Below are 230,686 nucleotides of genomic sequence, written 5' to 3' on the forward strand. Positions count from 1 at the left end.
CATCGCAAAAAGAATCCTCGAAACACTGGCATGAGAAGCCGTGGCGGAGGTGAAACAAGTAACGACTATCGCTGCGATGAAAAGGGCATTAAAAAGTGTACCACCGATTATTTTCGCCACTTCAATTGATGCAGTATCCAAATTTTTGTACGACGTAAAATCCGGGTGAATGAGATGTGCCAAATACGAGATGATGATAAAACAAGTACCAGCAAACAGGGTGACAAACTGAATCGCCTTTGGAATCGTCTTTGCCGGTTTAATCGTCTCTTCCGCAAACGTTGTCAAGGCATCAAACCCTAAAAAGGATAAACATAAAATCGATGCACCTGAGAAAACAGCAATGATCGAAGTATGCTCATTCATAAACGGTTGAAGTGAAAAAACAGTACCTTGCCCCGTTCCGTTTATTAGTGCCTTAATGCTTAAAATAACGAAGATAATCAGTACAAGATATTGAAATCCGAGTAGAATCATATTCATCGTTACGGTTACCTTCATACCAATCAGGTTGAAAGCTGTTACAAGGACAATCATGCCGATAATCCACACACTTAGTGGTATACTCGGGAAATAATCCGTCATGTATAGGCCCAAAATAAGAAAATTAATCATCGGAATAAACAAATAATCCATCAGAATGACCCATCCGACCATAAACCCTAAGTGCGAGCTAATTGATTTTTGCGTATAGGAATAGGCGGAGCCGGCGATCGGAAATGCCTTCGACATCCTTCCATAACTATAGGCGGTAAATAGCATGGCAATCAGGGCAACCAAATAAGCAGCAGGTGTTGCACCTCTTGAAATGTCTTCGACAATTCCAAAGGTTGAAAAGACTGTTAGCGGTGCCATGTACGCAAGTCCCAATAAAACTAAATGAAAGAAATTTAATGACCGTTTTAATTGCACTGTTTTCTCCATAAATTCACATTCCCCCTTCGTTATTTAGGAATGCAAATTTTGTGCCAAGGTTTTAAATTATTACTATAATTTAAATATTTAGAATTTTATAGTTAAATTTTCATATATTCATATGCAAATCCGAATATTATATTCAGTTACGCATACCCAGAAGAGTGAAAACTGCTATATTTTACCAAAATACACAAACTAATCACCGCATTAATAATGGGGTCAGTTCCCCAGTCTGGTAAAGCTTTAATACACTGGGGGACTGACCCTAGATTCCTTTAAAATCCAAGAAGTCAAACTATCGCTAGCTACTCTGATCTTCACCACAATTAATTTCAAATAAGTTAAGTAAATTTTTCAAATTGTCATTAAATTCTTTAGACGGATAGCTCATTAAGTGATCTATTAACGAGGTACTAAAGACCAAATTGTGTTATTTGTTCAGTTGAACAGCTCCTTAAAGATTTTTTCATCTTCTATTCATGTAAAGCAGATTCCAATAATAGACGGTCATAGTCATAGAAGGATATATGACCCACTAGAAGAACGCTGTATGGATTGGACGGCACAGTGCCACAGATGTTAAATCCACCCTTTTGTTTCAGCGATACTTGCTGCTTCTGTACGATTCTTAGCTCCTAGTTTATGGATAATTTCCGATATATAGTTACGAACTGTGCCGGATGATAAGAAAAGGGCTTCGGTAATTTCCTTGGTGGTTTTTCCTAATGCAGCGAGGCGCAATATTTCCTGCTCTCTTTCGGTGAGTGGATTTTCCTCACGGATTACATCAAAGGTAAGTTCCGGACTAAATATTCGTTTCCCTTTCATGCATTTGCGAATAGCATCTGCAAGTTCACTAATTTCGCCATCCTTCAGCAGATAGCCGTGTACACCGCTTTTAACAGCTCTTTCAAAATATCCGGGGCGGGCAAAGGTTGTCAAAATGATCACCTTGGTTAAGGAGCCTCTTTGGGTCAGCTCCGCAGCTACATCTAACCCGCTTAAGAGCGGCATTTCAATATCCATTAAGCAAACATCGGGTTTCAGCTTGAGAATGGCCGAGAGCGCCTCCTCGCCATTCACCGCTTGACCAATAACCTCCATATCCTCCTCCATATCAAGTAAGGAGCCTAATGCACTTAACAGCATCCGTTGATCTTCTGCAATAAATATTCGAATCATGTAATTGCCCCCTTCCGCCACTCTTTCTTAATAATCGGAATGGCCATTTCCAACACAGTACCGTTACGGGTGGAAAGCTTGAGATCCCCGTCAATTAATCTCAATCTCTCTTCCATCCCACGTAAACCATTGCCAAACGGTTTGTTTTTATCAAGACCCATCCCGTCATCATGAACCACTATTTTGATTTTTTCGGGAGATTGTGAGAGTGAAATTGTACAATGCGTTGCCTTGCTATGTTTAACGACATTAGTTGCAGCCTCACGAATACACATGCTTACAATATTTTGCGTTAGTGGAGGAATTTTTGAAAAATCTGCCTCTCCGCCGTATTGGTAAGTAATTTCCGCAGCTCTCAATAACTGCTGAACTTGAATGAGTTCCTCGGCAATGGTGATTGTGCGCATATCGGAAACAAGTTCCCGAACCTGTTTTAGAGCAGCTCTTGAGGTTACTTCCATTTCTCTTGCTTCCAGCTGGGCACGTTCAGAATCGATGGCAACTAAACGCTGAACCAGTTGGCTTTTCAATGTGAGCAAGGAAAGGGTATGGCCCAGTTTGTCATGAAGATCGCGGGCAATCCGCACACGTTCTTCACGCTTTACTAATTCAGCGATATGCTGATTTGCCTGGTCAAGCTTCCGTTCGAGCTCCATTCTTCGATTCATTGAGCGCACACCAAAAGGTGATATGAGCATGACGATCAGAAAAGGAACAAAATATAACAGTTCTTCTGAGGAAAGCAAGGTTTTTGTTTTAATAGTATGATAAATAAATGGAGTCAAAAGAACCAAACCAAGAGCGGCCAGTCCTTGGTAGAATTTTGGCTTTTCACGATAATAGCCGATAAAGTTAGCAGGAAAAAATCCTAAAAAGATGTAGTTTAAATTGTAAAACACACTAAAAATGAAAATGATTGAAAGCTGTAAGGCCAACCAATATGTGAATGATTTTTTTCCTGCGGCAAAATAAAGCTGGCGATACGTAATGAAGAATAGCAGCACCATTCCATAGCCAATAAGCTGTTTCATCCCGGTTTCTTTTGATAAATAATAGACAGGAAATAGAATATAGATTAAAAAGATATAAGGAAAGAAGCCAAATTGGCTGGGAAACAGTCTGATTGACTTTTTCATTTCTTGATCACGCCGCTTCTTGTTTTCTTCTAATATATTTTGATAGTAACATGAACACGACTAAATAAGCGAATAAGATCACAATATTTTTCCAGCTGGGCAGCCCGCCTTGAACAATTTCCCATGCGCCGCTGCCAAAATGATAGGATGGCAGCCAATGGCCGATGCTTTGCATGGCTTTTGGCATAATCTCAAGCGGCATCCACATACCGCCGCAGACTGCCAGCACCATATAAAGAACATTGCTGATTCCAGCCGCTGTTTCCACTTTTTTCATTAGTCCAAATAAAGTTCCCATCGCAAGAAACGGGATTGATCCAAGCAAAATCCACAAACCGCTCATGAACCATTCCATTGGAGTCAGTGAGATCCGATTAATGATGGCTCCCGCAAGAAAAATAACCGTGATTGACAGGATATGAATAACGCTTTGACTAACCATCTGGGCTGAAAAATAAATATGATCGGGAAGGGGCGTAAGACGGATGAACGTAGACCATCCCTGTGTACGCTCCTGAACCATGCGAATTCCAAGGGTCATAATAGACGAGCCCATCACACTAAAGGCAGTCATTGACATTAAGTAATGAGCCTTCCAAGCTGCAGGATCGGCGGCATTGGTATTAACCACGTTGGTAAAAATATAATAGAAGATGATTGGCATCATCAATGACCAAAAAACAAAATATCGGTTTCGAAGCACCCGTTTGATTTCCATTTTACATTGCATTTGAAATGCTTTCATTTTATATAGCCTCCTTATTTTCACCGGTTAGCTGGCTAAACGCTTCTTCCAGATTTCCACTTTCAATTTGGATGTCATGAGCCCCAATTTTTTCTTGAAAAAGCAGCTCCAGTATTCTGTCTGTATGATCTGAATAGATGTATACACGATTGTTTTTTCGAAAAATCTGCTCAATCTCAGGATGATGATAAAGAATTTCCAGTGATTTTTCAGGATCCGTTAAAAACGATACAGCCTTCTTGGAAATTCTCGATTTAATTTGCTGGGGCGTTCCATCGGCAACGATACTGCCATCTTTAAATAGCAGGATTCTCTGGGCATTATCATCTGCTTCCTGTAAGTAGTGAGTAGAAAAAATGATTGTCTTTCCTTTATTTGCAAATGTGTTGATCGTTTGCCAAAACCGCTGTCTGGAGGTAATATCCATGCCAACCGTTGGTTCATCAAAGATCATGAACTCAGGGTTTCCGGCAAGTGCTAAAGCAAAGTTTAAACGGCGTTTCTGCCCGCCGGATAATTTTTCTGTCCGGGTTTTTAAATCCTGCCCTGTGAGACCGGTTAAATTGACAAGATCCTTTAAGGGCAAAGGCTCGGGATAATAACTCCTAATAAGCATAAGAATTTCGTTTATCGTCAGCCCTGGCATCACACTGACTTCCTGCAGCATGGTGCCGATCTTCTGGCGGACATGCAGTTCCTGTGGTTGGCTGTTGAATAGTTTAATGTCACCGGTTGTCGGTTTTAGCAGCCCCAAAATCATCGAAATGGTGGTCGTCTTTCCAGCACCATTCGGGCCAAGAATGGCTGTCACCTCACCTTTCTTCATTGAAAAACTGATATTATTAACCGCTGTTTTATATTTAAATGATTTTGTTACATTTTCCAAACGTAAAACCTCGTTCATCCTCCAACACCTCCTGGTTTGTTCATCTTATTGTATGTGTACGGAGAAGGTTTTCTTAGTAAGAAATGTCAGCATTATGGGGTGACAATTGTCATTTTGTTGATTTAGTGCTTAATCCATCTGAGAACCTCTCATGACTAAAGTCACGAGGTTCTAAGGTACCTTTATTTAGCCTTCGGATAAAATTAAAATTTTAACATACTCAAAAACTGACAATGTTTGAATATGACATCTTGTAAAATAGTGGTATAAATTACCTGACTTTTTAAAAATGTGGTAACCAATAATGCAATATCCATTGTTCATGGCTATAAGATGTTAACAGCGGAAGGTCAGTTATGGGGGGATACTTTATGGAAAGCACGGTAAATAATCAAGAAATGGAGAAACAACGGGTAAATTCAACTAAGTGGTATGCAAACTGGAAGTTTATCACAGCCAGTATTATCTTTATTATCGCGCTTTTCATTACAGCAGGCAGCTACTATCAGATAACCCATTTTAATTCACAAATCAAGATTAATGGCATCAAAGTCGGTGGAATGACCGCTGATCAGGCACTAAAAAAATTAAAAACAACCGTATTAAAAAATGTAATCTATGTTGGAGATCAACCAATTTTCGACGGAAAAGATACAAAGATGGTCTTTTCGGATAAGGATCTGCCTGACCTTAAAAAATTATTAAAGAGCCAGTGGACTTTTTTTCCTTCCTCAAAAGCGAAAGATTATTCATTAATGCCCAATAACCAGGATCAGTATCGAAATCAGACGTTAAAAAAACAAGTGGAAGAAAAGCTACTAGCGATGAATAAGCGCTTAAAAGCACCACAAGATGCCATGGTTCATTTGAAACAAGGCAAAATTATTGTTACAAACAGTATTCCTGGAGAACAGTTTGATGTCACCAGTCTTTTGAAGGACTACGAAAAGCACAAGTACATTAGTGAAATTCGGCTCAATCCCGTATACAAACAGCCAATTAAAGAAGACAGCGAGTATGTAAAAAATCAACAGAAACAGTTTGAAGAATTCCTTGCCGAGACCATTAATTACAAGGTGCAGGATAAAGTTCATACGTTAAAAGCGAGCGAATTAATTAAAAATGCCTCTATTTCAAAGGATTTACAGATTAAGATTGAGGACGCGGGTGATATAGAGAAAAGAATAACCAAAATTAACAATGCCCAATCCACTTTAAATAAGGATTTTAAATTCAAGACCCATTCGGGCTCAGTGATATCGGTTAAAGGCAGAGGCTATGGCTGGGCCATCAATGTTAACAAAGAAATACCCCGTATTATCAAAGCTTTTGAAAATAGGAAAAAATCCATTTCCGCCTCTAATATTTACGGATATGGCTGGAATGGTGAAGGCTATGGATATGGCACAACCGCCAATAACGGTATTGGCCATACCTATGCTGAAGTCTCCCTTGCCCAGCAGCGAATATGGATCTACAAAAACGGGAAATTAGTTGTCACAACGAATGTCGTCACTGGTAACAACAGCACCGGTCATAATACCTCACCTGGCGTGTGGTATATCCTCTATAAGCAAACACCTTCCGTGTTAACGGGAAGAGAAAATGGAAAGATCATTTATCAGGTCCCTGTTAAATATTGGGCTCCTTTTACAAATGACGGACAGGGATTCCACGATGCCAGCTGGCGAGGCAATTGGGGAAGCAACGCCTATCTTACAAACGGGTCGCATGGCTGTGTCAACACACCGCCAAGCATTATGAGATCTGTGTATGATAATCTCAGCCCCTATGATCCGGTTGTTGTTTATTGAGTATTGAGGTATGGAAGGTTGTTCCAAAAGTATAACTTTTTTGGAACAGCCTTCTCTTTCTTTTCAAAGAGTGGTTGTAATGAACAAAGCAAAAAACAGAGCAATCAATTAACCCAATTGAAACAAAAGTGGATTTAGATGATAAAGAAAAAATTAAATATCTTTGGAATAGTCAATTGAAAAAGTCGGTATCAAATTAATAGTCAAAACAACTGACGAAACTGAGCACACCTTTGGTTCGTTTGGAATAGATTTAGATGAACAAGCAGGTACTATGAGGCATCTTTGTGGTCTCCCTTATTAAGGTTTACTTGTCGAAAGCATAGAAATTTTGCCTATATTTATTGATAATCACAATGGTAAGTTTTTGTTTTGGTATATGAAAAATAGCTCATGCTAACAGGTGAACAAATGTCTAAATTGGTCCATCTCAGTGTGCTATTTGAAACTTGTATCTAATAAACATATATAAAGATGCAGTTTTGGAGTAAACTGCATCTTTTAAATTATAATCTACATTCTTGAAGAAACGGTTACTTTGTTATCGGTTAATTTTGCTTTTAAATATACATTGGAACCACCCAATCCACCTACCCAAGAAACATTTGCATCATATGAAGCTGCCTTATTGGTATAAGTCAAGGAATGATCATACAAATATCCCCCAATGACCCAATGATCTTTACCATAGGCATTGGTAAATTTAGACCCTGATGTATCTTTTGGAATATATACATCTACATAATAACTCATTCCCAAATAAGGAGTGTTTCCCGAAATCTTAAATCCTTTTGTCGTGCCATAAGGGAATAGGTGAGAATGCCCGGGAGTCAAACTCGCAATAGATAAAGCATTATCTCCACTAATTTCATAAAGAGGCTCTATGGTGATCGTTACTTCTTCTCCTTCTTTATCAGTAAAATTTACTTCCTTCATTTCATTTGAAGCCACATCGAATGTTATGACATTTTCTTTTTCACATTCTTTACTTGGCAATTCGGCTGCACTAGCATTCAAATACCCGCCAAAAATAAAAAGACCTAAAATAACCACAAAAGCCCCCAACCATTTCCAATTCTTCATTTCTATTAATCCTACCTTTTAAAATATATAATATTTGGTAAACACTTGATAGTTTACCATTATAATACCAATTTTTAAATAAAATCTACTAAAATGTCACAAATTATACAAATTTGTCCATATTATCAAGTGATATAATAAAAATCAATTATAAAAAAGGAGGGGATAGGTGATGGGTTTTGGGGCGATTCCATTATTTCTTTTTATGATCATACCTGCAGCGTATATCGTATGGGCTTCCACAACAATGATAAAATTACAAAGAGAGAAAATAGAGCTATTAAAATCAATTGATAGCAAAATGAATTAATTTCATAATTATGAGCCCTACGGGCTCAAGGCTTTTAAACACTGAAACTGTGGCTATAGATGCCACACACTTTGAAGCCAAGGATCAAGCACCTCCAAAGGGAGAAAAATCAAAAACCGAACCCAAGAAACGTGGGCGAAAATCAAAAGAAGAAAGAGAACAATGGTTAATTGAAAAAGCTGAACGCGAAGCCAACCTACCTATTTTTGAAAAGAAGATAGAAAACCAATTAGACGTTCCGTTAGATCAACTTCGTGCTGAAATTCCTCAAAATCCGGAGTGGGGTGTGAAGAAAAACAGCGAAGGAAAGAATGTTTTTTGGTATGGCTATAAGGCGCATTTAGCGGTGGGAACAAAAAGCCAATATATTCTTCAATCTCTCTTTTCTTCCGGAAATTTGAATGACGGAAAGGCAGCGATCCCTTTGTTAAAAGGAATCCATGAGCGTGTTCAACTTTCAACTTTACGTTATCAAACGATGGATGCTGGTTATGACTACGAACCGATTTATGAACAGATACACAAAATGGGTCAACAATCGGTTATTGCCTATAATAAGCGTAATGAACCTGAACCCGAAGGGTTTGATAAACATTTCGCTCCGACTTGTTTTCGTGAACACTCCTACCGATATGATAGTTTTGATCAAAAATACGAAACGCTTAAATATACACGCCCAAAGGAATGTAAAGAATGTCCGTTGGCAAATGAAGGTATTTGCCAAAAGATCTATAAAGTGAAAATCACGACAGATCTTCGGAAATATACCGCACCAGCCCGAGGCTCTAAAGCTTGGAAAACCATCTTTAAACGCCGTACCGCAGTGGAACGGGTGAATGCTTATCTCAAGTTATACTTTCAATTAGACAATGTCCGTTATCGTACCGGAAAACGTGCCAAAGTTCATTTTGACCTCGTAACCTTAGTTTATAATGCTTCAAAATTAGCTGTGGATCGTATTAATGCATCGTTAAATCAACAACAAGTTGCTTAAAATACAGACCGTATAGAATAGTTGTTTTCATTTCCAAACCTGTTGATTGGAGTGGAAGGCGGCGACTCCTCGAAAATGCTAAGGCATTTCCTTCGTGCGTGGGCTGTTCAAGAAGTAATTCAGTGTCCTGCGGGAAAAGCGTGGCTAGGTGAGACCCCGCAGGAGCGAAGTGACGAGGAGGCTCACGGACCGCCCGCGGAAAGCGTCCGCCTGGAACGGAAATCAACACAATGTTTAAGAGATAAAAACTTAAAAAATTTTTACATCAAATTTTCTGTTAGTCTGTGTTTATTTAAAAAAGCGATTTATGAAATTGATTCAAATAAATAAAAATTAAAAAATATCTGACAGGGGATTTTTTTATCGCTCTTTATTTAAAGTAACAAGAGTTTACATATTTTTCATTAAATTTCGGGAAAAAGGTATTATTAAGCACCTCCTTAAGTTGATAGGTTTATTATACAAGGAGGTGCTGCGCTATGAGTTGATTGAATACAGGCTTATATTTGCTCTTTGAAAAAAGCCAGGCAAACGTATTCAATACATTAAGTGGATTAAGTGGAATATAATACCACCTGCAAACAACCCAAGAATCATAACGATTCGAGAAACTATCTTCTTAAGCAATCACATGCAAAGAATCGTTAACACCAATCCAGCTAAACCAGGAATTAAGCTATCCAAGCTGGCTTATAAAGTAGTAACTTTAACAGGTTCTAATGAAAGACTGGCAGCTTGCAACGCCTCTTTTAATCCCTTGTACTCCGGAAGGTAAATGATTCCAGTCAATATAAGCACCTTTGGAAAGTTAAACTTGGAATACAACAGGCATGAATTTTTCAGATACCCAACGGTTAACTAAAGAACCATTGGCAGTCCATCTTGCTTAGTGAAATATAAAAAAACGACTCAGTTCCCCTGGTCGTTCCTATAAATTCAGATAGCGTTTTAATTCCTCATAAAAATTCTCCCTCGGCCCCATCATCAAAACAAGAATAAGTTGGCCGTTTGCATCTTCTTCCAGAGTATAACAAAGCTCGTAATTGGTTCTTAAATGACTAATATCAACACAGCTGAAACCTTTTAAATCACCTTTTTTAGGCTCATCAATAGTCGGATCTATCCGAATAGCTGTAATGGCATCATTGACTTTATTGAACAATGCTCGGTCTGTTTTCCTAATTTTTTTTAGCTGCTTTGCTGCACGATCACTTAGCTTAAAGGGGAATAATCCACTACTACTCATCCTCTTCGTCGTCCCCCACTAAATCTAAGTAATCATCTAAACTTCCTGTAATCACTGGATTTTCCATTGCTTCTTTTTTCATTCGGTCAAGAGCTTTCGGAATTTCAGATTTAATTCGGCTGAAACGTTGAATCAATTCCTCACCGCTGTACCCTTGGTGAACAAGATCTTTTAAAATATCCTCTGAAAAATCCACAACTTCGTATTCAGCCGGACGAATAACAATTTCCTTTCCAGTAAATTCAACAAGAGCTTCATCTGATAAGTTCAAAGCGTCATAAAAGTCTTTTGGAATATTAATTTGTCGCTGCTTGGAAACTTTAACACGGCGAACCGGTTTCCTATTCAATTCACCCATGGCTTTACTTCCTTTCGGTAAAATAGCTGTTTCCATAAGTTATGCCCCCTTTTCGAGAAAAAACACAGTTTCTTTAAAATTTTATTCCTTTATTTCTTAATTTTAAAGTTATTCTTCCACTTTTACAATCAAAAAGACCAGACTGAACAAAAATGAATGACTAAACATAGCATATGGTTTTTTCTACATGATAGAGGAATAAGGTTTTTGTTTTGGCATATAAAAAGCACCTCCTTAAGTTGATAGGTTTATCATACAAGGAGGTGCTGCTCTATGCGTTAATGGAATACAGGCTTATATTTGCTCTTTGAAAAAAGCTAGGCAAACGTATTTACTACATTAAGTGAATTAAATGGAAGACGATACCAACCACGAACAATCCAAGAATCATAACGATTGGAGAAACTTTCTTCTTAAGCAACCACATGCAAAGAAGCGTTAACAACAATCCAGCTAGACCAGGAATTAAGCTATCCAAGTTGGCTTGTAAAGTAGTTACTTTAACAGGTTCTAATGAAAGACCGGCAGCTTGCTGTTGCAACGCCTCTTTAATCCCTTGCGCTCCGGCAGGCAGTTTATCCCAGTCAATATAAGCACCTTTGGAAAGTTTAACTTCGGATACAACAGGCGTGAATTTTACAGATACCCAACGGTTAACCAATGAACCCAGGATGAACATCCCCAGAATGGATGCACCTTTCGTGATATCTTGAAGTAATCCGCCAGATAAGTCGTCCGTAATTTTAGAACCAGCTTTGTAACCAAATTCTTGTGTATACCACATGAATCCCATCCGGATGAGATTCCATAAAACGAAGAAAATAATTGGTCCAAGGATGTTACCGGTCAAAGCAAGGGAAGCTCCTAATGCACCAAGGATTGGTCTAACCGTAAACCAGAAAACTGGATCCCCAACCCCTGCTAAAGGCCCCATCATACCGACTTTAACCCCTTGAATTGCTGTGTCGTCAACCGGAGCGCCATTTGCACGTTCTTCTTCAAGGGCTAACGTTACACCAATAACAGGTGAAGCAACATATGGGTGAGTATTAAAGAACTCTAAGTGACGTTTTAGTGCAGCAGAACGATCCTCTTTCGTTTTATATAATCTTTTGATGGCGGGAATCATCGTATATGCCCAACCGCCGTTTTGCATACGTTCATAGTTCCAAGAACCTTGAAGGAAAGTGGAACGCCACCAAACAGAAATACGATCTTTTTTTGATAATCTTAATTCATTTGCCATTTTTATGCGCCCTCCTTCTTAGTAACTATCAATAATATCGCCTAGTGGATCACCAGTGTTAGAATTTCCGCCATTACCTGAACCGCCTTGTTTAGAAAGCGCTAAATAGATAAGGGCAAGAGCTATACCAATAGCACCTAGGCCGATAAGTGTAATTTGTGAAATACATGCTAATACAAAACCAATCACGAAGAATGGCCATACTTCTCTTGTAGCCATCATGTTAATAACCATTGCATAACCAACGGCTACGACCATTCCCCCGCCGATGGCTAAACCGTCTGTTAGCCACAATGGCATAGAGGAAAGTAAGTCTCTAACCGGACCTGCACCAATAGCTAAAATTAATGCAGCTGGGATGGCAATACGTAACCCTTGCATACAGATCGCAGTGATTTGCCAGAATTCAACTTTTCTGATGTTGCCTTCTTGAGCAGCAGCATCCATAAAATGTACGATTGCTGTTGCAAGTGTACGAACGATGATTGTTAATAAAAGACCAGCAACTGCAAGCGGAACAGCAATCGCAATCGCAGAAGCCACACCAGCTTTACCTTGGCCACTTAAAACTAAAATAATAGCAGAGGCAACTGAGGCTAACGCAGCATCCGGCGCTACGGCAGCTCCGATGTTTGCCCAACCTAATGCGATCAATTGAAGCGTACCACCTAGGATAAGACATGGTACTAAGTTTCCTGTAACTAAGCCAATCAACGTACAAGCAACGAGTGGTTGGTGGAATTGGAATTCATCCAAAATTCCTTCCATACCAGCTAAAAACGCTACGATAAAGACTAATATTATTTGAATAATATTTAAATCCATGATTACTAATCCTCCCTTTACTCCTGATCATCAGGATTATTTTTGTTTGTTTAACTCCTCTTGAGCCTTCTTGATAATTTCATCCATGTCGCCTTTTGAATCGTTCGGAACTTTGCGCACATCGAAGTTCAAACCAAGTTCTTTTAACTTTTTAAAGGTATCAATATCATCTTGGCTAAAGGCCAACACCTTATTTGGTTGAACTTTACCAGGTGAGTGTGCCATCGAACCAACGTTGATGGTCTTTAATGGAACGCCACCTTCAACCGCTCTAAGCGCATCTTGCGGGTTTTCGAAAAGAAGTAACGCGCGCTGGCCGCCAAAGTGTTGATCATCTTTAGCAAGTTCGATCATTTTATGGACAGGAACAACATGTGCCTTTACACCTGGAGGAGCAGCCTGTTGGATCAGTTTTTTACGAAGTTCATCCTTAGCTACTGCATCAGATACAACGATGATCCGTGTAGGCTGTGTCGTTTTTGTCCAAGCAGTCGCTACTTGTCCGTGAAGTAAACGTGAGTCAATGCGTGCTAACACGTATTCAAATTTACCAGGGGCACCTGCTTTTGATGGCCCGGCAGAAGCTTTTGCAGATACTGCTGGTTCTAAGCTTTCCGGTTTTACTTTAACCCCTTCTTTAGCTGTGCCCAAAATATGCGCAGCAATTTCATGCGCTGTGTTCATTGAGAAGCGTGATGCAAAAGCTTCAATCAACATTGGCAAGTTCATACCAGCCACGATTGCCCAGTTGTCTTTGTGTTCTTCAAACAAGCTGTTGGCTTGGTTGAAAGGAGTTCCACCCCAAAGATCGACTAAGAATAATACTTCGTCTTGGTTGTCGAAAGAGGCGATTGCTTCTTTCATTTTTGCCTTTACAACATCAGGTCCTTCGCTCGGCATCAATGTTACAGCTTTTACATTTTCTTGTTTTCCAAAGATCATCTCTGCGGATTGCAAGATACCATTGGCAAAATCACCGTGACTAGCAATGATAATTCCTACCATCTTCTTACCTCCTCTTATTATTGTTACAGCAAAATAATATAAATAAGTTCTAAAAAACCTGTAACCAAAATGAATGCAGCATCTTTTCTTTTTTGATTAGTTGTATCAGATCAGTTTTTCGACCCATAGGCACTGGTGGATTCCAACTAATCATTTCGGCTTCGGCTGTTTTGATAATCTCCCTTGAAAACTCACCATGAGTCGCAACAACAAGTGAAATTAATTCCGACCATCCTTGTTTTTTCTGGATTCACAACCTTCACTTTTTATAATGCATAAATCGTGCCAACCTTTGTATCAACCCTTACTATTTAATATTTCCCTATTCTCATTTCTATATTAAAACTAAAAAAGCCTGTTGCTCCGCCTGTTTGCGGATAGAAAAAAATTGTCCCATTTTAGAACAATTTCTTCATACAATACACATTTTAGACAATATAAAACGCTATCATGCAGAATGATAGCGTTTTTTGATACACAAACTATATTTTTTTGTAATTTAATACACTTATTTTTAATTGCACAGCACTTTCGATACACTTGTGATAATTTCGCTGAAAGTTACGAATGTATTACTTCCTACAGTTCCTTGCCGCCGAACTCTTTTAAAATCAGATCAGCAACATCTTCTCCAATTTAATGGCCGTTCGCTAACTGACTTGCTAATCGTCAGAATCGCTTTCGGTTTCCCTTCTAAGGTTTAGCAGTTTTGATGTTAACAATTATGGATTTGTCTCTACAAAAAAAGACAAGTTCCACCCTGTCTTGTATGTTAAATTATTTTTTTTTAGATTTTCTCTTCAAGCCGCGTTTGATAACATCAAAGAAACTTAATGATTGAACCATATGATTCGGATCAACGTATTCACGAATGGCTCGCAACACTTTTTTCGGATCTTTAGAAGAAAATGAAAACGTCCCATTCCGCTTAGTTTGGATAGCATAACGTGGGATCCATTTTCCTTTGAACATGACGGAAGCGATCACGTAATCAACTTCTTCCCAAGGAATTTGAATAAACTTACGGACATCACGATCATTGAAGAATTCAAATCCTTTGTCTCCGATCATAATTTTACCATATTCCGCAATTCCAATATGGGAGGTTGCATCAACAACTAAATCGACTTTTGTATTGATTGATTGAACCATTTGATGTACTCCATTTCTTTCTTTTATTAAAAATTATTATACGGTGTTTTATCACTTTAAGCAAAAAATACTTAGGACAAGGTCCACAAACATTATAATAAAAAAGAATTCGTTGCTTAATGGAATTGTTAGGGTGAGGAGAATACTTTATAAATTTTATGAAAAAATATAGTGATATAGAGCTTATACCATTGAGGAGGTTATTAGGGCCGAACCAGTTTCTTCTTATGTAAGTAACGGTAAGTATAACGGTTATTAAGGAAGGAAAATTAACTTGTGGATACTTATTTATATGCTTTTTATCATTTTTAACCTAGTCGCATTTTTTGTACCGAAAAGGATCAATAAGATTGAAATTTATACCACCTGTTTTTTTGCTTATACTTACGGTTTGACAACTGATTTAATATTCGATATGCACTATGATCTTTATGGCTATTTTCAAAAGGGCTTTCAATGGAAAGCGTTTTTGGGGATCCTTTTATATTTTCCCTCAATTAGCCTTTTATTTCTCAATTTTTATCCTTCAGAGAAAAAGATCGTTAAAAAAGTACTTTATATTATGCTTTGGTCATTATTTTCCGTCACTTTTGAGTGGATTTCCATGCATACTGAGTTTTTTTACCATAATGGGTGGAAACTTTGGTATTCTGCGATATTATATCCGATTATCTTCTTAATTCTTGTGATAAATTTGAGGTTTATTCAAAAAATTAATAACTCAAGTTCCGGACATGATAAATGAACCTCAACACTTGATATTATAGGGATAGGACCGATTTAATCATAAAGCTACACTAGTATTAAGTAACTGTTTTTGCAAATAGTCAGGTAATTTGCTGAAAAACCGATCAAAAAATTTGTTGATTGGCTCGTCAGTTAAAAGACACTCTTTTGCCATTGTTGAACCGGCCAATTCCAAAATAGTCATCAATCTCATATTTCGCATATCAAAAACAGAATAGGCTAATTTTGGAGTATTTGTTTTTAAAAATTGAAAATATAAAGCCAATTAGCAATAAAGTAATTGAAATTTGAATTATATAAGCCCCGATAATCCCTGTTGTTAAGAAAGGGATAGCTAATACTGGAAAAAGAAATTGAAAAGAATTAAGTATTATCTTTGGCAAAAAAATCACCCTTTACATTTTACTTATATTTTATTCCGAGTTTTCTTATCTTTGCCTTGATAAAAGTACAGGACTTAAGAAATCTACTATTGGCTTGGACGAAAATAATGTAAATTTCGTCATTTTTCCAACTTCGGCCACTTTCCCATTCCTGATAAAGATAATAGCCCATTTCCTCCAAAAACCAACCCCAAAAATCAATAGATTTTTCTAAATTTGAAACATATATTTCAATATGGTGAAGTAGTCCTTTGGACACATGATAACCTCCATACTTTTAAAATATATTACATTCATTGTAATTATCTACTAACAAATATTCGTGTATTAGCTCCAAAAAATTTGCTTTTTTAAAATTACTAATGAATTTACTTTTGATGATTTCCTTTTCAATGGCAATTTCAACGGTTTTATTGATTAGCAGATCCAAAAGGATAAAGGGCGGATAAAGTACAAAAATCTGCTCGATTAGACTGCCGTAATCGGTGTCACCTTTATACCTGTAAGCTCATCCTTTTATTTTGGTCAGTTACTAAATTTATTGTTTAAAAAAGTCGCCAACTTTATCTCGCCGCCGTGCTTCACCATTAAACCATTTCCACTTCCTCTACATACTGAACAATCGGTAATCGAATAGAAAAGGTAGTTCCTTTGCCTTCTTCACTTTCTACCCAAATTTCTCCATTGTGATTCGTAATAATTTCTTTGCATATGGAAAGACCGAGTCCGTGGCCTTTTTGGTTAGCAGTATTACTTGTCTTTGAGTAATAACGATCAAAAACAAATGGCAACTCCTCTTTCGGAATACCAGGGCCGGTATCACGGATGCTTAGAATAACTTGTTTCAAATCATCATCATTGCGCAATAAGAAGATGATTTCACCAAATGTTGTATACTTAATAGCATTTGTTATTAAGTTAGAAAACACTAGTTCCATACGCTCAAGATCAACCTCCACCATTGGCGGCAAATCTGTAGAACTGACAAGTTGATTATCAAATCTGCATATTAAACCATTGTTCATAATTTCATATTTATATTTTTGATAGATATGGTTCATAAGCCGATCAACCGGGATGAAATCAAATGAGAATTGTATTTGTCCTGATTCCAATTGGGACAATTGAAATAAATCCTGTATGAGTAATTGCAAATCATCTATTCGTTTCATACTTTTCAACAAAAAATCATTCAGATTCTCCTCCTTAATTACTCCATCCAAAATGGCTTCCAGATATCCTTTTATAGAAGTAATAGGGGCGCGTAGATCATGGGATATATTGGATAAAAAATGTCTGCGTGATTGTCTAGACTGCTCGAGCTCTTGGTTGAGCTCTTCAAGATGACGATTCGCATTTTTCAACTCTTCTGTACGTTTTGTGACATTAGCCTCCAGATTTTCGTAAAGGTATGCATTTTCAATAGAAATCGCCGCCTGAGTCGAAAGAAACGAAAGAAAATGAATCATTTCTTCTGTAAAGGCATGGGTTGCTTTATTATTTTCCAAATAAAGAATCCCTATTAAATTTCCATTTTTTATAATTGGAAGACATAATAATGATTTCAGTTTTCTATGTTTAATATAGTGGTCTTCTGTAAACATCCCTTCTGATGATGCATCATCCAGCACAATTGTTTCTGTACTCGACTCCACATAACGGATTATACTTTCACACATAACTTTCATTCCTGAAATCGGCAGACCTATTTGACTATCCATCTCATTTTCTTCCAAACTTTTCTGTGCACCGATGACTAACTGATCATCCCTTTTATACATTAAAAATCCCCTGTCTGCCCCTCCATATTCCATTGTGATATCCAATAGTTTATTCAACAATTTACTTAGAATAATTTCCTTCGAAATACTTTGAGTCGCTTGTAATGCAGCATGAATATCAAAAAGCGGTTCATTTGCCCGTTCCTTTACAATGACAGATGGAATAAGGCCATGACTATCTTCCAGTATTTGTTGTGCTTTGGCTTTGGCCCCCCACCTTAAATAAGACTGATAAGCTTCTAGGAAAAAGGCGTTGGCAAGTTTCGTATGCCCTTTCCTCGCAAAATACCTTGCAGCACACTCATTGCAAATCGCCACATCCTGTATAAAACCATGTTTCTCTGCGTAATTGATGCTGTCATTATAAAAGGAAAAAATAGACTGCTCCTCTTGCTTTAACCCTGCCATCTCCGCTTTTAGCAGTAAATACTTATGCAAGTAATTTTCAGGTGCTAATTCAGCCCATTTTTTTAATTTCTTTATACACTGATTCATTCTTTTTCTAATGGACCTTTTTTCTCTCTCCGTAACGGCCACATTATAAAAACGCGAGAGCCATAACCCATGGTAAAAATAATATTCAGGTACAATGACAAGCGTTAATCGTTTGCTGACAAGCGGTATTAGCGCTTGTAGCAACTCTTTGGCAAAATCCCTCTGATCAAACAAATAGGCCATTTGCAGCCTTAGCGTGTAGTGAATAATTTTCGCCGAGTCATCATCAAGGATTTCTTTAAATTTCCAAGGGTTCACGGGATTTCCACCATTTAAAAATTGAAGCCAGTGATACAGCTCTGTCATAAATCCTTTTGAAATCGAATATTGGATTTGACTAACAAATTGTATTTGTTTGTCAATCCCACCCATTACTTCCTCTATAGGTGTTCCTTTAATAAATAATGTGATAACGATAAAAGAACTATTTGCTCCAGCCAGATGTATATTACCTGCTTCCAAACAATATCGCTGTGACGTCTCTAAATAAGTTAGACTTTTGCTCACTGGGTTTTTCCAATGATTCACAAAAGTTCCAAACACAAACTGAACTCTTCCTTTTATACTTACCACTCCATAACGCTCAGCAAGGTCATAAGCCAGTTTGCTAAATTCATAACTGCCTTTATAGTCATTAAAACCCGAACTCAAAATAAGTGAATAATTATTAAAAACTAATGCGCTAATATCTGTTAAACCATTTTTAAGGGTGAATCTCAATGCTCTCAGCATCAGTAAAGTAGCCAGATTTTGATTAGCATGGAAAGCAGGACCATTCATCGAGATAAATGTTTGCAAAATCAGATACTGATCTTTATTCGTTATTTCTGGAAAATTCAAAAGGTCCTCTTTACTTTTTCCATTAAGTGCTAGTTTCGTTTGTACATATTCTTTTATTATTGCCGCCATACCCGGATTTTCAGGCAAGTGAATCCCAAATAGCCTTAAACCCTCAATCCCAGATTTTACGGCATCCTTTACCCTATGAACATGTGTATATAACGTGATTTTCAAATTGTAAATCTCTAGTTTCTCATAAGGTGATTGTGCATGGAGAAGAATGTCATTGAATGTTTTTTCTGCTTTCTCAAATTGACTCGTTAAATATTGACATTCTCCCAAACCTTTCATAAAACGAAAAGTCAATGGATAATACTCTTTCCAATTATCGGAGATTAACTTCTTCGCAGCTTCAAAATATTTCAATGCTTCTTGAAAAGCAGCAGAAGCTTTTGCTCTTTCCCCTGCATCAATATTCCATTCCGTTACTTGCAAGATCTCATGATCATTTAGTAGACGTTTGCTTAAATTGAAATGTTTGACAATCGTGAATAGCTGGTCCTCTATGTGATGACTAGACATAACCAGTAAGCGTCCGATTGTTACATGGGCCTGTTCTTGTTCCTCTTTTGTCATAGTGGAATAAATAGCCTGTTGCACCTTATCATGAAGAAAGCGATAAGCTGGAGGATCGTTTTCTATAAGTAGGTTTTCTTCCTCAGGAAACACCCATTGATAGATCACACCGTTTGGAATGATTAAACCTGCTTCAAGTGCAGGCCATAAATCATCAGACGCTTCTCTATAGCTGCTTCCTGAAATAATCGATAACGTTTTCAAATTAAATTTATTTCCTATACAGGAAGACAGCCGCAGCAAATGCTGGGTAGACTTGGGAAGCATGCGGATTCTTTCTACTATAAAATCGACAATATCTTCTTTAACCGGTTTATCTGTTATGCGTTTAATATCGGCAATCCATTTCCCTTTGTTAGGCTCCAATAACAAATAGCCATCCTCATAATAGGATTGTAGAAGTTGCTTCATATATAGAGGGTTTCCTTGTGTAATCCTGTGCAAGAATGCAGAAAGGTCTGCCACATGTTCCCCTCTATCCATTAAAGAGTCCTCTACCCATTCTTGAATGTTTTCCTTCCCAAGAGTATGTAGAGGGACTTCCTTAATAGGAATATCAGCCTCCCGGACCCTTTGGATTGTTTTTAATAAGGGATGGGTTACCCCCACTTCATTATCCCTATATGCCCCAATCAACATCAAATATTGACAATTCCCCTGTGTAACCAGATATTCAATCAGCTCCAAGGAAGCAAGATCAGCCCACTGCAAATCATCGAGAAAAAGCACAAGCGGGTGGTTCTTAGCGGCGAAAATGTTAACAAACTGTTGAAATGTAAATAAAAATTGTTTCTGAGTATCGCCTGACAAACTTTCATTTTCATAAGTTTGTTCCCCTAATAGCCATTTAAGCTCGGGAATCATAGTGGTGAGCATGGCGATATTCCCTGTCAATTCTTGTTCAAGTTTTTCTTTCCATCGCTGAATGAGTATTGGACTTTCCGTCATAATTTGCCGAATAAGAGATTGAAATGCATGCATGATCGGAGCATATGGAACCTGTCGATGCAGCTGTTCGAATTTTCCTGAAATAAAATACCCATTCTCCCCAACGAGCGGTTTATGAATCTCATTCACAAGGGAAGTTTTCCCCATTCCTGAATTGCCATAAATGAGCACAAACCCCAAATCTCCTTGGCGAACCTGGTTGAAAATCGTTTCGATTTGTTTTACTTCCTGTTCACGTCCATATAGTTTGCATGCAGATTCAAAAATGCTGTTGATATCTTTTTTTCCAATTTGAAAAGGTTCTACTTTACCAAACGAATGTAGCTGAGTTAGGCAAATCACTAAATCCTCTTTTACACCAAAAGCACTGCTATATCTACTTTCTGGTGTTTTTGCTAATAATTTCATTATGATAGCTGACACCATATCTGGAATATCCTTTTTTACCTTTTTCGGCTCAAGAGGCATCCTTGCTAAATGAGCATGTACTAGCTTAATAGGGTCATTACTCGTAAATGGGAGCTTTCCTGTAAACAGCTGATAAAGCGTAACACCTAATGAATATAAATCAGTACGATAATCCATTGATCGATTCATACGTCCCGTTTGTTCAGGTGAAATGTAGGGTAAATGACAATCTACAGCATTTGGGCGGACTGTCACGAAATAATTTTCTTGTTTCAAAGTAGTTGCATGATTAAATCCCGTTAATTTGATCCTATATGTTTTTGGATTGATCAAAATATTTTCTGGATTAATATTTTTATGAATGATTTGTTGCTGATGAATATAAGATAAAGCCGATGCTATATTTACCGCGATTTGTAAGGAGTCCGTTATATGGAACCCAGGATTGGATAAAAACAGCTCACTTACGGTTATACATGGGAAATATTCGAACACTATATAGGGGGAATTTAAATGCTTACCCATATTTAATGGTCGAAGGATAAAATCACCTTCTAATTTTCCGCTTACATTGTACTCGTGATAAATTGAAGCTGCTTCATGCGAAGTCATATGATAATTCTTTAGCACCTTTATTAGAACTTGCTTCTTCATTACCGTGGAATATCCCCTATAGAAGCAGCTCGTTTCGGTTTCGGTTTCTTTGGTCAACAACTTGTATCCTGGCAAATTGATTTGATCAGTCATTCATATCACCTACATATTTAGAAAATCAATTGTATAAGGAACATCTAAATTCAATGAATTTTTATTCCCATAGGGAAGGTTTAGTATTTATGTAAATTTAAGCAGGACTTTAACAAAACTTTAAATTGTCCAATTATACTATAACTACAGTGAATACGGTATTCTGGAGGGTGATTAAAATGAATAAAAACGAGATTATGACTGATCAAGTTCCTACAGTTGAGCAATATAAAGAATGGTTACTGTTAATCTTAGAGGCGAAAAAAATAGGCTTACAGCCAAATGAAATTAGGGAATTTCTCAGAAACTCTAAAAGTAAATCTAGGAAATGCTAAATTTATATCCAAACCCTCTAACCGTAGATATATATATCGGTTTTGATGGATTCGTTTCTATTTTTTTACGTAAATTGCTTATATGAACCATAACAGTTCGATAATCGCCAAGGCTGTCTTCTCCCCATATAGCATCAAATAATTGCTCGACACTATACACTCTATTTGGATGTTCTGCAAGTAAGCGTAACAGCATGAACTCCTTTGCAGATAGTGGGATCTCCCTGCCATTTTTTTTTACAACATAATTCTCTTTTTCAATGACTAGATCCGAGAAGGAAAGAATTGCTTTTTTTTGCTCAGATGCTTTGGCTTCTTCATCATCCTTCAGATCCCGATAACGCCGTAAATGCGCTTTCACCTTTGCCACGAGTAAACCTGGACTGAAAGGCTTCGTAATATAATCATCTCCACCAATTCGATGCCCTAGAATTTGCTCGACATCGTCTTCCCTTGCACTCAAAAACAGGATGGGCGCTTGCGTTGTTTTACGCAATATTTGACATAGTTCAAATCCATCCATATCCGGAAGAGAGACATCTAGAATGAATAAATCGGGCTTCTGTTCCTCCGCTATTCTAACTGCGGTTGCTCCATCCCCAGCAAAAAACAATTGAAATCCTTCTCTTTCCAAATATAGTTTTTGTATTTCTTGAATACTAGCATCATCATCAACAAGCATAATTTTTTCCCCCACATAAAACACTCCTTCCCATTGACTCTGATTTTTGGATTCAAGTATAGGAATGGTCCTGAACGGGTGTATCTTGAAGGTATACTAAAGACTTCTACATGAAAATATCTACTCAAAACTTATCTAAGGGCAAAATGATAACTATACTTATAACGTACTTAAATTCCGAAAAGTAACAAAACTTGATACTATTCAACTATTTTTATTATAAGTGATTGAGTGATAAGTTTCAATTTTGCAAAATAAAGCCAGCAGAGCCTGACAGCCATCTAAGTTAATACTCATTCTCCGCCGTACTGATACTGATCAGGTGCTATCCCTTTACTTGCTTTCACAAATGGACGAAATGGCTCTGGTTTCACCCCATGAATATGGTCAACTTTAGGGGCTGTCAAAAAAGGTGATTTACACTACAACTTTGTAACAAATAGAAACAGCCAAGAAACCAGTATTCATGCGGTATCGAGGCTGTCTTTTATTTGTTATAACTGCAAAAGTCAGGATATAATAAATTTAGTGAAAGTTCGCAACGATAGTAGAAGGGCTCGTAAGCATGATGGCTAAAATTTTTACCATAATAAAAAATTAAAGATGAATATTTCTCTATGGTCAGAGTGGTATACAAAATATCAATTAACCTATCTTTACATATGACATTTGTGCAAAAGTTGTACACTTAGTGCAAAGCAAAATTATAATGTTCTCTTTAATATATTTATAACGGAGGATAAACTTATGAACAGTAGTAAAGCATTTCATGATGTAATACAATATCTTGAAAAAACCATTTCTGATGGCTACGAAATAGATTATAACGAAATATCGAAAATTACTACTAGTCCGGCAGCTTTATTCCAGCGCATTTTTGTTTTTGTATCCGGAGTCAGCATCTCCGATTATGTAAGAAAGCGCAAACTGACATTAGCCGGATATGATCTGAAAAATAGCGATGTTTCTGTTCTAGATGTAGCAATAAAATATGGTTTTCAATCACATTCTTCATTTTCACGAGCGTTTAAAGAACATCATGGTATCACACCGTCAGAAGCGAAGCTAGAAACTACTAAACTAAATAATTATCCTCCGATTAATTATTTAGAAATGAGATTTATAGGAGGAAAACGTATTATGGCAGAAATGAAAAAGATTATTTATAAAGAAACCAAAGAACGCTTAATGGTAGGAATGTATCGTGAAACCTCATTTTTTGAGGCTGGAAATGTATGGAGAGACTTCTTCAAAAGTGACATTATTGAGAACTTAAAACTGCTGTCAGATGCAAAATGTTGCGAAGATATTGATTCAAATGATGGCATAGGTATGATGTATAATTTTAAAGATATGAATAATTTTGACTTCATTATCGGCGATTTTGTACAGGTCGGTACAGAAATACCAGAGGGTCTGCATGCAAAATATGTTCCTGGCGGCTTAACTGCGCATGTTCAGATTGAAGGGAATAATATTGCAGAAATACTTGATTCAGCCTATTTGTTAATTACTGAAGCAATTGAAAAAACTGACAGAGAAATTGATCATGATAATTTTTACTGGTGTGAAGTATACACGCACGAACGTTTTAGTATGCCTTTAAATGGGGGGAAAAGGTAACAATAGATTATATATTGCCTGTTAAAACAAAATGAAGGATTAGTGCTTATGTTTGTAAGTGCTAACAAGATACCTATATACACACTTTGGCAAAAGATTTTGGAACACGATTATTGCCTGCCTCACTATCACGTAGAACCAGATGGTTAGCATTTTATGTCATTTCACTGTTTCAACAGCTATTCTCTTTTAAAGAAGGCATCGCTCCTTACAGCCGTTTCTGTTCAGACTATCTGCAGGATTCTGGAAAGCATACATTATGAAATGAAAAGTTACCGTAGGCTGCCTTCATTGATGAATTCTGGGCAATCCCTTTACCCTTAAATATCAATGCATCCTCATAGAGCCAAAAAAAGGAGCCAACAGCCTATATATAGTAGGCCGTTAGCTTCCTTTTCACTTTAAACAGACTTTTTCTGATCTCGTAATGTGGAGGATTATTTTACATACCGTTCCTAAAAACATAGACATCCATGACAAGCCAGGAGGCGGGTCATATCACTACGCCCTTTCTTCTATCGAATCGTTCGTGAAGTCTAATATCCCTTTATGAGCCGCTGATAACTGCAGCTCCGCGAATGCCGACATCACGCAAATAAATCGAGCCTTTATCTGTTTTATCAAAGATGAAGCTGACTCGGCTGATCTGCTCAGGCTGGAAAGCAGGATTCACTGTTTTGAAATCGGCAAGCCGGAAAGTAAAGTTCTGGAATATCGGCTCCCTAGTGGGCAGCAACGATGTAAACGGCCATTTCACAATATCTCCTTCAAGCATAGGCAGCAAGCTGGCAACACTGCTTAACGGCAGCGATGCCGTATTACCGCTCTTATCCGCTACCTGAACAGTCAAATCGACAAGCGCCTCCTGCATGCCCGACTTCTTCTTGTCTTCCCGGTCAGCTATTGAAAAAACGATGGAGCTACTTGCTTCTGCGGCAAGACCAGTGTCAGTCAAATCGACCGTATAGCTAGGAAGCCCTCTAGTCGTTGTGCGATTCCAGTCAAGCCGAACGGCACTGTACGAGCCAAAGTCATATTTCATCTCTGACCTTTTCCTCCTTCCATTTCTTCAATGCGTTACCAACCAAGCGCCCACCGCTCATTGTCGTCGTAGACAGATCAATATCCTCATCAAAGTTTGTAATCAGCTTTGTGTTGCCATCCCAATAATTGCTGATGTACATCGTGTCGGGAAGCCACTCCCTGGCGTAACCGATGTCCTGGAATACGCTCCGGTATTGAGTTTTCTTCTGCAAAGTAGCTTCCAAGAAGGAAGAGATTAGCACCTTCGCCACCTGCAATTGTTCCTTCTGGGGTAAAAGCTGAGCTGTATTATAGAGCTTGTTGCCAAAGCCAACGCTGTCTCCCCTGCCCCATTCCGTATTGAACTGTCCATGGTTGGCGCCATACACATAGACCGCTGCTTTGAAGTGAGGACTTTTGTCTGAAAAACCGATTCGGCTGTATTGGCTCGCGCTGTCAAAAGAACTGACATCCATATCGTGCGAGCCATGAATCGCCAGATAGCTAATATCCTTCAACTGGGTTGGCTGACCAGCAGGCTTATATTGACCATCAGTTCCAGCAATAGAAACAATGGATCGAATCCCAAAGTTATAGTCAAATTTTATATTGCCATTCTCTGGAGACGCAGACAGCTTGTTGTATGCTGCAGCTACTGTCACCGCCTCGCTACCACGGGAATGGCCAATCAACGAAATTCGGCTCATATCCACTTTGTTGAAGAATGGATTGTCCCTTGTGTTATTCCATTCCTCCCATACCTTTAAATGCTCCAGCATAAGCCAGCCGCGAGCTGAATTTTCATTTTTCAACACCTTCAGCATGAACAAGTCATCATACGGTGAAGTATTCAAGAAATTCTCATCAATCGAGACAAAAATATAGCCTTTGCTGGCAAGCAAATTACCTAAATAAGCATATCCAGGGTCTGAATAATCGGTAGCCAGGTGATTGCCATGAACAGCGACGACTAAGGGAAAGGGCCCATTTCCATCGGGATACCAGACGAGCCCGTTAAGCGCCATCTGATCTGGCCCGAATCCAAATGTCTTTGTGCGGATTGAGGACCAATTTTTCACAAATGGCGATCCGTCCACTGGCTTCGTGGTCAGTGAATTTTCGGCATTGAATTCCTTTCGATAGCTGTTGGCGCTTCCGTACGTCAATGTCTTGATTTGATAAGAACCCGGTTCAGCTGGATTAGCCAGTGTAGCCAGATAACTGTCAGCTGCCTTCATGACCTGTAGCCGGTACGGCTTTGGCAATTCGCCATTACCGTTGCCAAGCAGCCAATAACCGCCTAAAAGAATGCAGGCTAAGGTCGAACCGGCCATTATACTGGCGATTATTCTCGATACTTTGCTTGCCTTGCGATATTGGCCAGTCATCCAACCCCAAATCAACATCCCCAATAAGGAGAAGGACACGATCGTGGATATAGAGACAATAAACATTAACGGCAGAGGGCCGATAAAGCAGATAACTAGCAGGCAGAAGGAGGTAAGCGCAAGCCAAATGTAACGGGTGGGTATTTTCTTTATCCAATGAAGCAGCAGAGCTATTACACCAGCCAATAGCATCACAGCGAGCAGGAACACGACGATTCCGACGAAGTAAGGGATTGCTCCACGTGTTCCAATCATGTTGTACCCTTGCACGAAATATAGCAATAAAGCTATAATTCCCAGTGCAAGCGATGCTCCTTTCCATCCAGGAGAAAGCTGTACCGGATATTTCAGGAATTTAGCGATATGCAATAATCCGAAGCTTGACTTTTTCTTTTCTTGCAATGCTGGATCTGACATAAAATCCCTTCTTTCTTTTTGGTTTAGATCTAGGCTGAATGCTGCCGCAAAATTGATTACAAATACCCAGCCTGTCCTTGTACTTGCACTAATCTTATAGCAGGAAATTAGATATGAAGCACGAAGAGGACAGTTAGCATATTTATGTAGAAAAGTTCTCAAACAGTTCGGGGCATTGTTTTCACTTAATAATGAAACATGACATTTATAAAGCCATCCTGATCTGGTTCATTACATATAGGAATAAATCCAACGGACGAAAATAATCGAATACTTGCCTCGTTAGTATGGTAAATACCTGCAACAATTTGTGTTATGCCGGTATTTACATATCTATTAATAATTTGTTCGAGCACTTTTTTTCCATAACCTTTACGTCTATAATCAGGCCTTATTATAATGGATATATATGCCTTGTCTTCTTCTATTTCGAAATCAACTTTACCAATAAACTCGTTATTGTTTGAAATAATCCAGCAGTAAAAATCAGGTTTTGAAGCCACATAGTTTATATACTGCTCTGTCAGTTTCTCAACATGAAAACTATCATCATCATGGTACCAACTATTTATAAGTGCAATATGTTCGATGTTTATATCTTGAAAAACAAGTCTATCCATAGTTGCCCAAACCTCCATTGCTACGAATATCTGCACATCCGATTAATCCTTTTTTTGTATTCAAATTAAATTAAATAATACTGGTAACAAAATCAGTTGATTGATGACATGAGTAGTAACATGACCGAGCATCGCATATGCTAATCCATGTTTCCAATATAAATAGCCAAAGCCAATTCCTGGGAAGAAGTTAAGCAACAAAGTACGAGTTACGGACACTGTGCTTAGACCAAACATTTGTGCAGTCGCAGGAAGATGTCCTGCTGCAAATATGAGCGCGGCAATCACAATTCCAGCAATATAAATTCCATTGTTATCCCTGGATTTTGTAATCTTGCTGGCAATCCATATAATAAGCGACATAAGTCCGAACCTTAGAAGCACTTCCTCAATTATGCCGCCGTATAATACACTGCTAAGAAAATTAAGCCAAGAGAACTCAAATTTCTCCTCCAATCCCAATGCCTCAGCAAATACCAGCTTTTCCGGGATAGCAATAAGGCTGGCAGATAATAGTCCGATGATCGCTGCTACAGCAATGCTTTTTCTGTTATACATAAACGGTTTGTTCAGGCTTACTTTCGGAGAGGCCCATGCCCCAATTACAGTTGCAATACTCGTCATTGCTGCCGTTTGGAGCATAGCAATGATAATAATGACTTGCTTCGACCCAAGTTGAGCCGCAACTTGACTTTCCATTTCAGGGGTTAATGTCATAACTTGCTGCACTCCTAAAACCGCACCTACTGCCAGCCCCAAAATCAATGCGGCAAAAACCTTTTTCATACTTAACACCTCCATATCATGTTTCGCGAATAGATTGAAGCCACTTCACAATCTCATCGACAAGCTCGGATGATATTGGCTCATATGCTGATTTTTTATAAATTTTGTTCAATGCTAATAAAGAACAAGCTTCCTTCTGCTGTTTCAACATATGATTCAGATCATCAATCATAACAGTGCGGACATTTGCTAAAGCTAAATTTTTCAAATTATAAAAGGGCTCTATTGGCGATTGAACATCTTTGCTTCCGTTAATTGCCAGCACCTTGCACGTTAAAGAGGACAAAATATTTAAAATCTCTTTATCATTCAGAGATAAATGCTCTCTTAACCACTTGGCTTGAACGATCCGACCGCTAATCCTTACAGTGGCATCATTTGTTTGGGTTACTTTATCAAATAGCTGCTTCTGTTTAAGCCGCTGTTTTTCAGGCGACACGAGCTTGCGCAGGAGCACTCCAGAAAGTCCAGATTTATTGGCGATTTCTGATAATAACGCTTCATTTTGAGATGTCATTACGCTTTTCAATGATGTACCAGCACCAGCCAATAAAATTATCCCGTCTACATTGCTTCGGCTTGCAGAAAGTGTTGCTATAATCGTGCCTTCACTATGTCCCAGCAAAACAATCCTATTAAATGCGATGCTTTCATTTGAGTTGAAATAATCAATGATATCACATATGCATTGAACTGCATCATAAAGTCCCGCACGGTTAAAATCGCCTGTGCTTTCTCCTACACCAATTTTGTCATAACGCAGCGTCGCAAATCCCGATTTTGTCAATGCATCAGCTAGCTGTTTATAAAGGTTTGCCCGCATGCCTCTCATATTGCCATCGCGATCAACTGGGCCGCTTCCTGGGACTATTACAACGAGAATATCTGATTTGCTATCGTTTCCTGGTCTCACCAATGTTGCTCCGATTACCAAGCTCCCATAATCTACTGAAATTTTCATATTTTCTTTTATCATCGTATCCCCCATATCCATTTATCCTGTAACTGTTTAACTGATAATATATTCAACTTACGTACCACTGATTGATAACTTGTGTACATGTAGATATGTCTAATTGAGTTGTAAGCTCCATCCTGTTTTTATGTAATTGAGATGACTAAATTTGATTATGGTTTCTCATTTAGATTAAAAATACGTTGCAAGTTCCTAAAAATCATCTTAAATGTAGGTTCTTCATGTAACGGAAGAAACATCGGTTCCTTTTGTAACATTTTTAACAAATCATTTTTGATCGCTTGCTCATCGCGTGGAGCGTAAGAACTTGAGTTAATATTTTGTTCAATCCAATTATCAACTGTATAAAAATAATCATCACCACATATTTTCATAGGGAATGATATATTCTTACAAGTCTGATAGAAACGTTCCAACATACTTAATGCCGCTTTATGTCTCTGTTGTTGCATATAACCTAATGCCGCTTTATAATAAAACATAAGCTTTATATGAATGTTTAAATTTTCAATATTATAAAGGTTGATCACATTCTCAATCCGATTGATCATCTCATCAAACAACTTCCGATCATCTGAAGCATATTCCAAAAATTCTATTTCGCTTGATATCATAATCAATAGATGTTGAAATGTACTTATCTGCAATGTTTCTTTGGCTTTTTGTACATTTGCGAGCATAGCATAAGCCTTTGCGATCAATTTCTCTACTCCAAATTGAATGGGAACGTCATATCCAACACAATTTAACAGTTCTTGTGGCTTACCCATAATTAACAATGCGGAGGCGTGAATCACCTGTGCCTCTTGGTTCAAATGGTAGTCACCACTTAATGCGACTGTACGCTCACACAGTTCGATAACCCGCTTCAAAACCGTTTGTGGATGCTCGGAGTAAAAATAATGGTTTAGATATAGCTGGGAAATTCTTACCAGAAGTGGGTAGCAAGAATAGTACTCTTTAAGCATATCCTCGATATCATCCTGAACAGTCTCAAAACTTTCCTTGCTAAATCGTTGGGAAAAGTCTCGATAAACTTCCATTATTCTGATATTAGTAAGTTGCGGCTCATAGCTAGCAGTTCATCTATGGTAACGTCAAGAAGTGTAGCCAATTTTGGAAGTAATGATAAATCAGGGTAACTTAAACCCTGTTCCCACTTTGACACTGCAGAATTCGATACTCCCACATAAGCAGCTACATCTCCCTGAGTCATGTCGAACTGTTTTCTGAGACGCACAAAGTTTTCTGCAAATTTTAATTCTCTCATAATAAAAATCTCCTCAGTTAAAATAATAAATACGGGCAACAAGATTAACAAGCGAATTATAGTTGTTTTAAATCCCCAAAATCAACCATTGGTTGTTTGTGTTAACCATAAACAGTGGTTTGGATTTTACAACAACATAATACGACTTCCTCTATATCTTCTTTTCTCCAGAATCTGTCTCGTATATAGCACTTATGGTTACAAAAGGTTACATTAGTAGATCGACTCTCAAATTTCTTCCCGCAAACAACTTTAATGCCATACTACATACGCTAATGAAAAACGAAACAAGTTAGGCTGGCTTGAAAAAAATGCAATGGAAGTTGATAAGATTTCAGAATCGCTTATAACATTGTTACAATGTGGATAACCAAAAAATTATTATGTCCGATAAAACAAGTTTTTAAGTAGCAACGATAGGTTGCACCTTGGTGCGCCTAGAACTATCTTTACTTTAGTATTCACTCTTACAATAATGAAAAGCAAGGAGAGGTGATGAAATACGTGATTTTTAGTGAACGATTAAAAATTGAAAGAGAAAAAAGAGGTTGGTCACAAACGGATCTTGCTGAAAAAATTCATGTTAGTCGTCAGTCAGTTTCAAAATGGGAAACTGGCAAGAACTACCCCAGTATCGAAGTAATAATTGATTTGAGTGATATATTCGGTGTTACAATAGACGAATTGTTGAGGAGTGACGAAGAATTGAAAGAGAAAGTAATTCGAGATAGCAAACAACTAATGTATCCGAAATGGAAAGCGTTCTTTGACAGCGTGATTTTATTAGGGGCATTTTTATTAGCAGCAAAACTAATTATTATCGGTTTAAATCATTTTATTGGTATAAATATTATAATTCCAGACGGTTTACCAAAAATTATATCAAATTTCTTACCATTAGCTTTAATGGTGATTGGTGGCATTGGTTCTGATCAGTTAAAAAATAAATATATTGATTAATCAAGTAGAATTCCTTCGATTCTCAGGCGTGTAATACTTATTATAGGATACAATCACCTTTGTATTTTTCATTCGTGAGCACCCCCTTTATTAATTTTGCGATTTTTCGCACGATGGGGGGCGCTGTTCTTTAGGAGTTTTGCTTTTAAAAATTCAAACCGCCCCTATTCTAACTTGCAGTAAAATTGCATTTGTATTACTAATCGTTATACAAAAACATACAATAAAGAAAAATGAAAGGTAGAATACTTATGGCCGCTAAAACCGCAAATTCCTTGCTCGTGTTGAACCTGAAATAAAAGAAAAAGCTGAAGCGATCATGGTTAAATTAGGAGTGCCAGCTTCTGTTGTCATCAATATGCTTTACAAACAAATTATTATGACAAAGAGCATCCCTTTCTCTCTGTCCGTTCCCACTGCACCTGTTGCTTTCGATGAAATGGATGCAGCAGAATTTGAGGCCATGATGCAAACAGGGTTCGAAGAAGCAAAGTCTGATCGTTCCCGTCCAGCCGCCGATGTATTTGCAGACTTAAGACGGGCCGATGGCTGAAACCTACGTTGTAAAAATCACAACACAGGCACAGGAACAAATGCAGAAAGTCACACACTACATTGCTTCTGAACTAAAAGCCCCAGATGCTGTCAACTCAACCCTACTGCTTTTAGGGCGATTGATATGTTTCCTTAAACAGTAAGAATAAGGGTTTCCCGGCATTAGCATCTTCGTAAAAATGGTCGAACGAAAAATGCAATATCAGGAAACCCTTTATTCATCAGCGTTTTGAGTAGTTCTTATTTCTCCCCCCTTGACATCAAGACAACACACTCCACATGGCCCGAGAGGACAGAATGAATGTCATTTGAGTGTGTCCGTTCTCGGAAACATATCCACTCCACTTTTTGCACTTTCGGTAGACGGGAACATATCCATTACACTTCACAATAAAGTATAGCGTATCTAATTCTATAATCATGATTGAGTAGAGTTGTCAAAAGAATAAATATAACGTATTTCAGTAAGTTGTTTTCCTGCAATTTCACAAATGCATTCATCATCTTCATTGAATCGCCACTTATTCTTTTCGTAAAAATATCTTGCACGTTGGTTTTGTTTTAGCACCCATAAGTAATTGTTTTGAAAGCCGGATTGTTTTAAATCCAGTAGAGCACTTTCTAATAGCTTATTACCATATCCTTTGCCAAAATACTCGGGTAACAGATAAATGGAGACAATTTCACCCCAACTAAACAGTGATTTATCCCGGGCTTTTCCATAAGCAACACAACCAATTATGCTACCGTTCTCCATCATAACCTGAGCAGTTAAAACTTTATCATTTAACCAGGTTTCAAAAGCAGATACCCAGAAATCTTCTTTAAGCTCATCTAAGTAAGTTTGTGGAATAATTCCTTTATAGGCCGACTTCCAGCTTAAAGCATGAATACGACTAATATCTTTAATATCATCAATTGTAGCTTTTCTAATTTCCAAATAAAACACCTCCCCAAATTACTTACAGTTTTGTTACTTAGAAGCCACTCTTAACATTTTCATAATTTAAGTATTAGCCCAATTTGTCACCGTTTTTAACGCGTTGCTCTGGCTGAATCAATACTACCCCCTGAGTAGAATATGTTCCTAGCACTAATACCTCTGACATAAAATCTGCAATTTGTCTCGGTGGAAAGTTTACCACACCTAAAACTTGCTTACCGATAAGTTCCTCTATTTTATAACATTCAGTAATTTGGGCACTTGATTTCTTTACACCAATTTCATCACCAAAATCAATCCAAAGTTTATAGGCAGGCTTTTTTGCTTTTTCAAAAAACTCCACTTGAATTATTTCTCCAACTCTAATATCTAATTTCATAAAATCCTGAAAAGTAGCCATATATACATCTCCATTTTTTTCATTAATTCTAACTTATTACTTAAATAAATTAAATATCATTACAAGAACACTTCTTATTATTGATTAGAAGCAAGAAAAATGAACTCCTATAATTAACAGTCTAAATTGTTGGATTTTCGCACCCTTCAATTGAATAACTAATTGATATCCATCTTAAAAGCAATAAGTTTTTTCTGTAATCATATCCAAAACGTTGGGTATTGCCTACTACTTCGTAAATTATTAAGAATCAATGCAAAGAAAACAACAATTAGTGATCCGATTAATACAGGCATTAATAAATAACTCCAACTGTATTCCCCTAACATAACAACAATCGGATCTGCCCCTGCAGGTGGATGGGTAGTTTTTGTCATCATCATCATCGCTATTGCTAATCCAACAGCTAAACCAATCGCCCAAGGATCATTGCCAAATAAATGATAAATCACTAAACCCACAAAACTAGAAACAAGAATGACCGCCAATAATATTTCTTGGTTGTGATAGAGGTGCATTCCAAATGCCAAATGCCAACACACAACTTGCACCAAATGGAGCCATTAACCATTCGGCTGATGTCAAATTTGTCATTATTGCCAGAGTAAAAATAGTTATAAATCCGCCAACCAATCCTGTTATTATATCCTTCCCATTTACTTTCAACGGACTCTTCCCTCTGCCCACCATTTTAGAAAAATAGGGAACATGTAACACCTTTGATGTTTCTTGTACTTTTACTCTTTCCATGTCCATCACTCCTCGTTAATTGATTCTATTTTATAGAGAACAAACTAACCTGTCAATATCTATTTTAGGGGTTAGATGATTATTGCAAAAAAAAGACCAACCATCGAAAGTTGGCTCTTCATCTATTTTCATTTTTTCGGCGTTGAAATCGTTCCACTTTTTTTCTGTTCCCACAAATCTTCATTGAACACCATTTACGTCGACCAGTTTCGTCGATGAACAGTAGAACACAATCTGGATTAGCACAATGTTTTAGAAATGCTAAATTTTTATTTCCAATTAAATTCAATGCATCAAAAGCAATATAAGAAAGAACAATATCTTCTACTTCGCCAACAGGTCTAGGTATCATTATTTGATCAATCAATTTAAAAGTAAATGGGGCCTTTTCAATTTTCTCTTCCAAAAAAGTAATAAATCCTTTTTGAACTGGTTGCCCATTAGCTATTGCTTCAAATTCATTTCGTAATACAGTACGCATTTTCAAAATACCTGATAAGACTTCTTGCACCCTAAGTTTTATGGAAAAAAGAAGTTGTTCATCAATAAATAAAAATTCTTTCATTACTTGAAACCACTCAAACATATCTTCTTCAGAAACTAATAAATCATGACGTTCACCACGTCTTACTACTTCAGTGTTTACTATGTCAATTGAAGGATTACCAGAAATAAGTGGGAATCTATTTGTTTCTGTCATATGAAAACTCCTATCTCTATACCCTTTAACCTTAAAATCTAAATGATAAGGTTAGATACATTATAACCGATTTTCCTTTGAGAAATAGAATAAATAATTTCCTCTTACATACGTCGCTCGAAAACACTATTCAGGATAAGTGTCTTAACCAAAGGCTGTTTTCTCAAAGATTGTTGTTTTACGAAAACAGCCTAACCAAAAGAAAAAGCATACGTCTTGTTGCTTAAGAATTGCACCGTTTACTTTAAGTGTATTTCTTCACAATATTTTCAAATAAATACTTTCTAAACTAATGTTGAATTATTTATCGTTGTATTTTCATTGCTTAACATTTCTGTAAAAACCCTCAAAGATGATGAAATATATTTATCTTTACGATAGACGAAAATGGTTTTGATTTTCCCGAATCTATTTGGAATGGTATGTTGGATAAGTTGATCGTCTTTCATATGTTTGTCAACCACACTTCGAGGGAGTAAACTTATACCCAGTCCCGCAGAGACACAGCCAATAATTCCATCAAGTGTTCCAAACTCCATTATCTTTTCTGGAATCACTCCTTCATGATGTAACCATTCTTCAAACCTTGCCCGATACGAACATCCATTACGAAAAACCAATATCGTTCGATTCTGTATTTCTTTTATGGAAGATAAAGAATGATGTAACGTGTCCGTTACAAGCACTAACTCTTCTTCTATAACCGTTTTATAAATGAGGTCAGGGTGCTCAATAGGACCGGCAACAAATGCTCCATCTAATTCATACTGTAGAACACCTTGAACATTTTGTTCAGTTGGCCCTGTTTTTAAGGTAAGGTCAACAGCAGGGTATTCATGATGGAATTTTGAAAGTAATTTAGGTAAACGAACTGCAGCAGTTGTTTCCATCGAACCTATCAATAAAGGGCCTTGTGGTGTTTGATTATCACTCATCACGTTTTGAACCTCGTCTAAAAGTTGAAATATTTCATCTGTATATGAAAGTAATACTTTACCTTTATCTGTTAAAGTAGTACCTCGATTATGCCGGTAAAATAACTGGGTTTGCAGATCCGATTCCAATTGTTGAATTCTTGCTGTGAGATTGGATTGTGCGTAGTTCATTTCTCTAGCTGCCTTTGAAATACTTCCTAACTTTGCGACTGCTTGAAAAAATCTCAATGCTTGCAAATCCATAGTTACCACCTTCTCTTTTTTGATATATAAAAAAATGATGCCCATACATCGCTTTTTAGTATTATACCATATATCAAAAAGCAGATAAGATAAAAATGCAAGAATATTTTTAATTGGAGGTGAAAGGTTGAACAATAATCCTTTTTCATTTTTGATTGGGGGAATTTTTTCATTAATGATTGCAATGGGAATTGGAAGATTTGCCTATACTCCAATCTTACCGCTCATGCAAGAAGCTCTTACCTTTACTGATTCAGTTGCAGGTTACCTTGCTTCCAGTAATTACGCTGGATATTTCGTTGGAGCAATTTTAACAGGAGTTCTCCCTTTGAAAAAGCATAAAACGTTTTATTTAAGAGTCAGTCTTGTGGCAAGTATTATTACCACATGTATGATGGGGCTTACTCAAGCCTATATACTGATGTTAATCATTCGCTTTATTTCCGGAGTGGCAAGTGCATTCATTTTTGTTTTAGCCTCTAGTATTGTCTTAGATAAACTGGCTTCTGCTGGTAAAACAAATTGGTCAGGCTATTTTTATTCAGGGGTAGGTTTTGGAATATTTTTTTGACCCTGTTTATTCCAAGTTTTAACGATTTATATATGTGGGAAGGTGTATGGGTTGGATTAGCCATTGTAAGCAGTATCCTTACTATCTTCGTGTGGTTTTGGCTCAAAGATTCCCCAAACTCGAATGTAAAAAAGGATGTACAAATAGTTATTACACAAGCACCACCTCTCAAATGGCTTACTTGGTTAATTATTGCCTATGGACTAGAAGGATTAGGGTATATTGTAACAGGGACATTTATAGTGTCAATTGCTGAAAAGACCCCAATCTTTAGCATTGACTCTGCCATTGTTTGGATGGTTGTTGGATTAGGTGCAATTCCATCATGTATCATCTGGTCAACCCTCGCAAAAAAATGGGGCTATGTAAAATCATTAGTATTTTCGATGATCTTACAATCCATTGGTATTGCACTACCTGCCTTCTGGTTGAGCCAATCTAGTTTACTGATAAGTGCATTATTATTTGGAGCAACTTTTATGGGTATCACTACACTCGCCACAACATTGGCACGCCAAATGAGTCCATCAAATAGCAGTCGAATTATTGGCTATCTAACGGCCATTTATGCTGCTGGTCAAATGATTGGACCAACAATTGCTGGAATTCTATTATCATATACGCAAAGTTTTAATTTAGCTTTGATTGGAGCAGCTAGTGTAGTATTCATAGGTTCTATGTTGCTTGTAAGCGGTATTCGATTTGATCGAATACCAAACTTAGAAACATCGCTTCTAAAATCAAATGAAAAGAGGGAATTTTAATGCCATATGTAAATATTAAAATTACAAATGAAAATGTTACACCTGAGAAAAAAGCTGAGCTAATAAAGGGAGCAACACAATTACTAGTTGATATATTAGGTAAAAACCCGAACACAACTGTTGTCGTTATTGATGAGGTAGATACTGATAATTGGGGCGTCGCTGGAGAATCAATAACTGTTCGAAGAAAAAATGGTCAATAATATAAGTTCTTACCTTCATAACTTTGTAAATATTAAGTGTTATTAAAGAAAAACCGCCGATTAGAAGTTACTTCTCCTGAATCGGCGGTCAAATTTATTTTATATTTCTACATCTATTTCAACACCAGACTTGAATTCAACGGCGAGCTTTTCATCAAATATCGTTACCTTTTCAATAAGCCGTCTTACTAACTGCTCATCATATTCCTCCAGCTCGCTGGACTGTTCATTCAAGAAATCAGTCATTTCAGCGATTCGTTGCCTTTTTCCTTCACGCTCTGCATTTTCAACTAGTGCATTTTGTTTCATTTCTCGAAGGCAGTAAATTTCATCAGCAACATCTTCATAGTCATTTTTGGACTTTGCTTGGATAAGAAGCTGTTGTTGTAATTCTTCCAATTTACTATCAATGTCATCGGTGGCATTATCGTTTTCTTCATTAAATACAGTAGCTATGTTTTTCTGTAGTGACTGGAGGAAGGGTTCTTTGTTAGCCAAAAGTTCGTTAATAGCCTTGACCACTGCTGTCTGTAATATTTCCTCGTTTATGGTAGGGGCCGTACATTCAGACCCTTTTTCCTCCAAACGGCTGACGCATCTCCAAACAATAGACTTGTATCCTCGGTTATTCCAATGTACCCGTCGGTAAATATCACCGCACTGTCCGCAGTATACGATGCTTGATAAAGCAAACTTGCTACTATAAACTCTCTTTTTGCCACCTTTACCAATGCGGAGATTCGCTCTTCGAACCATCTCTTCTTGAACCTGCATAAAAAGGTCTCGTGGAATGATAGGCTCATGGCTGTTTTCAACATAATACTGGGGAACGATGCCGTTATTCTTGACCCGCTTTTTAGAAAGGAAATCAACCGTATAAGTCTTTTGTAGAAGGGCATCACCGATGTACTTTTCATTCTGCAGTATCTTTTTCAGTGTTTCAGGTCTCCATTTAGATTTGCCTGCCGCTGTAAGAATACCGTCTGTTTCCAGCCCTCTTGCTATCTGTAAAAGGCTTGCTCCCTCAAGGTACTCTCTGTAAATCCGTTTAACAACCTCAGCACCCTTTGGTTCAATCACTAGCTGCTTATTTTCATCCTTGGTGTATCCAAGGAAACGCTTGTGGTTGACCTGTACTTCACCTTGTTGATAGCGATACTGAATACCTAGCTTAACGTTCTGGCTTAAGGATTGGCTTTCTTGTTGGGCAAGGGATGCCATAATGGTCAGCAAGATTTCTCCCTTGGAATCCATGGTGTTGATACTCTCTTTCTCGAAGAACACAGCAACGTTTTTATCCTTTAATTGACGGATGTATTTAAGGCAGTCCAACGTGTTCCTAGCGAATCGGCTGATGGATTTTGTGATAATCATATCAATATTGCCCGCCATACACTCTTCAATCATGCGATTGAATTCATCACGCTTTTTGGTATTTGTACCTGTGATACCGTCATCCGCAAAAATTCCTGCCAATTCCCATTCCTTGTTCTTCTTAATATAATTTGTATAATGTTCAATCTGAATGTCATAGCTTGAAGCTTGCTCCTCACTATCCGTTGAAACACGACAGTAAGCAGCCACTCGTATTTTTGATTTGCTTTCACTATTTTTATTATTTCCAACCCGTTTAATTGCCGGAATCACTGTTACATTCCTACTTACCGCCACTTGTTAGACCTCGCTTTCTATCAAACTGTAGGCATATTCCGCCTGCTTGTATGGGTCGTCATATTTTTGCACTAGAGGTTTTGCTTTGAACTTTATAGGATAATCCGTTTCCGGTGCATCTTTAGGTTCCCATATCCTTCCTAGCTTTTCTGCTCGTTTTCGTTTTTCTACTCTTGCTTTTTCAAATGTCTCCTCATCAATAATTGGAGGGTAGAATTCATCGCCAAGGTATTGCTGGTTCTGTAACATCTTTCCTGCAGTGGCATGGTAGCATTCAATACCAGCTCTTTTAGCAGCATCCTTCAAAGAAAATCCTGCCAAGTATCCTGAAAATAATTCTTTTACCTGCTCTGATGCTTTTTCATCCACAACAGCCTTTCCATCTTCAATTCTATATCCATAGGGTGTGTGACCCATCTAATTCACCAACCTTTCCTTCAATGTGATTCCACATTTTAATTCAAATCCAACTTCCTCTCGTGAAAAAACAATAATCTTCTCTACGTAACTTTCAAACAACTCATCCTCATAGGCTGTAAGCATTTTGGACTTAGTGGTAAACTTAAGTAAATGGTCAACCTCGTCTACTTTTGCAAAATTGCCGTTGACGGAACGAGTAAGTTGATCCTTTTCATCAAGAAGTCTTTCTCTTTCTGCTTCCAGTGAATTCTTTTCTTTATTAAACAGGGCAGGTTCCAGATATCCTTTGGCCATTAAACCCGTCAGCATTTGGCTCTGCTCCATGTTGTTTTCAATCTTAGTTTCCAACTCTCCGATTCTGCGAAAACCCGCTGCATTATTCTGGTTACGTAGCCCATCCATAAGTGGTCTTAATATGAATTTCTGACCGAAAATGAGTTTATTCATCATCGAAACAAATGCAGTCTTTATATCATCATCTCGAATGAACTGCATGGAACATTCCGTTATCTGGCTTATATGCTTACTGCAGCACCAAGCAATGTATTTTCTTGGGCCAGATGAATGAATCCGTCTTTTAAAGGTACTGCCACATTCTGAGCAGATAATTTTACTAGAGAAAGAATATCGGTTTAGATATTTGCTATTGCGCTTTTCGATGCCTTTTTCCTTTGCTCTCTGATTGAGAACGGCATCGACAGCTTCAAAATCTTTATGGCTGATAATCGCCTCATGATGGTTTTCTACTAGATACATATTTTTCTCACCATAATTGGTGTGCCTGTTAAAATGGCTGTCAGTATAAGTCTTTTGCAAAATAACATCGCCAGTATATTTTTCATTGGTCAGAATCCCTCGAATCGTAGTAGTCGTCCAACGACCACCTCTTTTTGAAGGGATACCCTTTTGATTAAGATCATTTGCAACTTTCTGTGTTCCTTTGCCCGATAATACCTCTGCAAAAATATACTTCACAATTTCAGCCTGCTTAGGGTTTACTATCATCTGACCGTCAATGTTTTGATAGCCATATGGTGGGTAGGAAATTTTAAAGGTTCCGTTTTGAAATCGTCTTTGAATTGCCCATTTAGTATTTTCAGAAATGGAAATTGATTCACTTTCTGCAAGCCCACTTAAAATGGAGAGCATCAATTCACTTTCCATCGAACCCGTATTGATGTTTTCCTTCTCAAAATAGATATGAACCCCAAGGTCTATCAGTTTTCGAACCATCTCCAAGCAGTCTGTAGTATTTCTCGCAAATCGGCTAATTGACTTTGTAATAATTAAGTCAATCCTCCCAGTTTCACAGTCAGATAACATTCTAAGTAGGTCAGAGCGGTTTTCCTTTTTCGTGCCGCTGATTCCCTCGTCATAATATAAACCTGCATATTCCCATTCTGGATTTGCCTTTATGTAGCTCTCGTAATGGGCCTTTTGTGCTTGCAAGCTGACTAGTTGTTCATTGCTATCTGTAGAAACCCGGCAGTAGGCAACTACTCGTGTTTTTGGCTTAATAAAGGGGTTGGCAGTATTTCCTTCTATTTTCGTTATCTTTTTCATCCTCTCACCTCCTTCTTGGTAGGTCACATATTACCTCTGAAACCCTTATATATCAACGATTTCAGGGCATTATCTCTGCTAAAAAAGGGGAGAAAGTTTGGCGATTTAGTGCGTCTATCTTGTGGAACTCTATTTCAGTTATTAAGCCTTTTCCAAGCATCTTTCTAAGTAATTTTTCTGCCTGGATATAATCAAACTCACGCTGTAGCTGTTCCTGTGATACTTTCATTAATTCAACGCTTTTGTCTATAATCTCATCTGAAATCTTTGTAATTTTTTTATCCTCGTGCTGATTCACTAGGAATCACCTCCTACCTAATAGCCGCGGGAACAGGTCGAAGTTGAGGATTTGTAAGAATTAATTTGAATCAGAGCATAAAAAAAGAGCCTGCAAGAGAAGAACCCCTACAGGCTGTATAATTCTAATAGTTCAATATATTTTATTTCGGAAACCCGATTAAAATCAAGAAACACTGCTTATTAGCTTACCAATTGATTAATCATACTTAATAAATGCATCCGTAAAGCCTGCCTTTTTAGCTTTGGCAAGCTGTGCCTCAGCATTTGCTTTGTCCGAATATGCACCGATCTGCACACGGTAATATTTCTTTTTCACCGGCTCTGCTGGTTTATTTTTTGTACTCAGTAACTTCTTCACATCTGCCCGAAAGGTATTCATACTCTTTCCATGCTTAGGAAACCAGTGCATCACATCTGCATGATTACTTGCGATACTCAGTTTATGACCCTCCGAATGGCAAATGATATCCTTTTCTGTTAAATCATATTCTCGGCAAAGCATCACACAAAGCTCCACTGCATTCTGCCAAGCCTTTCTAAAATAAGCTTCATTCATTGAGACATTGTAGCCAACCATCGCAGATCCCTTACCATAAGAAAAACCACCAGGCTCGCAAATTTCAATGCCAATATGAGTGTTGTTCCCCGCTCCACCACAGTGCCAACCTCTATGGTTCCAAGGTAAGTACTGCCACACCCCTTTATCATCAACAAAAGCATGAACAGCAACTTGCCTACTTGTTTCACCAGCTTGATAAGATTTATTCCATCGGCTAAACCAATCGGCTGCCATCACACCCGGAGTCGCAGTGGAGTGGACCATAATCCCTTTCGGTGATATTTTCTGATTGGCTTTATAACAATCATTCCTAGTCATATATCTAGTGGTTAGTTCCATTGCTACCACCATCCTTTTCTTTTCCGTTCAATTGAGCTAGAACATCTTTTAATTTTTGTGGTATCGGTAAGCCAATTCTTGAAGCATTTTCAATGATGCTAATTCCTTCATTGGACAAATAAAAAAAGATGACCGCTGTGCGAATGACACTGCCGTCACCAATCAATCGACTGTCAATGATATGGGCGATCCCAACCAATATGAAAATTAGAATCTTTTTGAAAATCCCTCGAGCTCCAATAACACTGGAAAGCTTTCGGTCTATTATCGCAACCATAATCCCGGTAATGTAATCTACAACTACAAAGGTTATAAGAGCATATAAAAATCCATCAAATCCACCAAGAAACCACCCCAACCATCCGCCCATTGCAGCCATTGCCGACTGTACATATATCCAAATTTCCTTTATAGCCATTTTACTCCCTCCCTTTCAATTTAGTTTCATTTATATAAAAAGACGCATGTGACTATAGAAATCACAAAGCGCCTGTATTTACACCCAAATCAATACGGAGCATAATAAACATAATCACTACATTTCACATAAAACCCATCACCCGGTACATAAATGGCCCCGCCAAATACATCCGAGTTTGTTGTTGTAAACCCTGGCTGCTCGACACCTTTCCACGTCAAGCCATCATCTGATACATAAAGCATGCTCTCATTGAAAAGAACATATTTGCCCCAATCTTCCATCCAGATGATGTTTTCAGGGTCCGGTATTCGATTATCGGCAAGACTGCCAACATGAGAAAGGTTTGTTTCAGTAAACCCAGTTGCACTATCATTTAGTACACAGAGATACACATAAAACTTACCAGAGACATAGCGGTACTTCATAACAAAGAGCTTTTCATGGACGGAACGGATAAACATATAATATGTATCCGGTACTTCATCAATAGTTGTAATCCATGTCCATGGACTGGCTGTATTTGCTACCGCAATAGAGCGGTCTCCACCAACGACTCCAACAAACAATCCTTTATGCGTGGTCATGTAACTAAAAATCGGAACAGAGGTCCCATCGGCCCCTACCAAAGTCCATGCTGTTCGTTCAGTCAAAGAATCAAAGCTGTAGTAAACCGGTGATTTATAATACCACCAACTGACTACGCCCGATCCCCTTTCAGAATCATAAGCCCCTGTGGTCATCGAGTTTTGTGCACCTTGGCAGTAACCTGCATTATGCCAAGTGATGCCATCAAAGGACGCGATAATATTTGCCATGCCTGTAATTTTGGCTATAAACACCCCACCGCCAGCCCATAATACTTCTGGTGCTCCATAGCTCCACCAAGGAACACTAACCACGGTCCACTTCTTAGTCGATTGATTGAAATACGACATATATGGCGTTTTCGCATGATAAACAGCAATCTGGGCATTCCCATTATCATGGACTTTGATTTGCGTTTCAGTTCCATATTTTGTGTAGCCAAAATCATAATAATACTTCTTTTGCCAAGTCAAAGTGGGTATGGGAAGGATGAGCTCACCCCTGCCACCAAAAGCGGTCCAGATTGCTAATGTGTTATTAAAATTGCTATGATAACTCATGACCTATACCTCCACCACCTTTTCAATGCCTGTAATTCTACCGTTGCTATCTGTTGTATAGTTGTAACTAGCAATCTCTCCATCTTTAAATGTGATTTCGAATCTAGTCGCATCAACCAACAAGGTGGAAACCTCTTTTAATAGAAGCTCTGAAAAAATATCTTCTAGAGTGATGCTCGTAATCCTTCCGTTCGCATCAGTGGTGTAGCTGTACTTGGCAAAGTATTGAAGGGTATCTCCTTTTTCCACTTCATACGTAACATTGATATAACTCTCATCAATCGTTAAGTTCTTCACCAACGTATAGGAAACCTCAAGCTGATCCACTTGAAACTGAAGGCCATCAACCGAACTGCCAACCTCGTTCAACGAAGATTCCACCGTGTTCAAGGAGTTTTCAATCCGGTAAAAAGTATCGGAAATACTCGGCTTGTATCGACCAACCTCCACCCGGATGTTGTACCGATAAAAGGGATTGTATTCTAAAGAAATAATTCTTGTTTTCACATCAATCCCTAAAGGCCTGAAAACAATATGAACGTTATCCCCGACTGCTAGATTCAAAAGTCTAAAAAAGGAAATTTCATAAGAAGAAGCATTTTCCCGAGAGTCATGTGTGACTGACACATTCGTAACATTCTTTGAATCCATCACCGACTGATACTCACTGCTTCCACGATGACTTCGAATATTAATCTGGTAGCCGTCGTATTCAATCTCGCCACCCAAGATGGCAATGTACTGCATTAACGCCGCTCGTCTTGTCACCTCTTGGTTAACCTTCATTGTACAGCTATTAGTAAAATCAACCCTACCTGCAGAAAAAGGAGTTCCCGATAAAAGCTGACTCAATCCAGCTGCAGGATCTCCCGAAAAGTCAAACTCATTTATTGTAAAAACTTCATCATTCAAAATGTAGGAAACATGCTCACAAGTCACCGAACAGACTGGAAGGCTCCCCTGCAATGACTTCGTGATTTGCACAATTTCAAAATATTGATCGTAAATCTTGGCTACCTGCTTCGTCTTTAAGGCAAGGGCAGATTTGGCCAGAACCGTAAAGGACAGAGTAAATTCTCCTTCAAGCGTTTCTCTTAAACTAGCTGCCATCACTTTCCGGATAGTCTGAATTAATGTATTTCCTGCATAGATTTCAATCACCAACCTGCCCTCCTTTTACGAGCCTGCAACCCCTAAGTTTCTGACAGTCACCGTATTTTGATTCCATTGCAGCTGGGCAATAATCCGGGTTAGGACATTTCCATCAATGGTTAATGGAATCGTGACATCAAATACAGCCCTATTATTTCCTGCTTCAACTCCGGTCACGACACTATCCATGTTCAAGTCAAATTCAGTAGGAATCGCTCCTTTCATATCCTTTTCCACACTTTTCATTGCATCAGTAAACCCAACACCGATTCCTTCACCCATGTTTTCACCGATACCAGCGAATACCTTTGAAGGAGAGCGGATCCCAAGAATCCCTTTTACACTGCTAACGATACCGCCGACAAAGTTGATAACCTTTTCTTTGATCCAGCCAACCATCGAGGAAATCCCGCTCCACAGACCTCTGATAATACTTTTACCCACTTCAACAATGGAAACCGCTGCTTTTCCTAGCCCGACGATGAGGGCAGAGATAATCTGAGGTAATTGGGCCACCAGCTGGGGAATAGCCTGAACAAGTCCGACTGCCAATTGGACAATTAATTTGACTCCCATCTCTACAATCTTTGGTAGATTGGAAGTAATAAAACTAATGATTGTTGAAATCAAGGTTGGCAGAGCTTCTATTAATCTAGGCAAAGCATTAATCAGTCCCAACGCCAATCCTTCAATAATCTTAAATGCCGCCTCCAAAATCATATCGAGATTATTGATAATGGTATCTACGATTAAGAGAATCGCTTCAACAATCGATGGAATAAGGTTTGGCAATGCCTCAGCAATTCCCGTCGCAAGTGTGACAATCATCGTCAATGCCGCTTCGATTAAGGCTGGCAAATTCGCAATGATGCCGTCCACTAAACTAAGAACAAGGTAAAGTGCTCCTTCGGTTATTTGAGGTAAGGCCTCAATCAAACCTTGAAGTAGAGTCGTCACAATTTGCATGGCGGAATCGATAATCAAAGGAAGATTTTCAACAATCGCCCCGATAAGTGACATTATAATTTGTAGGCCAAGGGTGACAAATTGGGGGAGTTGTTCGGTGATAAGTTCTGTAATGCCACCGACTGTCTCGCCGATCACCTCTGCAATTTTTTCAAAATCACCATCAGCGGCATTGATGCCATTAGACAAACCTGAAAATAGGTCCGTGATACCTGCCGATACTTCGCTGACAGCAGGTAAAAATACCCCTTGCAAGGAACGTTTGACCCCTTCAAGCCCATCAGTTAGATTGTCATATTTCACTTCTTTTATTTGATTCAATGCATCCCCGCTCGCTATAGTACTATCCTTGATGCAGGAAAGAACAGGAAGTACATTTGCTTCTAAATCCGCAAATTGAGTACCAAATAACTGAACACCAATCGTATTTTTGAGGAGGGGATCCTCAATTTCCTGAAGCTTTTCAATAACGGTGAAAAAAGCAGCATTGGCTGTTTCGCCACCTTCTGCAAACTTCTTCGTCATTTCTTCTGCATTGAGGCCCAAAGAGGTGAAGGCCTCGACACTGGTCTTGCTTCCGTCTTTGGCACGGATATTAAACTCTTTTACCGCATCCCCGACCTTATCAATACTAAAAGCACCGCTTTCTGCACCAGCAATCAAACTAGCGATAAATTCATCAGCACTTAGGCCAAGGGAGGCATACTGAACAGAGTATTCGTTAAGGGTATCCAGCAGGTCGCCATTTTTATCGGCTCCATTTTGAGCACCAGTCGCAATGATGTTATAGGCTTCATCTGCGGAGATCCCGAAGTTTTTCATGAGAGCACCTGCGGCCCTTGCGGATTCCTGCATATCAAAGCCAAATGTATCCCGGAAAGCAAAACCGGACTCTGTGGCTTTTTCTAATTCTTCGCCCATGAGTCCGGTTATCTTTTGCACTTCTGAAATCCCGCTGGCCACATCCTCCAAGCTATCACCGAAATTGTGCTTATACACGTTTTGAGCAACTTCACCTAATTCTTCAAGCTCAGCCCCGGTGGCACCAGTGGAAGCGGAAATCTGATTGACCGCCATATTGTATTCATCACCAAGTTTAATAAGGCTTGCCCCAGCAGCGACTGCGGCAGTACCAATGGCCGCTACGGCTGTACCAATTGTTGCCCCGATTCCTTTTAAAACGCCGCCCAACTTTTCAAAGCGACCAGAGGCTTTTTCAGTTTGATCTGCGGCATTTTGCACTTCATCTGCGAACTGCTCGGCCTCGCCTTCAGCCTCATTAAAACCCTCATTCAGTTGTTGAATGGCTTGGTTATTATTTTCAACCTCCCGCTCCATCTTCATTAATTCAGATTTCGCATTATTCAGCTGAATCTGCCAGTTTTGCGTTCGTCTGTCGGTCTCACCGAACGATTCAGAAGCATTTCGCAAAGCAGCTTCCAACGTTTTGATTTTTTCTTTCTGAGCATCAACGGACTTGTTCAGCACACCATTTCTAGCAGTCAGCGCTTCAAGAGATTGATCTTGCTTATCAAATTGAGCGGCAACCAGGTTCATTTCACTGCCTAGCACCTTGAAATTCTGGTTGATATCCCGTAAAGCATTTTTAAAATCTTTCTCCCCTTCAACACCGATCCGAAGGCCGAAATTGCCTGCCACGACTCCACCTCCTCTCCAATAAGGCATAAAAAAGACACCCTTTTATAGAGTGCCTATTGCTCTGTTACAGATAGTACCGAATGATTAATCTTGCCCCAAATCCTTTTGTTTCTGTATCACCAGCCTTTGCATCGGGTAATTGAACCACTTCATCGCTAGGTTTCATGCTTTTATACATTGCCCTGCAGCAACTTGCCATTCTCGCATTTTTTCCTTTATGATCCCCCAACATTTTATGAAGCGTGCCACTACAAACTTCTATACTGCTCTCGCCACATTCCCTTGCATCCCTCTTCATATTCTCGATCTCTTTCATAAAGTCCTCAATCTTTGGAATCTCCATCACTACAGCCCCTCTCCCTTTTTTTGGATTGTATCACAAACACTTTTTTGTAAGTCAAGACTGTGACTATGTATTGTGGTTAGTGTTGTGACAGGAGAAAAAACCAGGCCTTTCAAGGGTTCAGAGCACTTTTTGGTTATAGAAAAAAATTTTTTCAGACTCCTAAATCCCCACAGGAATGACATCATCAATGAAGACTTCCTGCTTTGGTTTGGCTATTCCATTAAACTGCTTATGGCATTCCCATAAATCCAATAAATAACCCATGGGCATAAGCCACACTTCTTCTTCGCTTCTATTCAATTGAGCCGTTCCATAATAAATTAGTCGGATAAACAACTCATCATCGCTTACCCGACTTCCACGTTTTTTGATGGCTCACTCTCAATATGCCGTTTGGTTCCTTTCAACATGCTGGCCATAATGGCATTTTTGTATTCTGCCAACTCGAACGGAGTGGTCAACAATTCCACTTCCTCTTCCTTCAACAGGTCTTTCTTCGCTTCTTTATTTCGTAAATTATGAATGAGAATCGATTGGTTCGCTAATAAGGTAATGAGCCAGACGATTTCATCTAAGGCAAGTTCAAAGTCTTTCGTGTTCATCAGCTTGGCACCCAGATTTTCAAGACCTCCATAGCGTTTCGCGATTTCTTTTGTAGCTTTTGTGGTTAAAATCAATTTATAATCCGCACCACCAATATCAATCACTGCACTTCTTTCATCAGCGGCAAAATCTATATCCAAAGGTATAGCCTCTACATTTTTATTACTCACCTTTTACCATCCTCCCTATGAAACCGTCACGGTCGCCACATTGGTTGTTACAGAACTAGCACCAACAGAACTTAACACGCAGTAATAATAATAGGTTCCTGCCGTAAGATCGGTTGGGATATCAAAGCTAGCTGAAGTTTCCCCATTAAGGATGGTGCCACCGACCGTACTATCCAACGAATTTTCATACCACTGATAGGTAATAGGATTGATGGTGTTAATCGTTGCAACGACTGATAAACTACCAGAAATACTTCCTGCCACCACTTCCGTTAAATCAGCAGGCTGAGTTGTAATGGTGATCGTTGGAGTTACGGGTGAAAAATCCGGCTCGTAAACGGAAACAAACCAGTTTGTAATGGTTTCTTGGGAAACACCATTATCTCCTTCCGTCACTTCTGCCTTCCAAGGATGCTTGTTTTCTGCATCCAGCTTGTTTCGTCTAAAGACCGTTCCTTCTATGGTGGGACTACTAAAGGTAATCGATTCACCTTTGGTCGCAAGGTTAGTTGTTGGAATGTTAAAAATAACGCGATACAGCCAAAAATATCGGTACTTTCCGTTTGATTTCTTCGCACGAAACCCAACTGCGACAGGCTTTCCACCATCCTCACTCCTCGATATCACGACATTATTGCTGTCAATTTTGCTACCTGTTAAGTCCTGGGCTACCAACGGCCCGATATCATCAATTCCAAGAGTTAACGTGCCGCTATTAAACTCTTTCACTACCTCTGCTGCCCCGTCATCTGCATACAGAATCGCTTCCATCAGCTCGACACTAAGTTCGGCAGTCATGGCCTTGGCCAGAATCTTAGGAGTGCCATAGGTTTCAGCGCCAGTCTCATCTTCCGTAATGTTGGCATAAAACAATCGATCCAATCCTATCGTTGCCATCTATTCATCCTCCATTTCATATTCTTTCAAAACATCTATCGCATAATGATGGTACTTTGTATCATTTTCAAAACCGATATATTGCCGGTCAGTTATGGTCATGCCTCCTGCTAGAAGTGCTTTTGTCAGCTGCTTTTTTCGTCCTAGATAATTTATCTTAGAAAACAAAGAGAGCCGCGCTTCCTCAATGACAGTATGGGCTTGGTTATCCGCATAGAAATCCAGCCGATCTGACATAGGTGTTATCACGATATATTCATCCGGTGCCAAACCGGAAAAAACCCCAGTTTCCACGGGGAGTGGTATAGCGGAAACAAGGTTATTCAACTCCTCTAAAATATTCATATTTTACCGATCTCCTCCTCCAGCTTGGCGACCATTGCGTTGATGCAAGGTTTCCTAGATGAATTCCTCGCAGGCTTTAGGAAGGGTTTTGCAGGCTGACCATGTTTGCCATATTCAATGATGCTGGCAAGTTTAGCATTGCTTTCACCATCCGATCGTGGCTCGGCAAAGCCAACTTTTACATTGAAATTGCCGTTTCTATCTTGCTTTGCACCAGAAAGGCCCAGTGAAGATAGCAACTCGCCAGTACTTTTGGATGGATATTTCGTGTCCTTGCCAACCACCTTACTTAGATTTCCTTTGACTTTATCCAGCACCACTTCACCGCCAACTTCCAAAACCTTAGGAAGAATCACATCGGTCTGGTCAGCTAATCGGGATACCTTTAAAAGGAATTCTTCTGGCATCTTTATATTCGCTTTTGCCATATCCATCACCTCACAGATGGTTCTAGCTTTTCGGCTAAAACCTCGACATACATCCCTCGGTTTCTTACATCCTCAACACTTAAAATCTGATATCTGCCATCATCACAGACGATGACCATTTCATTCGTCACCTTAAGCCCAAAGATTTTCCTAAACCTGAATAAGGAAGTTGCAGAAGAAAATGATGCCATATTCGTCCACCGTTCACTGCCATGCCGATCTTCCTTGTAAGCAAGTACACTGGCGAGTATGTTGTCACCTTTTGTGGTGAAACCATCCTCATCCTTTATTGGGACCGTGCTGATGATATCGATAAAGGTGTTCATCTTTCCAAAACTCATGCTAAACACCCCACTCTCGGTCAAGCCGTAAAAGCAAGTTCACTGTATTCCATACTTGTTGCCCCGCCTGTACACTATCAGCAAAGAAACCTGCCGTCGAGCCATCCCTGCTTTCATAGAAATGGCTCGATAACATAATCACTGCCTGTTCTGTTGTTGGAGGCATGGTATGGGTTTCATAATAGTTTTCAGGAACATGCTGATAGCTCTGTGCATATGAGACTGCCGCAGTGATAAATCCAATAAGGAGGGCATCATCTTGGTCATGTGCCAAAATTAAGTTTGCCTTAACTTTAGGCAAGAGATTATCTGCCACTGCCATACCACCAACCTCCTTTACATTCCACCTTAGTCCGTCTCCATAAGCCCCGCTGCCTTTAGTTTGGCAAGCAGGGAATTGAAGTCCGTAACTAAACCAGCAACATCGGTGGCTATGCTGTCTGCTTGGTTTTCTGCAATAGGAATCCCCGTAACCGAGGCCCCCTCTTTAATTTCTAAAACACCGCCGATGACAGTTTTTTCTCCGCCTTGTTCGGTATAGTTCTTCGTGTTATAACTCATAAAGCACCTCCGTTACGCTTTCTGTTGGAGTACCTTAACGGCCTCCGGCAAGATAAGCTTTCCATCAACTCGTTGAGTCGCAATAAATCCTACTTGACCTGTGACAGCATAGAGTTCATTTAATCGTTTGAATACTCGTCCTTGACGGTCTGCCACCCAGTAATAACTAAAATCACCGAATACCACAGTCTTTGCACCTGCTTCAATAGTAGGTACATAGGATGAGGTGTACAGCGGACGGTTAAGAATAGTATCAGGTGTTCCCGCTTGGATGGAAGGTTGCCATAGGTACTGGCCATTACCGTCTTTTAATTTACGGATAGCTTTTATAGTGGCATCATTCATTACGAATACTGCCTTATTACGATAAGGTGCTTTCAAGCTGTAGAATAAATCTAAAACCTCATCCAAAGTAATGGCAGTGGCACTTGCCGCAGTAACACCAACTTGACCGCCGCCTGTGGCATTTAAAATTCCTGTTGGCTTACCTGTGCCATCACCTACAAAGAAGGCTTCCTCCTCCTTGTTACCAATGCGACGGGCAAATTCTCTTGTGATGTAGCTTTCGAGATTAAACACGGAATCGTTTAGTAGCTCCTCAGAGACTTTAATCATTGTCGCTAGTTTATAGGCCCCGATGGATACTTGACCGAAGCTGTCATCACTTTCTGGGATAGCTCCTTCTTCATTTATCCAGCTTGCTGTACCTTTGCTTGCAACAACAGGAATCTTACGGTCACCAGAAGATGTAGTAATTACATTGGCCAACCTACGGAAAATATTTTCTTCCTCTAGAGCTTCTACTAGAGTACGTTCAAACTCATCTGGCACAAGGAATCCACCTTCAGAATCAGTGCCAATCTTTAGAGCGTTCCTTACTTCATAGCTGACATTGTCACGCATCGCATTCCAGAAAGCCTTTTTGTATTCAGCACTTGCACGACCGGTCATTTCCTCTCCAGTTCTAGTAGGTTCGTTGGTAATTGGGTTACTGGTTGCTTTCGACAGTTCCAAGTCGATAGATGCTTGGCGTTCTAAACGTTCAATTTCCTTACCAAGAGCCACCACATCGGCTTCCATTTTTTCATAGGTTGTCGTGTCCTCAGCGGATAACAGTCCATCACCGCCACGTTTTGAATCAAGGAATGCCTTTGCTGCGTCCCATGCTTTAGCGCGTTTCTCGCGCAATTCAAGAATTTTACTCATTGTTATTTCCTCCTTTAAATTAGTGCGAAATTAAAGAAAGCCGCTTATCCAGCGACTCAATGGGTGTACCTGTTTTCTGTTTTGGTTGTTTTGGCAGTTTACTGATAAGCGAGTTAGTAACGGCCATCCTGCTAAAGATAAGACTATCCGTCAAATCTGGTGTTTCACTTTCCATGAACATGATCTTGTCTGCAAAACCAAGCTCAATGGCTTTATTTGCATTCATCCATGATTCTGCATCCATCAGATGGGAGAGTTTTGTTCGGGAAAGACCCGTTTTTAGCTCATAGGCATTAATAATACTTTCCTTAACCTCATCTAATAGTGCTTTTGCTCGTAGCATTTCCTCACTGTCACCGATAGCAATCGTTGATGGGTTATGAATCATCAGCATGGAAACCGGGGACATATATACATCTCCACTTGCCATTGCAATAACGGATGCCGCACTTGCCGCAAGCCCATCAATCTTTACATTGACTTTTCCGGTATACTCCATCAGCATGTTATAAATCTGGGCTGCTGCGAACACATCACCGCCAGGGGAATTAATCCACACCGTAATATCGCCGGTGCCAGCCAGCAGTTCATCTTTGAACATCTTAGGTGTGACCTCATCACCCCACCACGTTTCTTCGGATATCACTCCATTTAAATAGAGGGTACGTTCTTCATCAGAATCTCGCACCCAGTTCCAAAACTTCCTCATTTACTGACCTCCTTCGGTTTTGGCAAACGCACCTGCGTCAGCCAGTTTTGTCATATTTCCGTTAACCAGATATAAATCGCCACCTTCCTCAGCTGGTATTCTGTTCATGTCCTCCAGTTCACGGATATCGTTGGCTGACATCCAGCCATTTTGTCGCCCAATAGCATAGCCATTCATTCGGCTTTGATAATCGCCGCGAAGCAGACCATCTAAGTTGAACTTGATGAATACTGATGTTTTCTCAGAAGGCAAAATAAGCGATTGCTGGAGACTTTGCTCCCATCTCACCACCCACGGATCGAGAGTGTATTTTACAAACTCCAAAGACTGCTGCTCGATATTGGAGAAGCTAGATTTCTCAAGATCTCCCACCATATGGGGAGGCACACGGAAAATCCTCGCAATCTCATTGATTTGAAATTTCCGTGTTTCTAAAAACTGAGCCTGTTCTGGAGGTATACCGATGGCTTGAAACTTCATGCCCTCTTCCAATACAGCGATTTTATGTGCCTTAGCTGTGCCTTGGTAAGCACTATTCCAGCTATCCTTCACTCTCTGTATGTCTTTAATTACTCCTGGGTGTTCCAGCACACCTCCGGGATTAGCACCATTGGCAAAGAATGCTGCACCGTACTCTTCAGTAGCAAGTGACATACCGATTGCATTTTTCGCCATAGCGATTGGGCTATAACCAATGAGTCCATCAAAACCTAAGCCAGGTATGTGTAGGACTTCATCTTTACGGAGTGTGACATAGCCACCTTTTGGGTTTAGGCCACTTTCATCGGTATCACGATAGTAGGTAAATACCAGCTCTCCGTTTGTTGCTCGACTAACTTCCATCTTGTTGGGGAGTAAGGGATAAAGTGCAACTGCCTGCCCACGACCGTTTCTGACCACCTGTGCATAGGCATTGCCCCAAAGTAAAAGAATGACTCATCAGTGTTTCTCGAAACACAAATGAAGTCATCTCTGGATTTGGTTCATCATGAAGAAGGTAATACAAAGGGTGGAAAGGAATCTTTTCTTTACCTCCATCAGAACGATATCTATATACATGTAGTGGCAGTCCTGCAATCGCTTCAGCCAGTATCCTTACGCAGGCATACACCGCTGTTGCCTGCATTGCAGTACGTTCATTAACCGTTTTGCCAAATGACGTACCGCCAAACAGGAAGGAAAATGCACTACCCACACGGTTTTGCGGTTTGTCTCTTGACCGAAACAGTCCTTTTATTAGATTCATAGGCGTCACCTCCGAATATCAACATTGTGCTAACCATTAAGGTTTAAAAGACAATCAAACCTCGCTCGTCATACACCGAATCTCCACTATTACCTGAGCCACAACGAATAGCACGATCAAGTGCCATGATAGTTGCCACCGCGCCATCTATTTTTTCTGTACTTTTTTCTTTATCCGGCTTCACGTTGCCCGCTGGATCAGTTTTTATAAAGATGTTGTCCATCATCCAACGAAGTACTGGATGCCCACCGTGCGCTATTCTTTCTTCTAATGTCAATTTCATCAGTTCTTTGGTTGGTGGTGACATATCTTTAAAGCCTTGACCGAAAGGAACGACAGTAAAGCCTAATCCTTCAAGGTTCTGAACCATTTGAACAGCTCCCCAACGGTCAAAAGCAATTTCTCGAATGTTATACTTTTCTCCCAGTTCCTCAATAAACCGCTCAATGTAGCCGTAATGTACTACATTGCCTTCTGTAGTTAGAATATACCCTTGCTTCTCCCAAAGATCGTATTGCACATGGTCTCTTCGAACTCGGAGGTCAATGTTGTCCTCTGGCATCCAAAAATACGGAAGAACAACGTATTTATCTGTTTCATCCTCTGGTGGGAACACCAACACAAAGGCTGTAATGTCTGTTGTAGAAGATAAGTCAAGACCCCCATAACATACCCGCCCTTCAAGACTTTCTGGTATAACTGGAAATGCACAGGCATCCCACTTTGCCATTGGCATCCAACGGACAGACTGTTTAACCCACTGATTCAATCTTAATTGCCTGAAGCTGTTCTCTTCAGCAGGGTTTTGCTTTGCACTTTCACAAGCTGCCCTTACCTTGTCAATTCCCACCGTAATTCCTAAGCTTGGATTTGCTTTCTTCCACACTTTTGGATCTGTCCAATCATCCTCTTCTTTGGCACCATAGATTAAGGGGTAAAAGGTAGGATCGTATTTTCTGCCCTCAATAATATCAACCGCTTTTTGGTGTGTTTCGTAGCAAATACTCTGGGTATCCGTCCCCGCAGTGGTGATAAGAAAATATAGTGGTTGGGTCCTCGCATCCCCAGATCCTTTCGTCATAACGTCAAATAATTTGCGGTTTGGCTGAGTATGAAGTTCATCAAAAACAACACCATGTATATTGAAGCCGTGTTTGGAATAGGCTTCAGCCGACAATACCTGATAGAAGCTGTTGGTCGGCAGGTACACCAATCGCTTAGTTGAAGCCAGCAACTTTACTCGTTTATTCAGTGCCGGACACATCCGCACCATATCGGCTGCTACTTCAAATACAATTGATGCCTGCTGGCGGTCAGCGGCACAACCGTACACCTCTGCCCGTTCTTCACCATCACCGCAAGTGAGGAGAAGTGCAATTGCTGCGGCAAGCTCGCTTTTTCCCATCTTTTTAGGTATCTCTACATAAGCAGTATTAAACTGCCGATATCCATCTGGCTTTAAAATTCCAAATAAATCACGGATTATTTGCTCCTGCCAATCGATAAGTTCAAAAGGCTTACCTGCCCATAAACCTTTCGTATGGGAGAGTGCTTCGATAAAAGCTACAGCGTAATCAGCAGCATCCTTATCGTAATATGACCCATCAGCTATAAAGGCGGTCGGCTTATATTTCTTCAGTTTCCGCATAAACACCGCCCCTTTTATGAAAAAGGACAAAAGAAAAGAGCCTCAATCCTATAGATGAAGCCCTTCTCCTTATCCTAGTTAAATTTTTTTTACTTCTTTTCATCCACTTCCCCCGTCAGTATGAAATGAGCATATTCCGTTTTATGGTCTATTAAATAGACTACCAATTCATAAAACCCTCGTTCATTTGCTTCATACTGGACTCGATTTGCATCAAACATATTTGTGACTCCACTTTCTCGGATGGAAAGGATTTGTTCTTTGATTATCTCATTCATTTATTACCTCCCCCGATTCATGTTTACTCTTCGATTCTCTTGCATAAATCCTCACCAAAGGCTACTCCAAGGGAACCACCCGAATCCCAACTGACATGAATCGTTCCTATGTCATCAACACTAGTAACCGTACCTTTAGATCCAGGCTGAAGTTTAGTATAAGGGTCGTTCATTTTAAGTAGCATCACACGTGTTCCTGGAGTGTAATAGCTTCTAAGTTGCTTTAGCATTTCTGGGTGAATGATATTCATTGTTCACTCACCTCCTGCTTGGCCGTTCCGCTTTTGAAAGCGGAGCTACCTGAAAGCCTCGAGAGGAGAATCTTTCGTTCCCTCTTATATTCTGGTCCGATAAAGCCGAGCCTTAGCAGGAAGCAACGGAAAGCGTACTTTTCATTCTCTACTGATTTCTCGGTGGAATTGACACGGGTGTGTTTTTTCGCCATTTCGCAAAGTGCCGTGACAAAATGGGTGTATGCCTTAACCTCCTCTGAGGCGCACTTACTTTGAAACCAAGGGAAGGTGACATATTCCTCATCTTCAATGATGGGAATGGAGTCCGTATCAAGTGCTTTCTTTATAAGAGTAGCTTTACTTTCTACTAATCCTTTTAGGTTCTCGATTGCCGTGTCGGTAAAATCCGCCCGTGGCATTTGAATTATCAGATTGATAGATTCTTCCCTTTCATTTACTTCTGCTTTCGGAAGTGGTGTGTCAAATTCTTCTGAAATTGCTTTGAAATCGTGAAATCTCAATAGATCATCGACCAGTTCCTTATTGTCTGGTCCACTTAGAACTCCGTTTTTGTTAACATTGTAGTCTGCCACCTCATATGCAAATGTAGGTGCTCCGAGATATTTTACAGGGGCATTTAGTTCTTGGCTGATTGCGTTAACCAGTGCTTTTCTTTTTGGTCCTGTAACATTATAGTTAATCTGCATTTTCATACCGCCTTTCTACTTTCGGTACGTACATATATCACTCTAAAAGCTGTTATTATCAAGTCATTTAGAGCATCTTTCTGATTCTATTAATCGGCGGTATTTTGTGTAGATAAATCAACATTTGGCAGGTCACCATATCTAAATTTCGAACCATCTCTTAAAAGAAACACACCATCCGAGTTTCCGACTTGCTCAATATACCTTTCCACAATGACATCACAGTACTTTTCATCCAGTTCAATGGTGTAGCAGATTCTATTTGTCTGCTCACAGGCAATCAGTGTACTTCCTGAACCGCCGAAGGGATCAAGCACGATACAGTTACTAAGGCTCGAATTCATAATGGGGTATGCCACAAGTGCCACTGGTTTCATGGTTGGGTGGTCGCTGTTTTTCTTCGGTTTCTCAAACTCCCAGATGGTGGTCTGCTTACGGTCTGAATACCAGAGATGCTTGCCTTTCCTTTTCCATCCAAAGAGTACAGGTTCATGTTGCCACTGATAAGGAGAGCGACCGAGAACAAGGGACTGCTTTTTCCATATACAAGTACCAGAAAGATAAAATCCTGCATCGGAGAATGCTCTTCTAAAATTGAGTCCTTCCGTATCAGCATGGAATACATAAATAGAAGCGTCCTTTGCCATCGCTGCCTCGGTGTTTTGAAATGCCGCAAGCAGGAAATCATAGAACGCTTCATTCGCCATATTGTCATTTTTGATTTTTCCAGCAGTGCCTTCATAGTTGACGTTATATGGAGGGTCCGTAACTACCAGATTGGCAGCTTTCCCATCCATTAAGACATCAAAGGTGTCTTTCTTTGTACTGTCTCCGCAGACTAATCGATGCTGTCCGAGTATCCAAACATCCCCTAAATTCGAAACAGCGGGCTTTTTCAGCTCGCTGTCTACATCGAAATCATCTTCTTTTATATTATCCTTAAGGGAATCTTTGAAAAGATCCTCCAACTCTCCTGGGTCAAATCCTGTAAGAGAAACATCAAAATCAGAAGCATTTAGGTCTGTAATGAGAAGTGCCAATTTATCTTTATCCCAATCGCCACTTATTTTATTTAGTGCAATGTTTAGAGCCTTTTCCTTTTGCTCATCCATTTCGACAACTACGCATTCTATTTCATCCATGCCCATACTCAGCAGGACTTTCAAGCGTTGATGCCCTCCGATAACTTTGCCTGTGGTCTTATTCCATATAACGGGTTCTACATATCCAAACTCCTCAAGGGAGCGTTTAAGTTTCTCATATTCCGGATCACCAGGTTTTAAATCCTTCCTTGGGTTATATTCAGCGGGGATGAGTTGTTTCGTTTTAATCTTCTCTATCAACATACTTTTCCACCGCCTTTCTAAATTCACTGTATTTATTTACATCCTCCCACGGGAACAGACAACTATTAAAGTGACCATAAGCCGCTGTGTCAGAATAAACCACATTTCTAAGACGTAGTTTTTCAATGATGGCCGCAGGTCTTAAGTTGAAAGTCTCCTGAGCTGCAATAGTTAATATTTCATCAGAAACAGTTCCAGTGCCAAGGGTATTTACAGTAAAGGCTACTGGATTTGCCTTACCAATGGCATAGGAAATACTCACTTCACACTTCTTTGCATAACCACACCAAACAATATGCTTGGCAATATACCGAGCCTTGTAAGCACCGCTTCGGTCAACTTTGGTTGGGTCTTTACCACAAAGAGCACCACCTCCATGAGATGAAAGCCCTCCATAGGTGTCGATCATGATTTTTCTTCCAGTCAAACCCGTGTCGGCAGCGGGTCCACCAAGAACAAACTGACCAGATGGATTGACGAGAAGTTCTGTTTCATCATCAAAAGGGAAATCCTCAAAGCATTGCCATAAGACATTGTTAAGAATATCCGCCTTAAGTTCTTCCTGTGTTTTATTCTTATCATGCTGCACAGAAATCACAATCGTCTTTATTCTCACTGGAGTGTCATCCTCATATTCCACCGTTACCTGTGCTTTACCATCAGGAAGAATCCCTTTGACCAGCTTTCCTTTGCGACAATCATCCAGTCTCTTTACGATTCTGTGAGATAGTACAAGGGGTAGGGGAAGCATTTCTCTTGTTTCCTTTGTAGCAAAGCCATACATTGTTCCCTGGTCTCCGGCACCTATTGAACCGTACTGTTCGTTTATGCCATTTCGTGCTTCTAGTGCGGTATTCACACCAGCCGCAATATCTACACTTTGATTATGTACATATACATAAATCAAAAATTTTAGAGGATTGTATCCCACATCTTTCAGTACAGTTTTTACAATGTCTCTAATGTTCACTTTCTCGCTGCAGGAGATCTCGCCCGCCACGATAATTTTCCCCTTGGTTGCCATTACCTCACAAGCGACACGTGATGCCCTATCTTTACGTAGGCAAGCTTCCAAAATGCTATCTGCTATGATGTCGCATAGTTTGTCAGGATGTCCAGCACATACACTTTCGGCTGTTAAATATCTTTTACTCATTACATCATATCTCCTCATCTTTATTTTCCTCTGCGGGCAGATAGCAGTCGCTCCATCACGTCGTCCTGTGGATTTAAACCAGAATACTCTGTAGCACAATTCTCTCGAACGATTTGATATATCTCCATCCATAGCCTGTTTGTCTGACTCATAAAGTTCTGACTCATCGCTACATAAGGACTTTGAATAGCATTGCCGGTGGTTGGGTGCTTGGCTAGAAAGCCAAACTCGGTTACTGCTTCCTCACACTGTATCCATCTGGCCGCACTCATGGCATATCGCTCTAGAAGCTGTGGAAGTACCAAATGGGCACAGCCACGTTCCTCAAGCCATTTCCATGTAATTTCATAGATTTCACTCGCTACTAGGGTTTTTCCATCCTTTTGCACTGCGGAGAGCATGGCCATTGGCTTTGGCATTTCCTGCCCCTTCAGGTCAGCAGTATTTTGGAACTCAACGACTTCAAGCTTTCTTTTACCAGGGTTTCCCTCTGCAATTTTGTCAGCAAGTGGTTTCTTCTTTTGACCGGAGCCTATACGGGCGCCGCCACGATTTGTTCCATCTTTGGCCATTCACTCACCTCTTTTCGTCGATGGGCCTATTACCCCGTTTGAAACCGCGAATTTTCACGCGTTACCCCACGCCCGTTACACAAATGAAAAGCTGTGGAGATTTGACTCCCCCTATCGGGTTCCCCAACGGTCTCCATCTCTTGCCGTGATTGCAGAGTGGCAAGGAGTACAAAGAGCCATCAGATTACTTCTATCGTGAGTCCCTCCTCTTGCAAGAGGGAGAATATGATGCACTTCGGTTGCTGGGGTCAGCTTTCCTTGTCGTTTACATTCCTCACAAAGAGGATGAGCTGCAATGTAACGGTCACGTATCCTTTTCCAAGCACGACCATAACGCTTACGGGTTGATGGGTCACGATCATACTTTTCATACCGTGCAGCTTCCTTCTTACTATGCTCTTCACAAAAGCGCTTGTCGGTTAGTTCTGGGCAACCAGGGTAAGAGCACGGTCGCTTAGGTTTCTTTGGCATACTGCACCTCCTTTTGCCCATAGAAAAAGCCCTCGCAGGAGTGGTTCTCCCGTGAAGGCTTCTGTTTATTAATATTCCATACTACCATTATATAACTTTCACTACAGACAAACAGTGTCATCGTATGCCAAACTGTGCCAAAGTGTGCCAACCTTTTGCGAGCATTCAGATTACTGCGTACAAAAACCACCAATAGATATTTTCAAAAATATCCAAAGTTATTGACATGTTTATTGTAATTGTTATAATAACAATGTCCAATATCTTTGACATAGGTGATACTGTTGAAAAATAAAATTAAAGCAATACGGAACAAATTGGGGATAACACAAGAGCAACTTGCTAAGAAGTGTGGAGTTGTTAGACAAACAATAAATTGTATAGAGAATGATAAATATGATCCCACACTGGAACTGGCTTTCAAATTATCAAAAACGTTAAAAGTAAAGGTAGATGAATTGTTTATTTATGAATAAATTTCATTCAAATTATATAATAACAATGAAAGATATTGTAAGGGAAGGTAATGATATCTTACATCGACCAACACTGGAAGTGATGGTACCTCCCCCTGAGGAAGATAAGGAAACATTAACTAGTATGATGAATTTCTTAAAAAATAGTCAAGACCCCATTCTATCCAAAAAATATAAATTACGTGGAGGAGTTGGATTATCCGCGAATCAGATTGGCTTGAATAAGCGAATGTTTGTAGCGTATTTCACTGACGAGATGGGGAAAGAACATGAATATACCCTTATTAATCCAAAAATTATTAGCCATTCCGTTTCTATGATTTACTTACCACCAAGTGAAGGGTGCCTATCTGTTGATCGAGATATAAATGGGTTCGTACCAAGATATGAGAGAATTAAAGTGAAAGGGTTTAATTTAGAAGGAGAAGAAATAATATTAAAACTCAATGGCTATTCCTCTATTGTTATTCAACATGAAATAGATCACCTAAATGGAATTATGTTTTATGAGCGTATCAATAAAGAAAATCCTTTCAAACTACCAGAAAACTGTAAAAGTTTATACTGAGATCATGCATTAGGTCGGTATTCAAAGTGGGTAAGCAATGAGTTGTTGTTTTGACAGCTCATTTTAATTTAATAATCATTAAAAAGGAGAAACTAATTATTTAAATCACTGTAATTTTCATACAATGACTAAGGTAATGGTGAAGAGGGCCTTTTAACCCTCTTCCTGCACTATTTTCCGGTTACTCCTTTTTATTTTGGAACCTTTAAATGTTGCAAAGCGGATGAGTGGAGTCTGTGTACGGTTCTCATAGAAACATTAAGGTTGACACAGATTTCTTCCCAGTTAAGAAAGTTAATGTATCGGTAGCGAAGAAGTAGCTTCTCATCCACGTTTTCCATCTGGTTAATCGCTTCACGGATATCTGATTTCAGCTTTACTAATCGTTCAACTTCTTGCTGTATTTGTTGCTCCAAATCTATTATTCTAATCACATATTTTTCAAAGGGTGGGTCAGTACTCTTGGTTCGACTGACTTTTTCCTCAAGAATGGGGGATGAAATACTTCTTGATAGATTTCTTAAGTTTTGCAACTCTTCAAGGTCGGAATTAATCAATTCATTCAGGCGATAAGCCTGCTTTAAGAATTCCTTAGCTGTCATCATCGCACCACCTCCTCTTGTAGCTGTTGAATTAACATGTCAGGGTTTAGGGAGGTGAGAACATTGAACAATCCAGAATGAAAGAAGCGCTCAACCTCACGTTTTGTATATAAAGCAGAATCATTGCGAGGGTGTTTTGCTAATCTTTTCAGTGCAAAACGATAATCCTTGACTGCCTGTAGAATAATGGCATTTGCCAGTTTTTCAAAAGCGTCCATCATACAACTTCCCTCGCTTTCCCAAGATTTGCTTTGACTGCATTGATAAGATCGGATTGTGTCTTTTCCTTTTGTTTCAAGGCTCTCATCACATCTTCATCAATCGTGCCTTTAGTAATAATGTGGTGGATTACCACGGTCTCATTTTGTCCTTGTCTCCAAAGTCTCGCATTGGTTTGCTGATAGAGTTCCAGACTCCAAGTAAGTCCAAACCAGATAAGCGTTGAACCTCCACTTTGTAAATTCAAACCGTGTCCAGCCGATGCTGGATGGATAACTGCCACAGAAATATCACCATTATTCCAATCCATGATGTCTTTGGAAGTTTTAATTTCTTTGACATTGTATTTTGCTTTAATACGCTTTAAATCGTGATTATACCAATAGGCAATAAGCACAGGTTTGCCGTTTGCACCTTCAATTAGATCCTCAATAGCATCTAGCTTGCGGTCGTGAATAATATGAGGATTTTTATCATCATCGTAGATTGCACCATTTGCCATTTGCAGGAGTTTCCCTGAAAGGACGGCTGCGTTCATGGCATCAATCTCCTTATCAGCAAATTCAAGAACCATCTCTTCACGAAAGTGATCATATACTGATTGTTCTTTGTCATTTAGATACACAGGCACTTCATTGATCATGCATTCTGGCATTTTCAGAAAATCCACTGATTTCATGGAAATGGTGATATCCGAAATGAGCCGATATATGGCATCTTCAGCACCTGGCAATGGTTTATATGAAAATACAATCTGCTGATTACGTTTATCCGGTGTAAAGAAGGAATTGCGGTAGTGAGTGATGTACCTGCCGAGTCTTTTACCCATGTCAAGGATACGAAACTCTGCCCACAAATCCATTAACCCATTACTGGAAGGTGTACCCGTAAGACCCACAATTCGTTTTGCCCTCGGCCTTACTTTTAGTAAACTTTTAAATCTTTTTGCACCATAGGACTTAAAGGATGATAGTTCATCAATGACCATCATATCGAAATTAAAAGGGATACCACTTTTGTTTACCAACCAATCAACATTTTCTCTGTTTATAAGATAGACACTTGCAGGTTTCCTAAGAGCCGCCAATCGCTCCTGTTCTGTGCCGATGGCTACCGAAAACTCTAGCCCTTTTAAATGCTCCCACTTATTTATCTCAGCTGGCCAAGTATCCCTAGCTACTCGAAGTGGGGCAATGACCAGAACCTTTCCAATTTCAAAACTATCAAGACATAAATCAAATATAGCAGTTAAAGTGATTACGCTTTTGCCAAGACCCATTTCTAGAAACACCGCAGCAATGGGATGCTCAAGTATGAAGTTCGTTGCATAAGTCTGATATTTATGAGGATTGTATTTCACCCAGTATCCCTCCAATCTGCTTAACATCATCAATGACATAGCATGTAAAGCCCAACTTCTGTAATTGCTTTATTCTTCTAATCTGTAATGGACGAGGTTTCTTTCCGGGAGCCTTTAATTCCACAAAAGCCATCTTCCCATATGGTAAAAGCACTAGGCGGTCTGGCATTCCATCTAAACCTGGACTAACAAACTTCGCCGCAATGCCTCCCATCTTTTTTACCTCCGCCACCAGTTTCTTTTCGATATATTTTTCAAGCATAAAAACCTCCCACTATAAAAAGCTCGGAACAAGAAAACAACTTTGAACCATTTTTCCTATACGCGCGCGTATGCGTGTATGCACAGGCTACTATTACTTCTTTTTACTATTTATAAATAAATAGGATACTTCTTGTTCCACTTGTTCCGAACCGTTGATTTTCCTTATCGTTACTAGCTTTAGGGAAAGAACCAGTATGGGAACAAGGTAAGGTACAACTTAGCGTTGTTCCTCGACTCGGGAATAAGCTCGTTGCTTTCCGTAGACAGGAAACGTCACAACACCATTCTTGTTCCCAGTGTACTTGTTCCACTCACTGATCTTTCTCATAATGGCACCGATGGCATAGGAATCTGAAGGCTTTAGCATTGATGCCTCTTTACCGAAACACTCACACCAAATCTCCATATTGCAGACAAGAGTCCTTTTTACTGTTCCAACACGGGTGCCGCCACCAAATTCGCTACCGCCGAGGAAATTTCTACGCTCGTACAAAGACATCGTGTCCCAATCATCCGGCAAGAGCGTATCCAAGTAAGTACGAACCAGTCCTTCTCGTTCATCTGTTTCCATAGCATCTGCCTGTTCACTGGTTGCCATGGTTACATCATCACCTTCAAGGTAGAGTTTTTCGCCCTTCTCATATAGCACTAGTGTCTCTGCCCAAATCTGCTGTACTTCCTCTTTAGTCATCTGCCAAGCTTTCTTTTTACCGTCGCCGCTAATACGGACTGGCCAAAATCTGCGGTTACCTGTAATATCCCGAAGAAATCCGCTTTCTGCATTGGTAGAACCTACAATTACGCATTGACGGGGATGGCTTTCGACGTTGACCCCATAACTGGCACGGTACTTATCATCCGCCCTTGAAATAAAGGACTTCACAACCTCCACATCCGTCTTACGCATTCCAGCAAGCTCTCCTAGTTCCAGTAACCAATATCCCTGAAGTTTCTCAGCCCCGGATTTATCCTTCATATCTGTAATAGTCAAACTATCTGAAAACCAGTCTCCAGCAAGTTTGGCAAAGAAGGTTGACTTACCGATACCTTGAGGCCCGTTTAAGATTAGAACACTATCAAACTTTGTACCGGGTCTATAAATGCGGGCTACCGCTGCAACCATAGTTTTGCGAATCACTGCTTTTGTATAGGAATTATCTGTTGCACCGAAATAATCAATGAGTAGATTTTCTACTCGGCTAATACCATCCCATTTTGGCAGGGAGTCTAGATACTCCTTAACAGGATGGTAGGCTCGTTCTGACGCTACAGCTAATACAGCATCTTTGGTCTTGGTAGGGGAATAGACTCCGTATTTGCTGCTTAAGTACACCTTAAGAAGTGCGTTATCCGAATCATTCCAACCCATCTTGATCTGTTCCCAAGGCAGACCACCTTTGGCATCAATACCGTCACGGTGGCAATTGAAAGCGATATGCTGTAATTCCTCATCATGCCGAATAATCAAGACAATGTTATCCAGTGTGTCTTTTATCCGACCTTGCTTATCTAGTTCCAAACCTGTCTGCCAATCCTCATCACTAAACTCCTCTTCAGCCTGAGCCTGTCTTTCCTTTGCGAACTCGGCTTTTACCGCTTCATCTTTTATAGCAAACTCGCACATTGCCACAAAAGACGGCATCCTGCCAGGAGCCGTAGTAGTGGAAGCTCTATCATCTAAAGAGCCGAATTTATGAATACGAACGAGATCAAAAGCATTAAGAAGCAGGCCGCTTGCCGGGTCGGTGGCATGGTGGCTGTATGCAAATTTATCATCATAGATAATCACACCCGCACTACTGTCAGCTGGAATATAGTCATAGCGCCCTTCCATAGCAGATGGGGCGTAAACTGCACCTAAAAATTTATCAATTGCTTCACGAACGGAATAGGCGCGACAGAAAGTTCCTACCACACCTTCCTTTAAAAGAGGATCTGCTTGTTCTTTAAGACTGCGATTAATAACTTCAGACTGCCTGCTTGATACGGGCCAAGTTGTTGTATCTCGCCAGTTTTCATATTTAGAGAGATAAACATCAGGGTCAAGTAATGCCCCATCCTGTTCTTCATAGACAAATTCACCATTAGAGGAAGTGGATGGCCAATACATAAGGCGATGCGCCTCATAGGTTGTATCATCGAAAAGATCAATGCCGATTTCTTTTGCCACCATACGTCCAACGGCTGCATATTCTTCTTCGCTGATTTCACGAGCAAGGGGAACGATAAGCCTGAGTCTCGGATTTTCCGGTGTGTGCTTATGAGTGGAGTAAACGCAACATTTGAAATCGAAAAGCATACTGATTTGTTCCCAGATATCGGGTCTACCGTAATCCATATCAAGGGTAAGCAAAGAACGACACAGAACATTGCCCTTCTTTCGCCTTCCTTCTTTTAAATGTCCCCCGACAAAGCCGCCCACGTCTTTGATATCATCTTGTTTACCTTTTTTAAGTTTCCGATATTCTTCTACCGTTTCTGTAGTACGTTGGGTTGTCTTTACACGGGAGCAAAAATCCTCCCAGGAGATATCTTTGTTTTTCCATTTCCTGTCCATCCGGCTATTGCCCACTGCAATTTTCATAAACTTTCGACCTCCTCATGCTCCGGACTAAAATACCTGACCGTTTGTCTGCGTTTCTTGGCTACTTCAATCTCCCTTGCCATACCGCTTGAGATGGTATTGCCCAGCACCCACACCTCAGAGCATTTGCCCATAAGAACGATGTCCATAAATATGGCAAGCTCTCGTTCCTCTGGGTTTTCATCATCCATAAACTGCGGAAACATAAGGTGGGGAGCAATTGGGATACAGTTTTGGTCTAAGGCAAACCTGCAAAAACTGCGAGCCTTTTTAATGTTTCCTTCTACATCGCCGGAATAGGGAGAACAGATATATACAAGTGGCTTAAAGGCAGATTTTTTCTCTGCCTTTTCCTTTCTCATTATGTTGGTCAGTGCTTCATGGGGAGTTGGGTCATGGTATCCTTCATGGTTAAATTTGTTGATCCCCATTACACACCCTCCATTTCTATCTGAGGCAAAATACCGTCCGCCTTCATCAGTTCGTAAATGAAGAGTCTGCCTTTTTGAGTCCAATATGTATGGACCTTTGTATGCTGTTCACCGTTACTGCCAAGGTAGCTATGTGTCTTAGTACTGGTGTAGCCTTTTTCCGCATACTTCTGATATAAAAGCCAAATGCCGCCTTGTTTAAACTGGATGCCCTTTTTATTAAGATAGCGGTTCATCCAAATAGCTGACTTGCCGTAATCTTTGGCAATTGCTGAGGTGGAAATAAGGTCTTTACAATTTAAAACTACATCGTAATAAGAGACTTTCGGTTTCATTTCCGCAATTTGCTGATTCTGAACAGCAACCGTACCTTCAAGCACTTTATTTTGATTCCTTACTTGAGTTAGTTGTTGATTGGCAAACTGTAATGCCCTTGCCATGATCGCCTCAGGGGAATTCCATCGTCTTTCTATTTCAAGAAAGTATTGACGGCATTGTTTTCCTTTTGGAGTACGCTGTATCATACATAGCTCTTTTGCCATATCAATTGTTAACTGATGGTCTATGCTTGGTCTGCCTCCAGTACTTTCGCTCAAAAATGAGCTAAAGTCTGACCCTTCCTCAAATCCGTACTCACACATTCTTGGAAACCAATCTTTATAAGCGGTCTTTACTTCCAAGGCTTCATGTAAATCACGACCGAGTACGGTTGGTCGTTGATTTTCATAATTGATTTTTACTAATTCGTCCATACGAATTACCTCCTGCAATATAGTCAGAGGAAAGTTCCTCTACCTAATAGCCACAGGAGGTAATGATTGTTGAGGATTTTGAAAAAATTTATTTTAATCTTTTTGATAAAACTGACACTCATAGCCATCAGCGCTAAGTAACAGGCCATTTGCCCATGTTGGTGTCCTAGCCATTTGTTCACAAATAGTAGAAAGTGACATCCTCATATCCGCTTCGATTATAATTTCATCGTGTACATGAGCCACAATGGAACAATTCTTTAATGCCTGCATGGCATGACACAAAATGTCACGACTGATTGCCTGGACAATATTCTCTACAAATTTTGGACCGTAGCCTTCGATTCTTTCCCACTTCTTCGTCCCACCGATACCTTCATAAGTAACTGACTCACCACCAAATACATTCTCTCCCATACGAGGTTTCACATAGGAAAGCCGCCTGCCGGAAGGAAGGACAATAAAGAGCATTCCACTTTGATATATAAATTTAATACCATGTGTTTCTGTAGGAGTTTTCTGCTTAACGCAGGTTTTTACAGCGCGGTCAACATCCCACCATAATTTTGTAATATTGGGATTGGATTGTCTCCAAGCCGTTACAAGAGGTTGAAGTTCATCTTCTTCAATTCCCATCTCCAATGCACCCATTGATTTCAACGCTCCAACAGATCCTCCGTAACCTAGGGCTAGTTCAGCAATTTTTCCCTTCTGACGAAGATGTCCATTAACACCGTTTTTCTCCACAGGTACGTTAAACATCTGAGATGCACTTGCACAGTAAATGTCACCGCCATTTTGGAATACATCTAATCTCCATTTTTCTCCCGCAAGCCAGGCGATAACGCGAGCTTCAATCGCTGAAAAATCTGCAACTATAAACTTCATACCCTCCTGCGGTACAAAAGCAGTACGGATAAGTTCCGATAGTACCTCCGGGATAGAATCATAAAGTAAGGTAAGAGCATCAAAGTTTCCGCTACGAACTAAAGCACGAGCCTGTTCCAAATCGGGCATATGGTTTTGAGGGAGATTTTGCAGTTGAATAAGCCTGCCCGAAAACCTACCAGTTCTGTTTGCACCATAAAACTGAAACATTCCTCTTGCCCGACCATCATTACATACCGCATTCTCCATTGCCGTGTATTTTTTTACCGATGATTTTGCAAGCTGCTGACGAAGTTCCAAAACAGTGCCTAGTGGTTCAGGTGCTGTCTTTAACATCTCAGCAACCGCTTTTTTACCAAGGGTATCTGTTTCTAGCCCGTTATCGGTAAGCCAGTTTTTCATTTGTTGTACAGAGTTCGGATTCTCTAAATTAGTTATATCCTGCATTAAAGCCGTTAGCTTTTTACGGGAATGTTCATCCATCACAACAGCCTGTTTTACGAAAGCAATGTCAATGGCAATGCCACGATCATTGATTTCCTGGTCGAGATGATATTCCTCCCAGATATTCTCTGGTACTTGAAACTTGGATAATCTCTGTTGTATAGACATCTCGGATTCCACATCGCGAATGTTATACACTTTAAACCGCTCCCATTTATCCATGTCGTGTTCTGGTAAATTACGAACTCGACCACCATTAGATTTTGTAGGGGAGCAAGGTGTACAGAAATATTTAATAAGGTCTTTACCCTCAGTCAATTTTTGTTTTTCTAAACCTAGAACTGCACCGACTCCCTCCAAAGAAAGAGGTAGTCCCATATATGCTGACCATATCATGGAACATTTCCAGGATGCAGGGTCAAGATAATCTTCAAGGTTAAGCCATTTTGATAGACACACACGCTCAAACATTGCATTGAAAGCCCACTTAGTAACGGAATTATCCATAAGTGCGTTTATAATTTCATCTGGGATTTCCTCCCCACTGGCGAGGTCAACCACCTCCACTTCGCCACCGTCCACCGAATAGCCAAATAGTAGAATTTCAAAATCATCACTCTCGGCATAACGGTAAACTCCAGACTTTTGAAGGTTGGCACTACTAAATGTTTCAATATCAATAGAAATAGAATTCATATATTACCGCCCTTTCTAATGCAAACGAGGTGGCAGAAGAACAACCTCCACCACCTCGTCTGTATTTATTCCTTATGCTAGAAAATCATCATCATCAATAGTTGTGAAGTCATCAGCTGCATTGGTTCTTCCACCTAAAGGCTCTCCATCTCTTATCTTCTGGATGTTGCCAAGACCACATGCAACACCCTTATTGCCATTGGAGTTAAAAGCATAGAAATTCAGGGATACTCTTGCATAACAACCACTGTACACCTCGTTGCGATCCAAGATAGGTCTGACTGCTTTATCTACTATTTGGGGTGGCGTCTTGCTGTTGGCATTTACAAAATAATGCCCTTTATAAGCCTCATCATCACGTTCTACATCACCATCACGAAGTGGCAGTTTGATAGCCGCCTTATTCGGCTTTTTTCCACCAAACTTTGCAAGGCCCTCTTCAATGGCTGCATCTACTGCTGCATTGATAGCATTGATGGTTTCCTTATCTGTTTTGGGAATCAATACGGATACGCTGTACTTTTCCGCTCCGCCATTGATGGATACGGGCTCCCAGCCGTGAAAGTAGCTAAGACGTGTGTTGACGCTTGTAACAACCTTCGTTCTGTTTTGATTATTCATATTCCAATTCCTCCGTTATCTCATTAAATTCGTTTTTTACGTTTGATCTATTCATAGCTGGCCGCTTATCCGATAACGGGACCAGAGTCGGCTTTCCCGGTGGTTTATGTATGAGACCACCGAGGATTTCTTGAAATTTCGATTTACCCATCAGCTTCTGCATTTCCGTAAGGGTAATAAGACTCTGACGATAGATATCATTATAGCCATTTGCCTTGGCTGCTTCAGCCACGGCCTCTTCGTCCTTATATTTACGGATAGACCTGCCCTCGACTACCTTAAAGCCGTGCCACTCTTTCCCTTGATTAACGGCAGCATCCGTCGCATAAGCAATGATTTCATTTGCCCACTTTGTAAGGTCGGACAGTTTAGAGAGAACTTCCTCAATTTCGGAATCCGTAAGCAGGGGAGGCAGTTTAAATTCCATCTGTGCTAATTTCAGCTTTTCTTCTGCTCTTGCACGGCATTTAACAGCCGCTCGACAGAATGTACACCATTCACCTGGAAGGTAGTTACCTTCGCCTTCATAAGCTTTTTTGGCCTTTGGTCTAAGCTCGTTTTCTGCCCAGTCTTTTAATTCATTTACCGGGATTGTCCATGTGCTGACATTTTCCCTGCGAGGTTGGAAGATGGTCATGGAAACCTCTTCGATGTCATACAAGCTATCGTAGATTTCCAAAGCTCCAAGGGCGTACAATTTCATCTGTGGGTTTCCTACTGCATCTACTAACACACCCATGCCGTACTTAAAATCGATAATATGAAGCTTTTTATCGCCAATGATGATGCAGTCACCAGTTCCGAACCCCTGTGGTACATAGCAGGAAAAATCAAGACGTTGTTCAATAAGTATTAACGGGTCCGTACAGCTTTGTTTTGCCAATTCAAACTGCTCCATTACAAATTCAACATAGGCATCGCTGTGTTCTTCCATTTCATCAGAGTTATACACCGAGACTGGCCTTTTACTTCTCATGTGAAGTGCTTTTTTAAGTTTGTGTTCACAAAGAGCATGGGCGGCGGTGCCTTCAGCGGCTGCATTGGATTCGTTATTTTCAAATTCTAGTTCCAATCTTGCAGATGGAAGGCAATTAAGCCACCTATGGGACCCTGATGCGGAAAGTACTGCGTGATCACTCATTCCCTAGTACCTCCGCATCTTTCAACATATCTGCATAATGTTTTGGGTCAACTTCGCTTAATTTAGAGCCACCGTATTTTTTGATGATTTCTCTCACTTGAGAAGTAAGACCGTCTTGGCTCTTTTCAGCGAGTTTTGCTCTGACTTCCTCCAGAGTGATTTCCTTTTTCTTTGGCGCAGGTTTTTTTTACAGGTGTAGTCGGTTCTTTTGCTTCGACAGGTTCATTGCCCGCCATTGCATCAGCAACCGCTTGTATACTGTCTGCCAAAGAGCGCATATCAGAAACCACATCAAGAAGAAGTTTGATTTTGCTCATGGTTTAATCCTCCCTCCTTAATCTCACTAATGGCGAGTTCCTGTACGGTGTCACCCGGGACAAGGATAGTCAGTTTCTGCTTATCACCAAGTAAGAAACGTAGGAAACGCTCCCTTATAGTGACATTACGACAGGAGACAATCCCGCCAGACTGTGGAGTTTTTGAAACACTGATTTTCAAGTTGTGTTTCATGTTCTTCACCTCTTTCTTGAGAGCGTTTATGTGCTGCCCTCTATCTATTAGCCGTGGCAAGAGGGGAAAGTTGAGGATTCTGGAAAAACTTTTTTGAAATTCTTCTTAGCTGTATCTAAACGGTGTGAAATGGCGCTTTTACTAACACCCTCACGCTCTGCATACTCAGTCATTGACATGCCATCAAGATATACAGCAATAAAAGGTTCTGAATGTTTTGGCTTGAGAATGGAACGAATAATCTCACAGTAATATTCATAATCTTCCTTTTTATTTCGTTCCACTTCTTGGAAATTATCGGGGAGATAGTCCATATGATCCGTTGCATCCTCAGATTCGTCGTCCTTACGGAATGGTTTTTTGGGCATCCCTCTGTGTCTATCAAATTTATGCCAGTTATTGTAGTCGGGCTTGTTAAAACGCTCGTCCATAATCTCCTGTGGTGAACGTCGAGTCACAGTTTCCTTATCTTCGGCACAGGACAGCCTGTCCTCATAGTCCATATCAATCATTACAGTGCAGTCCTCGTCTGGTACCTCCAAATAGGTAGGTTTGTTGTCGTACATAATTCTAATTTTCATTTTGCATCCTTTCCGCCGGACTGCATTGGCGGCAAAGGATACAAAAATAGGTCTGTGCCTCGAAGTACACAGACCCTTTGTCCTGAAAATGAGCGCAACAAGGTAAGGTACTTCTATTGCAACGCATAACAATCCTAAACGGACTGAAACGTAGCAATATGTATCCTTTGCCCTTATTGCAAATCAGGCATTTGATATTTTTTTGTAGACGAGGAATGGTCTAATTCTTGCTAACTACGAAGGACCTTTCCTTCATTTATCATTATTGTAGGTGAGAATTGGACAGCCTTGGCGGACACCTCATGCCCGTTAATTTCAGGCTCAAAATGACGCTTTTCCCAACAAAAACACCTAAAAACAACAATAAAAAAAGCCATACACAAACCCTTAAAAGGATTCATGTATGGCTTACTTAGTTAATAACTAAAAAGCGGACATCCTGTGTCCGCTTTTTCAAAAATATTATTGAATTTTATAATGGCTCTGCGCCATGTTCCTGTAAAAACGTTCTAATCTCATCCATCGATTTTGCATATAGGTGAGTTAATGCAAAGTTATACCAAATATGACTGTTATTATTGAAATTCAATGAAAATGGTGAGTTGCGAATTATATGACTGCTAATATTTGGCGGTAGATGAAGTCCAAGGCAAATCAATACAATGGAATTAATAGATCCCGGTTCCTCACCATTAACGATTCGTCTTATGGTACGCTCGTTGACCAATATTTTCTCTGCTAATTCTTTATAAGTTACTTTTTTCCACTCACGTACTATTTTGAGAGAGCTGGTATAGCTATTTGGCAATTCATTATAGATTCGCATTTCTTCAGCTATTGTTTCAGCTAGTAATTGGGCCTTCTTTTCTGGAGCCGCATACTCAAAACCATTACAATACTTTATATCAAAATCTATATTTGATGTCTTATCACGGTTGAGGAAACATTCAGTATAGTATCTTTCCCTACACCCGGATTTGACTGATAACTCGAAAACCAAGCAGCACTCTTCCATATGGGTTCGTGCGTAGTCAGTAAGTACCGTTTGTCCGAATATATCATGTGTTAAATATTTTGGATAGTTTAGCACAAAGTGAGAATCTACATATATATAACTTCCGTCTCTAACTAGAGCGGCCATTTCTGGATTGGTTATGCTTTGGATGGCAGCATCCTCGGCGCTTATAGAAAAGGTCTGATTTCTTTCAAGCGCACCCTTCTTAAATCTGTGTGGCTTGACGTAGCGACCATCTATATAAGTAAAAGTTCCGATTGCTTCCTCGTATCCAGCATCAATCATTCGAATTTTAGCTGCTGTCCGAGATACGCTGAAGAACGTTGCTAAGGCGTCAATAACTGGCTCCATTACATCTATAAGTTCAGATGTTCCCAGTTCTGAACTGAATTGCTTAATAAATTTGAACGCTTGGGTTTTAAACATAGCAAGTGGCATTTGTATCTTTGGGGCGAGGGCATTCGCCTGCCATTCCATCCAGTCAGTTGCATCTCTGGTATTGTCTTTTATACCTCCGACTACCTGACACTTGATTCGTGTGGCACTGCTATTATATAACCGTTCCAATTCAAATGCTTTTCTATGTTGGTCCCAATGAACACACTCATGCACAATAGTATTATTGACTGATCCCAGGTTACGAAGGAAGTAAGCTTTAGGATCCACGATTATTGTACGGCCACTCACATGGGTCTGTACCATTTCATCGCTATCTTCATCATAAAACTCTGCATCACAGTCGTGAAAGTATATCTGCCCAAAAACAGAGAAATCCTTTGTAATCTCTCTCATTTCTACTGTAAGGCCCATTTTTTCTGCCAACACCTGTGGCTCAACTGCCATTGGGTTTTTTAATGCTTCAGGGTAATGTCTTCTAAGGAAGTCTGTGGCAACAGATTCTAGTTGTTCCTTATGAATGATAGGGACAAGGGAGTCTGACATAGGTTTCGGCTGCTTATTTTTGCTAGTATACTCAGTTATACTAGAGATTGAAAAATCATCCAAATTGCAATCCAAATCTCCTGAGCATTCCAGCATAAACCATTGCCGACAATTTTCTGATTCATCATAACGATGATTTGATTCACGGACTTCGAATTCAGCTTCAACAGCAACATCAAATTCTATTTTCATGTCCGGTAAGTCATTAACAGATACGAACTTTACTTCTATATCTGATAACTCAATGCCGCCGATGTTTTGAACTCTGTATAGCCGTAAGTCTAAGCCATCGTAGTTTTCTTCGGTGAAATCCTGTATGGCAGCAAACATTTTATTATAGAATCTTTCTGCCACATATTCTTTAAATGAACGATTACCTGCCATACTCCCCCACATCCCCTTTATAAATGAAGTAAGCCTATATCCATTTTTTCATTTGCTAAATAGTGCGAGTATATCAATTCTGCGGGCAACTGTCTTATTTGAATATTCTGTAACCCGAGAGCATCTAACATTGAGCATGGAAAAGAACTACGGGGACAACCTGGAATTGGTGATATTACAAAGCAGTACCTATATCAGTTGGCATATAAAAATTTTGTTAATGATCATGGAATTCAAGATGTTAAAAATTGCTTTTTGATGCCAACCGAACAACATAGCATTATTAATAAGGGATACGTCAATAGTGAATAGTCTTATCTAATAAAATTGCATTAAGCAGAGATATAAGTATAAATCTAATAATGATTATAAATAAAGAAGAAGCAAAGTGTATTGCAAAGAAAATGAATGTTACATTAACTGAACTACGGGAATAATTTTAAGTGGAAATACCTAAAAGGCTTTTACGGAATGACAAGAAAATTATCAGAAAAACAAAAAGTAGAAATCTTTATTGATAATTGGAAAAGAAATTAAATGTATGCTTCCCATAAAGAATAAAGCCAAGGAATTCAGTCTGGTAAGGCAATTGATTTATATGAAGCATATCAGAAAAAATACTATGTTATGGATACGTATCTGTTAATGACCAAACCATTCATGTTAATGGTGTAGAGCTGACGTTATCATAATTCAACCAGTAAGATTAGTTAATCTTGATGCATTTTAAATTCCATTAAATAAGTTAACGTATGATGTGGTTAGAGGTTTTTTCTGGTTGACCTATTTTTTAAGTACTATTCTTGAAGTAGCCGGGATTAAAGAACTGTTAATTAACAATAAGTTGACCTGTCAAAGGGGTAGAATGTTGAGTAAAGCGCTTTGTCCTAAAGGTCAGTTCAATAAAGAAAAAAGGTCTCTCTTTTGAGAGAAGAATACGCTTCTGTGTCGAAAGCAAACAACTTTTTCCACAATTTTTATACTTTATTTTTAGTGAACAGCATAAACATTCTATAGAACAAAATCACTTCTATAGGAGGTTTCCATGGATCAAAAGGATCAAAGTCGTCAATTAGACCAAATAAAGCAAATGTAACAAATGTTTAGAGCGAATATGAAAACTCATCCTTATCCCATGTACCCTAACTATGGGAAAATAACACGTTACGAAGAAATTCCGATAAGTTTACCTGAACAGCGCCAGCTACGCCATCCCGGAGTGGAAAAATTTATGGTACCACTTCCAATTATCGAAAACCCGAACTATAAAGGGAGTGGGAAGTTAACAGGAAAAGTAGCACTTATTACAGGGGGTGACAGTGGTATTGGTGCAGCAGTAGCAATTGCGTTTGCTAAAGAAGGAGCAAATGTTGCCATTTCATACTTAGATGAACATGAGGATGCAAATAGAACAAAAACGAGGATTGAACAACTCGGACAACGTTGTTTACTACTACCTGGCGACTTGCGAGACAAACAACAGTGTATCTCCATTGTAGAACAAACAGTAAATACGTTTGGACGTCTCGATATTCTTTGTAACCACGTTGGTATCCAATTCCAACAACTAAGTCTGCTTGACATTACAAATGAACAATTCGATGACACCTTCAAAGTTAATATATACTCTCATTTTTACACAACAAGAGCAGCGCTTCCTTATTTAAAACCAGGCAGTTCAATCATTGGCACTTCTTCAGTGGTGACGTATGTAGGTGAGCAGCAAATGATTGATTATACTGCCACAAAAGGCGCAATAGTTGGTTGGACACGTGCCTTAGCTAAAAATGTTGTAAAACAAGGGATCCGAGTTAATGCCGTTGCCCCGGCCGAATTTGGACTCCACTTATTTCAGCAAGTTTCTCGTCAGACCAAGTCGCCGTATATGGAGCATTTAATCCAATGGAACGAGTTGCCCATCCATTTGAACTCGCACCAACCTATGTCTATCTTGCTTCTGATGATTCTCGTTTTGTTACTGGTCAAGTTCTTCATGTTGACGGGGGCGAATCCACTCATTCCTAATGGAAGGAGGTTTCCATTTTGAGATATGAATTTAATCCAGAAGTAAAGCTATTGCTAGTAAACCATTCCAATGAAAAAGTAAAGATGGTCTATATGGAAGATTCCTGGCCAATGTCTAAAATCGCACTTAGACCACCATACTATTGCTACCCAAGTTACGAGCTGAATTATCCAATAATCTAAATAATAACAGACAAAAAGACTTCTATACACAGTGTGGAAGTCATTCAATTTTTTCTTAGGGTTCGCAATTATGCTAACCTTCAATTTATCTATTTAGACTAATCAGGAAATAGGATAACGGTTTTAAAACGACTTTTTACAGTCGTCCTCACGATTATTAAACATTTTGATAACCATGACTTGCTTATCCAAGGTCATTTAGTGTGTGGGTCAATATAAGGTGGACCCCTTCGTCAAGACACTGCAAAGAGGTCTCCAATTAATCTAAAACTATGGGGGTGGCAAATTTCTTGCATTAATGACCCTTTAAATCAAGGAGGCAAATTATGATTCTCTCTAAATTTGTAGACGAACTGCCCATTCCACCTATTTTAAAACCTCGATGGAAAGATCAGTTTTATACTTACTACGAAGTAAATATGACTGAATTCAGTCAATCACTTCATAGTCAGTTAAATAACTCAACTGTTTGGGGGTACGAAAATGGATATCCAGGACCTACAATTGAAGTCGAAAGTGGAGAAAAAGTGTTTATTAAATGGATTAACAATCTTCCTGATAAGCATCTTTTTCCAATCGATTATACGGTTCATGGTGCCCATCGGGACGTGCCTGATGTAAGAACAGTCGTACACGTACACGGTGCTTGTGTTGAATGGGAAAGCGATGGCTACCCAGAGGCTTGGTTTACAAAGGGATTCAAACAAGTGGGGCCTTATTTTAGAAAGCAAATATATCGATATGATAATTGTAATCATGCCTGCACTTTATGGTATCATGACCATACGATTGGTATTACGAGGCTAAATATTTATGCAGGTTTGGCAGGATTTTATCTTATCAGAGATCATCGGGAACGTTCATTGAATTTACCGAGTGGGAAATATGAGGTTCCTCTTATGATACAAGACAAGACATTTAATAAGGATGGTTCTCTTTACTACCCGAAGCAACCAGAAAAACCGATTCCTGAATTAGAAACGTCTATTATTCCTGAATTTATTGGGGATACGATTCTAGTAAATGGTAAAGTATGGCCTTATTTAGAAGTGGAACCACGTAAATACCGCTTTAGGCTTTTAAACGCATCCAACACTCGTTTCTATAGGATTAAGCTTAATTCGGGACAACTTATGTATCAAATTGCGACTGATGGAGGGTTACTGGAATATCCAGTTGGTATCAGGGAAATCATGTTAGCCCCTGCAGAAAGGGCAGATGTGATCATTGATTTTACCAATTTAGAAGGGAAGAATATTATCATGACAAATGATGCCCCCGCTCCTTTTCCAGGGGGTGACCAACCGGATCCATTAACGGTTGGTCAAGTGATGCAATTTAGAGTAACTCTTCCTTTATCAAGTGTTGACACTAGTACAATTCCGGCTTATATGGTACCTGTTCCAAAAATAAAGGAACAGTCAGTTACGAGGATAAGATACCTAACATTAAATGATAATATGGATCAGTACGGTCGTGAATGGATGCTATTGGACAATAAACCATGGGAGGCACCAATATCAGAAAACCCAAAATTAGGGACAACCGAAATATGGTACCTCATCAACGTAACTGATGATTCACACCCAATTCATCTTCACTTAATTGATTTTCAAATACTTGACCGAAGAAATTTCGATGTTGATAAGTTTAACAAGGAGAAAGTTATCGAATATACAGGTCCGGCAATGCCACCGGAACCACAAGAACGAGGATGGAAAGATACCGTTCGAGCTAATCCGAAGCAAGTTACTCGAATAATCATGGAGTTCGGACCATTTACCGGGTTATATATATGGCACTGTCATATTTTGGAGCACGAGGATTATGAGATGATGAGACCATATATTGTTATCCGATAATAAGCAGTAACCTGTCAAAATTAACTTGAATCACCGGGACGTTTCTTAATGTATCCAATATGTTTCCTCCAAGAATAAAAATAAGGGCTTCCTGACATGAACATTCTCGACAAAATTCCCGAGAGAAGGCTGCAATGTCAGAAAACCCTTTATTTCTCAGTGCTTTGAATAGTCCTATTTCTCCACCCTTGACATCAAGACAACACACTCCACATGGCTCGTATGTGGAAACATATCCACCGGCTGTACTTCGAGTGTCATGTAACCGCCATCCTCCAATATCCGTAAATCCCGTGCTAATGTTGCCGGGTTGCAGGACACGTAGACAACCTTTTTTGGCTTCATTTCAATGATGGTTTGAAGCAGCGCCGCATCGCAGCCTTTTCGGGGCGGGTCAACGACCAAGACATCTGCTGCATTACCTTCTTTATACCATTTAGGAATCACAACTTCTGCTTGGCCGACGGCAAATTCCACGTTTGTTATGCCATTGAGGTCAGCATTGCGGCGGGCATCTTTAATCGCTTCTGGGACAACCTCTACCCCAAAAACCTTGCTCGACTTTTGTGCCAAAAATAAAGAAATCGTGCCAATGCCGCAATAGGCATCAATAACAGATTCCTCGCCGCTAAGGCCGGCATATTCCAGAGCCTTATCGTAGAGTACCTTTGTCTGTACAGGATTGATCTGATAAAACGATAAGGCCGAAATTGCAAATTTCACATCACCAATATAGTCATAAATGACTTCACTGCCCCAAAGCAATGTTGTTTTTTCTCCGAGAATGACGTTGGTTCGTTTCGAATTGACATTGTGAATAATCGACTTCACTTTAGGGAGTCTCGCGATTATTTCCTCTATCAGCTTGTTTTTATGAGGTATATCCTCAGTTCTTGTAATCACCACCACCATTAGTTCACCTGTTTGCCTTCCACAGCGAGCCATAATATGGCGCAGAACTCCTTTATGGGCCTCTTCATCATACGCTGGAATCTCTAGTTTACGGCAAATTTCCTTTACCGTTTGGATCGCTTCGTTCACTTCCGGCAGCTGAATCAAGCTTTCGTCTGTATCAATAATTTCGTGGCTTCTTGGTTTGAAAAATCCAGCAATCAATTTGCCGTCTTTTTCACCTACCGGAACTTGAGCCTTGTTGCGGTAGTGCCATGGATTGTCCATGCCGATAATCGGATGTACTTGAACATCGTCCAGCTTACCGATGCGTGCAAGGACCTGCCGCACTTGATTTTCTTTATATTTAAGCTGTCCTTCGTAGCTAATGTGTTCCAGCTGACAGCCGCCATATTTATGTTTTTCGCTGGCAGGAATGTCCACGCGATAGGGACTCTTCTCATAAAGCTCGATTAACCGCCCAACTCCGTAGCTTTTTCCCGTTTTAATAACCTTGACCTTTGCTTTTTCACCAGGCAGTCCGCTTGCGACAAATAAGGGATAACCGTCAACCTTTGCCACACCCGCTCCGTCATGGGTTAAATCTTCAAATTCTACCTCTATATAATCATTCTTTTTAACCGGCAATGTTCTACTCATGTATTTCTTCCTTTACACTTTATGTTTGCAAATCTATCCTCTCTAATCGGAGAATAACACATTTCAATTAGTGCATTACTGATTCCAACTGGCGAATAAACCTCTCCAATTAGCGCTTTACTCATTCCATCTGGCGGATAGATCTCTCCAATTAGCGTTTTACTCATTCCAACTGGCGGGTAGATCTCTCCAATTAGCGCTTTACTCATTCCAATTGGCGGATAAACCTCTCCAATTAGCGGATTGCACTCCTTAATTAGCGCCGTCCCACTGATAACTAGCAAAATTGTATCACAAAGCCTGGCTGATTGCGAAACACTCTAAGTAAAACAGGAGAGAAAATTGTCAGAAAATTTTTATTTAAAAATATAATAAAAGTGGATATGATTAAAACAATCCAATAAGAAAGGAGTGGATAATGATGATGATCAAGAAAAGCATTTGCTTTACCTCGTTCCTTGTCTTTTTGGCTTTTAATGTTATGTATCTTTCAAACGTACTCGTGAAAACACATCCGGTAGGCAAGGCTATTATCCAGTTAAACGACTGGAAGGTAAAAGCACCGTGGGACGATGAAAAGAAATATACTGCCACCCTATCAAACCTCTTTGAACTTTTTTTCATCTTATCCACAACGAAAATATCATCACCCTATTTTTCTTCAACCTTAAAACGCAACATATCCTTTCTTATCCCGATCTTTCATCAGTCTAATTATTTGATCCACATTCCTTAGGTTTGATCTGTAAAAACATAACAAGGGAGGAAGTATTATGTGGATCCGCTTTCTTATCATTGGCTTCTTTTCACTATCCGCCGCCAGCATTTTTACCTATCAAGGAATTGAAACCTTCCATGCTTTTATGGACCTATTTAAACAAAAATGACGGGTGTTTTTTACCCCATTTTTTAAATGAACACCAGCCGACTGGCGAGTCCGCTAAGGCGGTTCATGAGGCGTAGATTTATGCGACATAGAAAGGCATAGGAAAATCCGGAAAAAATTTCACACTTTCCTATTAACCAAAAAAACAACGCTCAGAGAGACAACTTTTCTGGGCGTTGTTAAATGGCTATTGTTTCATTTTCGCGACTTTTTCTTTCACTTCTTCAATATTGTGCATCTTATTATCCCAGCATTTTTTGCTTAGGTCGACTGGATATTCCTCTGGATTCATTGTTCGCTTATATTCATCCCATAATGCATCAAGATTTTGTTGTAAATATTCACGCGACTCTTCTAAGCATGGAACTTCATAAACAAGCTCTCCGTTTACAAAAATATCCTCATGGAGCTCTTTTGCCGTAAAGTTCGTCACCACTTTGTTTATATACGTATGGGTCGGATGGAACATGCTTAGACGTTTTTCCGGCAGTTTTTCGTTCTCCATTGCAATGTAATCCCCTTCGGCATGACCGTTCCGATTATTAATAATCCGGTAAACTTTCTTCAGGCCCGGAGTTGTCACTTTCTCAGGATTAGATGAAATTTTTATCGTATCTTCCATCTCTCCCGTTTCATTTTCAATTGCTACTATTTTATAAACAGCCCCCAAAGCGGCCTGATCGAATGCAGTAATCAGTTTAGTGCCGATTCCCCAGCTGTCAATTTTGGCCCCCTGTGTTTTTAGGTTAATAATCGTATACTCGTCCAAGTCACTTGAGGCAAAAATTTTTGCATCCTTAAAGCCTGCTTCATCGAGAAGTTTACGTGCTTCCTTAGACAAATAAGCTAAATCTCCGCTATCAAGGCGAATCCCGACGAAATTAATTTTGTCACCTAATTCTTTGGCAACTTTAATGGCATTTGGTACACCAAGGTGAAGTGTATCATACGTATCCACCAAGAAAACGCAATCTTTATGGGTTTCAGCATATTTATGGAAGGCAGTGTACTCATCCTTGTAAGCCTGGACCAGCGAATGGGCATGTGTCCCCGAAACCGGAATGCCAAACATCTTACCTGCCCTGACATTGCTCGTAGCAGCAAATCCGGCCAAATAAGCGGCTCTCGTTCCCCAGACGGCTGCATCCATTTCCTGGGCCCGCCTTGTTCCAAATTCCATCGCAATATCAGAACCAAGGACCTGCTTGATCCTTGATGCTTTGGTGGCAATTAATGTTTGATAGTTCACAATATTAAGTAAGGCTGTTTCGATTATTTGTGCTTCTGCTAAAGGAGCGTCAACTCGTAACATCGGCTCATTGCCAAAAACAAGTTCTCCTTCCTTCATTGAGCGAATCGTTCCGGTAAACCGCATATTTTTTAAAAAATCTAAAAAGTCATCCTTATAGCCCACTTCGTTTTTCAAATAATGAAGGTCTTCCTCACTAAAACGGAAGCCTTGAATAAATTGAATGACTTTTTCAAGGCCGGCAAACACGGCATACCCGTTCCCAAACGGCAGCTTACGAAAATATAAATCAAAGACCGCCCGTTTATTATGAATGCCATCACGCCAGTATGTTTCTGCCATATTAATCTGGTAAAGATCTGTATGCAAAGTGAAACTATCATCGTGGTAAATGTGTTTCATAATCGCCCTCCATAATACTATTACAGCTTTACACCTTTTTTACAATCATATCATTAAAATACTTATTTCACCATAGCGCCCAGTGTTTTTTCGAAATGTCCCAAGGCCCAATCATGCCCCGCGGAATTGAAGGAAGCAACAGCATCTTTATAGACGACAATTTTAAAACCTTTGTTGTAGGCATCGACGGCCGTATGGAGAACGCAAATATCGGTACATACACCTACTAGATGGACTTCTGTAATTCCCCGTTCCCGTAATTTTATTTCCAGGTTGGTACCAGCAAAAGCAGAATATCTTGTTTTATCCATGAAAACAACATTACTGCGTTGTTTGTTTTCCTCGTAAACCTGTTGCAATGTTCCATATAAATGTCTGCCATCTGTTTCACGCAAATTATGAGGTGGGAATAGCTTTGTTTCAGGATGGTATTCGTCGCCTTTGTCGTGAACATCAATAGCAAATACGACATAATCACCGTTATCGATAAATTCTTTCGTCAGTTCCGTAATTTTTCCTTCGATGTCCTGCCCTGGCTTACCGCAGGTTAACGCACCGGCATCAGCAACAAAATCAAACGTATAATCAATATTTATTAACGCCCTCACCCTAATCGCTCCTTTTTTTGGCTGTCTTGACTCTTGTCTTTAATTCATTATACACGTTAACGAAAAAAAATTACAATTTTCAAAACTGCTAGAGAGAGCGCTAATAACCAGGCCACTTCACCTGTCGGTTATGAAAAAAAGTTCGTTCCACGATAGGAACGAACACTCTTAACTATATCTTTTTCCCGACACCCAATCGGTTGGGCGGTCATTTGGCCGAATGTCTTTTAGCGGAACAAATACCTCCAAGTGCCGGTACAGATTGGCGAATTCGGCTGGTAACAAGCCGCCGTATTCTCCGTCTAAATTCACTTGAACTTTTTCATTGGATTGAACTTTAATCCGATTTGCTTTCGTATAAATCACATTGGGGTCATTCACGTGCTCGCCGCGGATTGCCAGTGTAACAATCCGAATAAATTCTGCAAGATTAACCTTTTTCAAAATTAATAAAGAAAATAGGCCATCGTTAATCGAAGCATTGGGTGCTAATCTTTCAAAGCCGCCAATGGAATTGGTCAGACCGACAAGAAACATCATCGTTTCGCCTTCAAACAGCTTTCCATCATATTCGATGCGTAAGTTCGAAGCTTTAATCGAAGGCAGCATTTCGATTCCTTTTAGATAATAGGCGAGCTGACCAAGCATGGTCTTTAATTTACTTGGAACTTCATAGGTAAGCTCGGTGAGTCTGCCTCCACCGGCGATATTAATGAAATACTTATCATTGATGCGGCCAATATCGACAGGAATCAGCTCACCATTGGTAATAATGTCCACAGCTGAAGCGACATCACGGGGAATATGCAGAGCACGGGCAAAGTCATTCGTCGTACCGGATGGAATAATTCCTAATTTGGGGCGAAACTCCTGCTCAGCTAATCCGTTTACTACCTCATGAATCGTTCCATCCCCACCAGCAGCGATAACCACATCAAACTGACGCTCAACAGCGATTCGTGCTGCTCGCGTTGCATCACCGGCTCCGGTTGTTGCATGACAGGATGCTTCATATCCGGCTATTTCCAGTTTTTCAAGAATTTCCGGCAAATGACGCTTAATCATTTCGCGCCCTGATGTCGGATTATAAATCAATCTCGCTCGTTTCATAAATTCATCCACCTATTTTTAAAATCCATAACGGTTTAGTCTGTTCAATATTTTACCAATTAACACTGCCACTTACAAATAATTTGTCAGGCAAGCCCATTAACTATCATAAACCATTTTATTTTTTTTGCAAAAAACAAGTAATGATTTACTTCCAACGAGAATTTTGTACACGTCCTTCCTACTTTTATTTTTCAAATTCAGATATTTCAACGGAATTCTACCATTTTCCCATGTTACAATATAACTACAAATTTACCAAATAAGGGATTGGTATAAATGTTTTGGCTTTTGCTGGCCGTTTCATATCTAATTGGCAGCGTTCCCACCGCCTTAATCGTAGGTAAATTATTCTTTGGCGTTGATGTCCGTGAACTCGGCAGCAAGAACCCCGGAGCCACCAACACGCTTAGAGTCCTGGGAAAAAAGTCAGCTGTTTTTGTCCTGCTGATTGATCTTGGGAAAGGTGCACTTGCGGCTTACCTCCCACTGTTCTTCCACCTTAGTGCTGAACCATTATATTTTGGCTTGGCTGCCGTCATTGGGCATTGTTTCCCGATTTTCGCCGGATTTAGAGGCGGCAAGGCTATTGCTACTACCGCCGGGGCTTTGATGATTGCGGATTTGCCGTTACTATTAATTGCTTATGTAACGTTCTTTTTCGTTATCCTGCTAACAAAATATGTATTTCTTGGGTCGATTTCTGTCGGCATAAGCCTGCTCGCTTATGATCTATATTCAGTCAGGCTGGATTTTGAATTGATCTTCTTATTATTTTTCATCCTATTGATTTATCTCCACCGTTCCAACATTCGAAACTTCATTCTCGGCATTGAGCCGAAAATTAATGATAAAAGTTTAAAAAATGATCGGATCCCTCCAAAGGGCGGAGGATTTAAGACATGAGAAAAGAGGGTCGGCTTTTTACTGCGCCCTCTTTTTATGAAAGACAGTTTACCTTCGTTCACGGCCGGTTTTGTCCTTCATCCCGCTTATGAAAGACAGTTTGCCTTTGTTCGCTGCCGGTTTTGTCCTTCATCCCGGTTTTATTTTATTTTAATAGTGTAGAAATAATGCTTTCTGCCACTGTTTGCCACATATCCGGTTCAGTTTGATACCTTTTTCCAAGGCTTTTGTACATTGCCAGCTGCTTTTCTTGGAAATCCGCTGCTTCCTTGTCTGGTAAGGAAGCCCGCTCTTTCTCGACAAGTTCCTGAATTTTTGGTGCACGAGGCCCCCAGACAGCAACTTCCTCCCCTTCCTGATCGATAAAGATAAAAATGGGAATAGCTCTTGATGTACCATTCGTTAAATATTGATCCATCAGTTCAAGGTTTTGATCCCGAAGCAGAAAGTGAACTTCAATTCCCGCCGTTTCTGCAATCCGAAGCAACACTGGGTTATTTAACAGGGCATCCCCGCACCAATCCTCTGATATTACAAGGGCGCGTATTTTGTGCTGCCTTAATGCTGCCAGTTTACTTCGATCATTCTCCGTTAACGTGAAGCGTTCATAAATCGAAAGCATTTCCACCTTATTCCTTTTCATTGAATTTATGTACTCCTCAACCGTCATTCCTTTTTGGAACCATGAATTTAAATCCACAATATCGAACTCCTTTCATTTCCTTTATCATAAATGTTTTTGTTTATCCTTACAATGATAGTACTTACAAATAGTACCATTACTATATTAAAAGTATTTATAATTATGGTAAAAAAATAATATTTTCTACTGGAAATGCTTTCAATAAATTGATAGAATATTAAATATAGGGGAAATATTATTATAATTATTATTCTAAAAAGGGGGAAAATGGATGTCTGATCAAACTTTACAACTTATTTCGATCACCATCTATATCGTAGGTATGCTCTGGATCGGCTGGTATGCCTACCGAAAAACTAGCAATCTTACAGATTATATGCTTGGGGGCCGGTCGTTAGGACCTGCGGTAACCGCTCTGAGTGCAGGCGCCGCCGACATGAGCGGTTGGCTGTTAATGGGGCTGCCTGGCGCCATTTATGTCAGCGGGCTGGCAGAAGCCTGGATCGCCATTGGTTTAACTATTGGTGCCTATCTAAACTGGTTATTCGTTGCACCGCGCTTACGTTCCTACACGAAAGTGGCAAACGACTCAATTACCATTCCAAGTTACTTGGAAAACCGCTTCAAGGATAATACAAAGTTGTTGCGTGTTGTCTCTGGTATTGTTATTCTTCTGTTCTTTACATTCTACGTTTCTTCCGGAATGGTTTCCGGTGCTGTCTTCTTCGAGAACTCCTTTGGTACTAGTTATCATATTGGATTATTTATTGTTGGCGGCGTTGTCGTGGCCTATACATTGTTCGGTGGTTTCCTTGCCGTAAGCTACACTGACTTTATTCAAGGTTTGATGATGCTGATTGCCCTTCTCCTTGTTCCGGCAATTGGAATTTTTATAACTGGTGGCCCTGCCGAAACATTTGATACGATCCGGGCAATTGACCCAACCTTACTAGATTTGTTCAAAGGCACAACCTTTATTGGGATTATTTCTGCTGCGGCATGGGGGCTTGGCTACTTTGGTCAGCCACACATCATTGTCCGCTTTATGGCGATTAAAACCGTTAAAGAAACAAAAAGTGCCCGCCGCATTGGAATGGGCTGGATGATTTTCTCCTTGCTTGGGACAATTTTTACAGCATTAATTGGGATTGCCTATTTCCATGAAAACACGGCCCATACACTGAAAAATCCGGAGGCTGTATTCATTTCCTTGAGCCAAATTTTCTTCCATCCGCTGTTTGCCGGATTTGCTTTAGCTGCTATCTTGGCCGCGATTATGAGTACGATTTCGTCACAATTAATCGTTACCTCCAGTGCCCTGGTTGAAGATTTATATAAGGTCGTCATGAACAAAAAAGCCACCGACCGCCACCTTGTTTTCTTAGGCAGAATGGCCGTTCTGCTCGTAGCTATAGTTGCTATTGCCCTCGCATTCAAACAGGATAACACCATTTTAAACCTGGTTGCCTATGCATGGGCTGGTTTCGGAGCTTCCTTCGGTCCGGTTATTCTTTTAAGCTTATTCTGGAAAAAGATGACGAACTGGGGTGCTTTGTCCGGAATGATTGTCGGGGCTATCACCGTTATTGTTTGGAAAAACTTTGACCTTGGAAAAGTTATTTTCGGACAATCCTTGTATGAAATCGTTCCAGGCTTTGTATTTAACCTTATGGTTGCTGTCATCGTCAGCTTGATTACCTATAAGAAAAATGAAGAAATCGAAAGCGAATTTGATGAAAGTGTTCGTTTATTAAGAGAAGAACAATAAGAATTATAGAAGAGAAACGCTCAACCCGAGCGTTTTTCTTTTTAAGCAGGTCGTGTTCTTCATTACTCCTCAAATAGAATCCTCACTTTCAGCCAACAGAATAGCAAACTCATCCTAACTCTACATTTTTGATGGCTTACTATTTTTGCATACAGCCAATATAATAGAAGTAGTAGTATGAATATGTTTGAAGGAGTGAAAAGGATGAAAAGCCAAATGAAAATTTGGATTATTGGGCTCGTCTCATTTTGTATGTTATTCGGCACATCACTGTCCTCCACCTTTGCCGCAACCAGCAAAAAGGTTCTTGGCATTGAATTCATCAATGGGCTTGTTTTATTCAAGGAAAACGGAAAATACGGCATGATCGACAAAAAAGAAAAAACGGTAATTAAACCGGTGTATGACGAGATCTACCCATCAAGGTCATTCAAGAATTTCGTATTGGCTAAAAAGAACAAGAAGTACGGAGCCGTTAGTGTGAAGGGAAAGGTGATTGTTTCTCCAGTATATGATTCCGTTGAGTACGGGAACAGCAGCCTGATCATCGTTGTTAAAAATAAAAAATATGGACTCATTAGCACCAGCGGCAAGACAATAGTCTCTCCCAAATATGAAAAAATTTCCCGCTTCTCTAATGAAGTCGCTTATTACAAGCAGAACGGGAAATACGGCATCATCAATTCAAAGGGGAAAATTATTCTTAAAGCAAACTACGAAAAAATAACCGCCAACACCAACGGCATCTTTACAGTAGTTCAAAATAAAAAGTATGGTTTAGTCGATCACAATGGTAAAGTCATTGTAAAGCCAGCCTATTCTAGCATAGGTTCCTTCATAAATGGTTTAGCACATATCCGCGATGGCGGAAAGTACGGGGTTATTAGCATAACGGGAAATATCATTTCCCCACCCAAATATGATTATATCTCAACCTTTTTCAATGGTTATGCCCAGACAAGATTCAATAATAAATTTGGTTTCATTAGTACAAAGGGGAAAGTGGTGGCTGAACCAAGTTTTGACTCTGTTGGTGTGTTTAGAAATGGCTTAGCACCAATAAAAGTAAATGGTCTACTTGGGTTTATTGATACCACCGGAAACATCGTGATTAAGCCACAGTATGACGCAGATTACGAGAGTGACGAAGGTGGATTGTTTGAATTTTGGCAGGATGCAGCGGTTGTTTCCAAAAATGAAAAGTTTGGTATTATTAACAAAAAAGGCGCTGTGGTACTCGATTTCAACTACGATTATATCAGCCATTTCAACCAAAAAGGGTTAGCGGTTATCAGGCAGAACCATAAATACGGCATCGTGAATTTGGCGGGGAAAATTATTGTAAAACCAACCTATGACTATATGCGACTGGCCAGCTATGCCGACGGTGAGATTAATGGGGATTTCGTTATCTATAAAAAAGGCAGCAAAGAAGGGGCCATTGATAGTAAAGGAAAAATCATCATTACAGCGAAATACGACCGGATTGATCCATTAGAATATAAAGGTTTGATCAGAGTGATGAAAGGGTCTAAATATGGACTCGTCACCTCATCCGGAAAGGTACTAGTTGAACCAAAATATAGCGAGATTGGCCTCTTTTATCCAAGTAATTATCATTTGGCAAGTGTTGTTTATAAAGGAAAATCCGGCTTTATCAATGAGCAGGGAAAAATCGTCATTCAACCGCAATATGATCAAATAAACAGCTTTCATGAAGGTCTGCTCTATGTGAAAAAGGACGGAAAAGCTGGATTTATTGATAAAAATGGAAAAGTGGTTATAAAGCTGATTTATAAATAAAACAAAAATGTACCGGTAAACTCGGCTTGTATCACTTCTTAAAGTTAGGTGAAATTTTATACTTTCTTTTCTAGTAAGAAACAGCCGGCAGAAAGGATTCTGCCGACTGGCCTTTTAGCGTTTTTGTAATTCCTGCTGCAATAATTTGTTGACTACTTGCGGATTGGCTTGTCCTTTTGTTGCTTTCATAACCTGACCAACAAGGGAGCCTGCTGCTTTTGCTTTACCACCTTTGAAGTCCTCAACTGATTTCGGATTTGCATCCAAAACCTCTGAGATAATTTTTAGCAGTGTGCTTTCATCAGAAATTTGCACAAGTCCTTTTTCTTTAACAATCTTCTCAGCATCGCCGCCGTTTTCGATTAACTCTTTGAATACCGTCTTGGCAATCTTTGAAGATATCGTGCCGTTTTCAATCAGTTTAATCATGCCGGCCAGACCCTCTGGAGTCAAAGCAACCTCATGCAATTCTTTTCCTTCGGCGTTTAAATAACCGGAAACTTCACCCATAATCCAGTTGGAAGCCTGTTTGGCATCAGCCCCGGCATGAACGGTGGCTTCAAAGAAGTCAGCGGTTTCTTTTGTCACAGTTAATACTTTGGCATCATAAACCGGCAATCCAAGCTCTTCTACATAGCGTTTTTGCCGCTGATCCGGCAGTTCCGGAATCTCAGCACGGATGCGGGATTTCCAGTCTTCATCAATATAAAGCTCTAATAAGTCCGGTTCGGGGAAGTAGCGGTAATCATCAGAGCCTTCCTTCACCCGCATGAGGATTGTTGTCCCGGTGGCTTCATCAAAGCGGCGTGTTTCCTGCTCGATTTTTCCGCCTGCCATCACAACTTCTCGTTGCCGCTTCTCCTCAAATTCAAGTCCTTTACGGACAAAATTGAACGAGTTTAAGTTTTTCAACTCGGTTTTTGTCCCGAATTCTTTTTGTCCCACAGGACGAATGGAGATATTGGCATCACATCTTAGTGAGCCCTCTTCCATTTTACAGTCGGATACACCGGTATATTGAATAATCGATTTTAATTTTTCCAAATAGGCGTAGGCTTCATTCGGCGTGCGAATATCCGGTTCCGAGACAATTTCAATCAGCGGTGTTCCCTGACGGTTAATGTCGACCAAAGAATAGCCTTTTTCATGGTTTAACTTACCGGCATCTTCTTCTAAATGGATGCGGGTAATGCCGATTTTCTTTTTATAGCCATCAACTTCAATTTCAATCCAGCCATGCTCGCCGATTGGCTGGTCAAATTGAGAAATCTGATATGCCTTGGGATTGTCTGGGTAAAAATAGTTTTTTCGGTCAAATTTTGTGTGCGTGGCGATTTGACAATTCAACGCCATCGCCGCCTTCATGCCGTAATCAACAACCTTCCTGTTTAAAACAGGAAGGACGCCTGGGTACCCTAAATCAATCACACTTGTATTAGTGTTCGGCACGGCCCCAAAATGGTTTGGACTGGATGAAAAGATTTTCGATTCGGTTTTTAACTCAACATGGACTTCAAGTCCGATTACTGTTTCAAATTCCACTTTCGTTCACCCCCTACAATTGTGGCTTCTGTGTATGATAGTCTGTTGCCTGCTCGAAGGCATGGGCAACGCGATAAACGCAAGCTTCATCAAAATGCTTACCGATAATTTGTAATCCAAGCGGAAGTCCGCCATCAAAGCCGCATGGCACAGATATGCCCGGGACGCCGGCAAGATTCACCGGAATCGTTAAAATATCATTGACATACATTGTCATTGGATCGTCGATATTTTCGCCGATTTTGAACGCTGGAGTCGGCGTAGTCGGACCGATAATGACATCATAGTGTTCAAATACCTTTTCAAAATCTTGCTTAATCAAAGTACGCACTTTCTGTGCCTTTTTATAGTAAGCATCATAGTAACCTGAACTCAACGCAAAAGTACCAAGCATAATACGGCGCTTGACTTCATCACCGAAGCCTTCCGCTCTTGTATTTTTGTATAAGTCTAATAGTGTCTCGGCATTCGGTGACCGATACCCGTAGCGGACACCATCAAAGCGGGCAAGGTTGGCCGATGCTTCGGATGATGACAACAGATAATAAGTGGCCAAGGCATATTTCGAGTGTGGTAGTGAAACTTCTTCCCAAACAGCCCCAAGGCCTTCCAGCACCTTTAATGCGTCTAAAACGGATTGACGGACAGATTCATTGACACCCTCACCAAGATATTCTTTTGGAACAGCAATTTTTAAACCTTTGACATCACCAGTCAAGCTCTTGGTAAAATTCGGAACATCGACATTGGCTGATGTGGAGTCCATCGGATCAAGGCCGGAAATAGCTTCAAGCAGGTAAGCATTATCCTCAACCGTTCTCGTGATCGGCCCGATTTGATCAAGTGAAGAGGCAAAGGCTACAAGTCCAAAGCGGGAGACCCTCCCATAGGTTGGCTTCATGCCCACGACACCGCAAAATGCAGCTGGCTGGCGAATCGACCCGCCTGTATCAGAACCAAGGGAGAATAATACTTCACCTGCAGCAACGGAAGCAGCCGAACCGCCTGAAGATCCGCCTGGAACTCTGTCTAAATTCCATGGATTATATGTTTTTTGGAAGTGCGAGTTTTCGTTCGATGACCCCATCGCAAACTCGTCCATGTTCAATTTACCGATTGTCACCGTCTCTGCCTTTTGTAATTTTTGCACGACAGTGGCATCATAAATTGGATCAAAGTTTTCAAGAATTTTGCTGGCACAGGTTGTCCTTAATCCTTTCGTGACAATATTGTCCTTTATTCCAATCGGCATGCCAAAAAGAAGCCCTTCGGCGTTACCAGAGCTGAGCTTTTCGTCAAGGACCTTTGCGGTTTGCCGCGCCTGTTCTTCGTTTAATGTTAAAAATGCCTGTACCTTGTCATCCACTTCAGCGATTCGTTTATACGATTCATCAACAAGGTCAGATACTTTCAGCTCTTTTTTATGTAAAAGCTCATGCAAATCTGATACTTTATGATCAAATAAACTCACTTTTTTGGTCCTCCTCTACTCCCCTAAAATCGATGGCACTTTAAATTGCCCATCCTGATGTTCAGGCGCATTTTTCAATACTTCTTCCTGCGGTAATCCCAGCTGCGGAATGTCCTCGCGCAAAACATTTTTCATATCAAGCACATGGTATGTAGGTTTGACATTATCCGTATCCAGTTCATTTAATTGTTCTGCAAATGTGATGATGGCATCAAGCTGTTTTGTAAACTTTTCCGCCTCTTGTTCCGTAATCGCAAGCCGTGCCAAATTGGCCACATGCTTCACCTGCTCTGTTGAAATCCGTGACATAACGATCCCCTCCGATCACTTTTATTTACTATTGATGATACCAAACTTTTTTGCTTTACCGCAATGATTCCTTCTCCATTATGGCCAAGTTCATTATGATTTAATGGCTGTCTTGGAACACCTATTTTTTGATACCCAAAGATATGGCCTGCAAATTTGCGTTATTTTGAAATCTACCTTTAAACAATGGTAAAATAGATTCCAACTATGCTTCATGATTACATCGCATTGACTCTAGTTTTAATTTTTATATACAAAGTAAAGAGTAGCAAACTAGGGAATTTTTTCAATTTATGTAAAACCCACCTAGAATCCTATTGCTGCGAGTGAATTTTTGGTTAAAACATAAAAATCAAACTTTATAGTTTAGGAGAATCACTTATGAAAAAAAGAAGACGGAAGAAATTTAGAACGTTTTTCGGTCTGCTCGTGCTTTTTGGAATTTTGGCGATGATTCAAACTTATTTTCAACAAAGTCCTTCTATACCGCGAGAAAAAACTGATCCCTTTGCTGGGGTTAAAAAATATCGTCCTCAACTTCAAAGTGAATTAGCAAAGTACCATCTTGAAAAATACACAGATGTTTTGGTTGCATTGATGCAGCAAGAAAGCCACGGTCAAGGCGGCGATCCCATGCAGGCTTCCGAGTCGGCCGGTTTGGCAAAAAATACGATTCAGAATCCGAAACAGAGCATTCAAGTAGGGGTGAAACATTTTCATCGGGTTCTCACCTATGGCCGTCAGCAAAAGGTGGATTTCCCGACAATTATTCAAGCCTACAACATGGGCACCGGCTATATTACCTTCGTGGCACAGCACGGCGGCAAGCATAGCGAGGAACTAGCTAAACAGTTCTCAAAGATACAGGTGAAAAAGAAGCCTGATCTTTATAATTGCGGCGGAGATAAAAATAATTTCCGCTACCCTTACTGTTATGGTGACTTCACCTACAGTACAAAGGTGATAAAAAACATGCGATTGCTGGTTGACAGCGTGCCAGTAAGTGGGAATGGGGAAAAGAAAACTGGGGAATCGTTTTGAATAGTTGATTTTCTTAGTGTAATTTGCAGGGGTGACTGGCCGGACTTGGGTTTTCTCTCCCTTCCCGGTCACTCGTTTCTGTTCATTGAACCCTCCCATATTCACTTTTTCCTTTCTCGCTCGTTCGTTTCTGTTCATTGAACCTTCCTATATTCACTTTTTCCTTTCCCGCTCGTTCGTTTCTGTTCATTGAACCTTCCCATATTCACTTTTCCCCGTTCCGCTCACTGCTTTCTGTTCATTAAACCTTCCCATATTCACTTTTCCCCGCTCCGCTCACTGCTTTCTGTTCATTGAACCTTCCTATATTCACTTTTTCCTTTCCCGCTCGTTCGTTTCTGTTCATTGAACCCTCCTATATTCACTTTTTCCTTTCCCGCTCGTTCGTTTCTGTTCATTGAACCCTCCCATATTCACTTTTCCTCGTTCCGCTCACTGCTTTCTGTTCATTAAACCTTCCTATATTCACTTTTTCCTTTCCCGCTCGTTCGTTTCTGTTCATTGAACCTTCCCATATTCACTTTTCCCCGTTCCGCTCACTGCTTTCTGTTCATTGAACCTTCCCATGTTCACTTTTCCCTGCTCCGCTCCCTGCTTTCTGTTCATTGAACCTTCCTATATTCACTTTTTCCTTTCCCGCTCGTTCGTTTCTGTTCATTGAACCCTCCTATATTCACTTTTCCCCGCTCCGCTCCCTGCTTTCTGTTCATTGAACCCTCCCATATTCACTTTTCCTCGTTCCACTCCCTGCTTTCTGTTCATTGAACCTTCCCATGTTCACTTTTCCCCGCTCCGCTCCCTCGTTTGGTGACCTTCGTTACTCTTTTTCGCTCTTCCCTGTCTCTTATCGGACTTATACCTTACGAGAAGTTGCGTTATGAAAAAAGAGTGCCTGACTCTAAAATGGTACCTATGTCAAGGACACAATAAAAAAAGAGGTTAAGCAACTAGAAGATGATTTCTATATTGAATAGGGGTCATCTTTTTTAAATTCCATTGATATCGATAATTGTTATAGTAAACCATATAGTGATTTATTTTTGCTTTTAGTTCTTTTAAGGATTTACAAGATTGATAGTCTACTTCATCTTTTAAATGACCAAAGAAAGATTCTTGAGGGGCATTATCCCAACAGTTCCCTCTTCGAGACATAGATTGGCCTAGGCCATATTTTTTTAATAACTTTTGATATCTTGGGCTCGTATAATGGCTCCCTTGATCAGAGTGGATGAAGGCATCTTTATGCAGTGTAATCTTCTTGTTTTTCATTAGTTTGTGAATCGTCTTTGTTGCGATGTCTAGGGTGATACGGTCAGAAACATGGTAAGCCAGGAGTTCGTTAGTGGACGCATCTTTTATGGTTGACAAATAAGCCATAGAATTTCCGTTATATGGCAAATAAGTAATGTCCGTTAATAACACTTTTCCTGGAACTCCTTGTTTAAATTCCCTATTTAACTTGTTTGGAACAACCTGATGCTCCTTGGTTGCTTTAGCAATCCTTTTATAAGGATTTGGCTTTCTATGAGGACAGACGATTCCATATTTCCTCATGATTCTTTGTATCTTTTTACGGCTAAAGAGAATGTTAAATTCATTCTCCAATATCATTTTAATGGAGCGTGAACCTTTCTTATATCCGCGTCGATCAAAGGCCTTTAAAATGATTTCCTTCGCTTCAAGGTCCAATTTCTCCTTTGCTTCCCGGAAAGAGGCAGCCTTTAGGTAGCTATAATATCCAGACCGGGATACCTCTAAGAGTTCACATAAATACTTGGTCATCCCCTTAAATCCATTTTGTTCAATAGTCTCCTGAATCAATTGATATGCATTATTCGGATTTAGATTTTCGCTTGAGTTTAGCAGCCTCCTTTCTGTCGTTTCTAGCTTTTTTAACAGCTCAACCTGTCCTTCCAACAGCTCGATTCTTGCCTTTTGTCTTTCAATCACTTCGGACGGTGTAAGCTCACGTTTCAAGGGTCTACCGGATGCGTTTTTCCTCGTATCTGTAAGCCCAATCAAACCATTCTTCTCATAGGCTTTTTTCCACCTGCAGGCTGACTGTTCGATTCGTTTTATTCCTATAACGTCCACATCGAAGCCGTTCTCCGCAAAGATCTGACGAGGGAGTTTGCCGGCTAGGTACTCATCCATAAATCTATTTTTAAAATCGTCAGTATAGGTAATAGACCGATCGCTGACACGATGTACATTTGGATTCTTTTGAAGTGTGTTTATCTCTTTGATTGAAAAAGTTATTTTACTCATGTTGTCCCCTAATCCCCATATTCTGAAATTCAAGTATATAAAAAAATACCTGTAGGTGAAACACTCTTTTTCAAGTGTCCTACCTACAGGTACCATTTTACTCCGTTGTGAATCATACACTCTTTTTTGCTTTAAAATAATTTTGTCCAAAAGCTTTCCTTGGCAGCAGGGATTTCCGGAGCTTTCTTTGTAATAAAAATTTCATCCTTATCAATTGCATAATCCAGTGCCAATACCAAACCAATGTCTGTGTTACTTTCTTTATTTGTGACAATGGTATGCCCAATTTTGTTCTTCGTTGCTTGTTTTACATATTTGGATAGTTGCTCATAGCTCAAAGTTCCATTAAGAAAAAGGTGTGCCTTGGGATACTCCTTCATATACTGCTCTACCTCTGGGTATACCGTTTCCTCTGCAACCTGGCCTTTCTTTAAAGCGACCACTATCCGCTCTCGCAGTGTCCCCAAGTATTTCCGCCGCTCATCCGGCTTCGTTTCCAAAGGTCCATGAATCCCTTGTTGAAGGATCTCTTCAACATTCATTTTTTTCAATCCAATCAACTCCAATACAAGAACTATTATTTCCTATGATAGGACAAAAAGGATTGTTCCATTCATTTTTATTTTTTCGTACCAAGCAACCGGACTTTCTTGAGCAAGGGCTCTCATTTATAAATTTTGCGTTGATGGGAGTTCCTATGGCTATATTCTGGACAATGCCCCCTTCTCTCTATCCATCCAGGCAAGGCGTAAAAAAGTAAAAAACTACGGAGAAACCGGCTTCCCCGTAGTTTTATGATAACAAATTAGCGGATATCCTTGATAAAGGTTTTGATTTTTGGAGTCAGTGCAAACAAAATAATCGAAAGAACAATTGACAGTACTCCAATAACACCAAAGTAGGTCATTTCTGTTTCCGGCGTATAGAATTTAACGATTTGCGCGTTAAGTGCTTGAGCCGCTGCGTTCGATAAGAGCCACATACTCATCATTTGTGATGAGAAAGCAGACGGTGCCAGTTTGGTGGTCGCTGACAGGCCAACAGGCGATAAGCACAATTCCCCGATTACGACGATAAAGTAGCTAAGTACAAGCCATAATGGATTAACCAATGCATGCGTTCCGCCGATCAAAGCAGGAACTAAAATAACGACGAATGACAACCCCGCGAATAGCAGACCGTAGGCAAATTTCGCCGGGATCGTTGGTGCCTTATTACCCAATTTTACCCAAAGTGTTCCAACAATTGGTGCAAACACAACGATAAACAATGGGTTCGCTGACTGGAACCAAGATGGATTAATATGAATTCCCGCAAAGTCTAATTGTGTCCGTTTGTCAGCAAAAGCGGCAAGAATCGTTGAACCTTGCTCTTGGATTGACCAGAACATAACGGCTGCCAAGAATAACGGAATAAAGGCGATCAAATGCGAACGCTCTTCCTTTGTTGTTTTTGGACTGCGGTACATGTAAATAAAATAGATGGTTGGAATTACAAATCCAAGGATTCCGACAAGGTAAATAAACCGTTGAACGGTTAAAATGCCGGTCATAGCAGAAATCGTAATGATTACGGCAAGAACAACTGCTGCCAAGCCAAATTTTACAAAAGTAGTTTTCTTTTCCTCTGAGGATAATGGATTATGAACGAATTGACCAGCAAGGCCAAGGTTCTTTTTCCTTGTTAAAACATAACAAACTAATGCCAAGAACATTCCAAGAGCAGCGATACCAAAACCTAAATGGAAATTATAATTCATTCCAACTGTTCCGACAATTAATGGAGCAATAAAGGCCCCGAGGTTTACACTCATATAAAAAATACTGAAGCCAGCATCACGGCGGGCGTCATTAATATCATACATTTCCCCTACAACCGTCGAAATATTTGGCTTTAATAAGCCTGTACCGAGGATAATTAACACCATTGAAGTAAAAAACATTGCTTTACTTCCAGGTACAGCTAAAGCGATATGACCGAACATAATCAAAATACCGCCGTAAAACAGCGACTTGGATGGTCCAATCAACCGGTCTGCCACCCATCCACCAATGATCCCTGACATGTAGATCAATGATCCATATACAGAAGCGATGGCGAGGGCCGTCTGCTGGTTCATACCTAATCCGCCTTTAGTGACGGAATAATACATATAATAGACTAGAATGGCTTTCATGCCATAGTATGAAAATCTTTCCCAAAATTCAGTAAAGAATAACGTAAACAATCCTTTAGGATGACCAAAAAAACCTGTTTGAGGAACACTATCCACAATCTTCTGTCTATTTGACATTTCTTCTGGAATTATTTCCTCAATTTTCTGTTTTCTTAATGTTGACATTCAATTTAACCTCCATTTCTATATTAAAATAATAAATATATTGTTGAAAGTTGTCAATTGTTAGTTTTTTCAAAGATTAGATTTGTTTAGTACTTAGTGAAAATTATCTTAAAATACTAATTCGTCAAAATTTTTTATAAAATGCATCTGAAAACAAAAAATCCCTCCCTCCAGTTAAGGAGAGAAGGATCAAAAGGATTATATTTATTTTGTACTTGTAAATTGTTCTTCTTCTGTTGAGCCTTTTAGTGCAGTTGTAGAAGAAGTACCACCAGTAATTACCATAGATACTTGGTCAAAGTAACCTGTGCCAACTTCACGTTGGTGACGAGTTGCAGTATAACCGTATTGTTCGCTGGCAAATTCAGCTTGTTGTAATTCAGAGTAAGCGGCCATGCCACGATCTTTGTAGCCGCGAGCAAGCTCGAACATGCTGTGGTTTAGAGCATGGAAACCTGCAAGTGTAACGAATTGGAATTTGTAGCCCATTTTACCAAGCTCTTGTTGGAAGTTTGCAATCGTTTCTTCATCGAGCTTAGCCTTCCAGTTGAAAGAAGGAGAGCAGTTATATGCCAATAGCTTGCCAGGGAATTGTTCATGGATTGCTTCCGCAAAACGTCTTGCTTCCTCAATATTTGGCTCGGAAGTTTCACACCAGATCAAGTCCGCATATGGTGCATAAGCTAAGCCACGGGCAATTGCTTGATCAATTCCGGCTTTCGTACGGAAAAATCCTTCGGTTGTACGCTCACCAGTAATAAATGGAGCATCGTTCATATCGATATCGCTTGTAATTAAATCAGCAGCGTTGGCATCTGTACGAGCAACCAATACAGTTGGCACACCCATAACATCGGCTGCTAGACGGGCTGCAATCAGGTTGCGGACGGCTGTTTGTGTCGGAAGTAATACCTTACCACCTAAGTGACCGCATTTTTTCTCGGAAGATAGTTGGTCTTCGAAGTGAACGCCGGATGCCCCTGCTTCAATCATTGCTTTCATTAATTCGAAGCAGTTTAATTGACCGCCAAAGCCGGCCTCAGCATCAGCTACAATCGGAGCAAACCAGTCGATTGAGTGGTCGCCTTCTCCATGTGTAATTTGATCGGCGCGCTGCAATGCTTGGTTAATCCGCTTCACAACAGCAGGAACGCTGTTTGCCGGATACAAGCTTTGGTCCGGATACATTTGTCCAGCCAGGTTGGCATCTGCAGCAACCTGCCAGCCGCTTAAGTAAATGGCTTTCAAGCCTGCTTTCACTTGTTGAACTGCTTGGTTACCTGTCAGAGCACCAAGTGCATTGATATAGTCTTCCTCGTTTAACAGCTTCCAAAGCTTTTCGGCGCCTTTACGAGCCAATGTATATTCAATGTCGATGGAACCGCGAAGTTTGATAACATCTTCTGCCGTGTATGGTCTTGTAATCCCCTTCCAACGTGCATCCATTTCCCAGCTTTCTTGTAATTGCGCTACTCTTGCATCTGTCATTTTCCATTTCCTCCTATTAATCTACTATTTTTTATATATAAATTTTTTATAACAGCTCATATCCGGGTAGTGTTAAGAAATCAACAAATTCATCGTCTAAAATTAATTGATCAAACAGTTTAACGGCTTCTTCAAAACGGCCGCCGGCAAAAGCTTGTTCCCCAATTTCCTGTTTGATTTTCTCCAACTCCTCTGCCTTAAACGCCTCATACATTTCAACTGTCACTTTACGTCCGTCATTTAAGATCCCTTTCGGGTGACGGATCCATTGCCAAAGCTGAGCCCGTGAAATTTCCGCTGTTGCCGCATCCTCCATCAGGTTGTAAATAGGGGCTGCTCCTCGTCCGGATAGCCATGATGCAACATATTGAATCCCAACGTTGATGTTGGTACGAACTCCTGCCTCGGTAATCGTTCCATTTGGTACTTCCAACAGGTCTTGAGCAGTGACGGTAATTTTCTGCTGTTTTGTCGTATGAATCTGGTTTGGCGTCGGCATCTCGCGATTGAACACTTCCATTGCTACCGGTACCAGCCCCGGATGAGCAACCCATGTCCCATCATGACCATCACGCGCTTCACGCTCTTTATCGGCGCGAACCTTCGCAAATGCTTCTTCATTAGCCTGCGGGTTATTTTTTACCGGAATTTGTGCGGCCATTCCGCCAATTGCCGGTGCCTTGCGTCGGTGACATGTTTGAATTGTAAGTAGCGAGTACGAACGCATAAACGGAACGGTCATTGTCACCTGTGAACGATCTGGCAGAATGACATCGTCCTGTTGGCGCAGCTTTTTCAAATAGCTGAAAATATAATCCCAACGTCCACAGTTCAAGCCAGCTGAATGTTCTTTTAACTCATAGAGAATTTCTTCCATTTCAAATGCTGCCATAATCGTCTCGATCAGCACAGTTGCTTTAATCGTTCCCTGCGCGATACCGAGTTTTTCTTGAGCAAAAACGAATACATCGTTCCAAAGTCGAGCTTCTAAATGACTTTCCAGCTTTGGCAGATAGAAATAGGGGCCTGTACCTCTAGCCAACAATTCTTTTACGTTATGGAAAAAGTAAAGGCCGAAATCGACAAAGCTTCCCGAGATTGGTTTTCCGTCTACTAAAATATGCTTTTCCTCAAGGTGGAGCCCACGGGGTCTTACGATCAACACGGCTGTCTGCTCATTTAATTCGTACTTTTTGCCATTTGGATTTTCAAAGGAAATCGTCCGCTTTACCGCATCTCGTAAGTTGATCTGTCCTTCAACAATATTTTCCCATGTCGGTGATGTGGCATCTTCAAAGTCAGCCATGAACATTTTTGCACCTGAATTCAAGGCGTTTATCACCATTTTTCGGTCTGTCGGCCCGGTAATTTCCACGCGGCGATCTTGTAAATCTTTTGGCAGCGGGGCAATTGTCCAATCCCCGTTGCGGATATGTTTTGTTTCCGGAAGGAAGTCAGGCAGCTTGCCATTGTTAATTTCCTCTTGGCGCTTTTGTCTGGACTGTAACAGTTCCACTCTTCTCGCGCCAAAATTCCGCTCTAATTCTTCAATGAAATTCAACGCTTCAGGCGTCAAAATCTCTTCAAATTGGGCTTTCAAGGCCCCGACCACTTCAATACCCCTTGTTTGCGTCGACATGTACTACATCACCTCTTGTTATAATACAGAAACTTACCTCGTTTTGTATTATATAACACTATTTACAAAAAAGAAACCACTTTTCTGAAAATTTTTATAAAAAAGAGGTGAATATTACCTTAATTCAATATTTACAAGGGGAAAACAGCTGACAGAAATAAAAAAATAGCCTAAAAGCAAAAAAATAACCGGCAAAAAAGCCGGTCGGTTATTACGGGTAAATATAAACAAACGGTTCGGTATCATTGGCCTTTTTGACGATCAGCGCTTCGGGTCCGTTGACAGAGGTGACACTTACCGAAACCGGTAAGTATTTAGGGAAATATTGCATTACTAACCCTGTTACATACTGGGTAAAACCGATTCCTTCCGATTTCCCATAAAATTGGATTGGGATCGTAATCGAAAGATCCTGCAGCTGATCTCCTACGTAAAAAGCTCTTCCAATAACACCGGTAAAGTTAGGAAAATAATCCTCTACATCCTGCTTAAAGTTCAAAAAGGAAATGACATCATCGCGATGATCTTTTTGGGCATCAGCTGAAGGGAATAAATAAAACTTTTCATTTACCTTCTCCCATTTATTCAGGCTCGAACTGCCACTGTCAACGGTGGTATAAGCAAAGAAATTACCGGGGACGACAGACGATTTCTTTTCCTGTTTAAATAAGGCAATCGTAATCGGGACCTCGGACAGACCTTTCATTCCCCTCATCCGCTTGACTACTTCAGCGGCGATTTTTTTTCCTTCCTGTACCATATCGGCATATTTAATCGTTTCATCCCTTTCCACCGTACCGCTGCCGACGGAAACTTTATAGTAATAGGTCGAATTCATCGCGAGTCCAATTACAACTCCGCCTAATTTTACATTTCCTTTATCATCCTTGGTTAAATAATCATGCTCGAGAATATGAGCCAAATAAATCGGTGAGCTCGGGTTTGCTTCAGTCCCTGTATTAATCGGGTTCAATCCGACATTATCAGATTGTTTTAGTTTATTTTTCTTTAGTTGTTGTTTTGTATATCGGCGGTTTAACCAGGCCTTAATGGTATCAGCCTTAATCTCCTGCCCTTCACGAAAATAATACTTATCCGTATCAAAACTGTTCTGGGCAATCCGCATTAAACCCATTTCGAATTCATTTAAATCATATCTCGTATTAATATTATTTACGACCAGCCCGCGCGCTTCCCCTGGTTTAAAGGGAAGAATCGTCCGATAATATTTATCCGATATATTGTACTTTGGAATAATTGCCTTTCCTTTACTCGACTTCCCTGAAGTTTGGACCTCTTCATTTTGCTTACTGAAATTAGGTGCACAGGCACTAAGCAAAAGAACGAGGGTAAAGGCAAGCAATGAGAGTTTTCTCATATAATGAAACACCTCTTACTTATTTAATTCTTCCAGCAGCTTCTCTTCATCCCACACTTCAATTCCCAGCTCTTGTGCCTTGGTTAGCTTTGAACCTGCGTCGGCACCCGCAATGACCAGATTTGTCTTTTTACTCACACTTCCGGAAACATTGGCACCAAGGGATTCCAGCTTTTCCTTTGCTTCACTGCGGGTTAACTGCTCGAGTTTTCCAGTAAGCACAACTGTTTTTCCGGCAAAAATCGAATCCAGTTCCGCTGCTGAAACGGGTTTTGCCCCTTTGTATTCCATATTAACTCCGGCAGCCACTAACTCCTGAATGAGTTCCTTCGCTTCTTCCTGTTCAAAAAAGCTGACAATGGAATCGGCCATCTTGTCGCCAATTTCAGCGATTGCGATTAACTGCTCTTTTGAAGCGGCAGCCAGTTTTTCCATGGTATCAAATTGGATTGCCAGTGTTTTGGCTGCTTTTGCCCCGACATGACGGATACCAAGTCCAAACAGCAATTTCTCCAAGGAAATGCCCTTCGATGTTTCAATCGCCGCTAATAAATTGGAAACAGATTTTTCACCCATTCTTTCCAGCGCCAGCAGTTGCTCACGAGTTAGCTTATAAATATCAGCGACATCACTGATTAATTTTGCTGCAAACAGCTGACTAATGACCTTTTCTCCAAGGCCTTCAATGTTCATGGCATTACGAGAGACAAAGTGAATCAGCCCCTCACGAATTTGTGCCGGACATTTCGGATTAATACATCTCAGTGCAACCTCACCTTCAAGACGGACAAGTTCACTGCCACATTCCGGACAATGGGTCGGCATCTGAAAATCAACCTCTTCACCTGTTCGTTCACCAGCAAGAACATTTACCACCTCCGGAATGATATCGCCGGCTTTTTTGACCACAACCTTATCGCCAATTCTGATATCTTTCTCTCGAATTAAATCCTCATTGTGGAGCGAGGCACGTTGAACAGTTGTTCCGGCTACTTTAACAGGAGTAAGAATGGCGGTTGGCGTAATCACACCCGTCCTGCCAACGCTAACTTCAATATCTAAGAGGGTCGTAACCACTTCTTCGGCCGGAAATTTATAGGCAATCGCCCAGCGCGGATTTTTAGCCGTTGTGCCGAGTTCTTCCTGCTGGGCAAGTGAATCAACTTTGATGACAATCCCGTCTATTTCATACGGAAGTTGTGGGCGTTTTTCAGTCCAGTTATGGATGTATGCCAATACCTCATCAATCGTGGCACATTGGCGCCGTTCTTTATTTGTTTTAAAGCCAAGCTTGTCTAATTGATCAAGACTGTCGCTATGGGTAGCAGCCCCAATTACCTCGGGGTTTCCAATAGCATACAAAAAGATATCCAGCCGTCTTGAGGCAGCTATTTTCGGATCGAGCTGGCGGAGTGAACCTGCCGCGGCATTTCTCGGGTTGGCAAACAGTTCCTCGCCCCGCTCTTTCCTGGCTTCATTTAAGGCCTCAAATGAACGCTTTGGCATATATGCTTCCCCGCGAACCTCGATGGAAATTGGTTCCTTTAGGCGCAGCGGAATCGATTTAATCGTTTTTAAGTTGGCCGTGATATCTTCGCCGATCGTGCCGTCACCGCGGGTGGAGCCTTGAACAAACAGACCGGCCTCATATCGCAGGGAAACCGCTAGTCCATCAATCTTCAGTTCACACACATAGGATACATGATCGCCGACAGCCTGACGGACTCTCCGGTCAAAGTCGCGTAAATCCTGCTCATTAAAGGCATTTCCCAAGCTTAACATCGGAATCCGATGCTCCACTTTTTCAAACATATCAAGTACGGCACCACCAACACGAACGGTTGGCGAGTCCAGAGTTTTAAGCTGGGGAAACTGCTCTTCCAACTGGATTAGCTCCTTCATTAAACGGTCATATTCCGCATCCGGTACTGACGGTTTGTCTAACACATAATATTCATAGCCATATTGATTTAATAAACTTCTTAATTCTTGTATCCTTGTTTCAGCAGTTTGAAGGTCCATATATCCAGCCCTTTCCTGAAAAAATCATTAAATTGGACTCCATAACGGGAGTTTTTGTTACACCTGTTTGATCGGTGCAAATTTTGCCAGTAGACGTTTAATGCCAATTGGGCTTGGGAAAGCAATATCAAGCTCTGTTCCTTCGCCTTGACCTTTCACACTGACAACCGTTCCAATTCCCCATTTCCCGTGTTCTGCTTTATCGCCGACCTTCCAAGCGACATTTTCACCGCCGGAAGAAGTCGGCCTCATCACCGGTTTTCTAGGTGCTGCAGGAGCTCCGAAGGATGATCTCGATGTCCCAAATGTTGCCGATCCCGATCGGCCAAAGGGTCTTGATCCAAACGGCGTGTCCACACTAGTCTCCTGTTCGACCCCTTCTAAAAGTTCTTCTGGAATTTCACTGATGAACCGTGATGCCGGATTGACATTCGTACGGCCAAACAACGTTCTGATCTGGGCATTGGTGAGGAACAAGCTTTGCTCCGCTCGGGTAATGCCAACATAAGCAAGGCGCCGTTCTTCCTCCATTTCCGCCTCTTCCATTAATGAGCGGCTATGAGGGAAGACACCCTCCTCCATCCCGATTAAAAAGACAACCGGAAATTCCAGCCCTTTTGCCGAGTGCAAGGTCATCAGGACGACGGAATCCGCTTTTTCCCCTTCATCATCCATCGAATCAATGTCAGCGACTAAAGCCAAATCGGTTAAGAAGGCAACGAGGCTTTTGTCTTCATTTACTTCCTCAAAGTTCTTCGTAACAGATAAAAATTCTTCCAGGTTTTCCAAGCGGCTTTGCGCTTCGATCGACTTTTCCGCCTTCAGCATTTCCGAGTAACCTGTTTTCTCTAAGACTTCCTCGACTAACTCCGTAACTGAAAGGAATTCCTGCATTTGCGTATAGTTTTTGATTAAGTCGCGGAATTCTCTCGCCGCTTTGGTGATTTTCGGGCTTAACCCCATCAGTTCAACCGAATTCAATGCCTCAAAAATAGAAAGATCATGCGCTGCGGCAAAGCTTGCCATTTTATCTAAAGAGCTCGCTCCAATCCCGCGTTTCGGGACATTGATAATCCGCTGCAGACTGATATCATCATCCGGATTAGATATAAGCCGTAAATACGCCAGCATATCTTTAATTTCTTTGCGGTCATAGAACTTCGTCCCGCCGACAATCTGATAGCTTATATTTGATTTTAACAGCACTTCCTCCATCACACGCGATTGGGCATTGGTGCGGTAAAGGATGGCCATATCAGACAGCTTATACTGATTGTTGCGGGTTAACTCTTTTATTTTTCCGGCGACAAATTGGGCCTCGCCCTGCTCACTATCAGCACGGTAATAAACAATCTTGTTTCCTTCCGGGTTTTCCGTCCACAGGTTTTTCGGCTTGCGGTTAAAATTATGTTCAATCACCTTGTTCGCCGCTAACAAAATTCGTTTCGTTGAACGGTAGTTTTGCTCAAGCAGAATCACTGTGGCATCGGGATAATCTTTTTCAAACGAAAGAATATTGGTAATGTCAGCGCCGCGCCAACGATAGATCGATTGGTCCGAATCGCCGACGACACAGAGATTTTTAAAGCGGCTGGCCAGCAGCTTGACGAGTATATACTGGGCTTTGTTGGTGTCCTGATACTCATCGACATGTATATATTGAAATTTGCGTTGATAATATTCCAGCACTTCCGGAACACGCTTAAATAGCTGGATCGTTTTCATGATCAAGTCATCGAAGTCGAGCGCCTGATTTTTCCGGAGGCGCTTTTGATATTCTTCATACACGTCACTGACAACTTGCTCATAGTAGCCGCCGGCAGTTTTAGCATATTCCTCGGGGGCTATCAATTCATTTTTTGCCGAACTTATCGAACCGAGAATGGCCCGCGGATCAAATTTTTTGACATCTATATTTTTATCTTTCAAAATGCCCTTGATCACCGATTGCTGATCGGCTGAGTCAAGGATCGTAAAATTACGATTAAAACCGAGCCGGTCAATGTCCCGGCGTAAAATTCTAACGCACATGGAGTGGAACGTCGAAATCCAAATTTCTTCGGCTGTCCCGCCCATCATCTTCGCAATTCTTTCTTTCATTTCCCGAGCCGCTTTATTGGTAAAGGTAATCGCTAGAATGTTGTAGGGATTCACGCGCTTTTCGACAATTAAATAAGCAATCCGATGTGTTAACACCCTTGTTTTGCCACTGCCGGCACCGGCCATAATTAACAATGGACCGTCTGTTGCCTTGACTGCTTTTTGCTGCTCCGGATTTAAGCCGTTAAGAAGCTTATCAGTTAAATATTGCAATTTTTTCACCACCGTACAAACGTTTGTTCTTATTTTATCGTTTATTTCGTCTTCTGGCAAATCTTTAGCGGATGGCTTGGACAGTTTCCAAGGCATTAGAAAAATTCTCATAAATGGCATTGCCCACGACAATTACATCAGCATGCTTGGCCATTTCTGTTGCCTGTTCAAAGGTCGAAATACCGCCGCCATAAAACAAAGTTGTGCTCTCAAGCGTTTTTTTCACTTCAGCCACTAGCCCCGGATCCCCGTATTTTCCGCTATATTCCAAATAGAAGATTGGCAAATGAAACATTTTCTCTGCCATCATTGCATATGCCTTTATATCATCCGCTGCTAAATTGGAGTTTGCTGCTGTCAATAGGGCAGCTTTACAATTTTCGTTAAGGATACAATAGCCCTCCATGATGATTTCATCCCAATTCATGATCTCACCATATGCTTTTACAGCTTGATGATGCAGCCCGGTAACCCATTTCGGGTCGCTAGTGTTGAGGACCGTTGGGATAAAATAAAGATCGAAGCCCGGTGTTACTGTCTCAATGCTAGATACCTCGAGAACACACGGAACCGTATAGCGACGAATTCTCGCCATTAAATGTAGGACTTGGTCGAGTGTCACCCCGTCCGTTCCTCCAACTAAAATTGCGTCCGTTCCTGATTCACACAGTAATTCCAATTTTTCATCGGAAATTTCTTTATTGGGGTCGAGTTTAAATACATGGCGCCACTTGCTAACATCGTACATTGAAAGGAGTCCTCCTGTATTCTAATTCCATTACACCATTATAGCATTTGCGGAAACGATTCAAAAAGAAAACATTAAATCTGGGGTTGGAAATATATAGGACGGGAAGCCACTTTATAATAAAAGAGCTTTGATTATGTAGATCTGACACATTAACGAAGTGAATTCCCCTTTTTATTCCTAATTTTGTAGAATTATTGAGGGATTTTGTCAAATTAGGCTCGAATTTTGTAAAAAAAGCTTCAAATATGTAAAATTATATACTTTCAGCTTTTATCCTAAAAGGAAAAACCGGAGACTTGGATCTCCGGCTGGTTATTCCTCTTCTTCTTTACTATCTTCTTTAATCCGCTCAAGCACCATTTCATAGGAATCATTGCCAAAATTCAAGCAGCGTTTTACCCGTGAAATCGTTGCCGTGCTTGCCCCTGTTTCGGTTTCAATTTTATGATAGGTATTTCCTTCGCGGAGCATTTTTGCAACATCGAGGCGTTGGGCTAATGATTGAATTTCGTTAATCGTACATAAATCATCAAAAAATCGATAGCATTCTTCCAGATCCTTTAAAGAAAGGATCGCCTTAAATAATTGATCGAGTTCTTTACCCCGTAATTTATCAATTTGCATATATCTTACTCCTTTAATATGAGAATCATTTAAAGCTAACACTCTTTTGTAATCCCGGTTGGGTCGGAACGACATTGACCCATGTCTTTCCTGGTACCATTCGCACCTCTTGTCCATCTTTCAGCGGAACAATCAGGCCATCATGATTTTCCCAATTCACTTCATTTACCTTACCTTTTTGCAGCAAATAGCCTTTCCCGCCAGAAGTTAAATCAATATCCCGGCGCCCGTAAGAGTCGATAAAGCTATGAACGGCTTCAATGATAAAAATATTATCCACTAAAACCGGGTTGTTTGTTTCCAAATCGACGGTTTGTTGACCACCGGAGAAAAAGCGCTTGTATTTTCCGAGTGCAGCATCATACACAAACGAAGAATTGGAGATTCCGCCAGTTGAATAGTTTATAGCAACGGAATTTGCAGCTTTACCGGATAAATTTTTCATTTCTTCATCCGACAAAAATTGGAAGCCTGGTGTTGTCTTTTTCATCGAATACTTTTTCAACTTTGCCCCTTTTAAAATATTCTCGTACGTAATATAAGAGTTGTGGGGGGCTTTTCGCGCTGTAGAGCGTTTAAATAACGTGCCGTCGTACACCATTCCGTTTAAATTATCGACATAATTATTGTTGAGCATCTTCTTTGCTTCCGGGCTGTAGCCGTGAGCGATGTAAAGAGCATTCAAACCCTTGGCTAACTTTATATAATAATCTCTGGCACTTCTTACTGGACCAATATTAGCCGGCTTTTCACTTTGAAAAACAGCTAAGAAACGGGTAATATCACCCTCTGCAAGAATTTCGTATACCACATCAGCCTTGCTTAAACCGGATTGCGGCCGTGCCTTCGGATGATTATTTATCATCACCGCTATCGCTCTTTGCTCCGGCTCTTTCACAGCAGCCATTCCTGTTAAGGGAAAAGTATATTGAGTTTCCTGTTTTTTCACGACCTGCTTGGCTGCTTTTTCTTCTTTCTTCTCCGGTTCCTTCACTTTCTCCTTACTGCAGCCTGAAAAAAGTAGAAGGACAGCTGCTATCGCAACAGCCCATTTCTTCATCTAATGAACACCCCTGCTTCCAGTCAAGTTGATAAATTCTTTTATACTTTAAATCATTAATACCTTTATATTTTAACGCATTATTGTTGGAAAGAGTACTGTTTTATTTATGACGTCATACATTCCTTGCTGTGTAACACGAATGTATGGCAGGTGAGTTGATTGTAAGAATAATAAACTGTAAATTGGATCGTTAAAAGCATAACCCCGTTTTAGCAATTCTGCAAACAGCGTTTTTTGCTGAAGCATCAACTCTTCGATTGGGAGACTAGACATAACCCCGGCTAAAGGCAGCGGCAGTTCACAAATAATTTCGCGATTCTCTACGAGAACAATGCCACCGCCCATTTCTTTCATTCTATTAAAAGCAAAAAGCATATCCTGTTTGCTTTTTCCGATTAAAATGATATCGCCTGTATTGGAAAAGGAGCTTGCCAGCGCCTGCAATTTAGACGTAAATCCCTTTAACATAGTGCTAATCCGCCATGTTCCCTTTCGATCAATCATCGTAAAGAAACTTTCATCATGATCAGTCGACAGTTCATCACTCGAAACATCAATTGAAATGGAATAGGGTTTCGTAATAACAGAGTTCTCCATTTTAATTCCAAAAGGCATCGAAAATTGTAAATCATCCATTGATAATTGCCAATCTAATTCTAACGGTTTAAGCCCATATGGTTCCCAATCGAATTGCGGATAGGCCCCCTCAACCTTCACCCCATCGCGTTTTACCCATTTTCCTTTTGCTAAAACCGAAACCGGCGTCGGATTCTCAATACTTGCTAAAAAGTTAATATTGGCGACCCGTCCTGTTGCAATATTTCCATGTATATAATCGATATTATAATATCTGGCAATATTTACAGTCGCCATATTATAGGCGTCTATGACGGGAACTCCTTTTTCAATGGCAATCCGGATTAATTGGTCGGTAACCCCCTGCTCGTAAAAAGGCGAAGTGGCCCCATCGCTGTTTAACATCATCCGATCATAGGCATCAATGCCCATTCTTCTCATATCGTCTAATAAATCAGGAAGATCGGGACGGATCGATGAATGTCTTAATGACACCATATAGCCTTGCATTAGACGGTTATAAATTTCTTCCCCGTTAATCGCTTCGTGGTCGCAGTCTGCCCCCAAGAGCATCATTTTGGCCAATGTCTTTTCGGATGCACCCGGAAAATGGCCTTCAATTCGCTTTCGCATTCTTTTTGCTTCCTGAATCCAATGAAGCATCATGTCATCACCGTTTAACAGCTTTGGCCACCCCGTCAGTTCCCCGCCTTGGAGAACAGACTCATGCTCAAGCCATGACTTAATATTACTGTGCGAAAATTTTTCTTCCTCATGCAAAATTTCCGTTTGGGAATCAAAGCGACACCACCAAAACATGGTTGTCGGAATTGATTGAAGATCATTTACATATGAAAACGCTTCCTTTTTTTCGAAATTTAAAACAAGTGGCATGTTATCATTAATGATAGTCGTCGTGCCAAACTGTGATGCATATTCCGCAAGTGTATGGGGATTATATAACAGGAACGGATGAGCATGCGGTTCGATGTAACCTGGTACGAGGATTTGGTCCGAACAATCGATCACTTCACAATTTTCCACATGTTTCGGTAAGTTTTCACCGACATAGACAATCCGATCTTGGAAAATCCATATATGAGCTTTCATCCATTTCCGGAAGGTTTGATTTAGATAGGTGGCATTTTTTAATAAAATAGTGGGCGATATCGTCCCGTCCAAAACGGACACATGCATGCGTAAATGTTTATTTTTCCAACGGTAGCGCTGTTCCAGCATACGAAACCCTCCCTAAGTGTAATATCTATAATTCAAATGAAATTTTTCTAAAAAGAAAGCCCTTACAAATTATCTTAATTACTATACTATCATATTTTCTCAGTTAAAGCAGTAAAGAATTGATAAAAACTGTAAACGATTTGCGAAGGAGTGAGCGTAATGAATATAAAACCAAATATTGGGATTATTAACGCGTTAATTCGAATTACTGCAGGATTAACGATTCTAACATGGTGTACAGCAAAACTGGTAAAACGGCCTTGGCGGGATTCCTATTTGTTTGTCGCCATCTGCGCAGCCATGAAGGTAGCGGAAGGAATTGTTCGCTATTGTCCGATGACGGCATTTTTTGAGAAATGTCAGCAAATGCCGCAGCAATCCAGCGGTGAGCAAGATTCGCTCGACGGTATGGAAGGGCTGACTGATGATGTTTTCACAGATAACCCATCTTGATGAGGGGATCACATTCTCAAACAAAATAGATGGCTGCCCCTAACCAGACAGCCCTTCGGAAAGGAAGTCGGTCACCATGATTGGTGAATGGGTAACACATACTTCGTTTGTCGTTATTTTGTTAATTGGAAGCATTGTCGCCATCCTGTATGCTTTCATGCGCCGTACAAAAAATCGGGCTCGACAATGAATTTCGAGTCCGATTTTTGCATGCTTACACATGTAACTGTGAGTTTTGTCAATCAGTCGCGATATGCGGCGGCGATCACCTTCATACCGATATCTTTTCGATAAAAAATGCCCGAACAGTTTATTTTTTCAAGCTCTTTATAAACCTTTGCCTGCGCCTCAGCGAGTCCGGGTGCTTTTGCCCCTACAAGAAGTACCCTGCCGCCTGCTGTAACAAAGTCCCCGGCCTGATTCTTGGCCGTTCCAGCATGAAAAACAAATTGATCAATGTCTGCTAAACCAGCCAGGACAGCACCGTTTTGATAGCTTCCCGGATATCCTTTTGAAGCAACAACCACCCCAAGCATTGCTTGGGAGTCCCATGTCAGAACTGGTCGGCCGCCACTTAAAAGTTCAAGGATTACTTCGACTAAATCTGATTGCAGCCGCGGGAGCACCACCTGTGTTTCCGGATCGCCAAACCTAGCATTAAACTCGATGACCTTTGGACCCTCAGCCGTCTTGATCAACCCTGCATACAAAATTCCGCAAAAGCTCCTGCCTTCCTGCACTAATGCTTTTGCGGCTGGAATCAAAATGGTGTCGACGGCAGTTTGCACCGTTTCCGAACCGATTTGCGGCACAGGGGAATACGCCCCCATTCCGCCGGTATTCGGACCTTCGTCCCCGTCGTATGCCCGTTTATGATCTTGAGCAATTTCAAGCGGTATCACGACCTCACCATTGACAAATGCCATTAACGAAAATTCTTCCCCGCTCAAAAACTCCTCGACAACAACACGTGAAGAGGCTTCGCCAAATCTTGCCGCAACTAACATCTCCTCCAGAGCAGCGAACGCCGCTTCTTTCGTGAACGCTACTGTTACACCCTTTCCTGCCGCTAAACCGTCTGCCTTGATGACAATCGGCGCCCCTTTTTCCTCGACATACTGACGCGCTTCCTCATAGGAGGTAAACACCGCGTAATCAGCCGTTGGGATTTTATATTTTTTCATCAATTCTTTGGCGAACGATTTGCTGCCTTCAATTTCCGCCGCTGCTTTTTGCGGACCAAACACTTTTAATCCTGCCGCCTGAAATTGATCAGCCAGTCCTGCTAACAACGGAACCTCTGGACCGATAATGGTTAAGCCGACCTCTTTAGACTGGGCAAAATCCAGCAGCTGTTCGTGGTTGGACTCCTCAATGGCAACAAGTTCAGCCACATCTGTCATGCCGGGGTTCCCGGGGGCCACGAATACTTTCTCAACCAGCGGACTTTCGCTGACCTTGCGACATATCGCATGCTCCCTGCCACCGCGTCCGATAACTAGAACCTTCACGCTGCCCACCTCCGTTTCTTATTGTAAAAATAACGATTAATTGAGTTATATTAGCGAATTTAACAATCTGATTTGCGGTTTTGTCTCGTTTATTTGCGATATCGACTCATTTATTAGCGGTTTCAACTCGTTTATTAGCGGTTTCGTCTAGTTTATTAGCGATTTCAACCAACATATTAGCGAATCGTAGAAAGCACTTCAACATTAATGTTTAAAATGTCTTACCCCGGTAAATACCATGGCGATACCATATTCATCGGCTTTTTTAATCGAATCCGCGTCCTTAATCGAGCCGCCGGGTTGAATAATCGCAGTGATGCCTGCTTTTGCCGCTGCTTCGACGGTATCATCCATTGGGAAGAAGGCATCGGAGGCCAGTGCCGCCCCTTCTGCTCGCTTGCCAGCCTGTTTAAGGGCTATTTCTGCTGAACCAACGCGATTCATCTGTCCCGCACCAATCCCGAGCGTCATATCTTGATTTGCAACAACAATCGCGTTCGACTTTACATGTTTCACGACCTTCCACCCAAGCTTCAAAGCTGCCCATTCTTCAGGAGTAGGCTGCCGCTTTGTTGGGATCGTGATCGTGGCATCGTCTAGTGTATAATTGTCGCGATCTTGGACAAGCAATCCGCCTTCAACGGTTACCAACTTCGACTCTGCTTTTTGCGACTGTCCAAATGGAACAGTGAGTAAGCGGATATTCTTTTTCGCTGCTAAAATCGTTACCGCTTCGTCCGTGAAGGACGGGGCAATCACTATTTCCAAGAAGATTTCATGAAGTTTCGCAGCTGTTTGCGTATCGATTTCCCGGTTGAAAGCAACGATTCCGCCAAAAATTGAAACTGGATCCGCCTCAAAGGCTTTTTCAAATGCCTCAAATACCGTTGTTCCAGTACCGACGCCACACGGGTTCATATGTTTTACGGCAACTGCCGCCGGGTCAGTGAATTCTTTGACAATTTGCAGGGCAGCATCAGCATCATTGATATTATTGTAGGATAATTCTTTTCCGTGCAGCTGTTTCGCATATGCAATCGAGAAGGTCGAACCGAGCGGTTTGCGATAAAAAGCGGCCTTCTGATGCGGGTTTTCACCATAACGAAGGGATTGCTTTAATTCATATGTAACTGTTAACTTTTCCGGCGTTTCCTCACCTGCAAGATTTGTCATATATTCGGCAATAAGAGCATCATAGGCTGCCGTATGACGGAAAACTTTTGCCGCCAGCTTACGGCGCGTTTCAAGTGTCGTCTCACCGTGGTCCTTTAACTCAGCGATAACCGTTACATAATCCGCCGGGTCGACGACAACCGTTACATACTGATGGTTTTTTGCCGAGGCCCGAAGCATCGTCGGTCCGCCGATATCAATATTTTCGATGGCATCCTCGACGGTTACATCCGGTTTTGCAATGGTTTGCTGAAATGGATACAAGTTGACACAGACAAGTTGAATCGGTTCAATGCCATGTTCCTTTAGCTGTTGTTGATGCCCTTCATCATCATGTTTGGCCAGTAACCCGCCATGGATCAAAGGATTTAATGTCTTAACACGGCCTTCAAGAATTTCCGGGAATCCCGTTACATCACTGACACCAAGAACAGGTACACCTTGCTCCTGGAGCATTTTTTTCGTCCCGCCTGTTGAAATAATTTCAAACCCAAGACGGCTGAGTTCCTTAGCAAATTCCCCCACTCCGCTTTTGTCAGAGACACTTATTAATGCACGTTTTTTCATTTTATTTTCCCTCTCCTCTTGTCAACAGCATTTGCAGAATCGCTGGATATAACTTGTGTTCGGTATCCTGAATCTTCCGTTGCAGACTTTCTCTCGTTTCATCATCGGCAATCCGGATTCGTTCCTGAACAATGATTGGACCAGTATCCATTCCTTGATCAACAAAATGAATCGTCACACCGCTCCATTTGGCGTTGGCGGCCAACGCCTGACCAATGGCATCTTTACCCGGGAACTCCGGCAGCAGCGACGGATGAATATTCACAATCCGGCCTTCGTACTCCCTTAAAAGCGTTGGCCCGACCAGCCGCATATAGCCGGCAAGTGCGATGAACTCTACGTTTCTTTCCTTAAGCTGGGTAACAATTTGCTTCTCAAACTCTTCCTTGCTGGCGTATTCCCTTGGCTGAAACATAAATGTTGGAATCCTCGCCTTCCTTGCTCGCTCCAATACATAGGCCTTTGGGTTGTCACAAACAAGCAGGCAAATTTTCGCCGCCAGTTCTTCCGCCCTGACCGCCTCGACAATCGCTTGAAAATTGCTCCCGCTTCCAGATGCAAAGATGGCAATATTCTTCATCGGCGTCCACCGCGTCCTTTAATAATGATCCCCTCTTGAGCGGTTACAACCCCAATTTCATAAACCGTTTCACCACATTGTTGAAAATGCTCCATTACGGCAGAAGCTTCCTCCCGGTCAACAGCAATTACCATACCGATTCCCATGTTAAAAATATTATACATTTCGTTATAATCAATTTGCCCAACCTCAGAGATTAACTTGAAAATAGCAGGTATCTGCCAGTTTCTTTCATCAAGCTCCGCCCCCAGACCTTCCGGCAGCATCCGTGGAATATTTTCGATAAAACCGCCGCCGGTGATATGGGCCATACCCTTCAGATTGAATTTTTTCAGAGCAGCCAAGATCGATTTCACATAGATTTTCGTTGGTTTCAACAATTCATCGCCCAATGTACACTCGAGTCCATCCACGAACTCCAACAACGACCAGTTGTTAAATACCTTTCTCACTAGTGAGTAACCATTGCTGTGAATGCCGCTTGAGGCCAGCCCAATTAAGACATCACCCGGCTTAATCGTTTCGCCGGTGACAAGCTGCTGCTTTTCACAAGCGCCTACGGCAAACCCGGCAAGATCGTACTCCTCTTCGCGGTAAAGCCCAGGCATCTCTGCTGTTTCCCCGCCGATTAAGGCACAGCCGGCCTGCTGGCAGCCATCAGCGACCCCCTTGACAATGGCTTCAATTTTCTCAGGCTCTGCCTTTCCACAGGCTATATAATCTAAAAAGTAAAGCGGCTCTGCTCCTTGAACGACAATGTCGTTCACACACATCGCGACCGCATCAATTCCAATCGTATCGTGACGATCCAGCATGAAAGCGAGCATGATTTTCGTGCCGACGCCATCGGTGCCTGACACCAGCACCGGTTCTTTTAAATTTAATGCCGATAGGTCAAACATGCCGCCGAAACCGCCCAGGCTGCCGAGGACACCGGCTCTGGCTGTTTTTTCGACATGCTTTTTCATTCGTTTAACTGCTTCATAGCCGGCTTCGATATCAACGCCTGCTTGTTTATATGCATTGGCCACAGCCGCTACCCCCTTTGGTAATAGTATTGAAGTGTATCGGGATAAATTTCTGTCGGATAATTCCCGGTAAAGCAGCCAAGGCAAAATCCGTTCGTTCCCTCTGTTTGCCCTAAAGCTGCCAGCATTCCTTCCAAGCTTAAAAAGGTTAACGAATCAGCACTAATAATCTGGCGGATTTCTTCGACAGATTTATCGGAGGCGATCAATTCTTCCTTCGATGATGTGTCGATACCGTAAAAGCAAGGATTTTTTATCGGGGGAGAACTGATGACAACGTGGACTTCTGTCGCTCCTGCCTCTTTTAACAGGTTCACGATTCGTCGGCTCGTCGTGCCGCGAACGATGGAATCATCCACCATGATGACCCGTTTTCCTTCAACAACGCCGCGGACTGCAGACAGCTTCATTTTCACCCCTTGTTCCCGCAACGATTGCGAGGGTTGAATAAACGTCCTGCCGACATACTTGTTCTTGATTAACCCCATTTCATAAGGAATCCCGGCCGCTTCAGCATAACCGATCGCTGCGGAAATACTGGAGTCTGGAACACCCGTTACCACATCTGCCTCAATCGGCACCTCAAGGGCCAGCCGTTTCCCCATGTTTTTCCTGGCTGTATGGACATTAACGCCAAGAATATTGCTGTCCGGCCTGGAAAAATAAACATATTCCATCATGCACATCGCTTTTGTTGAACTGACAGCAAACTGTTCTGACTTTAAGCCTATATCATTGATAATTAATAATTCTCCCGGTTCAATATCACGAATATACTGGGCTCCGATGACATCAAAGGCGCATGTTTCCGAGGCGATAACATAGGCATCACCTAGACAGCCGAGCGATAGCGGTCGCAGGCCATGCGGGTCCAATGCCACCATTAGCTCGGTCTCGGTCATGATTAAATAAGCGTAGGCCCCTTTTAGCATTGACAAGGCATTTTTCACTTGATCGCTGATGTTGGGAAAACCGCTTCTTCTGATCAGATGGGCCAATACTTCTGAGTCGGAGCTCGTCTGAAAAATACTTCCTTGTGCTTCAAGCTGGTGCTTTAAGAAATTGGCGTTGACCAAGTTTCCATTATGGGCTAGCGCCAAACTGCCGGTTTGGGAATGGAACAGGAGCGGCTGAACGTTCTCGTAGCCGCCTCCTCCTGCTGTTGCATAGCGGACATGGCCGATGGCCGCCGATCCGGTTAATTCAGCCATGCTTTCTGCGGTGAAAATTTCCGTTACTAATCCTTCTCCCTTTACCCCTTTTAACATTTTGCCATCGGAAACAACAATCCCTGTTCCCTCTTGGCCACGATGCTGAAGGGCATGAAGGCCATAATAGGTCAGCTGGGCGGCATCATGGTGTCCCCAAACACCAAAGATGCCGCACTCTTCATTTAATCCCTTGATTTCAGCAAGCATGGGATCGCTCCTTTCCAGGCTGCGCGTAATTCGGCAACTTCCGCCTCCAAAATGTTTTCCCCTTCGACGGTAATGTTCAGGCTGCCGGTTTGATTCACTTGACCAATCAGCTCGGCTGCTACTAAACTTTCAAACTGTTGTTGATCTTCTTTTTTCACCGATAATAGGAAACGCGACTGCGATTCGCTGAATAAAGCTGTGACCGGGTTGCCATTTAAGTGGATGTCTGCCCCCAGTTCCCCATTGTCAAAAAGACATTCTGCCAAAGCAACGGCCAAACCGCCCTCTGCTAAATCATGTGCCGACTGCACGACACCGGCGCGAATAGCCGCCAGTACCTGATCCTGGCGTTCTTTTTCAAGCTCGATGTTTATTTCAGGGGCCTTGCCGTAGATTCTTCCGTTGTTAAGCAGCTTTTGCAGTTCGCTGCCGCCAAATTCCGGTTTTGTTTCCCCTACTAAATAGATCAGGTCGCCGCTGTTTTTGAACGGCTGCGTTGTAATATGGTCAAGATCGGTGACAAGCCCCACCATGCCAATGACCGGGGTTGGATAGACGGCCGTACCGCTTGTTTCGTTGTATAAAGAGACGTTCCCACCGATGACCGGAGTTCCAAGGACACGGCAGGCTTCACTAATGCCGTCGGCGGATTTTTCTATCTGCCAAAATACTTCCGGCTTTTCCGGGCTGCCGAAATTTAAGTTATCGGTAACCGCTAATGGTTCGGCACCGGAGCAGACAAGATTGCGGGCCGCTTCAGCGACGGCAATTTTCCCACCGGTTTGCGGATCAAGATAAACAAAGCGGGAATTACAATCGGTTGTCATCGCCAATGCTTTCTTAGTACCTCTAATCCGAAGGACGGCGGCATCAGAACCCGGTGCCACAACTGTATTTGTCCGTACCATGTAGTCATATTGTTCGTAAACCCATTCTTTGCTGGCCACCGTTGGCTGTGACAGAATTTGGATGAATGTTTCTTTTATGTCGTCAACCTGTGGAACTTCTGGAGCCATCGCTTGGAACTCGGCAAAATATGCAGGTTCTTTTGAAGGCTTATGATAAACCGGGGCATCCTCCGCCAGTGCATCGACCGGAACGTCGGCAACGATTTCTCCATGATGGATTAGACGCAGTTTTTTATCATCGGTGACAGTACCAATTGCCACTGCTTCCAGATCATATTTTTTAAACAAATCAATAATTTCCTGCTCTCGGCCTTTTTCAATGACAATCAGCATCCGCTCTTGTGACTCCGACAGCATCATTTCATAGGCAGTCATTCCGGTTTCCCGCTGTGGTACAAGGTCGAGGTTCATTTCGATCCCCATTCCGGCCTTGCTTGCCATTTCTGCCGAAGAACTGGTGAGGCCGGCTGCTCCCATATCCTGAATCCCCACTAGAGCATCTGATTGTACTAGCTCCAGGCAGGCTTCAAGAAGCAGTTTTTCCATGAAAGGGTCACCAACCTGTACAGCCGGGCGTTTTTCGTCGGACTGTTCGGTCAATTCTTCCGAAGCGAAGGTGGCTCCATGGATCCCGTCCCGGCCAGTTTTCGCGCCTACATACATGACCGTATTGCCAGCACCGTGGGCCTGACCTTTCTTAATATCCTTATGGTCGATCAGACCAACACACATGGCGTTTACCAGCGGATTGCCCTCATAGCTTGGTTCAAATTGCACCTCACCGCCAACTGTTGGAATTCCAATACAGTTACCATAGCCAGCGATTCCGGCAACAACTTCTTTAAATAAATATTTAACGCGGGCCGAATCAAGCTCCCCAAAACGGAGGGAGTTTAGCATCGCAATCGGTCGGGCACCCATTGAAAAAACATCACGGATAATTCCGCCTACCCCTGTGGCTGCACCTTGATAGGGCTCAATCGCCGATGGATGGTTATGACTTTCGATTTTGAACACAACCGCCTGATTATCGCCAATGTCGACAATCCCCGCACCCTCGCCTGGACCTTGAAGCACTTTTTCCCCCGTTGTCGGGAATTTCTTTAAGACCGGCTTGGAGGTTTTATAGCTGCAATGTTCCGACCACATGACGGAAAACAAGCCCGTTTCTGTCCAGTTCGGAATGCGGCCAAGAATATTTTCAACCATCGTAAATTCTTCATCAGATAAACCCATTTGTTGATAGAGTTTTTCGGCTTTGATTTGCTCTGGATTTGGTTCATGCTTTAACAACATGCGATTCCCTCCAAGTCTTTACGATTGATTGAAACAGTTTCAGCCCGTCTGCGCTGCCTAAAAGGGCATCTACAGCCCGTTCCGGGTGCGGCATCATTCCGAGGACATTTCCGTTTTCATTGATGATTCCAGCGATATTTTCGAGACTCCCGTTCGGATTTTGCTTATAGGTAAAAACAATTTGCTTTTTTGCTTTCAAGTTTGCTAGAGTTTCTTGATCACAGTAGTAATTCCCTTCGCCATGGGCGACTGGGATCGTAATCGTCTGACCTTCCTCGTAGCTGTTTGTGAACATAGTGGTGTTGTTTTCAACCTTCAATTCAACCGGCTTGCAAATGAAGGAAAGACTTTCATTTCGCCGCATTGCCCCGGGCAAGAGGCCTGCTTCTAAAAGGATTTGAAATCCGTTGCAGACACCAAGGATTGGTTTCCCGGCATCGGCAGCTTTGATGACCTCTTGCATCACCCTGCTGAAACGGGCAATTGCACCAGTACGGAGATAATCGCCATAAGAAAAGCCGCCCGGAAGCAGGATTCCGTCATAACTGTCTAAGGTGTCAGCATCATGCCATACATATTCTACTTCTTCCCCGAGCTCATCCTTAATCGCATGGTACATGTCAACATCACAATTGGATCCCGGAAAGACAATCACCGCAAACTTCACTGCACGACACACTCCTCTATCTCGTATCGGTAATCTTCAATGACTGGATTTGCAAGCAGCTTATGGCAAATTTCATCAACTACCTCATTGATCTCGCGTTCCGATTTTTCGATTGTCAATTCCATGTATTTGCCGATGCGAACATCGGTTACTTCTCGATAATTTAACGAATTTAGCGAATGGGTTACAGCCTGGCCCTGCGGATCCAAAACACTTTCCCGTAATATGACATATACCTTTACTTTATACATGCTGGTGACCTCCAAGTTTTTCTAAAATCTTTTCATACGCTTCTGTCAGGCTGCCTAAATCACGGCGAAATACGTCCTTATCCAACTTTTCGTTTGTTTGTTTGTCCCATAGACGGCAGGTGTCTGGGGAGATTTCATCGGCCAGTAAAATTTGTCCGTCCTGATCCTTACCAAATTCCAGCTTGAAATCGATTAACCGAATGCCAAGGTCAGCAAAAAAGTCTGTTAGCACTTTATCAATTTGTAGTGCCTTTTCTCGTAATATAGCTATCTCTGATGCACTTGCTACCTTTAGTTCATAAATATGGTCTACGGTGACAAGCGGGTCGCCAAGTTCATCATTTTTCAGGTAGAACTCCACGATGGGAGCAGTTAATGGTGCCCCCTCCTCAATTCCCAATCTCTTTGACAGACTGCCGGCAGCAACGTTGCGGACAACAACCTCAAGCGGGATGATCGCCACCTTTTTGACAAGTTGTTCATTTTCCGAGACACGCTTAATAAAATGCGAATCGATACCGTTTTCTTTAAGCTTTAAAAATAACAAACTGGTAATCTCGTTATTTAATTTGCCCTTACCGGCGATTTCCGCCTTTTTTTGTCCGTTGAAGGCGGTAGCAGAATCTTTGTACTCAACAAGAACAACCTGTTCGTCCTCTGTTGCATAAAGTCGCTTCGCTTTTCCTTCATATAGCAGTTCCTTCATTGTGGATCACTCCTATTTTTTAATATTGGGAATTTTTTTATTATCTGTAGGGGCAGGTGAAGCCCCTACATCATGCTTGCGCTTAGGTTTTAAAGCTAATTGTTGACCATCATTTAGTCATTTAGCCCGAGTCGATCAAAGATCATATCGACATGTTTAAGATGGTAATGATAATCAAAGCAATCGTATAGCTCTTCCGGTGACAACAGAGAAGTAATTTTTTCATTGGCCTCAATCAGGCTGCGGAATGGCACCTGTTTCTCCCATGCTTCCATTGCTCTCGGCTGTACCGTATCATACGCTTCTTCCCGGGATAAACCCTTATCAATCAGTGCCAACAGGACACGCTGGGAATAGATCAGCCCGAGGGTGCGGTCCATGTTGCGTTTCATATTTTCCGGATAAACCGTCAAGTTTTTCACAATCCCCCCGAAGCGGTTGAGCATGTAATTCAAGGCAATCGTCGCATCCGGTAAAATAATCCGCTCAGCAGAGGAATGGGAAATATCACGTTCATGCCAGAGCGGCACATTCTCATAGGCGGTCATCATATAGCCGCGAATCACACGCGCCATCCCTGTCATGTTTTCCGAGCCAATTGGATTGCGCTTATGCGGCATCGCTGAAGACCCCTTTTGACCCTTGGCAAAAAACTCTTCGACCTCACGGGTTTCACTTTTCTGCAGTCCCCGCACCTCAACAGCAAATTTTTCAATCGAAGTCGCAATCAATGCCAGCACCGACATATAGTGGGCATGACGGTCACGCTGCAATGTCTGCGTCGAAATCGGCGCGGCCTGCAAACCTAATTTTTCACAAACATATTGCTCGACAAACGGGTCGATATTGGCATAGGTGCCAACAGCGCCGGAGATTTTTCCAACGGCAATTCCGTCTGCCGCCTGCTTAAACCGCTCGAGATTACGTTTCATTTCTTCGTGCCAAAGCGCCAGCTTTAATCCAAAGGTCGTTGGCTCGGCATGGACGCCGTGTGTCCGTCCCATCATCACGGTGTATTTATGTTCGATTGCCTTATTTCGCAAAATCTCAATAAAGTTTTCGATGTCCTTCAATAAAATCTCGTTGGCCTGCTTTAATACATATGAAAGCGCCGTATCAACAACATCTGTTGACGTTAAACCGTAATGAACCCATTTCCGCTCCTCGCCTAATGTTTCCGAAACAGCACGGGTAAAGGCGACGACATCATGTCTTGTTTCCGCTTCAATTTCCTTAATCCGCTCAATATTAAAAGAGGCATTTTGGCGCAGCCTTTGCACATCCTCTTTTGGAATCTCACCTAATTCCGCCCATGCCTCACAGGCAAGAATCTCAACCTCCAGCCAGGCATTAAAACGGTTCTCCTCTGTCCAAATCGCACCCATTTCCGGTCTTGTATAGCGATCAATCATTTTACATTTCCTCCGATCTTTTGCTTAACTCCATTCCAAATCTTGCTGTTTTCGACCTCAGCCAAAGCCGCTTCAACTGAATCTCTTAATAATGTCACATGCCCCATCTTCCGTTTGATCTTCGCATCCTTCTTCCCGTATAAATGAATCTTCCAGTCTGTTAGGAAAGGAATTTCGGCAAAAAGCTGCTCTAAATGCTCTCCTAATAGGTTGACCATTACGACCGGTTTTAATAGCTCAGTACTTCCCAGCGGCCAATTGCAGATAGCACGGATATGCTGTTCAAACTGTGATGTCATGCTGGCCTCAATCGAGTAATGCCCAGAGTTATGCGGCCGTGGTGCCAGTTCATTTATGTAAATCGTTCCTTCTTCGGTGACAAACATTTCAACTGCTAAGATCCCCACTAATCCAAGCGAGTCGGCAATCTGCTTGGCTTTTTCCACTGCCCGTAACTGCAGACCGACAGAAATCCTTGCCGGTACAATGGTTTGATGCAAAATATTTTCGACATGAATATTTTCCCCAACTGGAAAAATCGCTGTTTCACCGTTAAATTTCCGCGTTACAATCACTGAAATTTCTTTTGTAAAGGGAACCCATTTCTCCAACACACAGGCTCCATGTTTGAGTAGATCCTCCCCCTTTGCCAAGTCCTGTTCCGTCTTTATGACCAGCTGCCCCTTGCCATCATAGCCACCTCTCGCTGTCTTCAGCACCGCCGGATAACCAACTTTTTCTATTTTTAAAAATAAATCTTCGATCGTTTCAATTACCTCATATGGTGCAACCTCAACACCGGCCTGACGAATTGCCGCTTTTTCTTTGATCCGGTCCTGAGTGATGGCCAACAGCTCGGGTCCTTGCGGGACATACGCCTGATCGCAAATCCACCTTAGTGTATCGGCATCGATATTTTCAAATTCATAGGTAATAACATCACTGACCGCGGCCAATTTACTGATTGCTTCGCGGTCATCATAGGCTCCAATCACTTCAATATCGGCTACCTGGCCGCATGGAGAATCGGCAGTCGGCTCTAATACTGCCACCCGAAAACCCTGTGCCTTTGCTGCCAGCGCAAGCATTCTCCCAAGTTGCCCACCGCCAACAATCCCAATCGTAGCACCCGGTAAAATAACCTTATCAAACAAGTTGATCACTACTTTCTAACACTTCTTGACGGGTTGCCTCTCTTCTGGCCGCCATCCGTTCTGCTAAGACGACATCCTCTGTCGCGATAATTTGGGCCGCCAAAAGTCCGGCATTGACCGCCCCGGCCTTACCAATTGCCACCGTCGCTACCGGTACACCGCCAGGCATTTGCACAATCGACAATAACGAATCCAATCCGTTCAGAGCTCTCGATTGAACGGGAACGCCAATGACTGGCAACGTTGTTTTAGCGGCCACCATTCCCGGAAGATGCGCTGCTCCCCCTGCACCGGCAATAATAACTTTTAGGCCCCTATCTCTCGCCTCTTCTGCGTATGTAAACATCAAATCAGGTGTCCGATGGGCAGATACCACTTTTTTTTCATAGCTAACCCCCAGTTGCTCCAGCACATCGCAAGCATGCTTCATCGTTTCCCAATCCGATTTACTTCCCATAATCACTCCAACCTGTGTCATCCAAAGCCCCCCTTTTTTAGGTATACCTATGTACGTGGCTTGCCGCCATTTGCCAATTAAAAAACCCGAAGCAAACAGCCTCTCAAAAAAGAGAAAGCCATTTGCCCGGGCATAGAAAAAATCAGGTCAACACAAAGCAAGGGCCTACGCCCTCCGGTTGCCGAACATATTGACTTTCCCTCATAGTCCAATAATTTACGGTTATTGGGTAGAAACTTATGGGCCATATTCCCATGGATATACGAGGGTAATGGAATTTCTTATTGACTACCTTTATCTTAACAGGTAAATCATCAAGGTGTCAATAAATAAATCGAACGATAATTTATCTTATTCAGTAAAACGTTCGGGTTTTACTTAATTAACTTTGCCTCAAAGACGATTTGTCGACCGACTGGTTCATAAATTGCCTCATTTCCTTTTTTTATTTCTTGAAAAATCGGCTTCTCAATCCTGCGAACTGGTACGTATCCTTCCTGTTTCATTCTATTAAGACATTCATCAATACTTTCATATTCCCTGACTTCAAATTTCTTTTTACTCATTTAAACAGCTGCCCTCGTTTCACTGATTTCACCCAAAAACCGCCGTGAATCGTTTTTGGCTCGTATGATATGATAAAGGCTTTTGGGTCCAGACTTTTGATGGTGTCATAAAGCTTTAATTCTAATTTTCGCGGAGTCAAAATTTGCATTGCCATCCGGTTTCCCTCCAGACCATGGGCCTGCCAGTCCGTGACCCCGTAGCCCTTTTCCCTTATGAGTTTAGGCAAGTCTTTATCCCACTCAGTAGTAATGACATTGACTGTAATATAGCCCAATGCCAGCTTTTCTTCAATTTTCATCCCGATAATTACGCCGATGCCGTACCCGACGGCATAGGCAATCAAATTCTGGATTTCATTAAGGTTTTTTAGAACCAGTCCAAGTCCGAGTACGTAAATGACCACTTCCACCATACTCAGACAGGCAGCTAAATAACGCTGGCCTTTTAGCGTTAGAATCATTCTGATCGTAAAAAATGATACGTAAACAATATTTATTATAAGGATAATCGCAACCATTACAAAACTATTTTCTAACATGGATAATCCCTCCATATGAAAGATTCTCATTTCACTTTAGCACAAATTTTTATTTTGTTAACCCTAAAAATTGCACAAACTAACATGAGGTGATTTTCATGCTAAAAAAGTTGATTAGATTGCTGGTTGTGCTGCTTAGTTTTTTTTCCATGCCATCATGTACAGGTTTCTGCAGCGAAACCAATGCTGGCGGCTTTTATCAGAAATGACGACCTCTGGTTGAAAATCGATAAGCAAGAAAGACGGCTGACGAACAGGGAATATATCCGCTTTCCGAAATGGTCCAAGGATGGCAGCTGGATCGCCTACTTAAGGGGGAGAAAGGACAGCAGAAATCCCGACGAACTGTGGCTTTATCATCTTCCGACCAACAAACACTTAAAAGTGAAGGAAGAGGTAAGTAACCATTTTCAGTGGTCGCCAAGGAAAACGGAACTGAGTTTTATGATACAGAATGATGTATATGTATTAACGATAGAACCTTCAGAGACCTTATCTATTCGTCTCGTCGCGAAGTCAATCGAAAACTTTTCCTGGTTGCCAAGCGGTGACGGCCTATTAGTCTCAAAAAAGAAAAATCAACTGCTCAATTCTGATATTCTTTTATACCAAGTGATGTTAGGGAAAAATCAACAGGAACCTGTAATCAATCACTTTTATACGGTGCCGGTTGGAAGCAATGAAATTGTGGTCAGTACAAGCCAGTTTAAGTGGTCACACGACCACAGATGGCTTAGCTTTTTACTTGTCCCGACCGCCTCAGTATCTGCAGACAGCAACACGCTTTGCATCCTTTCCGCGGACGGAAAATTATTTCGCCGCATCGATGAAATAGATTGGTTTCGCTGGGCACCAAAGAAGAACATTCTTGCCTATATTAGCGGGACTGGCCGAGAAGCAAACATAAACAAACAATTGCGGGCCATCCAGGCCACCTCCACAAAAGGACTTGTCTACACACCGGATGGCTTGGTCGACGGTGACTTTACCTGGAAAAACGACGGCTGGTTATTTGTTTCCCGCCTGGTTGAAGATGAACAAGCCCCATTGCATCTAAGACCCCTACCAAGTTTGTTTAAAGTAAATGCTTCTACCGGAAAGGCCAAGCCGGCCAGCTACCCTGAATTAAATGAAGGCGATTATGCACCGGAGTTTTTCAACCGACAGTTATTTTGGATCAGTAATACAAATCCACGAACCGCCGATGTCATGTTTTCAGATGGGAGAAATGTGGGGAAACATTGGATAAAAAACATAACCCTGGCCAGTTCGTATTACGGCAAGTGGAATTGGCAGGAGGTATTTAGTTTGTATCGCCTTTAAATGGTGTCAGGCACCATCCGTGGACAAATGTCCGTGTGGGGTGGACAGTTTGTTAGAAATCTCCAAGTTGCCTGACACCAGCTTTTGTTCTTTGTCTCTATTTTTCCTTGAGACGTTTGCCTGTTCTGAATACTTTAGCGCTGCGGATATATTCAACATCTTTGTGATGTAGACGAAAATTGATTACTCGCGCCAGGGCAAAGAAGTAGTCGGATAAGCGATTTAAGTATTGCAAAGCGGTTTCCGAAATCTCGGGGAAGCTTTCCTTAATGAAACAACTAATCTTTCGGCTCTTCGTGTGATTGCCCTGGCGATGTGGATGGACGCAGCGGCCGGAGTTCCTCCTGGTAAAATAAAATGTTCAATGTTAGGAGCTTCCGCCATCAACAGGTCAATCTTCTTTTCCAGCTTGTCCACTGATGCTTTTTTCAGCTTTAAAGGACGGGTGGCAGTAACATTGGCTAAATCTCCTCCACAATCAAATAGTTCATGCTGAATGGTTTCAAGGTCAGCCAAAATATCCTGGAAAAGCTCTCCATCCAGTTGGGTTATGGCCTGGCCCAGAAAGCAGTTCACCTCATCGACGGTTCCATACGCTTGGACACGAATGTCATCTTTATCCACTCTGCCGCCAATGATACTTGTTTGCCCTTTGTCTCCTGTACGTGTATAGATTCTCATTTGACATACCTCTCCTTACATGTCTTGATGGCTGATGATAGACGAAAAAACTTAAAGGCCCTTCTATTAAAGATTTCGCCATGCGACAATCGCCCCGACCAACTGGTCATTGGCATCTGGTGATTTGATGGCAAACCTCATCCACGTCCCTTCCAGTCCGACGAAATTCATCGTATGACGGGGAATCATCCCTTGTGTGATGAGAAATTGATAAAACGGAAATTGGTCTTCCAATGAAGGGTCTCTTAGCAAATAAAAGTTCGTACTGGACGGAGAAACTAGGAAGTTTTCCGCAACATAAAAATCTGTCAGCCTTGCTTTTTCTGCTTCAATCAGCTTAATTGTTTTGGTTATATGGTTTTCGCTGGAAAGACACCATTCCCCTACCATTAAAGCAAGGGCATTTATACTCCATTCAGGTTGAAATTTACCAATCTCTTTAATCATGGTTGGATCTCCCAGCAAATAACCAAGCCGGATCCCCGGAATGGCAAACATTTTGGTCATTGAGCGAATCACCAGTAAATTTGCGAAATCCTTCATATATTCGACAATGCTCTCATAGGTGGGAACAAAATCGTAAAAAGCTTCATCCACAATCAAAAGACAGTTATTTGTTGCGCATTTCTCCAGCAAATGGAGGACAACTGTTTTTGGGTAATAAACGCCGGTTGGGTTGCTTGGATTACAAAAAAACATAGCATCTGCATGTTCAAGTTTTCGATCCAGGCCCTCGTCCGCCCACTCCCAATGATCCGGTTTTAGCTGATGATATTCAATGGAACATCCATTCACCCGGCAGACCTTTTCATATTCAGAAAAAGCAGGTTGGACAATGACAACCCTTTTGCCGGAGAGCATCCGGCCTATTAACGAGATGATTTCAGCTCCACCATTTCCGATTAAAACCTGCTCTGCCAGCAATCCTTCCCTCTCGGCAATTCTTTTTTTTAACAGAAATCCCATCGGGTCAGGATAATCGGATATCCTATCATATAATTGATGCCATTGCTCTTTTAACAATGGAGGTGGTCCAAGAGGATTAATATTGGCACTGAAGTCAATGATTCTTTCAGGTTTAGGCATCTTTAAGGCTTCAAATAAATAATTTAAATTTGCTCCATGCGCTGGCCATTTCAAGCAGCATTCCCCCCAGCCATCTCAATCATGAAAAATTGTATCCACTTTTATCAAAACTTGCGCATATCCTCAAACTTATCCATATAGTAGGAATCCCACCAAAAACTATTCTCGTCATTCAATTCCAATTCGATATATCCGCCATTTGTGATGATCCCCATGTCATAGCCATATATATTCCCCAGCAATTTGATAATACTGCCATGGGTAATAATCAAAAGTGTTTGTTTTTGATGAGTTTCCTTTAGCATATTGATCCCTTTTATGACTCTTACCTTGACTTGATCCAATGGCTCCATCCCAAAGCGGCTGTCAGGAATTTCTTCACAGTCAATCAAATATTTCCTCTCTATGTCCTCTATGGATTGACCTTCCAAAAAACCAAAATGCCGTTCCCGAAAAAAACGAGAAACGCTGACAGGAACTTGATGGACAGAACTAAAAATATCCGCCGATTGCCGTGCTCTTGCCAATGGACTGGAAATAATCCGCGATACCTGCCAAGGTTCCTTTGTCTCAACAGCTATTCGCTTAATTTGCTCTCTACCTGTTTGATTTAATTCCGTGTCTTGACATCCTTGGATTCTTCTTTGCACATTCCAATCTGTTTGTCCATGTCTGAGAAAAATAAGCTTCATAATGTTTCTCCTCGAAAAAGTCCTGTCTATTCCTGTAAAAAAACGGGAAGTGGCTCGTTCAACTTTTCCTCTTCAAACCATTTAAGCTGTTTTCTTAATTGAACAACATTTCCGACCAAAATGATAGCCGGGTTGGTTATTTGTTCTTTTTCCACTTTGGAGTGAATCGTCTCCAAGGTACCGGTTACCGTCCGTTGATATTCCGTTGTCCCCCATTCAATCACGGCTGTCGGCGTGTCTGCCTTTCTTCCGTTGTTTATCAGTTGTTCACATATATAGTCAAGATTTCGAATCCCCATATAAAAGGCAAGCGTGTCAATTCCCGTCGCAAGGGCCCGCCAATTGATCTTATCCGGCTCCTTATAAAGACGACCATGCCCGGTAATCATAGCAAAAGAAGAGGCATACCCCCGATGGGTAACCGGAATCCCGGCATAGGCGGAAGCGGCAATACTCGAGGTGACACCGGGAACAATCTCATATGGAATTGAGTTCTCGGCTAAAATTGCCGCCTCTTCACCCCCTCGGCCGAAAACAAATGGGTCACCCCCTTTTAACCGTGTAACGATGTTCCCTTCACATGCCTTCTTGACTAATATACTATTAATTCGATCCTGAACCATCGTATGATTTCCCGGGAATTTCCCACAAAAGATTAACTCAACTGTTGGCTTTGCAAAATGTAATAGTTCCTCTTTAATCAGGCGGTCATAGACGATGACATCCGCTTTCTTGATACATTCCAAACCGTAAACTGTGATAAGCTTAGCATCCCCGGGTCCGGCCCCGACTAAAAATACTTTTCCGCTCTTCATCCGACCTTTTCCTTTCTATTAAAAAATGCAGTAAAATGTTGTTTTTGTCTTCATCCGCTAACTTTCCCGCTGCTGAAATTGTTTCATTTTTTGAGTAATGAATTCCATTTTTACATGCTGCCTTACATGCTCTGCAAGACGATCGAAGGCATCCTCCCGTAGTTGGCTGAAAGCAACACGTTCCGTTAAAGGTGCCAAACCTTTGCTTTCCCTTACCTTATTTAAGAAATAGGCACGAAATTCATCATTATGGAAGATTCCATGAAAATAAGAACCGAGTATCTTTTCGGATGAATGCTTGCACCCATCGCATCCCTTTTCCATTTGAATGAACGGGACGGCATTACCTTTCAAATGAGTTTGTCCCATATGAATCTCGTACCCGTTAATCGTAAATTGCTTATTTTGATAGGTTACAACCCCTTTAGATAAAACGGTTGTCTTTTCCGCGGTCATAACGGTATGAATCGGGAGAAGGGCCAACCCCGCCATTTTTTCACAGGTTGTTTCGATATGATCCGGGTCCTGAATCTCCTCCCCAAGCATTTGAAAGCCACCGCAAATTCCAAATACAATGGTATTCCCTTTTGCTTGCAAAGCTAAAATGGCTTCTTTCAACCCGCTTTGCTCGAGGAATTGCAAATCCTCAATCGTATTTTTACTTCCCGGCAAAATAAGGATATCTGGATTTTTCAGTTGATCTGGTCTGCTCACAAACCTTACATCACAGTCTGATTCTGCGAAGAACGGATCGATATCAGTGAAATTGGATATTTTCGGATAACGAATCACGGCAATATCAAGATCTTTCGTCAAATCTTGCTGCGCCGTATAGCTATCGAGAATCAAGGAATCCTCCGCCTCGATAGTTAAATTAGGAAGATAAGGAACAACACCAAGAACTGGTACACCTGTATACTGTTCGAACCAATCAAGGCCCGGCTGCAATAGAGCGATGTCACCGCGAAATTTATTAATCACCACACCGATAATTCGCCGCCGATCTTCCTCTGACAGTAATTGCAATGTACCTACTAAACTGGCAAATACCCCGCCCTTTTCAATATCCCCTACGAGGATGACCGGAGCGTTGGCCAGCTTGGCTACCCGCATATTAACTAATTCACGATCATTTAAGTTGATTTCAGCAGGACTCCCGGCGCCTTCAATGATAATTCGTTCATATTGTTGGTCCAGTCTCTCCAGAGATGCCTTTATGAGCTCCAACCCTTTGTTAAAAAAATCCTCGCGATATTCAAAAGCAGCCATATTTCTATAGGGTTTGCCATTGACAACAATTTGGGATTCGTTTTCCCGGCTCGGCTTGATTAAAATCGGGTTCATGTCTGTCGTTGCCAAAATCCCGGCAGCCTCCGCCTGAACACCCTGGGCACGGCCGATTTCAAAACCATCAACAGTAATGTAGGAATTTAATGCCATGTTCTGTGATTTATAAGGCGCTGTTTTATAACCATCTTGGGCAAAGATCCGACAAAATGCGGTAACTAATACGCTCTTGCCAGCATCGGAATTGGTCGCTTGAATCATTAACCGCTGGGCCTTCGTCATCTGCTGTTCCACTCCTTACACTTGTTAATCCAATTTTCCACCATTTTCGGACATGAGGCAAAGTAAAAATGGCTATACCCGGCAACGAGGTTCCCATTCATGTACCCTTCCGGCTGGGAGTTTCTCCTGCTTGTTGTTTCGTAGGCATACGGCATCTCTGCCTGCGATACATAAACAGAATAATGGAATTCATGTCCTTTGGCTGACATCCCCTGAGATAAAAAGGGATTCCCGGATCTTCCCGTTATTTCACGGTATCCAAGGGCAACTAGATGGCCTTGCATCACTACTTTTCCCGGGATGGCACCGACCATATCAAAGCTTTTCCCATCTTTCGTTTCGATCGCTTCGGTAAGATACATAAATCCGCCACACTCGGCAATCGTAGGCAGACCATTCTTAATCGCAGTCCGTATTGACGCCTTCACAGCTGACCTCATTGATAAAATTTCTGCAAATTCTTCCGGAAACCCGCCGCCTAGGTACAGCCCGGCAGCCCCCTTTGGAAGCGGTTCGTCATTTAATGGCGAAAAAAAGGATAATTCCGCTCCGAACGCCGACAGCAAGTCGAGATTTTCCTGATAATAAAAATTAAACGCTGCATCCTGTGCCACCGCAATCTTTACAGTTTGCTCCTGTTTCCGTGCAAAAATGGACGGGGTGGTTGTAGCGATCGGCGGTGCCTCCGATAAGGCCATTAATTGATCAAGATCAATGGTTTCTGCCACTAGTTTTCCAAGTTTTTCAAAGAAGGAGGCCAATTCACCACGCTCAATGGAAGGAATAAGTCCCAAATGCCGTTCTGGTATTTTAACAGCCGTATCTGCCTTTAAGTACCCAATAACAGGGATGTGACACTCCTGTTCCACAGCGGTTTTTACCAGCTGGTAGTGTCCCTCGCTCCCCGCCTTGTTGGCGATAACAGCCACAATATTTACCTTAGGGGCGAAAGATTGAAACCCTTTGACAATGGCAGCTACACTGCGGGCCATGCTGGCACAATTAACAACCAGGATGACAGGACTTTGGGTAATGACACTAATTTCCGCTGTACTTCCAACATTTGAGGTGGGAGCTTTTCCATCAAAGAGTCCCATGACGCCCTCAATGATTGAAATATCAGCATCCGCACTGGATCGCCGGATAATGTCTTTCACCAAGTCATGGTCCTGCATCCAGCTGTCCAAATTTCGTGAAGGTCTGCCTGTGACCGCTGTATGATAGGAGGGATCAATATAATCAGGTCCACATTTATACCCTTGTACTTGCAAGTTTTTCTTTCTCAGGGCCGCCATTAAGCCGATTGTAAGGGTTGTTTTGCCTACCCCGCTTCCGGTTCCGGCAATGACTAATCTATTTGAACTCAACAATTTCACCCCTTTTCTGGCATGTTTCAAAAAAACTTCCAACTTTATTTGTTCTGACAGCAACTGAGATGGTCACATTACCAGATTTCTTTTTTACTACTGCGAGGCTTGCAGCACCACTATATAATTTGGCCGCCGGCTCGCTGACTCCATATGCTCCCGTATAGTGAAAGACAGTCGTTGATGGCGCCTCCAGCTTGACTGAGTTTAATTCTTCCGAGGTGTAATAATGAAATTCCCAGCCATGATTATCAACGATTTTCCATAACCCCGGCTAATCTTTTTTTATATTAATGGTACATATGGCTTTAACACTATTAATTGAGAACTTTAACTCAGCCAGTGTTTCCTTAATAACAGCTTCAATTTCCTGCTCGGAAGTACCCCGGTTACAGCCCATCCCTAAAACAAGCACTTTCGGGCGATAGATGATGGAAACAGGGAAGGCCGCTAATTCCTGATGACTGATTAAGCGATGCGTGATCCAAATGACTGCATCAGGCTTTGCGGCCAAGGCAGTGCTAAAATCCCCAACGAGCTTAAGATTTGCTGGCAATTCCACTTTTTCCGGCCACCAGGTTCTTTCCCCAGATTCTTGAATAATAACAACACTCTCTCCATTTACAACGGCAGCGCTGACCGCCGTTAAATTTTCCGGTGATTCCCACGTCCAGCCGAATTCTTTTCCCAATAAATCGACCGCAATGGTTTTTTGCCGGTCAGATGCAGTGGTAATGACCGAATGGGCCTGAAGTATTTCAGCCACACGCTCCGTTAATTGGTTGGCCCCGCCAAGATGTCCGGAAACCACGCTGATGGCATATTTTCCTTGTTCATCAACGACAACGACCGCCGGGTCAGTCTTCTTATCTTTTAAATATGGGGCAATCAAACGGACAGCCGCACCTAATGAAAAGAGCAGAATCAAGCCTTTATAGGAGTGAAAAAGTCTTCCGATCAATTCGCTTGCACTTTCATCAAAGGCAAATGCTGCAGCATTGCTCCCTGCTTCTTTCAAAAACTTTCTTTTTACATAAATATCAGTATGGCCTAACGAATTCTGTAATTTCCCGGCAAGCTCTGCTCCGTTTTTGGTAATCGCTACAACGGCATATGGACCAAGCTGCAGATTCATCCTTTCACACTCCGATATCCATGGGGGAAAGCCTTATTATAAAGTTTGGAACGATATTCCTTCTCCAAAATACGTTCATCCAGTGCCCATCCTGCCAGAATCATCGCCTGCTTGCGGACGCCTTCAGCCTTCATCGCCTGCTCCAATTGCGCCAGTGTTGTCCGGATAATCTTTTGGTCAGGCCAGGTTGCCCGGTATACGACAACAACAGGAGTATCATCACGCCAACCGGCTGCAATAAATTCGGACACAACTATTTTCGTTAAAGCAGCACTTAAAAACAAGCCAATGGTGCAATGGTGTGCAGCCAATTTCCGCAATTTTTCACGTTCCGGGACCGGGTCCGTCCTTCCACTCTTGTCAAGATCACCGTTTGGGTAAGATCCGGAATCGTCAACTCTGCACCAACAGCCGCTGCCGCAGCAAATACGGAGCTTACACCAGGGACAATTTCTACGTCGATATTCCTTTCCTTCAGGAGCGCCATTTGTTCCATTATGGCACCATACATCGCCGGATCCCCCGTATGCAGGCGAACAACCTTTTTTCCCTCCAGCAAACACACTTCCATCATATCTACGATTTCTTCCAGATGAAGCGGAGCTGTTTTTATAATTTTCGCATGTGGCTTGACTTCTGTCAGCAGCGCATCATTCACAAGCGAATCAGCATAAAAAATGGCATCTGCTTCCTTTAGAAGCTTTAACCCCTTGACAGTAATTAAATCCGGGTCCCCGGGACCAGCTCCAACAATAAATAGCTTCATTACTTTCTCACCACCATCAGCGATAAATATTCCAACTCCACTCCTGCGAGTTCATTGGTTTTCCAAATGATCTCATCTTCAGAGGTCACTTTTGTGACGACATATGCCCGATCCAGTAAGTTCAGGTCTTTCAGCACCTGTAACATCAGGTCTTTTACTTTGGCTACTTTTATAAATATGATGCAATCATGGTCATTGATGGCCTTTTTCATCTTATCGTAGTCATCGCAAGCCGGAATAATCGCCACATGGTCTTCACCGTCAGCTAGCGGGATACCGAGCCTTGCTGCGGCTCCACCCATGGAAGTAATCCCCGGTACTATTTCAATAACCGCTTCCGGGTGTCTGTCTCTCATTAGATTCATCATAAAGATAAAGGTACTAAACAGGAGAGGATCTCCTTCTGTTACAAAAGCCACATTTTTCCCTGCGGCCAGCTTCTCCCAAATTTGTTCAACAGATTGTGACCACTTCTGATTCAGTTCTTCGGGGTCTTTAGTCATTGGAAAAATCAACCCCAACATTTCCTTTTCCTTTTGGTCAATATATGTGTCGACAATATAATAGGCATAGCTGTTGTGACCGTCTCGTTTTTTTGGGAAAGCAATCACAGGGGATTCCTGTAAAATTCTCGCTGCTTTAACCGTAATCAATTCTGGATCTCCCGGTCCAACTCCCAATCCATATAACCTGCCAAGCATATTATGATTCTCCCTCCCGAGTACCGGTAATAATGTAAATAGGGTTATAGGCTGCAAATCTTGTTAACTGCAGTACCGGCTTGCTTTTTGATATTTGTACAAGGGTGATGCTCACGGAAAATTTTCGTTCTTTCAACATTGTGACGGCATCATTTAGTTTTTCAATAGTGGCTGCATTGATGACAATTTTTCCGCCAGGTCTCAGCCGATCACAGCAAACATCCAATATTGGCGAAAGAGCATCTGAAGCCCCGCCAATAAAGACCGCATCAGGGTCAGCGAATGGCGACAGCCCATCCGGTGCCTTTCCATGGACAAGCGTTAGATCGGCGCGAAATTTCATCATGTTTTTTTGGCAATTCGCCAAGTCATTGATGTTTTTCTCAATCGCATAAACTATCCCTTCTCTGGCAATTCTTGCAGCTTCGATGGCGAGTGAGCCGGTACAGGTTCCGATATCCCAAACGATACTGTCCGCTTGTAAACCGAGTGCAGCCAAAGAAAGAAGTCGCACTTCCTTTTTGGTCATGAGGCCTTTTTCCGGCTTTCGCTGGAAAAACTCTTCATCATTTATCCCGACCGGCCAACGTGGTGCTAATCCTGACTTTTTCAGAATCACAATATTTAAGGGAGAAAATTCCTTCTTCCTTACTTCCTCCAGGTTATACCAGCCTGACTTTTCCGTTTCACTGCCAAGGTTTTCCGCAACAAAAAGACGGTACTCGTTCATCCCAAATGATAATAAGTAGTCGGCCAGGGCCACGGGGGTGTTTACTTTATCCGTCAAGACAGCGACCTTTGATTTTCCATCAATCCGCTGTGCCAGTCCCTTCATCGATCGTCCATGAATGCTGGTGACATAAGCATCCTGCCAAGGCTCACCTATTTTAGCAAAAGCAAGCTGAATCGAACTGACATGAGGATATATTTCCAACCCTATACTGCTTGAGAGCTTGTTACCAATACCGTAAAACAAGGGATCCCCGGAAGCCAGGATGACTGTATTTTTCGGTTCCTTTTGCAATCGTTCCAGAAGCTGTTCCAAATTGCCCTTGATCGCTACTATTTCACCTTTATATTGGGGGAAAAAAGCTAAATGGCGCTCCCCGCCTACTAATCTCTCACTTTCATCAATCCATCTCTGATAAATGGGCAATAAGCTTTCCGGGCCGCCGTCTCCAATTCCGATTAATTTAACAGACTGGTTCATTGTCGTTCCGCCTTTCCTAAGAAGTCACCTGAAAGGGTATAAAGGCTTGTTTCCACCTTCAGTCCACCACCAATTTCAGCCAAAGCTGATTGGCAGCAGTATTCACATATTAACTGAAAGAACTGGTAATTCCCGATCCTGATCATGATTTCAGCCACTTTTGCGGCTGTATTGGCCCGGACAATGTCCGGCAGAATGGTTTCTTTTACTCCTGCTTCTTTGGCAATTTGGGCAAGAAAGGAAAAATTTATCTCAATCTTTCTCGCATGGACGTTCATTTTCCCTTGCGCAATTTTGGAAAACTTGCCAACCATTCCGACCAGCGATACCTGCTTGATCCCTTGCTGCTTACATTCTTTAAGGGCAAATCCAACAAAGTCACCCATTTCAATAAAAGCTACTTGCGGCAGGTAGGGATACTGTTTCATCGCATATTTTTCACTACGTCCTCCAGTCGTTAAGACGACATGCTTACAGCCTGCTTTTCTAGCTACCTTGATCGCCAAGGAAATGCTTGCTGTATAGGCCTCTGCTGAAAAAGGGACGACGATTCCACGGGTCCCCAATATCGAGATGCCGCCAATAATCCCCAATCTTCCATTAAGAGTTTTTTTGGCAATTTCCTCGCCTTTTGGAACAGAAATCATAATTGATACACCGTCCCCCACACCATACTGCCGCAAGATCTCTCCCGCCGCTGCTTCAATCATTTGTCTTGGGACGGGATTGATCGCCGCCTCTCCTACAGGAATTGGAAGACCTTCTTTGGTGACGCGTCCTACACCCTTGCCTCCATCTAAAGCAATTCTGTCATTTTTCCTCCAGGAAACGGTTGATTGAATGAGCGCACCATGTGTGGCATCGGGATCGTCACCACCATCCTTCATAATTCCCGCGGTTACTTGGCCCTTGGAAATGACCATTTCCTCAATGGTGAATTTCACCTGGTTACCGGCAGGAATCAAAATTGTCACTTCTTCTTGGCTTTCCCCGGTAATCAAGGCGATTAAAGCTGCCTTCGTCGCTGCGGTTGCACAGGCTCCCGTTGTATATCCAAATCTAAGTGGCTGGGTCTGTTGATCTAACATCATTCCACCCTTTCTGCCATAATGGCAATGGCATTTACGGCTGCAACAGCAACCGTACTCCCGCCTTTCCTCCCTTGATTGGTAATAAACGGAATATCTAATTTCATCAGCTCTTCCTTTGATTCTGTTGCCGAGACAAAGCCGACAGGGAACCCAATGATCAATCCCGGCTTTGGTGCCCCCTGTTTTATCAGACGGATTAATTCCAGCAAGGCAGTTGGGGCATTTCCGATTGCAAAAATACCACCTTCCGCTTCCTTTATCCCTTTTCGCATGGCGACAATGGATCTGGTAACATTTAAAGCACGTGCTTCCTTGACAACTCCTTCATCAGTAATATATTCATGGACCGAACAGCCAAATTTTTCAATTCGGCGTTTGTTAATCCCGGCACTTACCATCTTGATATCGGTAACAATTTTTTTCCCCGTTTTGATCGCACGGATCCCGGCCTGAATGGCATCGTGATGAAATCGTAAGCTTTTCCCCAGTTCAAAATCGGCTGTGGAATGAATGACCCTTTGAACGATCGGGTATTGTTCCGCTGTATAGGAGTGACTGCCAATTTCCTCGTCAATTATTTCAAAGCTTCGGCCCTCAATTTTTTGTGGTTGAATGGTATATGGTTTAAACTCCGTTTTAAAATCAATCATGGTTCCCTTCCCTTTCTACACCTTTTAAATGATGAATCACGTCTTCAAACGTCCAATATACGGTTCCATAATCGACAGTAGGGCGTTTGATGATGATCGTATCAATTCCCAGCTCCAAAGCAGCTGTCAGTTTCTCTTCTAAAGACCCGACTTTTCCGCTTTCTTTTGTAATCATCACCGTTGTCTTATATAACGCAAACAAGGCTTTGTTAAATTCCTTCGTAAATGGCCCTTGCATCGCCACGATATTCTTCTGGGGAATGTGTAGCCTTTCACATGTTTCCAAGTTCTCTTTTTGCGGAAGGAGACGGATCACCATTCTGACATCTGGCAATGGAAGAAGCTTATCGGCGAACACTGGAAGCGTCTTGCTTCCGGTTGTCAAAAATACCACCCCTTTTTTCCTTGCAGCAAGTTCTGCTGCTTCTTGATAACTATCGACATAGGAGATGGAGGGGTTGTTTATCCTTACTGATTCCCGTTCAAAGCGGATATAAGGAATCCCACAATGCTTGGCAGCCGCAATCGCATTTATACTGGCTTCTTCCGCAAAGGGATGACTGGCATCGACAATGGTGGTGATCTGATTTTGGGCAATAATATCTTTCATTTTCTCCGCCGTTAACCTGCCAACTCGTACGGAAATTTCAGCATCGTGCCATTCTTTTGCCGCATTGGGCGATACCACCGTCGCGATTTGGGAAAAGCCTCTTGCTTTTATTTGGAGCCCCAGATCCCGAGCATCACTTGTACCGGCAATCAGTAGAATCATCGGTTACCGCAGATGTCTTTTTGACTATTATGTCCATCGTGATGTTGGCTTTCGCCATGTTGACAATGATCATGGTGGTGATCATGATGATGCACGTGGTCATGATGGTGTCCTGGCTCATGATGATGATGGTGGTGCCCCGTATGCTTGCTTGCTTCAAAACGATATTGACAGGTATCACAATTCATTCTGACATCTTCCTTAAGTGCCTCATTGATTCGTTCTTTTAAAATAACTTCCAAGTTTGGATGAAAGCCAAAAAAACCCGCAAGTTTAAACTGACAATCAGGATATTTTATTTTTAATTGCTCTACCATTCTTTCAAGTTCCTTGATTAATACCCCCGTAAATAAGAAGTAGGGAAGAATGATAATCTTTTTGGCTTCAAGCTTTATTAAGCGGTTAATTCCCTCTTCTACTGACGGATCTGTCACGGCAAAAAAGGCGGTTTCAACCCATTTATAATCGAGCTGTTCCCATAATAATCGGGAAATTTTGTATAAATCACTATTGGCATCAGGATCACTTCCGCCTCTGCCAACGACAAGCACAGCGGCTTTGGGATCTGGATTTCTTAGTTCCTCACCACACTCCTCAAGCCGTGTCTGACATATTTCGAGCGCAGCCGGATGGATTCCAATCGGTCTGCCGTAGCTAAAATGAATATTAGGATATTTCTTTTTTGCCTGATCAATGGCATTTGGAATATGGATTTTCGAATGACTGGCCTGCAGCAGCATGATGGGAATCAGCGCAACTTCTTCCGCTCCCTTGGCCACGCAATTTGCAATGCCTTGGTCAATCCCTGGTGCCTCAAGCTCCAAAAAACAGAGTTCCAGCAGAAGTGCCGGATCTAATGAATGGTTCAAATTATGTATAACTCGGCGGACTTGATCATTTGCCTCTTGGTCGCGGCTTCCGTGGGCCACCATTAAAACAGCTTTCACGATAATTCCTCCCCAAAATAACTTTCTTTGTGACCACTTTACTTAATCGGCTTGTCCTTGATGAAGTGCCCATGGTTCATGTTCAGATTTCAGTCTTTCATGTTTAACTAGAGCTTGCTCCGCATCAGTTAGGGAGTATTTTTTTTCATAACCTCTTGGGGTAATCATCTTGTTATCATGAACAAAGGTTGCAGAGTTTCCAATAATGACGGTGGTAAGCATGCCAATTTCATGGTCCAGCATTTCCTTTAAATTGGTGATCACAATTTGTTGCTTTTGCCGATAAGCACTTTTCACCAATCCCACTGGTGTATCAGGTGATTTATATTTTAATAGAATTCTTTGTGCCTCTTCGATTTGACGTGTCCTTTTCCCGCTTTTGGGATTATAAAGCGCAATAACAAAATCGGACATTGCCGCGGCCTCTAAACGTTTTTCAATGATCTCCCACGGGGTTAAGTGATCGCTTAAACTTACGGTGCAGGAATCATGCATGATCGGGGCTCCCAATAAGGACGCACTTGAGTGAATCGCGGAAACACCTGGAATAATTTCTACTTCAACTCCTGTCTTGCCAGACCACCCTTGCTGGGTCAGCACCTCATATACCAGACCGGCCATTCCATACACACCGGCATCACCACTTGAAACCACAGCTACCTTTTTCCCGGTTTTGGCCAACTTGACAGCTTCTTGTGCCCGTTCCACTTCCTCCGACATTCCCGTACTGACGATTTCCTGTGTGGTAATTAAGTCTTTAATAAGGTTCACATAGGTTTTATAACCAACGATGAAATCACTCTCTCTTACGGCATCTATCGCTCGTTTTGTCAAATGCTCCATACTTCCCGGACCGCAGCCAATCACAAATAATTTTCCCTTCATCATTTCCCCTCCATCTTTTCCTTTCAATACAAAAAAGCCTTAGTCCATCGGAGGTGGCTAAGGCTTTTTAACAGTAGCGAATGATACACGTCTTTAACTGCAACGCTATCACTATTCTTCCCTCCGAAGAACAAGATACAACGTAAAAGCAGGTTTCCTGGCTTCGCTTCATCCTACTCTTGTCCCTTCCCGGTTTTCCAGTGGAATTCTACAATTTCGTTTGCGTTACAGTAGCGGGGGCTGCATCGGTTTCTAACCGATTTCCCTTTTATCTCCTTAAAACGGAGCACTTTTACGTATTACCTATTCACTTTTTTAAAGGTCAGTATCATTAAACAGCAACATTTGACAATTAACAAGTGAACAATTTTTGTCAAAAAATTCACAACTGGCTAGAACTTAGATATGACTTGTTATCGAGGGATTTTTGAACTTTCTGTCACAAATATTCCATGGACAACTCGAAAAACACAAGGCTATACTTAGTGATAACAATTTAATCATGGGAAAACGGGTGTTGATTAATTAATCAACGTAAAAGGGAAGCTGGTTAAATTCCAGCACGGTTCCCGCCACTGTAATTTGGAGCAGTCCGCAAGAAGGCCACTTAGTCAATTTAAAACCTTGACTAGGGAAGGCGCGGTTCTGCGATGACAATGAGTCAGGAAACCTGCCTGTTTTTCAAGTTTTAACTGCCTACGGGATATAGGTATGTTCAAAATGTCACAAAGCCAAAGCATTCTGAACTAACCTAACGTTCAGAATGCTTTTTTTTACAATTTAAAGGAGTGAGAGAAGTGAAGAAAAAACCTTTTCGGAGGACTGTCCCCATTTTAGTATTAGCGGCTACGATCTATTTTTGGCTTAATTCGTATCAATCGGCTTATGCCATGCATATTGCTGAAGGATTTCTGCCATTGAAGTGGGTGATCATCTGGTGGGCTATTTACCTTCCTTTCCTTTTTGCCGGAATGAAAAAAATTCACAAGCTTGTTGCCGATGCACCTGAAGTGAAAATGATGCTAGGTCTGTCCGGCGCCTTTGTCTTTGTGCTCTCGGCCTTAAAATTGCCCTCTGTTACCGGGAGCAGCTCCCATCCGACAGGAACGGGTTTAGGCACAGCCTTATTCGGTCCCATTGTCATGAGCGTACTTGGATTCATTGTTCTGTTATTTCAAGCTCTTCTGCTTGCTCATGGAGGGTTAACAACGCTCGGTGCAAACGGGTTCTCTATGGCGGTTGCCGGTCCGTTTGTTGCCTATTGGATCATACAGCTAGGAAAACGTCTCGGCCTGTCTTTCCGTGTCTCTCTTTTTACGGGAGCCTTGTTAGGTGATTTGGCTACTTATTCTGTTACTTCGTTCCAATTGGCATTAGCCTTTCCTGCGGCAACGGGTGGAGTGGCAGCGTCTTTTTTGAAATTCTCCAGCATTTTCTTAGTTACACAGCTGCCGCTTGCTATAAGTGAAGCTATCTTGACGGTCATCGTGATGAATTTACTATTTAAATACAATACTCAAGTATTAAAACTATTAAAAGTTCCTTTCAGAGAGGAAGCTAACCTATGAAAAATAATGCGTTTTTAATTCTTGTTTTTATCTTCATTACTGCTATTCCGTTTTTCATCCATGGTCAAGCGGATTTTTCCGGGACGGATGGACGAGCAACCGATATTGTCCATTCTCTGAAGCCAAATTATAAACCGTGGGTCAATTACCTTTGGGCCCCGGCAAGCAGTGAAGTTGAAAGTTTCTTATTTGCCGGTCAAGCTGCTATAGGTGCCGGTGCCATCGGTTTTATTATCGGGACCTATCGAGAGCGCAAAATTCATGACAAGGATATGAAGTGATATATAGCGATGTTGTTAATTGACCAGTACGCCTACCATAACCGTTTCAGCGATATTCACGCCTTTGACAAAGTTACTTTTTCGCTGTTTATGCTTTTGTTCTCTTTATTCGCAAGAGACATGAAGGTAAGTTTCACAGTTTTTCTGATTTCGAGTATCATGATCCTTCTGGCAAGGATTCCTATAAAATATTACATAAAATTATTAGTTCTTCCGATTACTTTTATTCTCTTGGGATTAATTCCTCTAATGGTTAATTTCTCCCTGAATGCGATACCCGGCAGCGAAATTATTTTTGATATTTCAATGGGGAAACTGTTCATCTATGTAGATATGTCGAGTGTAAGGGCAGCCTTTCAACTATTTATGGTTTCTATTGGCAGCATTAGTTGTTTATACCTGCTCATTTTAACCACGCCACTCGTGGAAATTCTATATTTATTAAAAAAGTGGCGGATCTCTCCGCTTTTCATTGAAATGATTGCGATCACTTACCGTTTTTTATTTACACTAATTGAAACGGCTGCGGAAATTTACCATTCGCAGTCTTCCAGGCTGGGGTATACTTCGTTTAGAACTGGCTTAACCTCTTTGGGATACTTAACGACTGCCTTATTTTTAAAAAGCTTTCAGAAAGCGGCTAAGCTACATCAAGCTGTCGAATCCCGTGGCGGATATGGAGAGTTTATCGGCAGTGAAAGAGAGTACAGCCTTTCCTTACTAAATTTGGGTGTTTTTATGATTGTCCTGTTATTGCTCGTTTTGCTATTCACCTTTTAAGGAGGAACCCCTTATATGACAACACCTATTATCACAACTAACAATCTTATTTATCGTTATGGGGATGGTACGGAAGCATTAAAGGGGATTTCCCTCACCTTAAACCAAGGAAAAAAAATAGCCATCCTCGGGAACAATGGAGCAGGAAAATCCACTTTCTTTTTACATTTGAACGGAATTCTTAAGCCTTTATCAGGGTCAATTACCTTTAAAGGGGAGAGGATCCAGTATACGAAGAAGTATTTACAGGCGCTAAGACAAAAGGTAGGAATCATTTTTCAAAATCCGGATGAGCAATTATTTTCTCCAACTGTATTTGAAGATATCTCCTATGGGCCGCGAAATTTGGGACTGACCAAAGATGCCATCGAACGCTTGGTTCACTGGGCGATGAAAGAAACTGGAACTTTAGAACTGCAAAAAAAAGCCACTCATTCCTTAAGTATTGGCCAAAAAAAGCGTGTTTCCATTGCCTGTGTGCTTTCCATGGACCCCGAACTCCTAATCTTGGATGAACCAACTGCCGGTCTGGACAGCTATTATGCGAAAAAGATTATTAATCTTTTAAATCAAATTAACCGTGATGGAAAAACCATTGTCCTCTCGACCCATGATATCAATTTTGCTTTCGAATGGGCGGATGAGATTATTATCTTACATGATGGCAAAGTTCTTGGAAATGGGGGAAGGGAGGAAATATTTCTCCAGAAAGACCTTTTTCAAAAGGCAAACCTAGAGCGGCCGATGATTCTCGACCTTTATCAATTTCTTATTGACAATGATTACTTTCCTACACAAAAACAAATCCCGCGGACAAAAGAAGATCTTTTGAAGCTGTTGTCAATCAGTACAAGTCGTATCTTGAAGAATGGTCAATAATCACAAAATACCCACCCCTCATAAAATAATCTAAACCAACTTTTGCTGTTCAGTTTATAAAAGGAACAACCCCCTCTATCCAGGCGTATTATCGGAGGGGGCTGTTATTCATTAGAAATGATTCTAAATAAAACGGAAATTTCCTAATAGTTCTAGCCTTCTTTGAACGAATTCTACATTTTCTCTTTCTAAGATTATTGATTTTTTTAAACAACCATCTTTACCTATTTTGTTGCTTGGTGTACAGCTTCCATTACTTGACTCGTGGTTTGCATTTGCAGCACGGTCTTGGTAAGCTCCTCCATAGCCGTTTTTTTCAATTTGCGAATTTGTGAACGTGCTCTCAGAATCGATGTAGCACTCATTGAAAATTCGTCAAGACCGAGACCAAGAAGAAGTGGGATGGCGGTTTCATCGCCGGCCATTTCGCCGCACATACCTGCCCATTTTCCTTCAGCATGGGCTGCATCAATTACCATCTTTACCAATCTTAAAATCGATGGGCTATATGGCTGATACAGGTAAGATACACCCTGATTCATGCGGTCCGCAGCCATCGTGTATTGAATCAAGTCGTTGGTACCGATGCTGAAGAAATCAACCTCTTTAGCAAATTGATCGGCTAACACGGCTGTAGAAGGGATTTCCACCATGATTCCCAGTTCAATCTGGTCGGAAACTTGCTGCCCGTCCGCAAGCAGTTTCTGTTTTTCCTCGGTAAATATTTTCTTTGCCTCCCGGAACTCATCAAGGGTTGCAATCATCGGGAACATAATTTTTAAATTGCCATAATTGCTGGCCCGCAGCAAGGCACGCAGCTGTGTCCGAAAAATATCCTGTTCGATTAAACATAAACGGATCGCCCGAACCCCCAAAAACGGATTCAGTTCTTCCGGCAAACTCAAGTAAGGAAGTTTTTTGTCACCGCCGATGTCCAATGTCCGAATGACAACCGGCTTGCCATTTAAGCCTTCAAGAACAGCTTTATAGGCATTAAATTGCTCCTCCTCCGAAGGTAGTTGATCCCTGCCCATGTAGAGGAATTCTGTTCTGAAAAGCCCGACTCCTTCGCCACCATTTTCGATGACCGCCTTTAAATCGTTGGGTGAACCAATGTTGGCCACTAGTTCAACATGGTGATTATCCGCAGAAATCGTTTTTTCGTTTACTAGCTTGGCCCATTCTGCTTTTTGCAGCTCATATTGTTCAGAGATTTTACCGTACTCCTCAACCAGGTCAGCTGCAGGGTTAATATGCACTTCCCCCTTTAGACCATCGACAATGACCAAATCGCCATTTTTTATTTCGGCTGTTGCTGTTTTTGTTCCAACGACTGCAGGAATTTCCAGTGAACGGGCCATAATCGCCGAATGCGAGGTCCGACCGCCAATATCGGTTGCAAATCCTTTTACAAACTGACGGTTTAATTGTGCAGTATCAGATGGTGTTAAGTCATTGGCAATCACCACAACTTCTTCAGAAATCATGCTTGGATTCGGTATTTGAACCCCCAGCAGGTGGGAAAGAACACGCTTCGTTACATCGCGGATATCTGCTGCCCGTTCCTTCATATAGTCGTTATCCATTTGCTCGAACATGCTGACAAACATGTCTGCTGTTTCTTTGAGGGCAGCTTCAGCATTCGTCTTTTCTCCAGTTATTTTTTCTTCGATCGGTCCAGTTAGCTCAGGATCGCTTAAAACGAGCAAATGTGCCTCAAAAATCGCTGCCTTATCGGCGCCCAATTTTTCTGCAGCATGACTTTGAATTAATTTTAACTCTTCCTTTGATTTTTCCAGTGCCGTACGAAACCGTTCCACTTCTGCATTTCCATCGTCAACGGTCTGTTTTTCAAAAGACAGATCAGGTTCAACCAGCAGGTAGGCTTTGGCAATCGCAATTCCGTTAGAGGCAGCTATTCCTTTTAAAGATTCCATTATTTCGCAATACCTTCTTTCATCATCATTTCTTCCAGAGCTTTTAAGGCATCATTAGCATCACTGCCGTCAGCTGAGATGATAATATCTGCCCCCTTGCTAATGCCTAAAGACATGACGCCCATAATCGATTTTAAATTGACGGTTTTTTCCTTATATTGCAAATTAATATTCGAATTAAATTTACTGGCCGTTTGAACTAATAATGACGCCGGACGTGCATGAATACCTGTATCTGAAGTTACGTTAAATTGTTTTTCTGCCATTTTATCTCATTCTCCTATTGTTTATTAGTTAACTTGAAACATCTAAAAACGAGTGTAAAAATACCATTTGTTCCTGAACCTCAGGATGATATACATTCAGGTTGGTAATGGCCTTTACCTTATCCCTCGAGTTGCAAACTGCATTTTGTATGTCGAGCTCCCGTTTTAAATTTTAACACGGGATAGGGCCTCTTCATCAGCAATGATCGTAACGGAAGGATGTTTTTGCAAAATAGAAGCCGGGAAGCCTTCGTTGACCTCGAGATTTAACAACTTAAACAACGCCTCACTTTTTTTGCTTCCCGAAGCCAAAAGCAAGATTTCCTTACTCTTCATGATGGTTGCAATACCCATCGTTATCGCTTTAGTTGGAACCTCATCCTTATTGGCGAAGAACCTGGAGTTAGCATTGATTGTACTTTGCGTCAGATTAACAACATGAGTATTCGACTCAAATGAAGCTCCTGGTTCATTAAAACCAATATGTCCGTTGCTGCCAATCCCCAACAGCTGCAAATCAATTCCGCCGTGTCTTTCAATACATTCCTCATATCGAAGACACTCTTTTTGAATATCTGCGGCATCTCCGCGCGGTATAAACGTTCTTTCAGGATTAATATCAATATGCTTAAACAACTGATCATTCATAAAATAATGGTAGCTGTTTTTATTGGATGCAGCAAGACCAATGTACTCATCTAAGTTAAAGGTGGTTACATCCCGGTAAGACGTACCATTTTTTTGATGATCTTCAATTAAATTTTGATAGGTTCCAATCGGTGTACCGCCAGTAGCTAACCCAAGGTTACAATTTGGAAATTGGACGACCTTTTGAATGATATATTCGGCCGCTTTATTACTCATTTCCTGATAATTTTTCACTTTAATGATTTGCATTTAGTTGTCCTCCTTTACAAAAGCTTCCACCCCTCTGCAATAGGTCATCTTCACATCCAAGTTTTCATTAAGCAGAACGATATCTGCATCCTTTCCTGCGGCTATGCTTCCTTTGCGGTGAAAAATATCCAGTTGCTTAGCAGGGTTAACAGATGCCATTTCAATCACATCTTCAAGTGAACATCCGGTAAAGTCGATAATATTTTTTACTGCATGGCCCAGCTTCAAAATACTCCCGGCAAGAGTCCCGTCTTTAAGCACTGCCTTGCCGTCCTTTACAGTTACATCCTGTCCGCCAAGATCATACTGACCATTTTTCAGGCATTTTGCCCGCATTGAATCGGTGATTAATATCAGGCCGGCTTTTCCTTTCAGCTTATAAGCCAACCTCACCATCTCGGGGCGTACATGGATGCCATCGACAATCAGTTCAGCCATTAATTTTTCTTCTAAAAGTGCTGCACCTGCGACACCCGGCTCACGGTGATGCAGCCCTCTCATTTGGTTAAACAGATGTGTTACGTGATTAGCCCCCATCGCAACAGCGGCAATGACTTCTGAATACGATGCATCCGTATGACCAATGGAAGCGATAACGTCATGATCGGTTAAATATTGGATCATCTCCATGCCGCCCGGTCGTTCAGGAGCGAGGGTCACTAACTTAATCCAACCGTTTGCTAATCTTTGCCACTTTTTAAACACCTCTAGATCAGGGTCAATAATATATTGGCTTGGCTGGGCACCTGCCCTCTTGGCATTTACGAATGGCCCTTCTAAATGAATCCCTAGTATCTCAGACTTTCCTGGTGCTTGTTCGCTGCTGATATAATTCGCTGCATTTATGATCGCAGATTCTATCTGATTATTTTCTTGTGTAATGGTGGTAGCCAAAAATGCCGTGGTCCCTTCCTTTGGAAGAGCCGATACGATCGTATCTAATGCTTCGGTTGTAGCATCCATCGTATCTGCACCATTCACACCATGAATATGAACATCGATAAAACCAGGAATAGCCTTGTATTCCGAAGGAAGCTTAACAATCCTATACCCTTCCTTATTTAGAAGATTAGCGGCAGACCCAACTTCTTCGATTTGCTGATTTTTTATTTTGATATATCCATTTTCAATAATATCATGGTCTGAGTATATTTGCGGACCTATTAATAACACAGGATCATCTTTTGCTGTCACGTTCATTCCTTCCTTTCTGGCCCCAATCAACTCATCAAAGAATTGATTTCCCCATAGTATCGTGTAAAAGATAATGTCCAGACCGTCCCCATATGATTCTCTTGGCTATTGAATATTTTTATGTATTCTAACTTTTTCTACGTCCTAATGTTCGAGAAGATGGTTTAGAATACTCTCCAAATCCTCAACCCGTTTTACAGGTAAAAGAAGCCGGCGGCGGTCCGTATCAACAACCAGGTATCCATCCTCAGACAGTTTCATTTCTTTAATCCTATCATATTCTGTATAGAACAACCCATAATAGAAGCCATTATCCTTAAAATGAGCCTTTGGAGAACGGATAAACACATAATAGATAAAGAGAAATGAGGCAATGAGCAACAGATAATTGTCCCATCCTTTCACCCCACGAAAATAATTCGAAATATACAGGATGATCAGCATTGCGGCAAAAATGAGTTGATCAGTCAGCAGACGTTTTCTCAACGGAATAACAAGCTCTGTTTTTCCCTTTAATGAGGGAATAACAGCTGACTCATAGATTAAATATCCTGCCATAACTATGATAAATACCAATAAGATTATACCTGTAATGGACATGGTTTGCACCCTTCCATTTTATCCATATTAATAAGGAAATCGGGTAAAGGTCGATTCCCATTGAAATGTTGTCTTCCTTTATCGTAAAATATTTGCCCAATAGCCTAAAATTCCGACTACAAAGAAGCCTAAAATAATCACAAGCGGGTTAATCTTTTTGCGTAATAACCACATGCATAGGAAGGTTAGGGCTAATGGCACTAGTCCAGGCATTAACTGATCGAGTACGCTTTGAACTGTTGTGATATCAGTTTTTCCAGTCGTAGGGTTCTTCACTTTGGAAATGACAAACGGAATATTGACCTTCGTCCATTTATTGACCAGCGCCCCCATGACAAATAGTCCGAGGATCGATGCACCTTCTGTTAATTTTTGCAGCACATTGCCAGCCATATCTGACACAATGTCGGATCCTTTACGGTAACCGTAGGAAACGCCCCACCATCTCATGCCAAGGCGGACAGCATTAAAGAGTATAAAGAATAATAGCGGTCCTAAAATACTTCCGCTTAATGCAATGGATGCTCCAAGTGCAGCAAATACTGGACGGAGTGTTCCCCAGAAAATTGGGTCGCCAACACCGGCAAGCGGTCCCATTAGACCAACTTTAATCCCGTTAATAGCTGCATCGTCAATTTCTGCGCCGTTGGCTCGTTCTTCTTCCATCGCCAGGGTTACGCCGACAATGGGTGCAGCCATAAATGGGTGAGTATTAAAGAATTCATTATGACGTTTCATCGCTTGCTTGCGTTCTTCGCTGCCTTCTGGATATAACCGCCTAATCGCCGGGGTCATCCCGAAAGCAAAACCTAAGGCCTGCATTCGTTCAAAGTTCCAAGAGCCTTGAAGAAAATTCGAGCGAACAAAGACCCAAAATAAATCTTTTTTCGTTAATTTCTTTTGACCTGTTGTCATTTCAGTACTCATTCCTCAGCTCTCCTTTACTTAATCCAATTCGTCGTCTAAATCGTCATCTAAGCCGGAATCACCTGCAGGAGCAGCTGCTGCATATTGAGTATTATATTTAGGATGTAGTTGAATAAAGATGAGAGCTAGAACTAAACCAATAACACCTAAGGCAACAAGATTAAAGTTCGTAAAGGCCGCGACAACGAAACCTAAGAAGAAGAATGGCATTAAATACCCAGCACGCATCATGTTAATAACCATCGCATAACCAACAACTACGATCATCCCGCCGGCAACGTTTAAGCCGCCTGTGACTACTTCAGGAATCGCATCCAACATATTTCTTACAGCAGACGTGCCAACAGTTAGAGCAACGACAAGGGCCGGAATAGCAATCCGCATGGCTTGTAATAATAAAGCCGACATATGCAGCCAGTCCATCATCCGCAGATTGCCTTCTTTTGCGGCTCTATCGGCACCATGTTGGAAACCAACCGTGATCGTGCGAACAAGAATGGTTAATACTTGGCCGGCAGCGGCAAGTGGAATTGCCAGCGCAATCCCTGCACCAATTTGTTGATGTCCGGCAACAACCAGAATCGTTGAAATAATGGAAGCGAGCGCTGCATCTGGGGCAACGGCGGCACCAATGTTCATCCAACCGAGAGCAATCATTTCCAGCGTACCGCCGATGATAATCCCGGTTTTCATATCACCTAAGACTAACCCAATCAGCGTACAGGCGATCAATGGTCTATGAGTCTGGAATTCATCCAGGATGGATCCCATACCAGAAATACATGCAACAATAAAGATAAGAACAATTTGAACCCCTGAAATATCCATTGATATTCCCCCCCAAAAAAAGGTTATTCATTTAAAATTTGCTGAAGCCACAGAATGGGATTAGTCATTAAGTTTTTTTAGAAGTGGCATGAGATCCACTTTGCTATCCGCAATAACTTTGCGGATTTCTAACTCAATACCGCGTTCATTCAGTTTGTTGAATGCTTCAAGATCCTTCTTGTCGACGGAAACGGCATTGGTGATCATTGTTTTTCCTTCTTTATAGGACATGCCGCCAATATTTACACTCTTCATTTCCACCCCTTCCTCAACAACTCGTACGACATCAGTTGGATTGGTAAATAGTAGCATAACACGGTCGTTTGCATACTTCGGATTGTTATAAACACGAACTGCTTTATCCACGTCAACTACACTGGCTTTAACCCCTGGAGGAGCGACTTGGGTTAATAATGTTTTTCGCACGGTATCCTTCGCAACCTCATCACTGACCACGATAATTCGGCTGACTCCAGTTTCCTTTGTCCAAACTGTTGCTACCTGTCCATGGATAAGACGATCATCAATCCTTGCTAGGGCAATAATCATTTTTATAAATCCTCCTCATCCTCACTTTGCTGAAGTGTTTTCTTTAAAGATTTGACACCATTGACAGCCGTTTGAGAAATGGCATCGACTAAAACTTCAAGTTTACTTCCCCCCGCTGGGTGAAGCATTCAATTAGCATAGGAAGGTTAACACCTGTAATTATATCCATATTTTCCTCTTGGGAAATTAAATTAGCTGCAGCATTAAATGGGCTTCCCCCAAATAAGTCGACGAGAAAGAGTACCCCATCTTGAGTATCAAGTTCTCCGATTGCTTTTTGATATTTATTCTGAAGATCATTCAAACCTTCTCCAGGTTTAAATGTAATAATAGCAACATTTTCCTGCTCGCCAAAGATCATTTCCGCAGATTTGACAATTTCCTGCGAAAATTGACCGTGGGTTGCGACAACGAGCGCAATCATTCATAAGCCTCCTTCTTGACTTAACTGCCAGTCTTCATCATTTTATTATGCATAAACCATGCCAAACTATGTAGTGAAATTAATAGACGCCGTTATCACTCCTTAAAGAACTTTGCCAAGCAGCGGTTTTGCTAGTTTTTAAGCTTCTTAAAAAACTCTCTTCAGTAGAACTGTTTCAATCAATTCTGACATTTTTCGACATTAATAATACACAAAAGAAAGCACCAACACGTATTGTCGGCACTTTTTAATACACTATTTTAAATAATTTTATATTTGATACACTTTATCTGTTTTGTTGATAATATCTAATACACTTATTTTTTCATAATCAAAAATAAATAACAAAAACAGCGTATTAATCTTCTTTAATTGATTTACTGCCAATTTCATCTAAAAGAAGATCTACAATATACCAGAGTTCATTATTCGATAAAGTTACATTCAGATTTTTATCTATCACATCGGCAGCATCTTTCACTTTTTTCAATAGGGCGGTTCCCTTGTCTGTCGGTTCCCCTTTGTAGACAAGCTCTGCTCTGGTAATTGCACGTTCTATCGCAAAAGCAGTGTGGACGATAATCCGGATGACGGTTGTATTTTTAAAATAAACATCTAGTTGTTTTTGTAATTGGCCACAGAACTTCAGAAGAACCGAAATTGCCCGGGTAGGATTAAGATAAACCAAAAGGGATTTAAGCGTATCCTCACACAATGCACGGATAATAACATCTGATTCACTGTTCTTCACCGTCATATGGCCGCTTTTAATAATTTGCTCAATTAATTTCTGGCCTTCTCCCTCGATAAACTTTTCCAGAGAGATAAAAGGCACATCCAAATGCGGCTTCTTGACGCCAACCGCTGCGAGAATGTCATATATTTTAGAGATTCTCTCCACTTCAGCGTTCAGACCAATCGTTGACAGCGGAATAATCGTAATATTTTCAGTGGTAATATCATTAATAAAAAGCTCAGTCATTTCTTCCAATTTTATCGCTGTTCCTTGACCGGAAGAGCAAATCGTCAATATTGCTTTTGGTTTTCCCGACTCCTTCGGTTTTTCAGGAACTTCCTCTTCACTTTTATAATAAGATTTTTGAACTGACTGATAAATGCTGTTTAAATCCATATCTAAAAAATTGGAGCGGCGGACAGCATCAAGAACCATTGGCATGGAAACCATATCAATCGCCTTTACAGCCACCCCTGATTTTTCATGGATTTGTTCCTCGAAGTAATAAAGTGATCCCATATCAACCAGCATGAGAACCCCTTCACCGCGATCCACTTCGCGGACAGCAGCAACAATATCATCTAAAATGTCATAAAAGCCAACATCCAACGGCATATCCACTGCCACAATGTTGTAATCACCAAGTAATTCCTTAGCAACCTCCACCATAGAAGAGGCGGTACTATTTCCGTGAGTAGCCACCACAATCCCGACTTTCCCTTTTTGGTTCAGCTCATTGATGGATACAAGCAGCATTGCCAAATAGGTTGTTTCAAATTCCGGCAGCGTAATTTGAAGTCTTTCTTCAATAATTTCTTTCATTTTAGAAGCAACTTGATATTCTTTTTCGATTTCTTTTATGGTCTCATCAAGTGCAGGCGGTGCTGTTCGCTGATCGTGGTTTTTTCCTTGCAAAAAGCCATCAATATGAAGACTGATGAAATAAATAAACTTATCATTAAAAGTCCGGTTTAAAACACTTTCAGCAAAGGACCGCAGTTCTTCGGCAAGTTCAAGTACCTGTTTATTAACTAATTTGGCCAGCTCCATATTATGATATTTCGATACTTGCTGGTAAAAACTCTTAATATGGATTTTAATATCTGTTTCGACAAATTTATTTATTTCTTCATCCTCAACCCCTTCTTCCTTAAGAAGCCGTGCCTTATCCTCAATAATTTTATACATATCAAAAGGCAGATCGTAAACATCATCCTCAACCAGTTCCTTACTGCCTTCACCCGTAATGATCGTGACCGTATTAATCAATTTCGTGATTTTCTCATTTTCATTGACATTTCGGGATACCCGTGATAAGCCCTCTTTAATTTCCTGTGGAAGCGTTTTTAGTGATAACGTTATATAGGGCTTGTTCATACTTTCAAGGAATCCTTGGGCACAAACAAGTTGAATATGGGATTTCAGCTGTCCGACATTACCAAAAGTAACAGCCCCAATCAATGCTTTAATGACATCTGCGTGGACTCTGAGCTCTTTATTGACCCGTTTCGCCTCCTTAGCCAGCAGGTACTTACAAAGTTCAACCTTCTCCTCTACTTTTCTGCCATGAAATGAAGGAATGGTGATCGTTATCGGAATCCGCCGCAAAAAGGTATTTAAAAAGGAAGATGAAGGATCCTCCGTTGTCGCCCCAATAATTAAAACATTCGATGTATGATTCCGTTCGACTTCTCCCAATTTATTGAATCGCCCGGTATCCATAAAATAAAAGATCATTTCCTGCCCCTCAGGAGGAAGCCGATGGACTTCATCCAAGAAGAGTATTCCGCCATCGGCTTTTTCGACAAGCCCCTGTTTGTTACCGGTGGCACCGGTAAAGGCACCGCTGACATGCCCAAAAAGTTGGGATAACAGCAACTGAGGATTATTATAATAATCCGCACAGTTAAATACGATAAATGGTGAATGTTCGTTCATTCTTCCGACATATTTTGCGTATTCATGCATCATATGGGCAAACAACGTCTTTCCAGAACCCGTTGGCCCAAGGATCAGGGTATGAAGTCCATTTGGCGGATAAACAACTGCTGCTTTGGCCTGATCAATTAACTTTGTCAAACTTCCCTCCGCACCGATCATCAGGTTAAAAGGATCTTCATTTTTATGGATCGCAGGCTTTTCCTTTTCCTGATACAAAGCTGTCAAGGAAGGGATTTCCAATACAGTCCTGTCGACGATATTACCGAAAAACTTCTGTATCACATCGCGGGGGATATAACGGACGGGTCGTTTTTTAATTTTTACCACTCTGCCATCACGGACAAGATTATTGAGTTCAAGGCTTACATTATTTCGCAGCATCTCCAATTCCTTAGCCATGTCGCTGGCAGTAAATCCTTCGATCTCCAATATCTGTTCTTTCGTTAATTCATTGGACTTATCTTGCAAATATTGATAAATACGTTCAATACGTTTCATACCTATCTCAACCTCAACTTTATAATGGAAACTCCAAGAAACCTGTTAATGTTTGGACAGGGGATCGACTCATTTTTCGGATGCAAAGATTATATTGTTTTGTTTTCGAGCCTCCTCTGTAATTTGAAGAACCGTTGTGCTCAAATTCCGCCACTTTTCATATTCGCGCTGATTATTTGTATTGATAATCGCAGCAAAATCCCGGCATTCATAGACCATATCTTGTTCCTCCTGCGGAACACCTAAGTTTTCGCTCTCCTTCGTATGATTATCAACAAACTCCAATTTAGAAATTGGTGCGACATCCTCTAAAATAAACGTCCCCTTTTCCCCATGAATCTCGGGCGACATGGAGGAATGAGAAATTTTCGAGCAGATCACCGTGCAGACAAAACCGTCATACTCTAACACCAGTGTTCCGGCCCCGTCAATTCCACTTCTCAACATTACAGGATGATAGCTGACTTTCTTTGGCGCCCCAAACAATCCCGCTGCCAACGAAACCGAGTATACGCCTAAGTCAACCAGTGCACCACCTGAAAAAGAAGCGGAAAACACGTTAGGCTCTTCCCCTTGTAAAAAGGCATCATAGCGTGAGGAATATTGAATATATGGTAAGACCGCGCTTCTTAATTGCCCTGCCATTCCCAGCTTTTCTTTAAGAGTGTTAAAATTAGGAGTATGAATATTACGGGTAGCTTCAAATAAGAATACCCCATTTTCATCTGCCGTTTTAAACGCTTCATCCAGTTCCTTTGTGTTTGAAAATATCGGTTTTTCACAGACGACATGCTTTTTATTTTTTAAAAATAATAAAGCCTGCTCAAAATGGAGTGAGTTCGGTGAAGCAATATAGACCATATCAATATCATTGCATTTTGCCATCGCTTCGATATCGGTAAAAACATCGTTGACATTGAATTCTTCTATGAAACTTTTTGCTTTTTTCTCTGAACGGGAATAAACCGCAGTTAAATTGAATTCCCCACTAAGCTGTGCAGCTTTAATAAACGATTTAGTAATCCAACTTGTACCAATGGTGCCGAAATTTATCATATCTCTTGTCTCCTTTATACTTTTTCTCTTTCAAGTTTCTATTTTACGCTAATATTGATTAAATTTGAAATCACATCTTCCGGAAGGTCTCTATTACAGCCATATTCTATTATGATCGTGTTTACTTGCTCTTTAATTAAATTAATTAATCTCATCAGAAAATTTCTTATATAATTGTCAACATTTTATCCTGATAACCCATTACTGCTAGGTTGCTTAGACAGTTGAAATTTATGTACTAACACAACGATTCCACTGTTGTTTTTACTAGATAAAAACAAAAAAGACAACCTTCTCAGATTGTCTTTTTTGTCTGCCCGGCAGCGTCCTACTCTCACAGGGGCGCGTGCCCCAACTACCATCGGCGCTGAGAAGCTTAACTTCCGTGTTCGGTATGGGAACGGGTGTGACCTTCTCGCCATCACCGCCGGACTATTTAATTTGAGGTTCATTCCCTCAAAACTAGATAATGCTGAAGAAGTCATAAGAACGAGTATTGCTTATATTAATTGTCCAGCTCCAGCGTCCAGCAACTAGTGTCTTTCGGTCTTTTCCCTACGATAAGTCAACATCGAATCGTTTCACTCTTCGTGTTTCCTTTATCTCAGTCAAAGCCCTCCAAGCCATACGTTGCTAAGCGGACGCTTCCGCTTTTCTTGGTTAAGTCCTCGATCGATTAGTATCAGTCAGCTCCACGTGTCACCACGCTTCCACCTCTGACCTATCAACCTGATCATCTTTCAGGGATCTTACTAGCTTAAAGCTATGGGAAATCTCATCTCGAGGGGGGCTTCATGCTTAGATGCTTTCAGCACTTATCCCGTCCGCACATAGCTACCCAGCGATGCCTTTGGCAAGACAACTGGTACACCAGCGGTGCGTCCATCCCGGTCCTCTCGTACTAAGGACAGCTCCTCTCAAATTTCCTGCGCCCACGACGGATAGGGACCGAACTGTCTCACGACGTTCTGAACCCAGCTCGCGTACCGCTTTAATGGGCGAACAGCCCAACCCTTGGGACCGACTACAGCCCCAGGATGCGATGAGCCGACATCGAGGTGCCAAACCTCCCCGTCGATGTGGACTCTTGGGGGAGATAAGCCTGTTATCCCCAGGGTAGCTTTTATCCGTTGAGCGATGGCCCTTCCATGCGGAACCACCGGATCACTAAGCCCGACTTTCGTCCCTGCTCGACTTGTAGGTCTCGCAGTCAAGCTCCCTTGTGCCTTTACACTCTGCGAATGATTTCCAACCATTCTGAGGGAACCTTTGGGCGCCTCCGTTACTCTTTGGGAGGCGACCGCCCCAGTCAAACTGCCCACCTGACACTGTCTCCCACCCCGATTGAGGGGTGCGGGTTAGAATTTCAATACAGCCAGGGTAGTATCCCACCGACGCCTCCACCGAAGCTGGCGCTCCGGTTTCTCAGGCTCCTACCTATCCTGTACAAGCTGTACCAAAATTCAATATCAGGCTACAGTAAAGCTCCATGGGGTCTTTCCGTCCTGTCGCGGGTAACCTGCATCTTCACAGGTACTATAATTTCACCGAGTCTCTCGTTGAGACAGTGCCCAGATCGTTACGCCTTTCGTGCGGGTCAGAACTTACCTGACAAGGAATTTCGCTACCTTAGGACCGTTATAGTTACGGCCGCCGTTTACTGGGGCTTCGATTCAGAGCTTCGCTTTTAAGGCTAACCCCTCCTCTTAACCTTCCAGCACCGGGCAGGCGTCAGCCCCTATACTTCGCCTTGCGGCTTTGCAGAGACCTGTGTTTTTGCTAAACAGTCGCCTGGGCCTATTCACTGCGGCTTTTCAGGGCTATGCACCCTAAAAAGCACCCCTTCTCCCGAAGTTACGGGGTCATTTTGCCGAGTTCCTTAACGAGAGTTCTCTCGCTCACCTTAGGATTCTCTCCTCGCCTACCTGTGTCGGTTTGCGGTACGGGCACCTTGAATCTCGCTAGAGGCTTTTCTTGGCAGTGTGGAATCAGGAACTTCGGTACTGTATTTCCCTCGCCGTCACAGCTCAGCCTTCACGGTGAACGGATTTTCCTATTCACCAGCCTAACTGCTTGGACGCGCATGACCAGCAGCGCGCTTACCCTATCCTCCTGCGTCCCCCCATCACTCAAACGATTCAGAGGTGGTACAGGAATATCAACCTGTTGTCCATCGCCTACGCCTTTCGGCCTCGGCTTAGGTCCCGACTAACCCTGAGCGGACGAGCCTTCCTCAGGAAACCTTAGGCATTCGGTGGATGAGATTCTCACTCATCTTTCGCTACTCATACCGGCATTCTCACTTCTAAGCGCTCCACCAGTCCTTCCGGTCCAGCTTCAACGCCCTTAGAACGCTCTCCTACCACGGACACCAACGGTGTCCATCCACAGCTTCGGTGATACGTTTAGCCCCGGTACATTTTCGGCGCAGAGTCACTCGACCAGTGAGCTATTACGCACTCTTTAAATGGTGGCTGCTTCTAAGCCAACATCCTGGTTGTCTAAGCAACTCCACATCCTTTTCCACTTAACGTATACTTTGGGACCTTAGCTGGTGGTCTGGGCTGTTTCCCTTTTGACTACGGATCTTATCACTCGCAGTCTGACTCCCACGGGTAAGTCTTTGGCATTCGGAGTTTGTCTGAATTCGGTAACCCGATGGGGGCCCCTAGTCCAAACAGTGCTCTACCTCCAAGACTCCAAGCCGTGAGGCTAGCCCTAAAGCTATTTCGGAGAGAACCAGCTATCTCCAAGTTCGATTGGAATTTCTCCGCTACCCACACCTCATCCCCGCACTTTTCAACGTGCGTGGGTTCGGGCCTCCAGTAGGTGTTACCCTACCTTCACCCTGGACATGGGTAGATCACCTGGTTTCGGGTCTACAACTACATACTAAAGATCGCCCTACTTAAGACTCGCTTTCGCTGCGGCTCCGTCTCTTCAACTTAACCTTGCATGCAATCGTAACTCGCCGGTTCATTCTACAAAAGGCACGCCATTACCCGTTAAAGGGCTTTGACTACTTGTAGGCACACGGTTTCAGGTTCTCTTTCACTCCCCTCCCGGGGTGCTTTTCACCTTTCCCTCACGGTACTGGTTCACTATCGGTCACTAGGGAGTATTTAGCCTTGGGAGATGGTCCTCCCAGCTTCCGACCGGATTTCACGTGTCCGGCCGTACTCAGGATCCACTCAGGAGGGAACGAAGTTTCGACTACAGGGCTTTTACCTTCTCTTGCGGACCTTTCCAGATCGCTTCGTCTACTCCGTTCCTTTGTAACTCCATGTTGAGTGTCCTACAACCCCGAAAGGCAAGCCTTTCGGTTTGGGCTGTTCCCGTTTCGCTCGCCGCTACTTAGGGAATCGCGTTTGCTTTCTCTTCCTCCGGGTACTTAGATGTTTCAGTTCCCCGGGTCTGCCTTCCTTACCCTATGAATTCAGGTAAGGATCCTGCTCCATTACGAGCAGGGGGTTCCCCCATTCGGAAATCTCCGGATCGACGCTTACTTACAGCTCCCCGAAGCATATCGGTGTTAGTCCCGTCCTTCATCGGCTCCTAGTGCCAAGGCATCCACCGTGCGCCCTTTCTAACTTAACCTCTGACAAATGATCAGCGTCGAATCTCTGCGTCAGCTTCGTTCACTCAGATCCTCACGTGCCCTTAAGCACGCTCCGGTCTTCACTCACTCGCTTCCTTGACCTTCTCGCTGCTGATTTGTCATGACCTAAAAGGTTTAAAACCATAAATGAGCGATTACTCGGTTCTTACTTGGTTACTTCTTCTATTACGATTATCTAGTTTTCAAGGAACAAGGCTACTGATTTTCATCACGAAGTGATGGATCATATAGCTTTATGAGAGATTATTCTCTCAAAACTAAACAAGGCGACTTCCACGAATCAACTTCATGAAAAGTCTTCTTAGTTTTGCTTCAAGCTGCCTTGCGACGAGCTGAGGAATACTTCCTCGAACTACTACGGCGCAGGAGCACGTTACTTCATTGAGAGATTATTCTCTCAAAACTAAACAACAAAAACGTCAAACTTTTTATCCTTAGAAAGGAGGTGATCCAGCCGCACCTTCCGATACGGCTACCTTGTTACGACTTCACCCCAATCATTTGTCCCACCTTAGGCGGCTGGCCCCTTGCGGTTACCCCACCGACTTCGGGTGTTACAAACTCTCGTGGTGTGACGGGCGGTGTGTACAAGGCCCGGGAACGTATTCACCGCGGCATGCTGATCCGCGATTACTAGCGATTCCGGCTTCATGCAGGCGAGTTGCAGCCTGCAATCCGAACTGAGAATGGTTTTATGGGATTGGCTTAGCCTCGCGGCTTCGCTGCCCTTTGTACCATCCATTGTAGCACGTGTGTAGCCCAGGTCATAAGGGGCATGATGATTTGACGTCATCCCCACCTTCCTCCGGTTTGTCACCGGCAGTCACCTTAGAGTGCCCAACTGAATGCTGGCAACTAAGATCAAGGGTTGCGCTCGTTGCGGGACTTAACCCAACATCTCACGACACGAGCTGACGACAACCATGCACCACCTGTCACTCTGTCCCCCGAAGGGGAACGTCCTATCTCTAGGAGTGTCAGAGGATGTCAAGACCTGGTAAGGTTCTTCGCGTTGCTTCGAATTAAACCACATGCTCCACCGCTTGTGCGGGCCCCCGTCAATTCCTTTGAGTTTCAGCCTTGCGGCCGTACTCCCCAGGCGGAGTGCTTAATGCGTTAGCTGCAGCACTAAAGGGCGGAAACCCTCTAACACTTAGCACTCATCGTTTACGGCGTGGACTACCAGGGTATCTAATCCTGTTTGCTCCCCACGCTTTCGCGCCTCAGCGTCAGTTACAGACCAGAAAGCCGCCTTCGCCACTGGTGTTCCTCCACATCTCTACGCATTTCACCGCTACACGTGGAATTCCGCTTTCCTCTTCTGCACTCAAGTCCCCCAGTTTCCAATGACCCTCCACGGTTGAGCCGTGGGCTTTCACATCAGACTTAAAGGACCGCCTGCGCGCGCTTTACGCCCAATAATTCCGGACAACGCTTGCCACCTACGTATTACCGCGGCTGCTGGCACGTAGTTAGCCGTGGCTTTCTGGTTAGGTACCGTCAAGGTACCGGCAGTTACTCCGATACTTGTTCTTCCCTAACAACAGAGCTTTACGACCCGAAGGCCTTCATCGCTCACGCGGCGTTGCTCCATCAGACTTTCGTCCATTGTGGAAGATTCCCTACTGCTGCCTCCCGTAGGAGTCTGGGCCGTGTCTCAGTCCCAGTGTGGCCGATCACCCTCTCAGGTCGGCTACGCATCGTCGCCTTGGTGAGCCGTTACCTCACCAACTAGCTAATGCGCCGCGGGCCCATCTGTAAGTGACAGCTTACGCCGTCTTTTAGCTTATCTACATGTGTAGATAAGAATCATCCGGTATTAGCACCGGTTTCCCGGTGTTATCCCAGTTTTACAGGCAGGTTGCCCACGTGTTACTCACCCGTCCGCCGCTAACCTTGAGGAGCAAGCTCCTCTTGATCCGCTCGACTTGCATGTATTAGGCACGCCGCCAGCGTTCGTCCTGAGCCAGGATCAAACTCTCCAATGAAGTTGAGTTGAAATAGCTCATAAAATTTAACGTTGGCTTCATCTCGTTTAAAAGATGAATATTATTGTTTGTTGACGTTTTTGTTTGTTTAGTTTTCAAAGAACGATCTTTTCTTAATTGCTTTTAGCAGCAACTTTATTAATATATCACATCGTTCATAGAGTGTCAATATTAAAATTTAATATTTTTAACACCGATATGTTGTAAACCTCTAATGACGAGTGCTTTCCTATAATAGCATCGTTAAAAAGAATCGTCAACACTGATTTTTCAAGTTTTTCTTTTCAGAAAATACTTCAAAGAAAAAAGCCGGCTCCAAAACATATTCGTGAAGCCGGCAATTCAAAATTACTTATTTATCACTTGCAAATTGATAGCAGTTTGATCAAAAATCTTCTTCCCTAAAAGTCAAACGAGTAAAATTAAATTACTCAAATTTTATTCCTCGCAGTCCTATAATAAAGAACAAAATTGAAAAGGCTGATAACACTAATGTATCCTTCATAATAATTCCGTTATCGAGACTGCCGCTCATAATTTCCTTAAACCCTGACATTGCCCAGCTTTGCGGCACTGCTAAGGCTATTTTTTGCATGAACACGGGTACGATATCAAGCGGCCAGTAAACACCTCCCAGCATACAAGTACTGACAATCAGTATGGCATTCAGAGCCATTGCCTGCTGTTTTGTTTTTACCAATCCGGCCATCATCAGTCCAAAGCCAACAACCGTAATAATCACAAGCGAAGCAAATGGGATCAAATAAGAAAGTTCCCCCCAGCTGGTGTCAAACATAAACTTCATCGCCGTTAACAGAACCACAAATTGGATCCATCCCATCACAAAGTAAGCCAAAATATATCCAAGTATAATTTCATGTTTGCGGGCTGGAGAAATCAATAACCTTCCCCAAGTTCCCTCTTTTCGCTCATCAAGAATTGTCGAGGCTGCACCGGATAGACCAAACATCATAAACATAATTGAAAACCCAACAACCATTAAATTGATTTGAACACCGCTGTTCGTTTTCGTCTTCTTCTGAACCGTTTGTTTTTCGACAACAACACCTTTTTGCTGGGCAACTGCGGCTAATACTGTTAAAAAGTCCGGATTCTGCTGCCTTTCCACAGCATGATAGGAACTGTTTATTAACCGTGCTGTTCCCTCTAAATAGGGGGCTAATGCCAGATAATCTTCAGTTTTCTTTTCGAGCACGACATCAAATAGGGAATCTTGGTTCTCTATCTGTTTTTCGATATTGTCCGGAATCACAATGGCAGCAACGACTTTTTCATTGGAAACATTTTTCTGGGCATTTTGCAACGATACTGTTTCCCATTTAAAATGCTGATCTTTTTTCAGTAATTTTATTATTTGGGTATTTATTTCGGATTTGCCTGCGACAATATTGACAACCGGTTGGTTCTTTTCCGAATTTGCCGACATACCGCCAAAAATCCAGCTAAATACGACTGGCATCACAAACATCAGCACAATTGCCCCCGGTGTTTTAAAGAAATTTTTAAGATTTAATAATAGGATTGGCAACATTCTACGCATACTTCCCTCTCCTTTCAAAAGTGAGGAAAATCAAACCGATGGCAAAAAAGCAGCTACCCAAGGCAATTGATCCGGCAACTGCAGGGAGGATATCCGTAAATGTTGCACCAGACATCAGTTTTAAATATGATTGTAGCGCCAGTCCGTTAGGGATAAATTTCGTTGCTGATACGACCCAGTCGGGAAAAATGTACAATGGTACCATGCTTCCTCCCAGGGCAGCCATAATTTGTGTTCCCAGCATCCCACCGACATTAAAGCCCTTTTCCGTCTTAATTAATGCACCGGCCATCATTCCAAGACCGCAGGCATTAATGACAAAAGCAATTGTCATCGTAATAATCCCCAGTACTGATGGCCCCCAATTTACCCCAAATATTAAAGATGTGCCAATAATGATAATAAATGCCTGGATTAAACAAAGTATAATCAAACCCAACATTTTTCCAATAAGATAATGCGAGTAAGTTAAATTCGTCAGGAATAACCGCTGGTAAACCGTTTCTTCTTTTTCCCGGATCATCATGGTAACTCCTTGAACGACGGTCATCAGCAGAAACATGACGCCCATTGCTGCCGCATAATATTGGAAGGAACCAACCGGTTTTGTCTTTTTGCTAACAGTGGATTCTTTGAAGAGGTTCTCTGTCTTGAGGAAGTCGTTTTGCTGCCTCGCTTTTCCCTGCTGACTAACGGAAATTGCTTGAACCGGAATCATTTGTGCAAATTGCTCAATAACACTTTGGACGATCACCGGTTTAATTCCCGGATCCGGGACGGATAACAGCTTTACCTTTGTTTCTTTTCCGGAAAATAAAGCAGAAGTGAAGTCAGGCTTGATAATGATACCAATATCGAGTTTATGGTCTCTTATGTTATTTTGTAATTCCCGTTCTTGAAAAAATTTAATTTTTATTTGATCTGACATATTTTTCGCCAGCACTTCTTCCGTTAGTACTTTACTTAGCACCCCATTGTCTTGATTCACGACCCCTAGGGTGAATTTCTTAATCGTTACATCTTCATCCTTCATCATATTTCCAAACGCCGCCCCTAAAATGGCAATTAATAATAACGGCATCAGGATAAGAGTAATAAATGCTTTGCGATCACGAATAATCAGTAATAAATCCTTCCACGCCAGCCACCAGAAACCCACAAGCTCACCCCCTATTAATCTCTTAAATTGCGACCAGTCAAATGCAAAAATACACTTTCCAGATTCGGCTCAACAATATCGACGGAGGTAATTCTTGTTCCCGTTTCGGTAACCGCTTGGACTAATTCACTTAAAATCATTTGCGGCTGTTTATGGAATACGGTAAGCTGATTATCCTGGATCTGAAAATCTTTTTCGGAAAATAGCCTCATTAATACTGGGGTGATTCGCTTTATATTCCCTTCAGTATGTTCCAGTGTTAAATTCATTCGCGAACGGTCTTCAATTTTTTGCCTTAGTTCCTTTAACGTTCCTTCAGCAATGACTTCGCCATGGTCAATGATCCCAATCCGTTCACAGAGGTATTCCACTTCCTCCATATAGTGACTTGTATAAATAATCGTCATTCCTTCTTCGTTTAGTCGCTTGACCGTTTCTAAAATATGATTTCTTGATTGCGGATCAATTCCTACTGTGGGTTCGTCCATGATTAACAGCTCGGGATTGTGTAAGATGGCAGCCCCAATATTCACACGCCGCTTCATGCCGCCGGAAAAAGTAGTAATCTTATCCTTGGCTCGGTCCGAAAGCCCAATGATTTCGAGGACTTCATCGACTTTGTTATGTAGGGTCTTACCACCGAGTTCATACAACCTGCCCCAAAACTTCAAATTTTCCCTGGCGGACATGTCCTGATAAAGGGCAATTTCCTGCGGAACAACGCCAATCCACTTTTGCGCCTGCTTCGGTGTTTTGACGACATTAACGTCGCTTAAAAGAATCTCCCCCGATGTTGGCGGAAACAAGCCGGTAATCATATTGATCGTTGTCGATTTCCCGGCACCATTTGGGCCAAGCAATCCAAAGGACTCTCCCTTTTTCACAGTAAACGACACTCCCTTTACCGCCTGAAACTGGCCAAAGCTTTTTCGTAAATCTCGTACCGTCAGTAAATCCATCTTGAACAACACCTCCTGTATCATCGTTCGCCTTTAATCATACAATAAACATATGAAAAAATAACCATTTTTTCGTAAAAAAAGGGCTGCCAGGACTATAGTCCCAACAGCCTATTTCTTCTTTATTTAAGGGTGAAATACAACAAAAAGATAACGAAAAACAGATACATAATTGGATGAATTTCTTTAACACGGCCTTTTACCAGCATGGTAATTGGATAGAAGATAAAGCCAATCGCAATTCCGGTTGCAATACTATAAGATAACGGCATTGCTACCATCGTTAAAAACGACGGGACCGCAATTTCAAACTTCGTCCAGTCAATTTTTCCTAAATTCGCTACCATCAATGCCCCGACAATGATTAACGCAGGTGCCGTTACTGCAGAAGTAATGACCGATAATAAAGGAAAGAAGAATAGTGCTAAAATAAAGCATGCGGCCGTTACTAATGACGCAAATCCTGTTCTCGCACCTGCAGCAACCCCTGCCGAAGACTCAACAAAGGAGGTTGTGGTTGATGTCCCTAAAATTGCCCCAACAAATGATGCAATGGAGTCGGAAATTAAGGCTCTGCCTGCCCTTGGCAGCTTGCCATCCTTCATTAATCCGGCTTGTCCCGCTACCGCCACAAGTGTTCCGGCATTATCGAAAAAGTCAACAAACAAGAATGTTAAGATAATTCCAAGCATCGCTGTCGTGTAGAATGAGCTGTCACTAAAGGATGAAAAGGCGGCCCCAAAGGTTGGTGCAAGACTTGGAACATGATCGACGATTTGATGTGGCACTTTAATTTCGCCAAAAACCATCCCAACGATAGCTGTAATCACCATCCCGTAAAATACGGCACCGTTAATGCCGCGTGTCATCATAATAACTGTAATCAAAATACCGAAAATAGCCAGCAGCGGTTCTGGTGAAGTTAAGTCACCTAATCCGACAAGTGTGGCATCATTGTTGACAATGATCTTGGCACTTTGTAAACCGACAAACGTAATAAATAAACCAATCCCGGCACCGACCGCATATTTTAAATCAAGTGGAATGGCGTTAATAATTTTTTCACGCAAACCTGTTAATGTCAGAATAAAGAAGAAGACCCCGGAAATGAATACCGCACCAAGAGCATGCTGCCATGGAACCCCGCTGCCAAGAACGACGGAAAAAGCAAAAAACGCATTCAGCCCCATCCCCGGCGCCAGTGCCAACGGGTATTTACCGATCAGCCCCATGATGATGGATCCCAGAGCGGATGCTAAGGCAGTTGCGACAAAGACAGCACCTTGATCCATTCTAAGTGCATCTGGAAAATCTTTGACTGAAGCCAGCGATAACGTTAATGGATTGACAACCAGGATATAGGCCATGGCTAAGAATGTGGTGAAGCCGCCAATAATCTCCCGACGATAGTTTGTACCCAGCTTTTCAAACTCAAAATACTTCTGCATTTTCTTTCCCCCTGTTAATCTATCTTTATAAAAACAAAAAACACTCTGGAGATCTCTACCAGAGCATTGACTTAGGGATTTATAATAGAGAGGAAAGAATCACTTACCCCTTCTATTTGCTACCCCGTAGTCAAGCCATTTACGGTGGCTTGGTAGAAACTTTTGGGCCATATTCCCAAATTTATACGACGTAAATCGACAGTATTTTCTTTTCTTCTTTATCTTAACTCGGAATGAATGATTCGTCAACAAAAAATACGAACGATTTTAACTTTAATAATTAAATCGTTCGTATTTTTGATTAATGCTTTACTTATTCCCACTCAATCGTTGCCGGCGGCTTGCTAGTGATGTTGTAGACAACCCGATTGACGTGGGGAACCTCGTTGACAATCCTTGTTGAGATAACCTCAAGTACATCCCATGGGATCCTTGCCCAATCTGAAGTCATGCCGTCTATCGAGGTGACTGCCCGAATGCCGATCGTATAATCATACGTTCGCGTATCACCCATGACGCCAACACTGCGGATATCCGGGAGCACGGTGAAATATTGCCAAATATCGCGGTCAAGACCTGCCTTTTTTATTTCCTCACGCAAAATCCAATCGGATTCGCGGACAATTTCAAGCTTGTCTTCAGTAATCGCACCCAAGACCCGAATCCCCAGACCCGGCCCCGGGAATGGCTGACGCCAAACAATCTCATCTGGAATACCAAGCTGCGTTCCAAGCGCACGGACTTCATCTTTAAACAATGTGTTAAGCGGCTCAATCAGCTGAAACTGCATATCTTCCGGCAGTCCGCCGACATTATGGTGCGACTTAATCGTCTGCGCGGTTGCCGTACCGCTTTCGATAATATCTGTATACAGCGTACCTTGTGCTAAAAAGTCAATTCCTTCAAGCTTCGCTGCCTCATCATCAAATACATAAATAAATTCGTTACCGATAATTTTCCGTTTCTTCTCAGGGTCAGAAACACCCTCGAGTTTAGATAAAAAGCGGGCCTTCGCATCAACCTTAATAACATTCATATGGAAGCCCTCGGCAAACGTCTTCATGACACTCTCCGCCTCGTTTTTCCGCAGTAACCCATGATCAACAAAAATGCATGTCAGCTGATCGCCAATTGCTTTATGAATCAATACAGCAACAACCGATGAGTCGACCCCACCGCTCAGAGCGCAAAGAACTTTTTTATCGCCAACAGTTTCACGAATTTTCGCCATTTCCATTTCAATGAAGTTTTCCATTGACCAATTGCCGCTTGCACCGCAAACATTGAAGACGAAGTTCTTCAAGAGCTCGTTACCATAAACAGAATGCCGGACCTCTGGGTGAAACTGCACGGCATAAAACTTCCTGTCCTCATTACTCATCGCTGCAATCGGACAGGACGGGCTGATCCCCTCAACTGTAAATCCTTCAGGCGGTTCAACAACGAGATCGCCATGGCTCATCCAAACAACCTGTTCTTTTGGCAGACCGGCAAACAGTTGTGACTCTGTTTGAATCTCGATGGTGGCCTTTCCATATTCGCGCTGCTGGGCCTTTTCAACTTTACCGCCCAAGTGAATGGTCATCAATTGCATGCCGTAACAAATTCCGAGAATCGGCAAACCCATGTTAAAAATAGCCTCATCACAGCGAAATGAATTTTCATCGTACACACTGTTCGGTCCGCCTGAGAAGATTATTCCTTTTGGATTCATTTGACGGATTTCCTCCGCTGTGATGGTATGCGGGTGGAGCTCGCTGTACACACCAAACTCGCGGATTCGGCGTGTAATCAACTGATTATATTGACTACCAAAATCTAATACGACAATCATTTCCTGTTTTCCAGACAAAAGTGCCACCTCTTCATTCATAATGATTTTATTTTTACCCAATTTGAAATACTTAACAACAAAAAAGCTAGAATTCCTCTCCGTGCCAAATTAGGAAGGCAGAATTCTAGCTTTCTCGTAAACAATTGCGCGAACTAAATTCCGCCTTCATAGTCAGACCATTTACGGCGGCCCGGTAGAGACTCTCAAACCTTATTATTGAGGATATATGAAGGTAAACATATCGATTAAATTCTTTCATATTTTATCAATAGGGTGAAATTCCGGTCAAGCAATTGTCCTTTTGATTAAATTTTCCCACAATTCACATGTTTCCTGCCACCCGCCTTCCGGTAAATCCTTATGGTACAAATACTGTTCATAATAGCTCGTCAGCCGGGTCATTTCCCTTGTTGAGAAAAATTGGTCAACATAGCGGGCATAATTTCGTAACGTTTGGTTCTTTTGGCGTTTTAGACCGTAGCGCTCCAATTGCCTTAATAAAATTAAGTAAGCCTTGCCGATCGTTTCATCATTTTTCTTAAAGCGATAATGGAGTAATAACAAATAGGGAACCCACTTGCCGCGAATTCGATAGAGTATTCCAATCAGTGCAGCCAGCCCTGTAAGAGAAAGAGCAAACCATTTCCAATTTGCTTTGAAAAAGAACTTCCATTTTAACCACACCAGTTTGAAATCAAAGCCTTTCTCGCCGGCGCTTGTCTGTTTTGAATCCTCCTTCGGCGGAACTTTCGGCTTTTGTACCGGCGCAGGTTCTGCCCGTTGGGTATTTGAAGTTGATGTATTGGATCCATAATCAATCCTTATTTCATTGGTAAACCCTTTCGTCGGTTCAAACGGGATCCAGCCTTGATTCGGCAGAAACACTTCAACCCACGAATGGGCGTTATTGTTGGTCACTTTATAGACCCGCTTCGTCCCGTCTTTCAGATTATATTTCATGAATTCGCCACCGGTGAATCCTTTCACCCAGCGCGTTGGAATTCCAATGGTCCGTAGCATTACAGCCATCGAGGTAGAAAAATTATCACAGTAGCCACGCTTTGTTTCAAATAAAAATTGATCGACATAATCAATATCTTTTCCTGGTAAGGCAACTTTTTTTTGATCATACGTGTAGTCATTTCGGCCAAAATAGTCTTCAACCGCCTGCGCCTTATCAAACCAATTCTTCTTCCCCTTGGTAATTTCCTCGGTTAACTGTTTGATTCTTGGCGGCAAATTCTTTGGCAGCAGGGTATACCTTTGGTAAAATTTCAACCCCATTTCCCCAGAATTAAATCCGGTCGCTTTTCTTAAGTCTTCAATTTTATATTTTGGAACGCTAAAATCAACTGTGTATGCTTCCGTTTCAAAGCTCTTAATTCTTTCCACTGTTGTATCAATTTGAATTAGACCTTCATATGGGCTGACCGGTTTAATATCTCGTAATTTCTGGACTCCCGCTGGATAAACGATAAGAGGATGTTTCGTTTCAGCAGGTAAAATTTTCGCTGTTTCCGGAAGCCGCTCGACTGTTCCGGGAATCGAATAGACCGGGACAAAGTCTCCTTCACGGAATTCAATCGGGGTTGAGCCCGAAGGTATCCAGCCTTTACCTGTATATATGTCCTTTGTTTCAACCTTCCAATAATGTTTCCCTGTTGCCTCAACCAAGAACACCGTGCTGTCATCACCAATAAACGGGCCGCCCAGACGATCATCATTCGTTCCGTACCCAATTCGATGCGGACCTAGGCCGCTAGTGGTACCAGCGCCTTCTTTTACAGCTTTCAAATACGGAACCGGATCCGGCCAAATTGGCGCAGCTTTCGGCGATACGATCCCGACAACAACACTAAAAACAATCATTCCCGCCAGCGGCACCATCCATTTTTTTAAAAAAGCTGGGCTACTGTCAACTTGTTCCCGCTGTAGGATTCGATAAAACGCCAGCATACCCATCACTGTGAAGCCGGCCACCACCGTCCGGATAATCGCAAATTTAGCCTCATAATTCGTAAAGGTATCCAAAACCGTGATGTAAATGAGGGTCATAAAGAAAAAGATAAATATTTGCTGCTGCCGGAGAAGCCAATATTGAATTAAGTACACCATGAGCCAGAGAAGAATAAAAAACAAGAAGCTACGGAACTCATCTGATAGGTCACCCCAGTTTCTTGCAGCTAATAAACCAACATTATTAACGACGTTGGCTATAAAAGAAGACAGCCAGCTAAACTGAAAAAGGCTTCCTTCGTAGTAAAAGTGATGTAAAAAGATAAGAATATAACAACTTTTAATAATAAATTTCCAGATCCATTTCAACTTTAGGTAGGATAAGGCAAGGGAGACAAGCAAAAACAAAATAAAGACTTCAATATTATCAGTATCCGTTAATTGCTCAATCGGTCGAAGCCATTCCCATAAAAGTAAAAAACTAAGGACATATAATAACAATGTTGGAAAATCCCGTTTCCTCATCGTCCGCTCACCTCCGAAAAGGCAGCCGCAAAATTACCTTCATGGACCATGACAATTCGGACTCCGCGGGCATTGGCAACGGAAATAAGTGACCGTTCTTCATCCATTGGTGTCTCCTGCTGATGTTTGATAAGAAAAAGCGTGATTGCACCTTTTCGCCGTCCAAGAAAGCTCGCTTTTTCAATCAGCCCTTTGCTTAATTGTGCCGTAACCAGCATGAACGAGACAGTTTGTTGGACAGAAAAGCTATCTGTTTCCAATACTTTATCGAGTGATAGATTACTTTTTGCCTCAATTTTCGCCAAATGATAGAAGAGCACCTGCAATTGAGATTCCCCGCCTCTTATTGGAAAGGAATTATTGGTTTTGCTGGCGGTTAATAAACCTGCCTGCGCCCCTTTTTTTAACACCGCCCTAATGAGTGACGCAGTAAAGGAGACGACCGTTTCAAAGTGCGGATCGGGTACACAATCCATCACGATGAATACATCATGAGATTGCCGCTGCTCAAATTCCTTGGTCATAAACTCGTTCCGCTTCGCTGTCGCCTTCCAGTTAATCCAAGAAAAACGATCCCCCGGTTGATACTCTCTTACCCCGACGGCAATTGTCGTATCACGCTGAACCCGTTCTCTTGATGCCGTTAATCCTTGGTCAAATTGGTTTTCAAAATGTTGATAAACAAGTTCGCTGTAGGCTGGGTAAACAATAATTTTTTCTTCTAAAGCAAATTGCTTTTCTTTTTCAAACAAACCGAGCGGGTCACCAACTTTTACCGTAAACCAGCGAAAAGAATGTTCCCCGCGAGGTAATTCTTTGATGATATATTCATTGGAAAATTCCCTTTGGAAGCCGGGAAATAACAGGGCCTTTGTACTTTTTGACTGTTGGACCGACACAAGCGTACCCTCTAATTTTTCTTCAATCAGCAGGTAAAATAACGGGAATCGGTCTGGCCGTTTGATGTGGACGGAAACCTTTAAGGTTTCCCCGGCATTGTAATCCGTTTTCGGCAGCACCCTCTTGATCTCAAGTCCTCCTAATGGGTAAAGGGACAAGGCCGTACTGTAAATGGCAAATGGCAAAAAACTATAAAACAAGAACCAGCTGACAAATCCTCCCTGAAACATCGCATAAGAAAAAGTTAGGAGAATCAGCAAAAACAGCAGGATAAACTTCCAAACTTTTTTAAGCAAAGGTAATAACTTCTTCATGTTACTTCACAAGCCTCTGGACTGGGACAGGAACCCGGGCAACGATTTGGTTTATAACTTTCTCTGCCGATGTTCCTTCAAACTTGGCTTCTGATTTTAAAATGATCCGATGCGATAATACAAATGGGGCTAAATACTGAATATCATCAGGGACAATATAATCCCGGTCATACATATAGGCGTATGCTTGCGCCGCTTTCATTAAAGCTATGGAACCCCTCGGGCTTGCTCCAAGGTAGACACTGCCATGACCCCTTGTCCGATTCACGATCTCCACAATATAACGTTTAATAGTATCATCAACGTAAACGTCCTTCATTTCTTGCTGCAGGACCCTTAATTCATCAAGATCGATGACCGGGTGCAGGTCTTCAATCGGCGGGATCTTCTGCGCCCTGTTTAACACCTCGACTTCCTCTTGGAGGTCGGGATAGCCCATCTTCATTTTTAATAAAAAGCGGTCGAGCTGGGCCTCTGGCAATGGATAAGTTCCTTCGTATTCGATTGGGTTTTGCGTCGCCATTACAAAAAACGGTTTGTGCAGTTTATGGGTTACACCATCGATCGTAACACTTGCTTCCTCCATTCCTTCGAGCAGCGCCGACTGAGTTTTGGGCGAAGTACGATTAATTTCATCAGCCAGGATGATATTGCCCATCAATGGACCAGGACGAAACTCAAATTCCATTTTTTTCGGATTATAAATCGAAACACCGGTTACATCGGATGGCAGTAAATCCGGGGTGAATTGAATTCTGCGAAAGTTGGCATTGACTGATTTTGCCAAAGCCCGGACCATCATTGTTTTGCCGACACCAGGTACATCTTCGAGAAGCACATGGCCTTCTGCCAGCAGCGCCACAAGACTAAGCTCTGCAACATCTCTTTTGCCAATCATTACTTTTTCAATATTTGCGAGGATTTTCTCTATCGTGGGATTCATTTTTTCTCGAGTCAAACGCTTTTCCTCCTTGATGGTGGTCAAATTTATGCATACCTTTAAATATTCGATATTTTGCTGTGAATTTCCTGTAAATAGGACGCATATTTTTCAATGATGCAACGAATGGGAGGAGAACTATTTGTCAACAGCGGGGGATTGACAGCAATTGACTTAAAAGAAAGCCGCCAATTGGATTTATTAGCGGTTTTGCCAGACTTATTAGCGGTTCCAGGGTATTTATTAGCGGTTTTGCCCCATTTATTAGCGGTTTGTATTTGAAAAGGCCCGGCCATTTATTGGTCAGGTCTTTTCTTTTCATACAAAAATCCTTTTTGTTTACTTTTAATGTGAGGATCTACTTTTTCAAGGAGGTTGCATTTTCCGCACCTGTATCGATCTCTTTTAATAAATAACGACTTTTATATTGCCCCGGGGTCATTCCGGAATATTTTTTAAACAAGGAAGTATAATAGCTTTGATTGCAGTAACCAAGCATTTGCGCAACTTCACTAAGCTGTAAATTGGTATGGAGGAGGAAGTACTTGGAGTCTTCAATTTTCTTACGGTTAATGAATTCCGAAATGGTCATTCCTACCGCTTCCTTGAAAATCTTGGACAGATACGACGGATGGACGCCAACAAATTCAGCTATATTTTCGAGCAGTAAATCATTGCTGATAATTTTACGGTGAATATAGGTGATTGCCTTGTTAACTAGCGGATTATACTCCAACTTCTCAGTTGCTCTTAAGGTATCAATAAAACAGGTCACCATCTCATACTCAAATTCAATTAAGTCTGGTACCGTATCCAATTTTTCAATTTGACGGATCATCACATCACTTAAATTGAATGCATCTTCCGGTAATACACCGCCATGAATGATCGCACGAGTAAATAAGGTGCAGGAACAAATCAGCGAGTTTTTCAAAGAACGAATTGGTTCTGCAGCAAGTTTGGCCCGTTCCAGACTGTTTATTTGATCCAATACTTCTTTCGCACCCTGTTGGTCACAGCGGGTAATGCAATCCATCAATTGCCGCTCCAATGTATAAGAGGGATGATAATAAAAATTAAAAAGGTTTTCATTTCGACTCTCAAAAAATCTCCTGATATTGTCGTTTTTAATCTGCATTATATTTTCACCTTAAAAAGTTGTTAAAAATACCATATTTTTAATATCATTGTAATTTTGAACCAGGTAAAATTCAAGTATCAACCATAAAAGGGGGCAAACAAAGAAATGCATAGCAAAAAAATGTTTACCAAATTGTTAGCGTTTTCTTTTGCGGCAAGTATTGCACTTACTGGTTGCAGCGGCGACAAAAACAAAGATAATACAAAGCCAGCTGACAACAACTCTGCCAAACCAACTGTCATAAAATTTGCAGCCCAGGCAGACAGCACTCCAGCGACAAAAGAATTAATTGCCGCATTTAACAAAAAGCAAGATAAATACAAAGTTGAATGGACAGAAATGACCAACGACTCCGCCCAAATGCACGATCAGTTATTAACTTCTTTATCAAGCGGTTCTTCCGACTATGACGTGATCTCAATGGACGTTGTCTGGGCCGGTGAATTTGCCGGTGCCGGCTATTTACAGCCAATTGATGTTCAAATGAATAAAGACGGCCTGAAAAAGACCGATTTTAACGCCGGGTCGATGGCTTCCGGAAGCTTTGAAGGTAAACAATATACACTGCCATTCTTCCCAGACTTAGGAATTCTTTACTACCGTAAAGATATTGTAAGTAAAGAAGATGCTGCTAAACTGGACAGCGGCAGCTATACGTATAATGACCTTTATACAATGGCTCAAAAATATGCTGGCAAAAATAAGGCAAAATACGGTTTTGTTTATCAATCGAAGCAGTATGAAGGGTTAACGGTAAACGCTACTGAATTTACCAATTCATATAAAGATGTAAAAGGCGGACTTGAAGCGATGTATAAATTCACTCAAGCATCGTTCGAGCCGAAGGACCTGCTTAACTATATGGAAGGCGAAACCGCTACTGCTTTTGAACAAGGAAATGCTGTATTTGCGCGTAACTGGCCATATGCATTCGGCCGGATCCAAGGTAAAGAAGACGGTGTTACGGTAACAACAGATCAGGTTGGCGTTGCCCCACTACCAAATGGTGACGCTGTAGGCGGATGGCTTCTCGGTATGAATAAAAATTCGAAGCATCTTGACGGTGCATGGGAATTCATTAAATTTGCCGCTGGCGAAGAAGGACAAAAAATTATGTCCACGAAAGGTGCATACCTACCTGGCTACAATGCATTGCTAGACAATGCCGAAGTTAAAAAGGCAAACGCCTTATTAAGCTACCCTGGCTTCCAAAAAGCGTTAACCAATACGATTTCAAGACCGGTTTCAGCAGAATACTCTAAGACCTCTGATGCAATCCAAGTGGCAGCACATAAATACTTAAGCTCTGGCAAAGGTCTTGATGAAGCCGTTACAGCTATTGAAAATGCAGTTAAAGCAAAGTAATTAGTCCATTTTAAACTATACGAATAGTGGAGGCTGACTTTATTGAAAGCCTCCTTTTTCTTTCAATCAATTCAACAAAAATGAGGTGAAAACATGCGAAAAATGGGGGTTAAGGAATGGTTGTTAATCGTTCCAACATTATTGCTTATTGCCATTTTTTCTTTATGGCCAGTCGTGCAATCTTTCACCTATACCTTTTTTGATTATCGTCTAAACAATCAGCAAAAGGCGGGATTGTATCTCAGTGAACGGTTTAATGCCAGCCTTTTTAATGAAACGCAGATGTATCTCACGATGTTCCTTGATGAAGATCTGCCAAACATCAAGGCAGCAGGGGATCAAGACCGGGTTGCCAGCCTCAACAAAGACCTTTCCTCTGTTGCGCAAAAATATAAAAACGAAAAAGGCGTTATCAAAATCAACAAACAGGAAAAAACAAGTATCGAGCAATTGCACAAGAATGCAAAGGAATTAGTGACATCCCTTAATCAAAAATACAAACTGATCCATAAGGACGATTTACCCCATGTAGTCAATGATTTACAAAAATGTGTCATTCCTTCGAACTTCATTGGCTTACAGGGATACAAACAGGCTTTGAGCGACACCCGAGTCGGTATTGCTCTCGGCAATACATTGGTGTTTACGATTATTTCCGTTTTTCTTGAACTAGTATTAGGCTTGGGTCTTGCACTGGTGTTAAATAAAGCCATGTTTGGCCAGGGGATGATTCGAACGACCTCACTTATTCCTTGGGCAATTCCAACAGCGGTTGCCGCCTTAATGTGGAGTTATCTGTTCAATGGCAGCAGTGGCATCATCGCCCACTTATTTGAGATGGTTGGTCTGGTTGATAAGTCCCAAGATTTGCTGCTTAGCGGGTCGGGTGCAATGGCCTCAACCATTTTAGCAGATGTCTGGAAAACCACACCTTATATGGCATTGCTTTTGCTTGCCGGGCTGCAAAATATTTCAAAAGATTTATATGAAGCGGCATCTATCGATGGAGCGACAAAAATTCAATCCTTCTTTAAAGTGACATTGCCGCTGTTAAAACCATCGATTTTAGTCGCCCTATTATTCCGGACTTTAGATGCCTTCCGGGTATTTGATTTGATCTATGTATTAACCGGTGGCGGACCTGGAGGCGAAACCGAAACGATGTCGATCTATGCCTATAAGGTCATGTTTGGCCAGACAAACTTTGGCTACGGCTCCATTATTGTCATGCTCATGTTTGTTTGTGTCGCAATTATTGCCATCATCTTTGTCAAATTCCTAGGCGCAAACTTAATGGAAAGAAGTTAAGGAGGGGGGCTTGAAGATGCAGTCATCAAAACGAAAGCTTTGGATTACCTTTGGAATCGTTGTGGTTGTTTATTTGATTGCAATGGTATTCCCATTTTTCTGGGTATTTGTTACTTCCTTTAAAACATCCGGTGAAATATTTGGAACAGGAGCCTTCCGCGTCATTCCTAAAGAACCAACGCTCCAAAACTATATTACCGTTCTGTTTGAAAAAAATATCTTAAATTCGATTAAAAACAGTTTAATTGTAGCAACAACTACCACTATTTACATTATTGTCGTAGCAACATTTTCAGCCTATGCCATCTCACGGTTCCATTTTAAAGGGAAAAATATCCTGCTTGGCTTAATTTTGGCTGTTTCGATGTTTCCGCAAATGGTCGTGATTGGACCTGTTTACAACTTATTTGAAAATCTTAAATGGCTCAACTCCTATGCCGTTGTTCTGCCCTACTCCACGATTACACTGCCGATGGCAGTTTGGATTTTGGTTACCCATTTTAATCAAATTCCCGGGGCGCTTGAAGAGTCGGCAAAAATGGACGGAGCAACGACTTTTCAAACACTTTATAAGATTATTTTCCCGTTGGCAGCACCTGGTGTGTTTACAACCGCTATTATTACATTCATCTCTGCCTGGAATGAATTCCTTTTAACCATTACCTTGAATCCGAATGCGGAATATCACACCGTGCCTGTCGGAATATCCTTCCTGAGAACACAGTTTGAAATTCTTTGGGGTCAGGTATCAGCGGCAACGGTCATTGTGACCATTCCTACATTGATTATTGTCCTGATCTTCCAGCGGCAAATTGTATCCGGGCTTACAAGCGGCGGGGTAAAAGAGTGATTTTACGTTAACAGATAGAGGTGTACAGCATGTCATGGAAAATTAGTTCTTCACATACAGACTACCCGCAAATCCTGGTGGATGAGAGTATCTTTTTTACCGGGAATGGTTATCTTGGAGTGCGCGGAAATTTTGAAGAAGGTTTGCCTTCCGGTCAAAAGTCGATCCGGGGCACATACATTAATGCCTTTCACGATTCCGTGCCCATTCCTTATGGGGAAAGACACGTTGGTTTTCCCGATACACAACAAAAGCTATTAAATATTATCGATGCACAAACAATTGAACTTTTCTTTGGGGCGGAACGTTTTAGTATTGCTGAGGGAGAAATCCTCTCCTTTGAACGTCATCTTCACCTTGATAAAGGATTTTCCGAAAGAATTATCGAGTGGCGCTCTCCTTCCGGGAAACAGATAAAGCTAAACTTCAAACGACTTGTGTCATTTATTGATCAAGAGGTCTTTATCCAAAGAGTTGAGATTGATTCATTTGATTATTCCGGGCCGATTCGGATTGTTTCGACCGTTAATGGCGATGTGGCCAACTTCGTTGATACAAGTGACCCGCGTGTCGCCTCAGGACATGCCAAGTTATTACACGTCACCCATGCGGAACAATCCGATTCCATTTCCTTTGTCGAATGCGAAACAACCAATACAAAGTTAAAAACGGCTTGTGCTGCTGTGTATTCTCTTGAAGTACCTTATACAAGAAAGGATTACCCTGCGGCCACTGCAATCCAATCAGAATTTTCCTTTGATTTCACCGGCAAGGCTTCTTTTGAGAAAAAAAGCGTTTTTGTCGATACACTAAGACATGGGGAAAATTTACAGACTTCAGCTTTTGAACGGCAAAATAAACTTGCTGGAAAAAACTTTCAATCCTTTTTGCAGGAGCAAACCGCTTATTTAGAGGATTTTTGGAAGCTATCTGACGTTGTCATTTTAGGTGATGAAGCAATCCAGGAAGGTATCCGTTTCAACTTATTTTCGTTGCTTCAATCTACAGGAAGAGACCGATTTTCCAATATTTCTGCCAAAGGTTTATCCGGTGAGGGTTACGAGGGTCATTACTTTTGGGATACGGAAATCTATATGTTCCCTGTCTTTTTAATGACCCAACCGGAAATTGCCAAGCGGCTCTTGTTATATCGCTATTCGATCCTGGATGATGCTCGGAATCACGCTAAAGAAATGGGGCACCGGAAAGGCGCGTTATATCCATGGCGGACGATATCCGGCTCAGAGTGTTCTTCCTATTACCCGTCCGGTTCGGCGCAGTACCATATCAGTGCGGATATTGCCTACAGCTTTATCCAATATTATCTGGTTACTGAGGACTTGAAGTTTTTCAAGGATTACGGTGCTGAGGTACTGTTTGAAACGGCAAGATTATGGCTGGAAACGGGCCATTTTGACGGGGATTTGTTTAAAATTGATGCTGTCACCGGACCCGATGAATATACGTGTATTGTCAACAATAACTATTACACCAATGTGATGGCGAAACACAATTTGAAATGGGCCGTCATGTTTTATCAGTTGCTGCAAAAATTAGCTCCTGAGCGGCTGACCCGCCTCTGCGAAAAAATTGGTTTGACTTCTGAAGAGGTGGCATCCTGGCAAAAAGCAGCGGAGCAGATGTATTTGCCCTATGATCCGGTGAGGAAACTGAATCCCCAGGATGATACATTTTTGCAGAAGGCTGTGTGGGATCTAGCTACCACGCCAAAGGAAGAATTTCCACTATTGTTACATTATCATCCGTTGACGATTTACCGCTATCAGGTTTGTAAACAAGCAGACACGGTATTGGCACACTTTTTACTGGAAGACGAACAATCGCTCGAAACGATTCGCAATTCCTATCATTATTATGAAAAAGTCACAACCCATGATTCCTCATTATCCACCTGCATATTCAGCATCATGGCCTCAAAGCTAGGTTATAAAGATAAGGCATATCAATACTTTATTGAAACGGCCAGACTGGATTTGGATAATACCCATGGAAACACGAAGGACGGTCTGCATATGGCGAATATGGGCGGAACATGGCTGTCAATCGTATTCGGATTTGCCGGCTTGCGCATCAAGGAGGAAGGGATTTCCTTTGCCCCTCTTCTGCCGGGCAAGTGGGAAGGTTATCGCTTTTTGCTTCATTACCGAGGGCGCAGGCTTCAGTTGGAAAAAATGACGGAGCAAACTGTCATTAAACTGTTGGAAGGCGATCGTTTATCGATCAAGGTATACGATCAGCCGTACCAACTCGAAAAGGAAACTCCGATCATAATTTGACAAATCGGCTGTCAGGCAAAGGCTAGTGCTCAATATTCGGCCTATCTGACAGCCTCTCATTTTAGGTTAATAAATTTTCTTGGGAGGGATGATTATGGGACAACCACTGAAGGCAATTATTTTTGATTTGGATGGTGTCATTACAGATACGGCTGAATATCACTTTCTTGCCTGGAAGGCGCTGGGCGAGGAATTGGGGATCCCTTTTACAAGGGAATTCAACGAGGAGTTGAAAGGAATTTCCCGAATGGAATCACTGGAAAAAATCCTGGCATTTGGCGGGAAGCAAAATAAGTTTACCAACCAGGAAAAGGAGACACTGGCAGCGCGGAAAAACAGTCATTACCGCCGTTTAATTGAAGAAATTACCCCTAATGATATTCTCCCGGGAATCCGTGAATTTATTACCGCTATTAAGCAAAACGGCATTAAAATCGGCCTGGCCTCGGTCAGTAAAAATGCCTTTACCGTCATAAACCGGTTAGGATTGGTCAGTGAATTTGATACAATTGTTGATGCCGCCACCATTCAAAACGGAAAACCGGACCCGGAAATATTTCTACGAGCGGCTGAACAATTAGGGATCAATCCGGGTACCTGCATTGGAATTGAAGATGCAGAAGCTGGCGTTGCCGCCATCAAGGCTGCCGGAATGTTTGCTGTTGGTATTGGGGATGAAAATCGTTTGGCACAGGCAGACTTAATTTATCACTCAACAACGGAACTCCGCTTTGACGAAATTCTAAATGCTTTTGTGGCAAAATCAAACCAGTAAAACGCAGACAGCACAATCTCTGCGTTTCTTTATAAGCTGCACCATTATAATGATCTGTAAATCTTTCGGCAAAATTCGAATGGTAACAGAAACTGAAATAGGAAAGCGAACAGTGGTAGTCACTGTCCGCTTCTGCTTATTTTAAGTTTCCTGGTACAGACTTGTGAATTCTGCCTGAATCTAATTTGCTGACAGGAGATGTTGCCGGACGTAGAACCTTCATTCATTTCACCTCCCTTCAAAAAAACTATCATTATTTTAAACTATTTTTCCAAATAAGCTTTAAAGTCTTTTTTATACTTCTTTTTTCATAAGGACAAGGCCTTTCACCAGTCATCATCCGATAATACGGACAGTGATTACCCTGACAGGCCGGCCGGTAGAAACAGGACTGACAGACGGAATCGGTTTCTTCACCTGATGTTACCCACAGGGCGATTTTATCATAATCCAGATGAAGACTGCCGTCCTTGTTTATTTTCCCGACATGATTTCTTTCTTCTTCAAGCGAAACCGTACATTTGTAAAGCTGCCCATTGGAGGCAACTACTAAAGAGTGGGGCTTGGCGGCATAGCATACCGACCCGCTTGGCATTAAGGAATCAGCGACCATGGGGCTTAGTCCGATACCGTTGGCTACCGCCTCATCAGAGAATTCCCAGATTTTTTGATTGGCAATAATCCGGCTGCAGACAGGAAGAGCATCATTATTTTCGCCGCCCCATCTGCCAACAGGCCTGAAGAGGATGCCAAAACGGTTATCATCGGCAAATTGATTTTTTAAGAACTTTATCAGTTTGGGTATTTCTTCGAGATTACTATCATCGAAGTTTACCCGAATCGTCATTTCGAATTGGTCCTCTACCTCTTTAATGGCTAGAAGATTTTCAATAATGGTATCAAAGGTCTTACCGCCACCAGCAAAATGTCTACGGCTGTCATGAACCTCGCCGATGCCATCGATGGTAATCATAAATTGCCGAATTTCGCAAAGGAGCAATTTTTGGAAAACCTCCTTGGTTAATAAATAGCCGTTCGTCACAAGGTCGGCTCCATAGTGAATATTGTTTTCCCGGGCGCTTGCCAGGAAGGAATGGGAGAGCTCCTCAATGACATCCAACGCCAGCAGAGGCTCACCGCCAAACCAGCTGATATTTAATTGTGAGAGGTTGGTTGCTTTTGCATCAACCAGCGCCTTAAGCCCAGCAATCGTATCGCGGTTCATTTTCCCGCGGGCAAAGGATTCGTAGCAGTATGTACAGCGAAAGTTGCAGGCCTCTGTTGGCATGAGGACAAGGTGCATCACATCAGTGCGGTGTAGTGATTGATGGAGAAATTGCGCCCTCCTGTTCTCATCAACCTGATTCGATACTAAAAAGCCATTTTCATATAGGTCTTTTTGAACATCTGTTGCTAATTCATTGGTTCCTGCTCTTTTGAGTGTTGCCAAGACGTGGTCCTTTTCTTCCTCCGAAAACTGGACAATGGCTCCATTATAACTATTGAAAAGAATTATCCCATTATCGTCTGTTTTTGACATGGCATTAAATCTTGATGGAATATAGCTAATTTTATTCTCCATAGGATATCGCCTTTCTTTTGATTGATAGCTGCTCGAAGGTGCATTTTGTAATCTTCATTTTTCGCACAAAAATAATCATATTTCTCCAGGATTAAAAATTCAATACATTATCACAGAAAAAAATTACGGTTTAAATAATTTCAGTTTAGCGATAAACTTTTGAAAAAGGAGGAAGATTTTGATGACTAAAAAAATTGAATACAAATTAAACACAATGATTACAGCGGAAGAACTTTCTCGGCTATTTAAGGCTTCAGGTATTAAAAGACCCGTTGACGATTTGCCAAGGCTTGCAAAAATGATTACAAATGCCGATTTAACTTTTACCGCCTGGGACGGCGAAAAGCTTGTCGGGGTTGCCAGAGCGATTACTGATTTCAGCTATTGCTGTTATTTATCCGACTTGGCGGTAGACCGTGACTACCAAAAACGTGGAATTGGCAAAAAATTAGTGAATTTGCTACAGGAACAGATTGGTGAGGAAGTGATGTTACTTCTACTATCTTCGCCGATTGCCATGGAGTACTACCCGCGAATCGGCTTCGATCAAGTAGATAATGGGTTTATTATTAAGAGAAAGCGATAAATAAGCACAAATTTTTTTACAGTGTCTGGATATTGAATCTTCGTCGGGGAAAATCAAGGAGAGTTTTTCACCGTTTCAGCCCTTTCTGACTTGGGGGAGACAACATCCCCCCAGTCCTTTTACATTCAATACACATTCTTCTACTCCAACCATACTTAATGTAGGTGCAAGGAGCGATTCGCTCATTTTTCAAATATACATTATATAATAGACGACTTCTTACCCTAATATTTTTTGATAAACAGTCTTAGCACGGGTTAAATCCTTGGTGCCGTGAATAAGCGCACGGCCGTCTTTGAAAATAACAATCCGCTCCCGACCCTCTAGCTCTACTGATAGTAAATAAGGATTTCCTTTTGTTTTATACCCAAGACTTGAAAGCTGCCGTGCAAGTTGTTCAAGTGAGATCTCACCTGAAGCGGACGGGCGGATTTGCACTGTATCACGACCGCAAAGCACCGCTGTTTTAGTTCTATTTTCATGTTCCAGATATGGATAGGTGGGATTACTACCGCATGACAAGCAGTCTTTATTAATGGCTTTTGACATTTTCAAACTTGTATATTGGTTACGCCATAAATCAAAACTAACGAATGTCTTCCTTAAGGTATCCCAGTCCTCGGCAAGAATTTTTAAGGCCTCCGCTGTTTGGTGGGCAATCACCATCTGAACGGCCGGAGAAATAATCCCGCCCGTGTCACAAGTCAGTCCCTGCAACGGGATTGTTCGTAATAAGCAGTTAAGGCATGGAGTTTTTCCCGGAACAATGGTAAAGCTCATGCCAAAACTTCCGACACAAGCCCCATAAATCCAAGGAATCTGGAGTTTTTGGGAAACATCGTTGATGACCATCCTTGTTTCAAAATTATCAGTAGCATCCATGATGAGGTCAACGCCACGGGTTAAGTCTTCGAGCACCTCAGGTGTGGCATCACCAATATGCGCCTGAACCTTAACTGCAGAATTAATCATCGCAAGGTGCTTCTTCGCTGCCACAGCCTTTGGCAGCTTTTCGGCCACATCCTCTTCCGTATAAAGCTGCTGACGCTGCAGGTTGCTCTCCTCTACATAATCCCGATCAATGATCGTCACTTTTCCTATACCTGAGCGGACGAGAACTTCAGCATTTCCTGCACCAAGCGCCCCTGCACCTATAATAAGAACGTGTTTGCCGCTTATTTTTTCCTGACCTTCTTTTCCGATTCCCGGAAAAAGAATCTGCCGTGAATATCGTTCATTCATCTGAAAGATCCCTTCTATATACGTCATCAACCGCCACTAACTGGTGGAATGAAGGCAATTGTGTCACCTTCCTGGATCATTTCGTCATTTTGTGCAAATTCCTCATTGATCGCAGTCATGACCACGTCCATTTTTGGCAGTTTATAGACTTTTGTTAATTTGGCTTTTAGCTCCGCAACCGTATTCCCAGCGGCATCAATCATCACCGACTCTTTGCCAACAGCATCACGCAAATGGGCAAAAAACAACACTTTATTCATACATTTCACCTTTCTCTGGCTTACCAGCTGGGTAACTGACTGTCTCGAGCTGGTTGCCAATCCACGCTTCACCATTTTCCCAATGCTCTTTTTTCCAGATTGGAACAATTTCTTTAATCCTTTCAATCGCATAACGATTGGCTTCATAAGCATCGGCGCGGTGCGGAGTAGAAACAGCAATTATCACGGCAATATCAGTGATTTCCAATCTACCGATGCGATGGGTGATAGCAACCTTTGCACCATGCCAGCGTTCTTCAATTTCGCGCCCGATTTGTTCAAGCTTTTTCACGGCCATTTCTTCATAGGCTTCATAGATTAAAAACAATGTCTTTTTCCCATTTGTAAATTCGCGGACCGTCCCGATAAATGTCGTAATCGCACCGGCCTCCCGTTGAATAACTTTATTAATAACCGTTTGGATATCAATTGGCTCTTTTAAAATTTCAAAGTTCATAAGTTTCCACTTTCCTTTATATTTTTCCACTTTTTCATATTCATAGAGGAAATTCAAGTAAAAAAGTCTGTTTAAGAAGTTATATACTTTTTTTATTATATCCAAAAGGTACTCAAACTTTCGTTAAACTTTTGTGACTTTTTCTCAAGTTGATAAACTTTCAGAAAACATAATTAATAGCCATAATTTCTTCAAATTTTTGTTTCGGAACTGTCACTATTAATGTGTTGAATATAGTAATTTTCAGGTTAGAATAAGTGGGGAATGTTATTGTTACTGACTTGGATGTACATTGTAGTTTTCTCTATGTAAGGTTGTTTTTTAAATGATGGAGTTGATGGTATTGAAAACGATGATTACTGATAAGTGGAATCGACCATTGCACGATTTACGGATTTCCGTTACAGACCGCTGCAATTTTCGCTGCCAATACTGTATGCCAACAGACCAATTTGGGCCTAATTTTGTGTTCCTTCCGAGAGAGGCCTTGCTAACTTTTGAAGAAATAGAACGATTAGCTACTATTTTTGTTGGACTTGGGGTTACCAAAATCAGGTTGACCGGGGGAGAACCTTTACTGCGCAAGGATTTGCCTGGTCTCGTTGAAAAGCTTTCTAGCATTGAGGGGTTGGAGGATATTGGCCTGACTACCAATGGGGTTCTTCTGGCAAAACTGGCAGCTGATTTGAAAAAAGCGGGATTAAAACGCGTCAATATTAGCCTTGATAGCTTAAATGATGAATTGTTCGGAAAAATAAACGGACGAAATATTGGGACGAAACCAGTTCTCGATGGGATTGCCGCGGCAAAAGCAGTGGATTTGGGAATAAAAATCAATATGGTAGTAAAAAAAGGCGTCAACGATTCGGAAATTATACCGATGGCTGAGTTTTGCAAAAAAGAAGGCATCCAACTTCGGTTTATTGAATTTATGGATGTCGGATCAACAAACGGCTGGAAAATGGATGATGTTGTCACCAAAAAAGAAATCTATGAAATTTTAAAAAGGCATTTTAAACTCCAAGCTCTCGAACCGACATATTTCGGAGAAGTTGCAAAACTCTATCAATATACAGATTCAAACATGTCTGTTGGTTTTATCACTTCCGTCTCCGAAGCCTTCTGCGGCAGCTGCACACGTGCCCGATTATCTGCAAGCGGGCAGATCTACACCTGCTTGTTTAACGGAAACGGTCACAATCTTCGAGATTTTATGCGAAACGGAGCAACCGATGAGCAGCTACGGCATAGAATTATGGATATTTGGTCACAAAGGACAGATAGATATTCTGAAGAAAGAAAAACCGTAACAACTCATAGCCTTCCAAAAATTGAAATGTCTTTTATCGGTGGTTAAACTAGTTTTTCAACTTTATGAAAATATTTACAGATAGAGGGATTGAAATTGGTAGAAAAAGAATTGAATCTAGTTGAACATATGGAGGAATTACGTTTAAGAATCATCATTACCGGAGTCGCTTTTGTGATCTTTTTCGCAATTGGGCTGATGTATACGAAAGATATCTATTTATTCCTAATGAAGGATTATCATGGCAAACTTCTAGTATTAGGGCCAAGTGATGTGGTCAAAGTATATTTTCAGCTGGCTTCAATTATTGCATTTGCCGGTACAGTCCCTATTGCCGCCTGGCAAATCTGGTTATTTGTTAAACCGGCGTTGCACCCGAATGAAAGGAAACTGGCATTAAGTTATATTCCTGCCTTATTCCTGCTCTTTATTGCCGGAATTGCATTTGGATACTTTTTTATTTTCCCAAACATTTTACGTTTTCTCACCAACTTGGGCAAAGAAATGATGATCACCAATTTTACTGCCGATAGATACTTTAGCTTTTTAATAAACATTACGCTGCCATTCGGGATTGCTTTTGAACTGCCGCTGGTCATGATGTTCCTGACATCCTTAGGGATTGTCAATCCCTATACGGTGGCAAAGTTACGGAAATATGCTTATTTTATTTTGGTAATCATTGCAACGCTTATCTCACCGCCAGAATTTATCTCCCATCTTTCCGTTGCCGTACCGCTGATTCTTATTTATGAAATAAGCGTTTCTCTCTCAAAAATCGTATTTAAACAAAAACAAAAATTGGTTATGACTGAACAAGCTACCTGAAAGCCCGCCAAATGGCGGGCTTTTTTCACTGTCTGTCCAATTTTTAGAGGATTTCTCTTTCCCAGCTAAAGTATCACTTCGTGTATAGTATTCCAGTAAAATTTTCCTATTATATAGATTTTGTTTCTTTTTCTGATTGCTCCGATACGGAATGATCTTCTTCTTTTCCTTCTTCAATCAGTCCTGCAGTAGAATTTTTAAATTCACGTAATGTTTGCCCGGCGGCACGGCCCAATTCCGGCAATTTTTTCGGCCCAAAGATAATGAGAGCCAAAATGATAATCATGATTAAACCTGGTACTCCGATATTTGATAACATACGTAATCACTCCTCTAAAATTTTAAATGTAAACAGGGGAAAGGAAGCCTTCCTGTTTTGTACAAGCAACACATTTTTGATCATCTTCACGCAATGTTGCATATGGCTGCCCGCAAACAGGACATATTTTTTGATATATAGGATAATGAACATCAAAAACCTGAGAAACTTTTTCTTCTATTATAATTGCCTGTTCCGGACAACTATCCACACAGAGCTGACATGCCGAACAAGATTGAGCATTGATTGTGAACCCTGTTTCCGAAATCGTCAGGCAGTTCTTTTCGCACAAAAACTCGCAGGTTTTGCACAGTGTGCACTTCTTTGTATCAACTGATAAAGTTGCAAACTGAAAATCAGGATAATATTTTGCCAAATCCAACTGGGTATGGTTAAACCGCCATTTTGCCGGGACTGCTTGTTTCATAAGTGATTGGCTCTCCTGATGCCAAACGGAAAACAGCTCTCTTCGCGAATAAACCTTTTCAGCTTTCTCGAACGGATCAGTCGATACGGTAAAAGGCTCTTCTCCAAGTTGCTCCAGCATCGAATTCGCGAGATCAATCACTTCTTTACCGTCCTCAAGCCTCTCTGGATTTTCACTAATAATTCCTCTAACCCCATTTTTATAAAGCAGCAGTAGCTCCTTTACGGTAGGAAAATCAGCACTCGTCATCACGAGAGTGTTATTAACTACCGTTCTTTTAGGAAAAATTCCCGCAATCGCCTGAACAGGACAAGCAGCCATGCACTTCCCGCATTCGATACACTTTTTGGGTGAAATAATAGGTATATTATGATCGATTGAAATGGCTGCTTCCTTACAAACATCAAAACATCGTTGACAAGTAGAACGGGGACTCTTATGGCGAGTACAGGTTGGCAATATTTCAAATTGATAATCAAGACTCTCAATCCATTTTCCTAATAGTCCCATTGGTTCCACCTCATTTTATTATTTATGTTTAAAGTCATCCTTTTTCCAAACAGAAAGCAAGTATTTCACTTTCTGTTTGAAAATAGATTTAACTTATGCCCCCAAAACATAGAAAACATAACGACTCATAGCTTCACCAATAAGTAAAACTACTAATGCCAGATAAACAATCGTAAATGCACTTTTTTTCGAAGACATTGACACAAAGCCGAGGACAGCAAGCCCGATTATTTCCAATATCCAACGGCTGGTGATCATACTGCTATAGCCTGTCAGATGCTCCGTTGCTGTAGTTCCATTGATTAATTGAACGTCAGTTGGCGAGACAGAGAAAATGACTGTGCCAATGATTTGAATGGAAATCCCAAAAACAGCTAAGGCAAAAGCCCATTTTAGGATTTTTGTAACAGGTTCACTTTCAACAGTAGCGCCTAGGAGACTGGCAGCCAGTACCGGTCCGAGTGTAAATACCGTTCCATAGAACACAAGATAAGTGTTGATGTTTCCCCAGCCATTCACACGGGTCACCGCATAAATGCTCGCCATGCAATAAACATCAATTAAGCCAACTACCGCAGTTAACAATATCAGTGTTGGATTTATTCGCTTTTGAACCATTGCTAAGCCAGCAGTGATACAAGCCAGTGCAATAAATGCCCCTGTAAAGACAATTTCATTACTCATCCAAGAGCGGCCAAATCCTAAAATTGTATAGAAAGCATGGCTTGGTGTCCCTAGGTGGAAGAAAGCGGCAAATAAACCGACAATCGATACAGCTGCAAGTACAATTAAAGATAATTTCATTACTTTAAATCCATCATTACCAGCCAGCTGCTTATGGAATAATCCTAAAAACAGGAAGCCCCCGACTGCTGCTGGCACACAAACAGTCATGATTAATAACGCCCATTCATTCATCAGGTTTCCCCTCCTTAATTGATATTGCTTCTTGCATGAATAACTAAATTAGGTTTCGTAATCGAGGCGCTTGGTAAGCCTTTAATGTCAGCATTGGCTCCATATTTTTTCCGCAATTCATCGATAGGTCCAAACTCAATGGCCCTCATAATACAAGAAGACACACAAGCCGGCTCTTCTCCCTTCTCGCGTAAATCAAGGCAGGTATCGCATTTGCTCATCTTGCCAATTTTGGCATTATATTGAGGCGCTCCATACGGACAGTTCCACTGGCAATAGCGGCAGCCAGCACACTTATCTTGGTCAACGACCACGACACCATCTTCTGTGCGCTTGTGCATAGCTCCTGTTGGACAACCTTTTACACATGCCGGATGGTCGCAGTGGTTACAAGAAATGGAAACATGCCAGATCGATGGCTTTGGAAAGCTTCCTTCTTCAAAATCATAAACTCTACGAAAATTTCTTCCTACTTCTAAATCGTTTTTATCTTTACAGGCAATTGTACATGTTTTACAGCCTACACATTCGGCGACATTTATATAAAAACCCATTTGTACCATGGTTTACGCCCTCCTTCGTTTACAATTTAATAATCCTTTGCTCCCACTTGACATCCTCTTGGAGAGGCTCACCAGTCCATTTTTCCACATTGCAGTGGGCGGTATTATAACCGGATGTTCCCAGACCCGTTGGAGTGAAACTAACTAGCATATTGTCAGCACCGGCCCGGTCAACGCCAGTCGCTTCATCAATATCAACCCATGCTCCATGCGGAAGAGCAACTGTTCCCGGCATAATCGTTTCAACCACTTTAGCAGGACGCAGTGTTTTTCCATGCTCATTGGAAAGCATTACAGTGTCCCCATCTTTAATTCCTAAATCCTTTGCATCCTTCTTGCTAATATAAACTGGATTCGGCCATGCTTCACGCAACTGAGGCACATTATCCAAAGTACTGTGTGAACGTCTTAAATAATGTGGATTAAAAACTTGGAAAGGATATTTTCCCTTTTTCTTCGTTTTAAAATCTGCAAAAGTAGATTCATAGCCATCTACTTTCGGCACATATTTCGGAATTGGTGAAATTTCCGAAAAGGCCTTTTTCGATGCTTCATGCAGTGCTTTGCAATAAATTTCAAATTTTCCACTTTCACTGGATACCGGATGTCCAACCGGATCATCAATAAAGTCTTTATAAGCAATAAAACCAAAGTTATCGCCAGGTTTTCTCGGCACTTGATAGATTCCTTGATTAACAAACTCCTGAAGTGGAATCCTTCCTTTCTGCGGTGTTCCTACTACACCCCAATCTTTGATATCTTTTTCAGTAATTGTACATAAAGGTTCAAAATCAACCCCGTTATCCTTTACTACCTTACTGCCAGCTAATTGGTTGAAATATTGTTGTTTTTCGGAAATCGGATAAACAGCATTTGGATCTTGACCCAACTTCTTCAATAATGCTTTAGCAATTTCTTGGTCTGTTTTCGATTCGTATAATGGTTCGATGATCTTGGACCAGTTAATCAGAATTTCCCGGTTGCCGCCGCGAACAGCGCCTTCGGTTTCCCATTGCGTTGCCACAGGAAGCACGATATCCGCATACTTGGCAACCGTCGTTAACGCATAACCATTGGCAACAACAAACTCAACTTTGCGGTGTGCTTCAATGCCTTTCGGGATATTACTTCTTGTTTGCAAATGATTATTGTAGTTATGGTAAATCATTTGAATATTAACTTTCTTTTCCCCTTCACCTTTTTGCAAAAATTTCCCGTTGAGGACCGCATCCCAAATTTGATTTTCATTGATGACATTTGTCACAGGGTTCGGAACTGGTACTAAGCCGCTATCTCCACCAGTAATCAACATTGGACCATTATTTCCGGCATACTCCCAACAGCTGACACCCGTCATGTTGCCGGTACTGCCCATATGTCCAGTCATCATTCCTAAAGTTGAGAAAGTCTGTACCCATCCTTCTCCATTATTGATCCGTGCTGGTGCCCAGCCTGTTAATAACGCAACCCGTTCGGTGCCGCCGATATCACGGGCAAGAGAACGAATTCTATTTGGATCGACACCACAGATGTCAGCTGCCCATTCAGGCGTTTTTGGCACACCATCATACGTACCTAACAAATAATCTTTATAATTATCTTTTGGATCAGCCCCTGCAGGCATATGGTCCTTATCAAAACCAATCGTATATTTGTTTAAGAAATCCCATTTTACCAATGGGTTAGTATGTGGATTATCTTCTTTTAGCAATGTATACATAATACCCATTGCCAGAGCATCGTCTGTACCAGGACGGATTGGAACCCACTCTGCATCAAAGACGTTAGCCGAATCAGTATACAGCGGGTTAATCGAAATAAACCGGGCTCCTGCCTTTTTAGCTTGCAAATAATTATAAGTCACGCTCCCCATCGTGCTCCATGCAGGATTGACTCCCCATAGCACAATTAATTGTGAGTTGCGTAAATCTAGGCGGTCATTAATGGCATTTACGTAAAGACCTTCACCGACACCCAACATTTCATAAGTGTACAGCCATGCACCCCAAGAAATCGTACCGGTGCTTGCCGTGTAGCCGCCGACTGTTGACAACACGTTTCCAATATCAGCACCACCAGATACATAAATGGATTCATTGCCATATTTGTTTTTAATCCGCTTGATTTCTGATGCGATATGATCAAGGGCTTCATCCCAGGAGATCCGAACCCATTCATCTTTTCCGCGAAGTTCTTTTTTGCCTCCGCCGGGTGCCCAGTTCTTACGCTTCATTGGATATTTCAAGCGGTCTGCGTTAAATACTTGGCGGCGTTGCGAACGTCCGCGCAAACATCCGCGCTGCTGTGGATAATCAGGACTGTCCGTATGAGTATCGTCCGTTTTTTGGCGAATGACGACACCGTCTTTTACCAACACCTTATTTAAGCAGCGGCTGCCGCAGTTATGCCAACAAGCAGCCGTCTTCCAAACGCCTTCGCCGCCGCTTTCCTTTGTTCCAATCGTGGTTTGGGCATTGGCAACTAATCCGCGGCCGAGCGGAATCGCAGCTGTTGCTGCAAGCGCTGAACTCCAGCCGATGAATGATCTTCTTGTCATTTTGAAATCTTTAATTTTGCTAACTAAATCAATCATTTTTCGTCTAGCCTCCCTTTAGTGAATTTCAGTATTTAAAAGTTCATGAAGAACCTCTAAATCAAATTTTAAATAGTTCGGTAAAATCTTGGCCATCCCTACGAAAAAGCTCGTATTAGCCGCGGAAATCATTTTTTCACAAAGCTGCGGAACAAAAAGTAAAAGATGGTTTCGTAAAAATTTGCTTTGTTCCTCTATTAATTCTTTTATTTTTTCAAAGTCACTTTCCTGGCAAAGGGATAAACATAGCTCATTTAAGTGATACATAAAATCAAGCTCAAGACCAACATGATCATCCGCCTCAATGTTAAAATCGCGAACTGCAACTCCGTATTTATCATAAAGCTTGCGGACTTCCATCGTTGTTCCTTGAAATAACAGGCCATCCTTTCTCACATAAGAAGACTCCCATGGCGATGCTGGCAGTGCAAACGGGCCAATGAACATTCTCGTATAATCCCAATGCAATTGTTGATAATGGCTCTCAATATTCACCACGTCATGAGTGGCAAGATAATCCTTGACAGCCGCTACCCCCTCCCGGATCTCCGGTGAATCTTCTTTAAACGGAAATAAATCAATCATATTTTTTTGAACAAATTGCCTTATATACTCCCTCGATGGTTCTTCGACAAAAAAACGTCTCAAAATATCATAAGCAAATTGCCTTGCATACAAAACATTTTCAATCTCTTCAAGTGGCAGGGATTTTGTTATCAGTTCCATATGATCACTCCTCTTTTGCAAAAATGAATTAAATCTCCGTAATGTTAAACTTCTTAGGCGTTGTCCACTCAAGCTTCACCTCGCGAATTAGCTGCTGATCTCCCTCCAATTCCACAACATTGGAGGAAATGACGATGTCTAAATTCTTTGTTTTCAGCCATTTCACGGCTTCGACAGGAAATTGAACAAACTGGTAATCATCATTCACCGAATACGGCTGCTGATGTTTCTCCATTAATTTCCTAACAGTGTTACGCTCCTTGCCAAATACCTTAGCCGTAAAGGAATGATGTTATCTGAACAGTATATTTTTTTAAAAAGATCTATTCTGGATGAACAAAGTTTTTTGTGAAATACTTCACATTTTCTGCTATGCATTCTTATTATAATTTTTTTGATTGGATTAGGGTACGGCCCGACCACACGAATAATCGTCATCATTTTTGTGCTTCTGTCCAAAAATATTGGCAGATTTGTGACGCATAAACCTGAGGAAATTACAATTCTGTGACATTCACTGTTCTGGCTTGAAAACCGATATATGATTAGTGGATAAAGTAGTTTTTAGGGTAGCGAAAGGAGAAAATATCATGATCAAGCTACTTGACAGGGTGCAGTTCATTTCTTATCTTTTAAAAAAACAAACTCATAAACTTCACTTTGTTTATGAGTTTGTTTTCCCTTTTTCCTATTATATAGATTTTGTTTCTTTTTCTGATTGCTCCGATACGGAATGATCTTCTTCTTTTCCTTCTTCAATCAGTCCTGCAGTAGAATTTTTAAATTCACGTAATGTTTGCCCGGCGGCACGGCCCAATTCCGGCAATTTTTTCGGCCCAAAGATAATGAGAGCCAAAATGATAATCATGATTAAACCTGGTACTCCGATATTTGATAACATACGTAATCACTCCTAATTATTTTACGAACAATCCAAAATATTATTTAGGAATAGTCCATTGTACTTTCACTTCACGTAAAATCTCTTCTTTTCCCTGCACTTCAGATACAAATGAACAAATCGCGATATCCACTGGTGTTCCTTTCAAGTATTTAATAGCAGATAAAGGAAATTGTAAGCAATCATACATTTCGTTTTGTTCAAAATAGGATATTCCATGCTTTTGCAGCCGTTTTCGCACAATTTCTTTGTCTTTTCCAAATACTTTTGCAGATTTAATAAAGTAATCAGTGTTTGAAAAAGAATAAAGCTTAGATAAACGGACATTTTTATTTTGTTGATATAATTGGCCAGTATGCTTATTTTCCAACGAACAATAATGAACCCCCAGATTGAATGACTGTTCGGATGCATACTGCAGTAATTGCAGGCATTCCTCTTCACTCTTATGAACACCTAAACCTCCAGCATACCAATAATTATAATAAGTTTCGTATGGCGGAAATTTGAGTTCAAAGCCGCGCTTGTTAAATTCCTCAGCATTATGCATCGGAAAGCAAAATTCCAGTAGGTTAATGCCGTTCACACCAATTTCGTCTAAGCGGTGCAAAATAGATTTCATTTGTTCCAATGTCCCTGGGATCACTGGCATTTCGACCACGACCGTTGGAATATATTCTTTTGCCATCTTCATGATCCGATACAAGTTTTCGATTTGATCCTCTGTTTCTTCTTGTTTGATGCTAAAGCGAATCTCGTTTAGATGGGCTTCTTTTAAGGAACGTAAGATGTCAGGAGTCAGCAAATTTCCTGCAGTATAAAGACGCGTATAGGAGCCTTTTGATTTTTCATGAACGAATTGAAAAAATTCTACTGTTTTTGTCGGATGAAGAAGCGGCTCTCCTCCTGTTAAAGCAATATGATCAAATCTTTCACCGTGCTCAAGATGTTGATTCAGTTCAAAAACTGGATCATGTTCCTTCACACGAAAAGCTGTAAAATTTTCTTGGTTTGGATTAAAGCAAAAATAACAATTTTTCGGACATTTAAAGGAAATAAATGTTGTCAGGCTTTTTTCAGCTTTTTTACATGCCCGGCATGCTGGTGAAACCCAATTTAAATAAAGACTCTTTTTTTCATTTCTGGATTTTACTTTATCCTTAATAATTTCTTCTTTCGTAATCGAGCTCAATGCTTTCGTAAATGGGAGACCAAAGCTTTCAATGAGTCGATTGGTCTGATCCTCAATATCTAAATATCTTGAAGCATAGTTGCGAAAACTTGGATTACGGATTTCATTAATATTTTCTCTGGTAATGGTTGTATACATGAGGACACCTTCTTTTGATGTTAAATAGACAGAATCTCTAAAGGCCAGATTCTGTACACATCAAACATTATCATATCTTTTTATGAAATGAACTTATTATTTTTATCAGATTTAGTAACTTTTATAGTATTTTTAACCTCATCATCTACTAAACTTTTTGTAGATTTTTTAAACTCATGCAATGTTTGACCAGCGGCTTTACCGATCTCCGGAAGTTTATTAGGTCCAAAAATGATCAATGCTAAAACTAAAATTAGAATGAGTCCGGGAACTCCAATATTAGATAGCATGTTCATCCCAACTTTCTATTTTTTACATACATTTCACGCTTTACACAAGCTACACACTTTTCATCATCTTCCCGTAATGTGGTAAAAGGCTGATGGCAAGCGGTGCAAACGTTTTGAAAGACTGGCAGCCTCGTCTCTTGTTTTTTGGAAATCCTATCTTCTACAAGAATCGCTTGTTCGGGGCATGCATCCGCACAAAGTTGACAACCTGAGCAGCCCTGTGGAGAAATCATAAAGCTGTCATCCTGAATTTCCAAACATTTTTTCTGACAAAGACTTTGACAGGCCCCACATAGTATACATTTTTCTTGATCGATAGTAACTCTTGTAAACTGATAATCTTGATAATATTTTTGCCAATCCAAAGCATTTTGGTTAAAACGCATCCTTGCCGGGACAACCTGTTTCAAGACAGATTTTGCTTCTGTTTTCCAAAGTGTAAAAATTTCTCTCCTTGAATAATACACTTCATCTTCAACTGATTTTAGCGAAATAGAAATTGGCCTTTCACCCAATTGATTTAAGATGGAATTGGCTTCTTCCACAGGCTGCCTCCATAACTTTACCTGGGACGGTGATTCACCAATAACCTCTTTAATTCCTTGTTTATATAGAATAAGCAATTCTATTACTGTAGGAATGTTTTGTCCTTTCATTACCAACTGGTTTTGAATAATCGTTCTCTCGGGATAAATACCTGCCACGGCCTGAACAGGACACGCGGACATGCACTTTCCGCATTCCACACATTTTCGATGATTAATAGCGGGTTTTCCGTTTATGATTGAAACCGCCTGATGATGGCAACTCTCCACACATTTTTCACAGTGTGAACGAGGGCTTACCAATCGTGTGCAGGAAGGTAATATTTCATATTCATATGCTAGACTTTCCACCCATTTACTGAATAAGCCCATCACATTCACCCCATTGTTTTGTAGATTAAGCGGCAACCCAAGGGGGATGAAAATCCCCCCTCAAATTTATTTAAGAACCAATACCAATCGATATTCCAGTTCCATAGAAAATGTATCTGCCTAAAAATTCACCGACTAACACAAGAGTTAAGGCAGCATACCAGATGGTCGATTGTGTTTTCGGGCTAACTTTCCGATAAAACGCGGATCCAATAATTGCTAATCCGGCAATCGATAAAATCCATCTAAAAAGAATCGTAACAGCATAGTTTCCAGTTAATAAGCTTGCAGATTCAACACCTGCTGTTCCTCCATGAACGGATAATCCGGCAACATATACAGGCAGATAAATTAACTGAAGGACGATGGCTGCCAGTCCAACCAAGCCAATCCTCTTGGCTATGCTCATGAGCCCTTCTGTCTTTTCGACTTTGCTTAACAGGATGGCTGCCATGGAAGCTGCAGCTCCAAAGACAATGGTTGTCCCATAAAAGGCGATATAAGTATTTACATCTGTCCAAGCCGGCCGAATAGAGTTGGCATAAATACTTGCCATACTATATATATCCCCGATCCCGACAAGAGAAGTGATCCAACCAATCGTTTGATTCCAGGCATCTTTACGATCCAAATAATAAGAGAAAATCCAAAGAATCAGAAATGCTCCCGAAAAAAGAATTTCCCTGCTCAACCAGGACGAACCCAGATGTAAAAGCGAACGAGGTGCTCCCAGTGGCGTACCTAAGTGAAAAACGGCACAGATGAAAGCTAACACCATCACCGGACCAACAAAAAAGATTCCACGTTTCGTAACATTAATACCCAGGTTCATTCCCAGCTTCTTGTTTAAAGAACGAATAATGACAAAAAAGATATATGAGCCAACAGCCAACTGTGCCAAGAGTGTAAATGTCAGCAACGGCCATTCTTCAGAGAACATATAGGAAACCTCCTTTTTAATATGATTTTGTTCCTACTACGTTTTTATTTTTAGCCTCTTCCTTGGCATTAATGGTAATGGAAGGATGCGTGATACTGGAATCCGGCAATACATTCAAGTCACAAAGATTACCATGTTTTTTCCTAAGTTCATCGATGTCTCCAAATTCAATTGCTCTCATTGGACAAGCATCGACACATGCAGGATTTTGCCCTTTATCCACAAGATCGGCACAGCCGTTGCATTTCCCTACTTTACCTTCTTTTTCAATGTATTGCGGCCGTTCGTACGGACAAGACCATACACACATTTTACAGCCGATGCACTTTTCATGATCTTGAACGACTAAACCATCTTTTTCACGTTTGTAAATAGCCCCGGTAGGACAGTTTTTTACACATTTAGGATCTTTACAGTGATTGCATCCTAAGGAAAGGTAATACCCCCATACATCCGGGAACGTTCCACCTTCAAAAGCATATACCTTTCTAAACAGAACTCCTACGTCCAGATCATTTTTATCTTTACAAGCAATTTGGCATGCTTTACATCCCGTACAAACCTGCGAATTGTAATAAAAACCTTTTTGTCCCATAAGATGTCACCTCCTAAAATATGATTCTCTGTTTCCACTGATCATCTGGCAATAATGCTTCGCCTTTATATTTCTCAACATGGACAATCGTTGTATTCCAAGGTTCTTCCCCTTGTCCACTTAAGCGCGCTCCGCAAAGAACGTTCACGGCACCAGCTTTATCAATGCCGGTCTTCTCGTCAATCTCTACCCATGCACCTTCTCCAAGAGCTACTACCCCTGGCATAATCGCTTCTGAAAGAGTCAGCGGGCGGATTACTTTTCCATAAGCACTTTCGATCAGTACCGTATCTCCCGTCTTCAGGCCCAGCTTTTCTCCGTCTTTTGGATTCATCCAGAAATCTTGAGGATACGCTTCCCGAAGCTGCGGGATGTTGTCAAATACGGAGTGAGACCGTCTTCCGTATTTCATCGTAATCAGCTGGAATGGGTATTTTCCTTTTACTTTATTTTTCCAATCTTTAAAAGTAGCCTCGTAACCGTCCAACGGCGGTTGATACTTAGCAATTGGCGGTATCGTTGTTAAACCGTAGGCCGCAATTTTATCAGACAGAGCTTGACAGTGAATTTCCAACTTGCCGCTCTTCGTCGTAATCGGATTTGCTTTCGGATCTTTTACAAAATCTTCTCCTTGGATCACCGTGAGATTGTCATGAGGCGATCTCGGCACTTGGTAAACACCTTTTTCCACTATTTCCTTCAGGGAAATTTTCCCTATTTGCGGTTTACCCTTCACGCCCCACTCGTCAATATCTTTTTGCGTGATCGTTACCAGCGGCTCGTAATTAACCCCATCTGCTTTAATAACTTGAGCACCGACAATGCTGTTGAAGAATTGCTGTTTCTCCGAAATTGGATAAACTTTCTTCGGATCTAACCCAATCCGTTTGGCAAGCTGCTCATCCATCCATTGTTCAGTTTTCGCTTCAAAAAGCGGTTCCACTACTTTTTTGAAAACGAAGATCGCTTCCGGGTTACCTTGTAAAATGGTTCCTTCTTTTTCCCATGGGGTTGTTGTCGGCAAGACAATATCCGCATATTTCGAAATCGTTGACAGAACAATGTCATTGGTAAAGACCGCATCGACTTTACGGAAAGCTTTAATTCCTTTGTTAATATCGGAGGATTGGTTTAAGAAATTATAGCCGCTTCCGTCACGAACCAGCCAAATCATCCGAATATCACACTTCACTTTGCCTCCGCCGACGCCTTTTGTTCCTGTGTACTCACCATTTAAAATGGCATCATAGGTTTCACAATAAGCCATTCCGTGGGCTTTAGGATTGGTCGGATTCGCCCAACGATATCCGTCATAAGCACCGTAAGTGGCATCCGGGAATAACGGATTTACTGCAGGAGGAAGTCCCGTATCTCCGCCCATAACGAGCGTTTTTCCACCGTAACTTTGGTTTGACGCATAATTCATCGTCCATACGCCGGCACCCGGTTTTCCGACATTTCCTGTCATCCAGCCGACGGTCAGGAAGGCCTGGCAGTATTGCTGTCCTCTGTACGTACGGGCAGGCGCAAAGGATGAAGTGAAAATCATTGGTTTCGTTGTTGCAATTTCCTGGGCAAAACTTCTGATCACCTTAGGATCTGTACCGCAGATTTCCGATGCCCATTCTGGAGTCTTCGGAACACCATCATACGTTCCTAAAACATAATCTTTGAAGTTTTCCTTAGGATCGGCACCTTTAGGCATATGATCCTTATCAAAGCCAACCGTGCAGCGATCAAGGAAATCCTGATCCTGAAGATTGTTTTCAATCATATGGTACGCCATTGCCAGCAAGAGTGCCGTATCGGTACCCGGGCGGCAAGGAATAAATTCGTCTGCCAATGTTTTGACAGATGGTGTGACGTTAGAATCAACAAAAATAAATTTTGCGCCGGCTTTTTTTGCCTGTAACAGATTGTAGGTTGGATTTCCCAAATTCGACCGGGCCGGATTGGATCCCCACATAACGATCAATTTTGCATTTCGCCAATCTAATCTGTCGTTACCTGCCCATGAGAAGAATCCCGTCATAGTCTCCTGAGGAATTCCCCATGCACCTGATGAAGAGGACCCCCATCTTACAAGGGCACCACCGTAAAAGTTAAGCAGCCTGCTTGTTCCAAGAATTGATTCATTTCCATACTTTTCTTTGATGCGCTTTAATTCAGTTGCGACATGATCTAACGCTTCATCCCAGGAAATACGAACCCATTCGTCTCTTCCGCGCAATTCTTTGTTGCCGCCGCCAGGGGCCCAGTGTTTCCGCTTCATTGGATACTTCAGACGGTCTGGCCCAAATACTTGGTGTCTTTGAGAGCGTCCGCGATGGCAGCCCCTTTGCTGTGGATAATCCGGGCTGTCTGAATGGGTGTCATTTGTTTTCTGTCTGACCACAACTCCGTCAACAACTAACGCCTTATTCAAGCAGCGTCCTCCACAGTTATGCCAACAAGCTACTGGTACCCATTCGCCTTCATCCTTCAACTTCTCAGCTGCGGCCTCTGGAGTAATCTTTTTTAGTCCATAACTCGGGACAAACGCTGCAGCAGTTAATGCTGCAGACCAACCTAAAAAGGCTTTACGGCTGAATTTATAATCCATGGCCTTTTTTAGAAGATTTGACATAAAAACACCTCCATTTATTGTTTATAACTGGTAAAAAGCTCCTCCAAACAAATTTTATCTATTGTTAAAAATCCATTGAGGATTTTCACCATGCCTTTGTAAAAATCAGTTTCAGCATGCTTGATTACCTTTTTACCAAAAGCTGGGATCCATTTTAAAAGATGTTCCTTTAAAAATTCATATTGATCAGCCAATACCTTTTGTAATAGCTGACTATTCTCATCTTGAGCATGGTTGTTTGCCAATGTACTTAACTGATACATAAAATCAAGCTCTAATCCTAAATGGTCATCCGCTTCTTTGCCATACTGTAAAGACAGCAGGTTGTATTGCAGATATAGTCTTCTAACCGCTAATGTCTCCTCTGCAAAAAGAAGGCCTTCCCGATTTAGATAGGCAGATTCCCAGATTGGAGCAGGGAGCTTGTATGGGCCAATAAACATTCTTGTATAATCCCAATGCAAACCATCAAAATTCTTATCCATATCAAAGGTTTGAAAAAAATGGCTGACTTGGCCAATCCCTTCTTTGATTTGTGGATCTTCTTCATTAAATGGAAAAAAATTAATAATTCCATTTTGAAATTGAACAACCAATTCTTTTGTGGGCTCAGCCAGAAAAACTTTTCGTAAAATATCGTACGCAAAAATACGTAATTCTAATAGATTTTCAATTTCGTATAATTCCTCAGTTTTTTGTAGATTCATTTTTATTTCACCTCTTTCTACTTTGAAACAAGAGCGAACTATCTTTGTGAAAACATTCACATCTTATTATGCTCTTTATTATAATTTTTTTGATTGGATTAGGGTACGGCCCGAGCACACGAATAATCGTCATCATTTTTGTGCTTCTGTCCAAAAATATTGGCAGATTTGTGACGCACAACCTGAGGAAATTACAATTCTGTGACATTCATTGTTCTGGCTTGAAAACCGATATATGATTAGTGTATAAAGTAGTTATAGGGTAGTGAAAGGAGAAAATATCATGATCAAGCAGCAGGTTATCCCAGATTTTGTTCAGGAATTACTAACAGAGTCAAGCAAGGGTGTTGAACCATTGATTCAGAAACTCTCCACGCTTTTGTCCTGCCCTATACTCGTTACCGATCCTTTTTATCAACTCTATTGTTCTACTGCTCACTTAGATATGAACGAAATCGTAATCATTCCGAACAAAGAATTTGAACGAGATTCCCTATCTTCGTGCGAGATTTCAACACGTGACACCATTTCTGCTGGATTTGTCGCCCCCATTTCGCTTCATCAGAAACACCTGGGTTTTCTAGTCATGATTTGTGAAGACAACATGCCTGATGCCGCTTTATATGAACAAGCCATTTTGTTTACTGCTTCCCTCTGCGCTCTGCAAATGCAAAAAAAGCTGGAAATCAAGCAGGAAAAAGGAAAATTTAAAGATGCCTTTTTGTTTGATTTGCTTTACGGAAATATCAAGAAAAAGCAGGATATCATTGAATACGGTGCTCTTTGGGGCTGGAATTTTACCGTACCGCATCAGATCATCGTATTTTCTTTTGTTCAATACGATCAATTTTTTACCGACCAGGAGAAGATCAACATCTTACTGCAGCTGGTGGAAAAAGAACTGATTTGCCAGCAGCTGAACCCGATTATAATGATAAAACAAGCACAGGTTATTGCTGTAGTTCCACAGCACAACCCTGACATGGAGCAGTTTACATTGCAAATCCAAGCTTTTGCGAACAACGTTCTTTCGCAAGCAGAAAAAATCAAACTCCAGCCGCAAATTGCCTGCGGCCTGGGAAAAGTCTACGCGAATCCGGCTGAGTTGTTTCGCAGCTATCAGGAAGCAAAAGTAGCCTTTGAACTGGGAGTCCTTCTGAAAACGCGAACGCCGTTTTTTGTAGAACTGGGTTTGGAACGAATTTTATTCAACCATGACCTTCAAGACTTAAAAGAGTACTATGACCATTGCTTAGGTGCGTTGATCCGTTATGACCGTGACCATGAAGGAAATTTGCTTGAAACACTGGAAACATTGGCCGCCCATCAATTTGATATGGGAAAAACAGCAGCCGCAATTTTTCTCCATCGAAATACATTGCGTTACCGTATCAAAAAAATTGAAGAAATCCTCAATGTAAAGTTGGACGATCTCAATGTCCGCTTAAATATTATTGCTGCTTTCAAAATTAAACTTTTGCGGAAATTATCATGACGGATGTGGTTTCTATGAAAGATGGCATTTATCGGAATACGTGTCCCCGCAATTGCTTCGGCAGCTGCGGGATTTTATCCTATGTCAAAAATGGACGCCTGATGAAAGTGACCGGTGACCCGAAGCATGGTTTTACACAAGGCAAGCTGTGTGCAAAAGGCTATGCCTATACCCAATTTGTCTACAATCCCAAGCGGCTGAAATATCCAATGCTGCAAACGCCTAGAGGTTCAGGCAATTGGAAACGGATTTCCTGGGATGAAGCCTACTCGATCATTGCAGATAAAATCATCGAACTCAATCACCGGTATGGCTCGAATCTCGCCTGCGGCTATAACAAATTTTCAGGGAATCTTGGCATTCTTCATTATGCGGTGGAAGGAATGTTCAACAGTATCGGCCCGCATACCAAACCAGTTGGCAATCCGTGTGCGTTAACCGGAAAGCTAGCGGTTAATCAGTCCTTTGGTCATAGCTTTAGCTCCCCCGGAAGAGATGGCACATGCAAAATTGATCGTCATTTGGGGTGCCAATCCGGCGGTTACCAACGTCCATCAAATGAAATATCTGTATGAAGCAAAAAGAAATGGGGCCAAACTGATTGTCATTGACCCTATTTTTACAAGAACAGCAGAAAAGGCGGATCTTTATATTCAAATTAAACCAGGGACAGACTTATGGCTTGCCTATGGTGTTGCCAAGCTGCTGATCAAGAGGGGGAACTACGCAGAATCGTTTATTCGGAAGCAAACCTTTGGCTGGGAGGAGTACAAGCATTTTATTGAAACAAAAATAGAGTTAGAGGATGTCAGCAAACGCACAGGAGCACCGCTTGAGGCAATTGAGCTGCTTGCGGATGCTTATGAAACTACTAAGCCTGCCGTAACTTGGAGTGGATTGGGCATTCAGCGCAATAAACATGGCAGCGGCAGCATAGGTGCGATCACTAGCATTGCTATAATTACCGGTAACCTCGGTATTCCCAGCGGCGGACTGTACTTTATGCATTTTGACGTCGAGCATTTTCCGCTTCATTTGTACAATCACAAGGGACCAGCCCATCCCTCGATTCACACTTCAAGGGAAATTGATATGAGCAATTATCCAAAAAGCGCCCTGGCCTTAAAAGATCCACCATTGAAGTTTCTTTGGATCGCTTCGAGAAATATTATTACCCAGGACCAGGATCTAAAAGGGTGGAAGCAGCTTTTTGACAGATTGGAACTAATCGTAACCGTCGATCTGTATTTAACCAAAACAGCCGAAGAATCCGATCTTGTGCTCCCGGCAGCAACCCATTTTGAGGAAGATGATTTGCATGTCAGCTACTGGCATTATTGGCTGTCCATCAACCAAAAAGCGATTCCTCCCTATTGGGAAGCGAAAAGTGATTTGCAAATCGCCAGGGAGTTGACAAGGAAACTAAATGAGCTGTCGCCGGGATTTTCAAATTTTCCTTATGAAAAAGAACCGCTGGATTGGATTAAAGCCGAGTTGACACCTGACATTATGCGGCAATATTCATTAACGTCCTATGAAGATTTATTGGCAGGTCCACACGTAAAGGAAATTGATTCTGCTCAGCAGTTTCAAACGAAATTTTGGCTGAATCCCTTTGAAGAAAGCGGCGGGCTAACAGAATTAGAGGAGTATGCCCCGGAAAAGCAGCAGCTAGGTGTGTACACATTATTAACACCGCAATCCTTGTTAAAAATTCATTCACAATACGAAATGCTCCCATGGCTCAATCAAGAGGAAAGTGATAATATGATAGAGATTTCAACAAAGGCCGCCGAGGAGTTGGAAATTGCCAACTACACGAAGATGGAGGTATTTAACGAGACTGGCTCGATCGTAGGCACCGCAAAAATCAATCCATCATTACCAAATAATGTTGTTGTGGCTGCTCAGGCCGGGAGTAATCCCATTAACAAACTTATTACCCATTGCCATTCACAAGAATCCAGCACTTTCTTTTATGACAGTACCGTAAAAATCAGGAAATGGAGGGATGGCCGTGTTTAAGCGAGTTGGCTTTCGTTTCAATGCGGATGAATGCATCGGCTGTAGGGCATGTGAAATTGCCTGTAAAAATGAAAATCAAACGCCAACCGGAATTCAGTGGCGAAAGGTAACCAAACTAGCACCTGAAATATACCTCTCCCATTCCTGTTTTCACTGTGACAGTCCTGAATGCTTCCGAGTTTGTCCCGAACGGGCTTTCTCAAAGCGTCAGGATGGGATTGTTCAAATTGACGAAAATATATGCACCGGATGCCAGTTATGCGTCACAGCCTGCCCGTATGGCGCCCCCCAATTTAATCCAGAAACAAAAAAGGTCAGCAAGTGCCAAATGTGTTACCAGCGGCAAGACATGGATTTGGTTCCCGCTTGTGTTGAAGCCTGTACTACCGGGGCATTGAAGCAAGTGGACTTAAATACATTTTCTGACGAAAACGCTGTTCGCTCGCTGCAAGGTTTTGCCGATGTGACGATCACCTGCCCCTCAGTGGTTTTTTATCCGGTAAAACCAAAAAAACGTTATTTTTTAGCAACTTAATACGATGAAACAGCCATTAAATTAACTTTCTTGATAAAATCACGGAGAATGTTAATCTGCTCGTAACGGAGGAAGTAAAAAAGAAGCTCCTCACAAGTTTGATTACTTATGAGGAGCTTCTATCACTATTTTTGCCTTTTCAGATTTACACCCTTTAGGAAGCCAGCCTATTATGAGGTAAAAGCGCTGGGATGATCAAAAATCTATATACCTATTCCATTTTCCCAACCACTTTCACTCTTAATCTAGTTGCATTTTCTGGATGATAAGCAAGTGGTGTTTCTTCTACCTCTACCAATTCAATCGTATCTGGGACTGCCCCGGCTAAGACAGCTTGTTTTACTGCTTTTTCTTCCGCATCTTTCAGAGACTTTTCTCGCGGCTCTTTGGCATAAATATAAATCTGTTCATATTGCCCGCTAATTTGCGAAATGGATGCACCAATCGCATTTGCAACGCCACCATTTTCCGTTTTTACTATATTGGATATCCCGCTGATTGCATTTGGAACAATAATACTGCCTCCCCCTACTAGAACAAGTGAAACATCTTCCGAGGAAGTTTTCATTTTTTCAATCGCCTGCTCGATAATGGAGCAAATTTCCACTTGAACCTTTTGGGCGAATTCTTCATCAATATGTGCTACTAAGCTCTTATCACCAATGTCAGCCATGCCTAAACGAACGGCGATGTCTGTTGCTGTAAGGGTATTTCCGCCAAAGACCAATGCCTCCTGGCCGATTTTGTAGCCAACACTATCTGGTCCTACTGTAATCTTGCCATGATCCGTGCGAACAATACTTCCTCCCCCAGCCCAATAGAGATAATATCTGGCATTCTGAAATTTGTCCGAATTCCCCCTACTTCGACTGCGACTGAAGACTCTCTTGGAAATCCATCTTGAAGAACCCCAATATCAGAAGTCGTACCACCAACATCTAGAACAATCGTATTTTTGATCTGGGCTAAATATGAAGCGCCACGTATACTATTCGTTGGCCCACAGGCAATCGTTAAGATGGGAAATTGCTTCGCATAATCGATCGACATCAATGTTCCGTCATTCTGGCATAGAAACACTTCCGCATTGGTAATCCCTTCTTCCTCCAATGCACGAATAAACCCTTCTGTTGTCGTTTCAATTACTTTACACAATGCCGCGTTTAAAATGGTGGCATTTTCACGTTCAATTAAGCCAACAGAACCAATCAGAGAAGAGCATGAAACAGGGAATTCTTCTCCATATACTTCATGGATGAGATCGCGAACTCTTAGCTCTTGATCATTTTTGATGGAGGAAAATACACCCACAATCGCAATCGATTCTACTTTATCCTGCCATTCCGTCAAAAGAGTTTTAAGTTCTGCTTCATCCAGTTCTCCCAATAATTGACCGTCGTATTCATACCCCCCATGAACAAGTGCATAATTACCCGAGAGTTTTTCAACCATATCTTCCGGCCATGCAGTATAAGGCAGGACGGAGGCAGTGGCCGGATAGCCCAAGCGAATAACACCAACTCGTGCTAATTTTTTTCGTTCGACAATTGCATTTGTACACTGGGTTGTCCCTAACATCGCATGAGTAATTTTCGTCCGATCAATGTTACTCTCATTTAATACTGCCTTTAAAGACGTTTCAATACCTGTTTTAATATCTAAACTGGTTGGAGATTTTACACTATGAACCAGGTTTCGATTTTCATCCAAAATAATGGCATCGGTATTTGTACCACCCACGTCAATTCCGATTTTATACATGTTCGACTACCACCTTTTTAACCAATTCCTCAATCGGGACATAATCATAATCATAGCCAAAATATTTAGGACCTACTGTCTCGATTCCTTTTTCATTCCTCCATTTCTCATTTGCAGGCAGCCCGACCACCCGTACTCGTTTTCCATATTTTAGAGCTTCTGTTGTCACAGGCAGCAGCGTTTCATAATCCACTAAACAAATTAAATCCGGAGTCATGGCCACAACGCTATCATTCTTCTCTGCGACAAGATTTTCATTTTGAAAATAAACCTTCATATGTTCGGTTTTATTGGCTTCAATTCCTTCAAGATTCATTTTCCCAAAGTTAAATCCGCCCTTCGTTTCGCGAATCACATCGACAATCTTCCCTTGGAACAATTCATAGCCGGAAACTATTTTTAACAATTCTTGCAGTTTATCTTTTGCGTCTTTGGCTTTTGAAGAAATAATTTCACCAATTTTTTCAGAAAGTGTAATGATGTGATGGACACCACTTTGTTTAAGCTGCGCCCCCGTTGTTGGATATAAACTAACCAAAGCACTTGCCCCCATCTCCACAGTGGCCGTGCGGGCTAAACGTTCTGTCCATTTATTATCAATGGTTTCAAATATTCCGATATTCCCTTTTTCATCGGTAATAGCCATCGGTGTTGCCGAAATTCCATCGAGGTGAAATGTCACCATTTGCAATTCCGGAAAGGCTCAACCCATACCATCACAATCGATGAGAGGTAAATTCAGTTGGGCCGCAACAACAATTGGGATCATGGAATTTACGCCGCCTGCTTCCATCGGATACGTTCCGGCGATTGTTTCCTTTCCTAAATACTTTGCTAGCTTTTGGAAAACCTTAACAAACTCGTCCCCCTTCGGAAATTTCTCTACTAACACAGAAGGTGCTCCCATCATGGCAGCTGGAATGAAGAAGTCTTCATCTTCAATTTCGTCTACTGAATATAATCTGACTGGCCCATTTTGCTTAATGGAGGAAAGTGCCATTAGTTTTCCAATATAAGGATCCCCGCCGCCGCCTGTTCCCAAAAATGCCGCTCCTATTGCAATATTTTCAATCGCCTTTTCATTTAAATATCTCATTTATTTCCCTCCAAGATGACCGTTTTTTGAGCAGTAAAATGATATCCAATAAAATAAACAACAAATGAAATGATAATTCCAATTAATGGCTGATTAGCTACTTGAGGCAAACTTGGGAAAAAAGATAATACAACCGGTAGACAGGCAATAACAGCTCCAACCAGCCAGGAAAGGACACCTAAACGATTGATCCCTTCAACTTCTTTCCAAGAATTTTTATTCCCCTTGTTCATGATCCAATAAGAAGCAATCATCACACCTGCTACTGGCGGAATCATCGCGGAAAGGATCGACATAATCGGTGTAAAGTAATTTAATATACCCACTACCGCCAACACAGTTCCAATCGTTCCAGCAACACCGACTGCCAATTTTTCTTTTTCTTTGGTAATGTTAAACACGTTAACCAAGGCAAAGCCACCTGAAATAGCATTTACCAGATTTGTTTTCCATGTAGCTAAAATTAAAGCGACACCACCAATAAATGGAGTGGCAATTTTTAAGAATACGGCTGTAATATCACTTGTTTGATAGGCAATCGTTAAAACAGCTCCGACACCAATCATCAGAACTCCTGCTGGAATAATGCCAAAGACTGCTGCTTTTATTACATCTGAACGTTTTTTGGAGAATTGAGAATAATCACCTGCAATAACGGCACCTAAGGCAAAGGAACCAATCGTTACCGATAGTCCATCCATAAAACTCATATTCCCTTTAGGCTTGTAATTCTGAATGAACTGTAGTTGATCTCCTGTTAATGTTTGGAATAAACCATAAACACAAATAACAACTAATAAAGGAACAGCTATATAGCTTAATACTCTTAGTACTTTTACCCCATAAATGGCTGAGACCACCATTACCATCCCGCTAAGGAAAGACGCAAATGGTACTGGTATAGTTATATGAAAGGTAGCTAGTAAACTAGCTAACGCAGCTCCACAAACATTGGCTTGAATTCCAAACCAGCCTAAGCAGGCGATTGCCAAAATAATAGATATGATCGTTCGTGACCCTTTCTTACCAAACACTTGTCCTGCGACTTGAACGGTTGATCTGCCTAAATCAGTGCTTTGAATCCCTTGCAAAATCATGATTATCACAATAATTGAATATCCTACAAAAGTTACTAATAATGCTTTTGGTAAGCTCATACCGCTTATCAGTGCATTTCCTACTAAAAGACTTGGTATGCAAACCAACGCCCCTGCCCAGATTATCCCTAGACTAAACCAAGATTGATATCTTCGATTATTTCCCATATAGTCCTCCTGTTTTCCGAATAAATTGATTTTTCTTAGTATAGAGGAAAAATTGAAGATGAGTCTTTTTCAAAAATAAAAAAAAATCCAAATTTTTGTCGTTTCCAACAAACATTTGGATTTTCTTAGTTATTTAGTAAACGATAAATCATGCAGGCTATATAAGCATCATAAGACTCCGAGTTAACTGTCACATCATAGCCAATCAGCTCACTAATCTTTCTAATTCGATATTTTACTGTATTTTTGTGAACAAATAGAAGTTTGGCGCAGTCATCAAAATTCCCCTTTGCATCCAGAAGAAAAGTCAGCAATGTTTTTAAAGAATCCTGGTCTTTTAGAACAGGGGAAATGATGGACAACCATTCCTCAATCTTTTCTTCTCCTTGTTTACTGAAATCAATAGCCCGCTCCATCGAGCGTATTTCCGCTGCCGTAAACAGTTTGCGCACGGGAAAAATGGTATGGACTTTGTCGCCTACATTATTGACCAATTGATACATACGGCGAACATCTAAGGTATTTCGCATCTTTGGACAATAAACGATTTTTGATATTTGCGAGAAGTAGTTAGTCGTTTCGATAAATTCGGATGCAATTTCTAACTCAGGATATTTATATAAGTAATTCCCTAAAAGGACGATCATACAATGATCAATTGTTTGAATGACGGCTGTTTTATAATATTTTGTCACTTGCTCTGCTAATTCTTCTCCAATTTTCTTTTCTTCCGACAAATCCTTAATATAAACTAGCCACATCATTTCGATTGCGGAAACATCAATATGAAGCAGATTGGCTAATCTCCGCATTTTATCACTTTCATCATTCACAATCGCTTTTACTAAAGCATATTCACTCACTTCAGCATGCTTATCGCCCCATAAATTCATAGCCACTTGTACCACTTCGCTAATTTTTTCTATGGTCTTAACCGGCAATTTCGTATTTTCTTTAATGACAAATAAATAAAGACGCTCTCCATTTTTCTGATGTATAATCTTATATTCAACAAAACAGGATAGAGCATTCTTATTTATCTCTTGTTGTACCGTTTTTCCATTCAAACTATTTTGTGAGTGTGCTTGGATTATTTTTAATACGTCTAAAGATGAGTTTCGCGGCCACATCACCTGGTTCATAATATCAAAATTTGCATTTGTTATCAGGATATTAGCTTTCAATCGATCTGACAAAAATTTAAGTGTAATTTCCACGCTTCGTAAATGTTCTGGTAGCAAGGATACCTTTTCCAATGCCTCATTCACAAAATTATCATTAATCGTCTGATTACTCACAATGGCTTCCATCACTTCATAGATGACTTCATTGTAGCGGAGAGAATAATCATTTTTGGGCATACAAATGATAATAAAATCTAGGGAGTCTGCTAGTTTCAGTACCTCCTCGGGAATTTCTGGCACGATAATGCCAACATAATATAAAATTAAACCCAGTTCGCCCAAATCATGTAAATGCTGAATGGCTTTGCATTGTTTTTCCACACTATCTTTGATGGAATAAAATGAGCTGATGACAAGTTCTTCAGAATACCACTCTTCTTGAACAGTTTGGATCCTCCGTGAGAAAAACTCGACATCAGAAACTTCTAACACAGATAAAGACGAGACAGTTCGTTCTAGATTCTTTTTCCCCGTTAACACCTCTGCGCCCCTTAATGATGGCATTTGCAATATATCTTGTACAGTTATCCCCATTTCACCACTTCTTCTTCCTTTTCATACAGATATCTCTCATTATAGTATATCTCCCCATAATAGACACCAGAGAAATCCACACGCAAGTTATCAAAAAATGGAAAATCCGCTCCAAAAATTCTCCAATTTTTCTTTAACTAGGTCATTACTAATTTGATGAAGATACTCATTCATCCCTCTCACCTCTATAATTCCACGTCTTATTGGCAAATTATAAGCTTATTTATTACCTAAAGAAGTTGCTACCAGCAGATCCTAATACGGTTGTTAAAGAACCTTGGTTTTTATACTGAAAGTTTACTTTTCCTTAGAAAAGGCATTGTACTCTTTGAATAGTGAAGAACGCTTTTTCTTTTTTAAGTACTTTTCGTTAAGTATAAGAACTTTCCCGTTTTCAACAGTATTGTATTTTCGATAAACTAATTTATATTTTTCAAATGCCAGGTTCCCAAAATAATAAATCGGTAAAATCATCGCCATCAGAATGACTAATTGAGGAATCAATTTGAATTCATTCCTGATGATATATATGGTCATAACAGCATTTGCTGCAAAGGAAACCATTAAAGTAATCACTACATTACATATGTGAAAAGGGGCAACGGCATTTTGATCACGAAACAGCCGCTCCAGCTCAGACTTTACCAAAAGGGTCACAAATACTGAGATCACAATCACAAAAAGGGAAACTATATATGGAACAATGTACATTTTCCGATCCCCCGCTCTATTAATAAAAATTGTACACCCATTATAATCCATTATAGAGAATAGGGAAGTATTAGCCCACTTCCCTTGCAAAGGTCATTTTTTCGCTAATTCCTCGCGCAACTTTTTTATTTCCTCTGTTTGATCCAAGATATTATTATTTATTTTTCTTAAGGCATCATATATTCCAAAAATTCCTGCAAATAATAAGAAACCGATAAGTAAATCCAATTTCGCCCCTCCTCATTAAAATGTATCTCTAAAATTTATTGTATCAAGAGAAGGCAATAAATCCCAATAAAGTTTATTTTACTTAACACGAGAAAAATTAATCATACTCAAGGTATGGATTACTGCCCTGCCGCAGCTTAGATTTCAATACGGCCTGACACAAAAAAGAGACTTCTCAAAAGTTTGGGAAACTAATGAAAAGTCTCTTTAAATTTTTTATTATGTTAGGTTACCCTTTTTTGGCTTCATTAACGTATCGTTTGCAGAAGCTTTTCAACGCAGCCCTTACTACTCCCTAGTCATGTGTAAGATTACCTTGACAACATTATCTCAATTCTTTCCATACCCAGTTTTCAACTTCTGGTAAATCCACACCTTCCTCACGGATGTGTTGATTATGTTTCGTAATTATACTTTCCATTTCTTTAACAATGTGTGTGTGCTTGTCAGCATCAGGTAAGCTTAAAACAGCCTCTTTCACCAGATCAAAGCGGTCCATTTGGTTCAACACACGCATATCGAATGGTGTTGTAATATCACCGTTTTCACGGTACCCATGTACAGATAAGTTATGATTATGGCGGTCAAAGAATAAATCCTTGATTAGACCTTCATAACCATGAAAAGCAAAGACAACCGGTTTGTTTTTTGTGAAGTATCGATCAAACTCCTCATCAGATAAACCACGAGGATCAAGCTTTTGACTTCTAAGTTTCAGTAGGTCAACCACGTTGATATAGCGAATCTTTAATTCCGGCAATTTTTCATGCAGGATAGAGATAGCAGCCAAACTTTCGATGGTTGGTTCTGTTCCTGCAGATGCAAAGACAATGTCAGGTTCACCATCTTGTTCTGTACTTGCCCAGTCAATGACCTTCAATCCTTTATCAACTAATTCTTTTGCTTCATCTGCCGTAAACCATTGAGGACGCGGGTGCTTAAATGAAACAATTAAATTAATCTTTTGACGGTCGTTTAAGACTTTATCAAAGACAGCCAATAGAGTGTTTGCATCAGCTGGTAAATATTCACGAATAAACTCTGGTTTTTTGTCCGCTAAATGACCTAATAAACCAGGATCCTGGTGTGTATAACCATTATGATCTTGCTGGAAGACCGTGGAAGTCGCGATTACATTCAGTGATGGAATTTCTGTGCGCCACTCTTGCTCAGTTGCTTTACGTAACCATTTGAAATGTTGCGTGAGCATCGAATCAACAACACGTAAGAAGGCTTCGTAGCTGGCAAAAATGCCGTGACGTCCTGTTAAAACATAGCCCTCAAGCATTCCTTCTGCTTGATGTTCGGATAATTGGGAATCAATCACACGGCCATAAGATGCTAAGAATTCATCATTCGGCTCTACAATTTTTTCCAACCACTGACGTTTTGTTACTTCAAAAACAGGAGCTAAGCGGTTAGACATGGTTTCATCCGGTCCAAAGATTCTAAAATTGCTGTTTTCCTCATTTTCAACAATAACATCTCTAAAATAGTTGCCTAAAACGGACATATCCTGTGCGACAACTTTCCCATGTTCAGAGTTATCAAGTGCATATTTACGGAAATCTGGCAGGCGCAAATCTTTAATAAGATTTCCGGGGTTTGTTGCAGGATTCATCGCCATCCGTTTATTGCCTTTAGGGGCGACTTCAGCAATTTCAGGTTTTAAGCGGCCGGTTTCATCAAATAACTCTTCCGGCTTGTAACTTTTTAGCCAATCTACTAATGCATCAATATGCTCCATATGGTTTTGGTCAACAGGAACGGGAACTTGATGGGCACGGAATGAATTTTCAATCGGTACACCAGCCCATTCTTTAGGACCTGTCCAGCCTTTAGGGGCACGAAAAATAATCATTGGCCATTTTGGACGCATCGGATCGTTATATTTTCGAGCATAGTTTTGAATCGCTTGAATTTCCTCAATAACAATGTCCAAGACTCTAGCCATTTCTACATGCATGAATTCTGGATCATCACCCTCCACGATAAATGGTTTCCAGCCTAAGCTTTCAAAATAGGAAGTGATATCATCATTCGTAAATCGAGCAAAAATAGTTGGATTGCTAATCTTGAATCCATTTACATTCAGGATTGGCAATACGGCTCCATCTGTAATAGGGTTAATGAAACGATTGGAAAACCATGCGGTAGCTAATGGACCTGTTTCAGCTTCCCCATCACCAATAACAGTCGCGGCAATCAAATCTGGATTATCAAGAATGGCACCAACAGCATGCGAAAGAGAGTATCCTAATTCTCCGCCCTCATGGATGGATCCGGGTGTTTCAGGTGCAGCATGGGATGCAATACCACCCGGGAATGAAAATTGTTTGTACAATTTCTTTAGGCCCTCAATATCCTGACTAATTTCTGGATAAATCTCACTGTAGCTTCCATCAAGATAGGAGTTCGATACCATAACCTGACCGCCGTGACCAGGACCTTCTATATAGAACATATTCAAATCATATTTATTAATTACACGATTTAAATGAGTATATATAAAGTTTTGGCCAGAAATCGTACCCCAGTGTCCAATTGGCTTTACTTTAACATCTGATGCCTTGATCGGTTCTTTTAAAAGAGGATTATCCTTCAAATATAATTGCCCAACTGAGATAAAATTGGCTGCGCGCCAATAAGCATCAAGCTTCTCTAAATATGTTTTAGATGAGTAATCAACTTGCTCCAACGCTAATTTCATTTTAAATCAACTCCCTAGGTCACTTAAATTCTTTTATAGTTATATCCACAAATTAATCATACCAATTTATTTTAAAATATCAACCATTAATTTAATTGGTACGCACCATTTTTGAAAAAAATTCACATTTATATGAATGACACAGAGAGATATTTAATAACAGCTTATAAGATGGATTTAAGCGATAATGAAACCAATTATCTAAAAAACAGGACCGGGAAATATCCCAGTCCTGTTTTACGGAACCGATACAATTGTGTTGAATTTCATATATTTGTAGTGAAAACGCATTTGAGAAAACTCAAATGGTGTGCCGTTATCTAGAAAGAATATGCCTTCCATAATACTTATTGGCTCATTTTCCTTTAAGTTCAGCAGTTCTTGGTCAACCGAATTGGAGGGTTCTGCATAAATCGATAAAAAGGATTTTGTAACAGCCAAATTATGGGCATCCTCTAAATAGTGAAAAATAGATCCCTCAATAATAGTTTGATTTAAATTTTGCACAATCTTAATGGGAATATAGCCGGTTTCAATCATGAAGGGTTCATCCTCAAACAAACGTAAGCGAATAATTTTATATACAAAATCATGAGGCTGCAAGAACAAATCCCTTTGTAATTCATTTGTTGGCGGAATGACCTCAAACTCCAATACTTTAATTTTTGGCTTTTTTCCGTTCATTTGGAAATTATCAGACACTCCCAAATTTGAACCTTCATAATTAAAAATTGATTCATTTTTTATATATAATGGGTTGATAAATGTCCCTGAACCACGCTTCTTGAAAATAATGCCGTCATTGGCCATCTTCGTTAGCGCGCGTTTAATTGAGCTACGGCTTACCTGATACGTTTCACTAAGACTGCGTTCATCTGGTAATTTCAGATCAGCAAACTGACCAGAAAAAATTTTCTCTTTAAGGTCATCAATAATCTGCTTATAGACTAACTCTGCCATGTTGTACTTCCTTTCAACTCTTCTATAACTACCATAGTACCACAAATTTTTTGCAACCGTTTTAGTAATTTGGAAATTAGTCTCTCCTTCTTACATTTTCGTTATAGATGAGTCAAAATCAACAAATGAGCAAAATCAGAATTAAGATGTGTAAAGAAAATTGTACTGTTTAACAACGTAAAAAAGTGAAATTTTCCTAATGGTAATACGGTGTTTTATTATTCTTTTAATTTTCCTCCATTGCTATACAGCTAAAAATATATTTTGTATTTGGTTTGGGAAGTGTAATTTTCCCCTGAACGAAGAATAATATCTCCAAAACCGTCAAACTCGATAGCCCCTGGGGCAGCTTGGGTTTCAAATGTTATCCCACCGTGTTGAGTTAACTTTTCTCCATGCATAAGTGGCACACCTTCCACAAAATTTGCTGTATAAACAACTATCACAGGTTCCTCGGTGTATACCTCAACCTTTATTTTCCCATCAGGGCTAATTAATTTTGCCGCCATATGATTAATTCCTGTGCTTGTAAGGAAGAAAGGATGATCGATCCCTTGAACCTTTTTCACTTCGATATCATCAGATTCAAAGGTCGATTTAAGCTTCTTCGCGGTTCGAAAATCATAAGCTGTTCCAAAGACACCTCGCTTTTCGCCAGTTACCGTGGTATCTGCTGCATTTACGGGGCAAATTCTTCTGAACCTATTTGTAAACAATGTTCATCGATTGGATTACTTGGATGTCCTGTTAAGTTAAAATAGACATGATTTGTCGGGTTGAAAATTGTATCTTTATCACTTTTTGCTTGATAACGCACTGACCAATTATTTAAATTGTCTAATGTATAAGTTACACTTACTTCCAAATTTTCTGGAAAGCCATTCTCACCATCAGGTGAATTTGTTGAAAGAATGATCGACACACTTTGATCAGTCTCATTTATGTCAAAATCCCATATTTTCTCATCAAACCCAGGTTTTCCACCGTGTAAAGTATTCCCGGATTGATTTACAGACGTTTTGTAGAGTACTTCATCAAGTGAAAATTCACCTTTTTTTATTCTCCCCGCGACTCTTCCTATTGTTGCTCCAAAGTATGTTTCCTTTTTGTAATCCTCAACAGAGTCAAATCCCAATACTATATTCTTACGGCCCAAATCCTTTGGGATAAAAAGATTAACGATTCTTGCACCATAATTTGTTGCTTCTAATGTCACCCCATTATCATTTTCCATAGAAAACAGTAAGGCTTCATCCCCAAAAGGTCTTTGTGTTAATTTCATTCTTCCGGCCCCTTTCTAAATCAACTTGCACAATTATTATTATAAAATAAAGGCTGAAACAAAATGACCTGATCATATCAAATGCCTATGTTGGACACTAAGAATCTAATAGTTGAAAAAATGGCCGAAGTACAGCTCCGGCCTTAAGAAATCTATTAAGAAAATAACGGTTGTTACAACGAAAATCACACTGCGGTCGATTTACGCATTTTTCTATTAGCCCGTCTACTTTCCCCAACTTTTTCAATTTCCTCTAAAGTATGACCTCGGGTTTCCGGAACGCGTGTCCGGATAAATAAAACTCCAAGTAAACAAATAGCGCCGAAGATTGCAAAAACAGCTTGTTGAGACATCGAAGCGGTCATGATTGGAAAAAGCAATCCAACCAAGAAAGAACCAATCCAGTTAAATGATGAAGCTAATCCTGATGCACGCCCACGAATTGCCAACGGGAAAATTTCCCCAACTATGACCCAGGTAAGAGGAGCCCAAGTGAATGAATAAAGTGCAACATAGATACTTAAAAATACAACGATCATCATCGGACTTGCATTAGGAATTAATATATTCAATATTGCTGGTAAAATAAAGGATAGTCCCATAATCGTCCCGCCAACTGTTAATAAAGTACGTCGATTAAATTTATCAGCAATCATTAGGAATACCAATGAACCTAGTACGAGAATAACCCCTTGAATAATTGGCCACATCAAAGCTGAGCTGGCTGCGTGCCCTGTTGCTTTTTCTACAATCAAAGGAATGTAATAGAAAATGGCGTTTGCGCCCTGGAATTGTTGAAAAGCAGCAACACCCACACCAGCAATTACTAAATAACGGTATTTATTACTTAAGAGTGTACCCCATGATGCTTTTTGAATTGCCTTTGCTTCCTCTTTGGCAGTATCTTGAATTTGTGTTACTTCAGCATCAATTTCTTCTTTGTTAGTGCGAATATAGCCCAACACCTTACGAGCTTCATCAATTTTATTATTCTTAATTAAAAAACGTGGTGATTCGGGTAATCTTAACATTCCTAGGAATAAGATCAGAGCAGGTACGGCAGCCAAACTAAGCATCAATCGCCATGCCATTGTTTCCGGTAAATCTTTCAATAAATAATCGACAATGTACGAAAGCAACATTCCGGAAACAATCATTGTTTGATTAATTCCTGACAGACGTCCGCGTAAACGTGCAGGCGCCATTTCCGACATATAGGCTGGGACCAACGCAGAGGCAGCACCAACAGCCAATCCTAATAATATCCGAGCAACAATTAAAAAAAGTATCCCATTATGAGGGGCCATTCCTGACAAAATTGACCCCACAACAAAAATTAAAGCAGATACTATAATCATTTTGCGCCGTCCTAAACGATCGGAAAGTTGTCCGGCCAAAGCACCTCCAAAAATAGCTCCAAACATCACTGAAGAGGTAATCCAGCCGATAGCCCCAGCACTGTTTTGAAGGCTCCAATCATGTTGCAGAAAAGGCAAAGCACCCGTCATAACGCCGATATCATAACCAAAAAGAATACCAGCAAAAGACCCAAAAAAATAAATGAAGCCACTTGAGATTTTCTTTTCATTACCCATTAAAGTTTCCTCCTCAAGTTTTTAAATTTATATTGTTTAAAAATCCCACAACAAAAAATATTATTGCGTTCATTTAAACGTTTTCATCTTTTCCTAAAAACTACGACCACACCACATTCACAAATAAAGGGATCATGATTTGATTATTTTACTAATGGCTTCCATTTCTATTCTTCAACTTCTGGAATAACTATTTTTTACCTCCAAGGAAGCAAAGCTCCTCGGAGGATAAAATCATTACCTAATTACCTAATATCTACGTATTCCAAGTCAACAAGTTTTGCATAGGTTATAATTTGATCTGTTGTTAAATTCAACGAAACAACTGTATGGTGACCGCCGCCATTCTCAATCCAAGCTTTCACCCCGTCTTGGAAGTTTGGCTTAATGTTCCAAAGTACCCGTGCCACTGGGAGTTTCGGAGCTGGAACAGTTGGCTCAAATGCTGATACTTCGTTGATTAATAGTTTGTAATGAGTACCAAAGTCAGCCATTGAAACAACCACACCATCTCCTGCTTTACCATCAAATACTAAACGTGCTGGATCTTCACGATCACCAATACCTAATGGCGATACGATTATTTTTGGCTTATTACTTGCTAAAGTCGGATCTACTTCAAGCATATGTGATTGAAGGGCAGATTCTTGACCAACGGCTAATTCATATGTGTAATCTTCCATAAAGCCAGTTGATTGGTTATGACTCATCACTTTGAGTAAGCGATCGAGTGCTGCCGTCTTCCAATCTCCTTCACCTGCAAAACCATACCCTTGTCCCATCAAACGCTGGACGGCAAGACCAGGAAGCTGTTTCATACCATATAAATCCTCGAAGTTCGTGGTGAAGGCATTGTACCCGCCATCATCAAGGAAACGTTTAAGGGCAATTTCATATCTTGCTTGTACTTTTACGCTCTTCTCCCAATCTTCCTTACTGTAAGTACCGTAATCAAATTCATAAAGGTTGGCATATTCTGCAAATAAATCATCCACTTCTTCGTCCTTAACAGCATTCACGTATTGAACAAGGTCTCCAATACCAAAATAGTCAACTGTCCAGCCAAATTGAATTTGTGCTTCAATCTTATCCCCATCGGTAACGGCAACGTTACGCATGTTGTCACCAAAGCGGGCGACTTTAATGTTGAAAGACTCGTTATAAGCAACCGCTACGTCCATCCATTTTGCAATTTCCTGTTGGACTTCAGGGCGCTCCCAATAACCTACAACCACTTTATTTTGTTTTTTTAAGCGGGCATTGATAAAACCATATTCACGGTCGCCATGAGCTGATTGATTTAGGTTCATGAAGTCCATATCAATCGTTGCCCAAGGGATACTTTCATTGAATTGGGTTGCTAAATGAAGCAATGGCTTTTGTAATAATTTTGTTCCGCGAATCCACATTTTCGCAGGCGAGAAAGTGTGCATCCAAGTGATGACACCGGCAACTTCGTCACGATAGTTGACCTCTTTCATGATGCTTGTGATTTTATCTGCGCTAACAGCTAAATCCTGCAATACAAGCGGATAAGGCAAAACACCGCTTTCATTTAAGGCATCGGTCATCGTTTGTGCGTGTGCTTTGACTTCTGCTAATGCTTCTTCACCATAAAGATGCTGCGAGCCTACGACAAACCAGAATTCTTTTTTACCTATTGTTGACATAATAATCCTCTTTTCTTAGTTTGATAGTTTATATTACTTTTGCCCGTAATAGGCATTTTTCCCATGCTTTCGTAAATAGTGCTTATCTAAAATACGTTGTGGCAAGTCTACAGCAAAGTGATTTAATTCTCGGGCAAACAAATTCATTTTTGAAACTTCTTCTAACACCACACTATTCATGACTGCTGATTTTACATCTTTACCCCAAGTAAATGGACCATGGCCATGAAGCAGGATACCGGGCACCGCTAAAATATCTAACCCGCGCTCTTTAAATGTTTCGATGATGACATGGCCAGTTTCCGCTTCATAACCACGATCAATCTCCTCTTGTGTCAAGAAGCGGGCACATGGTATGGAACCATAAAATGTGTCGGCATGAGTGGTCCCCATCGCTGGAACGTCAAGGCCTGCTTGCGCCCAAATGGTCGCCCAAGTTGAATGAGTGTGCACGATGCCGCCGATTTCTGGATAATGCTTATAAAGGACGGCGTGTGTCGGTGTATCTGATGAAGGCTTCAACTCTCCTTCCACAACATTGCCATTTAAATCAACAACCACCATATCACTAGCTTTCATCGTTTCATAATCAACACCACTTGGTTTGATCACGAATAAACCACTTTCCCGATCAATGCCACTCGCATTTCCCCATGTATATTTCACAAGTCCATGTTTTGGCAAGTCCAAATTGGCTTGAAATACTTCTTCTTTCAACTGTTCTAACACGTCAATTCCTCCCGTTTTTCACTCATAACATCAAAATTATCTACGGCGGCCTGCTCAATCACTAGACCTTTCTTGTATCGCTCAATGAATATTTCAAAGCCTTTAACGTCAAATCCATCGGGATACATTTCTTGCCCCTCAACCCCCTCAAATACTTTTTTGTCAAGAAAGTCTTCCAAGCTTTCCTCTTGGCCTTTGTTCATCATGTAAGAGGCAAGAATGGCCATTCCCCACGCCCCGCCTTCCCCAGCAGTTGCCATAACTGAAACTGGAGTATTCATGGCAGCGGCAACAATTTTTTGTCCGACAACAGGAGTTTTAAATAAACCACCATGAGCTAATATGCTATCAATTGCAACATTTTCTTTCTTCGTCAAAATGTCCATTCCGATTTTCAAAGCACCGAATGCTGCAAAAAGATGGGTTCGCATGAAATTTGCCAAATTAAAGCGACTTTCAGGCGAGCGTACAAACAATGGTCGTCCTTGTTCTAAGCCTGTAATATTTTCACCTGAAAAATAACCGTAACTAAGCAAACCGCCGCTGTCCGGATCGGCTTCCAGAGCTTTATTCAACATCACATCAAATAATTTATTTGTTTCAACCTTTAGTCCCATTGCCTCAGAAAATTCACGGAACAAACCGAGCCAAGCATTAAGATCACTAGAACAGTTGTTCGCGTGAACCATGGCAACCTGGCTGCCGTTAGGTGTCGTTACGATATCAATTTCCGGATATACTTTTGAAAGTTCCCTCTCCAATACAATCATGGCAAAAACGGAGGTTCCAACTGAGATGTTTCCTGTACGCTTTCTTACACTATTTGTCGCCACCATCCCGGTTCCAGCATCACCTTCCGGTGGGCAAACTGGAATTCCTGGTTGTAAATTTAGTGACTTGTCAAGAATTTTTGCTCCAATTTCAGTTAACTCTCCTGCTTGCTCGCCAGCAAGATAGACTTTAGGGAGAAGATCCCTTAATCTCCATGGATAACCTTTGAGCGCGATTAGCTCATCAAACTGCCTGATCATCGTCTCATTATAATCCTGTGTTGATTCATCAATTGGGAACATGCCCGAAGCATCCCCTATACCAATTGCCTTATTACCAGTCAGCAACCAGTGAATGTAACCAGCCAAAGTGGTGATAAATTCAACACGCGGCAAATGTTTCTCATCGTTTAACATTGCTTGGTAAAGGTGAGCAATACTCCAGCGTTCAGGGATATTGAATTGAAATTTCTCTGTTAATTCTTTCGCTGCAGCGCCGGTTGTTGCATTACGCCATGTCCGAAATGGAACAAGCAGCTCTCCCGTGTTGTCAAATGCCATATACCCATGCATCATGGCGGAAATTCCAATAGAACCAATTGTTCGAATGGTGATTCCATAATTCCGTTCAACTTCTTGCTTCATTTCACTATAAGCAGCTTGCAGGCCGGTAATTATATCCACTAAGTTGTACGTCCAAAAGCCATCTTCCAAACGGTTTTCCCACTCATAACTTCCAGATGCAATTGTTCCATAACTTTGATCAATCAACACTGCTTTAATACGAGTGGAGCCAAATTCGATTCCAAGAGAAGTTTCTCCCTTGGTGATCGCTTCCTTTATGTGCAATCGATTATCTTTCATACATATTCTCCTCTCAGACAGCGGTTTCAATGTAGCGTATAATTAAAAGGAGGCGCTTTCCTTTTCACTTAACTTTAACACCCTTAGTATATTTTCTGTACGTACATATGTCAATAATATTATTATATGTACATACAAATGCCACAGATATAATTTAACCCTTTACTCTCATAAGGTTGATTTTAAAAGGAATCATGTGACAAAAGAAAAAAGTGGGGTAAAAAAAGGAAATGGTCCCTGGGGTTGGAAATTTGTATGGAAATAAGGGTTATTATTTTAATTTATTTAAAGTCATGGTACAATATATCCATACAAATATTTTATGTGATGAAATTAGAACGCGAACAACTATGAAAGGAGTGAATTGCATGAAACCTAAGTATCAGATCATAATTGATGATATAAAAAGTAAAATTCTCTCAGGAGATTATAGCATAGGAGGACAAATACCTACCGAGTCTGCTCTTCAAGAAAAGTACAAGGTTAGCCGTCACACTGTTCGTAAGGCCATTTTGGAACTATCAAAAGAGGGATTCTTAAGAAGTGAAAAGGGATCCGGCACATATGTCAGCAACCAATATCAATTAAAAGCAGGAGGAAGTTCTAATAAAAAAACAATTGGTGTCATCACGACCTACATTTCTGATTACATTTTCCCTTCCATTATTAGGGGAATTGAAGGGAGATTGAATGAAGATAATTATTCGTTACTATTAGCCAGTACAAATAATAATGTTGAACAAGAAAAAAAAGCTTTGGAGATGATGCTGGCATTTGGTGTGGATGGTTTGATTGTGGAACCCACGAAAAGCAATTTATACAATCCCAATATTGCTTACTATCTATCGTTCAAAGAACAGGATGTGCCATTCATTATGATCAACGCTTATTATGAGGAATTAGATGTTCCTTTTCTTTGTCTCGATGACGTACAGTCCAGCTATATTGCAACAAAAGAATTAATTTCGAAAGGGCATTCTCAAATTGGACTCATTTCAAAAAAAGATGATTTGCAAGGAAAATATCGAATGAAGGGGTATATAAAAGCGCTTGGGGAAGCCAAATTACGATTTCAACCAGAGTATATACTTTCTTATGATACAGAGACGAAGCGAGACCTATCCACTAACTTGAAGGAGTTCCTAAATCAAAATAGAGCCGTGTTGACTGCCATTGTTTGCTACAACGACGAGGTTGCGTTGGAAGTGGCAAATGTATGCAGACAACTTAATATTTCCATTCCGGAACAATTGTCAATTATTGGTCAAGACAATTCCTATATTGCCAAAAATGCTCATATCAAACTTACGACATTGACGCATCCGCAAGAACAAATGGGACGTGATGCAGCTGATTGGATTATCAAGAAATTACAGAGAAAGAGGGATTTACCAAATGAATACTATTATCAACCAGCTTTAATTGAAGGCGAAACCGTAATAGAGTTAGAGGTACAACCATCTGGTGTGATCGATGAATCATAAAAACAATGGGACATTGGGTGTCCTCATGTCCCATTGTTCATAAAGAACAAGTAGAAATTCACATGCCTAAAACAATCGTAGAAAAATTAAATCCACACCCTCTAATATATTATTTGCTCTTTGGATATATTGTCTTGTTAATAAAAAAACTCGTTTTCCCTTTCGTTACGACACTTATTACATCTTTTCGGATATTTAATCTTCTCAAGCAGCAAAAGAATGATGGTCTTTTACTTTTAACCTGAATTATTCACAGTTTTTTTGAAATAGGCTGCTTTCTCCTATTTAATCAGCTTTTCAGTCGATTTTTAATGCACTTAATAAATGAAAAAAGAATCCATTTCTGATAAGGTTAAAACAACTACGAAATAACCACAGAAAGGATTCTTATAATGGCTACTTTACCGCAATTAACCCTAAATTTCAATCGTCAAATTAAATTGTCAAATGATGGAGGTTCCCTTTCTTCTGATACCGGTGAATTCATTTTTAGAGAATTCGATGAGAAAATAGGGTTTTCAGAGACATTAACTAAATACCTACAACTAAAAGACGAAAGACTCTACTTTTTTCATTCGAATGAAAACTTGCTTCGTCAAAAGATTTATCAAATCGTTGCTGGATATTCCGAAGATGATGCAGCTGATCAATTAACGAAGGATCCCGTGTTTACGCAAATCATTGGAACAGAAGCATTAGCTTCCCAACCTAGCTTATCCCGCTTTTTTGCACGGTTTGATAAGGAATCTATTGTGCAATTAAATCAAGCTAATCAAGAACTTTTAGACAAAGTGAATCAAATTAGAGAGTCTAAGGCACTTATTATCGACTTGGATTCTACACATGCCGATACGTATGGAAAACAGGAATCCACATCTTACAATTCTCATTACGGAACAGTTGGTTTCCATCCATTGGTTGCTTTTGATGGAATAACTGGTGATTTTTTAAAGGCCCAACTAAGACCGGGAAATGTCTATACTTCCAACGGTGTCGTGGAATTTGTCAAGCCTCTTATCGAACATTATAATGAGAAATTCCCAGCGATTGTCCCATTCCTACGAGGGGATAGTGGCTTTGCTGTTCCAGCTTTGTATGATTTGTGTGAGGAAGAGTCGGTTTATTATGTGATTCGTTTAAAATCAAATGCCAATTTGCAACGTCTCGCTGATGAACTACATCCTGCCTCCATTCCAGCCGATACAACAAAACCAGAGATTTATTATGAGGAAACCGAATATCAAGCAAAATCATGGTCTAAGCCTAGAAAAGTGATCATCCAATCTGTTCGCCCTGCGGGCGAATTGTTTTTCACGAATTCATTTTTTGTAACGAACTTGATAGACGCATTTTCCCCGAAGGATATCGTGAATGCGTACAAAAAAAGAGGCACAATGGAAAACTATATCAAGGAAGCTAAGAATGGATTTGGTTTGGATAAAATGAACAGCCATTCTTTTCAAGTAAATGAATCCAAGATGATGTTGAGCTTGTTGGCATATAACCTAACAAATTGGCTTCGTACGCTTTGTTTTCCGGAGGGACAAAAAAGCATACAAATCGAAACCATTCGAACAAGACTGATAAAGGTCGCAAGTAAATTAGTGAAATCAGGACGATCGCTTTACTTTAAGTTGTCTTCCAGTTTTGTGTACCAAGAATTCTTTTGGAAAGTATTACAGAGAATTCAACTGCTAAAGCTGGAATAAAACTTATCTGCTATCTAATTTGGGCTGTGTTAATGTGCGATTTTGATTTTTACACACTGTTGATTGAAGTGGAGGGCGCTTGACTCCTGCGGGATGTAGAGGAAAAGTCGAGACCCCACAGGCGGAACGCCGAGGAGGCTCGACTTCCTCCCTGCGGAAAGCAAGCGCCCGGAACGGAAATCAACAGACAAATGTAATGCAGCCAATATTTAAAAACAACTTTCAAGACCAAGGGAGTAGTATGCTCAAAAACCTAACACTTTAAGACATGCCACTTAGCGATTTTCATGAATAGGTAACTTACAAATAAATTAATGGCAATTGTGCACCAAATTGAATTTCTAGATTTCTTTTTATTGACTAATGTGCAGGTATGAATAATTCAGGTTTTAATTAATCTGCGATTTGCTGAGCTCTTTGTTTATTATAAAACCACACAACCTACATATCCATGATTGCTCTAGCTAATTCATGGATCGTTCCAATTCGATTTTCTAACATTAATTTAAAATTTAGTATAACAAAATAACTACATACCACAGCATTTTTTGTATTTTTTTCCACTTCCACATGGACAAGGCTCATTTCTTTTAGGTTTTTCCACCGGCAATTCAATTACATTGCTATTTATTTCCGGACTTCCTTGTAAAACTGCCTTTCCCGCTTCCTTCATTTCTTTATATCGCTTTCTTAATAGCCCTATTGCTTCTTCACTGTCTTTTAACGAATCCTTAACAATCTCATCCACTTGTTTTCTAGAAATTCCATAGATATCAAGAATCTCATATCTTTTCTTTTTTAATGATAATCTGATAGCAAACTCTGAGTCATTATTATTGCTTTCTACAAAGATAAGAATAACATTATCACAGTTGCAGCTTGGATTCATACAATACTGATCATAAATAATATATTTTATATCATTTACTTCAGTTCCTAGGACAAGCCCTTTTTTCTCTTCAAATACCTCAATATAACTAAAGGTATTTCCACTTAAAACATCAGATTTTTCCATAATTTTCACTTTTCATCATTCCTTTTATAACCTATTAAAAATGCATTCAATTACTATTGAGCATTATCTGTATGACCAGAACCATTCTTGATATAAATCTATCCATTTAAAATTCTCATGTCCTTCGTCCAATTTGATGCTAGCTAATGGCAGTATTACTTTTTTCCTACCTAACCTGCATTCAACAAGAATTCCATAAATTTCGTCTACTTTTATCTCTTGCTCTAAACGAATACAGTTGACTTCAAATTCTGCGATTTCTAAAGGACCCACTTCCTCTTCATATAATGCAGTAAAAGGAAATATCATATGTTGTAATAGATATTCATAAAAACTCATTAAACTTGTCTCTTTTACAGTGAATAATTTGTCCATATAACTTGCTTTATATTTATTACCTCTCTCTAAACCGCTTATCCCTAATATTTGGGCAGCTTGAATTTCCCATTCTTCGATTTCAACCTGCTGATCATTCAACATATCCTGAGGAACAATTAATCCATTTACTATCGAAAGATTATTAAAAGGACTATCTTGAACAACTGACTTTATCGAGAAATTACTGTCAAAATAGGTCATATTAAACATATCTCTAATTTTCTTCGACTTTTGCGAAGTCGTACTTTGCTTCGTGCCGAAATACTCAAAAATTTCTGCAGCAGACACATTTGGTTGACTAGATTTATCAAATAAAAAATTAATCGTTCCCAAGGCATGAATTACTGCTGCAGCCCAGATTTCAATACGACCTGACAGAAAGGGAACTTCCCTTTTCCTAGCCATTTTGTTTATTAAT

The 230,686-nt window shown here is 41.2% G+C and carries 203 protein-coding genes, 3 rRNA genes, 16 pseudogenes and 5 riboswitches (2 of these 227 running past the window's edge); of the genes and pseudogenes, 42 read left to right on the top strand and 180 right to left on the bottom strand.

Annotated features, from left to right (window positions below; translation table 11 throughout):
* From RCG24_RS13455 to RCG24_RS13475, 5 genes are all read right to left on the bottom strand, one after another.
* Positions 1-924, bottom strand: the 5' portion of a protein-coding gene (locus tag RCG24_RS13455; protein WP_308077251.1) for an APC family permease. 441 nt of this gene lie to the left of the window's left edge; 924 of the gene's 1,365 nt are visible here — the first part of the coding sequence; the start codon lies at positions 922-924; the stop codon falls past the left edge of the window.
* Between the two features lie 573 nt (positions 925-1,497).
* On the bottom strand, positions 1,498-2,100 hold the full coding sequence (locus RCG24_RS13460; RefSeq protein ID WP_308077252.1) for a response regulator transcription factor: 603 nt from the start codon (positions 2,098-2,100) through the stop codon (positions 1,498-1,500).
* Positions 2,097-3,236: a sensor histidine kinase gene (locus RCG24_RS13465; protein ID WP_308077253.1), complete on the bottom strand. Its 1,140-nt coding sequence runs from the start codon at positions 3,234-3,236 to the stop codon at positions 2,097-2,099. The genes RCG24_RS13460 and RCG24_RS13465 overlap by 4 nt, the downstream gene beginning before the upstream one ends.
* A gap of 7 nt (positions 3,237-3,243) precedes the next feature.
* Positions 3,244-3,981 (bottom strand): ABC transporter permease, encoded by a 738-nt coding sequence (locus tag RCG24_RS13470; RefSeq protein ID WP_308077254.1) that lies wholly within the window; start codon positions 3,979-3,981, stop codon positions 3,244-3,246.
* Position 3,982: 1 nt separating this feature from the next.
* On the bottom strand, positions 3,983-4,885 hold the full coding sequence (locus tag RCG24_RS13475) for an ABC transporter ATP-binding protein (RefSeq protein ID WP_308077255.1): 903 nt from the start codon (positions 4,883-4,885) through the stop codon (positions 3,983-3,985).
* Between the two features lie 353 nt (positions 4,886-5,238).
* On the opposite strand from RCG24_RS13475, the gene RCG24_RS13480 reads away from it, so the two are divergent.
* Complete coding sequence (locus tag RCG24_RS13480) at positions 5,239-6,681, top strand: L,D-transpeptidase (RefSeq protein ID WP_308077256.1); 1,443 nt, start codon at positions 5,239-5,241, stop codon at positions 6,679-6,681.
* 513 nt (positions 6,682-7,194) lie between these two features.
* Here RCG24_RS13480 and RCG24_RS13485 read toward each other — a convergent pair.
* The gene (locus tag RCG24_RS13485) at positions 7,195-7,764 is read right to left on the bottom strand and encodes a DUF5626 family protein (protein WP_202656074.1); all 570 of its coding nucleotides are present in this window, start codon (positions 7,762-7,764) and stop codon (positions 7,195-7,197) included.
* Between the two features lie 172 nt (positions 7,765-7,936).
* Here RCG24_RS13485 and RCG24_RS13490 point away from each other — a divergent pair, with 172 nt between their 5' ends.
* A complete protein-coding gene (locus tag RCG24_RS13490; protein ID WP_202656075.1) occupies positions 7,937-8,074 on the top strand; it encodes a hypothetical protein in 138 nt (45 codons plus the stop codon).
* A gap of 43 nt (positions 8,075-8,117) precedes the next feature.
* Positions 8,118-9,068 (top strand): annotated as a pseudogene (locus RCG24_RS13495) (transposase); the annotation flags it as partial.
* A gap of 537 nt (positions 9,069-9,605) precedes the next feature.
* Here the strand turns inward: RCG24_RS13495 and RCG24_RS13500 are convergent.
* The 7 genes and pseudogenes from RCG24_RS13500 to RCG24_RS13530 form a co-directional block, all read right to left on the bottom strand.
* Positions 9,606-9,936 (bottom strand): annotated as a pseudogene (locus RCG24_RS13500) (PTS system mannose/fructose/sorbose family transporter subunit IID); the annotation flags it as partial.
* A 60-nt stretch (positions 9,937-9,996) separates the two neighbouring features.
* Positions 9,997-10,314 carry a type II toxin-antitoxin system RelE/ParE family toxin gene (locus tag RCG24_RS13505; protein WP_202656076.1) on the bottom strand — a complete coding sequence of 106 codons (318 nt, stop codon included), beginning with the start codon at positions 10,312-10,314 and terminating at the stop codon, positions 9,997-9,999.
* Positions 10,307-10,708 carry an AbrB/MazE/SpoVT family DNA-binding domain-containing protein gene (locus RCG24_RS13510; protein ID WP_202656077.1) on the bottom strand — a complete coding sequence of 134 codons (402 nt, stop codon included), beginning with the start codon at positions 10,706-10,708 and terminating at the stop codon, positions 10,307-10,309. Before RCG24_RS13510 ends, RCG24_RS13505 begins: the two co-directional genes overlap by 8 nt.
* 298 nt (positions 10,709-11,006) lie before the next feature.
* On the bottom strand, positions 11,007-11,918 hold the full coding sequence (locus RCG24_RS13515; protein ID WP_202656078.1) for a PTS system mannose/fructose/sorbose family transporter subunit IID: 912 nt from the start codon (positions 11,916-11,918) through the stop codon (positions 11,007-11,009).
* Between the two features lie 18 nt (positions 11,919-11,936).
* The gene (locus RCG24_RS13520; RefSeq protein ID WP_202656079.1) at positions 11,937-12,743 is read right to left on the bottom strand and encodes a PTS mannose/fructose/sorbose transporter subunit IIC; all 807 of its coding nucleotides are present in this window, start codon (positions 12,741-12,743) and stop codon (positions 11,937-11,939) included.
* A 36-nt stretch (positions 12,744-12,779) separates the two neighbouring features.
* Entirely contained in the window at positions 12,780-13,748 is a 969-nt protein-coding gene (locus tag RCG24_RS13525; RefSeq protein ID WP_202656080.1) for a mannose/fructose/sorbose PTS transporter subunit IIA, read from the bottom strand.
* A 777-nt stretch (positions 13,749-14,525) separates the two neighbouring features.
* On the bottom strand, positions 14,526-14,900 hold the full coding sequence (locus RCG24_RS13530) for a DUF956 family protein (RefSeq protein ID WP_202656081.1): 375 nt from the start codon (positions 14,898-14,900) through the stop codon (positions 14,526-14,528).
* A 292-nt stretch (positions 14,901-15,192) separates the two neighbouring features.
* On the opposite strand from RCG24_RS13530, the gene RCG24_RS21310 reads away from it, so the two are divergent.
* The gene (locus tag RCG24_RS21310) at positions 15,193-15,645 is read left to right on the top strand and encodes a CBO0543 family protein (protein ID WP_374049096.1); all 453 of its coding nucleotides are present in this window, start codon (positions 15,193-15,195) and stop codon (positions 15,643-15,645) included.
* A gap of 39 nt (positions 15,646-15,684) precedes the next feature.
* Here the strand turns inward: RCG24_RS21310 and RCG24_RS13535 are convergent, their stop codons facing one another.
* The 3 genes and pseudogenes from RCG24_RS13535 to RCG24_RS13545 all read right to left on the bottom strand — a co-directional run bounded on the left by RCG24_RS13535 (position 15,685) and on the right by RCG24_RS13545 (position 21,825).
* Complete coding sequence (locus RCG24_RS13535; RefSeq protein ID WP_308077257.1) at positions 15,685-15,849, bottom strand: hypothetical protein; 165 nt, start codon at positions 15,847-15,849, stop codon at positions 15,685-15,687.
* Between the two features lie 257 nt (positions 15,850-16,106).
* Positions 16,107-16,289: pseudogene (locus RCG24_RS13540) on the bottom strand (hypothetical protein); the annotation flags it as partial.
* 328 nt (positions 16,290-16,617) lie between these two features.
* Positions 16,618-21,825 carry an AAA family ATPase gene (locus tag RCG24_RS13545; RefSeq protein ID WP_308077258.1) on the bottom strand — a complete coding sequence of 1,736 codons (5,208 nt, stop codon included), beginning with the start codon at positions 21,823-21,825 and terminating at the stop codon, positions 16,618-16,620.
* Between the two features lie 179 nt (positions 21,826-22,004).
* Between RCG24_RS13545 and RCG24_RS13550 the strand changes: the two genes are divergently transcribed.
* The gene (locus RCG24_RS13550; protein ID WP_306792927.1) at positions 22,005-22,160 is read left to right on the top strand and encodes an anti-repressor SinI family protein; all 156 of its coding nucleotides are present in this window, start codon (positions 22,005-22,007) and stop codon (positions 22,158-22,160) included.
* On the opposite strand, the gene RCG24_RS13555 is transcribed toward RCG24_RS13550, so the two are convergent.
* On the bottom strand, positions 22,147-22,842 hold the full coding sequence (locus tag RCG24_RS13555) for a response regulator transcription factor (protein WP_202653532.1): 696 nt from the start codon (positions 22,840-22,842) through the stop codon (positions 22,147-22,149). The two genes, RCG24_RS13550 and RCG24_RS13555, sit on opposite strands and share 14 nt — an antisense overlap.
* A gap of 747 nt (positions 22,843-23,589) precedes the next feature.
* Between RCG24_RS13555 and RCG24_RS13560 the strand changes: the two genes are divergently transcribed.
* Entirely contained in the window at positions 23,590-24,465 is an 876-nt protein-coding gene (locus tag RCG24_RS13560) for an AraC family transcriptional regulator (protein ID WP_308077260.1), read from the top strand.
* A 547-nt stretch (positions 24,466-25,012) separates the two neighbouring features.
* Here RCG24_RS13560 and RCG24_RS13565 read toward each other — a convergent pair.
* The 7 genes from RCG24_RS13565 to RCG24_RS13595 all read right to left on the bottom strand — a co-directional run bounded on the left by RCG24_RS13565 (position 25,013) and on the right by RCG24_RS13595 (position 30,945).
* The gene (locus tag RCG24_RS13565) at positions 25,013-25,420 is read right to left on the bottom strand and encodes a hypothetical protein (RefSeq protein WP_308077261.1); all 408 of its coding nucleotides are present in this window, start codon (positions 25,418-25,420) and stop codon (positions 25,013-25,015) included.
* Positions 25,421-25,496: 76 nt separating this feature from the next.
* Positions 25,497-27,293 carry an MFS transporter gene (locus RCG24_RS13570; protein ID WP_308077262.1) on the bottom strand — a complete coding sequence of 599 codons (1,797 nt, stop codon included), beginning with the start codon at positions 27,291-27,293 and terminating at the stop codon, positions 25,497-25,499.
* A 185-nt stretch (positions 27,294-27,478) separates the two neighbouring features.
* A complete protein-coding gene (locus RCG24_RS13575) occupies positions 27,479-27,913 on the bottom strand; it encodes a GNAT family N-acetyltransferase (protein ID WP_308077263.1) in 435 nt (144 codons plus the stop codon).
* A 60-nt stretch (positions 27,914-27,973) separates the two neighbouring features.
* Positions 27,974-28,699 carry a CPBP family intramembrane glutamic endopeptidase gene (locus RCG24_RS13580; protein WP_202653536.1) on the bottom strand — a complete coding sequence of 242 codons (726 nt, stop codon included), beginning with the start codon at positions 28,697-28,699 and terminating at the stop codon, positions 27,974-27,976.
* 16 nt (positions 28,700-28,715) lie between these two features.
* Complete coding sequence (locus tag RCG24_RS13585) at positions 28,716-29,675, bottom strand: alpha/beta hydrolase (protein WP_308077264.1); 960 nt, start codon at positions 29,673-29,675, stop codon at positions 28,716-28,718.
* A 152-nt stretch (positions 29,676-29,827) separates the two neighbouring features.
* Complete coding sequence (locus RCG24_RS13590; protein WP_308077265.1) at positions 29,828-30,718, bottom strand: hypothetical protein; 891 nt, start codon at positions 30,716-30,718, stop codon at positions 29,828-29,830.
* Entirely contained in the window at positions 30,718-30,945 is a 228-nt protein-coding gene (locus RCG24_RS13595; protein WP_308077266.1) for a helix-turn-helix domain-containing protein, read from the bottom strand. Before RCG24_RS13595 ends, RCG24_RS13590 begins: the two co-directional genes overlap by 1 nt.
* A 504-nt stretch (positions 30,946-31,449) precedes the next feature.
* On the opposite strand from RCG24_RS13595, the gene RCG24_RS13600 reads away from it, so the two are divergent.
* Together RCG24_RS13600 and RCG24_RS13605 are read left to right on the top strand one after the other, a co-directional pair.
* Complete coding sequence (locus RCG24_RS13600) at positions 31,450-31,905, top strand: helix-turn-helix domain-containing protein (RefSeq protein WP_202653602.1); 456 nt, start codon at positions 31,450-31,452, stop codon at positions 31,903-31,905.
* Positions 31,906-32,194: 289 nt separating this feature from the next.
* Positions 32,195-32,458 (top strand): annotated as a pseudogene (locus RCG24_RS13605) (type II toxin-antitoxin system RelB/DinJ family antitoxin); the annotation flags it as partial.
* A 420-nt stretch (positions 32,459-32,878) separates the two neighbouring features.
* On the opposite strand, the gene RCG24_RS13610 reads toward RCG24_RS13605, so the two are convergent.
* The 5 genes and pseudogenes from RCG24_RS13610 to RCG24_RS13630 all read right to left on the bottom strand — a co-directional run bounded on the left by RCG24_RS13610 (position 32,879) and on the right by RCG24_RS13630 (position 36,431).
* Complete coding sequence (locus RCG24_RS13610) at positions 32,879-33,400, bottom strand: GNAT family N-acetyltransferase (protein WP_035197466.1); 522 nt, start codon at positions 33,398-33,400, stop codon at positions 32,879-32,881.
* Between the two features lie 73 nt (positions 33,401-33,473).
* Positions 33,474-33,803 carry a tRNA-binding protein gene (locus tag RCG24_RS13615; RefSeq protein WP_035197467.1) on the bottom strand — a complete coding sequence of 110 codons (330 nt, stop codon included), beginning with the start codon at positions 33,801-33,803 and terminating at the stop codon, positions 33,474-33,476.
* A 200-nt stretch (positions 33,804-34,003) separates the two neighbouring features.
* Positions 34,004-34,559 (bottom strand): annotated as a pseudogene (locus RCG24_RS13620) (HPP family protein).
* A gap of 112 nt (positions 34,560-34,671) precedes the next feature.
* Complete coding sequence (locus RCG24_RS13625) at positions 34,672-35,253, bottom strand: CGNR zinc finger domain-containing protein (protein ID WP_035197469.1); 582 nt, start codon at positions 35,251-35,253, stop codon at positions 34,672-34,674.
* Positions 35,254-35,537: 284 nt separating this feature from the next.
* Positions 35,538-36,431 (bottom strand): LysR family transcriptional regulator, encoded by an 894-nt coding sequence (locus RCG24_RS13630; protein ID WP_035197470.1) that lies wholly within the window; start codon positions 36,429-36,431, stop codon positions 35,538-35,540.
* 127 nt (positions 36,432-36,558) lie between these two features.
* On the opposite strand from RCG24_RS13630, the gene RCG24_RS13635 reads away from it, so the two are divergent.
* Genes RCG24_RS13635 through RCG24_RS13645 form a run of 3 tightly spaced genes read left to right on the top strand, consistent with a single transcriptional unit; the run spans position 36,559 to position 37,969 of the window.
* The gene (locus tag RCG24_RS13635; RefSeq protein WP_308077267.1) at positions 36,559-37,002 is read left to right on the top strand and encodes a YbfB/YjiJ family MFS transporter; all 444 of its coding nucleotides are present in this window, start codon (positions 36,559-36,561) and stop codon (positions 37,000-37,002) included.
* Between the two features lie 32 nt (positions 37,003-37,034).
* Positions 37,035-37,766, top strand: coding sequence for a YbfB/YjiJ family MFS transporter (locus RCG24_RS13640; RefSeq protein WP_308077268.1), 732 nt, complete (start codon positions 37,035-37,037; stop codon positions 37,764-37,766).
* Positions 37,766-37,969 (top strand): tautomerase family protein, encoded by a 204-nt coding sequence (locus tag RCG24_RS13645; protein ID WP_035197472.1) that lies wholly within the window; start codon positions 37,766-37,768, stop codon positions 37,967-37,969. Before RCG24_RS13640 ends, RCG24_RS13645 begins: the two co-directional genes overlap by 1 nt.
* Positions 37,970-38,068: 99 nt before the next feature.
* Here RCG24_RS13645 and RCG24_RS13650 read toward each other — a convergent pair whose 3' ends face one another.
* From RCG24_RS13650 to RCG24_RS13790, 29 genes and pseudogenes are all read right to left on the bottom strand, one after another.
* Positions 38,069-39,640 (bottom strand): recombinase family protein, encoded by a 1,572-nt coding sequence (locus tag RCG24_RS13650; protein WP_308077269.1) that lies wholly within the window; start codon positions 39,638-39,640, stop codon positions 38,069-38,071.
* A 3-nt stretch (positions 39,641-39,643) separates the two neighbouring features.
* Positions 39,644-40,057, bottom strand: coding sequence for a recombinase family protein (locus RCG24_RS13655; protein ID WP_308077270.1), 414 nt, complete (start codon positions 40,055-40,057; stop codon positions 39,644-39,646).
* On the bottom strand, positions 40,058-41,623 hold the full coding sequence (locus tag RCG24_RS13660) for a recombinase family protein (protein WP_308077271.1): 1,566 nt from the start codon (positions 41,621-41,623) through the stop codon (positions 40,058-40,060).
* A gap of 61 nt (positions 41,624-41,684) precedes the next feature.
* Complete coding sequence (locus RCG24_RS13665) at positions 41,685-41,921, bottom strand: SHOCT domain-containing protein (protein WP_308077272.1); 237 nt, start codon at positions 41,919-41,921, stop codon at positions 41,685-41,687.
* Between the two features lie 198 nt (positions 41,922-42,119).
* Complete coding sequence (locus RCG24_RS13670) at positions 42,120-42,821, bottom strand: N-acetylmuramoyl-L-alanine amidase (RefSeq protein ID WP_308077273.1); 702 nt, start codon at positions 42,819-42,821, stop codon at positions 42,120-42,122.
* Positions 42,805-43,239 carry a phage holin family protein gene (locus RCG24_RS13675; RefSeq protein ID WP_374049097.1) on the bottom strand — a complete coding sequence of 145 codons (435 nt, stop codon included), beginning with the start codon at positions 43,237-43,239 and terminating at the stop codon, positions 42,805-42,807. The genes RCG24_RS13670 and RCG24_RS13675 overlap by 17 nt, the downstream gene beginning before the upstream one ends.
* Positions 43,240-43,328: 89 nt before the next feature.
* Positions 43,329-44,387 (bottom strand): hypothetical protein, encoded by a 1,059-nt coding sequence (locus tag RCG24_RS13680; protein WP_308077274.1) that lies wholly within the window; start codon positions 44,385-44,387, stop codon positions 43,329-43,331.
* Between the two features lie 3 nt (positions 44,388-44,390).
* The gene (locus tag RCG24_RS13685) at positions 44,391-45,548 is read right to left on the bottom strand and encodes a hypothetical protein (RefSeq protein ID WP_308077275.1); all 1,158 of its coding nucleotides are present in this window, start codon (positions 45,546-45,548) and stop codon (positions 44,391-44,393) included.
* Positions 45,549-45,563: 15 nt separating this feature from the next.
* Positions 45,564-48,164 (bottom strand): phage tail tape measure protein, encoded by a 2,601-nt coding sequence (locus RCG24_RS13690; protein WP_308077276.1) that lies wholly within the window; start codon positions 48,162-48,164, stop codon positions 45,564-45,566.
* Between the two features lie 64 nt (positions 48,165-48,228).
* The gene (locus RCG24_RS13695; protein WP_308077277.1) at positions 48,229-48,507 is read right to left on the bottom strand and encodes a hypothetical protein; all 279 of its coding nucleotides are present in this window, start codon (positions 48,505-48,507) and stop codon (positions 48,229-48,231) included.
* A gap of 162 nt (positions 48,508-48,669) precedes the next feature.
* Positions 48,670-48,810 (bottom strand): hypothetical protein, encoded by a 141-nt coding sequence (locus RCG24_RS13700; RefSeq protein ID WP_308077278.1) that lies wholly within the window; start codon positions 48,808-48,810, stop codon positions 48,670-48,672.
* 47 nt (positions 48,811-48,857) lie between these two features.
* Complete coding sequence (locus RCG24_RS13705) at positions 48,858-49,283, bottom strand: hypothetical protein (RefSeq protein ID WP_308077279.1); 426 nt, start codon at positions 49,281-49,283, stop codon at positions 48,858-48,860.
* Positions 49,284-49,601: 318 nt separating this feature from the next.
* Positions 49,602-50,180, bottom strand: a pseudogene (locus RCG24_RS13710) (major tail protein); the annotation flags it as partial.
* A complete protein-coding gene (locus RCG24_RS13715) occupies positions 50,181-50,525 on the bottom strand; it encodes a hypothetical protein (protein ID WP_308077280.1) in 345 nt (114 codons plus the stop codon).
* The gene (locus tag RCG24_RS13720; protein WP_308077281.1) at positions 50,522-50,953 is read right to left on the bottom strand and encodes an HK97-gp10 family putative phage morphogenesis protein; all 432 of its coding nucleotides are present in this window, start codon (positions 50,951-50,953) and stop codon (positions 50,522-50,524) included. Before RCG24_RS13720 ends, RCG24_RS13715 begins: the two co-directional genes overlap by 4 nt.
* A 5-nt stretch (positions 50,954-50,958) precedes the next feature.
* Positions 50,959-51,294 carry a head-tail adaptor protein gene (locus tag RCG24_RS13725; protein ID WP_216883833.1) on the bottom strand — a complete coding sequence of 112 codons (336 nt, stop codon included), beginning with the start codon at positions 51,292-51,294 and terminating at the stop codon, positions 50,959-50,961.
* Position 51,295: 1 nt separating this feature from the next.
* Positions 51,296-51,616, bottom strand: a complete 321-nt coding sequence (locus tag RCG24_RS13730; protein ID WP_308077282.1) for a head-tail connector protein — start codon at positions 51,614-51,616, stop codon at positions 51,296-51,298.
* A 26-nt stretch (positions 51,617-51,642) separates the two neighbouring features.
* Positions 51,643-51,855: a head fiber protein gene (locus tag RCG24_RS13735; protein ID WP_216883831.1), complete on the bottom strand. Its 213-nt coding sequence runs from the start codon at positions 51,853-51,855 to the stop codon at positions 51,643-51,645.
* 12 nt (positions 51,856-51,867) lie between these two features.
* Positions 51,868-53,061, bottom strand: coding sequence for a phage major capsid protein (locus RCG24_RS13740; RefSeq protein WP_308077283.1), 1,194 nt, complete (start codon positions 53,059-53,061; stop codon positions 51,868-51,870).
* A 19-nt stretch (positions 53,062-53,080) separates the two neighbouring features.
* Positions 53,081-53,770, bottom strand: a complete 690-nt coding sequence (locus RCG24_RS13745; RefSeq protein WP_308077284.1) for a head maturation protease, ClpP-related — start codon at positions 53,768-53,770, stop codon at positions 53,081-53,083.
* A pseudogene (locus RCG24_RS13750) lies at positions 53,771-55,016 on the bottom strand (phage portal protein).
* Between the two features lie 43 nt (positions 55,017-55,059).
* On the bottom strand, positions 55,060-56,664 hold the full coding sequence (locus RCG24_RS13755) for a terminase large subunit (protein ID WP_262447319.1): 1,605 nt from the start codon (positions 56,662-56,664) through the stop codon (positions 55,060-55,062).
* A gap of 89 nt (positions 56,665-56,753) precedes the next feature.
* Positions 56,754-56,942: a DUF5049 domain-containing protein gene (locus RCG24_RS13760; RefSeq protein WP_015926203.1), complete on the bottom strand. Its 189-nt coding sequence runs from the start codon at positions 56,940-56,942 to the stop codon at positions 56,754-56,756.
* Between the two features lie 23 nt (positions 56,943-56,965).
* Positions 56,966-57,193 (bottom strand): DUF4314 domain-containing protein, encoded by a 228-nt coding sequence (locus tag RCG24_RS13765; RefSeq protein ID WP_055742201.1) that lies wholly within the window; start codon positions 57,191-57,193, stop codon positions 56,966-56,968.
* The gene (locus RCG24_RS13770) at positions 57,190-57,882 is read right to left on the bottom strand and encodes a virulence protein (RefSeq protein ID WP_216883858.1); all 693 of its coding nucleotides are present in this window, start codon (positions 57,880-57,882) and stop codon (positions 57,190-57,192) included. The genes RCG24_RS13765 and RCG24_RS13770 overlap by 4 nt, the downstream gene beginning before the upstream one ends.
* An 89-nt stretch (positions 57,883-57,971) precedes the next feature.
* Positions 57,972-59,228 carry a site-specific DNA-methyltransferase gene (locus RCG24_RS13775; protein ID WP_216883826.1) on the bottom strand — a complete coding sequence of 419 codons (1,257 nt, stop codon included), beginning with the start codon at positions 59,226-59,228 and terminating at the stop codon, positions 57,972-57,974.
* Positions 59,209-60,384 carry a methionine adenosyltransferase gene (metK, locus tag RCG24_RS13780; protein ID WP_308077285.1) on the bottom strand — a complete coding sequence of 392 codons (1,176 nt, stop codon included), beginning with the start codon at positions 60,382-60,384 and terminating at the stop codon, positions 59,209-59,211. Before metK ends, RCG24_RS13775 begins: the two co-directional genes overlap by 20 nt.
* A gap of 20 nt (positions 60,385-60,404) precedes the next feature.
* Positions 60,405-60,956 (bottom strand): P27 family phage terminase small subunit, encoded by a 552-nt coding sequence (locus RCG24_RS13785; RefSeq protein WP_001029957.1) that lies wholly within the window; start codon positions 60,954-60,956, stop codon positions 60,405-60,407.
* 111 nt (positions 60,957-61,067) lie between these two features.
* Positions 61,068-61,427, bottom strand: coding sequence for an HNH endonuclease (locus RCG24_RS13790; protein WP_027625333.1), 360 nt, complete (start codon positions 61,425-61,427; stop codon positions 61,068-61,070).
* A gap of 284 nt (positions 61,428-61,711) precedes the next feature.
* On the opposite strand from RCG24_RS13790, the gene RCG24_RS13795 reads away from it, so the two are divergent.
* A complete protein-coding gene (locus tag RCG24_RS13795) occupies positions 61,712-61,903 on the top strand; it encodes a helix-turn-helix transcriptional regulator (RefSeq protein WP_027625332.1) in 192 nt (63 codons plus the stop codon).
* Complete coding sequence (def, locus tag RCG24_RS13800; protein WP_027625331.1) at positions 61,896-62,471, top strand: peptide deformylase; 576 nt, start codon at positions 61,896-61,898, stop codon at positions 62,469-62,471. The genes RCG24_RS13795 and def overlap by 8 nt, the downstream gene beginning before the upstream one ends.
* Positions 62,472-62,662: 191 nt before the next feature.
* On the opposite strand, the gene RCG24_RS13805 is transcribed toward def, so the two are convergent.
* The 14 genes from RCG24_RS13805 to RCG24_RS13870 all read right to left on the bottom strand — a co-directional run bounded on the left by RCG24_RS13805 (position 62,663) and on the right by RCG24_RS13870 (position 75,905).
* Positions 62,663-63,076 carry a DUF1492 domain-containing protein gene (locus tag RCG24_RS13805; protein WP_033826692.1) on the bottom strand — a complete coding sequence of 138 codons (414 nt, stop codon included), beginning with the start codon at positions 63,074-63,076 and terminating at the stop codon, positions 62,663-62,665.
* The gene (locus RCG24_RS13810) at positions 63,073-63,291 is read right to left on the bottom strand and encodes a hypothetical protein (RefSeq protein ID WP_033826693.1); all 219 of its coding nucleotides are present in this window, start codon (positions 63,289-63,291) and stop codon (positions 63,073-63,075) included. Before RCG24_RS13810 ends, RCG24_RS13805 begins: the two co-directional genes overlap by 4 nt.
* Positions 63,291-64,652 (bottom strand): SNF2-related protein, encoded by a 1,362-nt coding sequence (locus RCG24_RS13815; protein WP_308077286.1) that lies wholly within the window; start codon positions 64,650-64,652, stop codon positions 63,291-63,293. The genes RCG24_RS13810 and RCG24_RS13815 overlap by 1 nt, the downstream gene beginning before the upstream one ends.
* Positions 64,633-64,914: a VRR-NUC domain-containing protein gene (locus tag RCG24_RS13820; RefSeq protein ID WP_048718002.1), complete on the bottom strand. Its 282-nt coding sequence runs from the start codon at positions 64,912-64,914 to the stop codon at positions 64,633-64,635. The genes RCG24_RS13815 and RCG24_RS13820 overlap by 20 nt, the downstream gene beginning before the upstream one ends.
* Before the next feature lie 219 nt (positions 64,915-65,133).
* Positions 65,134-67,500 (bottom strand): virulence-associated E family protein, encoded by a 2,367-nt coding sequence (locus RCG24_RS13825; protein WP_308077287.1) that lies wholly within the window; start codon positions 67,498-67,500, stop codon positions 65,134-65,136.
* Positions 67,497-67,931, bottom strand: coding sequence for a DUF7768 domain-containing protein (locus RCG24_RS13830; protein ID WP_055742211.1), 435 nt, complete (start codon positions 67,929-67,931; stop codon positions 67,497-67,499). Before RCG24_RS13830 ends, RCG24_RS13825 begins: the two co-directional genes overlap by 4 nt.
* Positions 67,931-68,683 (bottom strand): phage antirepressor KilAC domain-containing protein, encoded by a 753-nt coding sequence (locus RCG24_RS13835; RefSeq protein WP_124763829.1) that lies wholly within the window; start codon positions 68,681-68,683, stop codon positions 67,931-67,933. The genes RCG24_RS13830 and RCG24_RS13835 overlap by 1 nt, the downstream gene beginning before the upstream one ends.
* 93 nt (positions 68,684-68,776) lie before the next feature.
* Positions 68,777-70,711, bottom strand: a complete 1,935-nt coding sequence (locus tag RCG24_RS13840) for a DNA polymerase (RefSeq protein WP_308077288.1) — start codon at positions 70,709-70,711, stop codon at positions 68,777-68,779.
* Positions 70,712-70,783: 72 nt separating this feature from the next.
* Positions 70,784-71,332 (bottom strand): DUF2815 family protein, encoded by a 549-nt coding sequence (locus tag RCG24_RS13845; RefSeq protein ID WP_308077289.1) that lies wholly within the window; start codon positions 71,330-71,332, stop codon positions 70,784-70,786.
* Positions 71,325-72,473: a DUF2800 domain-containing protein gene (locus tag RCG24_RS13850; protein WP_040036590.1), complete on the bottom strand. Its 1,149-nt coding sequence runs from the start codon at positions 72,471-72,473 to the stop codon at positions 71,325-71,327. The genes RCG24_RS13845 and RCG24_RS13850 overlap by 8 nt, the downstream gene beginning before the upstream one ends.
* 125 nt (positions 72,474-72,598) lie before the next feature.
* Positions 72,599-72,790 carry a hypothetical protein gene (locus RCG24_RS13855; protein ID WP_308077290.1) on the bottom strand — a complete coding sequence of 64 codons (192 nt, stop codon included), beginning with the start codon at positions 72,788-72,790 and terminating at the stop codon, positions 72,599-72,601.
* Positions 72,765-72,983, bottom strand: a complete 219-nt coding sequence (locus tag RCG24_RS13860; protein WP_040036592.1) for a hypothetical protein — start codon at positions 72,981-72,983, stop codon at positions 72,765-72,767. The genes RCG24_RS13855 and RCG24_RS13860 overlap by 26 nt, the downstream gene beginning before the upstream one ends.
* Positions 72,984-73,030: 47 nt before the next feature.
* On the bottom strand, positions 73,031-73,564 hold the full coding sequence (locus tag RCG24_RS13865; RefSeq protein ID WP_229731547.1) for a hypothetical protein: 534 nt from the start codon (positions 73,562-73,564) through the stop codon (positions 73,031-73,033).
* A 472-nt stretch (positions 73,565-74,036) separates the two neighbouring features.
* Positions 74,037-75,905, bottom strand: a complete 1,869-nt coding sequence (locus RCG24_RS13870; RefSeq protein WP_040036594.1) for a helix-turn-helix domain-containing protein — start codon at positions 75,903-75,905, stop codon at positions 74,037-74,039.
* A gap of 129 nt (positions 75,906-76,034) precedes the next feature.
* Between RCG24_RS13870 and RCG24_RS13875 the strand changes: the two genes are divergently transcribed.
* The 3 genes and pseudogenes from RCG24_RS13875 (at position 76,035) to RCG24_RS13885 (ending at position 79,975) form a co-directional block, all read left to right on the top strand.
* The gene (locus tag RCG24_RS13875) at positions 76,035-76,217 is read left to right on the top strand and encodes an LlaJI family restriction endonuclease (protein ID WP_308079186.1); all 183 of its coding nucleotides are present in this window, start codon (positions 76,035-76,037) and stop codon (positions 76,215-76,217) included.
* A 787-nt stretch (positions 76,218-77,004) separates the two neighbouring features.
* A pseudogene (locus RCG24_RS13880) lies at positions 77,005-77,930 on the top strand (SDR family oxidoreductase).
* A gap of 509 nt (positions 77,931-78,439) precedes the next feature.
* Positions 78,440-79,975 carry a multicopper oxidase family protein gene (locus tag RCG24_RS13885; protein WP_040036597.1) on the top strand — a complete coding sequence of 512 codons (1,536 nt, stop codon included), beginning with the start codon at positions 78,440-78,442 and terminating at the stop codon, positions 79,973-79,975.
* Between the two features lie 174 nt (positions 79,976-80,149).
* Here RCG24_RS13885 and rlmD read toward each other — a convergent pair whose 3' ends face one another.
* The 5 genes from rlmD to RCG24_RS13910 all read right to left on the bottom strand — a co-directional run bounded on the left by rlmD (position 80,150) and on the right by RCG24_RS13910 (position 85,781).
* Positions 80,150-81,526 carry a 23S rRNA (uracil(1939)-C(5))-methyltransferase RlmD gene (gene rlmD / locus RCG24_RS13890; protein ID WP_308077291.1) on the bottom strand — a complete coding sequence of 459 codons (1,377 nt, stop codon included), beginning with the start codon at positions 81,524-81,526 and terminating at the stop codon, positions 80,150-80,152.
* On the bottom strand, positions 81,523-81,810 hold the full coding sequence (locus tag RCG24_RS13895; RefSeq protein WP_308077292.1) for a hypothetical protein: 288 nt from the start codon (positions 81,808-81,810) through the stop codon (positions 81,523-81,525). Before RCG24_RS13895 ends, rlmD begins: the two co-directional genes overlap by 4 nt.
* 789 nt (positions 81,811-82,599) lie before the next feature.
* Positions 82,600-84,063 (bottom strand): nicotinate phosphoribosyltransferase, encoded by a 1,464-nt coding sequence (locus RCG24_RS13900; RefSeq protein WP_202653540.1) that lies wholly within the window; start codon positions 84,061-84,063, stop codon positions 82,600-82,602.
* A gap of 62 nt (positions 84,064-84,125) precedes the next feature.
* On the bottom strand, positions 84,126-84,671 hold the full coding sequence (locus RCG24_RS13905) for a cysteine hydrolase family protein (protein ID WP_202653541.1): 546 nt from the start codon (positions 84,669-84,671) through the stop codon (positions 84,126-84,128).
* A 168-nt stretch (positions 84,672-84,839) separates the two neighbouring features.
* Complete coding sequence (locus RCG24_RS13910; protein WP_308077293.1) at positions 84,840-85,781, bottom strand: diacylglycerol kinase; 942 nt, start codon at positions 85,779-85,781, stop codon at positions 84,840-84,842.
* 279 nt (positions 85,782-86,060) lie between these two features.
* Here RCG24_RS13910 and plsY point away from each other — a divergent pair, with 279 nt between their 5' ends.
* On the top strand, positions 86,061-86,687 hold the full coding sequence (plsY, locus tag RCG24_RS13915) for a glycerol-3-phosphate 1-O-acyltransferase PlsY (RefSeq protein ID WP_308077294.1): 627 nt from the start codon (positions 86,061-86,063) through the stop codon (positions 86,685-86,687).
* 145 nt (positions 86,688-86,832) lie between these two features.
* Here plsY and RCG24_RS13920 read toward each other — a convergent pair whose 3' ends face one another.
* On the bottom strand, positions 86,833-87,387 hold the full coding sequence (locus RCG24_RS13920; RefSeq protein WP_202653544.1) for a thioredoxin family protein: 555 nt from the start codon (positions 87,385-87,387) through the stop codon (positions 86,833-86,835).
* 214 nt (positions 87,388-87,601) lie between these two features.
* Here RCG24_RS13920 and putP point away from each other — a divergent pair, with 214 nt between their 5' ends.
* The gene (putP, locus tag RCG24_RS13925; protein ID WP_308077295.1) at positions 87,602-89,098 is read left to right on the top strand and encodes a sodium/proline symporter PutP; all 1,497 of its coding nucleotides are present in this window, start codon (positions 87,602-87,604) and stop codon (positions 89,096-89,098) included.
* Positions 89,099-89,302: 204 nt separating this feature from the next.
* A complete protein-coding gene (locus RCG24_RS13930) occupies positions 89,303-90,901 on the top strand; it encodes a WG repeat-containing protein (RefSeq protein WP_308077296.1) in 1,599 nt (532 codons plus the stop codon).
* A 114-nt stretch (positions 90,902-91,015) separates the two neighbouring features.
* On the opposite strand, the gene gatB is transcribed toward RCG24_RS13930, so the two are convergent.
* Genes gatB through gatC form a run of 3 tightly spaced genes read right to left on the bottom strand, consistent with a single transcriptional unit; the run spans position 91,016 to position 94,223 of the window.
* Positions 91,016-92,443: an Asp-tRNA(Asn)/Glu-tRNA(Gln) amidotransferase subunit GatB gene (gene gatB / locus RCG24_RS13935; RefSeq protein WP_202653547.1), complete on the bottom strand. Its 1,428-nt coding sequence runs from the start codon at positions 92,441-92,443 to the stop codon at positions 91,016-91,018.
* A gap of 13 nt (positions 92,444-92,456) precedes the next feature.
* The gene (gatA, locus tag RCG24_RS13940; protein WP_202653548.1) at positions 92,457-93,914 is read right to left on the bottom strand and encodes an Asp-tRNA(Asn)/Glu-tRNA(Gln) amidotransferase subunit GatA; all 1,458 of its coding nucleotides are present in this window, start codon (positions 93,912-93,914) and stop codon (positions 92,457-92,459) included.
* Positions 93,915-93,929: 15 nt separating this feature from the next.
* Positions 93,930-94,223: an Asp-tRNA(Asn)/Glu-tRNA(Gln) amidotransferase subunit GatC gene (gatC, locus tag RCG24_RS13945; RefSeq protein ID WP_202653549.1), complete on the bottom strand. Its 294-nt coding sequence runs from the start codon at positions 94,221-94,223 to the stop codon at positions 93,930-93,932.
* A 381-nt stretch (positions 94,224-94,604) separates the two neighbouring features.
* Between gatC and RCG24_RS13950 the strand changes: the two genes are divergently transcribed.
* Positions 94,605-95,264, top strand: coding sequence for a lysozyme family protein (locus RCG24_RS13950; RefSeq protein WP_308077297.1), 660 nt, complete (start codon positions 94,605-94,607; stop codon positions 95,262-95,264).
* A 939-nt stretch (positions 95,265-96,203) separates the two neighbouring features.
* On the opposite strand, the gene RCG24_RS13955 is transcribed toward RCG24_RS13950, so the two are convergent.
* The 12 genes from RCG24_RS13955 to RCG24_RS14010 all read right to left on the bottom strand — a co-directional run bounded on the left by RCG24_RS13955 (position 96,204) and on the right by RCG24_RS14010 (position 112,966).
* Positions 96,204-97,532: an IS3 family transposase gene (locus RCG24_RS13955; RefSeq protein WP_202654807.1), complete on the bottom strand. Its 1,329-nt coding sequence runs from the start codon at positions 97,530-97,532 to the stop codon at positions 96,204-96,206.
* A gap of 131 nt (positions 97,533-97,663) precedes the next feature.
* A complete protein-coding gene (locus tag RCG24_RS13960; protein ID WP_308079187.1) occupies positions 97,664-98,074 on the bottom strand; it encodes a YueI family protein in 411 nt (136 codons plus the stop codon).
* Between the two features lie 263 nt (positions 98,075-98,337).
* Positions 98,338-99,873 (bottom strand): peptide MFS transporter, encoded by a 1,536-nt coding sequence (locus tag RCG24_RS13965; RefSeq protein WP_374049098.1) that lies wholly within the window; start codon positions 99,871-99,873, stop codon positions 98,338-98,340.
* Between the two features lie 204 nt (positions 99,874-100,077).
* Complete coding sequence (gene aceA / locus RCG24_RS13970; RefSeq protein WP_202653552.1) at positions 100,078-101,361, bottom strand: isocitrate lyase; 1,284 nt, start codon at positions 101,359-101,361, stop codon at positions 100,078-100,080.
* Positions 101,362-101,407: 46 nt separating this feature from the next.
* The gene (gene aceB, locus RCG24_RS13975) at positions 101,408-103,000 is read right to left on the bottom strand and encodes a malate synthase A (RefSeq protein ID WP_202653553.1); all 1,593 of its coding nucleotides are present in this window, start codon (positions 102,998-103,000) and stop codon (positions 101,408-101,410) included.
* 211 nt (positions 103,001-103,211) lie between these two features.
* A complete protein-coding gene (locus tag RCG24_RS13980) occupies positions 103,212-104,378 on the bottom strand; it encodes a CamS family sex pheromone protein (protein WP_202653554.1) in 1,167 nt (388 codons plus the stop codon).
* 15 nt (positions 104,379-104,393) lie between these two features.
* Positions 104,394-106,400, bottom strand: a complete 2,007-nt coding sequence (gene ligA / locus RCG24_RS13985; RefSeq protein ID WP_308077298.1) for an NAD-dependent DNA ligase LigA — start codon at positions 106,398-106,400, stop codon at positions 104,394-104,396.
* A gap of 57 nt (positions 106,401-106,457) precedes the next feature.
* Positions 106,458-108,713 carry a DNA helicase PcrA gene (pcrA, locus tag RCG24_RS13990; protein ID WP_308079188.1) on the bottom strand — a complete coding sequence of 752 codons (2,256 nt, stop codon included), beginning with the start codon at positions 108,711-108,713 and terminating at the stop codon, positions 106,458-106,460.
* A 64-nt stretch (positions 108,714-108,777) separates the two neighbouring features.
* Positions 108,778-109,461, bottom strand: a complete 684-nt coding sequence (locus RCG24_RS13995; RefSeq protein ID WP_308077299.1) for a heptaprenylglyceryl phosphate synthase — start codon at positions 109,459-109,461, stop codon at positions 108,778-108,780.
* A gap of 315 nt (positions 109,462-109,776) precedes the next feature.
* On the bottom strand, positions 109,777-110,088 hold the full coding sequence (locus RCG24_RS14000) for a YerC/YecD family TrpR-related protein (protein WP_308077300.1): 312 nt from the start codon (positions 110,086-110,088) through the stop codon (positions 109,777-109,779).
* Positions 110,089-110,113: 25 nt separating this feature from the next.
* Complete coding sequence (locus RCG24_RS14005) at positions 110,114-111,148, bottom strand: DUF3048 domain-containing protein (protein WP_308077301.1); 1,035 nt, start codon at positions 111,146-111,148, stop codon at positions 110,114-110,116.
* Positions 111,149-111,220: 72 nt separating this feature from the next.
* Complete coding sequence (locus RCG24_RS14010) at positions 111,221-112,966, bottom strand: adenine deaminase C-terminal domain-containing protein (RefSeq protein ID WP_308077302.1); 1,746 nt, start codon at positions 112,964-112,966, stop codon at positions 111,221-111,223.
* Between the two features lie 159 nt (positions 112,967-113,125).
* Between RCG24_RS14010 and RCG24_RS14015 the strand changes: the two genes are divergently transcribed.
* On the top strand, positions 113,126-113,419 hold the full coding sequence (locus RCG24_RS14015) for a YgaP family membrane protein (protein WP_308077303.1): 294 nt from the start codon (positions 113,126-113,128) through the stop codon (positions 113,417-113,419).
* Between the two features lie 76 nt (positions 113,420-113,495).
* The gene (locus RCG24_RS21315) at positions 113,496-113,609 is read left to right on the top strand and encodes an EYxxD motif small membrane protein (protein ID WP_374049099.1); all 114 of its coding nucleotides are present in this window, start codon (positions 113,496-113,498) and stop codon (positions 113,607-113,609) included.
* A 52-nt stretch (positions 113,610-113,661) separates the two neighbouring features.
* Here RCG24_RS21315 and purD read toward each other — a convergent pair whose 3' ends face one another.
* The 14 genes from purD to RCG24_RS14085 form a co-directional block, all read right to left on the bottom strand.
* Positions 113,662-114,930, bottom strand: coding sequence for a phosphoribosylamine--glycine ligase (purD, locus tag RCG24_RS14020; RefSeq protein WP_308077304.1), 1,269 nt, complete (start codon positions 114,928-114,930; stop codon positions 113,662-113,664).
* A 204-nt stretch (positions 114,931-115,134) separates the two neighbouring features.
* Positions 115,135-116,670: a bifunctional phosphoribosylaminoimidazolecarboxamide formyltransferase/IMP cyclohydrolase gene (purH, locus tag RCG24_RS14025; protein ID WP_202653562.1), complete on the bottom strand. Its 1,536-nt coding sequence runs from the start codon at positions 116,668-116,670 to the stop codon at positions 115,135-115,137.
* A gap of 1 nt (position 116,671) precedes the next feature.
* On the bottom strand, positions 116,672-117,250 hold the full coding sequence (gene purN / locus RCG24_RS14030) for a phosphoribosylglycinamide formyltransferase (protein ID WP_308077305.1): 579 nt from the start codon (positions 117,248-117,250) through the stop codon (positions 116,672-116,674).
* Complete coding sequence (purM, locus tag RCG24_RS14035) at positions 117,247-118,281, bottom strand: phosphoribosylformylglycinamidine cyclo-ligase (protein WP_202653564.1); 1,035 nt, start codon at positions 118,279-118,281, stop codon at positions 117,247-117,249. The genes purN and purM overlap by 4 nt, the downstream gene beginning before the upstream one ends.
* A 5-nt stretch (positions 118,282-118,286) precedes the next feature.
* Positions 118,287-119,696 carry an amidophosphoribosyltransferase gene (gene purF / locus RCG24_RS14040; RefSeq protein ID WP_202653565.1) on the bottom strand — a complete coding sequence of 470 codons (1,410 nt, stop codon included), beginning with the start codon at positions 119,694-119,696 and terminating at the stop codon, positions 118,287-118,289.
* Positions 119,672-121,900 carry a phosphoribosylformylglycinamidine synthase subunit PurL gene (gene purL / locus RCG24_RS14045; protein ID WP_202653566.1) on the bottom strand — a complete coding sequence of 743 codons (2,229 nt, stop codon included), beginning with the start codon at positions 121,898-121,900 and terminating at the stop codon, positions 119,672-119,674. Before purL ends, purF begins: the two co-directional genes overlap by 25 nt.
* Positions 121,884-122,567: a phosphoribosylformylglycinamidine synthase subunit PurQ gene (gene purQ, locus RCG24_RS14050; RefSeq protein ID WP_202653567.1), complete on the bottom strand. Its 684-nt coding sequence runs from the start codon at positions 122,565-122,567 to the stop codon at positions 121,884-121,886. Before purQ ends, purL begins: the two co-directional genes overlap by 17 nt.
* On the bottom strand, positions 122,564-122,818 hold the full coding sequence (gene purS, locus RCG24_RS14055; RefSeq protein ID WP_202653568.1) for a phosphoribosylformylglycinamidine synthase subunit PurS: 255 nt from the start codon (positions 122,816-122,818) through the stop codon (positions 122,564-122,566). Before purS ends, purQ begins: the two co-directional genes overlap by 4 nt.
* The gene (gene purC, locus RCG24_RS14060) at positions 122,811-123,524 is read right to left on the bottom strand and encodes a phosphoribosylaminoimidazolesuccinocarboxamide synthase (protein ID WP_202653569.1); all 714 of its coding nucleotides are present in this window, start codon (positions 123,522-123,524) and stop codon (positions 122,811-122,813) included. The genes purS and purC overlap by 8 nt, the downstream gene beginning before the upstream one ends.
* A 113-nt stretch (positions 123,525-123,637) precedes the next feature.
* Positions 123,638-124,936, bottom strand: a complete 1,299-nt coding sequence (gene purB, locus RCG24_RS14065; RefSeq protein WP_308077306.1) for an adenylosuccinate lyase — start codon at positions 124,934-124,936, stop codon at positions 123,638-123,640.
* Positions 124,933-126,090 (bottom strand): 5-(carboxyamino)imidazole ribonucleotide synthase, encoded by a 1,158-nt coding sequence (gene purK, locus RCG24_RS14070; protein WP_202653606.1) that lies wholly within the window; start codon positions 126,088-126,090, stop codon positions 124,933-124,935. The genes purB and purK overlap by 4 nt, the downstream gene beginning before the upstream one ends.
* Positions 126,083-126,568 carry a 5-(carboxyamino)imidazole ribonucleotide mutase gene (gene purE, locus RCG24_RS14075; RefSeq protein ID WP_308077307.1) on the bottom strand — a complete coding sequence of 162 codons (486 nt, stop codon included), beginning with the start codon at positions 126,566-126,568 and terminating at the stop codon, positions 126,083-126,085. The genes purK and purE overlap by 8 nt, the downstream gene beginning before the upstream one ends.
* Before the next feature lie 163 nt (positions 126,569-126,731).
* Positions 126,732-126,833: riboswitch (purine riboswitch) on the bottom strand.
* 88 nt (positions 126,834-126,921) lie between these two features.
* Positions 126,922-127,113 (bottom strand): NETI motif-containing protein, encoded by a 192-nt coding sequence (locus tag RCG24_RS14080; RefSeq protein WP_202653572.1) that lies wholly within the window; start codon positions 127,111-127,113, stop codon positions 126,922-126,924.
* Positions 127,110-127,652, bottom strand: a complete 543-nt coding sequence (locus tag RCG24_RS14085) for a DUF2179 domain-containing protein (protein ID WP_202653573.1) — start codon at positions 127,650-127,652, stop codon at positions 127,110-127,112. The genes RCG24_RS14080 and RCG24_RS14085 overlap by 4 nt, the downstream gene beginning before the upstream one ends.
* A gap of 219 nt (positions 127,653-127,871) precedes the next feature.
* Between RCG24_RS14085 and RCG24_RS14090 the strand changes: the two genes are divergently transcribed.
* Positions 127,872-128,975, top strand: a complete 1,104-nt coding sequence (locus tag RCG24_RS14090) for a hypothetical protein (RefSeq protein WP_308077308.1) — start codon at positions 127,872-127,874, stop codon at positions 128,973-128,975.
* A gap of 97 nt (positions 128,976-129,072) precedes the next feature.
* Here the strand turns inward: RCG24_RS14090 and RCG24_RS14095 are convergent.
* The 15 genes and pseudogenes from RCG24_RS14095 to cobJ form a co-directional block, all read right to left on the bottom strand.
* Positions 129,073-129,656: pseudogene (locus RCG24_RS14095) on the bottom strand (cob(I)yrinic acid a,c-diamide adenosyltransferase).
* A 66-nt stretch (positions 129,657-129,722) separates the two neighbouring features.
* The gene (gene cobD / locus RCG24_RS14100; protein ID WP_202653576.1) at positions 129,723-130,796 is read right to left on the bottom strand and encodes a threonine-phosphate decarboxylase CobD; all 1,074 of its coding nucleotides are present in this window, start codon (positions 130,794-130,796) and stop codon (positions 129,723-129,725) included.
* A 50-nt stretch (positions 130,797-130,846) separates the two neighbouring features.
* Positions 130,847-131,434, bottom strand: a complete 588-nt coding sequence (locus RCG24_RS14105; RefSeq protein ID WP_202653577.1) for a histidine phosphatase family protein — start codon at positions 131,432-131,434, stop codon at positions 130,847-130,849.
* A gap of 26 nt (positions 131,435-131,460) precedes the next feature.
* Positions 131,461-132,249, bottom strand: a complete 789-nt coding sequence (cobA, locus tag RCG24_RS14110) for a uroporphyrinogen-III C-methyltransferase (protein ID WP_202653578.1) — start codon at positions 132,247-132,249, stop codon at positions 131,461-131,463.
* A 57-nt stretch (positions 132,250-132,306) separates the two neighbouring features.
* Positions 132,307-133,818 (bottom strand): cobyric acid synthase, encoded by a 1,512-nt coding sequence (locus RCG24_RS14115; protein ID WP_308077309.1) that lies wholly within the window; start codon positions 133,816-133,818, stop codon positions 132,307-132,309.
* Positions 133,815-135,185, bottom strand: a complete 1,371-nt coding sequence (locus RCG24_RS14120) for a cobyrinic acid a,c-diamide synthase CobB (RefSeq protein ID WP_308077310.1) — start codon at positions 135,183-135,185, stop codon at positions 133,815-133,817. The genes RCG24_RS14115 and RCG24_RS14120 overlap by 4 nt, the downstream gene beginning before the upstream one ends.
* Positions 135,172-136,320, bottom strand: a pseudogene (locus tag RCG24_RS14125) (cobalt-precorrin 5A hydrolase). The gene RCG24_RS14120 and the pseudogene RCG24_RS14125 overlap by 14 nt, the downstream one beginning before the upstream one ends.
* Positions 136,317-137,086, bottom strand: a pseudogene (gene cobM, locus RCG24_RS14130) (precorrin-4 C(11)-methyltransferase). Before cobM ends, RCG24_RS14125 begins: the two co-directional pseudogenes overlap by 4 nt.
* The gene (cobI, locus tag RCG24_RS14135; RefSeq protein ID WP_308077311.1) at positions 137,086-137,787 is read right to left on the bottom strand and encodes a precorrin-2 C(20)-methyltransferase; all 702 of its coding nucleotides are present in this window, start codon (positions 137,785-137,787) and stop codon (positions 137,086-137,088) included. The pseudogene cobM and the gene cobI overlap by 1 nt, the downstream one beginning before the upstream one ends.
* A gap of 1 nt (position 137,788) precedes the next feature.
* Positions 137,789-138,997 (bottom strand): precorrin-6y C5,15-methyltransferase (decarboxylating) subunit CbiE, encoded by a 1,209-nt coding sequence (cbiE, locus tag RCG24_RS14140; protein WP_308077312.1) that lies wholly within the window; start codon positions 138,995-138,997, stop codon positions 137,789-137,791.
* A complete protein-coding gene (locus RCG24_RS14145) occupies positions 138,994-140,088 on the bottom strand; it encodes a cobalt-precorrin-5B (C(1))-methyltransferase (protein WP_308077313.1) in 1,095 nt (364 codons plus the stop codon). Before RCG24_RS14145 ends, cbiE begins: the two co-directional genes overlap by 4 nt.
* Positions 140,085-140,735: a precorrin-8X methylmutase gene (locus tag RCG24_RS14150; RefSeq protein ID WP_308079189.1), complete on the bottom strand. Its 651-nt coding sequence runs from the start codon at positions 140,733-140,735 to the stop codon at positions 140,085-140,087. The genes RCG24_RS14145 and RCG24_RS14150 overlap by 4 nt, the downstream gene beginning before the upstream one ends.
* Complete coding sequence (cobK, locus tag RCG24_RS14155; protein WP_308077314.1) at positions 140,731-141,510, bottom strand: precorrin-6A reductase; 780 nt, start codon at positions 141,508-141,510, stop codon at positions 140,731-140,733. The genes RCG24_RS14150 and cobK overlap by 5 nt, the downstream gene beginning before the upstream one ends.
* On the bottom strand, positions 141,507-142,457 hold the full coding sequence (locus tag RCG24_RS14160) for a sirohydrochlorin chelatase (protein ID WP_308077315.1): 951 nt from the start codon (positions 142,455-142,457) through the stop codon (positions 141,507-141,509). Before RCG24_RS14160 ends, cobK begins: the two co-directional genes overlap by 4 nt.
* 57 nt (positions 142,458-142,514) lie before the next feature.
* Positions 142,515-143,342 (bottom strand): annotated as a pseudogene (gene cobJ, locus RCG24_RS14165) (precorrin-3B C(17)-methyltransferase); the annotation flags it as partial.
* 129 nt (positions 143,343-143,471) lie between these two features.
* Positions 143,472-143,651: riboswitch (cobalamin riboswitch) on the bottom strand.
* 186 nt (positions 143,652-143,837) lie between these two features.
* A riboswitch (cobalamin riboswitch) is annotated at positions 143,838-144,035 on the top strand.
* Between the two features lie 197 nt (positions 144,036-144,232).
* Here cobJ and RCG24_RS14170 point away from each other — a divergent pair.
* From RCG24_RS14170 to RCG24_RS14185, 4 genes are read left to right on the top strand one after another with little or no spacing between them, the layout of a single operon-like run.
* Complete coding sequence (locus RCG24_RS14170; protein WP_202653610.1) at positions 144,233-144,910, top strand: energy-coupling factor ABC transporter permease; 678 nt, start codon at positions 144,233-144,235, stop codon at positions 144,908-144,910.
* A complete protein-coding gene (locus RCG24_RS14175) occupies positions 144,907-145,191 on the top strand; it encodes an energy-coupling factor ABC transporter substrate-binding protein (RefSeq protein WP_202653587.1) in 285 nt (94 codons plus the stop codon). Before RCG24_RS14170 ends, RCG24_RS14175 begins: the two co-directional genes overlap by 4 nt.
* Before the next feature lie 9 nt (positions 145,192-145,200).
* Positions 145,201-145,971, top strand: coding sequence for a cobalt ECF transporter T component CbiQ (gene cbiQ, locus RCG24_RS14180; RefSeq protein ID WP_202653588.1), 771 nt, complete (start codon positions 145,201-145,203; stop codon positions 145,969-145,971).
* Positions 145,972-145,986: 15 nt separating this feature from the next.
* A complete protein-coding gene (locus tag RCG24_RS14185; protein WP_308077316.1) occupies positions 145,987-146,850 on the top strand; it encodes an energy-coupling factor ABC transporter ATP-binding protein in 864 nt (287 codons plus the stop codon).
* A gap of 224 nt (positions 146,851-147,074) precedes the next feature.
* Here RCG24_RS14185 and ptsP read toward each other — a convergent pair whose 3' ends face one another.
* The 22 genes from ptsP to RCG24_RS14295 form a co-directional block, all read right to left on the bottom strand.
* On the bottom strand, positions 147,075-148,787 hold the full coding sequence (gene ptsP / locus RCG24_RS14190) for a phosphoenolpyruvate--protein phosphotransferase (RefSeq protein WP_308077317.1): 1,713 nt from the start codon (positions 148,785-148,787) through the stop codon (positions 147,075-147,077).
* Positions 148,787-149,053, bottom strand: coding sequence for a phosphocarrier protein HPr (locus RCG24_RS14195; protein ID WP_308077318.1), 267 nt, complete (start codon positions 149,051-149,053; stop codon positions 148,787-148,789). Before RCG24_RS14195 ends, ptsP begins: the two co-directional genes overlap by 1 nt.
* Positions 149,054-149,218: 165 nt before the next feature.
* Positions 149,219-149,950, bottom strand: coding sequence for a glucosamine-6-phosphate deaminase (gene nagB, locus RCG24_RS14200; protein WP_308077319.1), 732 nt, complete (start codon positions 149,948-149,950; stop codon positions 149,219-149,221).
* The gene (gene nagA / locus RCG24_RS14205; protein WP_308077320.1) at positions 149,951-151,150 is read right to left on the bottom strand and encodes an N-acetylglucosamine-6-phosphate deacetylase; all 1,200 of its coding nucleotides are present in this window, start codon (positions 151,148-151,150) and stop codon (positions 149,951-149,953) included.
* A gap of 138 nt (positions 151,151-151,288) precedes the next feature.
* Positions 151,289-151,744 (bottom strand): DUF986 family protein, encoded by a 456-nt coding sequence (locus RCG24_RS14210; protein ID WP_308077321.1) that lies wholly within the window; start codon positions 151,742-151,744, stop codon positions 151,289-151,291.
* Positions 151,745-151,822: 78 nt separating this feature from the next.
* A complete protein-coding gene (locus RCG24_RS14215) occupies positions 151,823-152,671 on the bottom strand; it encodes a PTS mannose transporter subunit IID (protein ID WP_308077322.1) in 849 nt (282 codons plus the stop codon).
* 18 nt (positions 152,672-152,689) lie between these two features.
* A complete protein-coding gene (locus RCG24_RS14220; RefSeq protein WP_235887994.1) occupies positions 152,690-153,499 on the bottom strand; it encodes a PTS mannose/fructose/sorbose transporter subunit IIC in 810 nt (269 codons plus the stop codon).
* A 60-nt stretch (positions 153,500-153,559) separates the two neighbouring features.
* Complete coding sequence (locus tag RCG24_RS14225) at positions 153,560-154,048, bottom strand: mannose/fructose/sorbose PTS transporter subunit IIB (protein ID WP_308077323.1); 489 nt, start codon at positions 154,046-154,048, stop codon at positions 153,560-153,562.
* An 88-nt stretch (positions 154,049-154,136) separates the two neighbouring features.
* The gene (locus RCG24_RS14230; RefSeq protein WP_308077324.1) at positions 154,137-154,472 is read right to left on the bottom strand and encodes a PTS sugar transporter subunit IIA; all 336 of its coding nucleotides are present in this window, start codon (positions 154,470-154,472) and stop codon (positions 154,137-154,139) included.
* A 358-nt stretch (positions 154,473-154,830) separates the two neighbouring features.
* Complete coding sequence (locus RCG24_RS14235) at positions 154,831-157,647, bottom strand: sigma-54-dependent transcriptional regulator (protein WP_308077325.1); 2,817 nt, start codon at positions 157,645-157,647, stop codon at positions 154,831-154,833.
* A gap of 69 nt (positions 157,648-157,716) precedes the next feature.
* Positions 157,717-158,700: a Gfo/Idh/MocA family protein gene (locus tag RCG24_RS14240; protein WP_202653612.1), complete on the bottom strand. Its 984-nt coding sequence runs from the start codon at positions 158,698-158,700 to the stop codon at positions 157,717-157,719.
* A gap of 318 nt (positions 158,701-159,018) precedes the next feature.
* Positions 159,019-159,135 (bottom strand): 5S ribosomal RNA (gene rrf, locus RCG24_RS14245).
* A 224-nt stretch (positions 159,136-159,359) separates the two neighbouring features.
* Positions 159,360-162,300, bottom strand: a 23S ribosomal RNA gene (locus tag RCG24_RS14250).
* 460 nt (positions 162,301-162,760) lie between these two features.
* Positions 162,761-164,310 (bottom strand): 16S ribosomal RNA (locus RCG24_RS14255).
* Together the 16S, 23S and 5S rRNA genes form the textbook arrangement of a ribosomal RNA operon.
* Before the next feature lie 427 nt (positions 164,311-164,737).
* A complete protein-coding gene (locus RCG24_RS14260; RefSeq protein ID WP_308077326.1) occupies positions 164,738-165,871 on the bottom strand; it encodes an ABC transporter permease in 1,134 nt (377 codons plus the stop codon).
* Positions 165,864-167,030 carry an ABC transporter permease gene (locus RCG24_RS14265; RefSeq protein WP_202655524.1) on the bottom strand — a complete coding sequence of 389 codons (1,167 nt, stop codon included), beginning with the start codon at positions 167,028-167,030 and terminating at the stop codon, positions 165,864-165,866. The genes RCG24_RS14260 and RCG24_RS14265 overlap by 8 nt, the downstream gene beginning before the upstream one ends.
* A gap of 14 nt (positions 167,031-167,044) precedes the next feature.
* Positions 167,045-167,989 (bottom strand): ABC transporter ATP-binding protein, encoded by a 945-nt coding sequence (locus RCG24_RS14270; protein ID WP_202655525.1) that lies wholly within the window; start codon positions 167,987-167,989, stop codon positions 167,045-167,047.
* A 122-nt stretch (positions 167,990-168,111) separates the two neighbouring features.
* A complete protein-coding gene (locus RCG24_RS14275) occupies positions 168,112-169,437 on the bottom strand; it encodes an NCS2 family permease (protein ID WP_308077327.1) in 1,326 nt (441 codons plus the stop codon).
* A gap of 107 nt (positions 169,438-169,544) precedes the next feature.
* Positions 169,545-169,646: riboswitch (purine riboswitch) on the bottom strand.
* Between the two features lie 104 nt (positions 169,647-169,750).
* Positions 169,751-171,310, bottom strand: coding sequence for a glutamine-hydrolyzing GMP synthase (guaA, locus tag RCG24_RS14280; protein ID WP_308079191.1), 1,560 nt, complete (start codon positions 171,308-171,310; stop codon positions 169,751-169,753).
* A gap of 109 nt (positions 171,311-171,419) precedes the next feature.
* Positions 171,420-171,521, bottom strand: a riboswitch (purine riboswitch).
* Between the two features lie 35 nt (positions 171,522-171,556).
* Positions 171,557-173,752 (bottom strand): transglutaminase TgpA family protein, encoded by a 2,196-nt coding sequence (locus RCG24_RS14285; RefSeq protein ID WP_308077328.1) that lies wholly within the window; start codon positions 173,750-173,752, stop codon positions 171,557-171,559.
* Complete coding sequence (locus tag RCG24_RS14290) at positions 173,749-174,966, bottom strand: DUF58 domain-containing protein (protein WP_202655528.1); 1,218 nt, start codon at positions 174,964-174,966, stop codon at positions 173,749-173,751. The genes RCG24_RS14285 and RCG24_RS14290 overlap by 4 nt, the downstream gene beginning before the upstream one ends.
* Before the next feature lies 1 nt (position 174,967).
* Entirely contained in the window at positions 174,968-175,909 is a 942-nt protein-coding gene (locus RCG24_RS14295; protein ID WP_374049161.1) for an AAA family ATPase, read from the bottom strand.
* Between the two features lie 111 nt (positions 175,910-176,020).
* On the opposite strand from RCG24_RS14295, the gene RCG24_RS14300 reads away from it, so the two are divergent.
* Positions 176,021-176,188, top strand: coding sequence for a hypothetical protein (locus RCG24_RS14300; RefSeq protein WP_202655530.1), 168 nt, complete (start codon positions 176,021-176,023; stop codon positions 176,186-176,188).
* A gap of 76 nt (positions 176,189-176,264) precedes the next feature.
* Here RCG24_RS14300 and RCG24_RS14305 read toward each other — a convergent pair whose 3' ends face one another.
* Positions 176,265-177,044, bottom strand: coding sequence for a helix-turn-helix transcriptional regulator (locus tag RCG24_RS14305; protein WP_202655531.1), 780 nt, complete (start codon positions 177,042-177,044; stop codon positions 176,265-176,267).
* Positions 177,045-177,152: 108 nt separating this feature from the next.
* Between RCG24_RS14305 and RCG24_RS14310 the strand changes: the two genes are divergently transcribed.
* From RCG24_RS14310 to pgmB, 5 genes are all read left to right on the top strand, one after another.
* Positions 177,153-178,412 carry an extracellular solute-binding protein gene (locus tag RCG24_RS14310; protein WP_202654788.1) on the top strand — a complete coding sequence of 420 codons (1,260 nt, stop codon included), beginning with the start codon at positions 177,153-177,155 and terminating at the stop codon, positions 178,410-178,412.
* 93 nt (positions 178,413-178,505) lie between these two features.
* A complete protein-coding gene (locus RCG24_RS14315; protein ID WP_202654787.1) occupies positions 178,506-179,720 on the top strand; it encodes a carbohydrate ABC transporter permease in 1,215 nt (404 codons plus the stop codon).
* 16 nt (positions 179,721-179,736) lie between these two features.
* Entirely contained in the window at positions 179,737-180,570 is an 834-nt protein-coding gene (locus RCG24_RS14320; protein WP_202654786.1) for a carbohydrate ABC transporter permease, read from the top strand.
* A 29-nt stretch (positions 180,571-180,599) separates the two neighbouring features.
* Positions 180,600-182,867 (top strand): glycoside hydrolase family 65 protein, encoded by a 2,268-nt coding sequence (locus RCG24_RS14325; RefSeq protein ID WP_308077329.1) that lies wholly within the window; start codon positions 180,600-180,602, stop codon positions 182,865-182,867.
* A gap of 94 nt (positions 182,868-182,961) precedes the next feature.
* Positions 182,962-183,642, top strand: coding sequence for a beta-phosphoglucomutase (gene pgmB / locus RCG24_RS14330; protein ID WP_202654784.1), 681 nt, complete (start codon positions 182,962-182,964; stop codon positions 183,640-183,642).
* Positions 183,643-183,895: 253 nt separating this feature from the next.
* Here the strand turns inward: pgmB and RCG24_RS14335 are convergent, their stop codons facing one another.
* Positions 183,896-185,224 carry a radical SAM/SPASM domain-containing protein gene (locus tag RCG24_RS14335; RefSeq protein ID WP_202654783.1) on the bottom strand — a complete coding sequence of 443 codons (1,329 nt, stop codon included), beginning with the start codon at positions 185,222-185,224 and terminating at the stop codon, positions 183,896-183,898.
* A 181-nt stretch (positions 185,225-185,405) separates the two neighbouring features.
* On the opposite strand from RCG24_RS14335, the gene RCG24_RS14340 reads away from it, so the two are divergent.
* Entirely contained in the window at positions 185,406-185,810 is a 405-nt protein-coding gene (locus tag RCG24_RS14340) for a GNAT family N-acetyltransferase (protein ID WP_202654781.1), read from the top strand.
* 219 nt (positions 185,811-186,029) lie between these two features.
* Here RCG24_RS14340 and RCG24_RS14345 read toward each other — a convergent pair whose 3' ends face one another.
* From RCG24_RS14345 to RCG24_RS14355, 3 genes are read right to left on the bottom strand one after another with little or no spacing between them, the layout of a single operon-like run.
* Entirely contained in the window at positions 186,030-187,052 is a 1,023-nt protein-coding gene (locus tag RCG24_RS14345; RefSeq protein WP_202654779.1) for a MoeB/ThiF family adenylyltransferase, read from the bottom strand.
* A 26-nt stretch (positions 187,053-187,078) separates the two neighbouring features.
* Positions 187,079-187,312: a molybdopterin converting factor subunit 1 gene (gene moaD / locus RCG24_RS14350; protein WP_202654777.1), complete on the bottom strand. Its 234-nt coding sequence runs from the start codon at positions 187,310-187,312 to the stop codon at positions 187,079-187,081.
* Complete coding sequence (locus tag RCG24_RS14355) at positions 187,305-187,769, bottom strand: molybdenum cofactor biosynthesis protein MoaE (protein WP_202654775.1); 465 nt, start codon at positions 187,767-187,769, stop codon at positions 187,305-187,307. Before RCG24_RS14355 ends, moaD begins: the two co-directional genes overlap by 8 nt.
* A gap of 325 nt (positions 187,770-188,094) precedes the next feature.
* Here RCG24_RS14355 and moaA point away from each other — a divergent pair, with 325 nt between their 5' ends.
* Positions 188,095-189,126, top strand: coding sequence for a GTP 3',8-cyclase MoaA (gene moaA, locus RCG24_RS14360; RefSeq protein WP_306792951.1), 1,032 nt, complete (start codon positions 188,095-188,097; stop codon positions 189,124-189,126).
* Between the two features lie 48 nt (positions 189,127-189,174).
* Entirely contained in the window at positions 189,175-189,906 is a 732-nt protein-coding gene (gene tatC, locus RCG24_RS14365) for a twin-arginine translocase subunit TatC (protein WP_202654773.1), read from the top strand.
* A 109-nt stretch (positions 189,907-190,015) separates the two neighbouring features.
* Here the strand turns inward: tatC and tatA (RCG24_RS14370) are convergent, their stop codons facing one another.
* The 16 genes and pseudogenes from tatA (RCG24_RS14370) to RCG24_RS14440 all read right to left on the bottom strand — a co-directional run bounded on the left by tatA (RCG24_RS14370) (position 190,016) and on the right by RCG24_RS14440 (position 204,268).
* The gene (gene tatA / locus RCG24_RS14370) at positions 190,016-190,225 is read right to left on the bottom strand and encodes a twin-arginine translocase TatA/TatE family subunit (protein ID WP_202654762.1); all 210 of its coding nucleotides are present in this window, start codon (positions 190,223-190,225) and stop codon (positions 190,016-190,018) included.
* A 22-nt stretch (positions 190,226-190,247) separates the two neighbouring features.
* Entirely contained in the window at positions 190,248-191,162 is a 915-nt protein-coding gene (locus tag RCG24_RS14375) for a 4Fe-4S binding protein (protein ID WP_202654771.1), read from the bottom strand.
* 93 nt (positions 191,163-191,255) lie between these two features.
* A complete protein-coding gene (locus tag RCG24_RS14380; protein ID WP_202654770.1) occupies positions 191,256-192,080 on the bottom strand; it encodes a dimethyl sulfoxide reductase anchor subunit family protein in 825 nt (274 codons plus the stop codon).
* Positions 192,081-192,094: 14 nt separating this feature from the next.
* A complete protein-coding gene (locus RCG24_RS14385; RefSeq protein ID WP_202654768.1) occupies positions 192,095-192,643 on the bottom strand; it encodes a DMSO/selenate family reductase complex B subunit in 549 nt (182 codons plus the stop codon).
* Between the two features lie 19 nt (positions 192,644-192,662).
* Positions 192,663-195,236, bottom strand: coding sequence for a molybdopterin-dependent oxidoreductase (locus RCG24_RS14390; protein WP_202654766.1), 2,574 nt, complete (start codon positions 195,234-195,236; stop codon positions 192,663-192,665).
* A gap of 18 nt (positions 195,237-195,254) precedes the next feature.
* Complete coding sequence (locus RCG24_RS14395; RefSeq protein WP_202654764.1) at positions 195,255-195,962, bottom strand: TorD/DmsD family molecular chaperone; 708 nt, start codon at positions 195,960-195,962, stop codon at positions 195,255-195,257.
* A gap of 28 nt (positions 195,963-195,990) precedes the next feature.
* Positions 195,991-196,197, bottom strand: a complete 207-nt coding sequence (locus RCG24_RS14400) for a hypothetical protein (protein WP_308077330.1) — start codon at positions 196,195-196,197, stop codon at positions 195,991-195,993.
* 456 nt (positions 196,198-196,653) lie between these two features.
* Complete coding sequence (tatA, locus tag RCG24_RS14405) at positions 196,654-196,863, bottom strand: twin-arginine translocase TatA/TatE family subunit (RefSeq protein ID WP_202654762.1); 210 nt, start codon at positions 196,861-196,863, stop codon at positions 196,654-196,656.
* A gap of 40 nt (positions 196,864-196,903) precedes the next feature.
* Positions 196,904-198,193 (bottom strand): radical SAM protein, encoded by a 1,290-nt coding sequence (locus RCG24_RS14410; RefSeq protein ID WP_202654760.1) that lies wholly within the window; start codon positions 198,191-198,193, stop codon positions 196,904-196,906.
* An 80-nt stretch (positions 198,194-198,273) separates the two neighbouring features.
* Positions 198,274-198,483 carry a twin-arginine translocase TatA/TatE family subunit gene (gene tatA, locus RCG24_RS14415; RefSeq protein ID WP_308077331.1) on the bottom strand — a complete coding sequence of 70 codons (210 nt, stop codon included), beginning with the start codon at positions 198,481-198,483 and terminating at the stop codon, positions 198,274-198,276.
* A 2-nt stretch (positions 198,484-198,485) separates the two neighbouring features.
* Complete coding sequence (locus RCG24_RS14420) at positions 198,486-199,187, bottom strand: 4Fe-4S dicluster domain-containing protein (RefSeq protein ID WP_308077332.1); 702 nt, start codon at positions 199,185-199,187, stop codon at positions 198,486-198,488.
* Between the two features lie 3 nt (positions 199,188-199,190).
* Positions 199,191-199,400, bottom strand: a pseudogene (locus RCG24_RS21320) (4Fe-4S dicluster domain-containing protein); the annotation flags it as partial.
* A gap of 70 nt (positions 199,401-199,470) precedes the next feature.
* Positions 199,471-200,340 (bottom strand): dimethyl sulfoxide reductase anchor subunit family protein, encoded by an 870-nt coding sequence (locus RCG24_RS14425; RefSeq protein WP_308077333.1) that lies wholly within the window; start codon positions 200,338-200,340, stop codon positions 199,471-199,473.
* Positions 200,341-200,356: 16 nt separating this feature from the next.
* A complete protein-coding gene (locus tag RCG24_RS14430; protein WP_202654754.1) occupies positions 200,357-200,935 on the bottom strand; it encodes a DMSO/selenate family reductase complex B subunit in 579 nt (192 codons plus the stop codon).
* 13 nt (positions 200,936-200,948) lie between these two features.
* On the bottom strand, positions 200,949-203,561 hold the full coding sequence (locus tag RCG24_RS14435) for a molybdopterin-dependent oxidoreductase (protein ID WP_308077334.1): 2,613 nt from the start codon (positions 203,559-203,561) through the stop codon (positions 200,949-200,951).
* Between the two features lie 14 nt (positions 203,562-203,575).
* The gene (locus RCG24_RS14440; RefSeq protein ID WP_202654752.1) at positions 203,576-204,268 is read right to left on the bottom strand and encodes a TorD/DmsD family molecular chaperone; all 693 of its coding nucleotides are present in this window, start codon (positions 204,266-204,268) and stop codon (positions 203,576-203,578) included.
* Positions 204,269-204,551: 283 nt separating this feature from the next.
* Between RCG24_RS14440 and RCG24_RS14445 the strand changes: the two genes are divergently transcribed.
* From RCG24_RS14445 to RCG24_RS14460, 4 genes are read left to right on the top strand one after another with little or no spacing between them, the layout of a single operon-like run.
* Positions 204,552-205,763 (top strand): PucR family transcriptional regulator, encoded by a 1,212-nt coding sequence (locus RCG24_RS14445; RefSeq protein WP_202654750.1) that lies wholly within the window; start codon positions 204,552-204,554, stop codon positions 205,761-205,763.
* A complete protein-coding gene (locus RCG24_RS14450) occupies positions 205,760-206,338 on the top strand; it encodes a molybdopterin-dependent oxidoreductase (protein ID WP_308077335.1) in 579 nt (192 codons plus the stop codon). The genes RCG24_RS14445 and RCG24_RS14450 overlap by 4 nt, the downstream gene beginning before the upstream one ends.
* The gene (locus RCG24_RS14455) at positions 206,259-207,788 is read left to right on the top strand and encodes a molybdopterin-containing oxidoreductase family protein (protein ID WP_308077336.1); all 1,530 of its coding nucleotides are present in this window, start codon (positions 206,259-206,261) and stop codon (positions 207,786-207,788) included. The genes RCG24_RS14450 and RCG24_RS14455 overlap by 80 nt, the downstream gene beginning before the upstream one ends.
* Positions 207,781-208,323, top strand: coding sequence for a 4Fe-4S dicluster domain-containing protein (locus RCG24_RS14460; RefSeq protein WP_202654748.1), 543 nt, complete (start codon positions 207,781-207,783; stop codon positions 208,321-208,323). The genes RCG24_RS14455 and RCG24_RS14460 overlap by 8 nt, the downstream gene beginning before the upstream one ends.
* A 211-nt stretch (positions 208,324-208,534) precedes the next feature.
* Here RCG24_RS14460 and RCG24_RS14465 read toward each other — a convergent pair.
* From RCG24_RS14465 to RCG24_RS14530, 13 genes and pseudogenes are all read right to left on the bottom strand, one after another.
* Positions 208,535-210,084 (bottom strand): annotated as a pseudogene (locus RCG24_RS14465) (hydantoinase/oxoprolinase N-terminal domain-containing protein).
* Positions 210,077-211,180: pseudogene (locus tag RCG24_RS14470) on the bottom strand (DUF917 domain-containing protein). Before RCG24_RS14470 ends, RCG24_RS14465 begins: the two co-directional pseudogenes overlap by 8 nt.
* Positions 211,177-212,445, bottom strand: coding sequence for a cytosine permease (locus RCG24_RS14475; protein WP_308077337.1), 1,269 nt, complete (start codon positions 212,443-212,445; stop codon positions 211,177-211,179). Before RCG24_RS14475 ends, RCG24_RS14470 begins: the two are co-directional and overlap by 4 nt.
* A gap of 125 nt (positions 212,446-212,570) precedes the next feature.
* On the bottom strand, positions 212,571-214,163 hold the full coding sequence (locus RCG24_RS14480) for a PucR family transcriptional regulator ligand-binding domain-containing protein (RefSeq protein ID WP_308077338.1): 1,593 nt from the start codon (positions 214,161-214,163) through the stop codon (positions 212,571-212,573).
* A gap of 297 nt (positions 214,164-214,460) precedes the next feature.
* The gene (locus RCG24_RS14485; protein ID WP_308077339.1) at positions 214,461-214,874 is read right to left on the bottom strand and encodes a hypothetical protein; all 414 of its coding nucleotides are present in this window, start codon (positions 214,872-214,874) and stop codon (positions 214,461-214,463) included.
* Positions 214,875-214,967: 93 nt separating this feature from the next.
* Positions 214,968-215,102: a hypothetical protein gene (locus RCG24_RS14490; RefSeq protein ID WP_306792950.1), complete on the bottom strand. Its 135-nt coding sequence runs from the start codon at positions 215,100-215,102 to the stop codon at positions 214,968-214,970.
* Positions 215,103-215,427: 325 nt separating this feature from the next.
* Complete coding sequence (locus tag RCG24_RS14495; protein WP_308077340.1) at positions 215,428-217,812, bottom strand: phosphoketolase family protein; 2,385 nt, start codon at positions 217,810-217,812, stop codon at positions 215,428-215,430.
* A 237-nt stretch (positions 217,813-218,049) separates the two neighbouring features.
* Entirely contained in the window at positions 218,050-218,772 is a 723-nt protein-coding gene (locus tag RCG24_RS14500; RefSeq protein WP_374049162.1) for a GntR family transcriptional regulator, read from the bottom strand.
* A gap of 251 nt (positions 218,773-219,023) precedes the next feature.
* Positions 219,024-220,054: pseudogene (locus RCG24_RS21325) on the bottom strand (aldose epimerase family protein).
* Positions 220,055-220,239: 185 nt separating this feature from the next.
* Entirely contained in the window at positions 220,240-221,649 is a 1,410-nt protein-coding gene (locus RCG24_RS14515) for a sugar porter family MFS transporter (RefSeq protein WP_202654738.1), read from the bottom strand.
* 245 nt (positions 221,650-221,894) lie between these two features.
* Entirely contained in the window at positions 221,895-223,319 is a 1,425-nt protein-coding gene (gene araA / locus RCG24_RS14520; RefSeq protein ID WP_202654737.1) for an L-arabinose isomerase, read from the bottom strand.
* 33 nt (positions 223,320-223,352) lie between these two features.
* A complete protein-coding gene (locus RCG24_RS14525) occupies positions 223,353-224,048 on the bottom strand; it encodes an L-ribulose-5-phosphate 4-epimerase (RefSeq protein ID WP_202654736.1) in 696 nt (231 codons plus the stop codon).
* Positions 224,042-225,682 (bottom strand): xylulokinase, encoded by a 1,641-nt coding sequence (locus tag RCG24_RS14530; RefSeq protein WP_202654735.1) that lies wholly within the window; start codon positions 225,680-225,682, stop codon positions 224,042-224,044. The genes RCG24_RS14525 and RCG24_RS14530 overlap by 7 nt, the downstream gene beginning before the upstream one ends.
* A gap of 368 nt (positions 225,683-226,050) precedes the next feature.
* Here RCG24_RS14530 and RCG24_RS14535 point away from each other — a divergent pair, with 368 nt between their 5' ends.
* Complete coding sequence (locus tag RCG24_RS14535) at positions 226,051-227,166, top strand: GntR family transcriptional regulator (RefSeq protein ID WP_308077344.1); 1,116 nt, start codon at positions 226,051-226,053, stop codon at positions 227,164-227,166.
* Positions 227,167-227,558: 392 nt separating this feature from the next.
* Entirely contained in the window at positions 227,559-228,875 is a 1,317-nt protein-coding gene (locus RCG24_RS14540; RefSeq protein ID WP_308077039.1) for an IS1380 family transposase, read from the top strand.
* 529 nt (positions 228,876-229,404) lie between these two features.
* Here the strand turns inward: RCG24_RS14540 and RCG24_RS14545 are convergent.
* Positions 229,405-229,890 (bottom strand): YecA family protein, encoded by a 486-nt coding sequence (locus RCG24_RS14545; RefSeq protein WP_308079192.1) that lies wholly within the window; start codon positions 229,888-229,890, stop codon positions 229,405-229,407.
* 63 nt (positions 229,891-229,953) lie between these two features.
* Positions 229,954-230,686, bottom strand: the 3' portion of a protein-coding gene (locus tag RCG24_RS14550; RefSeq protein ID WP_308077345.1) for a DUF6398 domain-containing protein. It continues 110 nt past the right edge of the window; the window shows 733 of its 843 coding nt (coding positions 111-843); the start codon falls outside the window, past its right edge; the stop codon is at positions 229,954-229,956.

Source organism: Neobacillus sp. OS1-32 (genome assembly GCF_030915425.1).
Classification (GTDB): domain Bacteria; phylum Bacillota; class Bacilli; order Bacillales; family Cytobacillaceae; genus Neobacillus; species Neobacillus paridis.

Bases quoted from the DNA above. Each gene is read 5' to 3' on its own strand.
- RCG24_RS13460 (WP_308077252.1), bottom strand. From the start codon at position 2,100: ATGATTCGAATATTTATTGCAGAAGATCAACGGATGCTGTTAAGTGCA.
- RCG24_RS13465 (WP_308077253.1), bottom strand. From the start codon at position 3,236: ATGAAAAAGTCAATCAGACTGTTTCCCAGCCAATTTGGCTTCTTTCCT.
- RCG24_RS13470 (WP_308077254.1), bottom strand. From the start codon at position 3,981: ATGAAAGCATTTCAAATGCAATGTAAAATGGAAATCAAACGGGTGCTT.
- RCG24_RS13475 (WP_308077255.1), bottom strand. From the start codon at position 4,885: ATGAACGAGGTTTTACGTTTGGAAAATGTAACAAAATCATTTAAATAT.
- RCG24_RS13480 (WP_308077256.1), top strand. From the start codon at position 5,239: ATGGAAAGCACGGTAAATAATCAAGAAATGGAGAAACAACGGGTAAAT.
- RCG24_RS13485 (WP_202656074.1), bottom strand. From the start codon at position 7,764: ATGAAGAATTGGAAATGGTTGGGGGCTTTTGTGGTTATTTTAGGTCTT.
- RCG24_RS13490 (WP_202656075.1), top strand. From the start codon at position 7,937: ATGGGTTTTGGGGCGATTCCATTATTTCTTTTTATGATCATACCTGCA.
- RCG24_RS13505 (WP_202656076.1), bottom strand. From the start codon at position 10,314: ATGAGTAGTAGTGGATTATTCCCCTTTAAGCTAAGTGATCGTGCAGCA.
- RCG24_RS13510 (WP_202656077.1), bottom strand. From the start codon at position 10,708: ATGGAAACAGCTATTTTACCGAAAGGAAGTAAAGCCATGGGTGAATTG.
- RCG24_RS13515 (WP_202656078.1), bottom strand. From the start codon at position 11,918: ATGGCAAATGAATTAAGATTATCAAAAAAAGATCGTATTTCTGTTTGG.
- RCG24_RS13520 (WP_202656079.1), bottom strand. From the start codon at position 12,743: ATGGATTTAAATATTATTCAAATAATATTAGTCTTTATCGTAGCGTTT.
- RCG24_RS13525 (WP_202656080.1), bottom strand. From the start codon at position 13,748: ATGGTAGGAATTATCATTGCTAGTCACGGTGATTTTGCCAATGGTATC.
- RCG24_RS13530 (WP_202656081.1), bottom strand. From the start codon at position 14,900: ATGGTTCAATCAATCAATACAAAAGTCGATTTAGTTGTTGATGCAACC.
- RCG24_RS21310 (WP_374049096.1), top strand. From the start codon at position 15,193: ATGCTTTTTATCATTTTTAACCTAGTCGCATTTTTTGTACCGAAAAGG.
- RCG24_RS13535 (WP_308077257.1), bottom strand. From the start codon at position 15,849: ATGCGAAATATGAGATTGATGACTATTTTGGAATTGGCCGGTTCAACA.
- RCG24_RS13545 (WP_308077258.1), bottom strand. From the start codon at position 21,825: ATGACTGATCAAATCAATTTGCCAGGATACAAGTTGTTGACCAAAGAA.
- RCG24_RS13550 (WP_306792927.1), top strand. From the start codon at position 22,005: ATGAATAAAAACGAGATTATGACTGATCAAGTTCCTACAGTTGAGCAA.
- RCG24_RS13555 (WP_202653532.1), bottom strand. From the start codon at position 22,842: ATGCTTGTTGATGATGATGCTAGTATTCAAGAAATACAAAAACTATAT.
- RCG24_RS13560 (WP_308077260.1), top strand. From the start codon at position 23,590: ATGAACAGTAGTAAAGCATTTCATGATGTAATACAATATCTTGAAAAA.
- RCG24_RS13570 (WP_308077262.1), bottom strand. From the start codon at position 27,293: ATGTCAGATCCAGCATTGCAAGAAAAGAAAAAGTCAAGCTTCGGATTA.
- RCG24_RS13575 (WP_308077263.1), bottom strand. From the start codon at position 27,913: ATGGATAGACTTGTTTTTCAAGATATAAACATCGAACATATTGCACTT.
- RCG24_RS13580 (WP_202653536.1), bottom strand. From the start codon at position 28,699: ATGAAAAAGGTTTTTGCCGCATTGATTTTGGGGCTGGCAGTAGGTGCG.
- RCG24_RS13585 (WP_308077264.1), bottom strand. From the start codon at position 29,675: ATGATAAAAGAAAATATGAAAATTTCAGTAGATTATGGGAGCTTGGTA.
- RCG24_RS13590 (WP_308077265.1), bottom strand. From the start codon at position 30,718: ATGGAAGTTTATCGAGACTTTTCCCAACGATTTAGCAAGGAAAGTTTT.
- RCG24_RS13595 (WP_308077266.1), bottom strand. From the start codon at position 30,945: ATGAGAGAATTAAAATTTGCAGAAAACTTTGTGCGTCTCAGAAAACAG.
- RCG24_RS13615 (WP_035197467.1), bottom strand. From the start codon at position 33,803: ATGGCTACTTTTCAGGATTTTATGAAATTAGATATTAGAGTTGGAGAA.
- RCG24_RS13625 (WP_035197469.1), bottom strand. From the start codon at position 35,253: ATGACAGAAACAAATAGATTCCCACTTATTTCTGGTAATCCTTCAATT.
- RCG24_RS13630 (WP_035197470.1), bottom strand. From the start codon at position 36,431: ATGGATTTGCAAGCATTGAGATTTTTTCAAGCAGTCGCAAAGTTAGGA.
- RCG24_RS13640 (WP_308077268.1), top strand. From the start codon at position 37,035: ATGTGGGAAGGTGTATGGGTTGGATTAGCCATTGTAAGCAGTATCCTT.
- RCG24_RS13645 (WP_035197472.1), top strand. From the start codon at position 37,766: ATGCCATATGTAAATATTAAAATTACAAATGAAAATGTTACACCTGAG.
- RCG24_RS13655 (WP_308077270.1), bottom strand. From the start codon at position 40,057: ATGGGTCACACACCCTATGGATATAGAATTGAAGATGGAAAGGCTGTT.
- RCG24_RS13660 (WP_308077271.1), bottom strand. From the start codon at position 41,623: ATGAAAAAGATAACGAAAATAGAAGGAAATACTGCCAACCCCTTTATT.
- RCG24_RS13670 (WP_308077273.1), bottom strand. From the start codon at position 42,821: ATGGAACTAACCACTAGATATATGACTAGGAATGATTGTTATAAAGCC.
- RCG24_RS13675 (WP_374049097.1), bottom strand. From the start codon at position 43,239: ATGGCTATAAAGGAAATTTGGATATATGTACAGTCGGCAATGGCTGCA.
- RCG24_RS13680 (WP_308077274.1), bottom strand. From the start codon at position 44,387: ATGAGTTATCATAGCAATTTTAATAACACATTAGCAATCTGGACCGCT.
- RCG24_RS13695 (WP_308077277.1), bottom strand. From the start codon at position 48,507: ATGGAGATTCCAAAGATTGAGGACTTTATGAAAGAGATCGAGAATATG.
- RCG24_RS13715 (WP_308077280.1), bottom strand. From the start codon at position 50,525: ATGAATATTTTAGAGGAGTTGAATAACCTTGTTTCCGCTATACCACTC.
- RCG24_RS13720 (WP_308077281.1), bottom strand. From the start codon at position 50,953: ATGGCAAAAGCGAATATAAAGATGCCAGAAGAATTCCTTTTAAAGGTA.
- RCG24_RS13725 (WP_216883833.1), bottom strand. From the start codon at position 51,294: ATGAGTTTTGGAAAGATGAACACCTTTATCGATATCATCAGCACGGTC.
- RCG24_RS13730 (WP_308077282.1), bottom strand. From the start codon at position 51,616: ATGGCAGTGGCAGATAATCTCTTGCCTAAAGTTAAGGCAAACTTAATT.
- RCG24_RS13735 (WP_216883831.1), bottom strand. From the start codon at position 51,855: ATGAGTTATAACACGAAGAACTATACCGAACAAGGCGGAGAAAAAACT.
- RCG24_RS13740 (WP_308077283.1), bottom strand. From the start codon at position 53,061: ATGAGTAAAATTCTTGAATTGCGCGAGAAACGCGCTAAAGCATGGGAC.
- RCG24_RS13745 (WP_308077284.1), bottom strand. From the start codon at position 53,770: ATGAGGAAGTTTTGGAACTGGGTGCGAGATTCTGATGAAGAACGTACC.
- RCG24_RS13755 (WP_262447319.1), bottom strand. From the start codon at position 56,664: ATGCGGAAACTGAAGAAATATAAGCCGACCGCCTTTATAGCTGATGGG.
- RCG24_RS13760 (WP_015926203.1), bottom strand. From the start codon at position 56,942: ATGAATGAGATAATCAAAGAACAAATCCTTTCCATCCGAGAAAGTGGA.
- RCG24_RS13765 (WP_055742201.1), bottom strand. From the start codon at position 57,193: ATGAATATCATTCACCCAGAAATGCTAAAGCAACTTAGAAGCTATTAC.
- RCG24_RS13770 (WP_216883858.1), bottom strand. From the start codon at position 57,882: ATGCAGATTAACTATAATGTTACAGGACCAAAAAGAAAAGCACTGGTT.
- RCG24_RS13775 (WP_216883826.1), bottom strand. From the start codon at position 59,228: ATGTTGATAGAGAAGATTAAAACGAAACAACTCATCCCCGCTGAATAT.
- metK (WP_308077285.1), bottom strand. From the start codon at position 60,384: ATGAGTAAAAGATATTTAACAGCCGAAAGTGTATGTGCTGGACATCCT.
- RCG24_RS13785 (WP_001029957.1), bottom strand. From the start codon at position 60,956: ATGGCCAAAGATGGAACAAATCGTGGCGGCGCCCGTATAGGCTCCGGT.
- RCG24_RS13790 (WP_027625333.1), bottom strand. From the start codon at position 61,427: ATGCCAAAGAAACCTAAGCGACCGTGCTCTTACCCTGGTTGCCCAGAA.
- def (WP_027625331.1), top strand. From the start codon at position 61,896: ATGAATAAATTTCATTCAAATTATATAATAACAATGAAAGATATTGTA.
- RCG24_RS13805 (WP_033826692.1), bottom strand. From the start codon at position 63,076: ATGATGACAGCTAAGGAATTCTTAAAGCAGGCTTATCGCCTGAATGAA.
- RCG24_RS13810 (WP_033826693.1), bottom strand. From the start codon at position 63,291: ATGGACGCTTTTGAAAAACTGGCAAATGCCATTATTCTACAGGCAGTC.
- RCG24_RS13820 (WP_048718002.1), bottom strand. From the start codon at position 64,914: ATGCTTGAAAAATATATCGAAAAGAAACTGGTGGCGGAGGTAAAAAAG.
- RCG24_RS13825 (WP_308077287.1), bottom strand. From the start codon at position 67,500: ATGAAAATTGCAGTGGGCAATAGCCGGATGGACAGGAAATGGAAAAAC.
- RCG24_RS13830 (WP_055742211.1), bottom strand. From the start codon at position 67,931: ATGGGGATCAACAAATTTAACCATGAAGGATACCATGACCCAACTCCC.
- RCG24_RS13835 (WP_124763829.1), bottom strand. From the start codon at position 68,683: ATGGACGAATTAGTAAAAATCAATTATGAAAATCAACGACCAACCGTA.
- RCG24_RS13840 (WP_308077288.1), bottom strand. From the start codon at position 70,711: ATGAATTCTATTTCTATTGATATTGAAACATTTAGTAGTGCCAACCTT.
- RCG24_RS13845 (WP_308077289.1), bottom strand. From the start codon at position 71,332: ATGAATAATCAAAACAGAACGAAGGTTGTTACAAGCGTCAACACACGT.
- RCG24_RS13850 (WP_040036590.1), bottom strand. From the start codon at position 72,473: ATGAGTGATCACGCAGTACTTTCCGCATCAGGGTCCCATAGGTGGCTT.
- RCG24_RS13855 (WP_308077290.1), bottom strand. From the start codon at position 72,790: ATGAGCAAAATCAAACTTCTTCTTGATGTGGTTTCTGATATGCGCTCT.
- RCG24_RS13860 (WP_040036592.1), bottom strand. From the start codon at position 72,983: ATGAAACACAACTTGAAAATCAGTGTTTCAAAAACTCCACAGTCTGGC.
- RCG24_RS13865 (WP_229731547.1), bottom strand. From the start codon at position 73,564: ATGAAAATTAGAATTATGTACGACAACAAACCTACCTATTTGGAGGTA.
- RCG24_RS13870 (WP_040036594.1), bottom strand. From the start codon at position 75,905: ATGGCAGGTAATCGTTCATTTAAAGAATATGTGGCAGAAAGATTCTAT.
- RCG24_RS13885 (WP_040036597.1), top strand. From the start codon at position 78,440: ATGATTCTCTCTAAATTTGTAGACGAACTGCCCATTCCACCTATTTTA.
- rlmD (WP_308077291.1), bottom strand. From the start codon at position 81,526: ATGAGTAGAACATTGCCGGTTAAAAAGAATGATTATATAGAGGTAGAA.
- RCG24_RS13900 (WP_202653540.1), bottom strand. From the start codon at position 84,063: ATGAAACACATTTACCACGATGATAGTTTCACTTTGCATACAGATCTT.
- RCG24_RS13910 (WP_308077293.1), bottom strand. From the start codon at position 85,781: ATGAAACGAGCGAGATTGATTTATAATCCGACATCAGGGCGCGAAATG.
- plsY (WP_308077294.1), top strand. From the start codon at position 86,061: ATGTTTTGGCTTTTGCTGGCCGTTTCATATCTAATTGGCAGCGTTCCC.
- putP (WP_308077295.1), top strand. From the start codon at position 87,602: ATGTCTGATCAAACTTTACAACTTATTTCGATCACCATCTATATCGTA.
- RCG24_RS13930 (WP_308077296.1), top strand. From the start codon at position 89,303: ATGAAAAGCCAAATGAAAATTTGGATTATTGGGCTCGTCTCATTTTGT.
- gatC (WP_202653549.1), bottom strand. From the start codon at position 94,223: ATGTCACGGATTTCAACAGAGCAGGTGAAGCATGTGGCCAATTTGGCA.
- RCG24_RS13950 (WP_308077297.1), top strand. From the start codon at position 94,605: ATGAAAAAAAGAAGACGGAAGAAATTTAGAACGTTTTTCGGTCTGCTC.
- RCG24_RS13955 (WP_202654807.1), bottom strand. From the start codon at position 97,532: ATGAGTAAAATAACTTTTTCAATCAAAGAGATAAACACACTTCAAAAG.
- RCG24_RS13960 (WP_308079187.1), bottom strand. From the start codon at position 98,074: ATGAATGTTGAAGAGATCCTTCAACAAGGGATTCATGGACCTTTGGAA.
- RCG24_RS13965 (WP_374049098.1), bottom strand. From the start codon at position 99,873: ATGTCAACATTAAGAAAACAGAAAATTGAGGAAATAATTCCAGAAGAA.
- aceA (WP_202653552.1), bottom strand. From the start codon at position 101,361: ATGACAGATGCAAGAGTAGCGCAATTACAAGAAAGCTGGGAAATGGAT.
- aceB (WP_202653553.1), bottom strand. From the start codon at position 103,000: ATGTCGACGCAAACAAGGGGTATTGAAGTGGTCGGGGCCTTGAAAGCC.
- RCG24_RS13980 (WP_202653554.1), bottom strand. From the start codon at position 104,378: ATGAGAAAACTCTCATTGCTTGCCTTTACCCTCGTTCTTTTGCTTAGT.
- ligA (WP_308077298.1), bottom strand. From the start codon at position 106,400: ATGGACCTTCAAACTGCTGAAACAAGGATACAAGAATTAAGAAGTTTA.
- RCG24_RS13995 (WP_308077299.1), bottom strand. From the start codon at position 109,461: ATGTACGATGTTAGCAAGTGGCGCCATGTATTTAAACTCGACCCCAAT.
- RCG24_RS14000 (WP_308077300.1), bottom strand. From the start codon at position 110,088: ATGCAAATTGATAAATTACGGGGTAAAGAACTCGATCAATTATTTAAG.
- RCG24_RS14005 (WP_308077301.1), bottom strand. From the start codon at position 111,148: ATGAAGAAATGGGCTGTTGCGATAGCAGCTGTCCTTCTACTTTTTTCA.
- RCG24_RS14010 (WP_308077302.1), bottom strand. From the start codon at position 112,966: ATGCTGGAACAGCGCTACCGTTGGAAAAATAAACATTTACGCATGCAT.
- RCG24_RS14015 (WP_308077303.1), top strand. From the start codon at position 113,126: ATGAATATAAAACCAAATATTGGGATTATTAACGCGTTAATTCGAATT.
- RCG24_RS21315 (WP_374049099.1), top strand. From the start codon at position 113,496: ATGATTGGTGAATGGGTAACACATACTTCGTTTGTCGTTATTTTGTTA.
- purH (WP_202653562.1), bottom strand. From the start codon at position 116,670: ATGAAAAAACGTGCATTAATAAGTGTCTCTGACAAAAGCGGAGTGGGG.
- purN (WP_308077305.1), bottom strand. From the start codon at position 117,250: ATGAAGAATATTGCCATCTTTGCATCTGGAAGCGGGAGCAATTTTCAA.
- purF (WP_202653565.1), bottom strand. From the start codon at position 119,696: ATGCTTGCTGAAATCAAGGGATTAAATGAAGAGTGCGGCATCTTTGGT.
- purL (WP_202653566.1), bottom strand. From the start codon at position 121,900: ATGTTGTTAAAGCATGAACCAAATCCAGAGCAAATCAAAGCCGAAAAA.
- purS (WP_202653568.1), bottom strand. From the start codon at position 122,818: ATGTATAAAGTAAAGGTATATGTCATATTACGGGAAAGTGTTTTGGAT.
- purC (WP_202653569.1), bottom strand. From the start codon at position 123,524: ATGAAGGAACTGCTATATGAAGGAAAAGCGAAGCGACTTTATGCAACA.
- purB (WP_308077306.1), bottom strand. From the start codon at position 124,936: ATGATTGATCGCTATACAAGACCGGAAATGGGTGCGATTTGGACAGAG.
- purE (WP_308077307.1), bottom strand. From the start codon at position 126,568: ATGACACAGGTTGGAGTGATTATGGGAAGTAAATCGGATTGGGAAACG.
- RCG24_RS14080 (WP_202653572.1), bottom strand. From the start codon at position 127,113: ATGAGTAAAAAGAAATTTGAAGTCAGGGAATATGAAAGTATTGATGAA.
- RCG24_RS14085 (WP_202653573.1), bottom strand. From the start codon at position 127,652: ATGTTAGAAAATAGTTTTGTAATGGTTGCGATTATCCTTATAATAAAT.
- RCG24_RS14105 (WP_202653577.1), bottom strand. From the start codon at position 131,434: ATGAAGCTTATTTTTCTCAGACATGGACAAACAGATTGGAATGTGCAA.
- cobA (WP_202653578.1), bottom strand. From the start codon at position 132,249: ATGAAGAGCGGAAAAGTATTTTTAGTCGGGGCCGGACCCGGGGATGCT.
- RCG24_RS14115 (WP_308077309.1), bottom strand. From the start codon at position 133,818: ATGACGAAGGCCCAGCGGTTAATGATTCAAGCGACCAATTCCGATGCT.
- cobI (WP_308077311.1), bottom strand. From the start codon at position 137,787: ATGCTTGGCAGGTTATATGGATTGGGAGTTGGACCGGGAGATCCAGAA.
- cbiE (WP_308077312.1), bottom strand. From the start codon at position 138,997: ATGAACCAGTCTGTTAAATTAATCGGAATTGGAGACGGCGGCCCGGAA.
- RCG24_RS14145 (WP_308077313.1), bottom strand. From the start codon at position 140,088: ATGATGTTAGATCAACAGACCCAGCCACTTAGATTTGGATATACAACG.
- cobK (WP_308077314.1), bottom strand. From the start codon at position 141,510: ATGATTCTACTGATTGCCGGTACAAGTGATGCTCGGGATCTGGGGCTC.
- RCG24_RS14170 (WP_202653610.1), top strand. From the start codon at position 144,233: ATGCATATTGCTGAAGGATTTCTGCCATTGAAGTGGGTGATCATCTGG.
- RCG24_RS14175 (WP_202653587.1), top strand. From the start codon at position 144,907: ATGAAAAATAATGCGTTTTTAATTCTTGTTTTTATCTTCATTACTGCT.
- cbiQ (WP_202653588.1), top strand. From the start codon at position 145,201: ATGTTGTTAATTGACCAGTACGCCTACCATAACCGTTTCAGCGATATT.
- RCG24_RS14185 (WP_308077316.1), top strand. From the start codon at position 145,987: ATGACAACACCTATTATCACAACTAACAATCTTATTTATCGTTATGGG.
- ptsP (WP_308077317.1), bottom strand. From the start codon at position 148,787: ATGGAATCTTTAAAAGGAATAGCTGCCTCTAACGGAATTGCGATTGCC.
- RCG24_RS14195 (WP_308077318.1), bottom strand. From the start codon at position 149,053: ATGGCAGAAAAACAATTTAACGTAACTTCAGATACAGGTATTCATGCA.
- nagB (WP_308077319.1), bottom strand. From the start codon at position 149,950: ATGCAAATCATTAAAGTGAAAAATTATCAGGAAATGAGTAATAAAGCG.
- nagA (WP_308077320.1), bottom strand. From the start codon at position 151,150: ATGAACGTGACAGCAAAAGATGATCCTGTGTTATTAATAGGTCCGCAA.
- RCG24_RS14210 (WP_308077321.1), bottom strand. From the start codon at position 151,744: ATGTCCATTACAGGTATAATCTTATTGGTATTTATCATAGTTATGGCA.
- RCG24_RS14215 (WP_308077322.1), bottom strand. From the start codon at position 152,671: ATGAGTACTGAAATGACAACAGGTCAAAAGAAATTAACGAAAAAAGAT.
- RCG24_RS14220 (WP_235887994.1), bottom strand. From the start codon at position 153,499: ATGGATATTTCAGGGGTTCAAATTGTTCTTATCTTTATTGTTGCATGT.
- RCG24_RS14225 (WP_308077323.1), bottom strand. From the start codon at position 154,048: ATGATTATTGCCCTAGCAAGGATTGATGATCGTCTTATCCATGGACAG.
- RCG24_RS14230 (WP_308077324.1), bottom strand. From the start codon at position 154,472: ATGATTGCGCTCGTTGTCGCAACCCACGGTCAATTTTCGCAGGAAATT.
- RCG24_RS14235 (WP_308077325.1), bottom strand. From the start codon at position 157,647: ATGAAACGTATTGAACGTATTTATCAATATTTGCAAGATAAGTCCAAT.
- RCG24_RS14260 (WP_308077326.1), bottom strand. From the start codon at position 165,871: ATGCGTAGAATGTTGCCAATCCTATTATTAAATCTTAAAAATTTCTTT.
- RCG24_RS14270 (WP_202655525.1), bottom strand. From the start codon at position 167,989: ATGGATTTACTGACGGTACGAGATTTACGAAAAAGCTTTGGCCAGTTT.
- RCG24_RS14275 (WP_308077327.1), bottom strand. From the start codon at position 169,437: ATGCAGAAGTATTTTGAGTTTGAAAAGCTGGGTACAAACTATCGTCGG.
- guaA (WP_308079191.1), bottom strand. From the start codon at position 171,310: ATGAATGAAGAGGTGGCACTTTTGTCTGGAAAACAGGAAATGATTGTC.
- RCG24_RS14285 (WP_308077328.1), bottom strand. From the start codon at position 173,752: ATGAGGAAACGGGATTTTCCAACATTGTTATTATATGTCCTTAGTTTT.
- RCG24_RS14290 (WP_202655528.1), bottom strand. From the start codon at position 174,966: ATGAAGAAGTTATTACCTTTGCTTAAAAAAGTTTGGAAGTTTATCCTG.
- RCG24_RS14295 (WP_374049161.1), bottom strand. From the start codon at position 175,909: ATGAATCCCACGATAGAGAAAATCCTCGCAAATATTGAAAAAGTAATG.
- RCG24_RS14300 (WP_202655530.1), top strand. From the start codon at position 176,021: ATGATGCAACGAATGGGAGGAGAACTATTTGTCAACAGCGGGGGATTG.
- RCG24_RS14305 (WP_202655531.1), bottom strand. From the start codon at position 177,044: ATGCAGATTAAAAACGACAATATCAGGAGATTTTTTGAGAGTCGAAAT.
- RCG24_RS14310 (WP_202654788.1), top strand. From the start codon at position 177,153: ATGCATAGCAAAAAAATGTTTACCAAATTGTTAGCGTTTTCTTTTGCG.
- RCG24_RS14315 (WP_202654787.1), top strand. From the start codon at position 178,506: ATGCGAAAAATGGGGGTTAAGGAATGGTTGTTAATCGTTCCAACATTA.
- RCG24_RS14320 (WP_202654786.1), top strand. From the start codon at position 179,737: ATGCAGTCATCAAAACGAAAGCTTTGGATTACCTTTGGAATCGTTGTG.
- RCG24_RS14325 (WP_308077329.1), top strand. From the start codon at position 180,600: ATGTCATGGAAAATTAGTTCTTCACATACAGACTACCCGCAAATCCTG.
- pgmB (WP_202654784.1), top strand. From the start codon at position 182,962: ATGGGACAACCACTGAAGGCAATTATTTTTGATTTGGATGGTGTCATT.
- RCG24_RS14335 (WP_202654783.1), bottom strand. From the start codon at position 185,224: ATGGAGAATAAAATTAGCTATATTCCATCAAGATTTAATGCCATGTCA.
- RCG24_RS14340 (WP_202654781.1), top strand. From the start codon at position 185,406: ATGACTAAAAAAATTGAATACAAATTAAACACAATGATTACAGCGGAA.
- RCG24_RS14345 (WP_202654779.1), bottom strand. From the start codon at position 187,052: ATGAATGAACGATATTCACGGCAGATTCTTTTTCCGGGAATCGGAAAA.
- moaD (WP_202654777.1), bottom strand. From the start codon at position 187,312: ATGAATAAAGTGTTGTTTTTTGCCCATTTGCGTGATGCTGTTGGCAAA.
- RCG24_RS14355 (WP_202654775.1), bottom strand. From the start codon at position 187,769: ATGAACTTTGAAATTTTAAAAGAGCCAATTGATATCCAAACGGTTATT.
- moaA (WP_306792951.1), top strand. From the start codon at position 188,095: ATGATGGAGTTGATGGTATTGAAAACGATGATTACTGATAAGTGGAAT.
- tatA (WP_202654762.1), bottom strand. From the start codon at position 190,225: ATGTTATCAAATATCGGAGTACCAGGTTTAATCATGATTATCATTTTG.
- RCG24_RS14375 (WP_202654771.1), bottom strand. From the start codon at position 191,162: ATGGGACTATTAGGAAAATGGATTGAGAGTCTTGATTATCAATTTGAA.
- RCG24_RS14380 (WP_202654770.1), bottom strand. From the start codon at position 192,080: ATGAATGAATGGGCGTTATTAATCATGACTGTTTGTGTGCCAGCAGCA.
- RCG24_RS14385 (WP_202654768.1), bottom strand. From the start codon at position 192,643: ATGGTACAAATGGGTTTTTATATAAATGTCGCCGAATGTGTAGGCTGT.
- RCG24_RS14390 (WP_202654766.1), bottom strand. From the start codon at position 195,236: ATGATTGATTTAGTTAGCAAAATTAAAGATTTCAAAATGACAAGAAGA.
- RCG24_RS14395 (WP_202654764.1), bottom strand. From the start codon at position 195,962: ATGGAACTGATAACAAAATCCCTGCCACTTGAAGAGATTGAAAATGTT.
- RCG24_RS14400 (WP_308077330.1), bottom strand. From the start codon at position 196,197: ATGGAGAAACATCAGCAGCCGTATTCGGTGAATGATGATTACCAGTTT.
- tatA (WP_202654762.1), bottom strand. From the start codon at position 196,863: ATGTTATCAAATATCGGAGTACCAGGTTTAATCATGATTATCATTTTG.
- RCG24_RS14410 (WP_202654760.1), bottom strand. From the start codon at position 198,193: ATGTATACAACCATTACCAGAGAAAATATTAATGAAATCCGTAATCCA.
- tatA (WP_308077331.1), bottom strand. From the start codon at position 198,483: ATGCTATCTAATATTGGAGTTCCCGGACTCATTCTAATTTTAGTTTTA.
- RCG24_RS14425 (WP_308077333.1), bottom strand. From the start codon at position 200,340: ATGTTCTCTGAAGAATGGCCGTTGCTGACATTTACACTCTTGGCACAG.
- RCG24_RS14430 (WP_202654754.1), bottom strand. From the start codon at position 200,935: ATGGGACAAAAAGGTTTTTATTACAATTCGCAGGTTTGTACGGGATGT.
- RCG24_RS14435 (WP_308077334.1), bottom strand. From the start codon at position 203,561: ATGTCAAATCTTCTAAAAAAGGCCATGGATTATAAATTCAGCCGTAAA.
- RCG24_RS14440 (WP_202654752.1), bottom strand. From the start codon at position 204,268: ATGAATCTACAAAAAACTGAGGAATTATACGAAATTGAAAATCTATTA.
- RCG24_RS14445 (WP_202654750.1), top strand. From the start codon at position 204,552: ATGATCAAGCAGCAGGTTATCCCAGATTTTGTTCAGGAATTACTAACA.
- RCG24_RS14450 (WP_308077335.1), top strand. From the start codon at position 205,760: ATGACGGATGTGGTTTCTATGAAAGATGGCATTTATCGGAATACGTGT.
- RCG24_RS14455 (WP_308077336.1), top strand. From the start codon at position 206,259: ATGGCACATGCAAAATTGATCGTCATTTGGGGTGCCAATCCGGCGGTT.
- RCG24_RS14475 (WP_308077337.1), bottom strand. From the start codon at position 212,445: ATGGGAAATAATCGAAGATATCAATCTTGGTTTAGTCTAGGGATAATC.
- RCG24_RS14480 (WP_308077338.1), bottom strand. From the start codon at position 214,163: ATGGGGATAACTGTACAAGATATATTGCAAATGCCATCATTAAGGGGC.
- RCG24_RS14485 (WP_308077339.1), bottom strand. From the start codon at position 214,874: ATGTACATTGTTCCATATATAGTTTCCCTTTTTGTGATTGTGATCTCA.
- RCG24_RS14495 (WP_308077340.1), bottom strand. From the start codon at position 217,812: ATGAAATTAGCGTTGGAGCAAGTTGATTACTCATCTAAAACATATTTA.
- RCG24_RS14500 (WP_374049162.1), bottom strand. From the start codon at position 218,772: ATGGCAGAGTTAGTCTATAAGCAGATTATTGATGACCTTAAAGAGAAA.
- RCG24_RS14515 (WP_202654738.1), bottom strand. From the start codon at position 221,649: ATGGGTAATGAAAAGAAAATCTCAAGTGGCTTCATTTATTTTTTTGGG.
- araA (WP_202654737.1), bottom strand. From the start codon at position 223,319: ATGTCAACAATAGGTAAAAAAGAATTCTGGTTTGTCGTAGGCTCGCAG.
- RCG24_RS14530 (WP_202654735.1), bottom strand. From the start codon at position 225,682: ATGAAAGATAATCGATTGCACATAAAGGAAGCGATCACCAAGGGAGAA.
- RCG24_RS14535 (WP_308077344.1), top strand. From the start codon at position 226,051: ATGAAACCTAAGTATCAGATCATAATTGATGATATAAAAAGTAAAATT.
- RCG24_RS14540 (WP_308077039.1), top strand. From the start codon at position 227,559: ATGGCTACTTTACCGCAATTAACCCTAAATTTCAATCGTCAAATTAAA.
- RCG24_RS14545 (WP_308079192.1), bottom strand. From the start codon at position 229,890: ATGGAAAAATCTGATGTTTTAAGTGGAAATACCTTTAGTTATATTGAG.